Annotated in this window: 194 protein-coding genes, 3 tRNA genes, 1 rRNA gene, 1 pseudogene and 4 other annotated features (1 of these 203 only partly in view); of the genes and pseudogenes, 71 read left to right on the top strand and 128 right to left on the bottom strand. The window is 30.2% G+C overall.

Going from position 1 to position 180,934, the window contains the following annotated elements; genetic code table 11:
- The 9 genes from BN2409_RS01970 to BN2409_RS02010 form a co-directional block, all read right to left on the bottom strand.
- Positions 1-448: the 5' portion of a TraX family protein gene (locus BN2409_RS01970; RefSeq protein ID WP_053954989.1), read on the bottom strand. Its footprint begins 350 nt before the window's first position; the window shows 448 of its 798 coding nt (coding positions 1-448); it begins with the start codon at positions 446-448; its stop codon lies beyond the left edge, outside the window.
- 263 nt (positions 449-711) lie between these two features.
- On the bottom strand, positions 712-1,530 hold the full coding sequence (locus BN2409_RS01975; RefSeq protein WP_053954990.1) for a hypothetical protein: 819 nt from the start codon (positions 1,528-1,530) through the stop codon (positions 712-714).
- Entirely contained in the window at positions 1,499-2,071 is a 573-nt protein-coding gene (locus BN2409_RS01980) for an RNA polymerase sigma factor (RefSeq protein ID WP_053954991.1), read from the bottom strand. Before BN2409_RS01980 ends, BN2409_RS01975 begins: the two co-directional genes overlap by 32 nt.
- A gap of 13 nt (positions 2,072-2,084) precedes the next feature.
- Positions 2,085-2,357 carry a hypothetical protein gene (locus BN2409_RS01985; protein WP_053954992.1) on the bottom strand — a complete coding sequence of 91 codons (273 nt, stop codon included), beginning with the start codon at positions 2,355-2,357 and terminating at the stop codon, positions 2,085-2,087.
- 9 nt (positions 2,358-2,366) lie between these two features.
- On the bottom strand, positions 2,367-3,032 hold the full coding sequence (locus tag BN2409_RS01990; protein ID WP_053954993.1) for an ABC transporter permease: 666 nt from the start codon (positions 3,030-3,032) through the stop codon (positions 2,367-2,369).
- A gap of 1 nt (position 3,033) precedes the next feature.
- The gene (locus tag BN2409_RS01995; protein WP_053954994.1) at positions 3,034-3,894 is read right to left on the bottom strand and encodes an ABC transporter ATP-binding protein; all 861 of its coding nucleotides are present in this window, start codon (positions 3,892-3,894) and stop codon (positions 3,034-3,036) included.
- A 14-nt stretch (positions 3,895-3,908) separates the two neighbouring features.
- The gene (locus BN2409_RS02000) at positions 3,909-5,990 is read right to left on the bottom strand and encodes an FtsX-like permease family protein (RefSeq protein ID WP_053954995.1); all 2,082 of its coding nucleotides are present in this window, start codon (positions 5,988-5,990) and stop codon (positions 3,909-3,911) included.
- A complete protein-coding gene (locus tag BN2409_RS02005; RefSeq protein WP_053954996.1) occupies positions 5,974-6,726 on the bottom strand; it encodes an ABC transporter ATP-binding protein in 753 nt (250 codons plus the stop codon). Before BN2409_RS02005 ends, BN2409_RS02000 begins: the two co-directional genes overlap by 17 nt.
- Before the next feature lie 130 nt (positions 6,727-6,856).
- The gene (locus BN2409_RS02010) at positions 6,857-7,501 is read right to left on the bottom strand and encodes a LemA family protein (RefSeq protein WP_053954997.1); all 645 of its coding nucleotides are present in this window, start codon (positions 7,499-7,501) and stop codon (positions 6,857-6,859) included.
- 364 nt (positions 7,502-7,865) lie between these two features.
- On the opposite strand from BN2409_RS02010, the gene BN2409_RS02015 reads away from it, so the two are divergent.
- From BN2409_RS02015 to BN2409_RS02030, 4 genes are all read left to right on the top strand, one after another.
- Positions 7,866-8,342 (top strand): MarR family winged helix-turn-helix transcriptional regulator, encoded by a 477-nt coding sequence (locus BN2409_RS02015; RefSeq protein WP_053954998.1) that lies wholly within the window; start codon positions 7,866-7,868, stop codon positions 8,340-8,342.
- A gap of 129 nt (positions 8,343-8,471) precedes the next feature.
- The gene (locus BN2409_RS02020) at positions 8,472-9,848 is read left to right on the top strand and encodes an MATE family efflux transporter (protein ID WP_053954999.1); all 1,377 of its coding nucleotides are present in this window, start codon (positions 8,472-8,474) and stop codon (positions 9,846-9,848) included.
- The gene (locus BN2409_RS02025) at positions 9,835-10,419 is read left to right on the top strand and encodes a class I SAM-dependent methyltransferase (protein ID WP_053955000.1); all 585 of its coding nucleotides are present in this window, start codon (positions 9,835-9,837) and stop codon (positions 10,417-10,419) included. The genes BN2409_RS02020 and BN2409_RS02025 overlap by 14 nt, the downstream gene beginning before the upstream one ends.
- 769 nt (positions 10,420-11,188) lie before the next feature.
- Entirely contained in the window at positions 11,189-12,853 is a 1,665-nt protein-coding gene (locus tag BN2409_RS02030) for a methyl-accepting chemotaxis protein (RefSeq protein WP_053955001.1), read from the top strand.
- Between the two features lie 45 nt (positions 12,854-12,898).
- Here the strand turns inward: BN2409_RS02030 and BN2409_RS02035 are convergent, their stop codons facing one another.
- Together BN2409_RS02035 and BN2409_RS02040 are read right to left on the bottom strand one after the other, a co-directional pair.
- A complete protein-coding gene (locus tag BN2409_RS02035) occupies positions 12,899-14,236 on the bottom strand; it encodes a hypothetical protein (RefSeq protein WP_053955002.1) in 1,338 nt (445 codons plus the stop codon).
- Positions 14,214-14,774 (bottom strand): sigma-70 family RNA polymerase sigma factor, encoded by a 561-nt coding sequence (locus tag BN2409_RS02040; protein WP_053955003.1) that lies wholly within the window; start codon positions 14,772-14,774, stop codon positions 14,214-14,216. The genes BN2409_RS02035 and BN2409_RS02040 overlap by 23 nt, the downstream gene beginning before the upstream one ends.
- Positions 14,775-14,959: 185 nt before the next feature.
- On the opposite strand from BN2409_RS02040, the gene BN2409_RS02045 reads away from it, so the two are divergent.
- Complete coding sequence (locus BN2409_RS02045) at positions 14,960-15,514, top strand: sigma-70 family RNA polymerase sigma factor (protein ID WP_053955004.1); 555 nt, start codon at positions 14,960-14,962, stop codon at positions 15,512-15,514.
- 2 nt (positions 15,515-15,516) lie between these two features.
- Positions 15,517-16,548, top strand: coding sequence for a DUF4179 domain-containing protein (locus tag BN2409_RS02050; RefSeq protein WP_053955005.1), 1,032 nt, complete (start codon positions 15,517-15,519; stop codon positions 16,546-16,548).
- Positions 16,549-16,614: 66 nt separating this feature from the next.
- Here the strand turns inward: BN2409_RS02050 and BN2409_RS02055 are convergent, their stop codons facing one another.
- From BN2409_RS02055 to BN2409_RS02070, 4 genes are all read right to left on the bottom strand, one after another.
- Positions 16,615-17,742 carry a hypothetical protein gene (locus BN2409_RS02055; protein WP_053955006.1) on the bottom strand — a complete coding sequence of 376 codons (1,128 nt, stop codon included), beginning with the start codon at positions 17,740-17,742 and terminating at the stop codon, positions 16,615-16,617.
- A gap of 9 nt (positions 17,743-17,751) precedes the next feature.
- Positions 17,752-19,530, bottom strand: coding sequence for an HSP90 family protein (locus tag BN2409_RS02060; protein WP_053955007.1), 1,779 nt, complete (start codon positions 19,528-19,530; stop codon positions 17,752-17,754).
- Positions 19,531-19,794: 264 nt separating this feature from the next.
- The gene (locus BN2409_RS02065) at positions 19,795-21,243 is read right to left on the bottom strand and encodes a flotillin family protein (RefSeq protein WP_053955008.1); all 1,449 of its coding nucleotides are present in this window, start codon (positions 21,241-21,243) and stop codon (positions 19,795-19,797) included.
- Positions 21,222-21,842: a hypothetical protein gene (locus tag BN2409_RS02070; protein WP_053955009.1), complete on the bottom strand. Its 621-nt coding sequence runs from the start codon at positions 21,840-21,842 to the stop codon at positions 21,222-21,224. Before BN2409_RS02070 ends, BN2409_RS02065 begins: the two co-directional genes overlap by 22 nt.
- A 303-nt stretch (positions 21,843-22,145) precedes the next feature.
- Here BN2409_RS02070 and BN2409_RS02075 point away from each other — a divergent pair, with 303 nt between their 5' ends.
- Positions 22,146-22,940, top strand: coding sequence for a hypothetical protein (locus tag BN2409_RS02075; RefSeq protein ID WP_053955010.1), 795 nt, complete (start codon positions 22,146-22,148; stop codon positions 22,938-22,940).
- 157 nt (positions 22,941-23,097) lie between these two features.
- On the opposite strand, the gene brnQ is transcribed toward BN2409_RS02075, so the two are convergent.
- Positions 23,098-24,435: a branched-chain amino acid transport system II carrier protein gene (gene brnQ, locus BN2409_RS02080; RefSeq protein ID WP_053955011.1), complete on the bottom strand. Its 1,338-nt coding sequence runs from the start codon at positions 24,433-24,435 to the stop codon at positions 23,098-23,100.
- 118 nt (positions 24,436-24,553) lie between these two features.
- Positions 24,554-24,812, bottom strand: a binding site (T-box leader).
- Between the two features lie 173 nt (positions 24,813-24,985).
- On the opposite strand from brnQ, the gene BN2409_RS02085 reads away from it, so the two are divergent.
- Together BN2409_RS02085 and BN2409_RS02090 are read left to right on the top strand one after the other, a co-directional pair.
- A complete protein-coding gene (locus BN2409_RS02085; RefSeq protein WP_053955012.1) occupies positions 24,986-25,948 on the top strand; it encodes a LysO family transporter in 963 nt (320 codons plus the stop codon).
- A gap of 154 nt (positions 25,949-26,102) precedes the next feature.
- A complete protein-coding gene (locus BN2409_RS02090) occupies positions 26,103-27,203 on the top strand; it encodes a VanZ family protein (RefSeq protein ID WP_053955013.1) in 1,101 nt (366 codons plus the stop codon).
- 356 nt (positions 27,204-27,559) lie between these two features.
- Here the strand turns inward: BN2409_RS02090 and ltrA (BN2409_RS02095) are convergent, their stop codons facing one another.
- The 5 genes from ltrA (BN2409_RS02095) to BN2409_RS02115 form a co-directional block, all read right to left on the bottom strand.
- Positions 27,560-28,843 (bottom strand): group II intron reverse transcriptase/maturase, encoded by a 1,284-nt coding sequence (ltrA, locus tag BN2409_RS02095; protein WP_053955014.1) that lies wholly within the window; start codon positions 28,841-28,843, stop codon positions 27,560-27,562.
- 580 nt (positions 28,844-29,423) lie between these two features.
- The gene (locus BN2409_RS02100; RefSeq protein WP_053955015.1) at positions 29,424-31,013 is read right to left on the bottom strand and encodes a BCCT family transporter; all 1,590 of its coding nucleotides are present in this window, start codon (positions 31,011-31,013) and stop codon (positions 29,424-29,426) included.
- Positions 31,014-31,482: 469 nt separating this feature from the next.
- On the bottom strand, positions 31,483-32,139 hold the full coding sequence (locus tag BN2409_RS02105) for a pentapeptide repeat-containing protein (RefSeq protein WP_053955016.1): 657 nt from the start codon (positions 32,137-32,139) through the stop codon (positions 31,483-31,485).
- A gap of 14 nt (positions 32,140-32,153) precedes the next feature.
- Positions 32,154-32,486 carry a hypothetical protein gene (locus BN2409_RS02110; protein ID WP_053955017.1) on the bottom strand — a complete coding sequence of 111 codons (333 nt, stop codon included), beginning with the start codon at positions 32,484-32,486 and terminating at the stop codon, positions 32,154-32,156.
- A gap of 117 nt (positions 32,487-32,603) precedes the next feature.
- Complete coding sequence (locus BN2409_RS02115; protein WP_053955018.1) at positions 32,604-33,503, bottom strand: LysR family transcriptional regulator; 900 nt, start codon at positions 33,501-33,503, stop codon at positions 32,604-32,606.
- 127 nt (positions 33,504-33,630) lie between these two features.
- Here BN2409_RS02115 and BN2409_RS02120 point away from each other — a divergent pair, with 127 nt between their 5' ends.
- Positions 33,631-34,821 carry a coenzyme F420-0:L-glutamate ligase gene (locus BN2409_RS02120; protein WP_053955019.1) on the top strand — a complete coding sequence of 397 codons (1,191 nt, stop codon included), beginning with the start codon at positions 33,631-33,633 and terminating at the stop codon, positions 34,819-34,821.
- Between the two features lie 193 nt (positions 34,822-35,014).
- Here the strand turns inward: BN2409_RS02120 and BN2409_RS02125 are convergent, their stop codons facing one another.
- Both BN2409_RS02125 and BN2409_RS02130 read right to left on the bottom strand, forming a co-directional pair.
- Positions 35,015-35,368, bottom strand: coding sequence for a zinc-ribbon domain-containing protein (locus BN2409_RS02125; protein WP_053955020.1), 354 nt, complete (start codon positions 35,366-35,368; stop codon positions 35,015-35,017).
- Between the two features lie 146 nt (positions 35,369-35,514).
- Positions 35,515-36,273, bottom strand: coding sequence for an MBL fold metallo-hydrolase (locus tag BN2409_RS02130; protein ID WP_110942898.1), 759 nt, complete (start codon positions 36,271-36,273; stop codon positions 35,515-35,517).
- A gap of 333 nt (positions 36,274-36,606) precedes the next feature.
- Here BN2409_RS02130 and BN2409_RS02135 point away from each other — a divergent pair, with 333 nt between their 5' ends.
- The 3 genes from BN2409_RS02135 to BN2409_RS02145 all read left to right on the top strand — a co-directional run bounded on the left by BN2409_RS02135 (position 36,607) and on the right by BN2409_RS02145 (position 38,472).
- A complete protein-coding gene (locus BN2409_RS02135) occupies positions 36,607-37,218 on the top strand; it encodes an acetate uptake transporter (RefSeq protein ID WP_053955021.1) in 612 nt (203 codons plus the stop codon).
- A gap of 258 nt (positions 37,219-37,476) precedes the next feature.
- Positions 37,477-37,914 carry a LytTR family DNA-binding domain-containing protein gene (locus tag BN2409_RS02140; RefSeq protein ID WP_053955022.1) on the top strand — a complete coding sequence of 146 codons (438 nt, stop codon included), beginning with the start codon at positions 37,477-37,479 and terminating at the stop codon, positions 37,912-37,914.
- Positions 37,915-38,019: 105 nt separating this feature from the next.
- Positions 38,020-38,472 carry a hypothetical protein gene (locus tag BN2409_RS02145; RefSeq protein ID WP_053955023.1) on the top strand — a complete coding sequence of 151 codons (453 nt, stop codon included), beginning with the start codon at positions 38,020-38,022 and terminating at the stop codon, positions 38,470-38,472.
- A gap of 152 nt (positions 38,473-38,624) precedes the next feature.
- Here BN2409_RS02145 and BN2409_RS02150 read toward each other — a convergent pair whose 3' ends face one another.
- From BN2409_RS02150 to BN2409_RS02180, 7 genes are all read right to left on the bottom strand, one after another.
- On the bottom strand, positions 38,625-39,335 hold the full coding sequence (locus BN2409_RS02150) for an alpha/beta hydrolase (protein WP_053955024.1): 711 nt from the start codon (positions 39,333-39,335) through the stop codon (positions 38,625-38,627).
- Between the two features lie 66 nt (positions 39,336-39,401).
- On the bottom strand, positions 39,402-40,043 hold the full coding sequence (locus tag BN2409_RS02155) for a lactate utilization protein (protein ID WP_053955025.1): 642 nt from the start codon (positions 40,041-40,043) through the stop codon (positions 39,402-39,404).
- Positions 40,044-40,107: 64 nt separating this feature from the next.
- Positions 40,108-41,148, bottom strand: a complete 1,041-nt coding sequence (locus tag BN2409_RS02160) for an anti sigma factor C-terminal domain-containing protein (RefSeq protein ID WP_053955026.1) — start codon at positions 41,146-41,148, stop codon at positions 40,108-40,110.
- The gene (locus BN2409_RS02165) at positions 41,138-41,653 is read right to left on the bottom strand and encodes an RNA polymerase sigma factor (protein WP_053955027.1); all 516 of its coding nucleotides are present in this window, start codon (positions 41,651-41,653) and stop codon (positions 41,138-41,140) included. The genes BN2409_RS02160 and BN2409_RS02165 overlap by 11 nt, the downstream gene beginning before the upstream one ends.
- 396 nt (positions 41,654-42,049) lie before the next feature.
- Positions 42,050-43,324, bottom strand: coding sequence for a radical SAM/SPASM domain-containing protein (locus tag BN2409_RS02170; protein WP_053955028.1), 1,275 nt, complete (start codon positions 43,322-43,324; stop codon positions 42,050-42,052).
- Positions 43,325-43,330: 6 nt separating this feature from the next.
- Positions 43,331-44,194, bottom strand: a complete 864-nt coding sequence (locus BN2409_RS02175) for a class I SAM-dependent methyltransferase (protein ID WP_053955029.1) — start codon at positions 44,192-44,194, stop codon at positions 43,331-43,333.
- Positions 44,191-44,766, bottom strand: a complete 576-nt coding sequence (locus BN2409_RS02180) for a class I SAM-dependent methyltransferase (RefSeq protein WP_053955030.1) — start codon at positions 44,764-44,766, stop codon at positions 44,191-44,193. Before BN2409_RS02180 ends, BN2409_RS02175 begins: the two co-directional genes overlap by 4 nt.
- Positions 44,767-45,049: 283 nt before the next feature.
- On the opposite strand from BN2409_RS02180, the gene BN2409_RS02185 reads away from it, so the two are divergent.
- On the top strand, positions 45,050-45,391 hold the full coding sequence (locus BN2409_RS02185; protein ID WP_199872896.1) for a serine hydrolase domain-containing protein: 342 nt from the start codon (positions 45,050-45,052) through the stop codon (positions 45,389-45,391).
- Positions 45,392-45,515: 124 nt separating this feature from the next.
- Here BN2409_RS02185 and BN2409_RS02190 read toward each other — a convergent pair whose 3' ends face one another.
- The 11 genes from BN2409_RS02190 to BN2409_RS02240 all read right to left on the bottom strand — a co-directional run bounded on the left by BN2409_RS02190 (position 45,516) and on the right by BN2409_RS02240 (position 58,391).
- The gene (locus BN2409_RS02190) at positions 45,516-46,859 is read right to left on the bottom strand and encodes an MATE family efflux transporter (protein ID WP_053955032.1); all 1,344 of its coding nucleotides are present in this window, start codon (positions 46,857-46,859) and stop codon (positions 45,516-45,518) included.
- A 192-nt stretch (positions 46,860-47,051) separates the two neighbouring features.
- Positions 47,052-47,912, bottom strand: a complete 861-nt coding sequence (locus BN2409_RS02195; RefSeq protein ID WP_053955033.1) for an AraC family transcriptional regulator — start codon at positions 47,910-47,912, stop codon at positions 47,052-47,054.
- 142 nt (positions 47,913-48,054) lie between these two features.
- Positions 48,055-49,848: a DUF4153 domain-containing protein gene (locus tag BN2409_RS02200; RefSeq protein ID WP_053955034.1), complete on the bottom strand. Its 1,794-nt coding sequence runs from the start codon at positions 49,846-49,848 to the stop codon at positions 48,055-48,057.
- Positions 49,849-50,139: 291 nt separating this feature from the next.
- On the bottom strand, positions 50,140-51,693 hold the full coding sequence (locus tag BN2409_RS02205; RefSeq protein WP_053955035.1) for an ABC-F family ATP-binding cassette domain-containing protein: 1,554 nt from the start codon (positions 51,691-51,693) through the stop codon (positions 50,140-50,142).
- A 208-nt stretch (positions 51,694-51,901) separates the two neighbouring features.
- Positions 51,902-52,177 (bottom strand): CD3324 family protein, encoded by a 276-nt coding sequence (locus tag BN2409_RS02210; RefSeq protein WP_014519185.1) that lies wholly within the window; start codon positions 52,175-52,177, stop codon positions 51,902-51,904.
- Positions 52,178-52,499: 322 nt separating this feature from the next.
- A complete protein-coding gene (locus tag BN2409_RS02215) occupies positions 52,500-53,198 on the bottom strand; it encodes a DUF1129 domain-containing protein (RefSeq protein WP_053955036.1) in 699 nt (232 codons plus the stop codon).
- Complete coding sequence (locus BN2409_RS02220) at positions 53,191-53,532, bottom strand: PadR family transcriptional regulator (protein WP_053955037.1); 342 nt, start codon at positions 53,530-53,532, stop codon at positions 53,191-53,193. Before BN2409_RS02220 ends, BN2409_RS02215 begins: the two co-directional genes overlap by 8 nt.
- A gap of 286 nt (positions 53,533-53,818) precedes the next feature.
- Positions 53,819-54,856, bottom strand: coding sequence for a sensor histidine kinase (locus BN2409_RS02225; RefSeq protein WP_053955038.1), 1,038 nt, complete (start codon positions 54,854-54,856; stop codon positions 53,819-53,821).
- Positions 54,849-55,541 (bottom strand): response regulator transcription factor, encoded by a 693-nt coding sequence (locus tag BN2409_RS02230; RefSeq protein ID WP_330375363.1) that lies wholly within the window; start codon positions 55,539-55,541, stop codon positions 54,849-54,851. The genes BN2409_RS02225 and BN2409_RS02230 overlap by 8 nt, the downstream gene beginning before the upstream one ends.
- A 50-nt stretch (positions 55,542-55,591) precedes the next feature.
- Complete coding sequence (locus tag BN2409_RS02235) at positions 55,592-57,628, bottom strand: FtsX-like permease family protein (protein ID WP_053955040.1); 2,037 nt, start codon at positions 57,626-57,628, stop codon at positions 55,592-55,594.
- Positions 57,618-58,391, bottom strand: a complete 774-nt coding sequence (locus tag BN2409_RS02240) for an ABC transporter ATP-binding protein (protein ID WP_479691171.1) — start codon at positions 58,389-58,391, stop codon at positions 57,618-57,620. The genes BN2409_RS02235 and BN2409_RS02240 overlap by 11 nt, the downstream gene beginning before the upstream one ends.
- Positions 58,392-58,949: 558 nt before the next feature.
- On the opposite strand from BN2409_RS02240, the gene BN2409_RS02245 reads away from it, so the two are divergent.
- Positions 58,950-59,453, top strand: coding sequence for a hypothetical protein (locus BN2409_RS02245; protein ID WP_053955042.1), 504 nt, complete (start codon positions 58,950-58,952; stop codon positions 59,451-59,453).
- 22 nt (positions 59,454-59,475) lie between these two features.
- Here the strand turns inward: BN2409_RS02245 and BN2409_RS02250 are convergent, their stop codons facing one another.
- From BN2409_RS02250 to BN2409_RS02320, 17 genes and pseudogenes are all read right to left on the bottom strand, one after another.
- Positions 59,476-60,042 carry a zonular occludens toxin domain-containing protein gene (locus BN2409_RS02250; RefSeq protein ID WP_053955043.1) on the bottom strand — a complete coding sequence of 189 codons (567 nt, stop codon included), beginning with the start codon at positions 60,040-60,042 and terminating at the stop codon, positions 59,476-59,478.
- 99 nt (positions 60,043-60,141) lie between these two features.
- Positions 60,142-60,417: pseudogene (locus BN2409_RS02255) on the bottom strand (integrase core domain-containing protein); the annotation flags it as partial.
- A 94-nt stretch (positions 60,418-60,511) separates the two neighbouring features.
- The gene (gene ltrA / locus BN2409_RS02260; RefSeq protein ID WP_053955044.1) at positions 60,512-61,981 is read right to left on the bottom strand and encodes a group II intron reverse transcriptase/maturase; all 1,470 of its coding nucleotides are present in this window, start codon (positions 61,979-61,981) and stop codon (positions 60,512-60,514) included.
- Positions 61,982-62,506: 525 nt separating this feature from the next.
- A complete protein-coding gene (locus tag BN2409_RS02265) occupies positions 62,507-63,244 on the bottom strand; it encodes an IS3 family transposase (RefSeq protein WP_422723677.1) in 738 nt (245 codons plus the stop codon).
- Positions 63,127-63,402, bottom strand: coding sequence for a transposase (locus tag BN2409_RS17795; RefSeq protein ID WP_110942900.1), 276 nt, complete (start codon positions 63,400-63,402; stop codon positions 63,127-63,129). Before BN2409_RS17795 ends, BN2409_RS02265 begins: the two co-directional genes overlap by 118 nt.
- Positions 63,403-63,491: 89 nt before the next feature.
- Positions 63,492-63,935: a GNAT family N-acetyltransferase gene (locus tag BN2409_RS02270; protein ID WP_053955046.1), complete on the bottom strand. Its 444-nt coding sequence runs from the start codon at positions 63,933-63,935 to the stop codon at positions 63,492-63,494.
- Between the two features lie 413 nt (positions 63,936-64,348).
- Positions 64,349-64,828: a 23S rRNA (pseudouridine(1915)-N(3))-methyltransferase RlmH gene (gene rlmH / locus BN2409_RS02275; protein WP_053955047.1), complete on the bottom strand. Its 480-nt coding sequence runs from the start codon at positions 64,826-64,828 to the stop codon at positions 64,349-64,351.
- Positions 64,829-65,099: 271 nt separating this feature from the next.
- Positions 65,100-65,267, bottom strand: coding sequence for a CxxH/CxxC protein (locus tag BN2409_RS16695; protein ID WP_110942901.1), 168 nt, complete (start codon positions 65,265-65,267; stop codon positions 65,100-65,102).
- 21 nt (positions 65,268-65,288) lie between these two features.
- Positions 65,289-66,494: a serine protease HtrA gene (gene htrA, locus BN2409_RS02280; protein WP_110942902.1), complete on the bottom strand. Its 1,206-nt coding sequence runs from the start codon at positions 66,492-66,494 to the stop codon at positions 65,289-65,291.
- A gap of 20 nt (positions 66,495-66,514) precedes the next feature.
- On the bottom strand, positions 66,515-67,321 hold the full coding sequence (locus BN2409_RS02285) for an MBL fold metallo-hydrolase (RefSeq protein WP_053955048.1): 807 nt from the start codon (positions 67,319-67,321) through the stop codon (positions 66,515-66,517).
- Positions 67,322-67,403: 82 nt separating this feature from the next.
- Positions 67,404-68,660 carry a UDP-N-acetylglucosamine 1-carboxyvinyltransferase gene (locus BN2409_RS02290; protein ID WP_053955049.1) on the bottom strand — a complete coding sequence of 419 codons (1,257 nt, stop codon included), beginning with the start codon at positions 68,658-68,660 and terminating at the stop codon, positions 67,404-67,406.
- Between the two features lie 174 nt (positions 68,661-68,834).
- Positions 68,835-69,656 carry a two-component system regulatory protein YycI gene (gene yycI, locus BN2409_RS02295; protein WP_053955050.1) on the bottom strand — a complete coding sequence of 274 codons (822 nt, stop codon included), beginning with the start codon at positions 69,654-69,656 and terminating at the stop codon, positions 68,835-68,837.
- Positions 69,657-69,671: 15 nt separating this feature from the next.
- Positions 69,672-71,132 carry a hypothetical protein gene (locus BN2409_RS02300; protein ID WP_053955051.1) on the bottom strand — a complete coding sequence of 487 codons (1,461 nt, stop codon included), beginning with the start codon at positions 71,130-71,132 and terminating at the stop codon, positions 69,672-69,674.
- Between the two features lie 18 nt (positions 71,133-71,150).
- Complete coding sequence (locus BN2409_RS02305; RefSeq protein WP_053955052.1) at positions 71,151-71,642, bottom strand: hypothetical protein; 492 nt, start codon at positions 71,640-71,642, stop codon at positions 71,151-71,153.
- A gap of 94 nt (positions 71,643-71,736) precedes the next feature.
- The gene (locus BN2409_RS02310; RefSeq protein ID WP_053955053.1) at positions 71,737-73,533 is read right to left on the bottom strand and encodes an ATP-binding protein; all 1,797 of its coding nucleotides are present in this window, start codon (positions 73,531-73,533) and stop codon (positions 71,737-71,739) included.
- A gap of 1 nt (position 73,534) precedes the next feature.
- Entirely contained in the window at positions 73,535-74,224 is a 690-nt protein-coding gene (gene yycF, locus BN2409_RS02315) for a response regulator YycF (protein ID WP_053955054.1), read from the bottom strand.
- A 130-nt stretch (positions 74,225-74,354) separates the two neighbouring features.
- Complete coding sequence (locus BN2409_RS02320) at positions 74,355-75,134, bottom strand: gluzincin family metallopeptidase (RefSeq protein WP_053955055.1); 780 nt, start codon at positions 75,132-75,134, stop codon at positions 74,355-74,357.
- 162 nt (positions 75,135-75,296) lie between these two features.
- Between BN2409_RS02320 and BN2409_RS02325 the strand changes: the two genes are divergently transcribed.
- Positions 75,297-76,631 carry a S8 family peptidase gene (locus tag BN2409_RS02325; protein ID WP_199872897.1) on the top strand — a complete coding sequence of 445 codons (1,335 nt, stop codon included), beginning with the start codon at positions 75,297-75,299 and terminating at the stop codon, positions 76,629-76,631.
- A 55-nt stretch (positions 76,632-76,686) separates the two neighbouring features.
- Here BN2409_RS02325 and BN2409_RS02330 read toward each other — a convergent pair whose 3' ends face one another.
- Together BN2409_RS02330 and BN2409_RS02335 are read right to left on the bottom strand one after the other, a co-directional pair.
- On the bottom strand, positions 76,687-78,078 hold the full coding sequence (locus tag BN2409_RS02330; protein ID WP_053955056.1) for a peptidoglycan DD-metalloendopeptidase family protein: 1,392 nt from the start codon (positions 78,076-78,078) through the stop codon (positions 76,687-76,689).
- A gap of 154 nt (positions 78,079-78,232) precedes the next feature.
- A complete protein-coding gene (locus BN2409_RS02335) occupies positions 78,233-79,723 on the bottom strand; it encodes a M1 family metallopeptidase (protein ID WP_199872898.1) in 1,491 nt (496 codons plus the stop codon).
- Between the two features lie 184 nt (positions 79,724-79,907).
- On the opposite strand from BN2409_RS02335, the gene BN2409_RS02340 reads away from it, so the two are divergent.
- The 8 genes from BN2409_RS02340 (at position 79,908) to BN2409_RS02375 (ending at position 84,857) form a co-directional block, all read left to right on the top strand.
- Entirely contained in the window at positions 79,908-80,939 is a 1,032-nt protein-coding gene (locus tag BN2409_RS02340) for a DnaD domain-containing protein (RefSeq protein WP_053955058.1), read from the top strand.
- A gap of 5 nt (positions 80,940-80,944) precedes the next feature.
- Entirely contained in the window at positions 80,945-81,937 is a 993-nt protein-coding gene (locus BN2409_RS02345; protein WP_422723676.1) for an ATP-binding protein, read from the top strand.
- A gap of 84 nt (positions 81,938-82,021) precedes the next feature.
- Positions 82,022-82,097: transfer RNA gene (locus BN2409_RS02350), tRNA-Lys, on the top strand.
- A gap of 5 nt (positions 82,098-82,102) precedes the next feature.
- Positions 82,103-82,177, top strand: a tRNA-Thr gene (locus BN2409_RS02355).
- Positions 82,178-82,281: 104 nt separating this feature from the next.
- A tRNA-Thr gene (locus tag BN2409_RS02360) sits at positions 82,282-82,356 on the top strand.
- A 183-nt stretch (positions 82,357-82,539) separates the two neighbouring features.
- The gene (locus BN2409_RS02365) at positions 82,540-82,965 is read left to right on the top strand and encodes a hypothetical protein (protein ID WP_053955060.1); all 426 of its coding nucleotides are present in this window, start codon (positions 82,540-82,542) and stop codon (positions 82,963-82,965) included.
- A gap of 90 nt (positions 82,966-83,055) precedes the next feature.
- Positions 83,056-83,721, top strand: a complete 666-nt coding sequence (locus BN2409_RS02370; protein WP_053955061.1) for a response regulator transcription factor — start codon at positions 83,056-83,058, stop codon at positions 83,719-83,721.
- The gene (locus BN2409_RS02375; RefSeq protein ID WP_053955062.1) at positions 83,718-84,857 is read left to right on the top strand and encodes a sensor histidine kinase; all 1,140 of its coding nucleotides are present in this window, start codon (positions 83,718-83,720) and stop codon (positions 84,855-84,857) included. The genes BN2409_RS02370 and BN2409_RS02375 overlap by 4 nt, the downstream gene beginning before the upstream one ends.
- 136 nt (positions 84,858-84,993) lie before the next feature.
- On the opposite strand, the gene BN2409_RS02380 is transcribed toward BN2409_RS02375, so the two are convergent.
- From BN2409_RS02380 to BN2409_RS02500, 24 genes are all read right to left on the bottom strand, one after another.
- A protein-coding gene (locus BN2409_RS02380) for an IS3 family transposase (protein ID WP_242847898.1) occupies positions 84,994-86,138 on the bottom strand; the annotation gives its coding sequence in 2 pieces (ribosomal slippage) (positions 84,994-85,892 and positions 85,892-86,138; 1,146 coding nt in all).
- Between the two features lie 648 nt (positions 86,139-86,786).
- Positions 86,787-87,299 (bottom strand): hypothetical protein, encoded by a 513-nt coding sequence (locus BN2409_RS02390; RefSeq protein WP_053955065.1) that lies wholly within the window; start codon positions 87,297-87,299, stop codon positions 86,787-86,789.
- Between the two features lie 277 nt (positions 87,300-87,576).
- Positions 87,577-88,863 carry an adenylosuccinate synthase gene (locus BN2409_RS02395; RefSeq protein WP_053955066.1) on the bottom strand — a complete coding sequence of 429 codons (1,287 nt, stop codon included), beginning with the start codon at positions 88,861-88,863 and terminating at the stop codon, positions 87,577-87,579.
- Positions 88,864-89,082: 219 nt separating this feature from the next.
- Positions 89,083-89,292, bottom strand: a complete 210-nt coding sequence (locus tag BN2409_RS02400; RefSeq protein ID WP_053955067.1) for a DUF1858 domain-containing protein — start codon at positions 89,290-89,292, stop codon at positions 89,083-89,085.
- A 109-nt stretch (positions 89,293-89,401) separates the two neighbouring features.
- A complete protein-coding gene (locus BN2409_RS02405) occupies positions 89,402-90,031 on the bottom strand; it encodes a GNAT family N-acetyltransferase (protein ID WP_053955068.1) in 630 nt (209 codons plus the stop codon).
- 420 nt (positions 90,032-90,451) lie between these two features.
- Entirely contained in the window at positions 90,452-90,955 is a 504-nt protein-coding gene (locus BN2409_RS02410; RefSeq protein WP_053955069.1) for a ferritin family protein, read from the bottom strand.
- A gap of 29 nt (positions 90,956-90,984) precedes the next feature.
- Positions 90,985-92,316, bottom strand: coding sequence for a replicative DNA helicase (gene dnaB, locus BN2409_RS02415; RefSeq protein ID WP_053955070.1), 1,332 nt, complete (start codon positions 92,314-92,316; stop codon positions 90,985-90,987).
- Positions 92,317-92,361: 45 nt separating this feature from the next.
- Positions 92,362-92,808, bottom strand: coding sequence for a 50S ribosomal protein L9 (gene rplI, locus BN2409_RS02420; protein ID WP_053955071.1), 447 nt, complete (start codon positions 92,806-92,808; stop codon positions 92,362-92,364).
- Entirely contained in the window at positions 92,805-94,802 is a 1,998-nt protein-coding gene (locus BN2409_RS02425; protein WP_053955072.1) for a DHH family phosphoesterase, read from the bottom strand. The genes rplI and BN2409_RS02425 overlap by 4 nt, the downstream gene beginning before the upstream one ends.
- 19 nt (positions 94,803-94,821) lie before the next feature.
- Positions 94,822-95,769 carry a YybS family protein gene (locus BN2409_RS02430; RefSeq protein ID WP_199872899.1) on the bottom strand — a complete coding sequence of 316 codons (948 nt, stop codon included), beginning with the start codon at positions 95,767-95,769 and terminating at the stop codon, positions 94,822-94,824.
- 18 nt (positions 95,770-95,787) lie between these two features.
- Entirely contained in the window at positions 95,788-96,111 is a 324-nt protein-coding gene (locus BN2409_RS02435) for a MazG-like family protein (protein ID WP_053955074.1), read from the bottom strand.
- A 156-nt stretch (positions 96,112-96,267) separates the two neighbouring features.
- The gene (gene rpsR, locus BN2409_RS02440) at positions 96,268-96,498 is read right to left on the bottom strand and encodes a 30S ribosomal protein S18 (RefSeq protein ID WP_053955075.1); all 231 of its coding nucleotides are present in this window, start codon (positions 96,496-96,498) and stop codon (positions 96,268-96,270) included.
- A 17-nt stretch (positions 96,499-96,515) separates the two neighbouring features.
- Positions 96,516-96,911 (bottom strand): single-stranded DNA-binding protein, encoded by a 396-nt coding sequence (locus BN2409_RS02445; RefSeq protein WP_053955076.1) that lies wholly within the window; start codon positions 96,909-96,911, stop codon positions 96,516-96,518.
- Between the two features lie 19 nt (positions 96,912-96,930).
- Complete coding sequence (rpsF, locus tag BN2409_RS02450; protein WP_053955077.1) at positions 96,931-97,218, bottom strand: 30S ribosomal protein S6; 288 nt, start codon at positions 97,216-97,218, stop codon at positions 96,931-96,933.
- Positions 97,219-97,468: 250 nt separating this feature from the next.
- Positions 97,469-97,663, bottom strand: a complete 195-nt coding sequence (locus BN2409_RS02455; protein ID WP_053955078.1) for a DUF951 domain-containing protein — start codon at positions 97,661-97,663, stop codon at positions 97,469-97,471.
- Positions 97,664-97,679: 16 nt separating this feature from the next.
- Entirely contained in the window at positions 97,680-98,543 is an 864-nt protein-coding gene (locus BN2409_RS02460) for a mechanosensitive ion channel family protein (protein WP_242847899.1), read from the bottom strand.
- A 20-nt stretch (positions 98,544-98,563) separates the two neighbouring features.
- Entirely contained in the window at positions 98,564-98,821 is a 258-nt protein-coding gene (locus tag BN2409_RS02465; RefSeq protein WP_053955079.1) for a putative Se/S carrier protein, read from the bottom strand.
- Between the two features lie 9 nt (positions 98,822-98,830).
- Complete coding sequence (gene yedF / locus BN2409_RS02470) at positions 98,831-99,418, bottom strand: sulfurtransferase-like selenium metabolism protein YedF (RefSeq protein WP_053955080.1); 588 nt, start codon at positions 99,416-99,418, stop codon at positions 98,831-98,833.
- Positions 99,419-99,436: 18 nt separating this feature from the next.
- On the bottom strand, positions 99,437-100,096 hold the full coding sequence (locus BN2409_RS02475; RefSeq protein WP_053955081.1) for a CvpA family protein: 660 nt from the start codon (positions 100,094-100,096) through the stop codon (positions 99,437-99,439).
- A 10-nt stretch (positions 100,097-100,106) separates the two neighbouring features.
- Positions 100,107-101,246 (bottom strand): DUF5711 family protein, encoded by a 1,140-nt coding sequence (locus tag BN2409_RS02480; RefSeq protein ID WP_053955082.1) that lies wholly within the window; start codon positions 101,244-101,246, stop codon positions 100,107-100,109.
- Between the two features lie 66 nt (positions 101,247-101,312).
- Positions 101,313-102,347: a YkvI family membrane protein gene (locus BN2409_RS02485; protein WP_053955083.1), complete on the bottom strand. Its 1,035-nt coding sequence runs from the start codon at positions 102,345-102,347 to the stop codon at positions 101,313-101,315.
- 543 nt (positions 102,348-102,890) lie between these two features.
- Positions 102,891-103,136 carry a spore coat protein gene (locus BN2409_RS02490; RefSeq protein WP_053955084.1) on the bottom strand — a complete coding sequence of 82 codons (246 nt, stop codon included), beginning with the start codon at positions 103,134-103,136 and terminating at the stop codon, positions 102,891-102,893.
- A gap of 11 nt (positions 103,137-103,147) precedes the next feature.
- A complete protein-coding gene (locus tag BN2409_RS02495) occupies positions 103,148-103,333 on the bottom strand; it encodes a hypothetical protein (RefSeq protein WP_053955085.1) in 186 nt (61 codons plus the stop codon).
- Positions 103,334-103,420: 87 nt separating this feature from the next.
- A complete protein-coding gene (locus BN2409_RS02500) occupies positions 103,421-104,374 on the bottom strand; it encodes a calcium/sodium antiporter (RefSeq protein WP_053955086.1) in 954 nt (317 codons plus the stop codon).
- Between the two features lie 182 nt (positions 104,375-104,556).
- Here BN2409_RS02500 and BN2409_RS02505 point away from each other — a divergent pair, with 182 nt between their 5' ends.
- On the top strand, positions 104,557-105,270 hold the full coding sequence (locus BN2409_RS02505) for a lysophospholipid acyltransferase family protein (protein ID WP_053955087.1): 714 nt from the start codon (positions 104,557-104,559) through the stop codon (positions 105,268-105,270).
- Positions 105,271-105,341: 71 nt separating this feature from the next.
- On the opposite strand, the gene BN2409_RS02510 is transcribed toward BN2409_RS02505, so the two are convergent.
- The 23 genes from BN2409_RS02510 to BN2409_RS02610 form a co-directional block, all read right to left on the bottom strand.
- The gene (locus BN2409_RS02510) at positions 105,342-105,728 is read right to left on the bottom strand and encodes a YcbK family protein (RefSeq protein WP_053955088.1); all 387 of its coding nucleotides are present in this window, start codon (positions 105,726-105,728) and stop codon (positions 105,342-105,344) included.
- Between the two features lie 2 nt (positions 105,729-105,730).
- Complete coding sequence (locus BN2409_RS02515; RefSeq protein ID WP_053955089.1) at positions 105,731-106,141, bottom strand: phage holin family protein; 411 nt, start codon at positions 106,139-106,141, stop codon at positions 105,731-105,733.
- Between the two features lie 98 nt (positions 106,142-106,239).
- A complete protein-coding gene (locus BN2409_RS17090; protein WP_199872900.1) occupies positions 106,240-106,389 on the bottom strand; it encodes a hypothetical protein in 150 nt (49 codons plus the stop codon).
- Positions 106,389-106,649 carry a hypothetical protein gene (locus tag BN2409_RS02520; RefSeq protein ID WP_053955090.1) on the bottom strand — a complete coding sequence of 87 codons (261 nt, stop codon included), beginning with the start codon at positions 106,647-106,649 and terminating at the stop codon, positions 106,389-106,391. Before BN2409_RS02520 ends, BN2409_RS17090 begins: the two co-directional genes overlap by 1 nt.
- 19 nt (positions 106,650-106,668) lie before the next feature.
- Positions 106,669-107,961 (bottom strand): pyocin knob domain-containing protein, encoded by a 1,293-nt coding sequence (locus BN2409_RS02525; RefSeq protein ID WP_053955091.1) that lies wholly within the window; start codon positions 107,959-107,961, stop codon positions 106,669-106,671.
- A 12-nt stretch (positions 107,962-107,973) separates the two neighbouring features.
- Positions 107,974-108,507 carry a collagen-like domain-containing protein gene (locus BN2409_RS02530; protein ID WP_199872901.1) on the bottom strand — a complete coding sequence of 178 codons (534 nt, stop codon included), beginning with the start codon at positions 108,505-108,507 and terminating at the stop codon, positions 107,974-107,976.
- Between the two features lie 17 nt (positions 108,508-108,524).
- Complete coding sequence (locus BN2409_RS02535) at positions 108,525-108,803, bottom strand: hypothetical protein (protein ID WP_053955092.1); 279 nt, start codon at positions 108,801-108,803, stop codon at positions 108,525-108,527.
- Complete coding sequence (locus tag BN2409_RS02540) at positions 108,791-109,339, bottom strand: putative phage tail protein (protein ID WP_110942905.1); 549 nt, start codon at positions 109,337-109,339, stop codon at positions 108,791-108,793. Before BN2409_RS02540 ends, BN2409_RS02535 begins: the two co-directional genes overlap by 13 nt.
- Positions 109,332-110,402, bottom strand: coding sequence for a baseplate J/gp47 family protein (locus tag BN2409_RS02545; RefSeq protein ID WP_053955093.1), 1,071 nt, complete (start codon positions 110,400-110,402; stop codon positions 109,332-109,334). The genes BN2409_RS02540 and BN2409_RS02545 overlap by 8 nt, the downstream gene beginning before the upstream one ends.
- Entirely contained in the window at positions 110,389-110,844 is a 456-nt protein-coding gene (locus BN2409_RS02550) for a DUF2634 domain-containing protein (RefSeq protein ID WP_053955094.1), read from the bottom strand. Before BN2409_RS02550 ends, BN2409_RS02545 begins: the two co-directional genes overlap by 14 nt.
- Entirely contained in the window at positions 110,844-111,257 is a 414-nt protein-coding gene (locus BN2409_RS02555) for a DUF2577 domain-containing protein (protein WP_053955095.1), read from the bottom strand. The genes BN2409_RS02550 and BN2409_RS02555 overlap by 1 nt, the downstream gene beginning before the upstream one ends.
- Complete coding sequence (locus BN2409_RS02560) at positions 111,257-112,225, bottom strand: XkdQ/YqbQ family protein (RefSeq protein WP_053955096.1); 969 nt, start codon at positions 112,223-112,225, stop codon at positions 111,257-111,259. Before BN2409_RS02560 ends, BN2409_RS02555 begins: the two co-directional genes overlap by 1 nt.
- A 1-nt stretch (position 112,226) precedes the next feature.
- Positions 112,227-112,655 (bottom strand): hypothetical protein, encoded by a 429-nt coding sequence (locus BN2409_RS02565; RefSeq protein ID WP_053955097.1) that lies wholly within the window; start codon positions 112,653-112,655, stop codon positions 112,227-112,229.
- A gap of 13 nt (positions 112,656-112,668) precedes the next feature.
- Entirely contained in the window at positions 112,669-114,003 is a 1,335-nt protein-coding gene (locus BN2409_RS02570; RefSeq protein WP_053955098.1) for a hypothetical protein, read from the bottom strand.
- Positions 114,004-114,285: 282 nt separating this feature from the next.
- A complete protein-coding gene (locus BN2409_RS17095) occupies positions 114,286-114,432 on the bottom strand; it encodes a hypothetical protein (RefSeq protein ID WP_199872908.1) in 147 nt (48 codons plus the stop codon).
- A 23-nt stretch (positions 114,433-114,455) separates the two neighbouring features.
- Positions 114,456-114,851: a phage tail assembly chaperone gene (locus BN2409_RS02575; protein WP_053955099.1), complete on the bottom strand. Its 396-nt coding sequence runs from the start codon at positions 114,849-114,851 to the stop codon at positions 114,456-114,458.
- A gap of 11 nt (positions 114,852-114,862) precedes the next feature.
- On the bottom strand, positions 114,863-115,309 hold the full coding sequence (locus tag BN2409_RS02580; RefSeq protein ID WP_053955100.1) for a phage tail tube protein: 447 nt from the start codon (positions 115,307-115,309) through the stop codon (positions 114,863-114,865).
- 12 nt (positions 115,310-115,321) lie between these two features.
- Positions 115,322-116,377 carry a phage tail sheath C-terminal domain-containing protein gene (locus tag BN2409_RS02585; protein WP_053955101.1) on the bottom strand — a complete coding sequence of 352 codons (1,056 nt, stop codon included), beginning with the start codon at positions 116,375-116,377 and terminating at the stop codon, positions 115,322-115,324.
- Positions 116,377-116,817: a phage tail terminator family protein gene (locus BN2409_RS02590; RefSeq protein WP_053955102.1), complete on the bottom strand. Its 441-nt coding sequence runs from the start codon at positions 116,815-116,817 to the stop codon at positions 116,377-116,379. Before BN2409_RS02590 ends, BN2409_RS02585 begins: the two co-directional genes overlap by 1 nt.
- Positions 116,817-117,146, bottom strand: a complete 330-nt coding sequence (locus tag BN2409_RS02595; RefSeq protein WP_053955103.1) for a hypothetical protein — start codon at positions 117,144-117,146, stop codon at positions 116,817-116,819. The genes BN2409_RS02590 and BN2409_RS02595 overlap by 1 nt, the downstream gene beginning before the upstream one ends.
- Before the next feature lie 100 nt (positions 117,147-117,246).
- Complete coding sequence (locus BN2409_RS02600) at positions 117,247-117,780, bottom strand: hypothetical protein (protein ID WP_053955104.1); 534 nt, start codon at positions 117,778-117,780, stop codon at positions 117,247-117,249.
- A gap of 287 nt (positions 117,781-118,067) precedes the next feature.
- On the bottom strand, positions 118,068-118,661 hold the full coding sequence (locus BN2409_RS02605) for a hypothetical protein (RefSeq protein WP_053955105.1): 594 nt from the start codon (positions 118,659-118,661) through the stop codon (positions 118,068-118,070).
- A gap of 139 nt (positions 118,662-118,800) precedes the next feature.
- On the bottom strand, positions 118,801-119,295 hold the full coding sequence (locus tag BN2409_RS02610; protein ID WP_053955106.1) for a TspO/MBR family protein: 495 nt from the start codon (positions 119,293-119,295) through the stop codon (positions 118,801-118,803).
- 145 nt (positions 119,296-119,440) lie between these two features.
- Between BN2409_RS02610 and BN2409_RS02615 the strand changes: the two genes are divergently transcribed.
- From BN2409_RS02615 to yyaC, 4 genes are all read left to right on the top strand, one after another.
- Positions 119,441-119,980, top strand: a complete 540-nt coding sequence (locus tag BN2409_RS02615; RefSeq protein ID WP_053955107.1) for an RNA polymerase sigma factor — start codon at positions 119,441-119,443, stop codon at positions 119,978-119,980.
- The gene (locus BN2409_RS02620) at positions 119,977-120,282 is read left to right on the top strand and encodes a hypothetical protein (RefSeq protein WP_053955108.1); all 306 of its coding nucleotides are present in this window, start codon (positions 119,977-119,979) and stop codon (positions 120,280-120,282) included. Before BN2409_RS02615 ends, BN2409_RS02620 begins: the two co-directional genes overlap by 4 nt.
- Positions 120,283-120,285: 3 nt before the next feature.
- Entirely contained in the window at positions 120,286-122,040 is a 1,755-nt protein-coding gene (locus BN2409_RS02625; RefSeq protein ID WP_053955109.1) for a tetratricopeptide repeat protein, read from the top strand.
- A gap of 82 nt (positions 122,041-122,122) precedes the next feature.
- Entirely contained in the window at positions 122,123-122,728 is a 606-nt protein-coding gene (yyaC, locus tag BN2409_RS02630; protein ID WP_053955110.1) for a spore protease YyaC, read from the top strand.
- Between the two features lie 15 nt (positions 122,729-122,743).
- On the opposite strand, the gene BN2409_RS02635 is transcribed toward yyaC, so the two are convergent.
- The 8 genes from BN2409_RS02635 to BN2409_RS02670 form a co-directional block, all read right to left on the bottom strand.
- Positions 122,744-123,010, bottom strand: coding sequence for a YkuS family protein (locus tag BN2409_RS02635; protein ID WP_053955111.1), 267 nt, complete (start codon positions 123,008-123,010; stop codon positions 122,744-122,746).
- A gap of 63 nt (positions 123,011-123,073) precedes the next feature.
- Positions 123,074-123,601, bottom strand: a complete 528-nt coding sequence (locus BN2409_RS02640; protein WP_053955112.1) for a DUF4446 family protein — start codon at positions 123,599-123,601, stop codon at positions 123,074-123,076.
- Between the two features lie 115 nt (positions 123,602-123,716).
- Complete coding sequence (locus tag BN2409_RS02645) at positions 123,717-124,865, bottom strand: aminotransferase class V-fold PLP-dependent enzyme (RefSeq protein ID WP_053955113.1); 1,149 nt, start codon at positions 124,863-124,865, stop codon at positions 123,717-123,719.
- 58 nt (positions 124,866-124,923) lie between these two features.
- Positions 124,924-125,238 (bottom strand): hypothetical protein, encoded by a 315-nt coding sequence (locus BN2409_RS02650; RefSeq protein WP_053955114.1) that lies wholly within the window; start codon positions 125,236-125,238, stop codon positions 124,924-124,926.
- A gap of 65 nt (positions 125,239-125,303) precedes the next feature.
- Positions 125,304-126,677, bottom strand: a complete 1,374-nt coding sequence (locus BN2409_RS02655; protein ID WP_330375360.1) for an MATE family efflux transporter — start codon at positions 126,675-126,677, stop codon at positions 125,304-125,306.
- A 61-nt stretch (positions 126,678-126,738) separates the two neighbouring features.
- Positions 126,739-127,494, bottom strand: a complete 756-nt coding sequence (locus tag BN2409_RS02660) for a DUF4184 family protein (protein WP_053955115.1) — start codon at positions 127,492-127,494, stop codon at positions 126,739-126,741.
- A 326-nt stretch (positions 127,495-127,820) separates the two neighbouring features.
- Positions 127,821-128,693, bottom strand: a complete 873-nt coding sequence (locus BN2409_RS02665) for a ParB/RepB/Spo0J family partition protein (protein WP_053955116.1) — start codon at positions 128,691-128,693, stop codon at positions 127,821-127,823.
- Positions 128,694-129,479 (bottom strand): ParA family protein, encoded by a 786-nt coding sequence (locus BN2409_RS02670; RefSeq protein WP_053955117.1) that lies wholly within the window; start codon positions 129,477-129,479, stop codon positions 128,694-128,696.
- 148 nt (positions 129,480-129,627) lie between these two features.
- On the opposite strand from BN2409_RS02670, the gene BN2409_RS02675 reads away from it, so the two are divergent.
- Positions 129,628-129,897 (top strand): TMEM165/GDT1 family protein, encoded by a 270-nt coding sequence (locus tag BN2409_RS02675; RefSeq protein ID WP_053955118.1) that lies wholly within the window; start codon positions 129,628-129,630, stop codon positions 129,895-129,897.
- Between the two features lie 80 nt (positions 129,898-129,977).
- Here the strand turns inward: BN2409_RS02675 and noc are convergent, their stop codons facing one another.
- From noc to rpmH, 9 genes are all read right to left on the bottom strand, one after another.
- Positions 129,978-130,778 (bottom strand): nucleoid occlusion protein, encoded by an 801-nt coding sequence (gene noc, locus BN2409_RS02680; protein WP_053955119.1) that lies wholly within the window; start codon positions 130,776-130,778, stop codon positions 129,978-129,980.
- Between the two features lie 121 nt (positions 130,779-130,899).
- Positions 130,900-131,619: a 16S rRNA (guanine(527)-N(7))-methyltransferase RsmG gene (gene rsmG / locus BN2409_RS02685; protein ID WP_053955120.1), complete on the bottom strand. Its 720-nt coding sequence runs from the start codon at positions 131,617-131,619 to the stop codon at positions 130,900-130,902.
- Positions 131,612-133,504 (bottom strand): tRNA uridine-5-carboxymethylaminomethyl(34) synthesis enzyme MnmG, encoded by a 1,893-nt coding sequence (mnmG, locus tag BN2409_RS02690; RefSeq protein WP_053955121.1) that lies wholly within the window; start codon positions 133,502-133,504, stop codon positions 131,612-131,614. Before mnmG ends, rsmG begins: the two co-directional genes overlap by 8 nt.
- Positions 133,505-133,516: 12 nt before the next feature.
- Positions 133,517-134,896, bottom strand: a complete 1,380-nt coding sequence (mnmE, locus tag BN2409_RS02695) for a tRNA uridine-5-carboxymethylaminomethyl(34) synthesis GTPase MnmE (RefSeq protein ID WP_053955122.1) — start codon at positions 134,894-134,896, stop codon at positions 133,517-133,519.
- A 177-nt stretch (positions 134,897-135,073) separates the two neighbouring features.
- Entirely contained in the window at positions 135,074-135,691 is a 618-nt protein-coding gene (jag, locus tag BN2409_RS02700; RefSeq protein ID WP_053955123.1) for an RNA-binding cell elongation regulator Jag/EloR, read from the bottom strand.
- 1 nt (position 135,692) lies between these two features.
- A complete protein-coding gene (locus BN2409_RS02705) occupies positions 135,693-136,355 on the bottom strand; it encodes a YidC/Oxa1 family membrane protein insertase (protein WP_242847900.1) in 663 nt (220 codons plus the stop codon).
- 26 nt (positions 136,356-136,381) lie between these two features.
- Positions 136,382-136,591 carry a membrane protein insertion efficiency factor YidD gene (gene yidD / locus BN2409_RS02710; RefSeq protein WP_053955124.1) on the bottom strand — a complete coding sequence of 70 codons (210 nt, stop codon included), beginning with the start codon at positions 136,589-136,591 and terminating at the stop codon, positions 136,382-136,384.
- Positions 136,592-136,601: 10 nt separating this feature from the next.
- Positions 136,602-136,937 carry a ribonuclease P protein component gene (rnpA, locus tag BN2409_RS02715; RefSeq protein ID WP_110942907.1) on the bottom strand — a complete coding sequence of 112 codons (336 nt, stop codon included), beginning with the start codon at positions 136,935-136,937 and terminating at the stop codon, positions 136,602-136,604.
- Positions 136,938-137,074: 137 nt separating this feature from the next.
- The gene (gene rpmH, locus BN2409_RS02720; RefSeq protein WP_053955125.1) at positions 137,075-137,209 is read right to left on the bottom strand and encodes a 50S ribosomal protein L34; all 135 of its coding nucleotides are present in this window, start codon (positions 137,207-137,209) and stop codon (positions 137,075-137,077) included.
- 574 nt (positions 137,210-137,783) lie between these two features.
- On the opposite strand from rpmH, the gene dnaA reads away from it, so the two are divergent.
- From dnaA to BN2409_RS02895, 35 genes are all read left to right on the top strand, one after another.
- Positions 137,784-139,124: a chromosomal replication initiator protein DnaA gene (gene dnaA / locus BN2409_RS02725; RefSeq protein ID WP_053955126.1), complete on the top strand. Its 1,341-nt coding sequence runs from the start codon at positions 137,784-137,786 to the stop codon at positions 139,122-139,124.
- Positions 139,125-139,357: 233 nt separating this feature from the next.
- The gene (gene dnaN / locus BN2409_RS02730; RefSeq protein WP_053955127.1) at positions 139,358-140,461 is read left to right on the top strand and encodes a DNA polymerase III subunit beta; all 1,104 of its coding nucleotides are present in this window, start codon (positions 139,358-139,360) and stop codon (positions 140,459-140,461) included.
- A gap of 71 nt (positions 140,462-140,532) precedes the next feature.
- Positions 140,533-140,742 (top strand): RNA-binding S4 domain-containing protein, encoded by a 210-nt coding sequence (locus BN2409_RS02735; RefSeq protein WP_053955128.1) that lies wholly within the window; start codon positions 140,533-140,535, stop codon positions 140,740-140,742.
- A gap of 20 nt (positions 140,743-140,762) precedes the next feature.
- Positions 140,763-141,872 (top strand): DNA replication/repair protein RecF, encoded by a 1,110-nt coding sequence (gene recF, locus BN2409_RS02740; protein ID WP_053955129.1) that lies wholly within the window; start codon positions 140,763-140,765, stop codon positions 141,870-141,872.
- Positions 141,873-141,957: 85 nt separating this feature from the next.
- The gene (remB, locus tag BN2409_RS02745; protein ID WP_053955130.1) at positions 141,958-142,278 is read left to right on the top strand and encodes an extracellular matrix regulator RemB; all 321 of its coding nucleotides are present in this window, start codon (positions 141,958-141,960) and stop codon (positions 142,276-142,278) included.
- Positions 142,279-142,370: 92 nt separating this feature from the next.
- Positions 142,371-144,281, top strand: a complete 1,911-nt coding sequence (gene gyrB, locus BN2409_RS02750) for a DNA topoisomerase (ATP-hydrolyzing) subunit B (protein ID WP_110942908.1) — start codon at positions 142,371-142,373, stop codon at positions 144,279-144,281.
- A gap of 15 nt (positions 144,282-144,296) precedes the next feature.
- On the top strand, positions 144,297-146,732 hold the full coding sequence (gene gyrA / locus BN2409_RS02755; protein ID WP_053955131.1) for a DNA gyrase subunit A: 2,436 nt from the start codon (positions 144,297-144,299) through the stop codon (positions 146,730-146,732).
- Between the two features lie 105 nt (positions 146,733-146,837).
- Positions 146,838-147,158, top strand: coding sequence for an STAS domain-containing protein (locus BN2409_RS02760; protein ID WP_053955132.1), 321 nt, complete (start codon positions 146,838-146,840; stop codon positions 147,156-147,158).
- Between the two features lie 45 nt (positions 147,159-147,203).
- Positions 147,204-147,617, top strand: coding sequence for an ATP-binding protein (locus BN2409_RS02765; RefSeq protein WP_053955180.1), 414 nt, complete (start codon positions 147,204-147,206; stop codon positions 147,615-147,617).
- The gene (locus tag BN2409_RS02770; protein ID WP_053955133.1) at positions 147,617-148,411 is read left to right on the top strand and encodes a SigB/SigF/SigG family RNA polymerase sigma factor; all 795 of its coding nucleotides are present in this window, start codon (positions 147,617-147,619) and stop codon (positions 148,409-148,411) included. Before BN2409_RS02765 ends, BN2409_RS02770 begins: the two co-directional genes overlap by 1 nt.
- 20 nt (positions 148,412-148,431) lie before the next feature.
- Complete coding sequence (locus BN2409_RS02775) at positions 148,432-148,845, top strand: bacteriohemerythrin (RefSeq protein WP_053955134.1); 414 nt, start codon at positions 148,432-148,434, stop codon at positions 148,843-148,845.
- A gap of 526 nt (positions 148,846-149,371) precedes the next feature.
- On the top strand, positions 149,372-150,343 hold the full coding sequence (locus tag BN2409_RS02780) for a polyprenyl synthetase family protein (RefSeq protein WP_053955135.1): 972 nt from the start codon (positions 149,372-149,374) through the stop codon (positions 150,341-150,343).
- A 101-nt stretch (positions 150,344-150,444) separates the two neighbouring features.
- Positions 150,445-151,497 (top strand): polysaccharide deacetylase family protein, encoded by a 1,053-nt coding sequence (locus tag BN2409_RS02785; RefSeq protein WP_053955136.1) that lies wholly within the window; start codon positions 150,445-150,447, stop codon positions 151,495-151,497.
- Positions 151,498-151,886: 389 nt separating this feature from the next.
- Positions 151,887-152,237 (top strand): ethanolamine utilization microcompartment protein EutS, encoded by a 351-nt coding sequence (gene eutS / locus BN2409_RS02790; RefSeq protein ID WP_053955137.1) that lies wholly within the window; start codon positions 151,887-151,889, stop codon positions 152,235-152,237.
- 10 nt (positions 152,238-152,247) lie between these two features.
- Positions 152,248-152,676: a EutP/PduV family microcompartment system protein gene (locus tag BN2409_RS02795; protein ID WP_053955138.1), complete on the top strand. Its 429-nt coding sequence runs from the start codon at positions 152,248-152,250 to the stop codon at positions 152,674-152,676.
- Between the two features lie 19 nt (positions 152,677-152,695).
- Entirely contained in the window at positions 152,696-153,271 is a 576-nt protein-coding gene (locus BN2409_RS02800; protein ID WP_053955139.1) for an ANTAR domain-containing response regulator, read from the top strand.
- An 11-nt stretch (positions 153,272-153,282) separates the two neighbouring features.
- The gene (locus BN2409_RS02805; RefSeq protein WP_053955140.1) at positions 153,283-154,698 is read left to right on the top strand and encodes a sensor histidine kinase; all 1,416 of its coding nucleotides are present in this window, start codon (positions 153,283-153,285) and stop codon (positions 154,696-154,698) included.
- Positions 154,699-154,795: 97 nt separating this feature from the next.
- Positions 154,796-156,226 (top strand): ethanolamine ammonia-lyase reactivating factor EutA, encoded by a 1,431-nt coding sequence (gene eutA / locus BN2409_RS02810; protein ID WP_053955141.1) that lies wholly within the window; start codon positions 154,796-154,798, stop codon positions 156,224-156,226.
- A 19-nt stretch (positions 156,227-156,245) separates the two neighbouring features.
- A complete protein-coding gene (locus BN2409_RS02815) occupies positions 156,246-157,610 on the top strand; it encodes an ethanolamine ammonia-lyase subunit EutB (protein ID WP_053955142.1) in 1,365 nt (454 codons plus the stop codon).
- Positions 157,611-157,637: 27 nt separating this feature from the next.
- A complete protein-coding gene (gene eutC / locus BN2409_RS02820; RefSeq protein WP_053955143.1) occupies positions 157,638-158,510 on the top strand; it encodes an ethanolamine ammonia-lyase subunit EutC in 873 nt (290 codons plus the stop codon).
- A 13-nt stretch (positions 158,511-158,523) separates the two neighbouring features.
- Positions 158,524-159,177 (top strand): ethanolamine utilization microcompartment protein EutL, encoded by a 654-nt coding sequence (gene eutL / locus BN2409_RS02825; protein ID WP_053955144.1) that lies wholly within the window; start codon positions 158,524-158,526, stop codon positions 159,175-159,177.
- 11 nt (positions 159,178-159,188) lie between these two features.
- On the top strand, positions 159,189-159,764 hold the full coding sequence (locus BN2409_RS02830; RefSeq protein ID WP_053955145.1) for a BMC domain-containing protein: 576 nt from the start codon (positions 159,189-159,191) through the stop codon (positions 159,762-159,764).
- Entirely contained in the window at positions 159,765-161,216 is a 1,452-nt protein-coding gene (locus BN2409_RS02835) for an acetaldehyde dehydrogenase (acetylating) (RefSeq protein ID WP_053955146.1), read from the top strand. It abuts the gene before it with no gap.
- 33 nt (positions 161,217-161,249) lie between these two features.
- A complete protein-coding gene (eutM, locus tag BN2409_RS02840) occupies positions 161,250-161,534 on the top strand; it encodes an ethanolamine utilization microcompartment protein EutM (protein ID WP_053955147.1) in 285 nt (94 codons plus the stop codon).
- 54 nt (positions 161,535-161,588) lie between these two features.
- Positions 161,589-162,341 carry a cobalamin adenosyltransferase gene (locus tag BN2409_RS02845; protein ID WP_053955148.1) on the top strand — a complete coding sequence of 251 codons (753 nt, stop codon included), beginning with the start codon at positions 161,589-161,591 and terminating at the stop codon, positions 162,339-162,341.
- 13 nt (positions 162,342-162,354) lie between these two features.
- Positions 162,355-162,975 (top strand): phosphate propanoyltransferase, encoded by a 621-nt coding sequence (gene pduL / locus BN2409_RS02850; RefSeq protein WP_053955149.1) that lies wholly within the window; start codon positions 162,355-162,357, stop codon positions 162,973-162,975.
- An 18-nt stretch (positions 162,976-162,993) separates the two neighbouring features.
- Positions 162,994-163,815, top strand: coding sequence for an ethanolamine utilization protein EutJ (gene eutJ, locus BN2409_RS02855; RefSeq protein WP_053955150.1), 822 nt, complete (start codon positions 162,994-162,996; stop codon positions 163,813-163,815).
- Positions 163,816-163,827: 12 nt separating this feature from the next.
- Positions 163,828-164,496 carry a hypothetical protein gene (locus BN2409_RS02860; RefSeq protein ID WP_053955151.1) on the top strand — a complete coding sequence of 223 codons (669 nt, stop codon included), beginning with the start codon at positions 163,828-163,830 and terminating at the stop codon, positions 164,494-164,496.
- A 14-nt stretch (positions 164,497-164,510) separates the two neighbouring features.
- A complete protein-coding gene (locus BN2409_RS02865) occupies positions 164,511-164,783 on the top strand; it encodes a EutN/CcmL family microcompartment protein (RefSeq protein WP_053955152.1) in 273 nt (90 codons plus the stop codon).
- A gap of 25 nt (positions 164,784-164,808) precedes the next feature.
- On the top strand, positions 164,809-165,096 hold the full coding sequence (locus tag BN2409_RS02870; protein WP_053955153.1) for a hypothetical protein: 288 nt from the start codon (positions 164,809-164,811) through the stop codon (positions 165,094-165,096).
- Complete coding sequence (eutH, locus tag BN2409_RS02875; RefSeq protein ID WP_053955154.1) at positions 165,086-166,183, top strand: ethanolamine utilization protein EutH; 1,098 nt, start codon at positions 165,086-165,088, stop codon at positions 166,181-166,183. Before BN2409_RS02870 ends, eutH begins: the two co-directional genes overlap by 11 nt.
- 18 nt (positions 166,184-166,201) lie before the next feature.
- A complete protein-coding gene (locus BN2409_RS02880; protein WP_053955155.1) occupies positions 166,202-166,660 on the top strand; it encodes a cupin domain-containing protein in 459 nt (152 codons plus the stop codon).
- Between the two features lie 308 nt (positions 166,661-166,968).
- Complete coding sequence (locus BN2409_RS02885; RefSeq protein WP_053955156.1) at positions 166,969-168,123, top strand: 1-propanol dehydrogenase PduQ; 1,155 nt, start codon at positions 166,969-166,971, stop codon at positions 168,121-168,123.
- A 52-nt stretch (positions 168,124-168,175) separates the two neighbouring features.
- Positions 168,176-168,380, top strand: a binding site (T-box leader).
- A gap of 43 nt (positions 168,381-168,423) precedes the next feature.
- Entirely contained in the window at positions 168,424-169,419 is a 996-nt protein-coding gene (gene trpS / locus BN2409_RS02890) for a tryptophan--tRNA ligase (protein WP_053955157.1), read from the top strand.
- A 34-nt stretch (positions 169,420-169,453) separates the two neighbouring features.
- Entirely contained in the window at positions 169,454-170,023 is a 570-nt protein-coding gene (locus BN2409_RS02895; RefSeq protein WP_053955158.1) for a flavodoxin family protein, read from the top strand.
- Positions 170,024-170,045: 22 nt separating this feature from the next.
- Here the strand turns inward: BN2409_RS02895 and pdxT are convergent, their stop codons facing one another.
- On the bottom strand, positions 170,046-170,615 hold the full coding sequence (pdxT, locus tag BN2409_RS02900; RefSeq protein WP_053955159.1) for a pyridoxal 5'-phosphate synthase glutaminase subunit PdxT: 570 nt from the start codon (positions 170,613-170,615) through the stop codon (positions 170,046-170,048).
- A 1-nt stretch (position 170,616) separates the two neighbouring features.
- Positions 170,617-171,495 (bottom strand): pyridoxal 5'-phosphate synthase lyase subunit PdxS, encoded by an 879-nt coding sequence (gene pdxS / locus BN2409_RS02905; RefSeq protein ID WP_110942909.1) that lies wholly within the window; start codon positions 171,493-171,495, stop codon positions 170,617-170,619.
- A 315-nt stretch (positions 171,496-171,810) separates the two neighbouring features.
- On the opposite strand from pdxS, the gene BN2409_RS02910 reads away from it, so the two are divergent.
- On the top strand, positions 171,811-172,014 hold the full coding sequence (locus BN2409_RS02910; RefSeq protein WP_053955160.1) for a cold-shock protein: 204 nt from the start codon (positions 171,811-171,813) through the stop codon (positions 172,012-172,014).
- Between the two features lie 77 nt (positions 172,015-172,091).
- The gene (locus tag BN2409_RS02915) at positions 172,092-172,685 is read left to right on the top strand and encodes a YdcF family protein (RefSeq protein ID WP_053955161.1); all 594 of its coding nucleotides are present in this window, start codon (positions 172,092-172,094) and stop codon (positions 172,683-172,685) included.
- Positions 172,686-172,687: 2 nt separating this feature from the next.
- Here BN2409_RS02915 and BN2409_RS02920 read toward each other — a convergent pair whose 3' ends face one another.
- Positions 172,688-173,740: a tetraprenyl-beta-curcumene synthase family protein gene (locus BN2409_RS02920; RefSeq protein WP_053955162.1), complete on the bottom strand. Its 1,053-nt coding sequence runs from the start codon at positions 173,738-173,740 to the stop codon at positions 172,688-172,690.
- Between the two features lie 112 nt (positions 173,741-173,852).
- Between BN2409_RS02920 and BN2409_RS02925 the strand changes: the two genes are divergently transcribed.
- The 3 genes from BN2409_RS02925 to nifJ all read left to right on the top strand — a co-directional run bounded on the left by BN2409_RS02925 (position 173,853) and on the right by nifJ (position 178,761).
- Positions 173,853-174,428 carry a uracil-DNA glycosylase gene (locus tag BN2409_RS02925; RefSeq protein ID WP_053955163.1) on the top strand — a complete coding sequence of 192 codons (576 nt, stop codon included), beginning with the start codon at positions 173,853-173,855 and terminating at the stop codon, positions 174,426-174,428.
- The gene (locus BN2409_RS02930) at positions 174,415-174,981 is read left to right on the top strand and encodes a uracil-DNA glycosylase (RefSeq protein WP_110942911.1); all 567 of its coding nucleotides are present in this window, start codon (positions 174,415-174,417) and stop codon (positions 174,979-174,981) included. Before BN2409_RS02925 ends, BN2409_RS02930 begins: the two co-directional genes overlap by 14 nt.
- A 252-nt stretch (positions 174,982-175,233) precedes the next feature.
- Positions 175,234-178,761, top strand: a complete 3,528-nt coding sequence (nifJ, locus tag BN2409_RS02935; RefSeq protein ID WP_053955165.1) for a pyruvate:ferredoxin (flavodoxin) oxidoreductase — start codon at positions 175,234-175,236, stop codon at positions 178,759-178,761.
- Positions 178,762-178,783: 22 nt separating this feature from the next.
- On the opposite strand, the gene BN2409_RS16700 is transcribed toward nifJ, so the two are convergent.
- Complete coding sequence (locus BN2409_RS16700) at positions 178,784-178,951, bottom strand: CDIF630_02480 family spore surface protein (RefSeq protein WP_110942912.1); 168 nt, start codon at positions 178,949-178,951, stop codon at positions 178,784-178,786.
- Positions 178,952-179,727: 776 nt separating this feature from the next.
- Positions 179,728-180,934 (top strand) — a sequence feature (mutual gap in cmsearch alignment for this rRNA model is longer than 100).
- Positions 180,626-180,780 (top strand) — a sequence feature (23S ribosomal RNA rRNA prediction is too short). It overlaps the preceding feature by 155 nt.
- Between BN2409_RS16700 and rrf the strand changes: the two genes are divergently transcribed.
- Positions 180,835-180,934 (top strand): 5S ribosomal RNA (gene rrf, locus BN2409_RS02940); the annotation flags it as partial.

The raw sequence follows: 180,934 nt of genomic DNA on the forward strand, positions 1-180,934 counted from the left end.
TATTCATAAACATGATCATTCCTAAAGCTATAGGTAATATAAATAACCCTACCCCTTTGATTATATTTGCCATACTCTTTTCTTTTATAGCTTTTGTCAAGTACTCTACCATAGATAAATAAATAATAATCATCAATAGAGTTGAAAAAATATTATTCATTAAACCAAAAGAATCAGTTCTAGGAAAATATTTAGAAAAAAATAAGTTTCCAAAACTCATGACTAATGATCCTATATAAAGTCTTAACATATATTTTTTTCTATTCTTTGTGCGAACAAATCCTTCTACTGTCATAAATATAAAAATAGGTGCAACAATTCTTCCAACCCAATTAAATGCTACAGGTATATCCCCTCTAAAATTAAAAAATTCATGTATATGATCAAATATCATAAGAATGAGTCCTATCATCTTTAATTGAAATCCTGTAAATCCTTTATCCTTCATAATTTTCCTCCTCTTGATTGATATATTCTCATTATAAAGGACACATCTTAACTCATTATCATCTTAACCTTAAATAAACCTTAAACCTGAGGGACGGTTATCATCTTTTCACTGTCATTCTAAAAATACTTAAAATAAAAAAATAACTCCTTATTTATAAAAAATAGAAGTTATTCTTAACTTTAATCACATTCCTATGTTTTGAATTGTGTTTGTCACATCTGTTTTACTTCTCTGTTCAAAAATTATTTTCCTTTGACTTCCTATCTATAAATTCGTCTGATGTTGTTTAGTACCAATGTAAATATTATACATGAAATCATGATTAAAATTAGGTTTATATTTAACCATGATAGACCATTATATCCAGTAAAATGAAATCTATGATACATACCAATATATCCAATCCATGTGCTTATATTTGCTACTATGCTCATAATCATACCTTTTCTATAAAAAAAGTAAAGAGATACACAATATGTAACAATAAGAGGCGAAAGCCAATTTACAATTAAAATTGACCATAAATTTGTATCCTTTATCATAGAATTTGCCCATGCTAGTATACAAGCAAATAAAATATTGTATCCAATAATTATTATAGTTCTGGCTATTGTAATTTCATATATTGAATATCTACACACAGCTTCTATTTCATTTGTATTATAATAAATCCCTCTATAAAAATAGCAAATACTATATACTGTAACAATCGGTGCTAATAATAAAAGATAATTTGTTTGTTCCTTCACAATTAATAAAAATCCTAAAAGCATTATAAAAATAGAAACAAGCCAAAAATTTTTATCAAGAAGTGATATTTGATGCCTTATATGAAATAACAATTCAGTCATAGATTGAAATATATTTACTTTTTCATTATTATTTTCATTTGCTAGATCATTATCTTCTTCAAAGTCAATATTTTTCATTATGTTATCAAAAAGCTCTTCAGGAGGCTCTATGTTTTTTTGATTTTCAAACAATGCTTCAATTTTTTCAATATCCTCTAAACAAATTTCATTTTTTATGTCAAAGCATTCTATTTCATCAAAAATTTCTTTTGTTCTTTTTTGCCTCATCTACTTCACCTCCTGTTTCTAACTTATTCTTTATATGTTTAATCCCTTGATATAATCTACTTTTTACTGTATTGATATTACTTCCTGTAATTTGTGCAATATCTTCAATAGATAATTCATTACAAAATCGAAGTTTTATTACTTCCTTTTGTCCTTGGTTTAAACCTTCTATAAAATCATTGATATTATTATGAAAAAGAGCATGATCAATAGTATTTTTTTTCTCTTTTATTTTTGTATCTATAGGAACAACTTTCTGCTGCTTTTTATATTGACTTGACCTTGTATAATCAATGATACAATGATATGCAATTTTATAAAGCCATGGCTTAAAAGGATACTCAGAAGAATAAGTATCTCTTCTTTTATAAACCTTGCAGAAAACTTCTTGGCATAAATCTTGAGATGTATAATAATCATTTAACTTTATATATATGTATCTAAAAATATCTTTATAGTAACGCTTTACAATCAGTTCTACTGCTTCTTTTCTTCCATTTTGAACTTGTTTGAATAAATCTTCATCACTTACAACATCCATTCCCCCACCTCTTTTATTCCATTCTTTTATAAATATATAATCCTAAAAAATATATACATATAGTTTGAAAAATCATATTTAGTATTGTTATTTTTATATCATGGACAATTAAGCCGTATATATATTGCTGATAGGCATAATATGTCCCAATAATAATATGTTTTAAATATTCTCCTCCAAAATATAAGATATTGCTTTGAACAATCAATATAATACTCATCATATAAGAAGTAAGGCTATCTTTTGTAACCGTTGAAATAAAATGAAATACTACAATTGCAGACATACATATCAGTCATCCAAAAATAACTTTAAGGATTAAAAATTCCTTTATACTTCTTTCTATTGGAGCAAAACTATATCCCCTTAAAGATTGAATTTGCCCTGATAAATCTGAAAATCCCATTAAAAATCCACTTAATATATATGAAAATAATATATTTACAACAAAAATGATAGTAACTGCTAATGATAACCCCAAAAATTTAGAAAAATATAATTCTCCTCGACTTGCCTTAGATGAAAATTGAAAAGCTGTAATATTTTTTGATTTTTCATAACATACACTATTACAGCAAAATAAAAGAATTAAAAATAAGAATTCCTCATAATTAAAAATACTTTTACTCAACCCTTGAGAAAAATCTTTTTTAAGCGGGGATACTTTATGTGTTGTATAAAATTCTAAATAATGTTTTCTATTTTCAATCTCTCTTTTTAACTCTTTTATATGATCTTTTAAATAATGATGAGAAGTAGGATCTGTTAAAAATTCTTTACTTGCTTCAATTTCTTTTACATATTCCTTTTTATATCCCTCATAAAAGAACTCATATTGAGAAAAATAACTATATTCATAAACAATATGAAATAAAGAAAGAAATAATATTCCTAAAAATGCTATCTTAAAACCTAATGATTTGATAATTTTATAAAATTCAGCTTGAAATAAAATCAACATATTATACCCCTTGATAATAATAAACATAAGCATCTTCTAAGTTAGGCTTGACAGATATTGCATTTACCTCTGGTTTTTCTCCCACTATCCTAATTATCATTTTTTCTTTTTTATTTATGCTACCACTTACCAAATATTTTTCTTTTAATTTTTTTACTTCATTAAAATCCGTTAAAATTTCATATACCCTTCCATTTAATTCTTCTAATGCTTCCTGTGGTGTTATATATGTAATCAATTCTCCATTTTTCATAAACAATATATCTGAAGCAACTGCTTCTACATCAGAAATAATATGTGTAGATAAAATAATAATTTTTTCCTCACTTATTTCAATTAAAAAATCTCTAAATTTTATTCTTTCCTCTATATCTAATCCTACAGTAGGTTCATCTAATATAAGGATCTTAGGATCATTTAAAAAAGCTTGTGCAATCCCTAGTCTCTGTTTCATTCCACCTGAAAGATTTTTAAGTTTTTCTTTTTTCATATCCTCTAGTGAAACCATCTCTAATAATTCTTGTATTCTATCCTTTGATACATGTTCTTTTATTCCTTTTAAAGCTGCAAAATACTTTAAAAATTTTTCTACAGTAAGATGGGGGTATACCCCAAAATCTTGAGGTAAATACCCAATGATACTTCGATAATCCTTTCCCATTTTGAATATATCTTTTCCATTTAAATAAACATTTCCACTTGTTGGATTCATAACTGTAGCTATTATCTTTAAAAGAGTTGTTTTTCCTGCACCGTTTGGGGCTAAAACTGCTGTAATGCCTTCTCTTAATGAAATAGACAAATCATTTAATGCAGTTTTTTTATCATATATTTTTGTTAAATTTTTTATTTCTAATTCCAATCAATCACTTCCCCTTATACATTTTCAAAGTTTGTACATTCTTTAATTGCTGCTTTTCTGACAAAAAAGAATATAAACACTTGAATAGTCCACATAAACAATGTTATAAAACCTACTGCTTTTAATACTTCATTTGGAAAATAAACATCCATCACCTTTAACATTTCTCCTAATAAAAGAATTGTTAAAATACTTCCTAATAGAGTAGGAACAAAATATATAATAGCAGCTTGTTTTGTTACTACAAATCTGATATCCCTTAATTTATATCCTAAGAAAGTAAGATTCTTATATAGAATTTTATCCTGCCACATTGTATTTAAAATTTTAATTCCTACCACCATTACAGCTGAAGAAAATGCAACGATTGATATAAATACCATCAACAATAAATAAATTGCATAGTCTTGAATACTATTATAATAAGCATGATATCTAGTATATGGACTAAAGACCCACCTTTTATTTGCGTATAATTCACTTCCTTTATAATCCTTCATATCATAATGATCATATCCTCCATAACCATTTTCTAATACTCTATCAAATATAGGTGCATCCTTAAAATTACTACACCACTGATAACCACTTTTTTTAGCAACTAACTCATATAAATCTTTACTGAATTTTTCTGTTTTTGTCCAATCATCTGCATTGAACATATATGTTTTTACTACAAATTCATCCTTTTGATTTTCTCTTAAACGATTATAATCATTACTATCTAATACATTTACTTTTCCATTGTGGAATGAATCGTGATTTAATACTCCTCCTATATACACCTTTCCATTATCTACAATAGTCATTTCTTCTCTAGTTGTAGAGTCTAATAATATTCTTTCTATATTTTTCTTATTTTTTTTATCTTTTCTTATGTAAGAAGGATCTACTGAAATAAGTGTAACAAAAGTTCCTGGTTCTAAATCAAAATCTTTTTTTCCTGTAATTTTTCTAACAAACTCTTCTGAAATAAAAGGATTTGAATTCCACTCATTATATTCTGCTATATTATAGCCTAACATAATCTCATTCATTTCTACCAAATCTTTTACTTTTATATCATGTTCCTTTGCTAAGCTTAAAATATCCTCAATCTTTAAATCTCCTTGCTGAAATCCAATAATTACAGCTACGTCAAAAGGATCTATTTTTTCATATTTATTTAATCCATCAATCATACCTATGGCATTAAACCCTAATGCAAAAATAGATATACTCATCAAAATAGTACTTACAAATAATGCTAATGTATATTGCTTTCCCTTTTGCTTGATTAAATTAAAAAATACTATATTTTTATAATAATATTTCTTATTTATATTTTTGATAAAAGTTCCAATAGAAGTAATTTGAATAATAAATAGATATAATCCAATCAATGATAACCCTAAGAAAATAATATGTATTTTCCCTAAGAATCCCTCACTTATTGAAAAAACTCTAAATAAAAATAATCCTACAGGAATCAAAATAAAACCTATTACCCCTAATATATAATGATCTCCTTTTAAATCTTCCACTTCTTCTGTTGATTTTAGTATTTTTATAATATCTGCATTTTTTATATACCTTATTGTTTTAATATGAATAATCATCATTGCAACCATAGAAAATATAAAAGCTATGATTAGCCCTAAAAATCCAATGCTATAATTTGTTTCAGCTGTTGATAAAAACATTGTTATAAAAGACCAACAAAAAAAACTTATTGGAATAGAAAAAAGTAGTCCAGCAAAGGTAGCTAATGGAACAATAAATCTTAACTCCTTCATCACCATCTTTTGAACATTCTTTCTTCTAATTCCTAAAGACATAAATACTCCTATTTCCTTGGATTTATGCTTTAGAAATAGTCCATGGGCATATATGATAAAAATTAAACTTCCAATCATATTCAATCCATACGTTCCTAGTGAAATCATTTGGGTAGAACCGCCATCCATTAATATATCATCAACAGTAGGACTAAACTGAATAATCCCATAAGCAGCAATCATAGACACTGCAAATATAATAGACCCTATCAGTATCAAATACTGTTTTATATTGTTTTTTACAAGTTTTTTTGTAATTTGATTAAGCCTCATATCCATCACCATTAATCTCCTTCATAAAGGTCAATATTTCATTTAAAAATTCTCGTGGAGCCCCTTCTCTTACAAGCTCTTTTATGATTTGACCATCCTTTAGAGCTACTACTCTGTCTGAATAAGATGCAGAAAAAGCATCATGAGTAACCATAAAAACTGTGGCCTCTAAATTTTTTTTTGCATCCATAAAGGCTTCAATCACAGCCGTACTTGATTTAGAATCTAAATTTCCTGTTGGTTCATCTGCTAAAAGAATATATGGTTTATTAGATAAAGCTCTTGCTATGGCAACTCTTTGTTTTTGCCCTCCTGATATTTCACTTGGATACTTATCTTTTATTTCGTCTATTCCAAAAGAACTTAATAACTGTCTTGATTCTTGCTCCATTTTTCTCATATTCTTACCAGCAATAATTTGTGGTAAAAAAATATTTTCTAAGACTGTCAATCCATTCATTAACATAAAATCTTGAAATACAAATCCTAACTTACTTTGTCTTATATCAGAAAGTTTTCTTTCATTTATATTTAAAATATTTTCCCCATCTAATAAAATTTCTCCTGAATCTCCCTTTATAAATCCTGATATACAATTAAGAAGTGTAGTTTTGCCACTTCCTGATGGTCCCATTACAGAAACAAATTCTCCCTTATGGATTCTTAATGATATACCATTTAAAGCTACATATCTTCCATGTTTTGATGTGTATACTTTTGTTAGATTATTAATTTTTAACATAAAAAAATCCTCCTCCTATTTTCATCATCTACTATCTATTACGGAACAAGATAGCTGAAAAGTTTTAAAGGATAAGGAATTTTTTTGTAAACCTATAAACACTGGGTCATTATTTTTTATTTATATACTGTTACTCATTAAAATCTTCGTCTACATAAAACTGTAAAGGCTTAATCTTCCAAATTCCAGAAAACATGATAGCTGGAAAACTCACCATAGCCGTATTATAATAAGTTACATACTCATTATAAGAAAGCTTTGAATTTAAAATAGTATTTTGTGATTCTTCCAATTGAACTAATATATGAGAAATATGTTTATCTGATTTTAAATCTGGATATTTTTCTACCGTTACCTTCAAGTCTGTTAAAGCTCCTATCCCTTCTATATTTCCACTGGTCTTTCTATCTCCTTCTCTAGAAAATGCCACAGACTTTTGAATATCACTCTCATGAGATAAAAACTTTGATATAATTTCTTCTGCTTTAGCAATCAATTGACTTTCACGCTTTTTATATATACTAATATTACTGTATAAAGCAGTTGTTGTTAATTCTAATTTCTTTAAGTAATTAAACTCACTCCCAACTGTATAAATAATCATAGTAATCAATGAAAGTATCAGAGAAATCATCACATAAATATCTGGAATTTCGTCTCCTTCTGTAACCATGCCCAAAATAAAAAAGTAAAAAAACCACCCTAAAATAAGTCCTCCAATAAATGACCATAATTTCTTTGTATACGTTCTCTCTTTAATTTTCTTTGCACTCATGTATGTCTCCTCCTTTTGTCATGATAATGGTATCGGCATCCTCTTAGTATTTTTTTATCCATTGAATAAATATTTCTCCATTGTTTATAGTTCAGATTTATATTCGTTCCTACAACTAAAAAAAATCAAGCTAGGGCATTTATCTCCCTAAGGTTCTAGGTTCTAAACTTCCTAAACTTCTAGGGACGGTTATCATTTTTTCACTGTTATTCTAAAAATATTTAAAATAAACTTCTAGGGACGGTTATCATTTTTTCACTGTTATTCTAAAAATATTTAAAATAAAAAAATAACTCCTTATCGTACTAAAATTAGTATCGGAATACTCCTTGACAAAAGTGTATAGGATCTATATACTTATAGCATGATGATTAAGAATAGTAAAAATAAAACAAAACTTAGCTACACGCTTTTGCGCGTATTCTGGAAAATTTTTGAAATTGACAAAAAAACACGTTGCTATGGGACGGATGAACAGCTCTTTGAAGCAGAAATTCATATGATTAAATCTATCAAAGAAAATGAGGGAATTCATGTAACCGGGCTTGCCAAATTATTAGGGGTGACAAAAGGCGCGGTATCCCAAATTATTATGAAGCTTGAAAAGAAGGGTATGGTTGTCAAAGACACCGATCCCCTCAACCTGTCGAGATTAGTTTTAAAACTGACTCCAAAAGGAGCAATAGCATATATAAACCACGAAAAGATTCATCATCAATTTGATGACCTTGTTCATGAATCTTTGCAAGGTGCTTCTGCGGACAATATAGCTTTCCTTAAGGATTTTCTAAATTCACTTGAAAGGAGAATAGACAATTTTGAAAACAGTAATAAAGAGTAATGTTTTTTCTTACCCATAGTGTATAGTCTATATACACTTATCTATATTCTTTATATATAAATGCGTTTATTTTTTAGCAAAAGTGTATAGTAACTATACTGATTAAAACTATGAAAGGAATTGATTTCAATGAATATGAATGTTCAAAAACTTCAAATGATGCGGGATGAAAAAATCCCGAAGATACTTATTAAGCTAGGTATACCTACAATGATAGGCATGATAGTTTCTGCACTTTACATCGTAGTAGATGCATACTTTGTAGGTGGGCTTGGAACCAGCCAGATGGGTGCCGTGTCTATCGTATTCCCCATTGTTCAGGTTATCGTCGGGCTTGGAATGACCTTTGGAAGCGGGGCTGCATCCTATATTTCCCGTTTGCTCGGTGAAGGGAATGATGAGAAGGCAAACCGGACAGCATCAACAGCGCTATTTTCTAGCCTGTTCGTCGGAGTGGTGTCCATTATCATTTCACTATGCTTCCTTGATAAAATATTAATTACATTGGGCGCCACAGCCACAATCCTTCCCTATGCAAGAGAATACGCCCTTATTTATGTGTCAGGCTCCATTCTGAATATAATGAATGTAACCATGAACAATATGATCACGGCAGAAGGCCGTACACAGCTGACGATGATATCTATGCTAATCGGAGGCATCTTAAATGTGATATTAGACCCAATTTTCATATACCCTTTAGGCTTTGGTATTCGGGGAGCCGCTATTGCAACAGTCATTTCTCAAATGGCAACCACCTACCTTTACTTATGGTTTATTCTTGGCAAAAAAGGTTATCTCCGTTTTTCCATCCGGCTTTTTACTTTTGATGGGACAATTTTGGGTGAGATATTCAAGGTTGGAATACCTATCCTTGTGTTTCAGATTTTAGCCAGCGCGGCAATGGGTCTTTCCAATACGGCAGCTAGCGTGTACGGGGATTCAGCAGTCGCAGCTATTGGCGTAGTGACTAGAATTATGACGCTTGGAACCTATGTGGTTTTTGGTTATATGAAAGGGTTTCAGCCGATAGCCGGTTACAATTATGGAGCAAAAAGATATGACCGTCTGAGTGAAGCCACAAAAGTATCTCTAAAATGGTCTACGATATTCTGTACCATCGTAGCGCTTTTCATGGTTATATTTCCTACTTCCATCATATCGCTTTTTTCAGAGAATGACGTAGAATTGATTGATATTGGCACTAAGGCTCTGCGTGCAAACGGAATTATTTTCCCCTTCTATGGATTTCAAATGGTTTATATGGCACTATTTCTTGCTATGGGGAAAGGAAAGGAAGGCGGACTTCTCAGCATCGGTCGCCAGGGATTATTTTTCATTCCCGTCATTTTGATTTTCCCTCGGTTGTTCCACCTTGAAGGTGTCATCTGGACGCAGCCAGTAGCGGACTTGCTAACAGTTGTCTTGACTGCAGTTTTTGCACTTCAATTACACAAAAAATTAAAGCTGATAAAGCAAGGAGGACACACAAATGAAACTAACTGATATCTGGGGATTCATGCTTAATAAAAGAGCAAAATCAGGTTCTCAGCGAGTACTTGAAAGTCTACAAATCAAAGATGGTGACATGATAGCCGACATTGGATCGGGAGGCGGATATTTTACCTTTGAATTTGCAAAAATGGTGGGGAAAAATGGAAAAGTTTTCGCCGTTGACACAAACACTGCCTTATTGAGATATATTAACAATAAGCTCAAAATACAGAAAATCCAAAATGTCGTAACAATAATAGCAAAGGAGACAGGCTTTGTATTACCAGATGGAACTTGCAATCTCATATTCGTAAGAAATGTATTTCATCACATAAATAATGCCGAAGTTTATTTTAGGAACATTCAAAAGAATCTAAATCCAAATGGAAAAATAGCTATTATTGAATGGCTTCCAAATACAAAGAGGGGCTATCCCATACGCACTGATCACAGTACATCAGAAATTGAGATACGTAAAGTTATGAAGGTAGCAGGATTTCAGCAAATTAGATCATTCGATTTTTTAGACAATCAATCTTTCAATATATTTAAATTAAACTCAACATCGTCAAATAGTTTTTAATCTACCTTATGTATTATTACTACAAGGCTATATATTATTACAAGAAACCGTTATTAATTCTTTATTGTTTTCTTGTAATAAAAAATAACTTCTTATTAAAAATAGAAGTTATTTTTTATTTGAGCTTTTAATTATTTTTATTTGCTTTTTTCATTGTTTATATAGCTTTATAACTATTCCTAAATTTCAACATTAAAATCTTCGTCTACATAAAACTGTACAGGCTTTAACTTCCACATTCCAACAAACATAATCGCTGAAATCTAAGACTCCATTCCCCAAAGTTCACAGCCTTGCACGTTAAACGGGAATAACAAGTCCCAACCAGCCAAAACGTATATACTTTTGAAATGGAATAATAGTCTAAATACGGGTATAGAAAAATCTTCCCTGGTACAGTTACATTAATATCCTTCATAAAATATATACCCATTTCGACTATTGTTCGGACTTTCTAATTTGAAAAATGAATAATCCTTCTAACTCCATATTACAAAGGACGGTTATTGTTTTTTTACTATTGTTTTTGACCTACAAATGAATTAACCCCTAACCTGAATTCAGAAACAATTAAAATTGCTTAACCGTCCCTAATTTCCCTAATTTCCTAATTTCCAATAAAACATTAGATCGTAGTTTGTTCACATGTTATAATATAAATATTTTCTAAATCACTCTCTCATCCATACTCATCTACCGATTACTACATATATAGAAAAGATTTTAACAAAAATAAATAATATAATTATCATTTTAAGGAGGAAAAAATATGAAAAGCAAAGGAAGTATCAAGCGGTATTTATTAATGTTTTTAGTAGGTTTTTTGTTGTTATCCTCTGCAGTCAATACTATATGTACTGCCATTGTAATCAATACCAAAATAAAAAATGTATTAATTACAAAAGCTAAAGAACAAGTATACGAAATAGGAAAACAAGCAGAACAAATACTAGCAAATGAAGAAGATCCAATCCCTATCCTTCAAAAATTTGTGGAAGAAAAAGAAAAACAAGAAAATGTCACTTATGCTATCGTTATTAATACTAATGTAAAAGCCATTGCTCATAGCGATCCACAAAAAATAGGAAAAACTTATAAAGATACATATACCATAGAAGGAGCCACCGAGGGCAAGTCTCAATTTACAAGATGGTATGCAGAAGTACAAAAAATTTGGACATATGATATTATGCAACCTATCTATAAAGATGGGCAACTATATGGTGTAATGGATATAGGAGTCCCTGAAAGTGGAATAAAGGACATTGTAAAAAGTGTTATTATGTACCAAGTGTTCATTTCACTTATAAGTTTTGTAGTAATTGGAATTCTAATGTGGATGATCATTCGTAAAATAACAAATGCAATACAATCTCTTTCAAAGATCGTTTCAAAAACAGCAGATTTGGATTTTACTCATGAAGAAGGACGAAAATTGGATAAACGAAATGATGAAATAGGAAGCATGGCTTTAGCAATTATGGATATGAGAATAAAGTTAAAATCAGTGATTGAAGGAATTATAAACACAAGTCATTCTCTTTCAGATGCATCCACAACACTTTCTCAAATATCAGAAGATAGTGTTCGTTCTACAGATGAAATAACCACAGCTATTGAAGAAATGGCCAAAGCTACAGAAGAACAAGCTTTAGATACAGAAAAAGGCGCTGAGCAAATCAATCAATTGGCTAAAAATATGGATCAAGTCCTAGAAAGTACAAGACAAATTGTAGAGAAAACAAGTAGCATGGATACTTTAAGCTCTACAGGTGTACAAACTGTTCTAAGACTAGAAGAATGGTCTATAAAAAATAAAAAATCATCTGAAAATGTAAGTGTCATTGTCCAAGAAGTTGAAAAAACATCATCTGATATATCTAGTATTGTAAATACAATAACAGAAATTGCAAGTCAGACGAATCTTTTATCATTAAATGCTTCTATAGAATCGGCAAGAGCAGGAGAAGCAGGCAAGGGATTTGCCGTAGTTGCTGATGAAATTAGAAAACTTTCAGAACAAACCTCTAGAGCTACAGAAGATATAAAGGAAAAAATTCAAGGGATTCAAGAAATTTCACACAACGCAGTAACTGAAATTATGGATGGTTTAGAAATTGTAGTAAAAAATTCCGAGGTTACCCAAGAAACAAAAACTATATTTGAAAATATAAAATCAGAATTAGATCAAACCATATTAGTAGCAAAAGAAGTAACTCAACTATATGATCAAATGAATGAAAAAAAAGAAGAAATTGTTGGAGTAATAGAAAATATATCTGCGTCATCAGAAGAAACATCTGCAAGTACTGAGGAGATCTCTGCCTCTGCTCAAGAACAATTATTAGGTATAGAAACAGTAGCTCAAAATGCAATTGCATTGAAAGAAATATCAGAAGAATTAAGAAAAGAAATGGATAATTTTAAATTGTAAAATTAAAAATCAAGCTAGGGAATTCATCTCCCTAGCTTGATTTTTTTATTTCATATCAATTGTCCAATCTCCATTCATTACAAAATCAGGATAAGATATTTCAATATTTGTGTTCTCCATATCTTTATCAAATTCTAAATTTACAATTCCTTTGTTTCCATTTATTTCAGTAGATATTTTTTTAAAGTCTTTGCTATACAAGTCAAATGATCTTATTGTAATATTTTTATCTCTATGAGTATTTAATTCAAATTCTATTTGAGCAGATGTTGGTGATACTCTTTTAATACTTTTCATAATCGCCTTTTGAACTTTAAAATCAATTTCTTTGTTTACATTTGCTTCTCCACTTTCAGGAATATCCAATTTGAAAGAATCCATTGTTTTTTCATAACCTGCAATAATAGCAGGCACTTTTACAGTTAAATTTTCTCCCTTTGGTGCATTTGTTTCAAAGGTTGTTACTGGACGGCCTTTTGCATCCTTTGGAATTTCAAGCTTGTATTTATTATTCATTTTATCCCATACATAAAGATCCTCAGTTCTACTGCTTGTTCCAGATCCAAAAATACCATCTTTTTTATTTTCTGTTACTGATACAACTTTTTTATCTATTGGTGTTCCAAGAGAAGATAATTTTAAGTCTTTATCATTAAAGGATGCAATCAATTGGATATTTAATTTTTCATTGTTATCTATTAATTTAGCTCCCATATTGACACCCTCTATATTCTTTTGGGAATCATTTGTACATATTTTACTGTTTGCATCTAAGCTTTTCGCTTTTTCTAATGAAACATCATAAGACTTTCCTGCTATCATCAATGTAAACTCTTTAAAAGGTTTAATATTATAATTCTTTTCTTTTTCATTTGCAAAGCTAAAAGAATATTTATCTCCTTCTTTAGAATAACCTCCTACCTCATAAATAGTATTTAGATCATTTTTAGAGATAATACTAATATTTTCTAATTCTTCTTCACTCAAATCTGAAGAAAGCTCCACTTCTAGATTTCCCTCTGAAACCATTACACTTTCTAATTTAATATTCTTATCTAAAGATTTACTTCCTTTTAAGTAGTATGCCTCTCCATCTACTACAGTAGAATAAACCGGTGTTTTATTAAAAAATGATTGAATTGCCTGGGAAATGTCATCTGCATATACAGCAGTGATACTAAACAAACATACACAAGCAGCTGCCACATATGGTAATTTTTTTCTGCTTTTTACCTTTTTATTATTATTTCTTAATTTTTCATTAGCTTTTTTATGAATAGAATCCATATCTATTTCAACCCCTTCTAATAATTTATTTATTTCTTTTTCCACCAAATCATCATCTAGATTTTTTAATAAATCAATCAATTGATCTTCGTTCATCACAAAATGCCTCCTTTATAATCGTTCTCCCCCTCAAAAGCCTGTTGTCTATAGCAGATCTAGATAAATGAAAAACTTTTGCCAGATCATTTATTTTTTCTCCGAAGAAATATCTTCTGAAAAATATTTCTTTGTCTATTTTGTTAAAAGAATCAATAATTTTTATAACCTTTTCTTGATCTTGCCTTAAAAAAAATTGTTTCTCTAGGTTATAAGTATCTTTGACTTCAAATTCCTCAATGTCTATAACATTAGTTTGTACTTTCTTTCGTTTATATGTTAGTGCTTTATATTTTGTTAAAATTAAAAGCCATGTTCTAAAATTTCCTTTTTCCTTATCAAATTCATTAATTTTTATCCATGCATCTAGAAATACATCCGACACACATTCCTCAATATCTTCTTTATTAAGTGATGGAGATAAGATATTATAAGCTAGGCAATAAATTACTTTTGTATATTTGCTGATCATATGTTCATAAGCTAGTACGTCTTTTTCTTTAATTCCTTTCACAAGTGCACTTTGTGAGTATTCCACTATATTCAACTCCTTTCATATATTACTACGCATTGAATATGGTTTTTCTCTCAAAAGTTTCTATATTATTTTAAAAAATAAAATTTTATCCATATATGGATAGATTATATACAATTCCATACGAAGTATTAAGTGAAAACAAAAATTTAATGAAACAATAAGCTTATTGGAAGGACGTGCATTACATGAAGATTACAGAAGAAAATTTTATTCTTCAATTAAAAAATCAAAATGAGAAGGCTTTAGAATATGTAATAGATCATTATGGAGGATTGATTCAATCTATTGTAAAAAAACATCTATATAATTTACAAAGCTATCAAGAAGAATGTGTTAATGATATATTATTAGGAATTTGGAATAACATTTATAGCTTTAATGAAAGTAAGAGTACTTTTAAAAATTGGGTAGGAGCCATATCCAAATACAAAACCATTGATTTTCGAAGAAAATATTTAAAAGATTTAAAAAATCAAAACATAGATTATGTAGAAATATCTATAGAAGATTCTACCCTAAAAGCAATTACAAAAGAAGAACTAAACAAGGATTTAGAAGAATTATTAAACTGCTTGAAAGATGAAGATAAAAAATTATTTCTTAAATTGTATGTAAAAGAACAAGAAGTAAATGAAATCAGTAAAGAAACAGGACTAAAAAAGGATGTAATCTATAACAGAATCTCTAGAGGGAAAAAAAAATTAAAGAGAATGTTTCATATTATAGAAAGTAGGCGATAAAAATGGGAAAAAATATATATGATCTTTTCAATGATATAAATATTGATTTTAGTGAATATGATGAAGAAGCACTTACAGATATAGAAAGAAAACATTTGAAAAAAGCTTTTAAAAAATCTATCAAAAATAAAAATCATTCATATAAAAAATATATGGCTACTGCTTTAATCGGTTTACTCGCTATAGGTTTTTTAGGAAACAATATAGAAGGTACTGTATGGGCAAATATTCATGCCCTTGCCTATGATATAGCAGGTTTTTTGAGAATAGAAAAAAACTTAGATGAATATAAAACTGTTTTAAATCAATCTATCACAAAAAAAGGTGTAACCATAAAATTAAACGAGGTCATTTTAGATCATAACGAGCTAGTAGTTTCAAATACTATATCTACAGATGAACAATTAAAGGATAACTTTGCTCAAGCTGATGGTACTATTTATATAAATGGAAGAATGGCAAGTTACGGAGCAGGAGGAGCAGCCCAAAAAATAGACGATCATACCATCCAAGAAGTAATGGCTTATGAATTAACAGATGATGATATAAAGGGTGACTTAAATATAAAAATTGTATTTTCAAATGTAACTGTGAATGGAGATACAAAATCAGGAAATTGGGTTTTTGAATTTAAAACAAATGGAGATGAACTGGCATTGGATACTCAAGAAATTTTACTAAATCATACTTTTACTCTTCCAAATAAAGAAAAAGTTACTCTCGAAAAATATACTAGCAATCATTTAGGGCAAAAAATTTATTATCATAAAGATAAGAAAAATTCTAACAGTGCTGATTATGATATGATTCTAAAAGGACATGACGATTTAGGAAGTGAAATTAACTTTTATTTATCTAGTGAAAGTGATGGCCATGGAATATTTAAACTTACAAATATAGATAGAAATCTTAATGAAAATGCAAAAGTTTTAACTCTTGCCCTTTATGCAGTAAAGTTCCCTGAAAAAAGCGGTAAATTAAGTAATGATTTTAAAAAAGTAGGAGAAGAATTTACAATTCATTTATCCAAATAAAGATATAAAGAATCCTCTCAAACAGAGGATTCTTTATATCTTTGTATAAAGTATACTAAAGAAGTACTAATTCAACTTCTCTACATTACATATTTTTAAAATTTTATTGATATCCTTTGAAATAATCGTATTATTGTTTCTTTGGTCAAAAGCATCTTTGCTTTTGATGACACTTTCTTTGAAGTAGTTGATAAGATGATTTGTATCATATCCACCTCTTTTATAAACAGGAGAAGTCCTAGGGAGTCTCATTTTAAAGCTTTTAATTCCCTCTTGATCCATTTTACTAAATAATATATAAGCGGATAAATCAAAATACATTTTCTCAATAGTATTATTTTGATCTATATGATTTTTATAATTGTTTTCAAATATTTTGAGAGCTTTAGATGTATTTATATTTGATAAATATAGAATATGATGATAGACCATTTCATAATATATGCTTTTTCCATTGATTTTTCTAATGCTTTTTAAATGAAAGTTTTCGGCTAAATTATACTCTTTATTTTCATACAGATATAATAATATTTCAGATAAGGACCCATACAAACCAGATGGACACTTTGTTTTTTCATTTAAAATTTCTTGTATAGTTTTTTTGATAGATTCCAAGTCATTTGTATACAAATAATAACCAATCTTATGTCTTAAATTACATAATTTACAATCCGATGCTTTATCTGCTGGCGCGATCAAAAATTGTTTATACCATTCATCTATATATTCTTTAGGATAAGCTCCTGCAATAGCGGCATCTATTTTATTTATATAGTATGGTTTTAAACTCATACCATTCATTTCATAAAAAGATTTCATATTTTCAAATATATAATCTATTTTTTCTAAAGATACATTATGAAACCTATAAATATCCTCTGCAATAAATTTATAATTCCAACTTAAATTGTATACAATGTCTTCAGATAACTCTATTTTATTCATATGATTGATACACCATATAAATTCCATAAGCTTAATTTGAACTTTATTTGTAAATCCATATGCATAAATCATTTCTGTTTTAATAAAATATTCCTTTTGTAAATCATTGTTTTCTTTTGCAATATGACGAGCTTTTTTAAGAAGAACTAAAGCTTTCTCATATTTCAGAGGATCCTCAGAATTCATATCTCCATATAACAAATCACCTGAAGCATATATTAATTCATCTATTTTGTCTATATAATCCATTTTGCCCTCCTATAATACTAAATCCATAATTTTATTTATTCCATTTGAAAATAAATTATTTTCTTCTTTTGTTATTTTATGATGCCCTGCCATAAGAGCTTGAACATATAATATCTCTATGACAGACTTTTTTACTTCTTCATTTTCACAACCAATTAATTTCTTAATAAGAGGATGATCATAATTAAAACATAAATCAGATAATTCTTCTTCAAATAAATCTTCAAAGGAAGAAGCCAATTCAGCCAAAATAAAATGATCTTCAGAAATAGAATCTTCTTTTGTTTCTTTTATATCCTTTAACATCTTCGTCCCATTGCTCAAATGATACACCACAGGAATATCTACTGGACTGAATTTTTTGATAGATGCTTTACAACTATGTTTTTTTAATACTTGATCTGCAAAATATAAAAAATCATCACTTTCTTTCATTTCTTTAAAATTTAATTCATCAAACCACTCGGATATATCTTTTGGAGTAATCATCTCTGTAACGTATTGATCTACTATAAAATTAAACTTTTCTATTAAATCTACATCGTTGATATACCCACCATTGACAACACATATGTTTTGAGCCTTTGCAGTTTTTTCAATTTGCTTATAATCATCTACTGTGAGCGTATATTTTATACTTTTGTATTCATTGAAAATTTCAAATAAAGTCATCTTTCCCATAGTAGTTTCAAACTTAAAATAATGAATCATAATTTTGTAAAGCTCATCTTCCTCTGCAGACATGATCTTTAAAGACTGATAATGAATATTGATTATTTTTTCTAATTTTTGGGGATCATTTTTATACAAATTGTAAAAGTATTGTTTCATACTTTGCTCAATTTCATTTCTTATTTTTTCTAATTGAAAATCTTCATAAAAATCTTCTCTAGATGCTGTAAGTCTAATATTTTGAATGTTTAGCAAAGGTTTCGTAAAAAAAGCCCAGGAAGGTATTAGTTTTTCACATTGGTCTGATACAAACATTCCTTTTACATAAATTTTTCCTTTGATTTTAGATGCCATACTTGCATTTCTAGGGAGAATATAAGCTACTCCATTGATATTTGCAGTATGAGAATAGATCGGAATACAATCTATAAATTTTTCTTTAAATATTTCCTTGCCTAAAATCATCCACTGATAGGTACTCTCTTGATCATCTACCAAAGAATAGATGTCCTTATTTATTTTGACTGCTTCATTTTCGTAATTTAAGAATATGGAATAAGGTAAAAATCCTCCATAGTGATTAAGCATTCTATAAACATATGAATACGAAAAAAATTCATCATATCCTTCTTTTGCCTTTAAATATACTTTGGTTCCATACTCAATATTCATGTCTAATTTCTTTATATGATAAGTTCCATCATTCTTTCCAACCCATTTGTATACTTCATCACTATGAAGTTTTCTTGTAATTACTGTAATTTCATCACAAACGATAAAACAAGAAAGAAGTCCGATTCCAAATCTTCCTATAAAATCATTATTCAAAAGATCATTTTGATTTCTTTTAGAGGACTGTCCAATTACAGATAAAAAACTTTCTATATCTTCTTTTGAAAGTCCGATCCCATTATCTTCAATGAGTAAAGTATCTTGATATAAATCAAAAGTAATCACTTCACGGATTGTATCATCTATTTTTTTTCTAGCTGTGATTGCATCTACTGCATTTTGAAGGACTTCTCTTAAAAATACACTTTGATTGCTATATAAATTTTCTGAAAGTAAAGCTATGATTCCTTCTAAATTCACTTGAAAATTTTTGTGATCCTGCATCTTATTTCCCCTTCCTGTTTTGGTAGAAACTACTATATTTTTCGGCATATTTTTCTATTTTTTTATCATATACTATCATATGGTAAAAATCTTCAATAAATTTAAAATTACCGATTCTTTTATTTAATAATTTTTTATATAGAATAAAAAAATTCGCATATTCCTATGGTCATTGTTCATTTATATAGTTTCCTAATGAATAAAGAAACAGCAATCATAAAATTTATATTCTTCTAATTTTATGACTGCTGTTTTCCATTTTATCTATTTGACTTCATTAGACTGCTCTTGCTTTTCATCAATTTCCACATTTTCTTCTTTACTTACTTCATTTGTACTCATAGGTATTTCTTTCTTTTTTAAAAGATAATTAGGTAAATCTAATCCCGCACTATTAAATACATCCTGTAGAGGTGGTAGAGATTGTAACATTCCTGATAAGAAATTCGCCGTAGCAGGTTTACCGCCGTTTTTGTCTCCACCCATATTATCCCATACAGTTACTTTATCAATTTGGATTCCTTTGATTGCTTCTACTTGTATTTTCACGATTTCTGGAAGTCTATCTGCAATCATCATCATCACAGCTTTTTCTGGAATTCCACCTGCAGCTTCCACAAGTTTTTTAAAACCTTCTGCTTGTTTTTCAAGCATTTCTTTTGTACCTCTAGCTTGTGCATCCATTTTAGCAAATATGGCATCTGCTTCTCCTCTAGCGATTCTTCTAAATTCCTCTGCTTGTGCTTCTGCTTCTATTTCTATTTTTTGTTTTTCCACTTCTGCATGAACAAGTACGTCTGCTTCTTTTGTAGCTTTTTCTCTTCTAGCCCTAGATTTTTCTGCTTCCTCTTCAGCTAAATAAGCTTCCTCTAATGCCTTTGCTGATTGAACCTTTTCAGCTGCGCTTGCTCTTCTTTCTGCCTCAGCCGTTTTTTCTCTTTTTTCAGCTTCAGAATTGGCTATAATAATTTTAGATCTATTTTCACCCTCTACAGCTATAGCATCTGCTTCAGCTACTTTCACCCTTTGATCTCTTCTAGCTTGTGCCTGCCCAATAGAACCATCTCTATCTTTTTCAGCAACACTCTTTTTCGCATCATTTACAGCTTTTGCTGCTGCTTCTTTTCCTAATGCCTCTATATATCCTGACTCATCGTTTATATCTGTAACATTCACATTGATTAATCTCAAGCCTATCTTTTTAAGCTCTGTTTCTACATTACTAGAAACAGCTTCCAAAAATTTATCTCTATCCGTATTGATCTCTTCTATCTTCATAGTTGCAATCACTAATCTTAATTGCCCAAAGATAATGTCTTTTGCTAGCTCCTGTATTTCAGGAAGTTCCAATCCCAATAATCTTTCAGCTGCATTTTGCATAATCCCAGGCTCAGTAGAAATTCCCACTGTAAATCTAGAAGGAACATCTACTCTAATATTTTGTTTACTCAAAGCATTTTGAAGATTAACTTCTATTGATAAAGGAGTAAGATCTAAAAATTGATAACTCTGTATGACTGGCCATATAAAAGCAGCTCCCCCATGAATACATTTAGAGGATCTATTTTCATCTCCAACTTTTCCTACTTTACCATAAATAACTAGAATCTTGTCTGATGGACACTTTTTATATCTTGTAAAAAGTGTTGAAATTGTTCCGAATATAATCACTACAATCACTGTTATTAAAATTAATCCATATGCTGAGCCCATTGCACATCCCCCTTATTAACTTTTTCAACTAATAAAATACTATTACCGATGATGTCTTTTACCACAATCATCGTTCCTGTTGGCACTACATCTTCTTCATCTGTCATAGCATCAAGTTCTCTAAAAGCTCCCTCAAAGGTAACATTTACTTTTCCTACTCCATTTCTTTTGGGTGGAATAGGAATATACACTTCTCCAGTCACCCCTTTCGCTCGTTGCATATTCATAGTTCCATTATCCGTTAATTTCGTTGTAAAATAAAAAAGTGATGATACAATGAATAATATGAAAATCCCTAGTATAGTAGATAGAACTATCGTCGTAAATTGCCCTAGACCTGCATGGGAGAATGTTAGTCCTGCCCATCCAAATACTGAAAAAAAAGTAATAAAATTTTTTATAGTAAATACTTGAAAACCAGATTCACAATCACCATCTTCTCCTATATCTAATCCATCTTCTCCACTATCAAAATCATCTTCGCTCCCAATTCCTGCAAAAGTTCCTATAAGCTGTATGACTAATAATACTGTAAAAGGTATGGCTAAATACCAATAAATTTTGTCAAATACCAACATTTGTGTAAGCTGATCTATCAAACCATCCCCTCCTTTTTACTATGATTTAAAATCAAGTACATATTATCAATTCTTACATTAAATTATTTTATGATTATATTTTACTGTATTTATATATTCTAACATTTATACAATAAATTTCCTATGTATTTTGAAAAAACAGTATACAAATAAAACATATCTGTTTTCTTTTCATCATAGAATATAAGGATATTATATCTTTTTTGTAACTCATTTCCATATTATGCATGATACATTTAAAATAGTATGATTACTTAAAATGTACACTTATTCTTTTTACAATTTATAAGGGGAGAAGTATTTATGAAAAAAGTTTTACTTATTTTCATTTTATTAGGAATATGTATGTTAGGTTTGTATAAGATGAATAGCCATATAAAATATTTTTATAATGATACAAATATTTCAAAATCAAAAGAAAATGATAAAAAAATAGAATTCGAAAAAGCCTATTATGACTATGAAGGCACTTTAGGAAAAGATCTTAAAATACAAATAAGTCTTTATCCTTTAGAAAATAAAATTGTAGGGACTTATGTGGATGAGAAATCTCATGAAACAATACACTTAAACGGAAAAATAAAAGGTACATATATCACCTTAGATAAGCTTAATAAAAATGAGAAAAATATAGGAGTATTCAAGGGTAATATGAAAACTATTGATGGTATTGAAGGAACTTATATAGATAATAAAAGTAAAAAATCTATGCCTTTTAAAGTATCTCTATTCAATATAATTTATGCCAAATATAATCATCGCTATGAAATAATAGGTGTTTCATCTGATCAAGAGGTAGAGGACTTTGCAAAAACCCTTCAAAATTATATCATCCGTAATGAAAAAGAAAAGATCGCTTCACTGATTTCTTATCCCATATCTGTTACCCTTCATCAGAAAAAGATTGAAATAAAAAATAAAGAAGATTTTATTAAAAATTATGATCAAATCTTTAATCCAACCTTTAAAGATGTAATAAAAAATTCTTTTACTACAAATATGTTTGTAAATGCACAAGGAGTTCTGTTTGGGGAAGGAAATATGAATATTTGGTTTAATTATAATAAGAATTTTTATATTATAGCAATCAATAATTAATGTATCTCATAATAATGGAGGTAACAAATATGTAAAACACAAAAAGGCGATTGCTAAAATCGCCTTCTAAAATTATAATTTCAATATTAGAACATTTTTTATTATAAATTTAAAAATATTAAAGCAACCATATAATTCATAAACTTTATGATTACCCTTAAGCTTTTTCAAAAGCTTTATTATATGATAAATTTCCATTTACAATTTCAATTACTGCTCCTAAAAACATTCCAACTAATGCTGGAAGTACCCATCCTAACCCTTCTGCATAAAGAGGTAATTGACTACATAAATTTGTAAAAAATCCTAATTTTATTCCCACTTGACTCAATGCTTCAACTACACTTACAATTCCAGTAAATAGTATTGTTGATCTATAAACACCAAATCTTTCTTTAAATATGCAATCTAACATAGAAAGTACGATAAGCATTATTGATATTGGATAGATTGCAATTAACACTGGCACTGATACAGCAAGGATTTTTGTAAGTCCCATATTAGCAAGAAGCATACTAGATAAAGATAATATTCTAACCCAATTTTTATAAGATATTTGATTCGTTAATGTTTCAAAATATTGACTACATGAAGTAATAAGTCCAACGCTAGTTGTTAGGCAAGCTAAAGTAAATACAACTGCTAAAAGTACTGCTCCTGGTTTTCCAAATATATAAGTTGTAATATTTGTTAAAGTATGTGCTCCATTTTCAGCAGCCCCAAATCTTCCTCCACTAGCTGCTCCTAAATGTGCAAGCAATGAATAAATAATTATTAATAAAGTTCCTGCTATTAATCCAGCTTTTATTGATGTTGAAACTACTACTTTTTCATCTTTAACTCCTTTAGATTTGATTGCTAAAGCAATAACAATTCCAAAATTTAAAGCCGCTATTGTATCCATTGTCAAATATCCATCTAAAAATCCTTTTACTAATGGAGAAGTTACATATTCTCCTGTTGCTACACCATAACTACCTAATGGTTTAAATAAAGATCCTACAAATATAACTAAAATTAAAGCTAACAATGTAGGTGTTAATACCTTGCCCATCCGATCTACTAGTTTAGCTGGTGATAAAGAAAGCCAATAAGCTACTCCAAAGAATACAGATGTAAATAACAATAATGCTAAAGTATTGGATACACTCTCTGGTAAATATGGTGCTACTACCATTTCAAAAGGTAAACTACCTGCTCTTGGAATTCCTAAACAAGGTCCTATGGATAAATAGATTAATACTGTAAAAATACTTGCAAACACAGGATTCACTCTTTTTGCCAAATTAGTTAATCCATTAGACTTTGCAACTGCAACTACTCCTAAAACAGGAAATCCAACTGCTGTTATAAAAAACGTAGCCATTGCTACCCAAGTTTTTGAACCTGCTGATTGACCTAAAAATGGTGGAAATATTAAATTACCAGCTCCAAAGAATAATGAAAAAAGCATAAGTCCTATAAGTAATAAATCTTTTTTTGATAATTTTTTCATTGTAAACATCCTCCCTATTGATTTAAATAGCTACGTTTTTTTATAGTGAATAATACCATCCTCGCTATCCATAACATCGCCACCTTTCAACAAAATAAAAAAACCCGTCCCTTGAAAAACAAGGGACGGGATTAACCGCGTTACCACCCTAATTCTATAAATAATCCTATAAAAATAAGACATTTATAGCTCTTAGTTACGTATCCAACAATACGCTTATCCTTTAACGGAGAAAGACTCCGGCGCTGCTTACTTAAATATTTCAGCATTGCTTCTCAGAGATGATTTTGGGTCATATCTTGAACATTGGCTTTCAGCAAAATGCCAACTCTCTGCAGAACAAAATATTACTTACTTTTTCTCTTCATAGAATTTATGTTTAAGATTGTTATTGATTGCTTATATGATATACTCATCTTTCTTTTATGTCAATACCTAATATTATAAAACATTTATTTGTTTTTTCACATTTCTGTATTTTTTTACAAAGAGAAGAAGGAAATAATCTTTTAGTATCGAAATAGGTAATCCATAATGAGGAGGGATTTATATGACATGGCTTCCATTTATTTGTCTTGGTATTGGCTCTTTAATTGGTTTTAGCAAATGGGTAGACAAAATTATCAAATTAGTAGATCCAATCATTAATGTAGGTTTAGTTGTCTTAATGCTCACTTTAGGTGCTAAAATTGGAAGTAACGATTCTTTGATTCATAGCTTGGGTTTGTTGGGTTTTAGATGTTTATTTACTGCAGCCACAGCCATAGCATTTAGTGTTTTATTTACTGTATTATTAGAAAAAACCGTTCTCTCTTTAGGATCTGTTCAAAGTCAACTTGCTTGTGAAAATATTGCTGTTACCCAAGAAGTAAATATTGAAGAAGAAGAAAAAAAACCTACTTCACCCCTTGTATGGATTATTCCTGTTTGCATCATTTTAGGAATTGTTATTGGTTATTTAGTACCTCTTTTTAAAAAATCTTTTATGTTAGATCATACACTTACCATCTCTTTAGTCATCTTATACATAGGAGTAGGAATTAGTTTTGGAATGCACAAAAATATATTACAATATGTTCGTATTTTAGGGTTTAAGATTATTTTAATTCCTACAACTATTATCATAGGAAGCTTGGTAGGTGGATTTGTCTCTGGAATCCTATTAGGTATGCCTACTTACATCACAGTTTCAGCAGCAGGTGGTATGAGCTATTATAGTATTACAGGTGCTTATTTAACTCAAAAATTTGGTATTGAAGTAGGAGCCTATGGATTTCTTGTAAATGTTTCTAGAGAATTTCTTACAGTTTTGTTTCTTCCCCTTTTGATAAAAGTTAGTAAAGGTAGTCCTATAGCCAGTGGGGCAGCAGGAAATATGGACACCATGCTTGTTCCAGTCACTAAATTTGTTGGTGTAGAACTAGGGCTTGTGGCGCTGATTACAGGCACCATATTAACATTTTTAGTTCCTTTCATGCTTCCTCTTCTTGTAAATCTAGGAAACCTTATGTAAATGTTTATTTTGATAGCTCAATAAAATAATTTTGATATTTATAGGGTATATACCCTATTTTTTATTTATATTCAATATGGATGGTTGAAACACCCTTCAAAAGTGTATAATAAAAATATTCAATACTTTGATACAATGATTGGAGGTTTAATTCATGCAAACATATCTGTTCCCTATTAAAGTAGCATTTATAACATTTCCTCTTTTAGCTTTTTTCTTTACATTTCCATTTATCATCTACCAGTATAGAAAATACGGATATATCAACAAACTTAGAGTGTTTGTTTTATATTCTTTTTTGCTCTATTTAATGGTGGCTTATTATCTTGTTATATTACCTCTTCCTAAAACTTTTGATGTTCGTAGTTTACAAAGAGAAGGAACACAGTATTACCAATTGATTCCTTTTAACTTCATTTTTGACTTTCTAAAAGAAACAACAGTAGTATTTACAAATCCTTCAACATTTATAAACATACTCAAAGAAAGAGCTTTTTTACAGGCTGCATTTAATGGAATCTTACTTACTCCTCTTGGAATTTATTTAAGATATTACTTTAGAAAAGATTTGAAAAAAACTATATTCATAACTTTTTTAGTTTCATTATTTTTTGAAATCACTCAACTCACAGGTTTATATGGTATATACAATGCTCCTTATCGAATTTTTGACGTGGATGACTTACTTCTAAACACTCTTGGAGGATGTATTGGCTATTTTATAGCACCAGTATTTACATTCTTTCTCCCACAATCTAATGAATTAGATCAAAATATGAATTTACAAGAAATGCGTGTAAGTTATGTTAGAAGATTTTTAGCCTTTTTTATAGATTGGTCTATCTTAGGATTTATTCCTCATATAGAAGATAACATATTGATGGAAGGTATAGTCATATTCATATATTTTATTTTAATCGTCTACTTTACGAACGGAAAAACAATTGGTAAATCCTTATTAAAAATAAAAATCAAAGGACAAGAAGAAAAACTATCTTTTAAAGAAGTATTCACTCGTTATGGGATTTTGTATTATGGTGTATTTGGTGTAAATAAACTTCTTTTCAAAACAATTGACATTAATAAAAGTGAATTTGTGCATTATATTCTTATTGTCATGTTGATCGTTGTTGTAATCAATACAATACTATTTTTACACCTTTTGCTTTGTATCATCAAAAAAGATAGAATGTTATTTTATGAAAAAATAAGCAAAACAAAAAATATTATTCATGCCAAGATTCCCATAAAATAATTTAACTCATCTTTTTAGTTAAAAACCTACTCTTTTTTTAAAGAATACAGTCTGCTGACAAACTATATTTTAGCAAAGTCATAAAAATAAGGAACAATTATTGAGAATTTGTGAAAATATAGAATAAGTGAGAAAATCATTAGCATTACACTGTTTGAGCATAGCGAGTTTGTAAGACTATTTTCGATCGTTTCTTCATATTTTCCAAATTTGAAAATCAGTGACGTTTTTTATGACTTGTAGAGTAAAATGGTGGATTTGATTTAATCTCTTCCACCATCTCCTCATCAAACCGTACGTGAGGTTTTCCCTCATACGGCTTTCCGATGTTCTTCTTCCATCTGCATTACGAGTTTTTAAGCAACATATTTTAGGCCCATATCATTAAATCGACTTACTATTTCATAAAATTCTTTTCTCTTTCGTGCCTGTCTTTTGTTGTTAAACCAAATGACTAGCCGCTTTCTTATATATTTATCAATCTTCACCAGTTTATTGAATGGTGACAATCCATAATAGTTTCGCCATCCTATAATCTTTCGATTTAATGTCTTAACCATTTCTTTACTAGAGACATATAGGGTTTTCCTATCTAGAGTCTTCTTAACTTTGTCATATATTTTCTTTATTGATTGATTACTAATCCACTGGATAAGTGTATAGTAGATTCTACCATCTATAGTCTTTGTCTTAACCTTACGATTATGAAACCCTAGAAAATCAAAACCTTCTTTTCCTTCCCATAAAGATATAATTTTCGTCTTGCTTTTATTTAGATTCAATTCTAATCTTTGCATTATAAGGCTTATAGCTTTATGTGTATGTTTTACATCTTTATAGTTCTTGCAAACAACTACAAAGTCATCACAAAATCTAATTAGTTTACCTAAATGCTTGTAATGTTTCTCCCATACCGTATCTAGGTAATCTAAGTAAATATTTGCTAGTAATGGAGATATCACACCTCCTTGAGGACTTCCCAGTTCACTTTGAACAACTATCCCATCCTTCATTACTCCTGCTTCTAGCCATTTTCGTATAAGCTTAATTACTCTCCTATCACTTATTCGTCTTTCAACTAGCAGTAATAATTTCATATGATTTATATTATCAAAGTATCCTGATATATCTGCATCTAACACCCACATTCCTTTGTTATTACAAGCTCGCCTTATTTTATCAAGTGCTTGATGCTGATTTTTCTTAGGTCTAAATCCATAAGAACATTCCTTGAAATTAGCTTCAAAAACAGGTTCTATCACTATCTTTGTTGCTGTTTGTATTATTCTATCTTTTACTGTGGGAATTCCTAGAGGTCTTACCTTTCCATTATCCTTCGGAATTTCTTTTCTTAATACTGGTGGTGGATTATATGTTCCTTTTGATATTTGAATTTGTATTTCCTCTAATATCTTTTCTACCCCAATATCTTCAATGTCTGCTATAGTTTGTTCATCTACTCCTGCACTTCCTTTATTAGTTTTGACTTGTTTCCATGCCTTCTCAAGTACATCTTTTCTATATATCTTATCGTATAAAGCATGAAACCTTCTGCTTTTATTACTCTTGGCTGATTGGTATAGTTTCCTTTGAAGTTGTCGAACTTTATCTATGGTGTCGTTAGTCTTTTGGACATTCACTCACTCTTACCTCCTCAGAAAACGTGAACAAAGTAGGGAACCTTTCCTAAGAATGGTTTTGTTGTCCATTCCATATTTGGTACTATGTTCCCCTCCGACTCCCTCCCTACTAGAATGTAATTTCACCTATCGGCTTATATGCATCTGCTTTACAGCTATCGCTGTGTAAAGTAGGGTCTCCCCAGTTCCATAATTTACTTTCGATACATACCGCTCCCCATACACCAGAGGATTCTTCTGTGCTGTAATCCAAGTTCTTCACACATTCCATGGACTTCATCTTAAGACAAGAGACTCGTCTTCCTCTTTTCTCCCTAACGGGTTGAGATAACAGTGCTGCAGGATTCACTTTATGTTACGGTCTGCATCTTTGCTAGCACTACTAGAGCACATTTTCAAGACGCTTCAGTATTACCATCTCTGATAGCACTGGTCTTATAGCTACTAGGCTTCTTGGCAATTACCTAGACTGAACTTTCATCAGCAAGTAAATTACAGCTTCGCTGGGCACGCTGTCTACAAACTCTACTCTTTTTTTAAAGAGTAGTTTTTTGATTTGGTCATTTATTATTTTAAATATTTACTTACTATACTCAATAACCTCTTTCTTATCTTTTTTACCAATCATAAACTCTTGGATCAATACTATCGTAACAATACTAATGATCACAGCAAATGGTAATCCTGTGGTGATAACTGCTGCTTGTAATACAGATAATGCTTTATGACCACCAACAATCAATAATACTGCAGCAATAACGCCTTCCATAAGTGCCCAAAATATCCTTTGAGGCACTGGAGAATTAATTTTCCCACCACTCGCAAGACTATCTACAACTAGGGACCCTGAATCACTAGATGTAACAAAGAATGTTATAATTAAAAATACACCAATACCATTTACTAAAACTTTTACAAAGTCTATTAAGATTGGAGATTTCATAAAATCTATCATTTCAAATAATGCAATAGACAGATTCTCAGATACAACTTGACTCAAAGCTCCACATACTCCTGCATCTGTATACAATGCGGTAGAACCAAAAATACTTAACCATATAATAGATAAAACTGTAGGTATCAATAATACAGCTACAATAAATTCTCTAATTGTCCTGCCCTTAGATACTTTTGCAATAAACATCCCTACAAATGGACTCCAAGAAATCCACCAAGCCCAGTAAAATACAGTCCAATTATGAGACCAATCCGTGTTCATCTTATTGACAAACAAGGATACTTGAATTAAATCCTTTACATATAGTCCAGATGAAAACACCATACTCTTTAAAATAAATGCTGTAGGACCTATTACTAATATAAGGAGCATCATCATAAATGCTACCTTCATATTCATTTCACTTAAAAACTTAACTCCTTTATCTATACCTGATACTACTGATGCAGTTGCAACTAAAGTAATAGACGAAATAAGAATTACTTGTACAGTTACAGAATACTCTATTTTAAATAAATGAGTTAGACCACTATTGATTTGCTGAACACCTAATCCAAGGGATGTAGCCAACCCTGCCAGTGCTGCTAATACTGCTAATGAATCAATAACGTCTCCAAAAAATCCAAAAATTCTTTCTCCAATAATAGGATAGAAAAAAGATCGTGGTGATAAGGGTAGTTTTTTGTTAAAGGTAAAATATGCTAACGCCAAAGATATGATCCCGTAGATAGCCCATGGATGTAGGCCCCAATGAAAGAAAGTTGTTGCCAATGCAGAGTAATTCCGATTTGAACTCTCAAAAACAGGAGAAGCTATATGATGATATATTGGTTCTCCTACAGACCAAAACATTAAGCCAATACCCATTCCTGCAGACATAAGCATGGAATACCATCCAAAATTCGTAAACTCTGGTTTTGCATCAGACCCGCCTAATCTGATCTTTCCTGCTTTTGAGAATGCAATACTCACTAATGCTATAACAAAAAAGTTGGCCGCTATAATAAATACATTATCAAAATTACTTATAATAAACCCTTTAAACTGTTCTAAATTCTTTGAAGCCTCTTTTATATTGAATAGTGAATAAATAATAAATGAAATTAATACTAATGCTGACATAATCGTTACATTTAAATTTAAATCCAATCCAAACCGAGTAAAATTTCGCTCGTGAAGTTCTTTCTTTAATTTTATAACTTTTTTATTCATATTCGCCTCCTTATCCTATCATTATACAAACCAAACTACATCTTTCCACAAAATAATAAAACACTCTAACTCTATTTAATATTTAAATAGAGTTAGAGTGTTTAAGCTTCGCTAATCAATCATTAACTCACTTCATACCACCAGTTTTGATAGTATGGCAAGACCCTTTAGAGCCTACGCAAACCCCAGTTCTACAATCTGCTTTTCATATAATTGTCTCTCTTTTTATGATATCTTTACAAACATCTACTGTAAAAAGCATATATCAGCTCAGATATCAGATACTGCAATTATTTACTTCGCATGATATAAAATTTTGTTATTATATTAACATTTAATTCAGTAAATGTCAAGTTCCTTCTACCTTTGGGCTTTGAGATGGGTAATGATTTTTATTCATATTGCAATGAAAAAGATCCTTTATCATTAGATATTAGATGAAAAATCACTTAATATGTTAACTTCTAATTTATGACTTTATTACAAGTCCTAACAATTTTGAAAAATTTACAGCTTGCAAGGGAGAAACTATTGCTCCCCTAATATCTTCCTGCCGTACTCCTAATCCGTCTACAATGGAAGTACTCAAATCTATCCCTGATAGGCTAGTTCCAGACATCTGACTTAACTGTAAATTGCAGTTATCAAATTGTATTTTAGATAATTTACTATTTTGAAAATCACTATTTTCCAACAGACTATCTTGAAATAAAACTTTTTTCATTTGAATAAATCTCATAAATGAAAACTTTCCATTACATTCTTTTACATAAACATTCTGGAGTGTAGCATTGCTTAGATCTATACCTATAAGCTTGCAATTCACAAACTCCGTTCGATGAATAATTGCTCCCTTAAAATCTACATTTGATAGATCGCAATTTTCAAATCTTACGTTTGTCAGCTCTAATGATTCCAATGCTATATCCTGAAAACTTACATTTTTAAAAATCACACCTTCAAAACTTACTTGATAAGCCATTTGATTATCTATGCTGCAATCCGATATATAAACATGTTCAAATTTATCTTCATCTTTTATATCATTCATTTGGGTATACATATTTTCAATCCCATTTATAAATTTGGGTCTTATTAATTTAAACTCATCTTGATTCGTACTCACCCTACCCCTCTTCTCTAAATACTTATTTTATATTTTTTCTCTATATTCATGTAGCGTTTTATTAAAATCCCTAGTCCCAAACTCCCTCCAATTCCCACTAACCATCCAGCTATATTAGATTTACCATAAATGCTCAACAAAGCTCCTAAAAAATAAATAAGAGAATAGTATATCCACATATTGGCACATTCTTTATTATAGGCTTTAATATCTATTATATCTTCACTTTTTACTACCGTCCCAGACCAAAAACTAACAGGTTTATTTGATTTTTTTGCATATAACCCTATTCCAAGGAAAGTACATCCACATATTAAACTCACTAAAATTATTATAATATTTTCCATTAAATCCTCCCACCATTCTATAAAAAATCATCATAAATTGGTTAACAAATTCTGAGCAAATTCTTTTGCTTTCAATATGATTATACCCTTCATCATTTAACACTCCTTTCGATTTTATCAACAGCACGTTAGACCATCTACGTCCAATATCTCTAAAAACTTTTTTGAAGCTTGGGAAAGAGATACACTTTTTAAAAAACAAATTCCTATACTTCTTTTAGGAATTTCTTCCATTGTTTTGACTTCATATAAAATTCCATTCTTTAAATATGCCTGTGAAAACTCTTTAATTACACAAGCTATACCTAAATTGATTCTTGCAAATTCTAATAATAGGTCATGAGATCCCAGCTCAATTTCTGAATTAATTTTAATGCCTTTTGATAAAATATAATTTTCCACATATTTTCTTGAATTAGACTTAGTATCAAGTAATATCAGTGGTAATTGTGATAATTCTTCAAAACTTAAAGGCATAGAAAGAGTCTTTTTATACTTTTCTCCACATACAAAAATATCTTGCACATCCATACATTTTTTGATTTCTAAAGAAGCATCTTCAATAGGAAAATTACAAATTGCAATATCAATTGTGCCTGACTTTAACATAGCGCAAAGTTCTAATGTAGTTCTATTTACAATTTTTAGCTTAATATTAGGGTATTCATTATGAAATTTATCTAAATATGGCAGTAAAAAATATCTTGAAATAGCATCTCCTACTCCTATTTTTAAATCTCCTAACATGATATTTTTAAATTCTAACAGTTTTTCTTCCCCTGCATGAATTAGATTGATAGCAGAATTTACATACTCAAATAAGAGTCTCCCTTCGTCTGTAAGAATGACTCCCCTAGATGTTCTTGTAAAGAGACGTATCTCAAGTTCTCCTTCTAATTGCATAATGGCTTGACTTACGGCTGGTTGTGTCATATACAGTGCTTTCGCTCCCTTAGAAAAGCTTTCGCATTTTGCTACTTGACAAAAAATTTTATATAAATCTAATTTACTTATCATATAAGTTCTCCTTATACCTTCTATTATGTATATTTATTTTACTTATACCATAAATATATTATATAGTACAAGTATAAGAGGTAAATATATACTCATCTAAATTGAAAAAATTAAGGAGATACATAAAATGGAAAGAGTTGTTGGAACTGTAGTGAGAGGTTTACGTGCCCCAATTATCAATAAGGGAGACAATATTACACAAATCGTTGTAGACACTGTATTAAAAGCTTCAGAAATAGGAGGATATTCTATTCATGATAAGGATATTGTTACTGTAACAGAATCAGTAGTCGCTCGTTCTCAAGGAAATTATGCAACCATTGATCACATTGCAAAAGATGTAAGTTCTAAGTTTGGAAATGATACCATAGGAGTAATATTCCCTATTTTGAGCCGTAACCGTTTTGCTATTTGCCTTCGTGGTATTGCAAAAGGAGCTAAAAAAATTGTTTTAATGCTTAGCTATCCTTCTGATGAGGTAGGTAATCATTTAGTAACTATGGATATGATTGATGAAAAAGGAATCAATCCTTGGACAGATGTTTTAACAGAAGAGGAATTCCGTAACCATTTCGGATATAAAAAACATGTTTTTACTGGTGTAGATTATATTGATTATTATAAGTCTTTAATTGAAGAATTTGGAACTGAATGTGAAGTAATCTTTTCAAATAATCCAAAAACGATTTTAAATTATACAAAAAATGTTCTTACTTGTGATATTCATACTAGATTTAGAACAAAAAAAATATTAAAAGCAAATGGTGGAAATAAAATTTATAGCCTTGATAATATTTTATCCACATCTGTTGATGGAAGTGGTTATAATGAAGCTTATGGTCTTTTAGGTTCAAATAAAGCAACAGAAGAAAGCATTAAGCTTTTCCCTCGTAATTGTCAACCTGTAGTAGATGGTATACAAGCTATAATTAAAGAAAAGACAGGTAAAACTGTAGAAGTTATGATTTATGGCGATGGAGCTTTTAAAGATCCAGTAGGTAAGATTTGGGAACTTGCTGACCCTGTTGTATCACCAGCTTATACATCAGGACTAGAGGGTACCCCTAACGAAGTTAAATTAAAGTATCTTGCTGATAATAATTTTTCTCATTTAAAAGGAGAAGAACTTAAAAAGGCTATTTCAGAATACATTATCAATAAAGAATCAGATCTTGTAGGTGCTATGGAATCACAAGGTACTACTCCAAGACAACTTACGGATCTTATAGGATCACTATCTGACTTAACTTCAGGTAGCGGAGATAAAGGTACTCCTATTATATACATCCAAGGTTATTTTGATAATTATACAAAATAATAATAATCTTCTGAGTCATTCATCCTCACTTTATTTCAAGTGAGGATTTTTTAATGAACATATACCTGTTTTACAAAAAATAAAAATTACTATCATAAATCATTCATTATCTATGATAGTAATTTTTAGGAAAGATACGCTTCACAAATCTATGTAAGTTCTCCAATATAAAAATTTATGATAAGTGAATCCTTTACTTATTTTTATATTCTTCCATCTGCTTTAAATAATTGATTTGAGTTTCTGTTTTTTCACCATATTTTATATTATCGCTTACCGGATTTTGATTCATATGATCAGAACTAGAACTTATATCCATTTTCATTTGTTCAAATTCATCCTTTGTAAGCTCTATATAACTCCCACATCTCGGACAAGCAATACAGTATTGTTTTCTATAGGGTATGATTGGAATAAAGAATAATGTAAACCATGTTCTTACAATACACAAATTCCAAATTTCAGCACTATTACAATAGCTGCATGAACGCTGAAAAACTGCTCCAATAATTTTTCTAGTTACTTTTCCCCATCCCCAGATTATCATTTCATCACCTCATATGAATATTTTTCATAATTATACCACTGAATTGTGATTATTACAATATATGACATAAATCTACATAATTTTCTAAATATAATTCATTTCGTATGATTACAAAACAGTTCATCTAATAACTATTATTCATATATTCATTCTTCATTTACAGATCTTAAATATTCCATATTGATTAGATGCTTTTTTAACATCTCTTTGTTTCCTAAATCTATTTTTTCTTTTCTGATTAACTTATTTATGTAACTTATATTATCTTTTATTAAATCCTTATTTGTAATATGGCCATGGCTTTGTATAACAATATCTGCATTGATTTGTAAATACCTTTCTAAAGTCTCTTTATATTTATCTAATTCACTCCAACACATGAAGGATGGTATAGGATCATCAATATTATCTCCTACAAATAATATTTTATCTTTATAATCATAACAAGATGATGAATCATCTGAATGTCCTGGCGTATAAAAAAACTTTACACCTTCTTCTTTAAATTCTATTTCTTCTTTAAAAATAGTATTAGGTAAAACAATTTCTATCTTATCTTTTGCAAATTGTTTTTCATGTTTGATTAAATCTTCTTGTCCATATTTTAATATATATTTTTCACATAATTCATGAGAGATTATTTGAAAATCTTTAAACTCACTATTTCCCCATATGTGGTCCCAATGACTATGAGAATTAAATACTATATACTGTTTTTTTCCAAAATTATCTTCAAGATATTTTTTAATTTCTTTTATATAAGATGGTCCTAAATAAGTATCACATATGAAAAAATATCTGTTTCCATTAATAACATATATATTGGTTACACAATCATAATCTAGATTTTTAAGCTCAAAAAAAGTAAACAAAATTCCTCTTTGACCTACTCTTTTAATATTCATACTATGTATTCTCCTTGTCCGCATAGGTTTATTGTCACTTTACTTGTATAGAAATATTAGATCCTCATTCCAATCTCAAAGTTTCTATTCACACTACCAAACTACTACCATTTTAGCATAAAATGGTAAATATAATTATATCATTTTCGCTTATTTTATTGTTTATATTTTCCATTTTCCTATTTTGCTCTCAATTTCTTGATTTTTCTTGTACTTCCTTTCATTTTCTTTTATATTTATAAATTTTTTTATATACTTATAAAAAGATTCATGCTATTATAAACAGGTATCTCACTTGTTTGTATAGTATTTAGACTTATAGGAGGATGAAGAATGACCAATGAAACAAAAGTTAAAGTCGTAACAGCTGATCCTTCAGCATTAGGACTTTTTGGACTGGCAATCATTACATTAGTTGCATCATCTCAAAAACTCGGAATGACTTCAGGAGTATCATTTGTTTTACCATGGGCAATATTTTTAGGAGCTACTGCTCAATTATTTGCATGCATCAATGACTTTAAACACAACAATACATTTGGTGCTACTGCTTTTGGTGCTTATGCATTTTTCTGGTATGCAGTTGGATTTACATGGTTCATACAAAATGGTGTATTTGGTCCTAAATTATCAGCTGCTGCTGATCCTAAGCAATTAGGATTTGCTTTCTTAGGATACTTAATATTTTCATTATTTATGACTATAGGTTCCATGGAAACTCACAAGGTATTATTTATAATTTTCGTCCTTATAGACTTTTTATTTATAGGTTTAACATTGACTTCATTTGGTATAATGGAGCATACTACTCATCAACTTGCAGCATATTCTGAATTATCAATAGCAATCATGTCATTTTATGGCTCAGCTGCTGCTGTATTAAATACTCATTTTGGAAGAGCATTTTTACCAGTTGGAAATCCTTTTGGTATATTCAAAAAATAATTATTATACTCTTTCAAAATATTTTAAAGTATATTTATAACCAGTCGTTCATGTGAATATATAAAAAAATAAAAGACTTCTAAGGAGTCTTTTATTTTTTTCATTCATCCAATCACTTTTCACTATAAATCCTTTTTGCATTTTAACCTGACAAAAATACATCTTACAGGTATGAATATTGCTCATCGATATATTCAATACTATACTTATATTAAAGATACGGGTCCTTATTTTTAAATCCATCATAGGAGAATATTTATGAAAATAACCGTTGAGCATATGGACATTGACGAAAATGAAATCATACTTCGTTGCAAAAGTATAGATGATGAAATGCTTCATATCTTATCATTTTTAAAATCTAGATCACAAAAGCTCTGTGCATTTAAAGATAGAAATGAATTAATTTTGTTGTCTCCAGACAATGTTTATTACTGTGAATCTGTTGATGAAAAAGTTTTTTTATACTGTAAAAATGATGTTTATCAAACAGCTCTGAACTTATCAGAACTAGAAAATAATTATTCATCTGTTGGATTTTTAAGAATCAGCAAGTCCATGATCGTAAATCTTTATAAGATTAAAAAATTAAGAAGTTATACTTCAGGAAGAATAGAAGTGGTTATGAAAAATGATGAAAAAATTATTGTATCTAGACATTATGCTCCAATATTAAGACAAAAGCTTGAAATATAAAAAAACTTTTTTGAAATGCCTGACGGAAATTATATATTTATTCACAATTTTATCAAGTATATAATTTCCTATGTATTATAAAATAATGAAATGGGGGATTTAGATATGAATATGTTTAATAGATTTTATAGATTTGGATCTGTAGTAAAACCAAAGGCTTCATTATATTGTTTAGGAATCGTATTCTTTATTAGCATAACGAACTTATGCTTTGATATAACTACAATCCATATATTAACGCTTTTGCAGACATTCGTTGTTTCTATGGTAATCGCTTTAATAGAATATTTTTCTTTCAATAATTATGATGAACTATCCAAAGAAAAGAAAAAAACAAATACTATTATCTGGGCTATACTCACAAATATAATTATTGTTTCATCATCCATTATATTTAAATGGTTTCCAACATTGCCTTTATGGACTATTATTGTTCTTTTCATTATCCTTGAAATCTCAATCATTTCTATGCGCTATAGTATCTATATAATTAATTTAGCTGATACAAAAGATTTAAATAGTAAACTTCAAAAATATCAACAAGATACTTTGAAATAATAAATTATTCCATATAAAAAGACACCTAATCCTAAAAGGACAAGAGATTCTATTATTCTCTTGTCCTTTTATTTTTATACAATAATAGTAATCCAATCATTCCTATTGATACGCTACCTTTTTAGCTCATTTATTCTATAACTTATGTTATATTATTTAACACATATATGCTTTTGCAGCCATTTTCTAAAAAATTGTAGCTGTTCTTTTGTATGGAAATAATGTTCTCCGCCCTCCATTACTTCCAAATCACAATTGAAGAATTTTACAAATGCAGATACTACATCTAACTCACATAAATTATCTTCTGAACCATAAAGAATTGAAGTTGGATGATTCCAAACAACAATAGGATGCTTTTTCACATAACAGTAATAATCCCAATAAAGTGTTTGCCCGATAGGGGTTGGGATTTCTTTTTCTACTTTTAATCTGCTCTCACTTACGTTAAACCATATCATCATATTAGTTATAATACGTTCCATATTTACCACTGGTGAGAGAAACAAACACTGTTTCAAATGCATATTTTTATATGCTAATAAACTAAAATATGCTCCCATACTACAAGCAAATATACTTATATTATTTGATAATGATTGTGCATAACACATAATTTTATCAAGGTCTTGAACACAATTTTGCACTTTACAAGCATAGTTTTCATCTTTTCGTTCCCCATGTTCAGGCAAATCGAAACTAAGTACTTGATACCCTCTTTTTATTGCCTCTTGTGCGAATACAATAACCATGTCATCTTCCTTGTTGGACATATTACCATGTACCACTACAAATAGCTTGTCTGATTGATTGCCCCATAAAATGGCAGGGATATTTTCTATTTTAAAATTTTGTTTTATCATTACAACTGATCCTCCATAAAATATAAACAACTTATAGTTTATATTGATTACCTTTTGATTATTAGTCTAATATCCTAACTGTTCTCCAACAATAATTACCTTTATTCTTCCTTTAATAAATTGTCCTCTAATGATCACAAAATCATTGCAAATTCTATTTGTGCTTTTACAATCCACACAGTACCCTAGCTGAGTACATGGAGTTTCTTTATTTAACCTTTTAGCATCTATAGGTGCTGCATACCTGCGTACCCTTCTTTCAGCTTCTTCTATATCTCTAACGATTTTATTGATTCCAGTTACTAAAATAACTTGTTTCGGTCCATATATCATCGGAGCCACTCTGCTTCCATTTCCATCAATATTATATAACTCCCCATCTTCTGTTAATGCATTTGTACTACAAATAAATGTGTCAGCAGAAAAATTTTTAATATAGAGTTCTCTTTTTTCTTCACTTGTTAATCCATTTTTATATTTATCTAAAAAATTAACTTTTCCACTTCTTAAAAAGTCTATTACTCCTGTTTCAAAAAGAGTCATAGAATCTCCTACCCCAACAGTAGAACCTTCATCTATAAGCTCTTTTAACTTTTTTAATAACTGCTGCCTGTTATGAATATAATATCCTTCCATGTTACGGCCATTTAGATTTTTTATAGTTTTCTCAACCTGTTTGTCAATATACCATGTAATATTTTTGTCCATATCCATCTTCCTCCTAGATAAAGTGCAAATGAATAACCTAAACTTTAGCACGAAACTTTTTAAATTAGTATTTATCTGTAATCACTCCAATGGATGATGCTTTTATGAATGTAAAATTTCTTAGTGACTTAAGACTTTCTGCATCCCCTGTAACTACAACTCCTTGAATTTTAATATCCTCTTTAGTTAATTTTCCATCTGCTCCTGCTATAATATCATAAATATGTGTTATTTCTCCTTCTTTTAGTCCTTGAATAAAGTTTTCTTCTGGACTTTCTATCTTTTCTCCATATTCATTTATAGTCTTTATTCCATAAGCATCATTTTCATAACATAAATCCGGATACTGTTCTACTGGTACTATTTTTCCTCCCACATTCTGTTTATCAGTATATTGTTTTTTTGTTTTTTTGTCATTATCTTTTACTGTATCCACCCAATACCATGTTAGATTTAAATTCTTCGGTATCATATTATAAACTTCATCTATACTATATTCTTTGTCAAAAGACAAAGCAATCTCCATATATTTTTTATCTCCTATATCCTCTAATAAACTTAAATCGTTTTTATATCTATTGCCATAGTCCACATAAGGATAATAAAATACCATTAGTTCCTGGCCTATATCATTATATCGGGGTAAATAATTTTGCTCTTCCCAATTCATATTTGTATTGCTTATAAAAGATCCGTTTCCTTGAGGGAAGTTTTCTCCAAGCAAGTTATATTGAATACCATAAGTTCCAGTATATACTCTTTTCCCATTGATATATTTAAAAGTTTTATGTTCGATTTCTCCACCAAAATATCCTTTGTAACTATAGAACATACCAGGAAATTTATTAGGAGCTTGGACTACATATCGATACTTTATTTTTTGTATATATTCATCCCACCTCTGATCACTTATCTCATTACTTATTGAAATAGTAGCAATGGATACAATAATAACTGTAATAAAACTAATCATTATAATTTTTATAGTAGAAAATCTTTTTGCTTTTTTTACTGCTTTACTTATTTTATTACTTTTCGCTTCTTCAAATATTTTATCTAATTCCTCTTCACTATGTAGATACTCTCGATTATTTTTATCTCCCATAATTTAATTCCTCCCAAGCTTCTTTAAATTTGTTTCTTGCTCTATAGAGATAGGTTTTTACTTTATCTTCATCAAAGTCTAAAAGCTTTGATATCTCTTTATAGGATAAATCCATAAAGTATTTCATGATCAACAAGTTTCTATATGTTGGTTTTAATGCATATAAAGTTTTATTCACATATTCTTTGTATTCATCATTTAAAATGTACTCTTCAGTTAAAGTATCCGTAGACATTTTTCTTAACACATTATCATCTAAATCCCCTACATATTTGTTTAACTTCTTATTTTCCTTGTATATGTTATAATATTTATTTATAGATACCTTAAACATCCAAGAAACTATTTTTCTTTCATCTAAAGAGTCAATGTTTATGATCGTCTTGCATAATGTATCTTGTACTATATCCTCTGCATCTTCTTTTGTAGCACCTATCTTTATTAGATATTTAAAAATAATCTTTATTTCATTTGTTAATAAACTTTCTAGAGTTTCATCTTTCATAACTCGCCACCTGCTTTTTTATCTTCTCAATATATATTCTATTGAATTTCGTGATTCTAATATGAAAGCTTTCATCTATATAACAATTCTATAAGTGAAATGTATACATTTTATTTTTTTTATATATACAGTTAAGAATCTCTATTTATATTACAATAAAAAAGTCTTTCATCATAAGATAAAAGACTTTTATGCTTGTCTAATTTATATAAAAAAATTCTCATATTCCTATCGGAACTGCTCATGGCGCCAACGAAATTCTTTCATTTCATTCAGAATTTCCGTTGCTTAAAATTTGATGAAAATTTAACTTTCTAAAATTATCCACAATCTATTCATTTATATAATTACCTAAAGAGTAAAAAATAGTACATACCTACTATGCAAAATACAAACTTACTGCAAATCCCTATAGTATTTTGGATATTTGTTACTTTTATTTTGACTACAAATACAAATTGCCTTTTCTTTATTAAGGGGAAGCCTACCTTCTGATTTCTTAAATACTTCTTTATTCACTTTCTGAGCAAAGCATCCTATTTTGGGCTTACCGATAGAGTTGTGCATTTCAACCCAAAGTTTTTTGATAGATTCTTTTTTTACATTACCAAAACTCATAGGTACAAAATCACAAGGATACAATTCTCCTGTGGCACTTATATAAGAATGTTGATTCCCTGCACCACAACCAAATTTAGCTTCACTTTCTGTATAAGCAAAAGTGCTTATCTTGGGTAAACTACTTATTTTATTTGCTCTATGCTGTATCTCTATAAGTTTTTGTCTATCCCTCTCACTATAAAATACATTATCTAATTGTTTTTCAGTTAAAAGACTGCCACTGAGTATAGGTTCTAAGATCTTTACTTCATGTGCCCCATTATCTTTAGCCAATTTGAACAACTTAAATAGTTTTTTCTCTTCTAGATTTTCCTTTAATATAACCGTTTGAGCCATAGTATATAGTCCTGCCTTATTTGCATTTCTAAGGGCATCAAGTGCATAATCAAAAGCCTTTTCACTATTTCTATTTTTATTATGTGTATCTTTATCATAAGAATCTAAGCTTATTCCTATACCAAATAAACCGCTATCTTTTAACTTTTTTGCTTTCTCATAGCTCAAATTAAAGCCACTCGTAAATAGAATGATTGTACTTCTACTATCTATAGCTTCTATCATATCAAATATATCTTCATGTACTAATGGCTCTCCCCCTGTTATTCCAATAATAGGAGTTTTCATATCTTGAATCTCCTCTATAACCTTCATCCATTCTTCTTTTGATAATTCTTTTTCTTCTTTCCTATTTTTTGCACTACAATAAATACAATTATTAGGACATTTATTTGTTATACACAAATACATAGAGATAGGTGCTGTCCTTTGAGCATATATTTGCTTTGTAAATATATTGATCGGCTCATCTACTGCTAGGATATTTTGTATAAATGATTGAGATGGGAAAGGTGGCAAGAAGGTACTCAATATATACTGATCTTGATGCTTTACTATCTTTTCTCCCTTTAACATACTCCTCATCATTTTTATATATTTTAATAGATTAAACTGCTTGTCTTCCTTTAAAATATTGTAAATCTCTATCAAACTTTTTAAAACATTTTTATCAAAAGCCATTTTTGTAATGATTTTCAAATTATGAATACTCATTCCATCCTATTCCTTTCTAAAAATACCGTATGCAAATTTATGATTTATTTCATAAACTCCATTTTTATATTTTTCTTTTTTAATTTTTTCAATTATGAAAGGTTTCATTTCATCATAATTTCTAAATATTTTCCGAGTTCCCGCTGCTGCCCCAGTTATATTTAGCCACTGTAGAAGTTCTTCAGGCTCTTTAAAATTAAAAAAGACCTCCTCTTCCTCTACTTCTAAAACTTTAAATCCATATAAATTGCACCATTTGGCTAAACCTTTCTTTCCTTGAGGTAAATTTAATTTTATATCCATAGGTTTTACAACTTCCTTTTGATTCTCATTCATAACATTTAAAAATATTTTTTCTATTTTATCCAAAGTTCCATCCACATTTGTAATGATAGCGAATATACCTTCTGGTTTTAAAACCCTATTAAAAAGCTTGAATAGCTCATGATGATCAAAATAAGAAAGAGCCCAGCCAAAAAATATAACATCGAATTTTTCATTAGAAGTTTTTAAAAATTCAATACCATCACTTTGAACAACTACTACTCTATCATCACTGATATCCAAAAGCTTCTCAAGCATTTTACTGGACTGATCTACAGAAGTAATTTTACATTTTGTAGATTTAGTTAATAAATTTTTTGTTATATAGCCTGTTCCACAAGCAAAATCTAATATTTTTAACTCTTTATCTGTCTCTATGTACTTTGAATGAATAATATGATCCGTATATCTCCCCATCTCTTTGAGCCAATAATGATAGGTATCTGACACTTTATCATACTCTCCTCTATAATCTTCTCTATTTACAACGTCTTTTTTTATAAGCTTATATCCAAGCCTTAAGTAAAACAATATTTTATTGATCATCTTTTCTCTCCTACAAATATAAAATAATACCCCTTATCATAAACCTTTTTTATATCAAAATATTCCTCTAATAGACTTCTGACTTCCTCTTTGGTTTTAAAAAATAATCGTCCAAATAGAATAAATTCAAACACTCTCAGTAATCTAGTTTTTATATGTTTTCTATCAAAATCTAACATCACTACCTTTCCACGATCCTTTAATATCCTATCTATTTCAATAACAAGCTCTTTTTGTTCCTTGATATGATGAAAAACGTCACTCAATATGACTGTATCAATGGAATTGTTTTTAAAGGGAGCTTTCAAAGCATTTCCCTTTATACTGATCAGATTTTTTCCCTGATTTACCTTTGAAAGCATCTTCTCACTCTCATCAAGTACATAAACTGTCTTACAGCTTTCACAAATATACTGAGCCAATCTTCCAGTTCCTCCTCCTATATCTACAACCACTTCATGTCCATCTATATTGGCAGCAGCTTTTATTTCTTCGAGCTTATATAATTTAAACATATCCATAAATTTATCATAATGCCTATAAACCTTATCAAAATCATTTATTTTTTTCATAAACAGCCTCTCCCTAGTAATTATTTTTGTACACCTATAACTTTATATGGGCTATTTACTAACATTTCCTTCCAAACCTCTTTTAACACATTATACCATAGGGACAGTTAATGATTTTTATTTATATTTGAATACGAATAGCAATTTTTATTCATTTTAAATGCCTAAATATCTAATGAATCAAAAATATAAATAATAAAAATATTCAGAATAGATGTTGTATGTTGTGATGGAGAGTATGCTATCCTTGCAATGGTAGTTCAGAAAATTTCTAACATGAAGTTTGCAAAAATTTTTGGAGGAAAATATTTTCAAACCATTAGGAATGGACAATACCGTAGCTTATGAAAAGGGTATCTCTACTATAAAAAATAGAGCTTATGGTGTAGCAAAGAAACATGGAAAGTATGTTGAATGTGATCAAAGTATTACAAGTGCTATTCTTGGAGATGGAGGCATCTATACATCCTTGATGGATTATTATAAATGGGATCAAGCATTATATACAGATAAATTAGTAAGCTATGATACACTCAATGAAATTCTTAACGGAGGTTCAGAAGTTGATAGGAGGGAGGGTATGGGATATGGTTGGTTTCATTATTATAATAAGAGAAAATGGTAATGGGTTACTTTCATAGATATGTATTCAAAATATATGAAACGTATTGCGCATATATATATATTAAATAAAAAAATTATCATTGAAAATTACAATGGGGACAATAGGAACATGCCCCCTAACCTAATTATTTTAGCACCTGCCCTAGTTTATTTTCTACCTTTCTAGATTTTTTTATACAACTATACGAAACCACAAAGGTTATAGCCTCTGCTAAGGGAGTTGTGAGCCATATACCTGAATCACCCAAAATGTATGGCAGTGTAAAAATAAATACACTTATCAAAATGAGACTTCTAAGCATGGATATGATTCCAGATGTTTTGGCATCTCCAATAGAAGTAAAGTAAGTAGACGTGACAACATTGAATCCATTGAATATAAATGTTATTGAATAGATTCTCAGCCCAGAATTTGCTATACTCATAAGTTCACTATTGTCACGAGAAAATATTTTTATAATACCCTCTGTTGCTACAAAGGTCATAATAAATGCAATACTCCCTACTAAAAATACTGCCTTGATACCCATCCCTAGTACTTTAAATATTGTTTCTCTATCTTTGGCTCCAAAGCTATAGCTTATCAGGGGATGTATACCTTGTGCTATCCCTGTTAAAATCATATACTGGATCAATGATATATATCCAACAATTGTAAAAGCAGCCACGCCATTAATCCCAATTCTCTTGATAATGATAAAGTTAAAAAGATACATTGTAACTGATATTGCAATCTGTCCTATGAACTCTGATGAACCATTAAAAATTATACTTTTGATTTCTTTTAAATCAATTTTGATTTTACTAAACTTAAAAACTGATTTTCCTTTCAAAAAATATGCACTACTTAGTATAAAAGCGAGAATCATCGAAAATCCTGATGCTGATGCTGCTCCCTTCATACCGTAATCCAACTTTACAATAAACAAGTAATCTAATATGATGTTAACTGTATTAGCTATCAGGATAAATAATAAAGATAATTGTGGCTTTCCTTCGCCTCTTATAAACATAGCCGCAGTTATATTCATCATCATGAATATATAAAAGAAAATCATGATCCCAAAATAATTCTTAACATAAAAATAGAGCTCCCCTTTTGCATTTAAAAAATATAGGATTTGATTCATAAATACTACTATAAAAACTATGATCATCACATTCACTACTACATTTAACACTAGTGTAAGTGTAAATTGCTGATTTGCTTTTAATTGATTTTTTTCACCTAAACTTTGCATAGCAAGAGTCGAACCGCCTACTCCAATCATGATAGTTATACCAAGTAGTATATATAATACTGGCAAGGTAAGATTGATCGCTGCAAGACCTTTCTCTCCTATCTTCCACCCAATAAACATTCCATCCACTAATGTTATAAAAGAAGTAAGAAACATACCCATGATGCATGGAATGGAATACTGTAGAAAAGTTCTCATCACACTATTATTTTTTGTATTTTCTTTCATATTAAATTCTCCTCTCTTCTATAATCCATCCCAATTCTATATCAATTTATTTTATAAAACTTCTGAATTCGTGCTATAAAAATATATGATTTTTTATTCCTTCTATAAAAAAATTCTCAATTTATTCATTTATATAGTTTCCTAATGAATAAAAAAACACTGGAATATACTTCCCAGTGCTAAATTCATATTTCACTTTATGGCTATACATATATCTACTTCCATTCTCCTTTCTTCATCTAGTGGAGATTGATATATTTCAAGGGGCGCCCTGTCGCCAATCGTATATTTAGTAAAAGGCATCCATAAAGCAAAAACCTCATTATATGCTCTTGCTAAGTTTTCTATTTTATCATAAAATTTATAACAGGCATACAGTCCTTCTTCGATTCGAAGAACATTCATCCCCATGATTTTGTCAACTTTTACACACATATCATATATGCATCTATCTTCATCAACGATTAGAGGATCATCATAGGATATTCCAATAAATATACTATTGTGATCTATCATTTGTCTTTTCTCAAGTTTCTTACAAAATTTTTCCCAGGCAGCTTCTAAATCGCAATAGTTTCCAATAAATCGTTCATACTCTACATTCATTTTAGGTAGTTTTTTTATTGTAATCTTTGAATTAACCTGTTGAAAAAAATCTTCCTGCATCTTCATGGTAGAAATATATTCCACAATAGGTCTATAGGAATTTTTAAAAGGTCTTAGACTATCCTTTCGATAATCTGATGCACTTATTCCAAAGTAATCTTTAAAAGCAGTGGCAAAATTGGATGGGCTATATCCGACTTCAAGTGCTATTTCTGTTATTGACCTATCTTTGGTTGTCCTTAGTCTGAATGCAGCATGCTCCATCTTTAGTCTTCTTGTAAAAGAATAAATACTCTCATTTACAATAGATTTAAATATTCTATTAAAATAAAATTTAGAAAAACAGCAGTGATTTGCTATATCTTCTACAGTAAAATTCTTACCAATGTTATTATGTATATAATTAATGGCTTGATTGATTGCCAGTATGTATTCTTTTTGGTTCATTCTCATACTCCCTTTGAAAAAACAGTTTTACTGAAAAGGATAAACGTACATCATCCTTTTTAAGATTATTTTGCCATGGTTTAAAACACAAAATATCCTTAATACAAAGGTAAATTTTTAATACAGTGTAATATAAGTTTTTTCACTTAGACGTTGCAAACAAAACATAAATGGCATAATCAGTACCTGAATCAGAATCCCTTCCATATGTATAACTTATATTTTGAAAAATAATTTTTAACTTATACTCATTTTTTATGACATCAAAACTCATCTCTTTTGGCGGTAACACTTCCTTCATTACATTGGTTTTTCCAATGATTCCTTTAGCAAATTCATTCAGACCTGTTCCAACAAGTTCAGTACCCAATGAATCCAAAATAGAAACACGCACTTCATCATTTGAAATCCTATTCACTTTCAATCGATAATTTTTACCATTTAGTTCAAAGTTAAGGTCTTTTATTTCTTTTTCATCCATATATCTGCCTACAAAGGTATTGAGTAGAACATCATATCCTGAAACTGGTAAAGGTTGCTGTGTATCTAGTAAAACATTAATATATCTTTGATCTCCATTCTTATAGATAGAATACGTCGGTTCAAATCCAAAAGTTGCTGTAAAATCATTATAGATTGTAAAATTCTTTGGTAGCCAGTCTATATACTCCAACGAGCTACTTCTTTCGAGATAATCCAAAATATTAGTGGTCTCAAGTTTGGTATATTCAGATGCATCCTCTTTCTTGATAATTTTGCCATCTATAAGCATCCCTTCATTTTCAAGGATGGATTGAATTCTATTAATTTGACTCCTTCGAGAGACAGTAAAAGCATCCACTGGAGGAATAATTGAAATGATCGCAAATATAGCAGCAAGTAAAGCAATTCGTCCATTTTTTGAAACCGTGCTAAAACTTAAAAGCACCCCCACTATGATGGAGAATACTCCAAAGATGGCAATATAGTATCTCGACTCCGTTACACCATATGTATTCAAACGAATGCCAACAGATATTAACTGCATAATAACAATAGGAATAAGGATTTTCGGGAATATCTTACGATAGAATAAAACAAATCGATTTTCGAGTAAACTTGATAGTACAAAAATTAAAAGACCAGCTATAGAGTAAATCAATACCATTGGCCCAACCTGCCCAGACGGCCACGTAAGCGTGGAAAGTATCTTTATAAAATAAGCAATTAATACCAACGTATATACACTAATCAAAGGAATTACAATATTTGATACCAGAATATCCAAGAATTTTGGATAACTACTGGCGTGTTTGATCATTCTTTGATCTGCTTCAGATTCTGAATTGAATCTCGGCAGAAGCGATAAATAGTAGACGGGCGCAAATACCACCCATATGACTGTCATAGTATACGCATAAGTATCATTATTAACTGTAAAGAGCAAAATGTCAATGGTTCCAACAATAGCTGCAATTCCTGCCGAAAGAACTGCTGAATAGAGTACAGCAGTAAAAATAGATTTAAAGTGAATCAAAGCAACTAAGTTGAAGTTCACTTCAGACTTATAGGGCGGAATCCATAGTAGCATACAAACTAGGGCGAAAACGGCCACTAAACTTCTTATTGTGATCTCAGCACTCATTTCAGGTGCAGGCAACAAAATCAGAAAATAACCTACAAGAAGTAGCAATGCTACTACATATACTAAAACCCTCTTTCCAGAAAGTTTGTGAAATCTTTCAACTGCAAATTGTGCAACCATGCCAAAAACCGCACCTACTACGAATGTAAAAATCAACTTTTGAAGCATCACAGATGGTACCTCATCCATAGCAATCAATCTAAAAATGATAGAAGCCGCTGCCAATAAGTTAACTACCGTCATTGGAAAACGAGATCCTGCTAAGGAAATCCCTTTGATACTGTTGATCAAAATTTCTTTTAAACGTTTCATAACACTTCACCTCACTTGTATAATCGGAAAACACGCTACCAAAATTTTTACAACCATTAGTTCTTATATATTCATTTTTTCAAATAAACCTCCTCTTTAAAACTGTGCTCTTATATAGAAGATTCCTAATTTGAAAAAATTCTAAGTACATATTCAATATTTTTTTGCTACTGCCATACTCAATATTATATATCAAATTCAAGTATTTATATTTTAATATTATGAAACTATAAAGATTAAAAAATGCGTCCATGCGGACGCATTTTTTATAAGAATTATTACATCCTTATATTACACACTACACCATCTCCAATCTTTACAATTCCATATATCCGTTGCAATATCTTTATAAAACTTTCGCTCATGGCATACTAAAATTATGCTACCATCATACTCTTTTAAAGCACGCTTAAGCTCATTTTTTGCATAAATATCTAAGTGGTTTGTAGGTTCATCTAAAACTAATACATTGCTAGGTTTATTGATTAACTTACACAGTCTAACCTTAGCCTGCTCTCCTCCGCTTAATATATTAATAGGACTGTCTATATGCTGCCTTGTTAACCCACATTTAGCAAGACTACTCCTTACTTCTGTTTGAGTTAAATCAGGGAACTCATTCCAAACATCATATAAAACTGAACTGGCATTATCTTCTATAATTTCCTGTTCAAAATATCCTATCTTTTTATAATCGCTTAAAATCACCTCACCATTTATAGGTTTTAAAAGTCCAAGTAAAGTTTTGATTAAAGTAGTTTTACCTACCCCATTAGCACCTGTTATTGCAATTTTTTGTCCTCTTTTCATTTTTAAATTTAGAGGTTTGCTTAATGGTGTGTTATACCCAATAATTAAATTGCTGGCATTGAAAATTATATTTTCTGGCATTCTCACACTTTTAAAATTAAAATATGGTTTTATAATTTCTTTTTTGATTTCTATTTTTTCAATTTTATCAAGCTTTTTTTCTCTTGATTTAGCTTGTTTTGCAGTCGAAGCTCTTGCCTTATTTTTTCTTATATACTCTTCAAGCTTTGCAATCTCGTTTTGCTGCTCTTTATATTCAATGAACCTTTGCTCTTTTCGTACTTCATAAAGTTTAACAAAATAATCATAGTTTCCCGCATATCTTGTTAAAGTTTTGTGCTCTAGATGATACACCACATTCACTACACTATTTAAAAAACTATTATCATGTGATATTAATATAAATGCACCTTCATAATTTATTAAATAACTTTTAAGCCATTCTATGTGTTCTTCATCTAAATAGTTAGTTGGCTCATCTAGTAGTAAAATATCTGGTTTCTCTAAAAGTAGTTTTGCAAGTAAAATTTTAGTTCTTTGTCCTCCACTTAAAGCTGAAACATCCCTATCTAAAAGTTCTTTAATCCCAAGTCCAACTACAGTTGCTTGTATTTTAGAGTTAATACTGTAAAAATCATTCTTATCCAAAATCTCCTGCATAGTTGCAATTTGGTTTAACGTTTTATCCATTCTCGCTTCATCCATATTGCCAAGGTGATTATATAAATCATTAATTTTATGCTCTATATCAAATAACTTTATAAATGCCTTTTTTAAAAAATTGAATACAGTAATTCCTTCTTTTAATTCAACCAATTGATCCATATATCCAATGCTGAATTTACTATTCCAATCAATAGTTCCTTTATCAGCTAAAATTTCATTTATAATAATTTTCATAAAGGTCGACTTACCTTCACCATTAGCTCCAACAAGACCAATATGCTCTCCTTTTAATAGTCTAAAGGATACATTTTTAAATAATATTCTATCTCCAAATGAATGACTCATGTTTTCAACTGTTAAAATGCTCAAACTTTACACCTCCTTGTATCCTCTAATTGAATGATACCACCACAAAGGCTCAAGTCCAAGTTCATAGATAAATCTGTACTGTTTGTGATCACAGGAGATGTTGTTAAAATAAATAATATCTACAAAATATTAAAATGATCATAAACTTAGGCTAAAAAATTAAGGCATGTTTTTCATCGTAATAAATGTGAAAAACATGCCTTTTATATTAACCATAACTTTTCTGATTTCTTATTATTCGTCTAATACTACCTTCCGTTAGAAAATACTCTTCAGCTAATATTTTAACAGAAGCTCCTGAAGAATATTTATTAAATATCTCTTTATCCCTTACTTTAAGATATCTTTTAGTTTCAGTATTTTCTCCCCAAGACTTTTTATTTTCATTTTTTTTAGGTATATAAATATATCCACCATCAATATAATTTTGAATCATCTCAATTATACCATCTGGCAATATATTTTGTGCTTTTTCATATTTCATAATTCTTCGCTCCAATCTACATTTATCAATTATATAAATGAAGATGCAAAGATTGACTAAAATATGAAAAACTCAATATTCATATATTGGCTCCAAGCAAAAGTTTTTCATATACTACAATCTTTGCATGGAGCTAACTACTATAGATAATAACATTGCAATCCACCTTCCTTTTTATTCTAAATTATATCACTTTAGTTACTTGTGTCAATTTACCCCACTACCCCCATTAATTTTTTACTAATTAATACCATTTATCTTCTAACCATGTATCATATAAATTTAGTGAAAACCACATCCACTTATGGTACGTTTCTCCGTATCACTTGCAAGTGCTTCTTTCTACTTTTTGACCACCAAATTTACGTATACCTTTATAAATCCAATATACTCCTATTATTACAACTACATAAATTACATTTAACGAAACTATCACTATACCACTTAATACTTTTGACATTAGTATCGTAAATATTATTAGTCCAGCTATGCCTGCACCAAAAATAAAATTAGTCAACTTTGAGTATTTTCCTTTTCTACTAAGTTCAAAGCTATTTTTACCAATATAGTTTATGAAACAATATGCTAATCCTGCAAATATTACTCCTCTAAAAAACATTGATAAATCATAATCATAACTTATACTTATATTGCCTTTTACCACCTTGTGCAAGTATAGGAAAACAAAGTCTATTGTAAGCATAATACAGAAACATTCTATTATAATTGCTAAGTTTTCTTTAATTTTTTCAACCATAGTTTTATGTGGATTTACTGCAGCTATAGTATCATCCGCAAACTTTTTCAAATTTCCACCAACCATATTTTCTATTGACTTTCCTTCTTGTTGCCACTCTAAGAACATTAGTAATACATCACTTATAATCTCTTCCTGTTCTTCTTCTCTTAAGTCACTCACTCGTAAATAGCAAACAAAATCTGTATAAATTTTAAGGTTTTCTTCAGTTAAATTTTCACTTATCTTATTATTATCTTTTCTTCTTTGAGTAATGCTACTCATAAATATCTCCTCCATAATTCTCAAATATTCTATCCACACTATTTTTAAGTTCTTGCCAAATTTTAAAAAACTCTGTTAATTCTTTTTTTCCTAAAATGGTCAATTTGTAATATTTCCTTTTAGGTCCAAATGCTGATTCTTTCTTTTCTGAATTAACTAATCCATTTTTTTCAAGACGTAGCAACAATGGATAAATAGTACCTTCACTAACTTCATCTAATCCAAACCCTTTCAGCTTTTCAGCAATTTCATATCCATAAACCTCATCGTCCTTAATAATCTTAAGAATGCAGCCTTCCAATGTTCCCCTGAAAAATTGAGATTTATCCCCCAAAATATGCGCCTCCTAACTATCTTGTTGTGCAAGTTACCTTTACTATATTGTACTACAAGATAGTGTTGAAGTACAGATTTACTTTTATACTATGCAATCATATTTATATTGCAATATTTAAGCTTAATGTATTACTTCCAGAATTACCTCTTGATTACAACATATTCTATAAATAAAACTTCGCTTATGATACAGTTTTTTCACGAATAAAAATAACCTTAGACAAGTTATATCAATGCCTAAGGTTATAAACCACATCTACTTATGATACAGTTCTTCGTAACAGTTACAAATCAGGTTTTATTATAGGAAATAATAAAGATATTTTAAAACCATCTTTATATTCTTCTGAAACTTCTATCTTAATCTTTAAGCTATCAGACACCTGCTTTGCTAAATAGAGTCCCATTCCAGTAGATTGTTTTCTATGCATACCAGTATCCCCTGTAAATCCCTTATCAAATAAAAATGGTAAATCATAAGGTTTAACTCCTATGCCATTATCTCTAATTATAAGTATTATATTTCTACTTTTCTTATCAATGTTAGTAGATAACGTTATAAATGAACTTACTTCTTCTCTAGCTCTATATTTTATACAATTACTCAAAACTTGTCTTAACACAAAAGATAATCCTTTTTTATCTGAAAATACCTTAATATTTTCTACAACATTTTTAATAGTAATTTTTTGTTCTTCTATTAAGCTTTTATATTCATCAATAACATCTTTACAAATTTCATCAAGTGATATTTCAGTAAAAATATAATCTAAATGTTCTGATTTTACTCTTGCATAATATAGAACTCTTTCAATATCTTCTTGCATTTTAGTTCTCGCATATTCTAACCTCTGATAGATTTGAAGTGAAATCTCTTCCTTTCTATTATCAAGAACAAAGGTCATTAATGCTAATGGTGTTTTTATCTCATGTGCCCATATTTCTATGTATTCTTCATACTCTTTTAGGTTTAACTCTTGCTTTTTAATTAGTTCCTCCTTTTCACGAAGCTTTGCTCCAATTAAATGGATCATCTCTTTTTCCTCATCATCAATAATACTAAGGCATACTTCTTCTTTATTTAAGTCTGGATTTTGTATAAAATCTATAATTGCTTCTTTTTTTCTTTGATCTATACCATAAACTACAAAACCAAATAAACAATATAATAGAATGGATCCAATCATAAGAGTTGGAAAGATATAAGTGAAACTATTAGAATCCATGAGCCAAAGAAAAACACCAAACATAACATTAAAAAGCATAATTATAATAATCCATATTTTATATTTTAAAAAGACACTAACTAACTTTCTAATCATTTTCTTTTGCCTCAATTGCTATAAGCTTGTACCCTTTGCCTCTAACTGTTACAATTTCATACTTCATATTTAAACTTTTAATTGTTTTTTTTAATCTTGTCATATTAACCTGCAATGCATTTTCATCAATGTATTCTTTAGTACCCCATATTTTCTCAAATAGCATATCTTTTTCAACAATATTGCCTGCATTTAATAAAAGAAGTTCCATTATTTTTCCTTGATTTTCAGTGAGTACAATTGATTTCTCATTGGCATACATTGTATAAGTTTGTAAGTCAAGTTTTACTCCTTTTATTTCAACAAAATGATTTCTGTCTTCATATCTACGAAGCAAATTAGAAATTCTAGCTATTAATCTATCTTTATTGCATGGCTTTGTAAGGTATTCATCTGCTCCTAAGCCTAAAGCATGTAACTCATCTTTTAACTGATCACGACTCGTCAATACCAGTATAGGAGCAGTACTTTTCATCCTAATGGCTTTGCATATTTCAAACCCAGTTATGCCTGGCAAATTTAAATCTAACAACACAAGATCAGAGGATTGCTTTAAAATTTCTTTAGCTACATTATTAAAGTTGGTAATACAATAAGTATCATATCCACATTTCTCCAATATACATACTAGCTCTTCCCTCATAAATAATTCATCCTCAACTATGACAATCTTTTTTATTGGAATCCCCCTCCTTTTATTTTAATTATTGATGCTATTTGGGCACCATGTTGATTTTAGCTATCTTCTCTTTTCACATCCATTAATCCATGTATTTGTTTGTCACTCATCCTCATTACGGCACTTATATAACAAAATTCTATCACACAAAATATTAAAATTACAATTATTGAAAATATCATTAATGTATCAATGTTTGATTGCATATCTGTACTTGCAACTCCTGTAAATAATGCTCTAATCCCAAATATACTTCCAATTGCTGCAATTACCATCGGTAATAAAAAATACCATCTTATTTGTTTTCTAGCTGACTTACATAAATCTTCATAATCACAACCAAGACGAATTATAGTCTTATAATATCTTCGTGTCTTTTGTTGTTGCATTAAGAATTGAACTCCTATAACCGTATTAGAAATAATTAAGAAAATAATTGCAAGATAAATTGTTGTATAACTACCTGCCACTGTATAAAATAATTGTCTTCCTATATTTTGTAGATAACTTTCATAACTTAGATCTGTCTTAGTAAGCAATTTGTTTACATGCATAATTGCTTGAATTAATCCATTCTTTTTCACAAAATCATCTTTTAGCGTTGCATTCCAATAATAATTATCTGATTCTACCTTTGCAATATGTTGAAACACATCATCTGAAACGATTAATGCATACATAATATTTATTGAACGGTCAGTAACTATGTTATCTTGGCAAAGTTGCTCTACAAGCTCATATTCCTCATTATCAATTTCTATCTTTACCTTTTCATTAAGTGCACTTCTCAATATCTCCGCTGTATTTCTATATGAAAACTCTAGGCCATTATATAAAGCTACTTGATCATGATCAAGATGTAGTGTATCCTTACCTTCCAATCTCAGAATATGATTATACCCTGATAAAGAAATTAACATTGGATAATCAAAATACTGTAAATTATTTAATAGAATCTCCTTATCATTAGAAGCTTTTTGCTTCTTTACAGCTTCAATTAAATTTTTAGCAGAAAAATTACTTTTTAATCTACCTACCCTAACATCAAATATTTCATTCATATAATCTTTCATTTGTATTTTACTCAGTTCTGATTTGATATGTTGTTCTTCACCTTCAAATGTATAATGCAACACATTCTGACTTTTGGAATGAGAATTAAAACTTACTGAAACACCATACCCAAAACAACACAGTGCTATCAAAACTAATAGTGATGAAACTGCAAGAGAATTTGATTTTAAAAATACATTCTCCTGTAATTGTCTAAATGTAAATACTTCTAAACCATTTTTATTCTTCATATTTTTAAGAATAGTTTCAAATAATATTGCAATACTGTTAAATAAAAGAAATGTACCACAAAGACCTATAACAACTGTAATACTCATAACCTCAATAGAGGTCCATGCCTCTCCCTTAATAGCCAATCCATAAGCAATAGCCAATAAAATAATACCTAATACTAACTTTATTATTGTAAAAACTCTATTGTGACCCTTATGTTTCTTATCTTGGGATTCTGATAGTAGTGTCATTATCTCTTTTTTTGAAATATTTACACTTAATATTAATAATGATACTAATCTAATAAGAAAATAGCCAACTATAGTCCATAATACTGCCCAAATAGAAAATGAAGAATTATGTCCTATAATACCAAGTCCAACAACTTTGGCTGTAATCATGCTAATCATCTCTGATATAAAAATAGCTATAGGAATTCCAATGATAAGAGATATGATAATATTCCATATCTCTTCTACCAAAAGCATAAGAAATAACCTTCTACGACGCATACCAAGCATCAAATACATTCCAAGTTCATGACTTCTTCTCTCAAGTTGATACTTTCCTGCAAAGTACACCAAAAAGAATAAAATAAACAATGAAACTAAGTATAGTACAGGAGTTAGCAATAACAGACGATTAACTGCATCACTTTCCATTGTTTTTAAAAATATTATTACATCTTGATTTTCTAATGATAAAATAATATAAAATGCTATTATAGACACAATCAATGATACAAAAAACAGCCCATTTTGTTTCCTATTTCTTTTACTGTTTTTCCTAACTAAATTAAAGAACATTGGCACTGCCTCCTCCCAATTGCGCCATTATTGAAATTATCCTTTCATAAAAGGCTTGTTGAGATTCCTCTGGAGCTCTTCTTCTAAGTTCATGGAAAACTACTCCATCTTGAATAAATAAAATTCTTGAACAGTAACTTGCTGCATTTGGATCATGAGTAACCATTAAAATAGTTGCCTTTTTCTCTTCATTTAATCCTGATAGTTTTTTCATTAATAACTTTGCATTCTTAGAATCTAAAGCCCCAGTTGGTTCATCTGCAAGAACTATTTCTGGATTTAGAATTAATGCTCTAGCAGCTGCCACACGCTGTTTTTGTCCACCAGACATTTCAGATGGAAACTTTTTCATTACCCCTTCAATCTCTAGATATTTTACAAGTTCATCAATTCTTTTTTCATCATCTTTTCCCATCATATTATGAATTGCAATAGGTAACATAATGTTTTCTCTCGCAGTTAGATTGTCAATAAGCTCAAAATTTTGAAATAAATATCCTATGCGATTTCCTCTATACTCAGCTAGTTTCTTTCCTTTAAACCGCTCTATATCTTCACCCTTTAAAAGAATTTTCCCTTCTGTTGGACTAGTTGTTGTTGCAATACAATTTAATAACGTTGTTTTTCCAGAACCACTACTTCCCATGATACCAACAAACTCTCCAGCTACAATTTTAAAACTAATACCATCTATGGCCTTCGTAATATTATCCTTTTTTCCATAATATTTACGTAAAGATTCTACCTCTAATATCTTATCCACCATTCTTTATTTCCACCCTTTCATAATCACTAACGAAAAAATTTATTAATTATTTCTTTGAGTTTATTATATAAAATAATAATCACACATAAAACTTACAGTTAATGAAAGGTTTGTAAATAAAAAATAACCTTAGACAAATTATATCAATGCCTAAGGTTATAAACCTCACTTACTTATGGTACGGTTCAGCATTTCACAGTTTATTACAAAATAATAGTTGCTTTAAAAGCTTAAATCAACTTAATAAAATTTTTAAAAAAAATTTTTTCTTTAGTATCTTTTAATGACAAGATACATATACTATTATTAGATAAATAGGTATTTATCTTATCTGAAATCAATTTGACAAAACTTAATAATATGCTATAATGGAAGTAACAAAAACGCTTCACAATGTGCGACAAAGAAACATTGTTGATACAAATGCGCTTCACGATGTGCGACAAAGAAACATTGTTGATACAAATACGCTTAACAATGTGCGACAAAGAAACATTGTAAGAAAGTCCCAATGATTATCATTAGGACTTTCTTTTTTTCAGATAAGGTGATGCTATGAAAGAAAATGCTATGTATTTTGGGAAAAATGATATTTACCAGAAAATTAGAGATGCAGGTGGGAAATGGAATGATTCAAAAGAAAGACCTATTGTTTGTTTAATAGAGTCAACTGAAAAAGCTGGTCTTTATTGGGCAATTCCAGTGGGTAATTGGAAACATAGAAATCCACGAGGCCAACAAAGAATTAATAAATATATGTCTTATCCCGATGATGATTTAAGATCATGTTTTTATCACGTTGGTAAAACTACTATCAAATCAATTTTTTTTATTAGTGATGTTATACCTATAACTGATAGATATATCGAACGGGAATATCAGGGCTTTGATAATAAACTTTATGTAATTAAAAATAAAAATCTTCTACAAGCTCTTGAAAAAAAATTAAAAAAAATTTTAGCTTTTGAAGCTTCTCAAAACAATTATTTTCGCCAACATATAACTGATGTTAAAAAACTATTGATTGAAGAATTAGAACAAGAAAATGATACTAAATAACTTACATAAAAAAGACTACTTTCTAGTAGCCTTTTTTCATTTTATCAAGCAATACATTCCTACTTTTAACTTTTTTCTGAATAGCATTATACTTTTCTTTAATAAATAAGCTAAACAATAACAATCTATCCTTAATAGTTTTAGGTTTTAAAACTTCTAATTCCTCAAAATCTTCCACATCTTTAATAGGTATATCTTCGGGTATCCAAAAACTATCAAACATATTATAATACAAAGGACGATAAAAAAATTTAGGTAATCCATAGAATTTATACTTTTCTATAATGTCGCCCTTTTCGTCATCACACGAAATCTTTTTTACAATCTCCCTTATCATTGTAAAACCAAATGGAAGTTTATTTAATAAATACATTTTCGAATATAATCTTCTTAATGTAATGTCAATATCTTCCCAACTTTGAGAAATTACAATTATATCATTAGAATATTTTTTATCTGACACATAATGACGATGAAGCTTAAAATATTGTATTTCATTATGATGCATCTTCATCATTCGATTATTATACTCTATTGAGGCTTCATCTATTATAATTAAACTATCTTTGATGGCTTCTTTTTTTAGCATATGTATATCAGGAATATAACGAACTCCCTTTATTAAAGCATTAGAACAAACATATTTATTGGATCTATGTCAATATTTTGGACAACAAAAAGTTAGTTTTTAACATGCAATTTTAGCCTCATCTTCTACTTGTTGAGGGGTTTTATATTTTAATGATCCATGAATACGCTTTCTATTGTACCAACCTTCAATGTATTCAAATATGGCTAATTTAGCGGTATGAAAATCTATATATTTCACATGATGAATTTCTTCTTTTTTTAATACGGAGTGGAATGATTCAATAGGAGCATTGTCATAAGGGCATCCTTTACGACTAAAGGAATGCTGTATCCCCTTAGATTTCAGGTAACTCCCAAATTCCATGCTTGTGTAATCGACTAAAGAAAAGGGATTGCTCCCTTTCCCTCGTCTAAGAACCGTACGTGAGAGTTTCCAACTCATACGGCTCAAGCATTTCTTCACCTTTTCAGGCAGCAACAGTCATGTGAAGTTTTATCTTTCTTTGATAAAAGTACTTTTTATTTAAGAAAGGATTTTTTGAGATTTGTAACTTTGGGTGTCTGACAATGTTTATTCTCCTAAGGTTTATGAGAGTATAGTCATTTGTTGTGAATACCCATGGTTTGCTATCCTTTTCATGCCAGTATTTGTTCAATCTCCACCATTTGTTCTTGTTTGGGTGGCGATGCTTAGCCCACTGATGTAGTAAGTGATAGAGTGTGTTGTTGATGTATGAAAATACTTGACTTGCTACAACGTGTTTGTGGTAGTTAGTCCAACCCCTAATCACTTGATTTAACCTTCGTATCAAATCTGATTGCGTACTTGCTTTTCCTTCTTTGAGTATGATATTAATCAAGCTTTTGATGGAACTTTTAGAAGGTTTGACAATCAGCTTTCCTTTGAATTTGCGGAATGTCCACCCAAGAAAGTCGAATCCTTCATCAATATGCGTGATTAAAGTCTTTTCTTCAGATAACATTAATCCACGAGATTTTAGAAAACTGCTGACAATATCTTTGAGTTCTTCTGCTATTTCTTTTGAATTGGCTGTGATAATAAAGTCATCAGCATATCGGACTAAATTTACTTTTGTCTTAGCACGATAATGATTTTCTATGTTACCTTTAGAATTTCGATGGTATTTATCTTGAATTACTTTTTCAAGTCCATCTAATGTCATGTTTGCATAAAGACTAGAGATGGCTCCGCCTTGTGGTGAACCTGTTTCTGTTGAGAATAGCTTACCTTCATATTTGAAACCTGATTTTAGGAATTGTTTCATGATTCTTTTGTCCATTGGTATGTTAGTTTGTAGCCATTCGTGATTGATGTTATCAAAGCAACCTTTAATATCTCCCTCAAGTATCCATGTTGGTGAACACTTTCTGGCAAGTACAGAAAATATTTGTTCACACGCATCTTTTGCGCTTCTTCCTCGTCGGAAACCAAAAGAAATGGTATCTGCTTTAGTTTCAGCAATGGGTTCAAGTGCCAAAGCATATAGTGTCTGCATGGCTCTGTCATACATGGTTGGGATTCCTAATGGACGTTTCTTGTTTTTGCCTTTCTTTGCTATATATACACGCTTAAGTGGCTTTGCTCTATAGTGTTTATCAGTAAGTGAAAGTACAGCTTTCATTTTTGATGCAGATGTTGACCATAGTTTTTTGTCTACACCTGATGTATTTTTTCCTTTATTTGTGGTCACTTTTCTTACAGCATAGGCTTTAGCAGAAAAAGAGTGAGTTAATAAATATTGTATCCTTTTGGCTTTGTTAACATCACCGTTTGACGTTGCCTTAGCAATTCGGGTTTGTAACCTATTAACACCTTTTTCAATTGTAACCCAATCAATAGATTCCCACTGATTGGCAAGTGATTTTGTGTCTTTTAGACTCTCGGTTTTATCCGTCGTTGAGTTACTAGAATTCATAGGTTTACAATCCTTTCCTGCCAAGAAATACCGTTGGATAAGTCTGCACCCTTTCAGGTTAGGCCAAATTTTGAACCCCTATCCGACTATATTACATGATCGGCGTTCGCTTTTTATCCTTTTCTTCTGCCCTCTATATCTTTTCGTCCCCTTGCGGATAAATACCTCTTTTATGAGGAACATATAGGGTTTACCAAGTTCCACGTAATACATAATTATGAATGCCTTAGGAGTCACCTTTAAACCGGGAGTTCTTTATCCATTCGCATTGGTTTGACAGATCGCCTTTGCTCGACTCCTTACCTTTTGGTCAAAGCGTTTCAGCCTATTTCGCTTCTTCCTCGTAACGATTCCTACAGTGATTCACTTTATGTTCCCCATAGCATTCTTACTCTAGCAGTTGTCCCAGTTTTAGGCTACTAGAACTTCCACATTGTCTCGTGAGCTTTCTAACCTAAATATTACTATCCACGCTAGTCACGATAGAGTTACCCCGAATGGATAGGGTAGTCTTTCGACAATATATTACGCGACTTCTTGTCGCACTTGCGAGCCTAAATCGGAATGTAATACAAGTGTATCCGTAGGATGCTGAGAAGCATAAGCATTCTTTACAGCCTGTAAGGCTATATCTACAGTCATAGAAGTATCAAAAGAATACCCTATTATTTTACGAGAATGAAGGTCCATAACAGATGCAAGGTAGCACCATCCGTCTTTTATCGTATGTATATAGGTAATATCCGTTACCCATTTTTGATTGAGTGCAGTGGTTTTAAAATCACGATTAAGTAGATTAGGATATTCTATGACTTTCTGTTTGGTTGAATAAGGTCTATACTTTTTGACTGTAATAGCGTGAATACCAAGCTTTTGCATCATTCTCTGTACTCTTTTTACGCTAGCTGTGTATCCTTTTTCTAAAAGCATATGATGTATTTTAGGCGCACCATATCTTCTTTTAGATTGAGTATAGATGTTATAAATTTCTTTTTTTAGTTCTCTATTTTCAATTTCTCGATTAGAAGGAGTATGACAAAGTGCATGATAATAAGAGCTACGAGAAACTTCTAGTATTTTACACATAGCCTGTATAGAATGTTCATCTGACTGGTCTGTAATAACTTTAAATAATTGATCGTCATTTATGGTTTGGCGAATATGGTGATAGCCTTTTTTAAGATGGTATTCTCCTCTTGAAGGCGTGCTATTTGTTTTTTCAATTCTTCCATATCGTCTAATGTGGTAGTTTTTCCATCGGATATTAATATAGGGGAAAATCTTTTGATCCATTTATATATAGTGACATCTGAAACACCATATTCGCTGCTTAATTCTTTTACAGAACGACCAGAATGATAAAGATCTACAATTGTTTTTTTAAAATCTTGATTGAATTTTTTATTGCTTATTATGGACACATCCTCTCAGTTATTATTTTATAGATTTAATCAATTTGTGTCCATAAAACTATACTAACACCAAACCAACTATAACAAATTTTTTATATTTATTTTTTATATAACATATCTATATGTGGAATATTATCCTCTAGATATTCTTCCGAAACTGCTTTAAAGCCAAGACTACTATAAAAATTAAGTAAATATGCTTGTGCTTGAATTTTAATAGTATCTTCATTTAAATTATTTTCTACAAACTCAATGGCTTTTAACATCATTCCTCTTGAAATTCCTTTACCACGATAATTTTTCTTAGCGGCTACTCTTCCTATTGATATTTCATCGTAAGAAACCCCCTTTTCCAAAATTCTTAAGTATGCAACTACTTCTCCATTTTCTTCAGAAAATAAATGATACGAATTTAAATCTTTATTATCACAGTCAAGATATGCACACTCCTGCTCCACAATAAATACTTCATTTCTTAATGCTAAAATTTTGTATATTTCTTCGACATTAAGTTCCTTAAATTTTTTAATCTTCCAATTCATTAAATTACCTCCATCTACATTAAATATTATGTCTTAATATAATACTTAAACTCCTCTAATAAACATAAAAGCACTGAATCTAATTCCTCCTTAAAAAGGCCCTAATGGAATGAGACTCAGTGCTTTGTAATATTCTTACCCGGGGATAAGAATAAGCATCGTATTATTTAATTATTAAATATGATAGCATGTATCTAACTTTTACACAATAGTAAATTCAAACCAGTCGGCAAATTACTATTTACCTTATACTTAAAAGTTTGATTAACATTTATTTAAGCTCCTTCAATTATAACATATTTTGTAAATATTTACTGCTAAACTTATTATATTTTATTACTTGTGATACGGTATTTTCACCAGCAAAATAACCCTAACCAAGTAATTTCAATGCTTAAGGCTAAAAATCTCACTTATTTATGGTACGGTTCGCCCTTTATAATCCTAAATCCTCTATATACTTGTTCAAGTAAAATGACTCTCATTAATTGATGAGGAAAAGTCATAGGTGAAAAAGAAAGTCTATAATCTGATCTTTTTAAAACTTCTTTGGATAAGCCTAATGATCCTCCTATGATAAATGTAATATGACTATTTCCAGATACCCCTAACCCATTTATTTTTTCTGCCAATTCTTCTGATGATAGCATCTTGCCCTTTATATCTAAAGAAATTACATACATACCATCTTTTATATTTTTTAATATCTTCTCTCCCTCTATATCCTTTATATTCTCCATTTCCTTATCGCTTAAATTCTCTGGAGCCTTTTCATCAGATACTTCTATAATATTTATTTTACAATATCTACTCAGTCTTTTTTTATATTCATCAATAGCTCCTGTAAAATACTTCTCTTTAACCTTTCCTACTCCAATAATAGTTATATTCATATATCTACTCCTTTTCATTAAAATAGACGAGGATTACCTCGTCTCAGACTACAAACAAATTGCATTTTTACAAAGTCATAAAAATAAGGAACAATTATTGAGAATTTGTGAAAATATAGAATAAGTGAGAAAATCATTAGCATTACACTGTTTGAGCATAGCGAGTTTGTAATGCTATTTTCGAGTGTTTCTATATATTTTCCAAATTTGAAAATTTAGTGACGTTTTTTATGCCTTTGTTTACAAGAATAGACGAGGGTTTCCTCGTCTATTATACTACTAAATATTTAGGTACTTCATTACAATAATCACAATTATGTGGACTTGACCAATCTGTAAAAGATATTTTGTCTAATTCATATATATCTGGGGATTGTTCATAAACTTCCAAAAAATCATCAATTGCTTCTGATAAATGCTCTGGGCATACAACATACATTTTATCCACTCCCAGCTTTCTTTAGTAAGTTTTTGGTGTTGCTTTAAAAGTCACTTGAAATTCTAAATTCCTTTGATTTCTTAAAACTTCTATTTTCACTGTATCATTTGGTCTATATTGATAAAGTGATCTCATAAGTTGAGTCATCCCTTCTATCTTTTGACCATTCATAGAAAGAATAATATCTCCTTTTTTGATTCCTGCTACCTCTACAGGCGAATTAGGAGATACTTCCATCACGATCACACCTTGATTGACTCCTAAATCATTTTGATAATTTCTAATATAATATCCTACATCAATTCCTTTTATGCCAAGATATACTTTGGTGAATTCTCCTCTTTTGATAAATTCATCTACAATAGGCTTTGCAATATTAATAGGGATAGCAAATCCAAGTCCTTCTCCTGTTTGAATTTTTACTGTATTGATCCCTACTACTCTTCCTTTTTCATCTAAAAGAGGTCCTCCACTATTTCCTGGATTGATAGAAGCATCCGTTTGAATCAATCCCTCTATACTCTGAAACTCATTAATTTCAATTCTTCTTTCCAATCCACTAATAATCCCTGATGTAACCGTTCTTTCAAAAGCCAGCCCTAATGGATTTCCAATGGCAATGGCTAATTGCCCTACTTGAATTTCATCAGAGTTTCCTAGCTCTGCAACTGGAAGATTCTTCTCAGATATTTTTACAATAGCTAAGTCCAGAAGGGGATCATTCCATAAAACCTTGGCCTTTAGATCTTTTCCATTATCTAATAATACCTTTACTTCCTCTGTTTCTCCATCATTGACTACATGAGAATTTGTCAAGATATATCCTCTAGGATCTACAATAACTCCTGTTCCAACTCCTTGACCTTTTCTTACTCCAAATAAAAAATCTCTTTGTAAGGTTACTGTAGTAATTCCTACGACAGAAGGCATAGCTTTTTTAACTACTGTTGGAATCACACTCAATTTTTCATCCTTTGTAACAATTTCTATATTTTGTGGAGTAGTTTTGTTTTCTGTATTGGGATAGGGTATATATTTACCATATAGATACATAGGTGCCAAATAAGCAGTTAAAATTCCCCCAATGAGTGCAGATACCAAACTTACTAAAATGATTTTAAATAATGAAATATTATTCTTTTTTTTATAAGTAGGTTTTGGAGGATCTATATAGTATTTTGAAGAATCATTCTCCTCCTTATGAAAATCATGTTCATCAAAACTCATTTTATCCCTCCCTCAAAGGATTATTTACATAAAGAATAAACTTGACTCACTCGATCTCTATAAGTTAAATCCACAGAAACATCTAAGCCCATTTTAATTTTTTTACTAGTTAATATATTTTTTACTGTTTCAAAAGCCAATTCTGGAAAATTATTTTCTTGGCTTAAATGTCCTAACAATACTTTTGTAACAGGAATTTTTTGATTGACCATTTCTGCAATAATTTCTCCTGCTGTTTCATTAGAAAGATGTCCATACTCTCCCATAACCCTTTTTTTTAGATACCAAGGATACCTTCCCATTTTAAGCATTTCTACATCATGGTTAGATTCTAAAAGTAGAAGATCTGATCCTTTTATTTCTTCTTTTACCCTATCATCTACTACTCCTAAATCTGTAGCAATACTAACCTTTACAGCATCATGATAAAAAGAAAATCCAACAGGCTCTTTTGCATCATGAGAAATAGGATATGGCTTTATTTTGATATCTTCTATATGAAATGTTTCTCCTGTCTGAAAAAATCTTATATTGTCTTCGCCTACTTTTCCTATTTTATCTTTCATTTCTTTCCAAGTATTATTATTTGCATATATTGGAATATTAAACCTTCTAGATAAAATTCCTATTCCTTTTATATGATCATTATGCTCATGAGTTACTAAAATCCCACATACTCTTTTCATATCTTTTCCAATACTCTCTATTGCTTGGGTAACTTTTTTTCCTGATAACCCTGCATCTACTAGTAAACTTGCTTTTTCACTAGCTATATATTGACAATTTCCACTACTTCCACTAGCTAGTGAACAAAAAGTAAAAGCCATAATCTTCCTCCTATTTGAGCAACATTTTATTTCATTATATCTTATTTATAGAAAAACGAAAAGACAGGATTGTCTCCTGCCTTTACTCTACTCTTTTGATTTTTGCTCCTAAATAAGATAATTTATTTTCAATCCATTCATATCCTCTATCAATATAATGGACACAATCTACTTCCGTAGTACCTTCTGCCATAAGTCCTGCTACAACTAAAGCAGCTCCTGCTCTGAGATCTGTAGCTGCAACCTTCGCTCCAGATAATTGTTTAATTCCTTGAATCACAGCTACATTTCCCTCTACTTTAATATCTGCTCCCATTCTTTTTAATTCATCTACATGTTTGAATCTTCCTTCATAAATAGTTTCTGTCACAATACTTGTCCCTTGTGCTTGTGTTAAAAGGGCTGACATAGGCTGTTGAAGATCTGTTGGAAATCCTGGGTATACTAATGTTTTAATATTGACACTCTTCGTTTTATCTTTTCCTATTACCCTGATAGACTCTCCATATTCTTCTATTTTTACTCCCATTTCTCTTAACTTAGCAGTTATAGGATCTAAGTGTTTTGGAATAACATTATCAACAATTACATCTCCACCTGTAGCTGCAGCCATAATCATAAAAGTCCCTGCTTCTATTTGATCTGGAATCACACTATATGTGCATCCTTTTAGCTTTTTCACTCCATGTATTTTTATTACATCTGTTCCTGCACCTCGTATATCTGCACCCATAGCATTTAAAAAATTTGCTACATCTACAATATGAGGTTCTTTGGCTGCATTTTCAATGATGGTTTTGCCCTTTGCCATACAAGCTGCCATCATAATGTTAATGGTAGCCCCTACACTTACCACATCTAAATAAATTTCTGTACCCTTTAACTCTTCTGCTTCTACATGAATCATACCATGCTCAATAGTAACTTTAGCCCCTAATGCCTCAAATCCTTTTATATGTTGATCAATCGGTCTTGATCCAATATTGCATCCTCCTGGAAAAGATACCTTCGCTTTTTTAAATCTTCCCAAAGATGCTCCTAAAAGATAATAAGACGCCCTTAACTCCTTGGCCATTTCATAAGAAGCAACACATTCTTTGATACTACTAGAATTTACTGTCATTACTTTTTTTTCTTCGTCAAAGGATACTTGTGCACCCAATTGTATAAGAATCTTCTCTAGGACATGCACATCCTCTATATTAGGTAAATTCTCTATATTACAAATATCTCCTGCTAAGATAGCAGCAGGAATAATCGCTACTGCTGCATTTTTAAATCCACTAATATTTACTTTTCCTTTTAATGGATATCCGCCTTGGATCAAAAGTTTACTCATAAGGTATTTCCAGCCTTTCAGCATTTTATTCTATCCATCCGTTTTTATACAAAACGTATATTGGTTATTTTTACATTAAAACCTCATTACATTATATCACTAATCATATCATTTGATAAGTATATGACGAAAGGAAAATAATACAAAAAGTAGAAGTCTATTTTGACTTCTACTTTAATAATTTTCATAGGCTGGAATAAAAACAATATTTCCATCTTTTAACGTAAGTCTCCAAGCTGGAATAGCTGTTCCTGATTTTATATTTCCAGAATTTGTAAGGCTAATATGAGATGGATCAAACCAATATCCTAGATCTATTTTTTTAATTCGTACTTGTTCATCGTTATTTTGGATTTCTTCCATAGACTTTAGCAGAGCTTTTGTAGCTGGAATAATTTCTTTTTTATTTTCATCAAATTTTAAAGGCTTAAGCCACAATCTTTCGAATCTTTTTACTCCTGATTCGTTTACAATTATATGCATATAGCTAATTTCTAAAAACTGACCTTTATATTTTTGCTTAAAACACACATGATATCCCTCAGGTGTTTTTATTGTTTTGTCATAAACTACATCCCCATTCATAAAATCATATTTTTGAATAAATATCTTGGCTTCATGAATGGCTTTTTCTTCATCAATATTTTTTATATGAATTTGATCATCTTTATCTTCATAGACAATCGTTTTGTGATTCACTACATTTATAGATCTTGTATCTTCATTTTTAATATGAAATTTTTCTTTCACTTCTTTTTCATTATAAGTTTTATATTCTACATTTAACACTGGAAGTTCTAGTACTGTCTTTGGTACTTCTGTTTCTATTTTTATATTTTTTTCTTTTAATATTTCTATTACATCTGTTATATTTCTATCATATACCATAGATGAAGCACTTTCTTTAAAAATATCTTTTTCTATATTATAAATAAGAAAAAGATTGGTAACTACTAGTGCAATAATTAATATATTTTTTGCTTTTGACCAATCCATTTTTTCCACCACCTATTACAGGGATGAATGCCACAACAATTTTCCTGTAGCTGCATCAAAATAATAAACGATTTTGTCTATTTTTATAATCCATATCAAACTTAATTCATTAGGCTGTTTATTTGAATCATCATAATATCCTATTTCAATACTTTTTACTTTTTCTAACACTTGATCTGTAATATTTTTTTGACTTACTTCTTGATTTATTTTTGCATAATCTTTTTGGATCATTGGAAAATTCATATCTATAATTTGAGGAGAGGATAAAATATGGTTTTGTTCTTTGTCTCCTAAAAACTTCATGGCTACTTTCTCTCTTTTTATAAATCTTTTGTAAGAAATAACTTGTTCTCCTAATACTTTTACTTCAATAGGTGCATCTATTATTTTTCCCTCATCATGATAATAAACAGGGAGATTATTGAGTCCATATCCAAATAAAAAGACATAGCCCTTTTGATTTTTTTCCTCAAATGTCTTTATTTCTTTTAAATATCCATTGATTCCTTCCATATCGCCATGTTCTCGAACAAATGAAATAGCAATTTGTGTTGCTTCATCAAGTTTCATACTTTTAGAAGCCTTTCCTTCATCTATTTTTTCTACATATTGAAGTCTTCCCATATGATCGATCTTTAAAGCCTTTTGTCCATATCCGTACATATAGATTACAGATCCATTTGTTTCTCTAATTTTTCTTACAAAATCAAGGTTTTCTCCAAAAAAAGTTCCAGCGAATGCTTCTACCTGTTCTTCGCTAAGGGAATCAATTTCTTTCACTACTTCTATATTATGTAGATCCTCGCCACCTTCAATAGGCATCAAAGTATTATTGTTTATCCCATAAATATCTGTTAGAGCATAATAGGCTTCATAATTTCCCTGCTCTATGTTTTTAATAACTTTTGAAAAATTTTCCACTTTAGGAGTTCCACGAACTACGTAATAAGCATTTCTTTTTTCATCTGCCAAATAAATACAAGATTCATCCATTAATGATATTAAAATCTTATCAAACCCTTCAATTTTTTCATAAATGCCTAGCTTTTTTTGCTGGGTTATATTACTTAAAAGTTGTGGAGACATGCTATACCCAAACTGCATTTCTATAGAACGAAATTTTTGAAGCTCTATCCATTTTTCTTTGTTAATCTTTTCAATAGAACTACTTTCTAAAAAATAGGATTTCTTAAAAATTTTAACAACTTCATTCCACATGTTATAAGAATCTGAATGGAGAACTGTATGAAGACCACCCCCAAAGTTGATTGTAAAACTTTGGGGGCTTAAAATGTCAGAAATGTTGTCTGAATGATTTATATTGTTCATGTTTACCACCTCTGTATCCTTTACAGAGGGTGTAATTTTATCTAATGAAATTTTTTCCCATAATTGTTGATTTAAAGCAATACTTAATGTAAAAAGTATAGCTAAAAGAAGAGTTTTAAATTTTTCTATATTAAAGTTTTTCATGAGCACACACCCTAATCATTACTTTTTGTCTAGGATGTCATCTAATATGTTTGTAACATTTGTTTTAGGTATACGTTCGAGTGTCTCATTCATTTCTTCTTCTTTATCTTTGACAGTAAAGTATTTTGTAATAGGATCCTTAGATTTTCCATCTTTATCCTTTATGTCAAAAACCATCTTATATTCTCCTGCAGATAAGTCTTTTAATTGTTTATTATAAAATTTAAGACTTTCTCCTTGATCTACTTTCTCAGGACCAAAAATGAGTGTATCTTCTTTTTCTTCTTTGTATACACTTAAAGAAACAGATACATTTTGTATAACCTGCACAGAAATAAGGACACTTTTTTGAACAATAATATCTCCCTTAGGGCTAATGATTTCTATAGGTTCTTTATTTACATTGACATTTACTTTGCTTTGAACCGTCTTGTAAGCAGCATGCCCAGTAACACTCGATGCTCCTAATATGACTATAATCAAAGCACTCGTAATGATTTTTCTGTTCATTGTGATTCCTCCCAGTTTACATACGAATCCCTTGTAATAACCACATTATAACCTATTATTATTACAAACATATTACACCCGTTTTAAAATACAATTACACCCCTTCATATAGGGGAATAAAAATAGTTACTTCAGTTCCTTTTCCCTCTTCACTTTTTATCTTTATATCTCCATCATGAGCTCTTATAATTTGTTGAGCAATAGAAAGACCTAGTCCTGTTCCCCCTAATTCTCTAGATCTTGCTTTATCTACTCGATAAAATCTTTCAAAGAGTCTTGGAAGATCTTCTGAAGGGATTCCTATTCCATTATCAGAAATTTTTAATATTCCTTGATTATTTTCTTGGTCTAAAGAAATGTTTATTTCTCCTTTTTCTGGTGTATATTTAATAGAATTACTTAATATATTTAAAATCACCTGCTCTATTTTGTCTGAATCTACAAAAGCTTTCATTTCCTCATTTTGTGGAAAAAAACTTATATTTTGTTTTTTATTTTTTGCATTAATGCTTATTTTTAAAATAGAATTTTCAATAATTTTAACCAAGTTGTTTTCCTTTTTATTCCAACTTACTCTTTGATAGTCTAATCTTGAAAGTTGAAGCAAATCTTTCACCAAACGATCCATTCGATCGGCTTCACTTATGACTACATTTAAAAAATATTCTGCTACATTTTTTTGATCTAATGCTCCATCTAATAAAGTTTCTGTATAGCTTTTAATACTCGTAAGTGGCGTCTTTAATTCATGAGATACATTGGCAACAAATTCTTTTCTCATATTATCTAGCTTTTGTCTTTCTGTAATATCTTGTATCACCATAACAATGCCTGTATTTTCTCCCTTTTCATCTTTAAAGGGAGCATAATTTGCATGAAAAATAGACTCTTTAAAAATGATATTCCTGCTTCCTGTCCAGTCTTTTGAATTTTCTTTAATAAAAGGGAGTGTTAACTCTTTATTAAATTTTCCTATAATTTCATCATAACTTGTGTTTTGTATATTTTCATCTGATAACTCTAGCATCTTCATAGCAGTAGGATTTGCATGCATAATTTTTCCTTCTTGGTTGGTAGCAATAAGTCCATCTGCCATATAACTTAAAATAGTCTCTAATTTACTTTTTTCACTTGAAATTTCGGAAAGAGTAGCATTTAATTTTTCTCTTGCATAATTAAACATTTCTGCCAATTGACCAATTTCATCGTCTGATTTTACTTCTACGACTTGATTAAAATCTCCCTTAGCCATTCTTGCTGCTTTAATAGTTACATCATTAATAGGCTCTGTAATACTTCTAGCAATCCAAAATCCTAATACAACCGTTATAATGAGCGCTAAGAGAGTAGCTTTTGTTAAAATCATTTTTGATTTATCTAATGTGTTATAAATATCAGAAAGATCTGCCCGAATATATAAAATACCTTTAATTTCATGATTCTCATTTTGTATAGGAAACGCCATATTCTTGGTAATAATTTCTTTAGCATGATTATTAATCGTAATATCTTTCTCTCCTACTTTTCCATTCCTAGAATCTGTTAAAAGAGTGTAATCTAATACCTCTAAAGCATTATTATTGGTTCCACTATTTTTGCTTCTTGCTACAATTTTAAACTCTCTATCTACAATAAATATCTCTTCCTTTAATCCTGTGGGCCACTGATCAATATTTTTTTGAATTTCTTCTTTATTCTCATCTAAATCTTCAAATTTTCCTATACTTTGAATCAAAACTTCTCTTCTTCCTAAATTTGTAAGATTTTCACTTACCATTCCTAAATGGTATTCTTGGAACTCTTTGATAATAAATACACCTACAATCAGCATAGCAATATAAACAGGTAGAAAGTATATGGCAATGAACTTCCACCTTATACTTTTAAACATACTATGCCCTCCTGAAGTAGTAACCTACTCCTCTTTTAGTCAATATATATTTGGGATTACTTGAATGATCCTCTACCTTTTCTCTTAATCTTCTTATGGTAACATCCACTGTTCGAATATCTCCATAATATTCATAACCCCATACTTCTTCTAAAAGCTGTTCTCTTGTAAATACCTGATTTTCTTGTGTGGCAAGATATTTCAAAAGTTCAAATTCTCTTAAAGTAAGCTCTATCACTTCTTCTCTTTTTTTCACTTCATATTTATTTAAATCTATATTTAAATCTCCTGAAATAATATTATGCATTTTATCATTTGACCCATTATTTTCAATTCGTCTAATATTGGCTTTGACTCTTGCTAAAAGTTCCCTCATACTAAACGGCTTTGTAATATAATCATCTGCTCCTAGTTCAAGACCTAATACTTTATCTACTTCTTCTTCTTTTGCTGTAAGCATCAAAATAGGCATATTAAAATTTTCTCTTATCTTCTTACATACTTGAAAACCATCCATTTCAGGAATCATCACATCTAATAAAATTAAATCCGGTTCTACTTCATAAGTTGTTTTTACTGCATCTTGACCATCAAAGGATACACTTACATCATATCCTTCTTTCTCTAAATTAAATTTTAGTATATCTGAAATAGATTTTTCATCATCTACAACTAATACTTTCTTACCCATCCACTCATCACCTCGACGAAATCTCTTCATTTTTTATTACTATATTATATCATATCTATTTAAAAATAACTTTCGTTTCATATATACTACATTTATATTTGACTTAAAAAAATATATAAAAGTTCCATTTTTATTCAAAATATTTTTCGATTTTTTCTCCTTTTCCTAATGCATATAAAATATCATGTAGTCTTTCAAATCCATCTTTTTGAGCCATTGATTTTACGATTTCAAAGGACTCTTTGTATGCCAACGTTTGATCTAACTCCCCAAAATCATTCGTAAGCTGTTCCATGGTATATTCTTTTCCATCAAAAGATATTCCTTCCCCCCAGCTATATCCTGTTTGAACATATTCTTGATAAAGAGCCATTCCTTCTGTAAACCATAAAGGATAATTTCCCTTTGCAATATCATCTACAATCAAATGGGTAAACTCATGGACCATAGGCCCTTGATTCAGAAAAGTATCTTCTATATCTTGATCTTTAGGCACCCATACCTTTGGAGATAAAATCTGAATGGTCGAAGCTAGATATACTCCCATAGGTGGTTCTCCCTTTTTTAAAAAAGAATTTTTCATGAGCTTTTCTGGATCCTCGTAAACAATCACTACAGTTTTTTCTTTTGGATAATAAGAAAATGCATTACATACTTGATTGTAATGCTCTTCAGAAGCTTTTGCAACTAGGTCAATCACACTTTCATCTTCCAAATCATACCTTATTATAAAATGACTAGTTTCCCTCACTTTATAATCTTTTGTTTTAAATAAAATCAATTCCTGTTGTACTTTTTTTAAAGCAGGATAAGCATAAACTTTTAATACATTTCTATATACAATCCCACTACTTAATAAAAAAATAATACCTATCAAAATAATAATTTTAACATTCCATCTTGTTTTCATTTGTATCCCCCTTTCAAAATGGTATGTAAATGGGGCATACAAGTTTATTATATCACATGATTATGTAAACTTCATTGGAAATTCTAGTCACTTATTGTATGAACATTTCATGAATTTTTAGCATACATTAATATTGAAAATAGATAATTTGGAGTGAGCATGATGAAAATGAATGTAAACAAAATAAGATCCCAATTTGTTCATCCCGTCATCGTAGCGAGAATGTCTGCTGGAACAAAAGAATATATTCCCGTTATTGTATATAGTAACGGAACTTGTGATCACATAAGAGATTGTATTATTGAAGCAGGTGGAAAAATAAAATACCATATCCCTCTTATTAATGCCATTGCAGCAGAAATTCCGGCAAAATCTATTGATCATGTAGCTGCTCACCATATGATTCAGTTTATCAATCAAGATGCAAAAGTTTTTAAGTGTATGGATAACGCATCTTTAGCTGCTGCAGGACATAGAGTTCATGATTTAGGATATACCGGAAAAGGAGTAGGTATTGCAATACTCGATACAGGGGTATACCCTCATGATGATCTCGTAAAACCAACAAATCGTATTATAGGTTTTAAGGATTTTGTAAACAATAGAAATTATCCTTATGATGACGATGGCCATGGAACACATGTAGCAGGAATTGCTGCTGGAAGTGGATATGCAAATGAAAAATATACAGGAATAGCTCCTGAGGCAAATATCATAGGAATAAAGGTATTAGATGAAACAGGAAGTGGATCTACGTCAGATATCTTAGCAGGTGTTCAATGGACTATTGACAACAAAGACAAATACAATATAAAAGTTTTGAATATGTCCTTAGGATCTCCTGCTGATAAATCATATCAACAAGATCCTCTAGCAAAAGCGGCTGCTGCTGCTGTGAATAGTGGTTTAACAGTCATTACAGCTGCAGGAAATAGTGGTCCTAATCCTAGCTCTATTACAAGTCCTGGAAATAGTCCTTCTGTCATAACCGTTGGTGCTGCAGATGATAACAAAACTACTTCTTATGAAGATGATTTTGTTGCTGACTTCTCAAGTAGAGGGCCTGCTATTGGTGGTGTTTCAAAACCAGATCTAGTAGCTCCTGGAGTAGATATTATGTCTTTATCTAACAAAGGACACAGTTCCTATGTGACCCATTCAGGAACTTCTATGGCCTCTCCAATGGTAGCAGGAACTGCTGCTTTAATGTATGAAAAAGATCCAAATTTATCACCTTCACAAGTGAAACAAAAATTATTAGGAACTGCTGTAAACATTGGAGATACTAGATATGCAGAGGGAGCAGGAATCTTAAATATAAGAGCAGCACTGGATATTCATTCTGATGAAGCTGTAAACCCAAACTATGAACAGCCTCAATATAATGAAAAACCACAACCCCGAAGACGTCCTACGAGAAAGTCTAGAAGAAATTTATCTTTTTTAGAAAATCTACTAGATCCTAGCCTACTTCCTCTATTGCTTCTTTTTTTATAAAATCTATCTACTAAAAAATTCGCATATTCCTACAGGAACATGCGAATTTTTAAATTTATTTATTTAAATATTTTAATGGATTTACAGGCACACCATTTTTTCTTACTTCAAAATGCAGATGTGGTCCTGTACTTCTTCCAGTATTTCCGACTTCAGCGATTTTTTGTCCTTTATATACTTTTTGTCCTACTGAAACTAATAATTTACTATTATGTGCATAATAAGTTTGTGTACCACTACCATGCTCTAAGATAATACATTTTCCATATCCACTTTTCGTTCCTGCAAATACTACTTTTCCTCCATCTGCCGCGGATACAGGAGTTCCTATAGGTGCAGCTAAATCAATTCCTGTATGCTTTCTTCCCCATCTATACCCAAAAGGAGATGTTAACCTTCCACGGGTAGGAGTTCCTAATTTTCCAGTAGGTGCAGTAAGTGGGCGTTTTTTCGTTCCTTTTAATACAATTTGCTTTACAGGTTCTTTTGTAATCTTCTCTTCTAAAATTTTTTTAGATTCTTCCACGCCATTATGACTTATAATTTGAGCTACTATTTCTTTAATTCCATCTTGTCCCTCTATTTTAATTTTATTTTCTTTTTCATAAAGAGCATTTGTTTCTTCAAATTCAACTTCATAAGGAATTTTTTCTTGATAGTTTACTTTTTCAATAGTCTTTACAGTTAAAAGAGATTTGGGCACAAGAAGACTTACTTCTTGATCGATTTGTATTTTGTCTGGATTAATATCCGGATTGGCATGAGTCAATTCATCTAAACTTAAGTTATATTTTTTAGCAATAGTCCAAAATGTCTCTCCTTGTTGAACTTTGTGAATCTTCTCTTCCTCTGTGCCTTGTAATACAAATTTTACTGCATCTTTTTCATCCTTTAATTTTTTTATCTCTATTTTCACTGGTTCTATAGATACTTTTTCTACAAAAGAGATCTTTTCAAATTTCTTTTGAGGATCTGCATACATATCTTTGATATCCTCTAATACCTTCTGAGCATTTTGTTTTGAAGATAAAGCAGTAATCACTTTTCCATCTGCTTTGATTCCATAAGCATTTACTTTAAAATTAAGAGTTTTTAAAATTTCTTTTTTTATTTTTTCTGGACTTGTAATCTCTTCATCTTTTGCTCTCATTTTGTCATAAATAATATCTTCATCAAAGGTAATCTTTGTATGATATTCTTTGTGTAATTTAGATTGTATTTCATCTACTATGTGGGTAAAATCATCTTTATCTCTTACAATTCCTATTTCATTTCCACCCACTTTTACCATATATGCTTTATTGTAATTATAGGCAAATAAAGAAATTGCTAAAATCACTACGACTAAAATACCCGTATAAATTTTTCTATTCCCTTGCATATTGAATTTGTTATAATAATCTAATATAATTTTTTTCAATGTCTGGGAGCTCGAATCCGCTTTCATACCTTGCTCTCCCTTCCTTATCCACAGTAATTTATTCAAATTTTATTGAGATTTTTTTAACTGTCATTATCAGCTTTTCTATTATATCATACTTTCAAAATGTATCAACCTTAATATGGATTCTTTTTGAATAGTTTATGTATAATAATGGATTTTATTCCTTTTCATACCTAAGCCATTTTTTAAATTCCTCCCTTAAGCTTTGATTAGAAACCTTTTCACATACCCCAATAAAATCTTCTGTATTTGCATTTTTGTACTTATATTTATCAAAATATACTTTCATAGCTTGAAAAAATATTTCATCCCCCAATTTTTTTCTTAGTTCCTTTATAAATATAGCTCCTTTATAATAAACTAAAGCTTGATATTCATGAGCATTTTCAAACTTATGAATGCTTCTACATACTCCATTTTTATGACTAGGATTTCTGCTTTCATAAGCTTGATAGGGTCTAGCAATCAAATCTTTATAAACCTCATTCATTTTTTCTTTTCCATATTTTTTTTCATAATACAAAAGGGTAGAATACTCGGTAAGGGCTTCATCTAGCCAAGGCTCATTCACTTCATCATTTCCTACAATCCCATACCACCATTGATGAGCTGCTTCATGAACTACGATATATTCTAATATTTCTTTATACTCTTTTTTATAAATAGATTGATCAATAAAAACTAAGTTAGGATATTCCATTCCTCCAATAAAAAAGTCAGAAGCCGCCACAGAAAATTGTTTATATGGATATTTTCCATAACATTCACTAAAAATTTTTATAGAATCTTTTGCACAAGATAAAGCTAAATCTCCAAAAGGATCCTCAAAATAATAAGAAAATACTTTTACCCCATCTATTTCGTCTTCCATAGATTTATAATTTTCACTACCAATCATAGCAAAATCTCGTACATTTTTTGCCTCTAACGTCCATCTTGTTTTTCCATCTACTTTCTCTCTTTTTATACACTCTCCTGTATGAGCAAATATATACTCATTAGAAGTTGAAACTTCTACTCTATAATTAGCTATATCACTATAGAAAGGATCTCCAATAGAATAATAGGGTTCTAAATTCCATCCTTTTTTATCAAATACTGCTACAATAGGGTACCAATTTGCAATATTAACTGTATGCTCTCCATATCCAAATCTTCCGTAAGAAGGTGGGATTTTTACAGAGAATTTTATATCAAGCTCTATCTTTTCACCGGGTTCTAAGGAATTTTTTAAATTTACTTTTAAAACTGTATCTCCTAACCCCATCACCCCATGATTTAAGGGCTCACTATTTTGTTGGACGTCTTCAATTTGTATATAACCCTGTTCAAAACCATTAGGATACGCTCGATCCATTTCATTTTTTTCAAAAGGTACTGTATCTTCTTTTTTAAATGTATTAGGATATAGATGAAAATATAGAGCTTGAAAAGCTGTATTGCTTTGATTGGTATATTTTACTTTCTCATTTCCTGTGATGATTCTTTCGACAGGATCAAAATCTATCTCCATTTTGTACATTGTTATATTTTTATCATAAGGTATTTTTTTCCCTTGAAAGGTTTCTATGATTTGAAGTTTTGCTCCTATGGCTGCTACTGCCAAAATACATATAATTACAGTCCATAGAACTATCTTTCTCTTCATGAAAAATCGAATCACCTTATACCCCTCCATTCTATTAGTCTATATATATCTATATGTATAGTCTTTTACAATATGTAATTTATTTTTATATCCTAAATTGAATTTAACTCTAGGATAAAATATCCCTTAAAAATAAGTTATGATATAATGTAAATTAGAGTAATTCAAATGGGAGGGAATACTATTGCTTTTTATACAACAAACAACAGAAATGGATCTGGGAGATACGCCTATTGAAAATATATTTATCAATGATTTTATGCCCATGGCAAATGGAACTTATGTAAAAGTATATCTTCTTGGATACAAATATGCTCATGATAAAGATCTATCCCTTTCTATTAATCATCAAACCATCGCAAGACACCTAAGTATTCCTTTATCTGATGTTTTAGACGCATGGGATTTTTGGGAACAAAAAGGAATTATAAAAAAGCATTCTTCTGATGATTCTTCTGAATACAGCATAGAATTTTTAAATTTGAAACAGCTTTATATTGATAACAATTTTAAAGCCATCAATATCTCCACAGAAGATGAAAAACCTAGTATATACAGCTGTTCCGCTTCTGATTTAATAGAAGCCAATAAGGTTCCTGAAATTAAGGATATGTTTTATCATATTAATCAAACTATAAGAAGAAGTCTTGTTCCTAAAGAAATGATGGAAATACTTGAATGGATTTATAATTATAATATGGATCCTGATTTAATTGTAAGAGCTTTTATGTATAGTGTAGAACATAAAAAAATCAAAAATATAAAATATATTGGTGCCATTATAAGAAACTGGTACGACCAAGGAATTACCAATATGGATAAATTAGATGACTATTTAGAAAAAACAGATCTTCGGTATACTCAATATAGAAAAATATTTAAAGCATTAGGTTTTCATTTTAGAGAACCTTCAGAAGCTGAAAAAAATACAATCAATCAATGGATTGATGAATGGAAATTTAATATAGATATTATTTTAAAAGCTTGTGAAAACTCTAAAAAAACTTCTAATCCTAATATCAATTATATACACAGTATTCTTCATGCTTGGAAAAATGATAGCGTAAAAAGCATAGAAGATATCAAAAATAAAGAAACAAAAACGCCTATTCCAAAGAAAACAATAAAACCTTCTTCCAATAGATTTCACAATTTTGAACAAAGAACTTCCAAATACACGAAAGATGAACTTGAAAATCTTTTAAGAAAAAAATAAGGTAGGTGTCTATCTTGCATGATAAATTTACAAGAGAAATCCTTAGAGAATATGAAAAAATTAGAGATGAAGAACATAAAAAATTAGAGCAAAGAAAAAAAGAAGTTTATACAAAAATTCCAAAAATAAAAGAAATAGATGATGAAATTTCCAAAACAGGCATACTCGTTGCAAGAGCTATTTTAGAAAATCCCACAAATTATCATCAAGCTGTAGAAAAAATTCATGAAAAAATGGAATTTTTGAAACAAGAAAAAGCAATTCTTCTTACAGAGAATAATATTCCAATCCAATATTTTGATATGAATTATACATGTACTCATTGTAAAGATACTGGATTTGGAGATAACGGTAAAAAGTGTAGTTGTTTTAAACAAAAGTTAATCAACCAAGCTTATCAAATGTCTAACTTAAAAAATATATTAGAAAAAGAAAATTTTCAATCCTTTGATATTGATCTGTTTTCTAATGAACCTTTTGAAAATCATGAACTCACCCCTAAACAGAATATGCTCCAACTTTTAAATATCTGTGAAGGATTTGTCATCAACTTTGATATGGCTTCTCATGAAAATCTTCTTTTTTATGGAACAACAGGACTTGGAAAAACATTTTTGTGTAATTGTATCGCAAAAGCACTACTAGATAAAGGAAAAATAGTAGTTTATCAAACCGCTTTTAAAATACTAGAAATATTGGAAAATTATAAATTTAACAAAGACAAATCAGCAAATATAAAAGAAAGCTATGATCTTTTATTTGACTGTGATTTATTAATTATTGATGATTTAGGAACAGAGCTTACAAATACTTTTACGAATACTGAATTTTTTAATATTATCAATAGTAGACTCATTCAAGATAAAAAAATAATTATTTCTACCAATCTATCTCCTATGGAGATTGCCAATACTTATAGCGATCGGGTTTTTTCTAGGATTTTCGGTAAATTTACCATCCTTCATTTTTATGGAAGAGACTTAAGATGGGAGAAATAATCTTTCATCTTAAGTTTTTTAAAAATTTTTATTGACATTTTTTTTAGAATGCTGTATTATATATAATTGTGAATGACAAGAAATGATCCATTAGCTCAGTAGGTAGAGCACTTGACTTTTAATCAAGGTGTCCCGCGTTCGAGCCGCGGATGGGTCACCATATTCGCTGGTGTGGCTCAACGGTAGAGCAGCTGACTTGTAATCAGCAGGTTGGGGGTTCGATTCCCTTCGCCAGCTCCATAAAAAGAAGGAGTGTAAGATAGGAGTTCTTATGCTTCTTTTTGTTTTAATTGACAAATATTACATATTATTGTATTCTATTTTTAGGAAAATATGTAAATTTTGCTAGTGTGGCTCAATGGTAGAGCAGCTGAATCGTAATCAGCCGGTTGGGGGTTCGATTCCCTTCACTAGCTCCAAAAGAAAATATTATATTTGTATAACAAAAGCCCTTACTATCATTTAAGGGCTTTAAAGTTTTATAATAAATTCACTCATATCTTTATTCTCTTTTTTGAAAACCTAACCTTGACCTAACCATTGTTCCTGTATACTTTAGTCAAGGTAAAAACACCAAATAAAATTTATAGGAGGTTTTCATAGTGAAAATGAAAAAAATAGGAGTAGGAATTTTATCAGTATGTATGTTGGCAGGAGCAGCTACACCCGCTTTTGCAGCAAATGAAGGAATCAAAAATTTGCCTAATCAATTATTTGCAAATATTCAAACATATGCAGATGGTCAAATGCCTAAAAAACCAGATCATGCAATTGATTTAAATAAGAAATTTTTAGAAATTACTAAGGTTCCTGGAGGTATTGAAATACATGTAGATGAAGAACTATCTGAACAAGCAGACTCAAGCAAAAAAGCTATAAAAATTTCTAAGGTTCCTGGGGGTATTCAAATACATGCTGATAAAAAAATATCTCAACAACCAAACTCAAACAAAAAAACTGTAAAAATTACTAAAGCTCCTGGAGGTATTCAGATACATGCTGATGATACACAAATGCTAAATAAATAAGAATTTAGAAGAAAATAGCCGATAATAATGATCAATACATAAGCCACATTTAATTTAAGTGTGGCTTATATATTTTGCGAGGTGAATCATTTGAAAATTCTATTAGTAGAGGACGAAGTAAAACTTTCGTCAATTTTGCACAAAGGATTAAAAAAACAAGGATTTGTAGTTGATACAGCCTTTGATGGGGAAGAAGCTCTATGCCATTTAGAGATCAATTGCTACGACCTTATCATACTTGATCTGAATCTTCCTAAAGTCAGTGGATTTAAAGTACTGAAAACGATAAGGGAAAGTGACAATTTAATAAAAGTTCTTATATTATCCGCTAAAAACAATATTGAAGATAAGGTTTTGGGACTTGATTTGGGTGCAAATGATTATTTAGAAAAACCCTTTGACTTTCTAGAGCTCTCTGCAAGAATAAGGAATCTTCTAAGATGGGATTTTACCACATCCGACGAAGTGATCACTTATAAGGATTTAACCATAGATCTAGGAACAAAAACAGTTCAACAAGATGGTACTTACATTTCTTTAACAAATAAAGAGTTTGGAATACTTGAATATCTAGCTAGAAATAAAGACAGGTATATCTTACCTGAAGAAATCATAGAACATGTTTGGGATAGTGACGCTGATTTATTTTCAAACTCATATAAATATCATATTTCTATCCTTAAAAAAAAGCTTAAAACAAAAGATGTAATCGTAAATATTAGAGGAAAGGGATATAAATTTGGTGGTAGACTATGAAATCTTTGAAAATAAAAATAACTCTTTTAATTTCTTCTATACTCATAATCACTATGGGCTTATTGACAGGATATAGTATTTTAAATAGTAACAAGGAGTTTGTTGATCCTTTCATTGAACTTAAAATTCCTAATACGCCTTTAAATCAAGAATTTCTCAGCAAGGATCATATAAACAATGCCCCTAAAATCCATAATCTTGAAATATCCTATCATATTAGAGACGCTCAGAAGGCCTTTGGTTATAAGCAAATTTTTGTAATGCTGTTAATAGTTATAGGAGGAATTGTATTAACCTACATGGCTATCTTAAAAACTTTGAAACCTTTGACTTTACTTGATAAAACTGCCTTAAAAATAGATGCAAATAATCTTGAAACACAAATTGAACTGCCAAAATCCAAAGATGAAGTTTATTCTCTAACAAATTCATTTAATACGATGCTTGCTAGGCTTAAATCTGCCTTTGAAATACAAAAAAATTTTGCACAAAATGCAGCACATGAACTTAAAACTCCTCTTGCTGTTATGAAATCTTCTATACAAGTTTTAGAATTAGATGATCATCCAACAATAGAAGATTATAAGGAAAATCTTTCGATTATGAAACAAAGTACAGATGATCTTATTAAAATAGTAAGACAACTTTTGGAGCTTACCAATGATGTTGATCTACAAAAACAGGAAATAGATTTAGATAAAATTATTTTTCAATGTCTAAATAGTTATGAACTAAAAATCAAACAAAAATCAATTTCCATACATACAGATACTAAAAATATAAGAATATATTCTAATTCTTCTCTACTGAAAATTATTATTTCAAATATACTCTCAAATGCAATAAAATATAATAAAATCAAGGGTTCTATAAGCATTGCTACTTATACGAGACATAAAAATGTAATCATTGTTGTTACAGATACAGGAATAGGAATTCCATCCAATAGTCTATCCCATATCTTTGAAACCTTCTACAGAGCAGACCCTTCCCGCTCTAAAAATATAGATGGAAATGGCTTAGGATTGTCAATTGTAAAAACTGCATGTGAAAAACTGGGGGGAGATATCCATATAAATAGTGAGGTAAATCAAGGAACGATGGTAATCATAAAATTTCCAATGAATCACAATTAAACTCAAATGACTAGATATGCTTTAATCGTCCTTATTTTTTGCCTTTTTATTTTTCATCATTAAAATCCATTGAATCATAAATAAAACAAAAGTAATGGACTTATGTCAATATAGTAGACACAAAAAGTTTAACTATTTATGCTATTCCCAAAGCAGCTTCATATACTGCTTGAGGAGTCATATAACCAATTGAACTATGAATCCTTTTTCTATTGTACCAAGATTCAATATATTCAAAGACTGCTCTGCTAGCCATTTTGAAATCATAATATTTATGATGATGTATTTCTTCTTTCTTTAAAACAGAATGAAAAGATTCAATACATGCATTATCATAAGGATTACCCTTACGGCTAAAGGAGTGAATAATACCTTTTTCAGATAAATAATCTTTAAATAGTTGGCTGGTATATTGTGTCCCTAAATCACTATGAAGAAGAATGCCTTCTGTGTTTTTTACATTTAAACAAGCATTTTTAACTGCTTTTACAGCTAATTCTGCTGTCATGGATTTATCATAAGCATATCCTATAATCTTTTTGCTATAAATATCCATTACAGAAGCAAGATAAGTCCATCCATCTTTTATTGTATGTATATACGTTATATCTGTACACCATTTCTGATTGATTGTAGAGCTTTTAAAATCTTGATTCAATATGTTTTCTCGTTCTAAAATATCTACTTTTGAAGAATGATGACGATATTTTTTTACAACAATAGAATATAGGTTCATAGAAGCCATAAAACGTTGTACTCTCTTAAGACTTGCATAGTGACCTTTGACTTCTAGAATCTTTTGGATCTTAGGGGCTCCATAACGTTTTTTGCTTTCTAAGTAAATTGCCTTGATCTTTGTTTTTAAATTTTGAGATTCTAATTGTCTATTTGAAGGTACTCTAAATAGAGCCTTATAGTAGGTACTTCTAGAAAACTTTAAGACTTTGCATATAAGTTTTACGGTATATTTTTGTTGATTTGTATTGATAAATTTTATAATTTCATCTACTGTTTTCTTGCGAATATGGCGGTAGCTTTTTTTAAGATTTCATTCTCCATTTCAAGCTGGGCAATACGCTTTTTCATTGTTTTATATTCTTTCATAGTCATTGTTTCTTCTTCTGAAACATTAATAGGAGAAAGAGCTTTAATCCATTTATATATAGTTACAGTTGATACGCCATATTCACGACTTAATTCTATTACCGATGTTCCAGCATTATAGAGATCTAAGATTTGTTGCTTAAATTCATCAGAGTATCGAATACCATTTTGGGACATTTGTCTAACACGCACCTTTCATATTTAAAAATATTTTATCGTGTTAAACTTTTCGTGTCCACACTTATATACTAACACCAGTAATTATACATAAAATAAACATTTTGTTTCCCCAAGTTTTTGAGTATTTAGATGAAATATCAGATAGTACTCCGTGAAATATCATTCCATATATTAGTCCCACACCAGCTAATATGCTTATAAGTAAATCCATATAACTTAAGATAATATTCGATGCTTTGTCTTTTTTAGGAAACTAAAATTTAGCATCTCCTTAATACAGTTTACAAGTACTATCAAAACTAAAAAATAATATGCATGAAAATTTCAATGATAATAATGCATCAGTTCTTCAAATGCACTATATTGTCTATTTAGATAGAAATTCATGATCTTTCCTCTTTTCACAAAATATTTGACAAGCTATATTAAATAAGCACAACAGATACTACTATTGGCTTTCTTCTCTTTCAACATTATTTGTAAAATCCTCATATGGTTATATCTCGAGATTTAAAGTTTAACTATTCTCAAAATATAAAATAAAGCCCCTATTTAGGAGCTTTACTTTGATTTTAGTATCAAACAACTAGATATTTAGATGTCATGCTAATTACTAAGATGATATCATCGTTTTAGTTAGGCCAACTATTTAATGACAGCAAATGTATATAATCCATCTGTTACCATAGCATCTCGACTCTCAATCTCGATTGTCACTGGATTTTGATGGCCTTCACCTACTTGTACTAACATAGGAATTTCATAGGATAATTCTGAAGTACGATCTGGATTTGCATTGCATATAGTTACTTCAATGATTCTATCTGTAAGTCTTCTAATTTTTAAATCATCGCAAGATCCTTCCATTTGTTCTTGGAAAGTACTATTTTCAAAATAGTAATCTGAAAGCCATTCTGCATTATGTAGTTTCAATCTAAATATTTGTCTTGTAGTGCCAAATTCAAGAGGATCCTGTTCTTCAATACGCAATTTAGGTGCTGTAACAGTACTAATAAATTCATAACCCTCTGGAACGAGTAATACCTTACTAACTGTATTATCAGTTGCCGCATACCCATTCATAGGTAGAACTAAGATCCCTAATGCAAAAACTAATACCGTTAATAATGATAATGTTTTTTTTACACTTCTATTCATTTTAACTCCCCCTTAAATCTAATAATTTTTAAAAATCTACTGCACAAAACTTTGTAATTATTACACGTATTAATCATTACATGAACATTGTTATATCTAGTTGAATGTATGGAATCTATATGTAGTATACTATATGTATATTGAAAAAAATGTATAATATTGTATTATATGTATTTTTTATTTAGAGTATTTATATGTATAAGGATAAAAACCGTTACATATAGCATTGATTTTCATTTAAATAAAAAAACAGTGGCTTTTCGCCACTGTCCATTTTTTATTTAAATATTTTTTCTCTTACAATCGTTTGACTTCTTTTTGGGCCTACAGAGACCATCTTAATTGGAGCTCCTATCAATTCCTCGATTTTTTGAAGATAGTTTTTCGCATTTTGTGGTAACTCCTCATAAGTTGTACACCCTGTAATATCTTCTGTCCATCCTTCTAACTCTTCGTATACAGGCTCACATTTTCCTAAATCTTTAAGACTTGCCGGGAAATGTTCAATAATTTTATCTCCTAATTTATAACCTGTACAAATATAAAGCTTATCTAGTCCAGTCAAAACATCTAAAAGCATAATGGATAAAGATGTTACTCCATTGATTCTAGAAGCGTATTTTACCATAACTCCATCAAACCATCCACATCTTCTTGGTCGTCCTGTTACAGTTCCAAATTCATTTCCTGCAACTCTTATTTTATCTCCAATTTCATTGTCTTGTTCTGTAACAAAAGGTCCTTTTCCAACTCTTGTTGTATAAGCTTTTACAACTCCTACAACCTCTTCAATCATATTAGGTCCTACTCCTGCGCCTACAGTAAATCCTCCAGAAATAGGATGAGAACTTGTTACATAAGGATATGTTCCTAGATCAATATCTAGAAGCGCCCCTTGAGCTCCTTCAAATAATACTCTTTTTCCTTCTTTGATAGAATCATATAGTACAACTGTAGTATCATCTACATATTTTCTAATTTTTTGAGCATATTCTAAATAAGTATCAATTATTTCTTGTTTATTTAACTTTTCTTCGCCATAAATTTTTTCAATGATTTCATTTTTTCTATCAATTTGTTTAGATACCTTTTCAATAAATATCTCTTGATCCATCAAATCACAGATTCTAATTCCTGATCTTTCTACTTTGTCCATATAACAAGGACCAATACCATTTTTAGTAGTTCCAATCATTTCTCCCCCACGAGCATTTTCTGCTAATACATCCATATATTTATGATATGGAAAAATCACATGGGCTCTATCACTAATTTTAATATTATCTGTAGAAACTCCTTGTTTTTGTAATGTTGCTATTTCCTTTAAAAAACCTTCTGGATCAAATACAACGCCATTTCCAATAATATTAGTTGTATCTTTATATAAAATTCCTGACGGGATTAAGCGAAGTGCATACTTTTTATCTCCTACAACCACTGTATGTCCTGCATTATTTCCACCTTGGCCTCTTACTACTACATCAGATTCTGCTGCCAGATAATCTATTACCTTTCCTTTTCCCTCGTCTCCCCATTGAGCACCAACTACTACTACTGTTGACATAAAAGACACCTGCCTTTTTATATATTTGAATGATCCATTTCTTTTCCCGAACATCCACATGTTATAGTATCAAAATAACGTTATCAAGTCAACAAAATACGAATATTGTTATTTATTTATCCGTTTTCATTCGAGTTAAATATATACTAATCATCTATATTATGGCAATATTTATAATATAAAATACAAAAGTGCCTAATCCTTTAGGCACCTATACATTTATTTTTCGCTTTTTTCAAAATGATCATTTAAATCTTTCATTAAATCATCTAATTTTAATCCATGTACTGCTGCTGCTTCTTCAATGCTTTCCATAGAAGACGCAGGACATCCTAAGCAATGAAGTCCATGTCTCATAAAAATTGGTGCTGTTTCTCTATCCATTTGTAATACTTGCATAATAATCATATCTTTTGTTATTTTTGCCATCGTTCATCCTCCTTCTTATATTGTATATCAATTCACTACTCATTATACCATGTTTTCTCAGAAAACAAACATCCTTTGTCCATAGAATTTTATCCACATATCCACAGAATTATTCCACAGACACCATAGTTTTTGTGAAGAATCCTTTAAATTTTTGATAAAATGTCTCTTTTGTATTCTCCATATACACATAAGTAATCATTTTCTTCCCATTTCTATCTGTGAATAACTTTTGAAACTGTGTATAAAGTGGATTATAAAATATTTCTGAATATTGATCTTCAAATTCATCTAAATCTTCTTTTATTTTTTTAAATCCACAATGTAAATAACAATGGATCGCTCTTTCATTAAACTTAGCCGTTCTTAATACAATACTTTTCATATTTAATACCTTAAAATAGTAATCTAAAAACAAAAGAAGAGTTTCTGTTCCATATCCACAATTTATACAATCCGGGTCTAGAACAATTCCTAATTCACTTTTTTTTCGAATCCATTTTATATCTCTGATAGAAAAATACCCTACTACTCTTCCTTCTTTGTTTTCTATTGTAAAACTTCTTTTTGTGAATTTCTGAGTCTTTTGCTTATACCACTCATCTCTTTGTCTTTTACTTAACTTGGGAAAATTATAATGAAAAAACAATGGATCTTCATGTTTCCCCCAACACTGCATTTTATCCACATCTTCCCTGTCCAAATCTCTGATACATACTTTCTCTCCCCTAAGTCTCATCTTCCTCACCCCAAAAACTATATATTGTCATAATTATATTTGATGATATAATCATTTCAAACTGAATACAAATTACATTTTAGTAAAGTCATAAAAATAAGGAACCATTATTGAGAATTTATGAAAATATAGAAAAAGTGAGAAAATATTTAGCATTACACTGTTTGAGCATAGCGAGTTTGTAATGCTATTTTCGATTTTTTCTTCATATTTTCCGAATTTGAAAATTGGTAACATTTTTTATAACTTTATCTATAATCTATCTTGATCATATTTAATGATATAATCATTTTTATGCTTTATAAAAAAAATTTATACTTTCATAAACAACAAAAGGCACTTAACTTGTGCCTCCTGCTGTTAACAAACTATTCTTTTAATAAATTCATAAAATCTCGAACACTTATTGAGCATTTGTTTTTATTCATCCATTTCATCCATCAAAGTTTTAAATTTATATAAATGCTTTACCTCTTCTTTAATAAGTCTTTCTAATACTTTACGAGTCAAATCTACTTTTGTATTTTTAAGAACTGCTTCATAAAATAAAATAGAATCCTTTTCAGCTTGAAGCCCAATATATAATGCTTCTTTTACAGTATATATATTTTCAATTTTATTTAATGTAATACCATTTACATTAAATATAGCCGTTTCACTAATGGCTCTGAGAAAAGCTGTAGTAGCTTCATTATATGCACATTCTTTAATCTCATTATTTTCTAATTTTTCAGCTACTCTATTATGAATATTTTCAAAAGTTTTCATATGCTCCAATTCTTCTAATGCTAAATATTTAAACATATTTTTTATTTCTTCATCTTCAAATTTTTCTTGTGCACTTTTATAAAAATCATATCCTGCTTCTTCAATACCCTTTGCAATCTTTAGTATTTCTAATTCATTTAAATTCCCAATTGCCATTCTAGCTTCCTCCTCTATTTACTAATATTTTATTCTCTAAATTTATCAAGATTCGCAAATTTAGTAAATTGTCCAAGCCAAGCCAACTCTACAGTTCCAGTTGAACCATTACGTTGCTTTGCAATAATCACTTCTCCTATATTTTTTTTGTCACTATCTGGATGATAATATTCATCCCTATATAAAAACATAACAATATCTGCATCTTGCTCAATAGCTCCTGATTCTCTTAAATCAGAAAGAATAGGTCTATGATCTGCTCTCATCTCTGGAGCCCTTGAAAGCTGAGATAAAGCTACTACAGGACAGTCCATTTCTCGAGCTAACCCCTTTAACGATCTTGAAATAGTAGAAATCTCTTGTTGTCTACTTTCGTTTTTTCCATCTCCAGACATAAGTTGTAGATAATCTATAAGCACCATATCTAATCCTTGTTCTATCTTTAACCTTCTACATTTGGCTTTCATTTCCATGACCGTAATTCCTGGCGTATCATCAATAAAAATCTTAGCCTGTGCCAATGGTCCCATAGCTTTTGCAAGCCTTGGCCATTCATCTTCATTCAAAGTACCTGTCCGAATCTTTTGAATTTCTATATGAGATTCTGCACTAAGCATACGTTGTACAAGCTGTTCCTTTGACATCTCAAGACTAAATACAGCAACAGATGCTTCCCCTTTTATAGCTGCATTTTGTGCAACATTTAACGAAAAAGCTGTCTTTCCCATACTTGGTCTTGCTGCTACCAAAATAAGATCTGATCTTTGAAGTCCACTTGTTTTTCTATCTATATCTGTAAATCCAGTTGTAAGCCCTGTGATTCCTCCTTTGTTTTGATAAAGCTGCTCAATTTTATCAAAACTTTCTAAAAGTACTTCTTTAATAGGAGCAAATCCTTCTCTAGATTTATTTTGAGAAATATCGAATATACTTTTTTCTGCCAGATCCAAAATAGAATTAACTTCTTCTTCGCCTTGATATCCTTTTTCAATAATTTCAGAAGAAGCCTTTATAAGTTTCCTAAGAATGGACTTTTCCTCTACAATTTTAGCATAGTATTTTACATTGGTAGTCGTAGGAACAGCTGAGGATAAACTTGTTAAATAAGTAATGCCTCCAATATTCTCTAGAGTTTGTCTTTGTGTTAATTCTTCTGATAATGTAACTAAATCTACAGGCTCATCTCTATTGTATAAAGATAAAATGGCATCAAAAATTTCTTTATGGGCTTGTTTATAAAAATCTTCTTCTTTAATAATTTCCGATGTCTCTATAATTGCATCCCGATCTAGGATCATAGATCCTAATACGGATTGTTCTGCATCTATATTATGAGGTGGAATTTTACCCAAATATTCCATATTACTCCTCCTACTCAAAAAAGCCAGCTCCTGCTGGCCTCTTATTTATGCTTCTTTTACTTCTACACGCATTTTCCCCGTTACTTCAGGATATACCTTTACTTCTACAAATATTGCTCCTAATGATTTAAGTGGTTGATCTAATTGGATTTTTCTTTTATCTATTTTAATCTTATGTTGTTTTTGTAATCCATCAGCAATATCCTTTGAAGTAATAGATCCAAATAACTTTCCACCATCACCAGCTTTGCCTGTTAAAGTCACTGTTAATTTTGAAATTTTTTCTGCTAGTGCTTTTGCTTCATCTAGTTCTTCTTGCTTTTTCTTTTCCTCATGAGCCTTTTGCATATTTAAAACCTTTACATTTCCTTGTGTAGCTTCTTTTGCAAGTCCTCTTGGAACAAGATAGTTTCTTGCATGCCCATCACTAGCATTCACTACATCACCTTTTTTTCCTAATCCTTTTACATCTTTTAATAAAATTACTTTCATGATTCCTCACCTTCCTCCAAATATTCTTCAATGGCTTTTTCTAACATAGCTGTAGCTTCTTCTACAGTAATTCCCATAAGTTGAGTTCCTGCCACTGTTAAGTGGCCTCCTCCTCCAAGTTTTTCAAGTATTAATTGAACACTAATATCTCCAAGGGATCTTCCACTAATAATGATTTCGTCATTTTCACGAACACCCAATACAAAAGATGCTGTAATCCCTCTTATATTCAATAACTCATCAGCAGCTTGAGCAACTACTAAAGAGGTGTTTTCTATTTCTTTGGAACAAATAGACAATGCAATATTTTTTCTTATAGCTTTTGCATTTTTTACTACATCGGCAATAGCCACAAAAGTCTTTAAATCATCTTGAAATAACTGCCTGACATTTGTTGTATCTGCTCCTACTCTTCTAAGCCAAGAAGCCGCTTCAAATGTTCTTACTCCTGTCTTAAAAGAGAAATTTTTTGTATCTACACTAATTCCAGCTAATAAAGCTTCCGCTTCTATTTTTTCAATATTTATTTTTTCATCCATATATTGTAATATTTCAGAAACCAACTCACAAGTAGATGAAGCATAGGGTTCTAGATAAGTAAGTACTGCTTGATCTATAAACTCTGACCCTCGTCTATGATGATCAATTAAAACAATTCTTTGCCCTTTATTTAAAATCTCTGGACATTGAGTAAAGCTTGGTTTATGGGTATCTACTACAACCAAAAGCGCTTCTTCACTCATTTTACTCATTGCCTCTTCACTTGTAATAAAATGATAATTTCCTTGTTCTTTGATATGATCCCATAGATTTTTAACTGCTTCGTTCACTCCATCTAAAATAATGTATGCTTCTTTTTCTCTATTTGTGGCTGCCCTATATACACCTAATGCGGCACCTAGACTATCCATATCTGGAAATTTGTGACCCATAATCACCACAAACTTAGATTGATCTATAAGTTGTCTTAAAGCATGGGCAATGACCCTTGCTTTTACTTTATTTCTTTTTTCAACAGCCTTTGTTTTTCCTCCATAAAAGTTGAGAGTACTTATCTTTTTTACAACAGCTTGATCTCCACCTCTACCTAATGCTAAATCCATGGCAGCTTTTGCATATTCATAAAGCTGGCTTAGTGTCTTGCCATTTACTCCTACTCCAATACTTAAAGTAATGGGAATTTTGTTTCCCATTTGAATTTCTCTCACTTCATCTAAAATAGTAAATTTTTTAGTTTCTAAAATATCTAAGTATTGGTTCTCTACAATCATCACATATTGATCCTTTTGATATTGCTTAACAATAGCATTCATCCTAGATCCCCAAATGCTAATTTTTTTGTTAATCTCTGCAACCACTAAAGGTCTATCTTCTTCTTCTGTATCTTTTAAGACATCATCATAATTATCTACCTGTACAAGCATAACTACAGGTTTTTCTTCATTATATTTTACTTTTAAGTTTTCAAAATTGGTATGATCTATAAAGTAGAGCATGATCATATATCTTCCATCATATACTTTAGAGGTTTTTACAATATTATACAATACTTTATAATGTTTTTCTTGTATATCTACTTCAATAATATGATCCTCTTTTTGTTCAAAAATTTCATTCATATGAAGAGAACCAATTAAATCCTCTATACTTTTTTCTAATATATCTTTAGTATGAATCATTTCTGAAAATTTGGCATTATACCAGCTAACAGTTCCATCAAATTCAATGACTACTAATGGAATAGGCATATTAAGTACTGCATGCTTTGTAACAGAATCCATATTATAAGATAAATCCTCAATATATTTGGTCCATATCTCTTTTCTATTATATTGAATCTTTAAATTATAATAAACAAAATAAATCAGTAACAAAACACCTATACTTCCTATGACTAAATTGTAATAAGCAATAATCATAACTAACAAAGTCATAATCCAAAGATGAATTTTTGTATCTGGTATAAATACCTTGCTAAACCTTTTATTCCCCATATAAGGCACTCCTAAAATTTTAGTTGCGTGTTTTTAGCTTTCTCAAATCCATAAAGCAATCTATAAAGCCTACGGTTGCTAATAAAAATATCCCTTTTCCACTAAACAAAATAAGAATATATAACAATATTTTAACAGGTTTGCTCATCTTTAAAGCATGAAAAAAATAACTCATAACAGCTATTCCTTGTATAAAGTACACAAGTTGTAAAATCAAGAATACATTTACTACAAGACTTTGATAATTCACAAAGTTAAAATATCTTGTAAGCATAGTCAGTCCTATAATTAAAAAAGTACCCATTAAAAAGCTCTTTGGAAGTCGCACATATTTTAAAGGAGGCAAAGCTTTTGTCTCATATCCAAGCTTTTTTAAAATCTTACAAGTAAGAGTATAGTTTGCAAAAGGAAGTATTGTAGAAGAAATAATAATTGCTCCTGGAATAGTTAACACAAGCATTTGCATACCCATTTCTAATGTTTTCTTTAATTGCTCAAGTTGTATCTTTTCCATTCCAACCGTCTCATACATACTCATTTGCATATTCATAGATTGCTCAAAAGCCTCTTTCATCTGGCTAATCAAATCAATTCCCATAACTTTAGCAGATAATTGAATAGACAAAACCATTCCTATTAAACAAACAAATGTCCCGCCTGCTAAAATTTTTCCTACAGATGCATCTTTTTTCATAAGATAAGCCATAATGGCAGCAGTTCCTCCCATAAGAATGCTTAAAAATATGGATTCAATGGGTCCTATGAAGCTTCCTGTAATCATTGTCCAAATTAAAATGGCTAACCCTATGTAATACATCCCATGTCTTTTTCCTAATATAATAAAAGGAGTAGGAAGAAAAAATATAATAAAAGTCAACACAGGGATATAAGTTCCTATAATAGTAAATACACTGATTAATGCGATCAACAAGGATACCTCTACCATAGCCCGTGTCTTATGCTGCATACTCAAATAATATCACTCCTAGCTTCTATTTCTATCTAAATATTGTTTTAAACTAGATAAATCTCCATGCCAGTCTTCTATCTTATGCTTCTCTAATATCCCTAATTTTATTTTATCTTCTATACGCATATCTATCCTTGAATAAGAAACGCCTAATCTTCTACCCAAAATATAAGTCACAAAAATAATATTTGCTAGTACATCTACTAAAGCATCTTGTGATCCCTTTATGCCCCTTACCAATATCTCATAAAGTGATGCAATAGTCATTAACAGCTCACTTTTTAGCCATTCAATGGTTTTTATATTTCTTGTAATATCTATATTTTCTGGTGGCATCATAAATTTTTCATCCCCCTTTATATATATATTATATCAGATTAAACCTCATTGTATAGATATGGCTCTTTATCTTTTATACTCTATTATAATCGTATTTATACAAAAAATTCAAACCTTAAATGCAAAAAGAGAAGTGATTCCTCACTTCTCTTTTGATTATTCTGCTGTATATGGAAGTAATGCAACTGTTCTTGCTCTTTTGATTGCTACAGTAAGGGCTCTTTGATGTGTTGCACATGTTCCACTGATTCTTCTTGGAAGTATTTTTCCTCTTTCTGTAACATACTTACCAAGTTTTCTTATATCTTTATAATCAATATGATTTGCTTTGTCTGCACAGAAGCTACATACTCTTTTTTTACGACCTCTTCTTTTTGGTCTTGCCATTTCATTTCCCTCCTTTTCTAGAATGGGATATCATCATCATCTATCTCTTGAAATCCGTCTGGGTCTACTTGTGGAGCATTTGATCCACCTTGATCGTTTTTATTGCCCCACTCAAGAAATTCTACTCTATCGGCTACAACCTCTGTAGAATATCTTTTTTCGCCAGTTTGTGTTTCATAATTATTATTTTGAAGTCTTCCTTGTACGGCTACAAGTCTACCCTTTGCAAGATAATTTGCACAATTTTCACCTGTTTTTCCCCATACAACGATCCTAAAAAAATCAGCCATTTTTTCTTGACTAAATGGTCTATCTACTGCTATCGTAAAGGTGGCAATTGCTTTTCCGCTGCCTGCTGTAAATCGAAGCTCCGGATCTTTTGTAAGTCTTCCAATAAGGATTACTTGATTCATGAAAACACCACCTTAAAATTTACTTTTCTTCAAGATTTACGATTAAATGTCTAAGAACAACATCAGAAATTCTGAAGTTTCTATCTAACTCTTTAGGTACATCTTTGTCTGCCTTGAAGTTAATGATTATATAGTAGCCTTCGTTTAATTTTTCGATTGGGTAAGCTAACTTTCTGTTGCCCCACTCATCTACTTTTTCAATTTCACCATTTTCTTCAATGATGCCTTTGAATTTTTCTACTACTTGATTTCTTTGTTCTTCTTCAAGACTTGATTTTAAGATGAACATTACTTCATATTTTCTCATTATTTTCCACCTCCCTATGGACTGATTCGGTCCTGTCTACAGGACAGAGAGTATCATTTCAGATTACAATCTCACATCATGGTATTATATCAGTTTATATCATAAATTGCAAGGACAAATAAATATATTATTTATTCTTCAGACTGTTGATAAAGTATATTATAGCAAAGTCATAAAAATTAGGAACAATTATTGAAAATTTAGTGACGTTTTTTATGACTTTGTCTACAAGCTAAAGTAAATATATTATTTATTCTTCTTTTCTATTTATAATTTTTCTTACTCTTTTTTCAAACTTCACTCTAGGAATCCATACTTGCTTGTCACATCCTACACACCTAATCCTAAAATCCATGCCCGCTCTCATAATTTCAAACTCATTGCTTCCACAGGGATGATTTTTTTTGACCTGTACCACATCCCCTACTCTTAAATCCATTGGCATACAAACACCCCTTGCTTTAACTTTTTTGATCAGAAATAACAACTCTCCTTGGATAAGGAATTTCAATTCCTTTTTCATCAAATTTTTCTTTAATTCTTTTTCTTAATTCCCTTTCTACAGCCCATTGCTCCATAGGAATAGTTTTTGCAACAATAGAAAGGACTACATCTGACTCACCCAATCTACTTACACCTAATACGTTCGGGCCTTCTACTATTTTTTCATTTTCTTTTTTTATCTCTTCACATAAATCCTTTAATACACTTATCGCATGATCAATATTCTGTTCATAAGAAATTCCTACTTCTACTAAGGCCCTCATATCTCCTCTACATTTATTCGTAACCTTATCAATTGTTCCATTAGGAATAATATGAAGATCTCCATTAAAATCTCTTACTGTAGTTACTCTAAGAGTCATATCTTCTACAATTCCTGAAAAATTTCCAATTTGTACATAATCCCCAACATGAAATTGATTTTCTAAAAGAATAAAAAATCCTGTAATAATATCTTTGACCAAGCTTTGAGCTCCAAAGCCTATAGCTAGTCCTCCTATTCCTGCTGCTGCAAGCAATGATGAAATTTTAATTCCTATCATTTCAAGAATAGATGCAAAGCTAACGAAATAAATAGTATATCGTACAATACTATTTACAATACCTTTTATTGTATTGATCCTTTTTTCTTCTCCCATAATTTTAAATTTGGATCGATTATCAAAAAACTTGTCCACAAGCTTTATACAAAATTTTATAGAAATTTCCATAACAATTAAAATTAAAATGATCTTTATAATATTTTCTGTATACTCTCCTATTTTTTGAGGGTGAGTATATTGATTAAAAATCTTTACGACATGTTCATATATTTTACTCAAGCTTTAGCCTGCTCCTCTCCTTACAATTTAGTTATGATTTTGTTTTTGCCTCTTTTTTTTATTTTAAATACCTCTACATTCTTTGTGTCTTTTCCTAATTCATTTAATATATCTATTAAATCTTCCTTTGAAAATTTAATAGATAGGCCACAGCTTGCACTAATCTCTCTTGGTGTTGGAATCGTCTCTACTGAAAAATTTTTCTTTAATTTTATTTCTGTTTGTATAGCATGATGGGTTGATTCAAAAGAAATCACATAAAATTCTTGACTAAACATTCTATTATCCTACAAAGTAATTCTATTTTTAGCACTGTGTAGTGTATCCAAAATCGTATACATATTGGTTACACTTCCAACTTTTAACTTATCCTTTAAATGAAAATAATCAAGGCAAGTTCCACAAGATAAAATTTCTACACCTTCCTTTTCAAGAAGGCTTAAATACTCTAATACTTCTGATCCTTCTGTAGTTAATTTTACCCCACCATTTAAAAATAATAAAGTCTTAGGATAGGAGGAGTATTCTGTTAAAGTATAGATATATCCCTTCATCAATATCTTTCCCAATTCTTCAGAACCACTTCCTAAAGTATCTTTTTCAAATAATATGACTAGATCTCTCTCTTCTTCTATTTTACACTCTATATCTTCTATTTTTTCTCCTTTTGTGATATAAATATAAAAATCTTCTTTTTCTTTTTTTACATCTACTTGACAGCTTAAGCTTTCTGCTAACTTAGATACATTCTTCATAGCCACTTCATTATCAACTATGGTAACCATGCTTCCTTCCTTCAAGCTATCTAATACCTTTTTTGTTTCAATCACTGGTTTTGGACAACTCAAACCTCTCGCATCCACTTTATGATTCATACATATCCCTCCATATTTTTAATCCTTTAATAATCCAACAATTGGATTATGGTTGTACAAAAATTTAACCACCGTAGACTTTTCAAGTCCCTCTTCTAATACGCTTGAGTCTTTCATTGTTGCAAAAGGGGTAAGAATTGTGATGATGATCAATACAATTAAAAATCCTTTACCTGCCCCTAATAAAGCCCCTAAAGAACGATTGACTTCATTTAAAATGGGAAAAGAAACAACCGTATCTATACAATATCCTATTAAAAACCAAAGTAGTTTTACTCCTATAAAAATAATAAAAACACTTAAAAAATTGATAAACATCTTAGCCAGTATATTTGAAGCATTATGATAAGCTAATTCTTGAGTAGATTCACAAAACTCTTGTAATACTTGTGGAAAATCTAAAATTTGAAATACACTTCTTTGTGCAATAATTCCTCCAGATGAAGCTTGATAAGCATTGGCACTTTCAAACCTATTATAAACCAAATTTTCCACTTTTGAAAATATAGCTCCATTCTCTATCATGTATTTTGAAACAAAAGGATAATATATCTTTGCTACGATTCCGGCTACAATGTAACTAAATGTATGGAAAAATGAAAGCACAAGCCCTCTTCTCCATCCCTTCATTCCTCCAATAAAAAGAATCACTAAAACTGAAACATCCATCCAATTCATAAAAATTCTCCTACTTTTCTTTTTCTTTATACTTCACCTTTAAAATCTGTACTTTATTTTGAAGAACCAAAATCAATTCATCTTCTTTAATCATATGTATATCTTGTATATCATTATTGATCTTTTTTTCTATTAATTCTTTTCCTTTTTTAGAAAAATATAAAGTTCGTTCTGTAAACGCAATAAAAGAGTTGTTGTAATTATCTATTCCCAATACTTCCCCTTTAATGGGGATATTAGAAAGTTCTTTTCCTTTTATATCTATAACTTCTAAATAATTTGTACTTTTCGTATCTATAATAGATTTTTTATGATTGATTAAATAAAAAATACCATATCCTTTTTCATTCCAACTAACTTTTCCAATAGAACTAGGAAGGTCCTTACTCCAAAGAGGACCATTTGTTTTAGAAAAAGCCATTACTTTTTTTATCCCTACATTAAGTAGATCTCCTGTTTCACTAAAAAATATATTTGTAATCACTTGATCTTTATACTTATTTCCACCTAAAAGCTTTCCTTCCTTTGAATAAAGAACTACTTTTGTCTCTAAAGTATTATCTTCTATCCCCATTACAGATATACCAATCCATCCCTCGTTAGATATCGCCATATCTAGTATATTTCCTTGATCGATGATAATTTGACCTTGCTTTTTTCCTTCTGCATCAAATGTATAAATTTCTGTGTTTTTTTCGTTTTGAGAGTATAAAGCTAAAACTCCATCTTTATTAGATACCATATTTTGAATAGGTTTTTCTAAACTTATACTAAAAACTTTATTGCCTTTATCATCAAAAGCTATAATTTCACCTGTTGTTTTATCTGCTAAAAATACATTTTTTTCACTTGTTGTAATAATAGGATTTTTGATAGGCTTATTGACACTCCATTCTTCTATTCCTTTTAAATTATATTTTTTTAAAACTTTTTGATCATAGATGACCATTCCCTGTACAAATGGATAGATCTTTCTATTTTGATCTTCTTTATATTCAATAGTGACAACTTTTTCAAAATCTATTTCTCCATATCCCAAAAGATTTTTTGCTATATGTAACAATTGTGCTCCACCAAATATGAGAATAGATATAAAAATAATCATAAAAATCCTATAACGAATGGGTCTACGTCTTTTTTTCTTTTGCATTCCTACTCCTCCTGGTGTTTTATACTCAATCTTAATTTTATATTCTCTTAAGTTTTCATAAATCCTCTATATCTTATGCCCTATTTTCTTAGACAACGCAATAAATAAAATGAAAAATCCCATATATCCAAAGAAAGGATATAAAGTATGTACTAACCTTTTGAATCCAAACTGAGATAAGGGAATAGTAATGATACAAAATAAAATACATACAAAAATATGCTTAATCCTTATTTTCTGCTCAAGGGTCTGAATCAAAACAAACCCATTGGCAATAGCTGTAGTAAGCATGGCTCCCCAAAGCAAAATCCCATACATAGACTTAGCTTTTGTACTCACTAAAGATGCAATAGCCATCATAGGAATTTGTGCATCTTTAATTTGTGTATAACATAAATAAGTCGGTAAAAATAAAAATAAAAGCATACATCCTAATAATGCTCCTCCTAAAATCCCTCCTCCTAAAGCCACCTTTTTATGACTAAGTAAAGGATACATAGCACTCAATACGACTGCTGCTGATATCATATTATAACTTACATATAAAAGAGAAGACGTAATCCAATTTCCGCCTCCCTCATAACCTTCATAAAAAATATTGATAAATCCATTACTCTCTTTAGCTGTAAAAATTCCTATACATATAATTCCTATCATCATCAATGGTACAATGACACTATTGACCAATGCAAGACCATTCATACTGAAAATAAAAGTAAAAAAACAAATCATACTCATAAATAAGATACCTATTTCTTTTGAATATCCAAAGTATTCTTCAAATAAAGCTCCACTTCCTGCTAACATGACACAATAAAAAGATAAAAGCAGTAAAGATAAAAACCATTCTATCCCTTTTCCTACAAACTTTCCAAAAAAAGAAATGACAAAATCATGATAAGATGTAATTTTGTATTTATGTACCTGAAGCAAAACAAAACTTCCAAACAAACTAAATAAAATAGATGTTAGAATCACTCCATACAATCCATTCATTCCATTTCTCGTAAAAAAGTAAACAACTTCCTGCCCTGATGCAAAACCTGCTCCTATTAAAGTCCCTATATAAATACTTGCAACTTTCAAAACATTTTTTCTCAATCTTAGTCCCCCTTTATATAGTAGCATTTCTATTCATATTCTAATGATTTGTATTTTATATACATAAAAGCTTACTCTATTGTATGTGCTTTGGAAGTTGTCTCATGATTTTAAAAATTTTCCATTGTTTTTAACTTTGAAAATTCTATTATTTTCTAATCTAGTAAAAATAAGTGTTAATTATTTAACTTGTTATTTTTCTAATAATTACCAATTATTTAACATTATGTAAATTGTTAATATAGGTTTTCTATTGTTTTTTCAAAGTTGGTTTCGTTTTCCTATTTTTCTATTTTTTCTATTTTCCCTCTTTATTTGTATGGCAAAATATGTTATACTCAAAGTACAAAGTTAATTTTTTAACAAATTTATGTAGAAAGAAGATGATCAGCATGTTATTTCGTTTAATCACAATGTGCTTTGTGATCTTATTTATAAGATATGTAGCTGCTGTTAATCGAAAGGAAAGAGAAAAGGAAATCAAAAGAAAATATGAAGTGTACTAAAGATCAAGGCTTCTGGTAAACAGAAGCCTTTTTTTGACTATGCATTAAATTGAGATTTGATTTGTTGAATATCATTTTGATTTGCTGGTGCAGCAGGTTGATAATAACCCTTTTGCTCAGCAGTCTTATAAAGGTTGTATTGGAATGTTTCGCAGTTATTTCTCATTTGTTGAACAGCTTGACGAAACTGAGGATTGGATGCTTGTGTAATTACATTGGCATAACCTGTAATACTGCTATTGATCATAGACAATACGTCATTTACCATATCTTTTTCTTGCATTGATTTCCCTCCTATTGTAAAAATGATAGTAATTGTTGTTTTGTGTTTTGTGCATCTTGAGCAGACTTTTGAAACATTTGTTTAATTTGTGGGTCTGTTGCTTGTTGACCATAAGATTGAAGTTTTTGATATGCCGTCTCATGAGAACCAATAAGGTGTCTAATATTTTGAAGTTCTAATTGATTAAGTTGTGTCACTCATAACACTCCCTTCTTTTATTTTCAAATATAGTATCTTAAATTAAGGGGGCAATTATTCACAAAATACTTTTTTAAAATTTGGATTTAATTTCTTATAATAATATACACCACATATGCTATATAAGATGCAAATAAAACAAACCCTTCTTTTCTAGATAATTCATATTGGGTCTTAGAAAAAATAAAAAGTAATATCGTACCTACAATCATCAAGATAACATCTGTAAATATTGTCGAGTCAATAGCCATAGTAGAAACAGTAGAAGATGCTCCTAGTATAAATACAATATTAAAAATATTACTTCCTATAATATTTCCAACTGCAATATCACTTTGTTTTTTAATGGCTGCTGTAATGGATGTAATCATTTCTGGAAGAGAAGTTCCTATAGCTGCAATGGTAAGTCCTACTAATGTCTCACTAAGACCTAGATCTATAGCAATTTTTGTACTACTTCTCACTACAAATTCTCCTCCTAAAATAATAGCTCCCAAACCACCTAGACCAATAAATATATTTTTTTTCATACTTCCTATTTGAATGTCTTCCTCTGCCTCATTTTTTTCTAAACTATTTGCAGCTACTTCTAGTATGTAATATAAAAATATAATAAAAAAAGATAGTAAAACCAATCCATCTCCTCTTGTAAGTTGGTTTTTTATATTCATTTGAAACCTTTGATCCATCATCAGTACTAAAAGAAGAATACTAGATAATAAAGTAAAGGGTATTTCTTTTCGGATTGTCTCTTTTGCAACAGTGAGGGGACGAATCATGGCTGTAATTCCTAAAATAAAAGTCATATTGATCATATTACTTCCAACTACATTTCCTAGGGAAATCCCACTGTTTTGATTTAAAGCTGCTTTAATGCTTACTGCAGCTTCCGGTGAACTAGTTCCAAAAGCGACAATAGTAAGTCCAATAACAATAGGAGAAATTCTAAGGATTTTTGCCACATTAGAAGCTGCATCTACAAAATAATCTGCTCCTTTAATCAAAAACACAAAACCTAATAACAATAAAATATAAGTCATCATTCTACCCCCATTATCTTAAAAAATTCATATTATTAGTTTTACCCTTCCTATGAATATTTATCGAAAAAATATTTTTCAATGCATATCAATTGTATATTATAAAAAAATTAAATGATCTTTAGTATAGAAAAAATAAAATTTTATGATATTATATAAAGAGCGAAAGGAAGGAGAATCATATGTTTAAAACTATATATGTAGGAATTTATATTGTATTATATATGCTTGTTTTATTTCCTAAACTTTGGAAAATTAACAATCTAGAAAAAGAAGGAAAAATAGAAGAAATGAATCATCTTCTTCACAAAATAGCCTCTAAGTGGGGAAAAGCTACGGTAAATATTACAGGTTCGGAGATTTTAGTATCAGGTCTTGAAAATATTCCAGAAGGTCCTGTATTGTTTGTTGGAAATCATCAAGGATATTTTGATATTCCTATATTATATTCATCTATTCCAAAGCCTATATCCTTTGTTGCAAAAATAGAGCTTGGAAATATCCCTGTCTTTGGAGCATGGATGAGAAAACAAAGATGTATCTTTATTGATCGAGAAAACCCAAGACAATCTCTAAAAGCCATTCAAGAAGGAATCAAATCATTAAAAGGCGGTCATTCTATGGTTATTTTCCCAGAAGGAACAAGAAGTAAAAGTTCTCAAATGAATGAATTTAAAAAGGGAAGTTTAAAAATGGCTACCAAAGCAAAGGTTCCTATTGTTCCTATCACTATCGATGGTTCTTATAAGATATTAGAAGAAAACAAAAATAGAATCAAAGCATCTCAAGTAAAATTAACAATTTCAAAACCTATCTATACAGAAAATCTTTCTAAAGAAGAAGAAAATGAATTAAGTGAAAAAATATATAAAATTATTCAAAGTAATTTGAATTAAAAAAAGCTAGGACTATCCTAGCTTTTTTACAATGTAAAATTTTCTAAAATAAAATAATGAATATCCTTAGCCTATCTCATATCCCAATAAGAATATCCTCTACTGTGTGGATGATCTCGTACATCTAAGTGAGTAAATTTCTTATACACTCCTATTCCTGTAAAACCCATCTTGGTTGCAATCTTTGCAATCTCTTCTGGAGAAAATCCGTTTACTCTAATATCTACAGCTTTTCCCAATACATGCTGACTTCTTGGAGAACCTCCTACTTTTTTATTATAAGAAGGGGAACGATACCCAGAATTGATGATCATAGGTCTTCCTATTTTGTCTCTCATTTCTTGAAGGAGTCTTATAAGTCTGTAATCATATATAACTTCATTTTTTCCTTCTTTACATACAAACTCAGAGAGTTTGAAATTTTTAGATACATTCATATTTGATACAACATTAAACATTTTTAGTCCTCCATTTCATTATTTTTTTCTTTCATTTTTTTGAGTACCTTTACAATAAAAGCAGGCAAAGGAACTCCTAAGCCTGCAATATTTTCTGTAATGGATATACCTTCATTTGCTATATAAAAATAAATGGTCATGGTTCTAAAGACAGGATTTTGTGATGCGACTGCCAAATCTAGCTGATGAGCAAGAATAATGACAATAAAAATAGCCGCCTTTTTAAGCAGCCCCTTGTGTCCCATCTCACTGGATATTTCTTTGTTTTTATATCCTTTCATTAAACCTGTTATATAATCCATTATAATCAATATTACTAAAATATGAATAATTCTATTCCACTCTCCTATCAATATGCTCATACCAGTCCCTAAACCTACTATGATCATATTTATACTATTTTTTATATCCATTTGCATCGTCCTTTATTAAATTTTTGATGATTCATCTGGTTGTTAAAAACATTATATTGTTTCTATTTTCTATATGAGGATTACTTCACATAATTTCCCTATATCGACTTACTTGTATTAAGAATCTCTTGTTTTTCTGCTTCTGTAAGTGCTGAATACTCTGAAATAATTTCTTCTGCTGTTCGATTTTCTTCTTTCATTCTTCTAGATATTACTCTAATAAAAATATTTTTTTTCCAAGTAGACATTACATAGCACCCCCTATAAGACTCGCAATAGCATTTTCAACCTCTATAAGACTCTGTTTTGTTTTTTCAAATTCTGTTAATGGTGATGTTGATTGTAGTTCAAACTTTTCTTTCGACCACTCTCCATGTTCATATTTTCTCCATAAAAAATCTTCTGACATACTTTCTATCTGTATCATCCTTTTATTTCTAATTTCTCCACTTAAACATGAGATTCCAATGCAAACACAATTTTCATTTAATTGCGCGTAATAAAACATAATTTATCCTCCTTCATTTTTAGATTAAACTAACTACTTGCCAATCAAAATCATTTCCATCAGGGTACCTGTCTGTACTTTTAATCATTTCTATTTGAGTATTGCTATTAAATTTATATGCCATATCAAATTGTATTGGTGGGATAAAACTTCTCTCTATATTTATAGGAGATATGTTTACCTTTCCATGAGAAGAACGACCATGTTGAACACTTATACCTCTTTTAAATTCTAACACACTCCATCCTACAAGTGCATTTCCTGCTTGTGTTCCTTCCAATTCTAATTTATTGTGATAAAGTTTAACATTAATTCCTATTCCTAAATATGGACTCTTGTCTCTTTTACCACTAATTATTATGAATGATTTTGATAAATCTACTGAAGATATTGGAACAGTTACTCTACTTCTATAAACATAAGTAGAACCACTTTGTATATTTTTTAATTCTACACCTCCAATAAAGTTTCCATTAATACCAAAAATATTTACTCCCTGTTTTATATTTTCAGGTCTTAAATTGGATTCTCCTTTTACTATACCAGAACCATTATGATACCCTTTTGGTATTATTTGATTAAAAGTTGTAGGGTTAATAGTAAATGCATTGTGATTAGGCATAACACCTGTTTGCTTTTTCCCACCTTGATAAAAAGTTTTTCCATTTAAAACATCATTTGCCCTTGCTGTCGCATCTTTAGAAATGTCTTTTATTTTATTTGCTAATACACTAAATACCTCGCTTCCACTTGCATTTTGTCCCATGCCAGTAATAGCGGTAGCGATTTCTGTTTTTCCATTACTGGCAGATTGAAAAAGTTGATCGTAATCATCTTGTGTTAGTATTCTTTTCCACGAACTCCATGAATAATTTCCCCCCCATTGAGGATTTGTTCTTCCATACCGTATAAAAATATCAGAAGTACCATAAACAAAAGCTGTTTGTTTTTTTGTTCCAAATTTGTTCCCCTTATCCCTAGTCAGTGTAACAATATAACAAAAACTATTTGGAACTGGAGAGTTTGCATGCTTTGTTACTATAAAGCTCCTTGTGGTATTATTAGGATCATCATAATCATTACTAAATCTATAGATTGGATTTATGGTATCTGTTTCAAAATAAGTAGCTATACCATTTAACTGTTTATCTACACCATTTAATTTTTCTTTTAATTGTTTATTTTCACCTTGGTGCATAATAATTGCATCTTCTACAGTTCTTCCATTTTTCATAAAAACTACATCAGATTTAGTTTGAGGATAATATACATTTCCATTGTGATCCTCTATTCTTATCTTATTTTCAGCCATTTTTCATCCTCCTTACATCTTTTTAAAAAACAATTTTACTTCTTTTGCATTTGATACAGCTGTGCCAAATTTAACATGATCGCCAGGATTTCCTTTGTCTCCTTTAGGTCCTTGTGGTCCTCTCTCCCCTGTGGCTCCTTTTGCTCCAGTATCCCCCTTAGGTCCTTGAATGCCTTGATCTCCCTTATCTCCTTTGGGACCTTGTGGTCCTCTCTCCCCTGTAGCTCCTTTTGCTCCAGTATCCCCCTTCGGTCCTTGAATTCCTTGATCTCCCTTATCTCCTTTGGGGCCTTGTGGTCCTCTCTCTCCTGTGGCTCCTTTTGCTCCAGTATCCCCCTTAGGTCCTTGATCTCCTTTATCTCCTTTCGGACCTTGTGATCCAGTTGCTCCTTTGGGACCAGTTAACTTGCCAGCATTTAATTTCTGTTGAAATGTTTCACCATCGTCAAAAGTTACACAATCTGCACCAGTCAAAACATCTACTTCCTCCAAAATCGCCCCTGTCTTTTCATCTAACAATTGTACTCTTACTTTACTTTTAGCCATTTATATCTCCTCCTATTTTATATTTTTTTAATCCCCATGGTGGGACTAACCTTTATATTTTCTACTACTTGTGTAGGTACTTGATCAGTGATAAAAAAATAAAATGTTCCTTTTTTTCTTTCTCCTACAGGCACATTTTTTTCAGCCACTATTATTTCTGTTTTATCTTCTATTTTATTTTGTAGCTCTGTAATTTCATTATCTATTTTATCCATGTTCTCATTGATCACTTTAATATCTGCTGTTTCATGATCTAAAGGTTTTTTTAACTTTATGTTTCTAGTTAGCTCTGGCATCCTATCACCTTCCTTGTTCTCACTTCTTTCCAATTCATCTTCTTTACCTTTCCCCAAGTTGTCTGTCTCATTTGTAACCATGTAATATAAAGAAATTCATATAATATTTCTAGATGTGCAGGTTTAATTTCTTCAATAGCATTTTTTAAATCCTCTATATTCGGAGGCACTCCATAAACACTAGTAAATATAATATTGATCCTGCCATCAAAAGTAACCTCCACATCTCCATTTGTATAAGCATCTGCTACTAATTTGATAAGATTTCTATCTACTTTGCCTGTTCCTCTCCATTTGGACTTTATAGTGCTCCTTCTATCTTCATAGGTTTTATCTCTATCTGTTTGAATTCCAAGCTCTTTTTCATATATATCTAGTGTCCAAGTAGCTGTCTCTATAAATAATTGTCTTTCTAAATCCTTTAAATCTAATGTGATTTGATCTAATTCTTTTCCTTGTACTTTCATGAGTTCATGAAATATCTCTGATTTTTGCTCATAAAAGGGTAAATATTTTAACATTCTATTTTTAAGCAATGATAACCCCTCCTAGCACTGGAACTGCCTCTTCATGAATCATGATATTTTTCTTTTCATTATTGATAGTCAAATCAGAAAAATCCAGTATCCCTTTTGAATCTAATACAATACTTGCAATCTTATTGTAACTAACCTTGTTTTCTCTAAAGGCAATTTCTTTTAAATATAATTTTATATTTTCCTCTACATCTTTTTGAATCACTTCTTGTAAAATAGCAGTATCTTTCTCTGTAAGATGAAAGGATATATTTAAAAGTACAGGCTCTGCACTTACTACTTTACAAAAGGCTCCAATAGGAGCTTTGCCTTCCCCTAATCCTTTGGATCCAGGATCAATATATTCTTGTACTTCTTTAGCAAGCTCTATATTTGGTTTTTTCTCTTTATCAATAACTACTACCTTTACCGTATTCGGCTGATTATTAGGTAGAGGTATAACCCTTGCATCTCCTACTCCTGTTACTTCCTTTGCCCAATTGAGATAATGGTATTTATTTCCTGATGTGGCAGGAGTTCGAATACGCTCATAGTATCTTTGTAAAAGCTCTTCATCACTTTCTGCATCATAACCATTTGTAAACTCTTTTGGATTTATTACCTTTTTAATACCATTAAGAGTCACAGGAAAATATCTAATGGCTTCTGCTGGAACGTTCCCTATGATTCCATATACTTCACACTTTACCCATACCTCTACTTGTCCTTTATCATCTATAGTTTTATCTTCTTGTACGATAAAATCTACTGTATCACTAGAGACTTTATCATTTATACAAATCTTCGCTCCTTTTTTTCCTATAATTGTTACATAGCCTGTAGCTTGAGTGGCTAGTTTCCTTTTGATTCCTGTTTTCTCATATACCCTTTGCTCTAATTCTGTTTCTTTTAAGTTTTTGATTTCTAATTTATCTTCTAAATTTTTCATATCCTTTTTCATATACTCTAGCTCAATGGCAACAGGCTTTAGGGCATCATAAAAAAAAGACCCTTCTGATCGATCATAAATATTAGATACATTTTTAATCATTCTATCTTGTATCACTTCTTTATCCTCTAGCATAAGATTTCACCTCCTTATTAAAAGTTTCTTCATTTATTAAATTCACCTTAAAAGATAAATTTATATAAGATGCAACCTTCTTGATTTCAAAATGATAAACAGAAGCAATCATAGGATGTTTCATAAGAGATTGACTGATTTCTCTTTTTAATTCTGCTTCTATAAAATCCTTTGGAAGATTTTTTCCTATAATAAGATCTTCTACAATCACGCCATATTCATTTTTATCTTTTCTTTGATAGATTTTATATTTATATTTTTCTGTTCTTAATACTTTATCAATCCATCCCTTAATTGCGTCTACACCTAATACCTCTACTAATCTCCCATCCTTTATGACAAACTCCCCTTTATCAAAGTCAAATAAAAAAGACTTACCCATCCTTGGCAAATCCTTTGGCTTCTCTTCTTTCATTTTTAAATTTGCTACTTGTGGAAACATTACAAACTCACCCCCTTGTCTAGTAGAAAGTAGGTTTGTTCGTCTGTAGTAGGAATCAATATTACTTGATCTCCTTTTTTCAAGGTATCTGTATATTTGAATGTTCCTTTCATACTGACATTTCCTTCTACATTTCCATTTACTACTTCATAGGTAGTAGGAACGTTAGATTTTAATGTAATTGATCCACTTTCTCCACTAGTGCTTTCGTCTCCTTTAATCTCAAATTGTCTTTCATAATCCTCTAAAACATGAGCTCCTATAATCAAATGCTCTTTCGTCAATATAATCTTATCCCCTAAATATACTTGAATATTAGGAGGGGGACTAATGATCGTTCCTACTTGTGGCCCCAAGTAAGGTCTATTGTCCCTTTCTTTAAATAAACTTGCCAATTCACTAATTCCATCCATTACATCACCCCCAATCCTAATTGCATTTTGTGGATTCCATTTTGAACAGTATGGGTTACATCCTTGATTAAATATTTCCCACAAATGCCTGTGACTGGTTCTTGGATTGTAATGGTTCTTCCTGCCCTTACTTTATCATCACCTAACATTTCTACACTATTTTCTTCAAATATTTTTCCTAATTCCTTTAACATATTGTTTGCAATATTTTTTGCCTGAATCTTATCCTTTTTTTCTATACTGACTACATCTTGAAGGAGTCCATATTCTCGAATCAACTTTTTATCTCCTTCTGTGATGATCAAATGATCATCTGATATAACTTGGATACTATTTTTCATCTCTTCTATAGATCTTTTGCGACTGGGATTAGAAATAGCACTACTTACATCATAAGGCTGTATATTTTGTGCCAATTGAAAGGTTCCTTGTACCTCTAGCTCTTGTTGTTTTTCTATATACAATTTTCCTGCTCTCATTTCCATCCTATACTTGGTTTGTGTACTTTTATGGGCAATATCTAAAATATCTTCAATAATTTCACTTACAGCTTTATCATTATATATTTTATGGATAATCGTAGGAATAGGAGCTATAGATCCAATAGAAATGGAGAAATCATTTAAAATCGTTTCTATAGCTTTCTTTCCTGTGGTTTTATTAAACTGATAAACGGCTTTACTTTTATTCAAATAAAAAGCACAATCAAAGCAGCTATAATTGATCTTGCCTCTTCCATTTTTTTCTTCAGATACTACAATTCCTCTACATATTTCATCTTTGTTTTTTAATATTATCAAACTTCCTAGCTGTACTGGATTGATTGGAAAATATCGATCATCATTAAAAGCAATATCAAAGTCAAGCTGTTGTCCTAGCTCACTGATATTGCTTCTCCACTGAATATTTCCAACCAAAGGGGTAATATCTGTCTGTATATTATTTTTTATACTCAATAGCTGATACATACTACACCACCTTTTGTTCTAGTTTGATAAATTTAAACTCATTTAGAGTAAGAGTATAGTAAATATCTCCTGTTCCATCTTGTTGTCCATATTCAAAACTTTCTATTGTACAAGGCATATTCACTAATTCATTAGAAGCATCTGTAATAACCAATCGGATAGGTACTCTTCTGCTCTTCCATTCCTCTAGAATTTTTATATATTCCCACCCTTTATATTGTCTATCTCTTAAAAAAGGATAGTCTTTGTTTGGAAAAAATGACTGGATAGATATACTCTTTAAAGAATCCATACCAATAAGTTTGATTTCTCCTTGATTGATAGTATCAAAAGTTTCATTCTTCATTCCTGACTGTATCTTAAATTCTTTAGGCAATACAGGAAGTCTAATGACTTGCTCTCGATTATTAATAGAAAGAAATATATCCATATACCCACCTCCCTTATGCATATCTATAGTTATTTGCCATTGATTGTTTTAATCTTGGAACCAACTCATTTAAAATCTCTGTAGTTGACTTGTTTGTACCGCTAATATTAATAGTGTATTTGTTTTGGTTTTTAATAGAATGATCTACTCGAGTACCCATGATCTTTGTTCCTCCGTTGGCTACTTTATTAGCTTTTGGAGTAATTTTATTATTCTTATAAAGCTTATAAACATTGTTTCCAGATACCTTTGTTGATGATTTGATGTGGTTTTTTTGTTGAATTCTACTTTTACTACGTCCTTTATTGGGTAACCTTCTCATCTTCCCACCATTTTTTCCTGATTTTTTAATGGTAGATAAGGATCTTTTAGGTGCAAAGATATTTTTTACTGTATCTATCATCTTTCCTGTACCCTTATCTAATTTTTTTTGTATATGTTTTGGAGCAGCTTCATAAAAAATGCTCCCTGCAAAGTTTACAGCAGAACCTACCGTAGATAATACCGTTCCTACTCCTGGTAAGACTTGCGTTGCATCTAAAGCCATATCTGTTGCTGCAAGAGCTGATAAAAATTTACTATCTCCTTTTGCAATAGTCTTAATATTTTCTGCGTATCCTAAAACAGGGAAAAATGATTTTTTAAATGTTTTTCCTATACTTAGTAGTTTTGGAAACTTTGTAGATGTTTTGGATAAAATAGTTGTATATTTCCCATGAATCATCTCTTTTGTAATCTTACCTAAAGTCTTTGCTTGAGATGTATAATTTTTATTTCTCAATCTCCCAATCATATTTACTGATTTTTCAACTAATATTTTACTTGTTTTTCCTATCTCATTTTTTAACTTAGTATATCTTCCTGATGCCATCTGTTTTGTAATCTTTGCTATGGTCTTCGCTTGTTTATTCAAATCTTTCCCACTAAATTCTCCTATTTTTTTCATTACTTTATAAGACATATCCCCTAATTGATTTTTATATCTACTAGTTACTTTAAAAATTGCCTTTTTACCTACTTCACCTATTTTGTCCTTTGTATCATCATGAGTTGCTATATTTTTCATATGCTCAGTAAAATCCTGATTTGTGTCATAAAAATTGACTCTCTCTTTTATTTTCTGCCCTATGTGATCTAAAGAAGGGTCAATATATTTTTTCGCAAGCTGTGATTTCATTTCATTTAGCTTTTTAATAGGCCCTAGATTAGATATTAATTTATCAATAGGCTCACTGATAAAATCTGTGATTTCATCTTTTATAAAAGACTTAAATTTTTCTGCTTGTTTTTTGGCAAATTCACCATGATAATTATCGTCAACTCTCTCAGTTAAGCTTCCATCGCTCATTCATTCACCACCTTTTTTTTACAAATAAAAAAGATCCCTCTATATGATACCTTTCAAATTGTAGTTAAAATGTTTAATGACAAAGTCATAAAAATAAGGAACATTTATTGAAAATTTGTGAAAATATAGAATAAGGGAGAAAATTGATAGCATTACACTGTTTGAGCGTAGCGAGTTTGTAATGCTATTTTCGACCGTTTCTATATATTTTCCAAATTCGAAAATTAGTGACGTTTTTTATGACTTTGCCATAAAATCAAAAGGCACCTATTCAAGGTACCTTTATTCTTCTATTTCTCTATTCATCATCTCTTCAATTTCTTCCATTTCCTTTTCATAAAATGCCATCAAAAGAATCAATTCCCCTCTTGGCATATTGTAGATCACAGACGGTCTAATTCCTTTGGTTTTCCAAAAATAATAAATCATTTGAGTCAAACCATCTGTGTCAATTAGTTTTTTACTTCTTCTACAGCTCCACCATCAAACCCGCTTAATTCTCCAATCATATTGTATAAAGTCAGAAGCTCTCCAGGAAGAAGAAGCTTTCTTACTAAATCCTTTGGTGTATATACATGAAATTTATCCATTAATTCCTTTGTTTTAAACCTTGGGTTTTTCACTCCTTCTATAACAGTCATAAGCTGTAATTCCCCAATGTTTATATTTTCTTGATTTTCATCCATTGCCATTTCTTGAATTTCCTCCATTTTATCAGGAGTTAATGCTTCCACTTGAAAAATTACTTTTTCTCCTGTCATAGAAGATAACCTTTTTATTTCTACTTCTTTACTAGGCTTTTTTAATTTCTTTTCATCTAATTGAAGCAACAAATCTAATGTATTCATATTCATCCTCCTTATTCTGGCTGAATCATATCAGCAAAATCATAGTCTGTAAATGTAAATGGACATTCTACTTTTCCTAATGCTTTTGTCTCAAAATTCATAAGAGTTAAATCATCAAAGCTTACTTCTTTGAGTACAACTCTTTCTGATTGACCATTTACTGTATCTGGATCAGCTAATTTTGAAACAATAGTAAACCTTACATCTTTTCCTTTTTTAATCATATCTCCTAGCTTGATTGCCATCCTAGAGTTTACTTTGTGCATCTTTAGTGTTCCTTTTCCTTCCCATCCTGTAATCTTTGTATCCTTTGCCAAAACGCCACACATATTTACATCTTCTTTTTTCAATGTAATCTTTGCCTCAAGTCCTGTTAACTCACTGACCTTATCTCCATCTAACCAAATTTCTCCCCATGTACCATTAATCACTCTATTTCCAGCTATTTTATTTGCCATATTGATTCCCCCTTACATAAATATTTCCATTGTTAAGTCTTCCATTGCATCTAAAAACTTTACTTTTGCCTTAATAAATACTTCACTTCCAGTATTGTACTCTTTGATTTCTTGTTCCTTTAATGCTTCTACCTCTACACCTTTTTTCATGAGATATAATCTTTGCCCAAGCATATCAATCTCGGCCTTGCTATCATAATCTGGGTCTAATACATCTATTCTTTCTAATTCCTCAAAATAAGCATTCAGTGCAGCTAAAAACAATACTTTATTATCATAGGAATTTACAACTTTTCCTACATAAGATCCATCAAAAGTATCATGAATATCATCTCTCATCAGATCTACTGCATCTACAATCTTAATTTTCTTAAATTCTTCACCCTTTGTAGCTGTAGTAGTAGTCAAAGAATTGACTCCCCTGCCTATTTTGATTTTTTCTCCATCATGGATAAGAATTAATTTTCCAGCATCAATATCTTTATCTGGATTTTCTGATTCTGTAATGCTTTCTAGTTCATTAAGTGCATAATAAGTAGAGCTTCTTGTAAATGGAAGTCCTGCAAGCACTCCAGCAATCCTACAAGTATATTGACTTGCGCTATAAGTCATATCTCCTACCTTTATACCTTCTGTTGCAAAATTGATAATTCCTTCATGATCTGCCTCTACATTGGGAAGTACTGCTTTAAATGTCTTTTTATTGTTTTGTCTTTGTTCTTTAATCCATGAAACAATATTTTGAACTGCTTCTTGTGAAATATCTGGAATAGAAAGATAATTCCACTTTTTATTTTTCAATCTTTTTAAAGCTACTGCATAATCTTCTTCCTTTCCAATTCTTTCAATAATAATTTTGCTAGGTATTCCCATGAGCGTTTTTTCAATGTAGTCTCTGTTCTCTTTTGTCCAGTTGTCTTTTGCTACTTCATCGATAGATCTATATTCTACTGATTCTAAATCCACTTTATCCTCTTTTAAAATAAGTGCTACAATTCCTCTAGCACTTCTTTGAATTGCAGTTGTTCCTTGTGTTTTAAAGTTTATTAATATTTGTGGTAAACCCATTAAATCTCCTCCTTTATTCTTAAATCCTTCATCATTTCATAATTTTTATAACCATAGACCTTCATCTGATCTATTGTATCTATAAAAGCTATTTCAAAAGAAAACACCAATACTTTATCTACCATTTTTACTGTAGTTTCTTGAATAGTAAATTTCCTATCCTCTACTTCTAAAACACAAGAAAAAATATCCTGAAGTTTTTCTAATATCTCAATATTTTCTTTGATGGTTTGGCTTTTTGAAAAGTACTCAATCTTTATTTTGATTTTTTTATTTTGATGATATCTGCTTTCTAACGTAGTAGATACAGGTAAAACTTCAATAAAAAATGCAGGTCTATCCAATGATTCTCCCTGCATGGTTTCATAGAAATAACTCGTATCAAAATGACTCTTTAATATTTTTAATACAGTCTCTTGAATTTTTAATAATGTAATCATCATCTCTCCTTCCACAAGCTCCTTCGTTCCATAAGTTTTTCCTCTATTAAATGATTTAATAAATGGCTTATCTCCATGAAATCCATTAATGTTTTTTCATTAGAGTCTATAGACTGATTGGTTTCTTTGTGTAGTTCTTTCTCCATTGCTTCTAATTTTTTCTTAAGTTTTAATACATTTTCTTTATAAGCATCCCTTTGTTGGATCACTTGATTGAGTCTAGTTCTTGGAACAAATTGATTATTATTTAAGAGTATTTTTTGATTTTTTGTTTTTTCCTTTACTTCTTTGTATAAACTTTCTCCTAGGATTTCCTTTAACTCTTTCATTAAAATCATCTCCTTTTATTCCTTTACGTGTTTTACGTGTAACGCCACGATTCATTCTTCTCATTTTAAATTATAATAGATTCATTTTTATTATATCGGCCTAATTTCGGCACTTTTTCGGTATATCCAATGCAGATATCTCTAATAAAATACTGTTTTTGAGTATTTTATAGATTTTAGTTAAAGCCTCATTTCTTATTTCTCTACATTGTCTTTCTTCTATATTTACTTCAAAAGTAATATACCTCCAAATTTTCTTATCTACATACTTCATCTTGATAATTTTTTTCTCTAAATCTGTAAGGCTTTCTACTGCATTGTGAATTCTTCTTAAAAATCTTTCCATATGCCTTTTTTCAAATTCAAGTAAATCAATCATTTCTTCTATTTCTAAATCCTTCAATACCTGTGTCTCTGTTTTAGAAAAAATTTGATTGCTCCTTATAAATTCTTCATAATTGATACCCTTTAAACTTAAATATTGCATATCTTTTAAATCTCCGATCTGAAGTTCTATTTCTTTTATTTTTGCTTCATATTGTTTTAAGTTTTTAAGAGTATTTTCCACTCCCTTCATACTTATTTTTTTGTTACGCTTTTGTATTTTTTCTTTTTCTAAACTTTGTGTATACATAAACCTTCACCACCATAAATAGTTTATTTTTTGATATCTGTAATAAAAATACATTTATTGATTTTTATTTAATTTATTGATTTTTTTGTATATCTCTTATTTTAAAGTATAATATATATTTTTTACCAATTTAGGCATACTTGTGGCACTTTATCGGAACTTTTCCTCCAAATATTTTAGATATATAGAAAATTATACCACATTTTTTCGAACATGTGTTCGTTTATTCTAAAAAAATAAAACTTAGCTCAAATCAAATGAACTAAGTTTTTTTCTTATTTTATTTACTACTTCTTAAATTTAAATGTATCTGCCATATACATAACGGCTTCTAATTGTTGATCAAAATCCTTTGAAACATTAATATAATACATCATAGCATATTTGTCTTTTTTATCATGATCAAATATATGTAGTTGCATATGTTTTACTTCTACCCCTTGTACAGTAGACGTAACAGTTGTTTTTACTGCTTCTCCATTAGATAAAGTGATTTTTTCCATTTTTAAATTTTTAAGCATATCTGTATCGTCAGCAGCATCTACTTCTTCTTGTAATTGCTTCATATATTCATCTATATCGGGAAATTTTTCATTAAAAGTTTGAACACTTACATTAGGTTTGAAATTAGTTTCTGGATCCTGTGTTCCACACATAAATACAGTTATATCATCCATATCTTTATATTTTTCACTTGTCCATGTAGTTGGATACTTTGTTTCAAAAAATTCATTTGAAAAATCTTGAGTTTCAAATTCTACTTTCATAGGCTCTACTTTTACTTCATTAGATGAAGCTACATCCTTTTGTCCACATCCTACTAATAAAAGTATACTACATAAAAAAATACCTATTCCTTTTAAAACTTTACTTTTTTTCATTAAATAACCTCCATATCTTTTTATCTATCATGTCATGTACTTTTCATAAATTTTGCACACATTATTCAATTTAACATTTATGTAAAATAATAACCATAGTACTTTTTTACTATTCATTCTAAGATATGGAAAAATTATTTTATTGATTTAATTTCCAAACAAAAAAATTTAAAATCCCTGCAAAAGCCACCCATATGATATATGGAATCAACAAATATCCTGCCCATGCATCTAATTTGTAAAATTTTTTAAAAGTAATGAGAATAAGAACCCACAAAACAATCAATTCTACAAACGCAAATCCCCTTAACCCAAGTCCAAAGAAAAGTATTGGCCAAAAAAAATTAAAAAAGAGTTGTAATCCATAAAAAAACAATGCCTTTTTTACTTTAGGATTTTGAGTCCCTAACATAAAAATTCTATAACTTGCTATACCCATTAAAAAATAAAGAATCGTCCATACAATAGGAAAAACCCATCCTGGTGGAGAAAAATCTGGTTTAATCAAGTTTGCATACTCCCTATATGTATCTTTTGTCAAAAAAGCACTTAATACCCCTACTAACTCAGGAATCAATATACATACAATCAATGCAAAAATATTTTTTCTTCCTTTTACTTTGATCACCTTCATCACAATCCTTTCTTTTTAAATTTCCAGGGAAATGAACATTTATATATATATTATTAAAATTTTCATTTTTATATACTTTTTTGCAACCTTTTTCTTTTTAATATACTCTATATAAATAGAACAAAGAAAGGAAACCTTCTATATTATGAAAATAGATGAAAATATATATGTTTCACGACTCAAAAATGGTGATCCAACAGCTTTAGAAAAATTTATGGATCTTTATGGTACTAAACTTTTTAGAACCATTTATCTTATGGTAAAAGATGAAAAATTAGCAGAAGATATTCTTCAAGAAGTTTTTATTACTCTGTTTTATAAAATTCATCAATTTAGAAAAGAATCTTCTCTTTATACTTGGATCTATAAAATCACCATTCATAAATGTAATAAATATATGAAAACCTCTTGGTTTCAAAGAGTTTTCCCTACAGATATCATATGGGATCATTTTAAAAACTCACAAGATTTTCAAGACGAATATGTAGACAAAGAACATATTCAAAACCTTATTTTTTCTCTTCCTGATCATTATCGTTGTATACTCATTCTTTTTTATTATGAAGATTTTACAATGGAAGAAATTCATCAAATTACAGGTGAAAATATAAACACTATAAAAAGCAAACTTCATAGAGGAAGAAAACTGCTTAAAGATTTACTAGAAAAGGAGATGAATTTATGAAAATCCATGAAGATGTTGTAAAAAAACTATTTAAAGAAAAATTAGATTCTTCTTTATTTCATATACAAATGAATCCTCATATGAAACAAAATATTTTAAACTCTTTACATCCTATAAAAAAACAAAATATATTGCAAAGAATTTTAAATTACGAGATTCGTATTCATCTATCCCCTGCTATTGGATGTATATTGATTTTTATGATTTTAATAGGCTCTTTTACAGCCCATCAAATCAAGCTGACTCATAAAGAAATTGTTCATGCTCAAATATACCCTGTACTACTTCAAAATAGGAGGTAAATCATGAAATATATTACAATCAAAATAAAGCACATATTATGCTTTATAGTCATTTTATTCATAGGTTTTTTAAGCTTTCAAATCTTTTATCCAGATATACTTTATGGAATTGGAAAATTATACGATATGAATGAAAACCATGACATAGCCAACGGCTATTATGAAAAAATATTAGAAACAGATCCTTCTAGCCCTTTAGCTGCTTTTACTACCCATAGAAAATTTTTAAATATATTATCTTCTAAAAATCTTTCTCTTATGACAGATATAGTATACATCGATCATGATTCATCTTGTAAAAGTGGTTTTAATATTTCAAAAGAAGATTTAAAAAAGATTAATGAACAATATGAAAAAGTTATTCAAAACTGCATCAATCCCAATTTAAAATTAAAACTACAATTAGATACAGCTCTTTTAAATTGGTTTGGAGGAGATTATCATAGATCTATAGAAATTCTTAATGCAAAAGATCAAGCAGGTGACCCTGCCCTTTTAAATTTTCATAAGTTATTTCTATCTTCTATTCATCTTTTGACAGGAGATATTGAAAAAATTCCAACCATAATAGATAAAAATAATTTAGATTCTTATGCTCCTTTAAAAGATAAAGCATCTTTTATTCTTTCTTATTATCATTTATTAAGGGGAGAAGACTATTCTGTACCTTCCTATGAAATGACTCAATATCTTTCTTTATCTAATGAATATGAAATTTATGCTAGACTTCTCAATATAGAAGATGCACTACAAAATATTTCATACCAACTCAAAAGAAACTCTACATCTGGAGATGGACAAATTTATGGAACATTAACACTAGAAAAACAACCTCTTCCTTATAAAATTTTGCTACTTAAAAGAGAAGATGACACCTCATTTTCTGCATCTTTTGTAGGTGAAGACTCTATTTCCATGTCCATCACAGACCAAAACGGTAATTTTTCTTTTATAAATATTCCTAAAGGAAAATATAAAATTGCAGCTTATGTTCCTTGGCCCTTAATTAAAGGGAAAAATTTTTTTACTCCACAGGGAGGCTCTATTCAACTTGAACAAAGTACAAAATATGAGACACATATATCTTTTACTCCAAAATTAAATATTAAAAATGTAAAAGTATCTTCCGATCATACAAAGCTTGATTTTGATTTTGATCCTATAGAAAATGCATCTTATTATGTTTTAACAATGGGAGAAGTGGTTAAGGAAAACAACCAAGAAAATGCCGAATATACTTTTTATTCTGATCCTTTTACACAAAATCACATCTCCATAAATGTAAATGACCATAGAGAAAGTAGAAGTGGTGGCATGGTTTGGGATGATCAAGGAATTGTTCCTTCTTATGTATGGGGTCCCTTTTATACTGAAGGAAAATACACCTATAAAATTACTGCCTATGATCAATATGGAATCATTGGGGATAGCTTTGGTGTATGGTCTAATGAAACATATCCTACCATATGGATTCCTGGATCTCCATTTACAAAAGAAGACCATTTATTATTCAATCGATCTTATGAAAAAGCCATAAAAGGATACAAAAAGATTTTAGAAACAAATCCGAATGATATTCATGCTCTCAGAGTATTATCCGTACTGTATTCCTTTGGTTACAAAGCAGAACCTGAAAATAAAGATATTAAAAATGCTATTATCTATACAGAAAAGTTACACAATCTTCTTCCTCATGATAAACGTATCAAAGAAGATCTTCAAGATCTAAGAAATGAATTTAAAAATAATTTAAAATAAGTTTTTATAAAAATTATGAATTTTCCACTCACCTTTAGGACAAACTTTGATTATATTACAATAGAGGAGAGTGGAATTTTTTATGGATGCTACAGTCTCTTTACCTCCTAAGTCTATTCATGTAGATACCCCTATGGCATCTCATCATTTGCAAAAAGTGCTTACTAAGTATCTAGATGAATATTATACAAATGAATATGGTGATTTGATCATTCTCTGCATAGGAACGGATCGATCTACTGGAGATTCATTAGGCCCTTTAATTGGATATAAACTTGAAAAACATTTTAAAAATAAAGAAGGTATTTTTGTTCATGGTACATTAAATGATCCTGTACATGCAAAAAATTTAGATACTTCTATAGAGTTTATATATAAGACCTATGATACTCCTTTTATTATAGCTATAGACGCTTCTTTGGGGAGACATGAAAGTATTGGCCAAGTGACTATAGGATATGGTCCTATCAAGCCAGGAGCAGGGGTAAATAAGGATTTAACTTATATTGGGAATATACACATTACAGGAGTAGTCAATCTAGGAGGATTTATGGAATATATGGTCCTTCAAAATACAAGGCTGAGTATTGTAATGAATATGGCTGATATGATTTCAGACGGGATTTTGTATAGTATTTGGCGTCAATTAAGAAAAGTGAAAAAGGAGCAATCTTTTGTTCCCAATTGATTTGCTCCTTCTTTTTTAAAACAATGATTCATAAGCTCTTTTCTCAATAGCATAAATGATCTGTTGTATATTTTTATTGGCTACATTAATAATCAGAGCTCCTCGGTCCATATCTATAACATTGTCAAAGTTTTCAAGGTAACTCAAGCTACTGTGATTGCTATCATACAAAATAGCATCTACTGCTTTATCATAATTTTCATGTACTACTTCATAACCCCTTGCTTCTAATTCTTTTCCAAGAGGTTTTAAATTATCTTGTATAGCAATAATCTTTGGCATAAAAACACCTCCTAGCTGTATTATGACTAGAAGGTTTTTTATTTATACTTTATTTTTCAATTTTTATAAAGCTTTCTTCACATATTCATTTAAAGATTGTCTCTTTGCTCGATCGAGTGCTTGAAGTTCTTCCACAGAAAGAGTATGTGATGACTTTCCTTTTTTAATAGGCTTTCCATAAACTACATTATTATTTCTACTATAAATACTTGTAATTAATATTCCATTGTCTTGTTCATCTAGTAATGCCATAGAAAAACTCAAGCTTCCGCCTATATCATCAAATGCATTATATTGAATAATTCCAACCTTTTGAATAGCATAAAGAAGTTTTTGTTGTATTTGTTCTATAGAAAGATCTGTATTGTTCATACGAATATCTAACTGATCAATTTTAGAATAATATTGATGAATAATTTCTTCTATATTTTTCCCTTCTATATTATTTGATAATTTTTCATATTTTTTCTTGAGTCTAGAGAACTTTCTTCCTTGTATACATACAAGAATTAATAATAATATACTCGTCAGAGCACTATAAAAAACAATGATTTCCATATTTTTGCTTATAAACTGAAACATCTGCGCCATTTCTTCCACTCCTTTTAAAGTTTCCTGTAAAATATATTATCTCATGGAAATCCAAAAAAATAAATAGTATGTCTAATTTTAACACATACTATTTTTAATCCCATATAGAAAATTACTACTTCTCCATTTCTTCACAAATTCTTTCAATTGCCTTAATGGCCTTTTTTATATCTTCTATTGTGTTAAAATATCCCATACTAAATCGAACTGTTCCCTGCTCAAAAGTTCCTATTGTTCTATGGGCAACTGGCGCACAATGAAGGCCAGATCGTACTCCTATAGAAAAAACTTTATCTAATAAATAACTCACTTCTGAAGAATCTTCTTCTCCTATATTCATAGAAACCACAGCTGCTTGTTTTTTTTCATCCTTTGGCCCATATATTTTTACTTTCTCTATTTGTTTCAATCCTTCTAACATGCACTTGGTCAAAGATTCTTCATGCTCTCTAATTTTTTCTATTCCTTCTTTTAATATAAACTCAACTCCTGCTCCTAATCCAGCAATACCACTTGTATTTGGAGTTCCACTTTCATATCGATCTGGAAGTATATCTGGTTGTGTTAATAGTTCAGACTTACTCCCTGTTCCTCCTTCTTTCATTTGTATCAATTCTAGACCTTCTTTGATATACAAAATACCAGTTCCTTGTGGTCCTAATAATCCTTTATGTCCTGGAGCTGCCAAAAGATCTATATTCATTTTTTGTACATCTATAGGATAGACCCCTGCTGTTTGAGCTGCATCTACTAAAAACAAAATATTAGCTTCTTTTGCAATTTTACCTACCTCATCAATTGGCATAATGGTTCCGGTTACATTCGATCCATGTGTCATAGCTATAAGCTTTGTATTTTTTTGAATAGCTTTTTTTATATCTTTTGGATTGATTTCTCCATTTTGGTTGCATTGCACAATCGTATGTTCTACTCCTATATCTTTAAGGGTCATAATTGGACGAATCATAGAATTATGCTCCATACTAGTTGTAATCACATGATCTCCTCTTTTTAATATCCCTTTTAAAGCTAGATTTAAAGAATCTGTAGCATTGCATGTGAAAATAATTTGCATAGGATTCTCAATATGAAACAATTTGCATAAAAGTTCTCTTGTTCGATAGATGATCCTTCCAGCCTCTAGAGCTAATGCATGGCCAGATCTCCCTGGATTTGCTCCATATTTTCTCATACATACATCCATAGCTACATATACATCTTCTGGCTTAGGATAAGTTGTTGCTGCATTATCTAAATAAATCACCCTCTACACCCCACTTTATCAAATCAACCTATAGTACATATATTATGCATACCTTCTTTTATATGTGTTGAATGAGTATCCTTACATGATCTACATGAAATATTTTTTTTATAGTATTTAAATATTCTCTTAAGATAATGGCTCTATAATTTTCACTATGAGTAATCAAAAGCATGTCCTTTTCATGTTTTTTTATTTGAATCAAAGTATTAAAATATTTTTCAAAATCCTTTGGATTGATTTCTCTTTTTAATATTTGAAATTCTTCTTCTATAGAAGTATTTTTTAAACGATCCTCCATAGGAGTAAAATCCTCCATATAAATTTCTTTTGGAATATCTAACATAGATTTCATATAAATCTCTTCATTCATCATCCTATCTCCCTATCTCTTTTACTCATATTATATCAAAGATATAAAAATTTCATTCTTATTTTTTATTGATCCGTTCTATGTCTCATTCGCATTTGAGGACTTTTATAAAGAAGCATCATAAACCATGTAGTTAAAATAATTCCTTTAATAACACTACTCATACTAATACTCCACCATACTCCATTTAATCCTAATAATTTTTCAGAAGAAATAATCTTTGCTACTGGAACTCTAAGACCAGTAAAAACAATTCCTATAACAGATGGAGGAATTGTACGTCCAATTCCATTGAAAGCTCCAGTTGTAGTAATTTCTATACAAATAAACAATTGAGACAAACCTAAAATTCTTAAATATTCAACTCCATAATCAATCGCCTCTTTTTCTGGTATAAATACTGAAAATATGGGCTTTGCTCCTAATATTAATAACAACGTTGCAAAAACTCCTATACATCCTACTATTCCTAGAGCAATAAAATATCCTTTATAAATTCTTTCTCCTTTTCTTGCTCCATAATTTTGGCCTACAAAAGTTCCAAGAGCTGTTGAGAATCCTCCTGCTGTCATCCAAGAAATAGCTTCAATCTGAGCACCTACCTTTTGAACTGCAATGGGTACAGGCCCCCAATGAGCAACAATTCTTGCAATAAACATAGAAAATATAGTAAACAAACCATTTTGAAACCCTACAGGAGATCCTATTTTTATTATTTTTTTCATATAATCCATTTCTGGTTTCTTAAATAAAGAAAAGTTATTAAATAGTATAAATTTTCCTCTAATATTTAAAATAAAGCTTATAGTTACAATCAATTGAGCACTAATAGTTGCAATAGCGGCACCCTTTACTCCTAAAGCAGGAATAGGACCTAATCCAAATATTAATAAAGGATCTAATAACATATTTGCAACTAGTCCAATACAATTCATAATAAAAGGAGTTTTACTATTTCCATAACCATTTAAAATTCCTGTTAATACAGGATTTAAAAAATAAAAAACAAAGCCTAAGGTTACAATCACCAAATAATCAATAGCTTTTTCAATAACCTCTTGATCTCCTATATTAAAAAAGTCAATAAGTTCGTTTCGAAACAATAAAATAACCGCTCCATATAATATGGCTAACAAAATAATCAATTGAATTGTATTTTGAACATATCCTTTTGCACTCTTTATATCCTCTTTTCCTATAGATTGAGCCACTCCTATTTCAGCAGCAGTCTTTGGTATTAATATAAATGCCATAGCAAGCCAAGTAAAAAATCCTGCTGTTCCTACAGCTGCTACAGATTTGCTTCCTACCCTTCCAATCCAGATCATATCTGTCATATTGTAAGCCATTTGAACAAAAGCAGTACCTGTAATGGGGATAGCTAGTTTGATTAAAGCTTTTGAAATACTTCCCTCTGTTAACTTCGTATTTTTCATCATAATATTTTCTCCTTCTATAACTATAAATCTTCATATATATAAAATATGATTGATTGCATCATTATATCATATACCTATTTGTTCTATTTAAAATAGAAAATACCATCATTCCTATTATGATTCCATCAATAAATGTAACTATATAAGTCCCTATATAAAAAATATGTATCTGATCCATTAAAGAGATTCTTCCTAATAAAAAAAGTACAGCTATCATGAAAATAAAACTATAATAAAAAAGTTTTCTCTTTGTACTCCAATAGAAAAGAGAATAATTTTTAAACCTTCTCTTTTGATAGATATAAAAAAGAATAATGAAAAATCCTAAAAAAGTACTTCCATGCTGCAGCAATTTATAAACTGGGATAAAATGATTCATTATTACAATATTTTTTGTTAAAAGCGAAATTTTTTGTACAAAAAATCCTCTGCCATGAGTAAATCCATCCCACAAGACATGAGAAATCATTCCTAATAAAGATGAATATACAAAAATAATATATTCATTTATAGAACTTAATCTCCATTTTTCATAAGCAATATAACTATACCAACGATCTAATGGAGTAGGTAAGCTCATGATAAAAGATTTTTTTATCAACATATGAAATAAATAAGCAAAAATAAAGCATAGTGGTAAATTTAAAACAAAAAATCCTAATAAAGAATGACCAATTGTTCTTATTGGTCTAAATTTTAAAAAATATTCAAAATCTGGAGCCATACTTCCTAAAATCAAAGCTGTTAAATTAAAATACTTTGTATACTTGTCTTTGATAGGTAAAACAATAGCTGGATGTGAAAAAGTAAATGGCATATATTACCCCTTTTCTTTTATACTCTGTCAAAAAACAAACCGCTCTATAGCGGTTCCAGACTGTTGACAAACTATATTTTAGCAAAGTCATAAAAATGAGGAATAATTATTGAGAATTTGTGAAAATATAGAATAAGTGAGAAAATGATTAGCATCACACTGTTTGAGCATAGCGAGTTTGTAATGCTATTTTCGATCGTTTCTTTATATTTTCCAAATTTGAAATTACAAGCTAAAACCACTTTATAACAGTTCTTATTTTATATCAATTTTAACATAATTTTCTACTTTTATGACCTCTTTTTATGAAAGTTTCACATGAAACATCAGCTTACACTTCCCCTTAATACCTCTATTAATCTTTCTAATTCATCCTCGCTATAATATTCAATTTCTATTTTTCCTTTTTTCTTACCCTTTATGATATTTACTTTTGTTCCTAGCCTTTCTTTTAACACATCCTCTATATAAGAAATATGATTATCTTTTTTTATTTTGGGTTTAGGTTGTTCTTTTTTATTTTCGAGCATCTTTGTAATAATATTTTCTGTTTCTCTTACAGATAAACCATTTTGAATGATTCCTTCAGCCAATTGCTTTTGTAAATTATGATCTCCTATACGCAGTAAAGCTCTTGCATGTCCACTAGAAATCAATTGATCAATCAACATATTTTGCACTTCTTCTGTCAGATTTAAAAGTCTTACGGTATTGGCAATATAAGGTCTACTTTTTCCAATGCTACATGATATTTCTTCTTGGGTAACTTTATATTTCTCCATCAAATTCTTATATGCAAAAGCTTCTTCTATAGGATTTAAATCCTCCCTTTGAATATTTTCTATTAAAGCAATCTCCATACGTCCCTGTTCATCTATCTCTTTTATGATACATGGAATTTCATCTAATTCTGCTTGTTTACAAGCCTTCCATCTTCTTTCTCCTGCTATGATTTCATATCCTTGTCCAATAGGTCTAATAACAATAGGTTGAATGACTCCATGATTTTTAATAGATTCTGATAAAGTTTCTAATTTTTCTTTATTAAAATGTTTACGAGGTTGATTTTTATTAGGTCTAATTTTATGAATAGAAATCATTTCTATATTTCCTTTATTCTCATTTTGAATATCATCATCTTTTTTGTCTGGAATCAAAGCACTAAGCCCTTTTCCTAAAACATTTCTTCTTTTAGCCATCTAGATCACATCCCCTTCTATATCTTCTTCTAAATATAAAAATTCTTCCGCAAACTCTGAATAGGCTTGTGCTCCTTTAGATTTTGGATCATATTCGATAATAGATAAACCATAGCTTGGAGCTTCTGCAAGTCTTACATTTCTAGGTATCAACGTAGTATATACTTTTCCTTTAAAATATTTTTTTACTTCATCTACTACTTGTATAGATAGGTTGGTTCTCCCATCAAACATACTTAAAACAACCCCTTGAATTTGAAGATTTGGGTTTAAATTATTCCGTACTAATTCAATGGTATTCATAAGTTGACTAACTCCTTCTAGGGCATAATATTCACATTGAATGGGAATCATCACGCTATCTACTGCCGTTAATGAGTTAATTGTTAGAAGCCCCAATGAAGGTGGACAATCTATAAAAATATAATCATATTCATCCTTTACCTTGTTTATGGCATTTTTTAATTTGTTTTCCCTATCTTCCAGATAAGTCATTTCAATTTCGGCTCCTGCTAATTGAACACTGGAAGGAATAATGGATAGATTTTCTTTTATATCTTTTATAATACAATCTGTAATATCTATATCATGAATTAATAGATCATACATAGTTACATCTACATGATCTTTATCTATTCCTAAACCACTTGTTGTATTTCCTTGAGGATCTATATCTACAACAAGTATTTTTTTTCCTTTACTAGCCAAACATGCACTTAAATTTACATTTGTTGTGGTTTTGCCTACACCACCTTTTTGATTAAAAACTGCAATCACTTTTCCCACCCTAATCACCTCATCTATTTTTATATTAATATAGACTTCGTTATGGCTTTTATTATTCCTCTATAAAGACTCAGAAAATTCGTTCTAAATCAAAATTTTTTTCATATAATATATCATGTTTCATTCCTATCTTTAGGAGGGCTTTTATATGCTTCGGGTTATTATGACTTCTTTTTGGATTGTATTTATTGCAGAATTAGGAGATAAGACACAACTTCAAACTATGCTTTTAGCTACTCAATCAAAATCTATATTAGGTGTATTCATTGGGGCTTCTTGTGCATTAGTACTAAGTGCTTTTTTAGGAGTACTGGCAGGATCTTATATTACAAAATTCATTCCTCCACATTATCTTCAATTTGCTGCTGGAATTGCCTTCATCATTATTGGAGTACTCACATTATTAGGAAAAGTATAATGTGCAAATCTCTCCAACAAATACATAGCTATATTTTCCTATTTAGACAAAAAGCCGCAGGATAAATGCCTGCAGCTTTTCTACTGTTTTTTAGGAATTCTTACAACTACTTCTACATATTCGCCTTTGTCTAATTGTTTATATTCGGCATTTAACCCCGTTTCTTTAATAGCATTATATGCATTTTTTAAAGTATTTAAATAAATTCTAAAATTAAAAGCACTTTTCATTCTTTGCTTTGAATTTTCTTCTTTCGGTCTAGTCATTTCTTCTAATATTTCTGTAATTCTCTTTTCTGTCTTTTTTACATTTAAATCTTTTTCTAGAATTTCTTTCATGACCATAAGCTGAAGCTTTTCATCATGAAGCTTAAGTAATGCTCTTCCATGTCTTTCTGTTAATCCATTTTCAATAAGCAATTCTTGTATTCTATCTGGAAGTTTCAATATTCTTAATTTATTGGCAATAGTAGATTGATTTTTTCCCACATTTTTTGCAATTTCTTGTTGAGTCAAATCATGATCTTCCATTAAATGAAGATATCCTTGTGCCTCCTCTATAAAATTTAAATCTTCTCTTTGTAAATTCTCAATTAACGCCAAAACAGCAGAATCTTCATCGCTCATTTCTGATACAATAGCTGGAATAGTAATTAAATTAGCAAGTTTTGCAGCTCTTAATCTTCTTTCTCCTGCTACAAGCTCATAACTATCCTCACCTATTTTTCGAACACTGATAGGCTGTAATACTCCATATATTTTTATAGATTCACTCAATTCTTCGAGATTGCTTTTTTTAAATACTCTTCTAGGTTGATAAGGATTTGGTAATATGGAATCGACCGGAATTTGCAGAACTGCTATGTTTTGATCTTTTATCATCACTGATCTTCCCCTTATACAGAACTATTCTAAATTATATTTATTCGTCAAAAATATGATACTTCCTTCCATTTTTTTAAATCTTTTCATAATTTTATTCAACAAAATACTTGACAACTCATTATATAAGTGGTTTTTTCGTTGGAGTTCCTGCTTTTCTTGGGTATTTTGTCGAAGTTTCTTTGATCTTTTGTATCACAACAACATTATGATGAAGATCAGAGAAAGGAAGAGCTATATCTCTTTTTTCTATAAACTTTCCTCCCAATATTTGAATGGATCTTTGTGCATTTTCCATCTCCTCTTCAATATTAGGTCCTTTTTGACAAATAAAATATCCTCCAACCCTTACAAATGGTAAACAATATTCGCATAAAATATTTAGTTGGGCTACAGCTCTCGCTACAGCTACATCATATTTTTCTCTAAAATCTTTATTTTGTCCATAATCCTCTGCTCTTCCATGTTCAAAAGATACATTTTTTAAACCTATGTCATTACATACTGTTTCTAAAAACTTAATTCTTTTATTTAAAGAATCTAATAAAGTTAATTGAACATCCTTATCATAAATATGAATAGGGATACCAGGAAATCCAGCTCCTGTTCCTACATCTATTATTTTATCACCTTTTTTAATATAAGGAATACTCATACAAGATAAAGAGTCTAAAAAGTGTTTGATCATTACTTCTTGATCTTCTGTAATAGCCGTTAAATTCACATTTTTATTCCATTCCACTAATAAATCTTTATAAGTTAAAAATTGATTGATTTGCTCTTCATCTAAAGAAAGTCCTAATCTCTTAGCTCCTTCTCTTAAAATCTCTTCATTATTCATTTTTTTCACCTCTTCTTCTTTGCTGTTCTAAATAAATTAAAAGAACAGAAATATCAGCAGGAGATACTCCAGATATACGAGATGCTTGTCCTACTGAAAGAGGTTTGATGGAATCTAGCTTTTGTCTTGCCTCTATTCTTAATCCATCTATTTTACTATAATCTATATGGGCACTTAATTTTTTCATTTCAAGCTTTTTAAATTGTTCTATTTGTTTTAATTGTTTTTCAATATATCCTTCATACTTAATTTGTATTTCACATTGCTCTATTACTTCAATAGGAAGATCCTTTCGATTTTGATCTACTTCTTCTAAAATATTATAAGTAATCTGAGGTCTTTTTAATAAATCATATAAAGAAATACCATTTTTTAGAGGTGCCTCATTTATATTTTCAAGTAAATCATTAATTTGAGAAGGTTTTATATTTGTTTCTTTTAATCTTTTCATTTCTTGTTCTATTTTTTCTTTTTTATTTAAAAATTTATTCCATCTCTCTTCTGTCACAAGTCCTATCTCATAACCTTTTTGTGTAAGTCTTAAATCTGCATTATCTTGTCTAAGTACAAGTCTATACTCTGAACGAGAAGTCATCATTCTATAAGGTTCATTGGTTCCTTTTGTTACTAAATCATCAATTAAAACGCCTATATAAGCCTCCGAACGATCCAATATAAAAGGGTCCTTGCCCTCCATTTTAAGGGCTGCATTCATTCCTGCCATAAGTCCTTGTGCAGCTGCTTCTTCATATCCTGAACTTCCATTAAATTGTCCTGCTGAAAACAATCCTTCAATATCTTTGCATTCTAGTGTTAAATTTAATTGCAAAGGATCTATACAATCATATTCAATAGCATAAGCAGGTCTCATAATTTTTACATTTTCAAGTCCTAAAATACTTCTATAAAACTTTAATTGTACATCTTCTGGAAGACTTGTAGACATTCCTTGTACATACATCTCATTTGTATACAAACCTTCTGGTTCAATAAAAAGCTGATGCCTTTTTTTATCTGCAAATCTAACGACTTTATCTTCTATAGAAGGACAATATCTAGGTCCTGTTCCTTCAATATCTCCTCCATACATGGCCGATCTATGAATATTTTCTTTAATAATTTCGTGAGTATTTTCATTTGTATATGTAAGCCAACAAGGAACTTGTTCTTTTTCTAAAGAATCATTCATAAAAGAAAATGGAACAATTCTTTCATCTCCAGGCTGCTTCTCCATTTTAGAAAAATCTAACGTTTTTTGATCTACTCTTGCAGGTGTTCCTGTTTTAAATCTTCTCATATGAAGTCCAATATTTTTTAAGCTTTGAGTAAGCTTTTTAGAAGGAGCCAATCCATTAGGTCCACTTTCATAATTTACCCCTCCTATAAATATTTTGCCTCCTAAATAAGTACCTGTAGCTAAAATAACAGTTTTTGCATAATATACAGATCCAGTACTCGTGACTACACCTTTTACCTTTTGATCCTCTACAAGAATTTCAATAACTTCACCTTGTTTTAAATCTAAATTAGGTTCATTTTCTAATACTTTTTTCATTTCCATATGATAAAGCTGTTTGTCTGCTTGAGCTCTTAGGGAATGAACAGCAGGTCCTTTTGCAGTATTAAGCATTCTACTTTGTATAAATGCTTTATCAATAATAATACCCATCTCTCCTCCTAATGCATCAATTTCTCTTACTAGATGTCCTTTTCCTGTACCTCCTATAGAAGGGTTACATGGAAGCATAGCTATAGAATCTAAATTGATTGACAATAATAAAGTACTATATCCCATTCTAGCTGTAGCTAAAGCAGCTTCACAACCTGCATGTCCAGCTCCAATAACGATTGTATCAAAATTTCCTGCATCAAATTTTTCAAACATATATTTTTCCTCCTACTTTCCTAAACAAAAATTAGAAAATATTGTATCGAGTACATCTTCTCCTACTGTATCCCCTGTAATCTCTCCTAAATATTCCCACGTATTTTTGATATCTACCTCTATAAAATCTAATGCAAGTCCATGATCAATAGCTTTAATCCCTTCTTTGATGCTTTCTTTGGCTCTCTCTAAAGCATTTTGATGTCTTACATTTGTAACAAAAGAAGCTTCTCCTTGTTTGACTTCTCCCCCATAAACCATATCTACAATCGTATCTTCTAATTCCTCCATACCTTCTCCTGATAAAACGGACAATTTAATTATTTTTTTATTTGGAAGTATTTTTTGTATTTCATCTTTCGTAAAAATCTCAGGAAGATCTATTTTATTGAGTATTACGATAGCTTGTCTATTAGAAAGATATTTCATAATTTCTTGATCTTCATCTGTTAAAGGCTCTGAAGCATTTAAAACAAATATAATTAAATCTGCTTTATTAAAAAATTCTTTACTTCTTTCTACTCCTATTTTTTCTACTACATCTTCTGTCTCACGAATTCCAGCTGTATCTATAATTTTGAGAGGAATTCCTTTGATACTGATATATTCTTCAATCACATCTCTTGTAGTTCCTGGTACATCTGTTACGATTGCCCTTGATTCTTTTAAAAGAGCATTCATAAGGGATGATTTGCCTACATTGGGCTTTCCTATAATAACAGTACTTAATCCGTCTTTTAGTATTCTTCCTGTGTGAGCACTTTCTAAAAGTTTATGAATATCCTTATAAATATGCTCAGCTTTTTCTTTTAATTCATGATAAGTAATTTCTTCAATATCTTCATCTGGGAAATCAATATTTACCGTAATATGAGCCATCATCTCTAATATATCATTACGAATTTTTTTGACTTCTTTTGATAAAGATCCTTCTAATTGGTCTAAGGCTACATCAAAGCTCTTATCTGTTTTTGCGCTAATTAAATCCATTACTGCCTCTGCTTGTGATAAGTCAATTCTTCCATTTAGAAAAGCCCTCTTTGTAAATTCACCAGGCTCTGCCATCCTTGCTCCATTTCTTAATACCATTTCTAATATTTTTTTGACAGGAACAATTCCTCCATGACAATCTATTTCTGCTATATCTTCAGCCGTATAAGTAAAAGGGGCCTTCATATAGGTAACCAAAACTTCATCAATCACATGTTTTGTACTAGGATCTATTATTTTTCCATGAGTTAATCTTCTGGATGAATACTCTTTTATAGATTTTCCTTTTGTAGGAATAAATATTTGATCTAATATTTTTATAGAATCTGGTCCACTTAATCTTACAATCCCAATACCAGCTTCTCCTGGTGCAGTAGCAATAGCTGCGATTGTATCACTCATCTTCTCACCTCTTTATCAAAATCAATATCTATTTTATATCAAAAATTCTCATCTTGCTACGATAACTATTCCATTATATGAAAAAATTTTTTTTACTTCTATAATAGTATGCCTCATAAATTCAATGAAATTACAAAACAACAATAAAACCCAGTAATACCTACTGGGTTTTTACACTTATTTTGCTGCAATAACAACCTTCCTAAAAGGTTCTTCTCCTTCGCTTTTTGTATATACATAAGGATGATTTTGAAGGGTAGAATGAATAATTCTTCTTTCATATGGGTTCATAGGTTCAAGTCTAATGTCTTTTCTTTTAATCTTTACTTGATTAGCAAGCTTATTGGCAAGTCTGATTAATGTTTGCTCCCTTTTTTTCCTATATCCTTCTGTATCTACCACTACTCTTATGTAGTCATCTCGATCTTTATTGACTACTAAACTGACTAAATATTGAAGGGAATCTAGAGTTTGTCCTCTTCGTCCAATTAAGATTCCCATATCATTTCCTATAATCTCTACTTCTAATTGATCCCCATTTTGTTTTGTGTTACATTTTGCTTCTATATTCATATCTTTAAATATACTTTTTAAAAATTCTATTGCTTTATCTCCTGGAGAATCTATAATCATTACTTTTACTTTTGCTGGTTTTGTTCCAAAAAAACCTAAAATGCCTCTGCTTGGTTCTTCTAGTACTTGAATTTCTACTTGATCACGTGCAACTTTTAATTCGTCGAGGGCATTTTTCACAGCTTCTTCTACAGTTTTTCCTGCCTTCTCTGTGAATTTCATGTTATTTTAATTCCTCCTTAGTTTTTGCAGCTTTTGGCATTAAAACTTGCTGAACTATTTGGAATACATTACTTACTACCCAATATAAACTAAGTCCTGCTGGAAAACCTCTTCCCATCCATAAAATCATAATTGGAAATACCATGTTCATAGTTTTCATCGTTTGATTTTGAGCTGCATTTCCTGTACTTGCAGTATTCATAGAAAAATAAGTAGTAACAGCTGCAAGTACTGGTAATATAATCTTATCTGGTTGACTCAAATCTGATATCCACAAAAAAGCCTCATGTGTAGCATGAACAAAGCTAGGATCTGTAATATATTTTGTAGGATCTCTAAGCACTGAAAAAAGTCCAAATATAATAGGCATTTGAATTAATAACGGTAAACACCCTCCAAAAGGATTAATTTTATATTCCTTATAGAGTTCCATAGTTTTAATGTTCATTTTTTCTTTATCATTTTTATATTTTTCTTGTATTTCTTTTAATTTCGGCTGAATTTCAGTCATTTGCCTTGTACTTTTTAGCTGTTTTATAGTAAGTGGTACTAAAATTAATTTGATAATCACCGTAAATAATATAATAGATATACCATAATTTCCAATTAACTGATAAAACCAGTTTAAAAGAAGACTCATTGGTTTAGCTATAATAGCTATCAAATTTTTTACCCCCTGTCATTTCTATTCTATTTTAAAGGGTCATATCCTCCTGGATGAAAGGGATGACATTTTAATATTCTCTTTATACTTAATAAAATTCCTTTCATTGCACCATATTTTGTAATAGCCTCTATTGCATATTGAGAACAGGTCGGATAAAATCTACAAGTTTTAGGCATAAGAGATGAAATATATTTCTGATAAAGCTTCACCATTCCTATCAATATTTCCTTCAAATGATTTCACCTATTTCAATATCTTAGATTTTTTTAAAATATGAGCCACTGCTTTTTCTACTTCTTGATAAGTTGCATCATTTATATTGACTCTTGCAATAAAAATCAAATCATATCCTTTTTCTATTTGCTGATTATATATACGAAAGGCTTCCTTTATTAGCCTTCGAGCTCTATTTCGATCTACACTTTTTCCAACTTTTTTACTTGCAATAAAACCTATTCGATTATATACCTGATTATTTTTCATATAAAACAATACCAATTGTCTATTAGCCATTGAATTACCTTTTGCGTATATTTTCTTAAAATCAGCATTTTTTCTTAATTTTAATATATCTTTCATTCATTTTCCTTCCTTTTTCCTACAAAGTATCCCTTATCATAAAATCTTTTTTAAAAAGACTTTATTTATAAGTAGACTTTGTTACAATACATAATAAAAATCATGTATTATAGAAAAAGGCCACTTTATGCGGCCTCTTATGCAGTCAATTTCTTTCTGCCTCTTAATCTACGTCTTTTTAATACATTTCTTCCAGCTTTAGTACTCATTCTTTTTCTAAATCCATGTTCTTTTTTTCTTTGTCTTTTTTTAGGCTGATACGTCATTTTCATATACAAACACCTCCTTCAAAACTTGCATATATATTTCAATGAATATAATGTACTCTAAAATTGAGCATTTACTAAATTATTATAACTGCCCATTAAAAATATGTCAAGGAGGTTATCTTTCTCATTTTTTTGTGGATAATTTAAACACATAATATTTTTGTTGTGGATAATTTTTGTCATATGATTGAAATCAGTTTTTTATTTTGATATGATTAAGAAAGATTGTTTATATGTGAAGAAATTATTAACTTTATTCACTTTTATACACAACCTGTGGATAAAAGTGTGCATAACTTTTATTATTTCTATAGATTTTCTCTTTTTCTCCATATTTTTTGTGTGCATATTTTTTTTTCATTTCTTTTATTTTTGTGTATAACTTTATAAACTTTTATACTTCAAAACATTTATCCACATACTTATTCATTTCCTAGTTTATAAATTTTATACGATTCTTTTTTTATTTTTTTATGACTCATCCACATTTTCTGTGGATATTTTGTGGATATTTGTCTTTTTTATATTAAAAAATATTTTTTGATTTGTCAAAGCTCTCATGAAGGAGGTTATTTTTATGAACAATTACCTATCAGAAATATGGGAAGAAGCCTTACACCTCATAAAAACAGAATTAACAGAAGTAAGTTTTAATACATGGCTAAAACCCATAGAACCTTTAAATATAAATGGAAAAACAATTGTACTAGCTGTCGCAAATGATTTTTCAAAAGGGATTTTAGAAGCTAGGTATGCCACTTTAATTATCAATGCAATCAAACAAATCACAAACGAAGAATATTCTCTTGTATTTACAGTACCAGGAACTGAAGTATATCTAAAAGCTTCTCAATCTCAACCTACAAAACAAATCAATAAAGATAGCTTTGACACTTTAAATCTCAATCCAAAATATGTTTTTGATACTTTCGTAATAGGAAACAGCAACCGTTTTGCTCATGCAGCTTCTTTGGCAGTTGCCGAATCCCCTGCCAAAGCCTATAATCCATTGTTTATATATGGAGGAGTAGGTCTTGGAAAAACCCATTTAATGCATGCCATCGGTCATTTTATATTAGGCCAAAACCCTAATGCAAAGGTAGTATATGTATCTTCTGAAAAATTTACAAATGAACTTATTAATTCTATTAGAGATGATAAAAACGTAGAATTTAGAAATAAATATCGTAATGTAGATGTCCTCCTTGTAGATGATATTCAATTTATTGCTGGAAAAGAACGGACTCAAGAAGAATTTTTCCATACCTTTAATGCTTTACATGAAGCAAATAAACAAATTATTATTTCTAGTGATCGGCCACCAAAAGAAATCCCTACATTAGAAGACAGATTAAGATCTAGATTTGAATGGGGACTTATTACAGATATTCAACCTCCTGATTTAGAAACTAGAATTGCCATTTTAAGAAAAAAAGCAGAAATTGAAAATATAGACGTTCCAAATGAAGTCATGCATCATATTGCAAAAAAAATTCAATCCAATATTAGAGAATTAGAAGGCGCTTTAATTAGAATTGTAGCTTATTCTTCCCTTACCAATAAAGAAGTAACCATTGAGCTTGCTAGCGAAGCATTAAAAGATATTATTGCATCTAGCCAGCCTAAACAAATTACAGTGAATTTAATCAAAGAAACAGTATCTGAACATTTTGGAGTAAAATTAGAAGATTTTAACTCTAAAAGAAGAACAAGATCTATTTCATATCCAAGACAAATTGCTATGTATTTATGTAGGGAGCTTACAGATTTATCTTTACCTAAAATAGGGGATGAATTTGGAGGACGGGATCATACTACCGTAATTCATGCTCATGAAAAGATTTCAAATGACATTGAATCTAAACCTGAATTTAAAACAAAAATAGATACAATTATAAAAGACATAAAAGGAAAATAATACACAAGGATCTGTGTTTATTTTCTTGATAATGTGTTTATAACTTATGCTCTTATAAATTTGCTATGTATATGTGGATAACTAGGCCCCATCTATTCACATTTTATTATTGTCCACAAATAAGTACTGGACTTAGTTAAAAGACTTATCCACAAATTCACAGGCCCTACTACTATTACTACTAAAAATTTATATTTATTTATTATATATATTCAAAAGGAGGTTATCCACAGATGAAAATAATCTGCAATCAAAAAATATTATCTTCAAGTATAAATATTGTTCAAAAAGCTGTTTCATCAAAAACAACAATGCCTATATTAAAAGGAATTTTAATAGAAACATATAAAGATGGTTTAAAATTAGTAGGTACAGATTTAGAAATTGGGATTGAAAAATATATGCCAGCAGAAATTTTAGATCAAGGATCAATTGTATTGTCTGCAAGATTATTAGGAGATATTATTAGAAAGCTTCCTGATGAGGATGTTGAAATAGAAGTAGATCAAAATAATCATGTGATTATAAGATGTGCAAACTCCGAATTTACTTTATTAGCACAACCATCCTTAGAATTTCCAGATCTTCCTCAAGTGGAAGAAGATAAAGTTTACAAACTTCCTCAAGACCTTTTAAAAAATATGATTAAACAAACTGTATTTGCTACAGCCATAGATGAGACAAGACCTATTCTTACAGGAGTATTGATGGAAATTTACGATGAAAGAATCAATATGGTTGCTTTAGATGGATATAGACTTGCTTTAAGACAAGGAAATATAAAAAACATAGACAATAATAAAGCTGTTATTCCTGCAAAGACGTTAAATGAAATCAATAGAATTTTGATGGAAGAGGAAAGTACAGATATAGATATTTTCTTTACAGAAAATCATGTACTTTTTCATATGAATGAAATTAGAGTGACTTCAAGATTGTTAGATGGAGAATTTATAAACTATAAACAAATCATTCCAAATGAATACAAATCTAGAGCAAAAGTAAATACAAAGAGTTTGCTAGATAGTATAGAAAGAGCATCACTTCTTGCAAAAGAAGGGAAAAATAATTTAGTAAAATTGTCTGTAAAAGATGAATGTATGACTATTACTTCTAATGCAGAAATTGGAACAGTTTATGAATCTGTATCTATTCAGCTTGAAGGAGAAGATATAGATATTGGATTTAATTCAAAATATTTTTTAGATGCTTTGAAGATAATAGATAGTGAGGAAATTTATTTAGAGTTTACAACAAGTGTAAGTCCATGTATAGTAAAGCCAGCGGATCATGAAAACTATACATATTTAATTCTACCAGTAAGATTAGTAGGATAGATGTAAGGAGTTCTCTAAAAAATTAAGAGAACTCCTTACTTTCCTGCACGATATTAAAAGGAGTGATTTTTATGCAAGAGTTAAAAATTGACGGAGAATATATTCAGTTAGATAAAGCTTTAAAACTTGCAGATACAGTACAAACAGGAGGACATGCCAAATTTTTGATTCAAGAAGGTCTTGTAAAAGTCAATGGAGAAGTAGAATATAGAAGAGGAAAAAAATTAAGAAATGGAGATATAATATCTTTAGAAAATATAAAAATCCTTATTAGAAGTTAAAGAATCAAGGGGTGCATGTGGTGTATTTGAACAATTTAAAAATCATTCATTTTAGGAATTATCATCAACTTGAGATTGATTTTCATCCTAAAATAAATGTATTTGTAGGAGATAATGCGCAAGGAAAAACAAATATATTAGAAGCTATTTATGTAAGCAGTACGGGAAAATCTTTTAGAACCAATAAAGACAGAGAATTAATAAAATTTGATAAAGAAAAATCTTACATAAAAGTAGAAGGAAAGAAAAAATATACAGATATTACTGTGGAAGTAAAATTAGAAACAACTAAGAAAAAGCAAATGAAAGTAAATGGTATGATACTTAGTAGAAATACAGATATTTTAGATAATATTTATGCAGTTATTTTTTCTCCAGAAGATTTAAAATTAGTAAAAGAAGGTCCTTCTGAAAGAAGAAGATTTTTGGATATGGAAATTTCTCAAATAAAGCCTAGGTATTTTCATAATTTAAATCAATATAACAAAGTATTGATGCAAAGAAATAATCTTTTAAAAAAAATACATAACAGAAAATATATGGATATGCTTGAGATATGGAATGATCAGCTTGCAGAATTAGGAAGTTATTTAATACATGAAAGATCTAAGTTTATTCAAAGGATGATGCCTCTTAGTCGTTTGATTCATAGAAAAATTACTGAAAATAAAGAAAATCTTGAAATTAAATACATAGAAAGTATTCCTATGAAAAATACATTCAAAGAAACTATAGAAGATTTTAAAGAAAAATTAAAAAAATCATTAGAAGAAGATATACAAAAAGGAACCACTACTATGGGTCCCCATAGAGATGATCTAGGAGTTTTTATCAATGGAATGGATATCAGAAATTTTGGATCACAAGGACAGCAACGAACTTCAGCTTTATCTTTAAAACTTGCAGAAATTGAACTCATTAAGGGAGAAACTTCTGAATATCCTATTTTACTTTTAGATGATGTTATGTCAGAATTAGATATTAATCGACAAAAATTTTTAATACAAACTTTAAAAGATGTTCAAATATTTATTACTACAACAGAAATTAGTTATTTGAATGAATTAGATCAAAATAAAGGAATTATATTCTCTGTAAAAAATGCAAAAGTTCAACAGGAAAGAATATAAATTTTCTTGTATGATAAAATTTGCTTTTATATGTTCAGATAAAAGGTTATAATATAGTTTGGAGTAATTTTAAGGAGGCGTTCTCATGTTTCTTCATTTAGGGAAGGATATAGTAATCCCTATTCAAAATATCATATCCATTATTGATGCAGATTCCATTCAAAAGTCAAAATATAGTAAAGAATTTTTTAAAACTGCTGAAGAAGAAGGTTTTGTTATAAAAATATCTGATGAAAAAATAAAATCATATGTGATTACGGAAGAAGTACAAATAAAAAGAAAAGGAATGGAAAAAATAGTAAAAACGATTATATACTATTCACCTATCTCATCCATCACCCTTCAAAAAAGATCTAATTTTATAGATGAAATTCATAATTCAAAGGATAGCTGTGTAAATAGGTAAAAATCAAATTTTTAAAAGATGACGGAAAATAAGGGATAAAAAGTCCCTAGCTTTTTTGTGTGATATGAATTCACAAAGTAGGGGGTAGACAAATGACAGAACAAATCAAACAAGAATATGGTGCGGAGCAGATCCAAGTACTCGAAGGATTAGAACCTGTTCGAAAAAGACCAGGTATGTACATAGGGACTACAGGACCTAAAGGACTTCATCACCTTGTTTATGAAATTGTAGACAATAGTATAGATGAGGCTTTAGCTGGATATTGTAGTGTGATAGAAGTAGTGATAGGAAGAGAAAACTCTATAAGAGTCAAAGATAATGGAAGAGGAATGCCAGTAGATCTTCACCCTAAAATGGGAAAACCTGCTGTAGAAGTTATTCATACAGTACTTCATGCAGGAGGAAAATTTGGAGGTGGAGGATACAAAGTATCTGGTGGACTTCATGGTGTAGGAGCATCTGTTGTAAACGCCTTATCGGAATGGATGGAAGTAGAAGTAAGAAGAGATGGAAAAGTTTATTATCAGAGGTATGAAAGAGGAAAAACTGTTACAGAACTAAAAGTAATAGGTGAGTCTGACTATACAGGTTCTAAAACTAGATTTTTACCAGACAAGGAAATATTTGAGGATACAAATTTTAAATTTGAAACATTAGAGCATAGATTAAGAGAGATGGCTTTTTTAAATAAAGGAATTAAAATTAAATTAATTGATGAAAGAGAAGAAAGTGAAAAAGAATTAGTATTTCATTATGAAGGTGGAATCAAGGAATTTGTAAAGCATTTAAATAAAAACAAAGATGTTATTCATCAAAGTGTTATTTATTTTGATGGAAAAAAAGAAAATTCAGAAGTAGAAGTAGCTATGCAATATACAGATAAATATGTAGAAAATATTTATGCTTTTGCAAACAATATTAATACTCATGAGGGAGGAACACATCTTATTGGATTTAAATCAGCTCTCACTCGTGTAGTAAATGATTATGCAAGAAAAAATAATATATTAAAAGAAAAAGAAGAAAACTTAATGGGAGAAGACATTAGAGAAGGACTTACTTGTGTCATTTCTGTAAAATTAACAGAACCTCAATTTGAAGGACAAACAAAGACAAAGCTTGGGAATAGTGAAATGAGAGGAATTGTAGAAGCTGTAACTACTGAAGCTTTGCAGGGATTTTTCGAAGAAAATCCACAAGAAACAAAAGTGATTATAGAAAAATCTATAAAAGCTGCTCGTGCTAGAGAAGCTGCAAGAAAAGCTAGAGAGCTTACAAGAAGAAAAGGCGCATTAGATGGACTATCTCTTCCTGGTAAGCTTGCAGACTGTTCAGAAAAAGATCCAGCCCTTAGTGAAGTTTTTTTAGTTGAGGGAGATTCAGCTGGAGGATCTGCAAAGCAAGGTCGTGATCGAAATACCCAAGCTATTCTTCCACTAAGAGGAAAAATATTGAATGTAGAAAAAGCAAGATTAGATAAAATATTAAACTCTAATGAGATCAGAGCTATGATTACAGCTTTTGGGTGTGGAATAGGAGAAGAATTTGATATTTTAAAATTAAGATATCATAAAATAGTAATTATGACAGATGCGGATGTAGATGGTGCTCATATTCGAACATTGCTACTTACATTCTTTTATAGATATATGAAACCTTTGATTGAAAACGGATATGTATATATTGCTCAGCCTCCTCTTTATAAAGTGAAAAAAGGAAAAAAAGAATATTATCTTTATTCAGATCGAGAACTTGAAAAGTTATTACTAGAAATAGGAAGAAATGTAGATATCCAAAGATACAAAGGGTTAGGAGAAATGAATCCAGAACAGCTATGGGATACTACTATGGATGCAGAAAGAAGGACATTAGTTCAAGTCACTGTAGATGATGCAGTAGCTGCGGATGATGTTTTTACAACCCTTATGGGAGATAAAGTAAAGCCCCGAAGAGACTTTATTGAAGAAAATGCAAAACATGTAAGCAACTTAGATGTGTAGTGAGGGGGAAATGTAATGACCGAGGAAAAAAGTAAAATTATTCAGATTGACATAGAAGAAGAAATGAAAAAATCCTATATTGACTATGCTATGAGTGTAATTGTAGGACGAGCTCTTCCTGATGTTAGAGATGGTCTAAAACCTGTACATAGAAGGATTTTATATGCTATGAATGAACTAGGCATGACTCCTGAAAAACCTCATAGAAAATCTGCTCGTGTGGTAGGGGACGTTTTGGCCAAGTATCATCCACATGGAGATAGTGCCGTTTATGATGCAATGGTAAGAATGGCTCAAGATTTTTCTATAAGGTATTTATTGGTAAATGGACAAGGAAACTTTGGCTCTATTGATGGAGATGGAGCTGCTGCTATGCGTTATACAGAAGCCAAAATGACAAAAATAGCATTAGAAATGCTTAAAGATATTGGAAAAGAAACGGTAGATTTTACACCAAACTTTGATGGAGAGTTAAAAGAGCCATCTGTACTACCAAGTAGATTTCCAAACCTTTTAGTAAATGGTTCTAATGGAATTGCTGTAGGTATGGCAACATCTATTCCTCCTCATAATTTAGGAGAAGTAATTGATGCAACTATTAAACTTATAGATGATGAAGAGGCTAATGTAGAAGATTTAATACAAATTGTGAAAGGTCCTGATTTTCCTACAGGTGGAATTATTATGGGAAAAGAATCTATCAAAGAAGCTTATAGAACAGGACAAGGAAAAGTAATTGTAAGAGGTAAAGCTGAAATTGAGCAAACCAATAAAGGTAAAAATCAAATTATTGTAACAGAAATTCCATATCAAGTAAATAAAGCAAGACTCATTGAAAAGATAGCAGAGCTTGTTCGTGATAAAAAAATTGAAGGAATATCTGATTTAAGAGATGAAAGTGATAGAAAAGGTATGCGTATTGTCATTGAACTCAAAAGAGATGCCAATGCCAATGTTGTATTAAATAAATTATATAAGCATACACAACTTCAAGATACTTTTAGTATTATTATGATTGCTTTAGTAGATAATGAACCTAAAATTTTAAATCTATATAATATGATTTATTATTATTTAGAGCATCAAAAGGATGTTGTCACAAGAAGAACACAATATGATTTAAACAAAGCTGAAGATCGAGCACATATATTAGAAGGGCTTAAGGTGGCTCTAGATCATATTGATGAAGTGATTAAGCTGATTAGAGGATCTAAAAATGTAGCTGAAGCGAAAGAAGGGTTAATTACAAAATTTGGTTTATCTGAAAGGCAAGCACAAGCTATATTAGATATGCGCCTTCAAAAGCTTACAGGACTTGAAAGAGAAAAAATAGAAGCAGAATATGAGGAATTAATTCAACTTATTAATTATTACAAAGAGATTCTTGCCAATGAAAAACTTCTTTTGAATATTATTAAAGAAGAATTACTAGAAATTAAAGAATCTTATAATGATAAGAGAAGAACAGCTATTACAGCTGCCTTAGATGAAATAGATATGGAAGATTTAATTGACGAAGAAGAGGTAGCGATTACTCTTACTCATCTTGGTTATGTAAAGAGACTTCCAGCAGATACTTACAAAAGTCAAAGAAGAGGTGGAAAAGGTATTACAGGTCTTACTACACGAGAAGAAGACTTTGTAGAAACATTATTTATTACTTCCACTCATAATTATCTTCTTTTCTTTACAAACAGAGGAAGAGTATATAGATTAAAGGCTTATGAAATTCCAGAAGCAAAAAGACAAGCAAAAGGAACTGCAATTGTGAACTTGCTTCAACTTCTTCCAAATGAAAAAGTAACAGCTGTGATTCCAGTTAAGACATTTGAAGAAAATCAATTTTTATTAGCAGCTACTCAAAGAGGAATCATCAAAAAAACTGATCTTTCTCAATTTGATACATCTAGAAAAGCAGGCTTAATTGCTATTAATTTAAGAGAAGATGATGAATTAATCAGTGTGAAATTAACAGATGGCAATAAAGAGATCATGATGATTACTAGAGATGGAAAAGCTATACGCTTTCAAGAAAAAGATGTAAGAGATATGGGAAGAGCTGCTATGGGCGTAAAAGGTATGAGTCTTGATGAAGATGATATAGTAGTGGCTATGGAGTTAGTAGAAGAGGGTAGTGATTTATTAGTAGTCAGTGAGTTTGGCTTTGGAAAGAGAAGCTCCCTTGAAAATTATCATAGTCAAGCTAGAGGTGGAAAAGGGCTTATTACTTATAATAAAAAAGAAAAAACAGGTAAATTAGTAGGAGCAAAAGTAGTAACAGACGACGATGAGATTATGATCATTAATAAAAGCGGAGTGATCATACGCCTTCAAGTAAATGAAATTCCAACTATGGGAAGAATTACTCAAGGTGTAACTCTTATGAGAGTAGATGAAGATGATTATATTGTTTCTATTGCAAAAGTCATTCCAGAAGCAGAAGAAGAGTAAACACGCAAAAGTATATGACTTTTGCGTGTTTTTTTTGTTTTGTATAAAAAATAGTGGGTAAAAATATACTAAAAATATGTGTACGAATGAAAGCGGGGTTTTGTTATGTCTATTCATATTCAAACAAACTATCAAAAAGAGGAAAATGTTTGGCTTGTAAATCTTCAGGGAGAGATAGATATTTATACGGCAAATCAAGTAAAAGAAAGCTTAAATAAAATATTAGATGAACAAATGACGGATTTAAAAATAGATTGCTTTGAACTTACTTATATAGATAGTACAGGGTTAGGGGTATTGATAGGAATTTTAAAAAGATTAAAAATAGAAGAAAAGAATATAAAAATTATAAATCCAAGACCTAATATTTCAAAGCTTTTTCATATTACTGGATTAGATAAAATTTTTTTAATAGAAGGGGAATAAAAATTTATGGAGAATATAAAAAGTACAGAAAAGGTGGAGAAAAAAATGGGAGATCATTTCTCAATGTCAGTTCCGAGTAAACCAGAATATGTAAATGTCATTCGTTTAACAGCATCTGCAATTGCTTGTCGAATGGGATTTAATATAGAACAAATTGAAGATATAAAAGTGGCTATTGCAGAAGCTTGTACAAATGCTATTAAACATGGGATAAATAACGGAGAGCAAAATTTTAAAATTGAGTTTTTAGTAGATGAAGAAAAAATAGAAATTCATGTAGAGGATGAAGGTTATGGATTTTTATGTAGTGAAATTGAAGAACCTGATTTATCAAATCCAAAAGAAGGAGGGCTAGGTATATTTATCATTAAATCTTTAATGGATGATGTGCAAATAATGTCTAGCGTTGGAAAAGGAACTAAAATTACAATGATCAAATATCTAGGGGATGATCTTTAATGAAAAATATTTCTCGTGCTGTTCTAAATATAGAGACCAATTCCCTAAAAGATTTAAATGAAAAAGAACTTTTTCAATTATATCGGGATCAGAGGGATAAAAGTATAAGAAATGAGTTGGTCCATAGGTATTTATATATAGCTGAAATTTTATCAAAAAAGTATATCAATAAAGGAATTGAATATGAAGATATTTATCAAATTGCATCTTTAGGCCTCATCTTTGCTATTGAAAGATTTGATATTACAAAAGGATTTGAATTTTCAAGTTTTGCAACACCAACTATTATAGGAGAAATAAAAAAATATTTTAGAGATAAGGGATGGACCATAAGAGTTCCTAGAAGAATACAAGAGCTTTCTAAAAAAATAAATCTAGCTAAAAATATGCTTAGCCAGACCCTTCAAAGAACTCCTAAAGTGATAGATATTGCACAGTACTTAGGATGTACAGAGGATCAAGTATTAGAAGCTATGGAAGCAAGTCAGGTTTATACACCTCAATCTTTAGATGTAAGCTATGATACAGGTGGAGATGATAAAGATGTACAGCTTAAGGATTTAATAGGATCAGATGATAAAGATTTTGATATGATGGAAAATAAGGATTTTATCAAAAAAAGTATGAATAATATGAATGAAGCGGAAATAAAAATCATAAAATATAGATTTTTTGACAACCGAACACAAACAGAAACAGCAAAATTATTAAATGTATCTCAAATGACAGTATCTAGAATGGAAAAGAAAATTATCGAAAAATTTAGAAAAGAATTAAATAAAACAGAATTATAAGAATTAAAGGAGAGAAAAAAATGTTTGAATGGAGAGATGAATATAGTTGTGAAGTAGGTGAAATTGATAAGCAACATAGACAGCTTTTACAAATTGGATCAAAATTGTATGGAATATTGACATTAAAAGATAGTGAAGATCGATATGATGAGATTATGGAAGTTTTACATGAATTAAGTGATTATACTGTATATCATTTTGATTATGAAGAAAAATTAATGGAACAACATGGTTACGAGAATATAAAAAGTCACAAAAGACAACATAAATCTTTTGTAAATAAGGTTATTCAGTTGCAAAATCAAGATATTGAGGAAAAACAAAAAAGAATTACTTTAGAAATGATTAAATTTATAGCAGATTGGATTGAAAATCATATTTTAGTTACAGATCACAAATATAAAGAGTTTTTTCATGAAAAAGGAGTTTATTAATTCCAGATATTTTAGTTTTTTTGTATAAATATGTTTTACGTGAAACAATTTTAAAAGAGCAACTATTTCTATTGTTGCGAGCTTGTAGACAAAGTCATAAAAAACGTCACTCATTTTCAAATTTGGAAAATATAAAGAAACGCTCGAAAATAGCATTACAAACTCGCTATGCTCAAACAGTGTAATGCTAATCATTTTCTTACGTATTCTATATTTTCACAAATTCTCAATAAATGTTCCTTGTTTTTATGACTTTGCTAAACAATACTTTGTCAACAGTCTGGCAACTATTACTATAGTTGCTTTTTTATATTGTTTAGCAAATTATATAACTGAATAAATCATGACAACTTTAGAAAGTTATATTTTCATCAAATTTTAAGCAACGGAAATCATGAATGAAATGAAAAGATTTCGTTGGCGCCATGAGCAGTTCCGATAGGAACATGCGAATTTTTTATGTTTATAAAAGTCAATATTAGTAAATACTCTATAAATAATCATTTATAGAAAGTAGGTTTAAAATTTGTTAAAAACGATAAATAAAATAAATATTAAAGAAATAGAAGGTATGAAATGGTTTGAAGAAGAGCTTGATCAATTTATAAGAAATAGTAGTCAAAATATATATGATATTTGTAAAAACAATGTATTATCAGGAGGAAAAAGAATTCGTCCAGCTCTTTTATTATCTTCTTCACTATGTTTTGGTCCATTAGTAAAGGAAGCTGTGATGGCATCTGTAGCATGTGAATGTATTCATATGGCATCATTAGTACATGATGATATTATTGACCTGTCCCATACAAGAAGAAATAAGCCTACGATTCATATAGAACATGGAAATCATGTAGGTGTTTTAGTAGGAGATTTTTTATTTGCAAAAGCCTTTGAAGTTTTGAGTCAATATGGACTTTTTCAAAGTTTGGAGATTTTAGTAGATGCAATTAGTAAAATGTGTGATGGAGAAATTGTACAAGCAAAAAATAAGTTTAATATTCATCAAACCAAAAAAGATTATTATGAAAGAATTTATAAAAAAACAGGAGTTTTGTTAGCTGCTTGTACTCAAATTGGAGGAATCATAGGAGGAGCTTCTATTACTGAAGTGAAGGCATTAAAATTATATGGTGAAAACGTCGGATATGCGTATCAAATTATAGATGATATTCTAGATTTTACAGGGAATGAAAAGGTATTAGGAAAACCAATAGGAGCGGATTTAAAAGAAGGAAATATAACGCTTCCTATTATCAAGTTGATGGAAAATGAAGGATATAAAGAATGGATAGAAGAAATGATAAAAAAAGATGAAATAGAAAATAGGTATACAGAAATTGTACAACTTTTGAAAGAGCATTATATTTTACAGAAAACATATGATGAAGCTATATACTTTATAGATCAAGCCAGAAAAAATTTAGAATCTATAAAAGATTCGAGCTATAAATATTTTTTAATGGAAATAACGGAACAAATGATCAAAAGGAAAAAATAATAGATGAAAATCATCTGTTATTTTTTCCTTTTTTGTATTATTATAGTATAGTGTGAATCAAACATATTTATGAATACAGAGATAGATGAAAGGGGAAAATTATGAAAAAATATATATCAAGTATGATGATTGTATTTATTTTAATGATGTGTATACCATATGAAGCAAAAGGACAAACCATTATTCATACGGTACAAATTAAAGAATCTGATTATGACAAAGAAGATCTAGATGTACCTTTATGGGTATTTGAAAAGGAAGGGTTTGTAGTTGAAGTAAGAGAAAAAGATATAATGCTTACGAATCTTTCATATACAGGGAATTTTCATATAGGAAGAAATAATATAGAATCAGAAAATCAAAAGTTAATACTTTATATACCGATTAACAAAATAAATGACAGATTATATGTAAAAAAATCTATAGCGGATTCTATATTAGGAGAAAATCTATATGCTGAGGAAGTGCCTGTACTTTTGTATCATCATTTATTAAAGGAATATAACAATAAAGATAAAGAAAATGTATGTGTGTTATCTATAGATGAATTTCATAGGCAAATGAAATTATTACATGATAAAAAATATTATACGGTTACATTAAAAGAATTAAAGCGTTTTATTAAAGGAGAAATTCTTCTTCCTAAAAACAGTATAATGATTACTTTTGATGATGGATATAAAAGCAATACAGAATATGGTTATCCTATTTTAAAAAAATATAATTTTAAAGGAGTTATTTTTGCAATTACAGGTTTAATAGAAGATAAAGATCTTCCTTTTTCTCCTTATAAAATGCAACATATAGATTTTAAAAGTATGGATAGTTATAAAGATGTTTTTGAATTTGCCAGCCATACACACAAGATGCATGCAGTAGATGAATATGATCAAAGCTATTTAGTATCTAAGCCTAAAGAAGAAGCTGTGAAAGATCTTAAAAAAAGTATGGAGCTTTTAGATACAAAAGCAATTGCTTATCCATATGGTCAATATAGTGTAGAAACTTTCAGAATGCTAAAAGAACTTGAATTTGAACTTGGCTTTACTATTTGGGATGGAAAAGTCAAAAAAGGAGATCATCCTTTTATTTTAAACAGAATTAGTATTTATTCATATACTACATTAAAAGAATTTGAAAAGATGATTCAATAATTTATAATAGGTTGTTGAATAACTAAAATTACTAATAAAAAAAGTCGCCCATTTTCTAGTATTATATTAAGAGCTAACAAAACAATCTTTAGAAAGGGCGACTATAATGATAATAGAAATGAATAAGACTCAAGGGTTTACTTGTAATAAATAGGAAATTCACACAAAAAGCATATACCTAAAAAATTTAATTATTCACTAAACTATATAAAGTAAAAATATTTGTAAAAAAATGTTGTATCTGAAATATAAAAATGTTATAATAATTATATTAAAATATGTATTGCACAATGGGGTGCATAAAAATGAGCAATGGAGCTTGCAAGGAAAACGATGTCTTTCTTTGTCAAGCTCTTTTTTTATAAATGAACTCTTAGAAGGGTGATAAAATGAAAAATAATGAAAAACAAAGAGTAATACAAGAATATGTTCCAGGAAAACAGGTTACCCTGGCACATTTAATAGCGAACCCTCAAGAAAATATATACAAAAAAATTGGTCTTTGTGGAGAATATCATGATGCGATAGGGATTCTTACAATTACTCCTAGCGAAGCAGCTATTATTGCAGCTGATGTAGCGACCAAGTCTGCTGGAGTAGAAATAGGTTTCGTAGATCGTTTTAGTGGATCTTTAGTAATTGTTGGAGATGTATCTAGTGTAGAAGCTGCCTTAAAAGAAGTATTAAATTTATTAGAAAATACATTATCTTTTACCCCTACACAAATTACTAAATCTTAGGAGTGTCAAAATGAAAAAAATTATGCTGGTAGGAAAAAGTGGCAGTGGAAAAACTACACTTATGCAAGTTTTGAATCATTATGATATTGAGTATCAAAAAACTCAGACAATAGAATATGAAAAGAATATTTTAGATACTCCAGGTGAATATATAGAAAATGTAAGATTTTACAATGCTTTGATCACATCATCTTATGATTGTGATATAATTGGCTTCATAAATGATTGTACAGATGTGGAATGTATTTTCCCTCCTAAATTTGCTTGTATTTTTACAAAACCTGTTATAGGTATTATTACAAAAATAGATGAAAACCATAAAAATGTTATTAGAGCGGAAGAATGTCTTGTTCAAGCAGGGGTAAAAGAAATTTTTCCAGTAAGTGCTCTTCATAATAAAGGGATAGAAGCATTAAAAAAAATTTTAGGATGCATATAGACCTAAAGGGGGAGAAATAATGAAAAAAAGGATAGTAATAGCCGATGATGAACCTATTACTAGAATGGATATTAGAGAAATATTAGAAGAGGCTGGATACGATGTAGTAGGCCAAGCTTCTGATGGGTTTGATGCGATTGAATTATGTAAGAAATTTAAACCTAATTTGGTTTTAATGGATGTAAAAATGCCGCTCTTAAATGGAATGAAAGCAGCAAAGGTTATCAAGGAAAAAGACCTTGCAGATTGTATAGCATTATTGACAGCATACAGTAGTAAAGAATTTGTAGAAGAAGCAAAAGAAATAGGAATAATGGCATATATCGTTAAGCCTATAGATGAAAGAAATTTACTTCCAGCTATAGAGGTAGCTTTGGCTCAAAGTGAAGAGATTCAAAAAATTAAAGGGGATATAGAAAAAACAAAAGAAAAATTAGAAGCAAGAAAGTTAATTGAAAAAGCAAAAGGAATACTAGTTAAAAACCATAGAATATCTGAAGATGAAGCTTATAATAAAATTAGGAAATTAAGTATGGATAAAAGGCATCCAATGCAGATGATTGCTCATGCAATTATTATGAATAATGGACTTTAAGAGGAAAACATATGTTAAGACATTTATGTAAACTTTATACAGAGCTTCAAGATGAAGATATTCAAAGGTTGAAGGATATAGAAAAAAAGATTTTGTTTATTGCAGATTTATTAAGAGCAGATGTATTTATAGATTGTTTAACAAAAGATCCTGATAAAGCTGTAGTAGTAGCAGAGGCTAAGCCTACCAATAGTGCGTCTATGTATGATAGATGGGTAGTTGGAGAGTTTGCTTGTAGAAAAGATGAACCAGCAGCTTTAAGAACTTTAAATATAGGAATTCCAACAAGAAATTTAAAAGCCGTTACACAAGAAAATAAAACAGTGATTCAAAATACAGTTCCTATTAAAAATGATGATGGAAAGATTATTGGAGTGATTATTACAGAGCAAGATGCAAGTAAAATGATTAAAACGCATAAACAAATGGATATTTTATCAGAAACTACAGAACAATTAACGGAAACTTTGGTTGCTTTTCAATATTATAATGAACATAATATTACGCAACATATTCACGAAGGAATTGTAACTTTTAATAAAAAAGGAATTGCCACATATGTAAATCCAGGAGCAATAGAAATATATAAAAAAATAGGTTATCAAGATGATATTATAGGAATGAATTTTAATAATTTAGTTTTAGATAAGACTTCTTTTCAAAAGATTATACAAGAGAAATTTTGTGAAACATCTGAAGTAAATTTTGGGAATTTCTCTTTTCAAATTAGATATGCGGTCACAACACAAAAGAATATGGTAGATGGTGTAAATATGTTGATAAAAGATATAACGGAGGAAAAGAAAAAAGAAAAAGAATTAATTTTAAAATCTGTGGCCATAAAAGAAATACATCATAGAGTCAAAAATAATCTTCAAACTATAGCAAGTTTGTTGAGACTTCAATGTAGAAGGATTGACAATGATTTAGTTAAAAAAGCTTTTCATGAAAGTATTAATAGAATTTTAAGTATTGCACTTACTCATGAATTGTTGGCTCAAAATGGTGTAGATCATGTAGATATTAAGACGATTATATGTAAGTTAAAAGATACTACTATTAATTATGGGATGGATCCAGAAAAAGATATTGCAATAGAGGTAGAGGGAGATCCTTTTCTCGTGAATTCAGATCAAGCTACATCTATTGCATTAGTAGTCAATGAATTATTGCAAAACTCAGTAGAACATGCTTTTAAGAATCGAAAAATAGGTACTATACAAATTAAAATTAAAAGAGGGACTATTTCTTCAACTATATCTGTCATAGATAATGGAGTGGGGTATCATGTAGATGATATTCGAGAAAATAGTTTGGGACAAAATATTGTCAAACAAATTGTAAAAGACAAGTTAGAAGGAAATATTACTATAAAGTCTGATAAAAATGGAACTAAAGTGGTATTTGATTTTAAAAATGAATCATAAACACAATGAAGTGTTTAAAAAGGCAAAGGAGCCAAAGAGATATTTAACATAAATATCTTTTTGGCTCCTTTGTTTTTGAAAGAGAGGAGGATGTTTCATGAAAGAACATATACTCAGTGTGGGGATTGATATAGGTACATCTACAACACAATTAGTTTTTAGTAGGATTACAATTGAAAATATGGCGTCTGCAGCTTCTGTACCTAGAATCAAGATTGTAGATAAGGAAGTTGTTTATAGGAGCGATATTTACTTTACTCCATTATTATCAGAAAAAGAAATAGATGGATTAGGCGTTAGAAAAATTATAGAAAAAGAGTATGAAAGGGCAAATATAAAACCTACAAAGGTAGATACAGGAGCAGTTATTATTACAGGAGAAACAGCAAGAAAAGAAAATGCAAAGGAAGTATTAAAAACACTAAGTGGTTTAGCAGGAGATTTTGTAGTAGCAACAGCAGGTCCAGATTTGGAAGGAATTATTGCAGGTAAAGGTTCTAATGCTGCAAAATTTTCAAAAGAAAAAGGTTCAACAGTTATTAACTTAGATATAGGAGGAGGAACTACTAATATAGCTGTTTTTAAAAATGGTGAAGCTATTGATACAGCTTGTTTAGATATTGGAGGAAGACTGATTAAATTAGATCCAACTACCTTAGAGGTAAAATATGCTTCAGAAAAAATCAAGAAATTAAGTCAAACATTAGGAATCCATATCGTAAAAGGAGAAAAAATCAAAAAAGATGATCTAAAAAAAATTACAGATAAAATGGCACAAGTATTAGAAGAAGTGATAGGTGTGAAGGAAAAATCTTCAGCATTAGATCTTATGCTTACAGATCATGATTTAAGAAGAGATTATGTTATTGACTATGTTTCCTTTTCTGGAGGAGTAGCAGATTGTATTAAAAAAGATTACAAAGAGCTATTTTCCTATGGAGATATAGGGATATTACTAGGCAAATCTATACTAGAATCTGAAATTATTGATAAAAAAAATATATATGAATCTATAGAAACTATAAGAGCAACTGTAGTAGGAGCAGGTACTCATACTACAGATATTAGTGGAAGTACTATAACTTTTACAGAAAAGGTCTTACCTCTTAAAAATATACCTATTTTAAAGCTTACTAAAGAAGAGGAAAGAATGCCTGTTGAAAAATTAAGTGAAATTATTGCTCATAAGTTAAAGTGGTTTCATTTAGAAGATGAAAAACAGCAAGTGGCATTATCCTTTAAAGGCATGAAAAATAGTAGCTTTGAAGATATACAAAATATATCTAAAGGGATTATAAAAGGAATGGATACCATTATAAAAATGGATGGCCCTTTGATTGTAATTGTTGAAAATGATATGGCAAAGGTACTAGGACAAACATTAAAAAACCAACTACATTTTAAAAAAGATGTAGTTTGTATAGATTCAATAAAGGTTGAAAATGGAGATTACATTGACATTGGCAATTCATTAGCTAATGGAAAAGTAGTTCCTGTAATTGTTAAAACTTTACTATTTAGTTATTAAAGTTGAGAGGAGAGAAAATATGAGACTAAAGACCAAACTTTTTGGAACTGTATATCAGTTTCAAGATATCAAGGAAGTACTAGCAAAAGCCAATGAAGAAAAATCAGGAGATAAGCTTGCTGGTATTGCTGCAGAGTCAGTAACAGAAATGATTGCAGCCAAAGAAGTACTTAGTAATTTAACACTTAAAGACTTGAGGAATCATCCAGTAATTCCTTATGAAGAAGATGAGGTAACAAGAATTATTCAAGATGGAGTAAATGAAAAAATCTATTCAGAAATTAAAAATTGGACAGTTTCAGAATTAAGGGAATGGATTTTAGATCATAAAACAACAGGAGCAGATATAAGAAGAATTAGTAGAGGTCTTACAAGTGAAATGGTTGCAGCAGTTGTAAAAATTATGTCTAATTTAGATCTTGTATATGGAGCTAGTAAAATACGAGTAACTGCTCATTGTAATACAACAATAGGACTTCCAGGAACATTATCCTTTAGACTTCAACCCAATCATACTACAGACAATTTAGATGGGATTATGATTTCTTTATATGAAGGATTAAGCTATGGAGCTGGAGATGCAGTAATTGGCTTAAATCCTGTAAATGATACAGCAGATAGTGTATATAACGTATTAAAGATGTTTGAGGAGATCAAACAAAAGTGGAGTATTCCAACACAAAATTGTGTACTTGCTCATGTAACTACTCAAATGGAGGCAATCAAAAAAGGAGCTCCTTCTGATATGATTTTCCAAAGTATAGCTGGAACACAAAAAGGAAATGAAGCCTTTGGTTTATCAGCAAAATTATTAGAAGAAGCACAAGAACTTGTATTGAAAGAAGGAACATCTACAGGACCTAATGTCATGTATTTTGAAACAGGACAAGGATCAGAGCTTTCTTCAGATGCTCATTATGGAGTAGACCAAGTAACCTTAGAAGCAAGATGTTATGGATTTGCAAAAAAATTCAGTCCGTTTTTAGTAAATACAGTAGTTGGTTTTATCGGACCAGAATATTTGTATGACAATAAACAAGTTACTAGAGCAGGACTAGAGGACCATTTTATGGGTAAATTAACAGGTATTCCAATGGGTGTAGATGCTTGTTATACAAATCATATGAAAGCTGATCAAAATGATATAGAAAATCTATCAGTGCTTCTTGCAGCTGCTGGATGCAATTACTTTATGGGAATTCCCCATGGAGATGATATTATGCTTAATTATCAATGTACAGGATATCATGAAGCGCCTACATTAAGAGAAATATTAAATTTAAGACCTATTAAAGAATTTGAACAATGGCTTGAAAAAATGGGCATTTATGAAAATGGAAGATTAAGCAAAAAAGCAGGAGATGCATCTATATTTTTAAAATAAATGGTGAAAAAGTAAGGAGGGAAGAATATGATTTCACAAAAAGATATTAAAAGTATTATTGAACAAGTACTGAGTGAAATGAATGAAAAGAATGAAACAATACAAGAACCATGTAGTGTAGAACAACCTTGTATAGATGAAAATATCAAAGATATTACAGAAATAGATTTAAGAAAAGAATTATTAGTTCCTAATCCAGAAAATAAAGAAGTATATTTACATCTAAAAGAAACTACTCCTGCTAGAGTAGGAATATTTAGGGCTGGGCCAAGATATAAAACACAAACATTACTAAGATTTAGAGCTGATCATGCGGTAGCACAAGATGCTGTTTTTACAGATGTTTCAGAAGAGTTGATTGAAGATATGAAACTTTTTAGCATAAGTACAATGTGTCATGATAAAGATGAGTATTTGACAAGACCAGATTTAGGAAGAAAATTTGATGAGGACAATAAAAAAATAATTCAAGAAAAATGCGTAAAAAACCCACAAGTACAAATATATATTTCGGATGGGTTAAGTTCAACAGCCATAGAAGCCAATGCAAAAGATGCCTTAGCTTCTATTATGCAAGGATTAAAAGAATACAATTTTAAAATAGGAACACCATTTTTTGTGAAATATGGTAGAGTACCTGCCATGGATTCTATATCTGAAATATTAGATGCAGAAGCTACTGTTGTATTAATAGGAGAAAGACCAGGACTTGCAACAGGGGAAAGTATGAGTTGTTACATGGCTTATAACGCAAAGGTAGGTATGCCTGAATCTAATAGAACAGTCATTTCTAATATTCATCAAGGGGGAACACCAGCTGTTGAGGCAGGAGCTCATATTGCAGAAATTATTAAAAAAATGATTGATCAAAAAGCAAGTGGATTAAATTTAAAATTGTAAAGGAGGTAAAATTATGCGTAATGATCCAATACGTCCTAATGTATTGAGTGTCAAATTAATACCAAATGTAGACATGGCTATGGCAAAAAAATTAAATTTAGAATCAGGACATAGAAGTATAGGAATTATTACTACAGATTGTGATGATGTAGGGTATACGGCTTTAGATGATGCTACGAAAAAATCAGATGTAAAAGTAGCTTATGCAAAATCTTTTTATGGTGGAGCTGCCAATGCAAATACAAAATTAGCAGGAGAATTTATAGGAATATTAGCAGGACCAAATCCTGCAGAAGTAAGAAGTGGATTAAATGCTGCAATAGATTTTATAGAAAATGAAGCTTGCTTTTATAGTGCAAATGAAGATGATTCTATTGCATATTATGCTCAATGTATATCTAGAACAGGATCTTATTTATCCGAAGTGGCAGGTGTCCAAGAAGGAGAAGCATTAGCATATTTGATTGCTCCTCCAATAGAGGCAATGTATGCTTTAGATGCTGCATTAAAAGCTGCAGATGTGAAATTGGCTGAATTTTATGGCCCCCCTTCAGAGACAAATTTTGGTGGAGGCTTATTAACAGGAAGTCAGTCAGCTTGTAAAGCCGCTTGTGATGCATTTGCAGACGCGGTGAAATTTGTTGCAGACAATCCAACTAAATATTAGAGGATATAAATATGGGACAAGCATTAGGTTTTATAGAAACCTACGGATATATTGGAGCTATTGAGGCATTAGATACATGTTTAAAGTCTGCAGAGGTAGAGGTTGTTGATTGCCAGTTAGTTACAGGGGGTTTAGTCACCATTATTATTAAAGGAAATATAAGCGCAGTAAAAGCAGCTATTGATGCAGGGGCAGTTGCAGCAGATAGAGTAGGAGATGTTGTAGGAATAAATGTTATTGCAAGAGCAGGAGATGGTCTTGAAAAAATTATTTATTCTCCTCAAAATGTAGAAAAAGTAAAGGATACAAAAGAAGAAGAAAATAAAATTAATTTAAAAAAAGAGAATGATATCAAAAAAGTTCATGAAGAAGCTATGGATATAAAAGCTAAAGAAAAATCAATTGTTTATAAAGGTAAAAAAATAGAAAAAAGTAATTTCCAAATATTACAGGAAATGAAAGTAGTAGAGTTAAGGAGATTAGCAAGACAAATAGAAGGACTCAATATAGATAAAAAGCAAATAAAATTTGCAAAGAAAGATGAACTCATAGAAGTTATAACTAAATATTTTGAGGAGGTGGAATAGATGGTGATTGAAGATAAAGACCTACAATCTATTCAAGAAGTAAGAAATTTAATAAAAAAAGCCAAAGAAGCACAACGGGAATTTGAAAAATTCAGCCCTCAAAGAATTGATGAAATTATAAAAGAAATGGCAAAAGTTGTTTCAAGAGAGTCAGAAACTTTAGCAAAGATGGCTGTAGAAGAAACAGGCTTTGGAAAATGGCAAGATAAAGTAATGAAAAACAAGTTGGCTAGTGAAAAGTTATATGAATATATAAAAGATATGAAAACTTTAGGTATTATTCATGAGGATCATGAAAAGAAAATAGTAGAGATTGGTACTCCAGTAGGTATTATTGCGGGGCTCATTCCATCTACCAATCCAACTTCAACTACAATTTATAAAGCAATTATTGCACTAAAGGCAGGAAATGCAATTATATTTAGTCCTCACCCAAGTGCATTAAAATGTATAAAAAAGACAGTTGAAATACTTCAAAAAACAGCAGTAGAAATGGGTGCTCCACAAGGTTTAATAGGATGTATTAGTATTCCTACTATAGAGGGAACGAATGAGTTGATGAAGCATAAAGATGTTGCTTTAATTTTAGCAACAGGTGGATCTGCAATGGTAAAAGCAGCATATAGCTCAGGAACACCTGCATTAGGAGTTGGACCTGGAAATACACCAACTTATATAGAAAAAAGTGCAGATATAGAACTTGCCATTAAGAGAATCATTGCAAGTAAAACTTTTGATAATGGAACAATATGTGCATCAGAGCAATCCATTATTACAGATGAGTGCATTAAAGACAAAGTGAAAGAAGAGTTAATCAAAAGAGGTGGATATTTCCTTACAGGAGAAAAACTTAAAAAAGTTGTAACTATTATGGAAAGACCAACTGGAGGAATGAATCCTAAGATTGTGGGTAAATCACCACAAGATATTGCCAAAATAGCAGGTATTGAAATTCCTCTTGGCACAAAATTACTACTGTGTGAAGAAAAAGGAATAGGAAAAAATTATCCTTTTTCTAAGGAAAAGCTAACAACTCTTCTTGGATTTTATACAGTAAAGGATTGGAAAGAAGCTTGTGAAATTTCTTATCAACTATTAGAAAATGAAGGAATTGGACATACATTAGCTATTCATTCTAGTAATGAAGAAATTATCAGAGAGTTTGCTTTAAGAAAACCTGTATCAAGATTTTTAGTAAATACTCCAGCTTCTCAAGGCGGAACAGGACTAAGTACAAATCTAGCACCAGCACTTACTTTAGGTTGTGGGGCAGTAGGAGGAAGTGCTACATCAGATAATGTAACTCCTATGAACTTGATTAATATAAGAAGAATGGCTTATGGAGTAGATGACTTAGGTATACAAAATGAAGTACAAGATGAAATGAAAGGTGTAGATATAGAGTATATTAAAAAATTGGTATTAGAACAATTAAAAGATATTGTAAAATAATAAAAATATAAAAATAAAAGGGAGGAATTATAAATGGCAAGTATGAATGCATTAGGAATGATTGAAACAAAAGGATTAGTAGGAGCAGTAGAAGCAGCAGATGCAATGGTAAAAGCAGCAAATGTTACTTTGATAGGAAAAGTACAAGTTGGTGGAGGATTAGTAACTGTTATGGTAAGAGGAGATGTAGGAGCAGTAAAAGCAGCAACAGATGCAGGTGCAGCAGCGGCAGAAAGAGTTGGAGACTTAATTTCTGTTCACGTAATTCCAAGACCACATGGAGAGGTAGAAACAATCCTTCCTAAAATACAAGAATAATTAAAAACCCGGACTTATTAAGTCCGGGTAAACTTAACAAAAGGAAGTGAGCAAATGAAGGTATTAACAGAGGCTACTCTTCGTGCAACATTTAAAAATAAATTTCCTTCACAGTATTATATAGATCAAGATATAATTATTACCCCTTCTGCAAAACAATATCTCAAAGAAAAAAAAGTTGAATTGATTATAGGTAAAAAAGAAGAAGAAATCAAAAAAAATGTATATGAACCTCTTAAAATACCAGATGAAAGAATTATACCGAAATATAAATCTTTTGTAGGTGGAGCATTTGAAAAAAAACCTGAACATATGACACAGCTTTATAAAAATATATTAGTAGCTAAAGATCATCCAAGAATTATTTTAAGAGGAAAATTAGATAGTTTTCAATCCCAAATTCTTGAACTTCAAGTTTTTGCTCATCAAAAAAAGATGGATCAACTTCTTAATGAATTAAATGAAATTTTAAATTTTGCAAGAGAGATTTTAAAAGCAGAAGTTTTAGAAGAAACTTTAAAAGAATTCAATCTTTTAGGACTAAGTCCAGAAGAATTAAGAGATCAGTCTCATCAACCCAAAAAATATTTTGGGATAGATCATATTTTTCCAAGTTATGAGATGGGAGAGATGTTGATAAAATTGAATACTTTAAGAAGTAGTTCAAGAGAAGTGGAAATTGCAGCTATCAAAGCTTTTAAAAGAGAATATGAAGTAGATAGATTAGATATTATAAAAGCTTTAAATCGTCTAAGTAGTGTTATTTATATTATGATGTGTAAATTTAAGGCTGGATTATATCAGTAAAAGAGGTGTAAAAATGCAAGATCAATTGGTACAAAAAATTGTAAAACAGGTGATAGAGAAATTACAACAAAAAAAGGATATTCCAGTTGAAGTATCTGCAAGACATGTCCATTTGAGTCAAGAGCATATGAAAATATTATTTAAAGATGAATTAAAAAAGAAAAAAGATTTATCTCAACCAGGTCAATTTCAGTATGAAGAAAGAGTCACATTAATAGGACCTAAAGGTGTAATGAAAGGAGTTTCTATATTAGGACCTGCAAGAGATAAAACTCAAGTAGAAATATCAAAAGCAGATGCAAGAACATTAGGAGTCAATCCTCCTGTAAGAGAATCAGGCAAACTAGACTCTAGTGATTCTATTTATATAGCAACAGATCAAGCAGTAATGAAAGCAGAAGAATCTGTAATTGTAGCACAAAGACATATTCATATGAATAAAGAAGATGCGAAAAACTTTGGTGTAGAAGATAGACAGCTTGTAAGTGTGAGAGTAAAAGGTGAAAGACCTATTATTTTTGAAGATGTATTAATCAGAGTGAGTGAAAAGTATCATCTAAGTATGCATATTGATGTAGATGAAGCAAATGCATTAGGATATAAAAATGGAATCAATGGAGAAATAATGAGATAAGAAGGGAGAAAATTTTATATGCATTTTCAAAATGCAGATCTTTTGATTAAGCAAGTTGAAGAAAGTATTCATAAAACAAAACCCTTTCAAAATAAAGATCAATTACTTGTAGGAGTAGACTTAGGTACAGCATATATTGTTTTAGTTGTATTAGATAAACAAAAAAATCCTATTGCTTGTGAGATGGAATTTGCTCAAGTATTAAAAGATGGATTAGTTGTAGATTATATGGGAGCATGTCAAATTGTAAAAAAACTTAAGGAACGATTAGAAGAAAGAATAGGAGTAGAACTAACTAAGGCAGCTATTGCAGTTCCACCAGGAACTACTGAAAATGACTGTAAAACTCATAAATATGTAGTAGAAGGTTCAGGAATGGAAGTAACAGCAGTTTTAGATGAACCTACTGCTGCAAATGCTGTCTTAGAAATAGAAAATGGGGTCATTGTAGATATTGGAGGAGGAACAACAGGTCTTTCTATATTAAAAGATAAAGAAGTTATTTATACAGCAGATGAAGCTACAGGGGGGACCCATTTATCTTTAGTCATATCAGGAAATTATAAAATACCTTTTGAGGAAGCAGAAGAACTCAAAAAAGACATAACGAAGCAAAAAGAAATTTTTACAATTGTTCGTCCCGTCATTCAGAAAATGGCAACCATCGTAAAAAAACATATTCAGTCATTTGAAGTAGATAATATTTATCTAGTAGGGGGGACTTGTTGTTTAGAAGGGATTGAGGAGGTATTTGAAAAGGAGATAGGAATCTCTACTCACAAACCATATAATCCTTTCTTGGTGACACCTTTAGGAATTGCTATGAATTGTACAAGCTAAGGGGGTGAACCTATGGATACACAAGATTTGATTCAATTAATAGCACAAGAAGTAATAAAGAAATTAGGAGAATTAGATATAGAAAAAAATAGACCAGAAAAAATTCTCATTGCAGATAATAGATCTATTGAAAATGAAAAATTATATGAAAAGCTGGTTCCTATATGGAAAAATACAAAATTTATAGATCATTTTTCATATGAAGGCTGTAAGAATTTAGATTATATTATTATTCCAAATCTTTATAATAAAGATCTGGCAAGAATTGCACTAGGTATAGACGAAGGAGAAGTCGCTAGTGTAGTAATAGAAGGTATTTTACATGGGAAAAAAATTATTGTTTTAGAAGACGGTATTTATTATAGAAAATTTGAAGATTCTTTTAATCCTCATTTCTATAATTTATTGAGAAGCTATGAAAAAAGCCTCATAGATTTTGATATAGAAATTATAAAAGAGGAAAACCTTTTTCATTTTCTAAAAAATCAAGAAAAAAGTAAAAAAGAGAATATAAGGATAAAGAATAAAATCAATAAAAAAGTAGTTACTCAAGTAGATATTGAAAAATTATATAATAAAGGATTTCAAACCATATATATAAATGAAAAATCTATTCTATCACCCCTTGCACAAGATTATATTCGTATGGAAAAAATAGATATCCTTAGAGAACAAGGGTAGGAAGGAAGAAATATATGATTATAGGAAAAGTAGTAGGAAATGTATGGGCTACAAAAAAAGAAGAAGGTCTTGAAGGACTCAAACTTCTTGTGATTCAACCTATAGATTATTGCACAAAACAAACTATGCCTACCTTTGTAGCAGTAGATAGTGTAGGTGCTGGAATTAGTGATATTGTTTTAGTAGTAAGGGGAAGCTCTGCAAGATATGCAGCCAATAGATCTGATGCACCGATTGATTCTACAGTGGTAGGTATTGTAGATGAAGTGGAAGTAGACAAAAATTGATAAAGGGTTTGAAGGATGTGAAAATATGGCTAAAAAATTAATTACCAAAAACAATGTAAATCAATATGTATGTGAAAATAAGATTTATTTAGATAAAGATATGCTTTTATCACCTGGAGTAAAAGATATTTTAAGAGATAAAAATATTATGATTATATATGAACAAAAAAAAGAGAGAATAGATATGAAAAATTCTATAAGTCATATCCTTTTAGAGGATTATCATGTAAAAGATGATAAAACGAGAGATGCCATTCTTCAAAAAGTACTGGATAAAATAAATAATGAAAAGGGGGAACAAAATGAATATTAATGAAGTTATTGTATATATCATGGTGATTTTTATGGTATTAGGAGCCATTGATAAAATTTTAGAAAATAGATTTGGTTTAGGAGAAAAATTTGAAGAAGGTATTATGGCAATGGGATCTTTAGCTGTAGCCATGGTAGGAGTTGTTTCTTTAGCTCCTGTTCTTGCAAAGGTTTTAAAACCTATTGTTATTCCAGTATATTCAAAATTAGGAGCAGATCCGGCTATGTTTGCAACCACTTTATTAGCCAATGATATGGGAGGATACCCCCTAGCGATAGAGCTTGCACAGAGTCCAGATGCAGGTCTTTTTGCAGGATTGATTCTAGGTTCTATGATGGGTCCTACAATTGTATTTACTATTCCAGTAGCTTTAGGAATTATTAAAAAAGAGGATCACAAATTTTTAGCAACAGGCATATTAGCTGGAATGATAACTATTCCCATTGGATGCTTAGTAGGAGGATTAGTGGCAGGATTTGAAATTTCAATGATTGTTAGTAATCTTGTCCCTATTATAATTGTAGCTTGTATTTTAGCATTAGGTCTTTGGATCATACCACAAATAATGATCAAAGCATTTACTATTTTTGGGAAATTGGTAGTAGCAGTGATTACGATTGGACTTGCAGCTATTACAATTGAAACATTAACAGGAATTGTAGTCATTCCTGGAATGGCACCTGTAACAGAAGGAATTCAAATTGTAGGGTCTATTGCATTGATGCTTGCAGGGGCATTTCCTATGGTGTATGTTATTACAAAAGTATTTAACAAACCATTGATAGGGCTTGGAAAAGTTTTGGGAATGGGAGAAGTTGCAGCAGCAGGAATGGTTGCTACTCTGGCTAATAATATTCCTATGTTTGGGCTTATGAAAGATATGGATGATAGAGGAAAAATTATAAATATTGCTTTTGCAGTCAGTGCTTCCTTTGTATTTGGAGATCACCTTGGGTTTACTGCAGGAGTTAACCAAGATATGATTTTTCCAATGGTTGTAGGAAAGCTTGTTGGAGGAATTACAGCAGTTATGTTAGCTATGGTGATTTCAAATAAAACTATGACTAAAAAAGAATCAGTAGAATAGAAGAAAGTAGGTGTTTTGATGAATATAAATGAAAAAATATTAGAGGAAATTATTAAAAAAGTGATTCAAGAACAAATGAAAAACAATGAAGAAACATTTCAAAAATATGTAGATGATAGTGGTGTTATATCTATAAAAGCAGATACGGTTGAGTGTAAAAGATTTGATACTGGAAAAGAAGAAGATCAAGTATATCTTACAGATGTATTGAGTCTACAAGAAAGTCCTAGATTAGGATGCGGGATGATGGAAATGAAAGAAACTACTTTTGATTGGACTCTTCAATATGACGAAGTAGATTATATTATTGAAGGAAGTTTAGAAATTATCATAGATGGAAGAAAAGTGGTAGGAAATAAAGGAGATATTTTATTTATACCTAAGGGATCTAGTATTCAATTTAGTGCTCCCAATCACGCAAGATTTATGTATGTAACTTATCCTGCAAATTGGGAAGAGATAGCAAAATCAAAATAAAATCAAAAGAAAACTGTATGTATGATACAGTTTTCTGATTCTAAACTTGTAGACAAAGTCATAAAAAATGTCACTAAATTTTCAAATTTGGAAAATATATAAAAACGATTGAAAATAGCATTACAAACTCGCTATGCTCAAACAGTGTAATGCTAAGCATTTTCTCACTTATTCTATATTTTCACAAATTCTCAATAACTGTTCCTAATTTTTATGACTTTGCTAAAATATAGTTTGTCAATAGTCTGAGAAAACTGTATGTACGATACAGTTTTCTTTTATAGCTTATAAAATAGGAGGAAAACATCATGGGAATATTTCAAACAAAGACTAAAATTTATTATGGAAATGATCCTTTAAGATACTTTGATGAAATGCAACAAAAAAAAGTGTTAATTGTTACAGATCCATTTATGATAAAATTTAAGTTGGTTCAAAAAGTAACGGATATATTAGAAGAAAGAAATATAGATTATACAATTTTTAATGAAGTAGAACCAAATCCATCTGTAGAAACTGTAACAAAGGGTCTTTATAAAATGATTGAGGCAAGACCTGAAGCTATTATCTCTATAGGAGGAGGATCAGCTATAGATGTAGCAAAAGCTATGATTTATTTTCATTTAAAGGTACAAGAAAATTTAGTGGATGATAAAAATATGCAAAAGCCACTATTTATAGCTATTCCTACTACCAGTGGAACAGGTTCTGAGGTAACAGCTTTTTCTGTAGTGACAGATACAAAAGAGCATACGAAAATAGCTCTTGTAGATGATATGATGATTCCAGATATAGCCATATTAGATTCTCAGTTTACAAAAAGTGTTCCTCCTTCTGTTACAGCAGATACAGGAATGGATGTACTGACTCATGCCTTAGAAGCATATGTAGCAAAAAATGCTTCAGACTTTACACAAATATATGCAATAAAAGCTATACAAACTGTATTTAAATATCTTTTGAGGGCTTATTCAAATGGAGAAAATTTAAAAGCAAGAGAGAAAATGCATTTTGCTTCTTGTATGGCAGGGATTGCATTTACCAATGCTGGATTAGGAATCAATCATAGTCTTGCTCATGCTTTTGGAGGAGCTTTTTCATTATCTCATGGAAAAGCAAATGCTATTTTATTACCTTATGTGATTGCTTATCATGCAGCTTGTGATGAGGAGTGTGCACAAAAGTATACAGAAATATCAAGAGCTTTAGATTTACCTTCTGAAAATACAAAAGAAGGAGTAATAAGTTTAATTGAAATGATTAAAATATTTAATGAAAGAATGATGATTCCTATAAAAATTAATGAATTGGGAATAAAATATGAAGTATTCAAGGAAAAACAAATGCAAATAATAGAATATGCTATGGAAGATATATGTACTACTACAAATCCTAAAATACCTACGAAAGAAGATTTGATAAATATTTTAGAGAGAGCGTATAAAGGAGATATTATTCTATAAAAAAATTGAATAAAATTTTAAAAAAGGATATAATAACGTATATATAAATATACAAAAAGCATTGAAAAAGAGTAGTAAGTATAAAAACGGTTATAGCGATTTGGGGATGGTGAGAGCCCAAAACTATTTTTTATACTGAATGGACTTTTGAGTGTAAATCTGAAATGAGTAGGATTTAACGGATGCTTCCACGTTAAGGAAGAAAGAGGACACGAGTCAATTAGAGTGGTACCGCGGGATAAAATCTCGTCTCTATTTTAGAGACGGGATTTTTTGTATATTGAAAGAGGAGGAAATCATATGGATAAAAAAGTTATATTTAGTGGGGCACAACCTTCAGGAAAATTAACTCTTGGAAATTATTTAGGAGCTTTAAAAAATTGGGAAGGACTTCAAGACGATTATGATTGTTATTATTGTATTGTAGATTTACATGCTATTACAGTTCCTCAAGAGCCTAAGGAGTTAAGAAAAAATTCACTAGAGGCATTGGCACAATATTTAGCATGTGGACTAGATCCACAAAAGAGTACTATATTTATTCAATCCCATGTAAGTGCTCATATAGAGCTGGCGTGGGTACTTAATTCTATTTCTTATATGGGTGAGTTAGGAAGAATGACTCAATTTAAAGAAAAATCTCAAAAAAGTGAAGCCAATTTAAATGCAGCTTTATTTACTTATCCAGTGTTGATGGCTTCAGATATTTTACTTTATCAAACAGATTTAGTTCCAGTAGGAGAAGATCAAAAACAACATTTAGAATTGGCTCGAAATTTAGCCCAAAGATTTAATAATAAATATAGTGATACATTTAAAGTTCCAGAACCTTATATCCCTAAAGTTGGAGCAAGAATTATGAGCCTTCAAGAACCTGATAAGAAAATGTCTAAATCTGATAAAAATGAAAATGGCTATATTTTATTAATAGATGAATCTGATGCGATTTTAAGAAAAGTAAAAAGATCAGTAACAGATTCATTAGGAATTGTAAAGTATTCAGATGAACAACTAGGAATAAAAAACCTTTTAAATATATATGCTAAAATGTCAGGAAAAACAATAGAAGAAATAGAAAAGATGTATGAAGGAAAAGGATATGGTGACTTTAAAAATGATACAGCAGAAGTAATCATAGAGGGACTTAGACCAATCCGAGAAAAATACCAAGATCTTTTAAAAAATAAAGATTATCTTGAAGAAATATATGTACAAGGTGCACAAAAAGCACAAAAAGCTTCACTAAAAACATTAAGAAAAGTTTATAAAAAAGTAGGATTTATTCCCGGGAAATAATTATAAAGATATAATAAGGTAAAGGAGGATAATTATGAAAATTTCTATTATCTTTCATAGTGTGTGTGGGAATACTTATTTAATGGCAAAAGCTTTTTATAATAGCTTAAAACAAATAGGAAAAGATGTATATCTGTATAGAGTATATGATGAAGATTTAGAAAAGCTATCTCATCAATTTCCAGTAGCTTCTGAATACTATAAAGAAATTGTAAATACTCCTATTGCTACACCAGAAACTTTATTAGAAAGTGATCATGTAATTTTAGGAAGTCCTACCTATTTTGGAAATGTATCAGCAGAAATGAAAGCTTATATGGATAGTATGTCTATTTATTGGGTAGAAGCAAAGCTTTCAGGAAAAAGATTAACAGCATTTGCATCAGCAAGTACTCCTTTTGGAGGAGGAGAAGCTTGTCTACAGGCGATCAATACCTTTGGACAACATATGGGTATGATTTCTATTTCTGTACCTTCTAATTTAATACCTACAATTAGTATGTCTGCTTATGGAATCATACACTATTCAGGACCTATGGGAGATCAAAGGCCAAATAAAGATACATTAAAAGTAATAGATGAATATGTGAAAAAGTTTTTTTAAAAAGATAAGCTCCAAAAGGAGCCTATCTTTTTTTTATCATATTTAAAAAGTATTGATGCATTCTAAAGTCATCTGTAAGCTCTGGATGAAATGAAGTGACCAAAATATTATTTTGTTTGGCTGCTACAATTTTTTCATCTACTTTTCCTAATATTTCTACGTCTCTTCCTACTTCATCAATATAAGGAGCTCTTATAAAAACCATAGGGAAAGGTTTTTCGATTCCTTTTATTTTTTCATGGATACAAAAGCTCCCGAGTTGTCTTCCATATCCATTTCTAATTACAGTAATATCTATAAGAGGCATGTGGATTCTATCATCATTTAAAATTTTTTTTGCTAGAAGAATCATTCCTGCACAAGTTCCCCATACAGGAAGACCTTCTTTAATTTTTTCTTCTAAAGATGATTTTATATGAAATGCATCTAAAAGTTTACCAATCGAAGTGCTTTCTCCGCCAGGAATAATTAAAGCATTAATCTTTTCTAAATCTTCTTTATTTTTTACTAAAATAGAGTTTACATTTAATTTTTTGAATATGTTTGCATGTTCAATAAATGCCCCTTGTAGGGCTAATATCCCTACAATCATGTTACCAACCTCTTTTAGATAACTTCATATCCTCAGATAAGCTTTGTACAGATATACCACTCATTGCTTCTCCTAAGTCTTCAGATAATTGTGCAAGGATTATAGGGTCATTATAGTGTGTTACGGCTTTTACAATAGCTTCTGCTCTTTTTTTAGGGTTTCCTGATTTAAATATTCCTGAACCAACAAATACACCATCACAGCCTAATTGCATCATTAAAGCTGCATCAGCAGGAGTTGCAATTCCACCAGCAGCAAAGTTTACTACAGGTAGTTTTCCATTTTTATGAACATATTGAATCAAATCATATGGAGCTCCTAACTCTTTTGATATATTCATTAATTCTTCTTCTCCCATGCCAACTATTTTTCTAATTTGAGAGGTCATTGTTCTCATGTGCTTTACAGCTTCTACCACATCTCCTGTTCCTGCTTCTCCTTTTGTACGAATCATAGAAGCTCCTTCTCCTATTCTTCGTAGAGCTTCACCAATATTTCTTGCTCCACAAACAAAAGGTGCTTTAAATTTTGTTTTATCAATATGATAGATATCATCTGCTGGAGTAAGTACTTCGCTTTCATCAATAAAATCTATTTCTATAGCTTCAAGAATTTGTGCTTCTACAAAATGACCGATTCTAACCTTTGCCATCACAGGAATAGAAACAGCCTTTTGAATTTTTTTAATCATTTGAGGATCTGACATTCTAGCAATTCCGCCATCACGTCTAATATCTGCTGGCACTCTTTCAAGTGCCATTACTGCACAAGCTCCTGCTTGTTCTGCAATTTTAGCTTGCTCTTCGTTGGTAACATCCATGATAACGCCACCTTTAAGCATTTGAGCTAAATTTTTATTCAAATTATATCTGTTTTCCACCACAATCCCTCCTAAAAGTTTAATTGTATTGATTATGTTTCATATTATTTCATAAAACGAAACAAAAATCAATACTTTTACAGTACAATATTTTAATATAACACAACAATATAGGTACAATTAATATTTTTATTCATTAAAATCTTTTTAAAATAGTATATTGTAGTATGATCGATACTCTCATAAAATACATAATATTCCATTTAAAGTTATAAAAAATGAAGAATATTATAAATTTTAAATTGACATAATAAGAGATAGATGGTATTCTAAAGAAGTAAAAATAAAAATTTAAATGTTTTGGAGGATTTTTTAATGAAAACAGGCGTAGTTAAATGGTTTAACAGTGAAAAAGGGTTTGGATTTATTTCTGTAGAGGGAGAAGATGATGTATTCGTACATTTCTCAGCAATCCAAGGAGACGGATTCAAAACTTTAGAAGAAGGACAAAAAGTTGAATTTGAAGTAGTTGACGGTGACAGAGGACCTCAAGCTGCTAATGTAGTTAAAGTATTCTAATATGTAAACTACAATCAAAACCTTGGATGAAGTTCCAAGGTTTTTTTAATATTAAATATTTTTAAAGGATGAAATTTATGAAAAAGACAATAGGAAAATGGAGAAAAGAAATGAAAGTTATTTTTGTGATTTGGCTCATTTCTTTTTTTATTGTGCAAGGATTTATTCTAAGTGATGCCAAATTAGATCCAATGGATCAAATTAATTATATTGTTGTGTTAGGAGCAGGATTAAAGGGAGAAACTTTATCTCAGACATTATTTTATAGAATGAGTAAAGCCTTGGAGTATCTACACAAATATCCAAATGCAAAGATTGTAGTGAGTGGAGGACAAGGTAAAGGAGAAGATATTAGTGAAGCAGAAGGTATGAAAAGATTTTTAATAGATAAAGGAATTGATGAAAATAGAATTATAAAAGAAGATCAATCTACCAATACATTAGAAAATATAAAGTTTTCAAAAAATATTCTACATAAAATAGAAAAAAAGGAAATTAATGAATTTGTTATTATTACCAATGGATTTCATTTATACAGAGCAAAATTATTAGCAAGAAGAAATGGAATTATTCCTCATGGAATACCTTGTAAAACTGAAATTTATCAATTACCCAAATATTATTTAAGAGAGTATTTTGCAGTTATAAAATCATGGATTTTTGATAAGTAAACCTATATAATTTTTTGTTTTCTTAAAAGTTTACAAGATTGATAAAGAATTTTTGTATGCAAGGAACTACTTTTTATAATATTTTTTGTGATCTCTTTTTCTTGTTTTGTTTTAGGATCAGAAAGATACATAGCAATGAGCCCTTCTATAATGGATATATGAAAGAGTGGATTTTTAAGATATTGTGCTTTTTTATATGAATTTTTCAAAAAGTATATTATTCTATCTCTTTTCTCATCTTCATTTTCATAAAAAGATACAAAGTTTAGATCTCCTGAGATGTTGTCTTCGTTTTGGTCAATAAAATAATCAAGTAAAATATGAAAACCACAAATCCAAGGGAAATATGCATCTATTGTAGCATCAATTGTACTTATATCAAGATTTTTATCTTTTGCTAAGGTACAAAGCAGGAATATACATAAAGTAGATCCTGATGCTGCTGAAAATTCCCAAGTAGATAAATCTTGATATTTACATAAATAAGGTTGCGACCAATCTTTCATTTTTTCTTCTCGTTTTGATAAAGAGATATGTTTATAGCTTTGCATTTGACTATATAGTGTTCCAAGATATAAAACTCTTTCTTCAATTAAAGAATAGGAAGGAAGAGTTTTTATATAGGATTTACAGATGTGTACTAAAGAAAATAAATATCCTCCATCATTTTTATATGGATATTCCTTATAATAATCATAAAAATATTCATCAGGTCTTAATGCATCTAAAATAGCTTGATGAAGAGTGTAGAAGGCTTTTTTATCTTCTATACCTGCTCTATCACAAAGATTGTCTAAATAGTCACTAATAGTTTGTAGGGCTACGATAAATTTGATAAGATCTTTGTCGATTTTATTTTTATATAAGCTGTAAATACAACCTCCTTGAGCATGAAAGGATTTTTTTTGTATACTGTCTACAGCTTGTCTGCAAAGTATAGGATCAGGTATTTTTTGTGCGTAATCTTTCCAATAGAAAAGTTCATTTTTTACTTGAGGAAATACCTCTTTTACAAATTTATAAATTAATTTTGATTGATAGATTGATTTTTTCATAGGATCACTCTCCGTAGGTTGTTATCCTATTTTAGACAAAGAAGCAGGAATTTATGCTATTGTGTATAATTATATGAAAAGAAGAATCATATTATAATCAGGAGAGATTTCCATGTATACATTAGAAGAAGTAAAAGCATTTACTTATGGATGTAGAAAATGTAAATTATATAAAACAAGAACGAAAGTAGTATTTGGTCAAGGGAGCCCGTATGCGGATATTTTATTTATAGGAGAAGGGCCAGGATATCATGAAGATCAGCAGGGGAAGGCTTTTATAGGTCCAGCAGGAGAATTGCTTACAAAGGCTATAGAAGGTATTGGAATGAAAAGAGACGAGGTTTATATTGCAAATATTGTAAAATGCAGGCCTCCAAATAATAGAAATCCTCAAGATGATGAAATGAAAAGGTGTATACCTTATTTAAGATGGCAGGTAAAAATCATAAATCCAAAAATAATTGTGTGTCTTGGCTCTATTTCTGCAAAAAATATTATAGATCCAGATTTAAGAATTACAAAAGAAAGAGGAAAATGGTACTTCAAAAAAGGTATATGGATTATGCCTACCTTTCATCCTTCTGCTGTCCTTCGTGATGAGCTTAAAAAAAGACCATTTTGGGAAGACTTTAAGGAAATTCATAAAAAATGGGAAGAATTAAAAGGAGATCATGATGAAAAAAGATAAACTAAATTTATTAGAGGAAGAATGTATAAAGATAAGTACAGATCCTATTGTATTTGGAGAAGGAAATGTAGATGCTAAAATTATTCTTGTAGGAGAAGCTCCTGGAGCAAAAGAGGTGGAGATTGGAAGACCCTTTGTAGGGGCCGCTGGTAAAAATTTAGACCAGTTTTTAGAAATATTAAAATTAAATAGAGATGATTTATATATTACAAATGTAGTAAAAATAAGACCTTATAAAGTCAATGAAAAAACAGGGAGAAAATCAAATAGACCACCTAGTAAAGAAGAAATAGAAAAATATGAAGAATATCTTTTTGATGAAATTAAAATCATTCAACCTAAAATTATTGTAACATTAGGAAATGTCCCTTTAAAAACTTTATTAAAAGATAAAAAGGCAACTATTGGACAAAAGCATGGGAATCCCATAGATCAAGGAGAATATTTTATCTTTCCACTTTATCATCCTGCATCTATTATATATAGAAGAGAATTAAAAGAGGTATATGTAGAAGATTTATACAAACTTAAAGATTTTAAGCTGAGTCTGTAGACAAAGTCATAAAATTCGTAAATCCATAGTGCCAACGAAATTTTTTCATTTCATTTAAGATTTTCGTTGCTTAAACAACGTCACCAATTGTTCTTTATTTTTATGACCGTGCTAAAATATAGTTTGTATTTAGTTCGAGCCTAGGCATTTTGCCTAGGCTTTTTCTGTGAAAATAAATAAATGATGTATGAGAATGAGTAAAAATCAAAATAATAAAGAAGAGAAAATATAAAAACCAAAGGAGGGTATAAAATGGCAAAGAAAATGAAAACAATGGATGGAAATGAAGCTGCAGCTTATATATCTTATGCTTTTACAGAAGTAGCAACCATCTATCCTATTACTCCTTCTTCTCCTATGGCAGAAAAAGTAGATGAATGGGCTGCTCATGGAAGAAAAAATTTGTTTGGACAAACAGTAAGAGTATCTGAACTTCAATCAGAAGCAGGAGCAGCAGGGGCTATGCATGGTTCCTTACAAGGAGGAGCTTTAACTACTACTTATACAGCATCTCAAGGACTTTTGCTTATGATTCCCAATATGTATAAAATGGCAGGAGAGTTGCTTCCAGGAGTATTTCATGTAAGTGCAAGAGCATTAGCCTCCCATGCTTTATCTATATTTGGGGATCATCAAGATGTGATGGCCACTAGACAAACAGGTTTTGCTCTTTTATCTTCAAATAGTGTACAAGAAGCAATGGATTTAGGTGGAATTGCCCATCTTGCCGCTATAAAATCTAAGGTACCTTTTTTGCATTTTTTTGATGGATTTAGAACTTCTCATGAGATTCAAAAGATTGAGATGATTGATTATGAAGATTTTAGAAGATTATTAGATATGGGTGCAGTAAAAGAATTTAGAGATCGTTCATTAAATCCTGAAAGGCCTGTTCTTAGAGGAACTGCTCAAAATCCAGATATTTATTTTCAAGAAAGAGAAGCATCAAATGTATTTTATGAAAAGGTACCGGATATTGTAGCAGATTATATGAAGCAAATTAGTGATATTACAGGAAGAAAATACAAACCATTTGACTATTATGGACATAAAGATGCGGAGTATGTAGTTGTAGCTATGGGATCTGTTTGTGAGACTATAGAAGAAACAGTAGATTATTTGATTCAAAGAGGAGAAAAAGTAGGACTGATTAAAGTAAGACTATATAGACCTTTTTCAGAAAAATATTTCTTTGAAGCGATGCCAGAAAGTGTAAAGCGTATTGCTGTATTAGATCGCACAAAAGAACCGGGAGCAGTAGGAGAACCACTATATGAAGATGTAAGAAGTCTTTTTTATGATAAAGAGAATGCTCCTTTGATTATAGGAGGAAGATATGGACTAGGACAAAAAGATACTAGACCTTCCCAAATTATAGCTGTTTTTAACAACTTAAAAAAATATATACCTAAAAATCAATTCACTATTGGTATTATAGATGATGTAACTTATACGTCTCTTCCAGAAGAAGATATTGTAGAGACTACGCCTGAGGGAACCATTCAATGTAAATTTTGGGGTCTTGGATCAGATGGAACTGTAGGAGCCAATAAAATGGCTATTAAAATAATAGGAGATCGTACAGATCTTTATGCACAAGGATATTTTTCATATGATAGTAAAAAGTCTGGAGGAACTACTATTTCCCATTTAAGATTTGGAAAAAATCCAATAAAATCTACTTATCTTGTATATGAAGCAGACTTTATAGCTTGTCATAATAGATCCTATTTGTATCATTATGATTTGTTAAAAGGAATAAAAAATGGTGGAACATTTGTTTTAAATTGTCCTTGGAATCAAGATGAATTAGAAGATAAAATTCCAGGATCTATAAAAAGAGAGATTGCAAATAAAAATATTAAATTTTATGTAATTGATGCTGTAAAAGTAGCTAGAGATATAGGACTTGGTGGAAGAATCAATATGATTATGCAGTCTGCGTTTTTTAAACTTGCCAATGTAATTCCTATTGAAGATGCAGTAAAATATTTAAAAGAATCTGTAGTAAGTATGTATGGTAAAAAAGGTGAAAGAATAGTTAAAATGAATCACGATGCTATTGATTTAGGAATCCAAAATTTAATTGAAATACATGTACCAGAAAGTTGGAAAAATGCACAAGATGAAGATATGATTATAAAAGATGAACCTAGGTTTGTAAAATGTATTCAAAGACCTATTGCAAGACATGAAGGAGATGAACTTCCTGTCAGTGCATTTAAGGATATGGAAGATGGAACTTTCCCACTTGGAACCACATCATATGAAAAAAGAGGAATTGCAGTAATGGTTCCACAGTGGCAAACAGATAATTGTATTCAATGTAATCAATGTGCTTATGTTTGTCCTCACGCTGTTATTAGACCGTTTCTTTTAAATGAAGAAGAAATGAAAAATAAACCTGAAACATTTGAAACAAAAAAAGCTGTAGGAAAAGGATTAGAAAACCTCCAATATCGTATTCAAATTACACCATTAGATTGTACAGGATGTGCAAATTGTGCAGATATATGTCCAGCTCCTCAAAAAGCATTAGTCATGGTAGATGCAGAAAAAGAAACCATAAGACAGGAAGAAAATTGGGAATATGCAATCAATAATATTTCTACAAAAGATTACTTAATGGATAAATACATGGTGAAAGGAAGTCAATTTGCAAAACCTTTACTAGAGTTTTCAGGAGCTTGTGCAGGATGTGGAGAGACTCCTTATTTAAAATTAGTAACCCAACTTTATGGAGACAGGATGGTAATCTCTAATGCAACAGGATGTTCTTCCATATGGGGAGGAAGTGCACCTTCTATTCCTTTTACAACGAACGATGAAGGAAAAGGGCCAGCATGGGGAAATTCATTATTTGAAGATAATGCAGAATATGGATATGGAATGTATTTAGGAATGAAACAAGTAAGAGAAAGATTAAAAGATTTGATTACGGAAGGTGTTCATTCTAATTTAGATGAAGAGTGCAAAGCTTGTATGAATGAGTATTTACAAAGTATAGATCATGTAGAAGAAAATAAAAAAGCTGCAAAGAAATTAATAGACACTCTAAAAAAACATGGACATGAAAATAAAATTGCAAGAGAAATATTAGAAAAGAAAGATTTCTTAATTAAAAAATCTGTATGGATTGTTGGTGGAGATGGATGGGCATATGATATTGGATATGGAGGATTAGATCATGTATTAGCATCAGGAGAAGATATCAATGTATTAGTATTTGATACAGAAGTTTATTCAAATACAGGTGGACAATCTTCAAAATCAACTCCTACAGCAGCTGTTGCTAAATTTGCAGCATCAGGTAAGAGGGTTAGAAAAAAAGACTTAGGTCTTATGGCAATGAGTTATGGATACGTATATGTAGCAAAAATCTCTATGGGTGCAAATATGAATCATACAATTAAAGCTATTCAAGAAGCAGAAAGCTATAAAGGACCTTCGTTGATTATTTGTTATGCTCCTTGTGTAAATCATGGTATCAAAACAGGAATGGGAACATCTATTGCCCAAGAAAAAAGAGCAGTAGATTCAGGGTATTGGCAACTTTATAGATTTGATCCTCGTATAAAAGAACAAGGAAAAAATCCATTTGTATTAGACTCTAAGGAACCTACAATACCTTTTAGAGAATTTATTGACAGTGAAATTCGTTATAGTCAACTCAAAAACATATTCCCAGAAGAAGCTGAAGAATTATTTGAAACAGCAGAAAAGCATTCAAAAGATACTTATGAAACTTATAAGCGTTTAGCTCAAATGAAATATGAATAAATCCTAGGGAGTTCCCTAGGATTTATTTCTCATTTATTTCTACCCATTCTTTTGCATTTTCTACTTCTATCTTGTTAGGAATGGGGACTAAAGATTCAGGTTTTAAATCTTCTATATTTGCCCAAGCAGCTGTTTTATGACTTTCAATAGGTCTAGCCATATTTTTTTCTTTGTATCTATTTTTTGCCATATGATCCCTCCTTATCTTTATTATTTTCTATAGTAAAGAAATCTATTACAAACAATATTGGAATGCATTCTAACAATTTCCTCGTTTAAATAAAAATATTATATTTAATGAATCATTTTGAATTTGTAAACAAAATCATTAAAAACGTTACTAAATTTTCAAATTTGGAAAATATATAGAAACGATCAAAAATAGCATTACAAACTCGCTATGCTCAAACAGTGTAATGCTAATGATTTTTTCACTTATTCTATATTTTCACAAATTCTCAATAATTGTTCCTTATTTTTAAGCAACGGAAATCTTGAATGAAATGAAAAGATTTCGTTGGCGCCATGAGCTTGTGAATTTTATGATTTTGTTCAAATATAATTTAGTAACATTCTAAAAAATATTATATTTAATGAATAATTTTTTATAAAATGAAACATTATATTACAAGGGGTGTAGCAATATAATAAAAAATATTTATTGAAAAAGGTTGACAGATAGAAAAGAAAATGATATAGTTGTACCTACACTTCGGAAATGGAGGTTTAAGTGAAAAGCTTGACAGTATTTCGAAGCTGTGCTAAGATAATAAATGTCGCTGAGAGAAAATGAAAAAAGTTCTTGACAGCGAACAAGAAAAATGATAAGATGGTTAAGCTGTCAAAACGACGGCTACTTAAAAAAGAGATTGACCTTTGAAAACTAAACAGCACAAGAAATGACAAGCAAAAACATGCAAAATGCCAAAATGATATTTTGAGCAAGAAGCACAAACCTCGAAGATTTTAATTGAGAGTTTGATCCTGGCTCAGGATGAACGCTGGCGGCGTGCCTAACACATGCAAGTCGAGCGAACAAATTTTTAGGAAGCCTTCGGGTGGAATAAAAAGGAGTTAGCGGCGGACGGGTGAGTAACGCGTGGGCAACCTGCCCTATACAGAGGGATAGCCTCGGGAAACCGGGATTAATACCTCATAAAACTCTAGTATGGCATCATATAGGAGTCAAAGATTTATCGGTATAGGATGGGCCCGCGTCTGATTAGCTAGTTGGTAAGGTAACGGCTTACCAAGGCAACGATCAGTAGCCGACCTGAGAGGGTGATCGGCCACATTGGAACTGAGACACGGTCCAAACTCCTACGGGAGGCAGCAGTGGGGAATATTGCACAATGGGCGCAAGCCTGATGCAGCAACGCCGCGTGAGTGATGAAGGCCTTCGGGTCGTAAAACTCTGTCCTAAGGGAAGAATAATGACGGTACCTTAGGAGGAAGCCCCGGCTAACTACGTGCCAGCAGCCGCGGTAATACGTAGGGGGCGAGCGTTATCCGGAATCACTGGGCGTAAAGGGTGCGTAGGCGGTCAGTAAAGTCTGGGGTGAAAGGCTACGGCTTAACCGTAGTAAGCCTTGGAAACTTACTGACTTGAGTGCAGGAGAGGAGAGCGGAATTCCTAGTGTAGCGGTGAAATGCGTAGATATTAGGAGGAACACCAGTGGCGAAGGCGGCTCTCTGGACTGTAACTGACGCTGAGGCACGAAAGCGTGGGTAGCGAACAGGATTAGATACCCTGGTAGTCCACGCCGTAAACGATGAGTGCTAGGTGTCGGGGGTTACCCCCCTCGGTGCCGCAGTTAACGCAATAAGCACTCCGCCTGGGGAGTACGGTCGCAAGACTGAAACTCAAAGGAATTGACGGGGACCCGCACAAGCAGCGGAGNCCTCCCTCAAGATGAGATTTCCCACTTTTTAAGGTAAGACCCCAGATAGACCATCTGGTTGATAGGCCTAGGGTGTAAGAGCAGCAATGTCTTTAGCTGATAGGTACTAATCGGTCGAGGACTTGACCAGATTTTGCATTGTTTAATTTTGAAGGTACATTTATGTATCACATCTAGTGACAATAGCGAGGAGGCTACACCTGTTCCCATATCGAACACAGAAGTTAAGCTCCTCAGCGCTGATGGTACTTGGGCGGTAGCGCCCTGGGAGA

Origin of the sequence: Inediibacterium massiliense (genome assembly GCF_001282725.1) — a bacterium.
Taxonomy (GTDB): Bacteria; Bacillota; Clostridia; order Peptostreptococcales; family Thermotaleaceae; genus Anaerophilus; species Anaerophilus massiliensis.

What these genes read in the sequence shown, in the direction of transcription:
- BN2409_RS01975 (WP_053954990.1), bottom strand. Translation starts at nt 1,530, where the DNA reads ATGAGGCAAAAAAGAACAAAAGAAATTTTTGATGAAATAGAATGCTTT.
- BN2409_RS01980 (WP_053954991.1), bottom strand. Translation starts at nt 2,071, where the DNA reads ATGGATGTTGTAAGTGATGAAGATTTATTCAAACAAGTTCAAAATGGA.
- BN2409_RS01985 (WP_053954992.1), bottom strand. Translation starts at nt 2,357, where the DNA reads ATGTCTGCAATTGTAGTATTTCATTTTATTTCAACGGTTACAAAAGAT.
- BN2409_RS01990 (WP_053954993.1), bottom strand. Translation starts at nt 3,032, where the DNA reads ATGTTGATTTTATTTCAAGCTGAATTTTATAAAATTATCAAATCATTA.
- BN2409_RS02000 (WP_053954995.1), bottom strand. Translation starts at nt 5,990, where the DNA reads ATGGATATGAGGCTTAATCAAATTACAAAAAAACTTGTAAAAAACAAT.
- BN2409_RS02005 (WP_053954996.1), bottom strand. Translation starts at nt 6,726, where the DNA reads ATGTTAAAAATTAATAATCTAACAAAAGTATACACATCAAAACATGGA.
- BN2409_RS02010 (WP_053954997.1), bottom strand. Translation starts at nt 7,501, where the DNA reads ATGAGTGCAAAGAAAATTAAAGAGAGAACGTATACAAAGAAATTATGG.
- BN2409_RS02015 (WP_053954998.1), top strand. Translation starts at nt 7,866, where the DNA reads ATGATGATTAAGAATAGTAAAAATAAAACAAAACTTAGCTACACGCTT.
- BN2409_RS02020 (WP_053954999.1), top strand. Translation starts at nt 8,472, where the DNA reads ATGAATATGAATGTTCAAAAACTTCAAATGATGCGGGATGAAAAAATC.
- BN2409_RS02025 (WP_053955000.1), top strand. Translation starts at nt 9,835, where the DNA reads ATGAAACTAACTGATATCTGGGGATTCATGCTTAATAAAAGAGCAAAA.
- BN2409_RS02030 (WP_053955001.1), top strand. Translation starts at nt 11,189, where the DNA reads ATGAAAAGCAAAGGAAGTATCAAGCGGTATTTATTAATGTTTTTAGTA.
- BN2409_RS02035 (WP_053955002.1), bottom strand. Translation starts at nt 14,236, where the DNA reads ATGAACGAAGATCAATTGATTGATTTATTAAAAAATCTAGATGATGAT.
- BN2409_RS02045 (WP_053955004.1), top strand. Translation starts at nt 14,960, where the DNA reads ATGAAGATTACAGAAGAAAATTTTATTCTTCAATTAAAAAATCAAAAT.
- BN2409_RS02050 (WP_053955005.1), top strand. Translation starts at nt 15,517, where the DNA reads ATGGGAAAAAATATATATGATCTTTTCAATGATATAAATATTGATTTT.
- BN2409_RS02055 (WP_053955006.1), bottom strand. Translation starts at nt 17,742, where the DNA reads ATGGATTATATAGACAAAATAGATGAATTAATATATGCTTCAGGTGAT.
- BN2409_RS02060 (WP_053955007.1), bottom strand. Translation starts at nt 19,530, where the DNA reads ATGCAGGATCACAAAAATTTTCAAGTGAATTTAGAAGGAATCATAGCT.
- BN2409_RS02065 (WP_053955008.1), bottom strand. Translation starts at nt 21,243, where the DNA reads ATGGGCTCAGCATATGGATTAATTTTAATAACAGTGATTGTAGTGATT.
- BN2409_RS02075 (WP_053955010.1), top strand. Translation starts at nt 22,146, where the DNA reads ATGAAAAAAGTTTTACTTATTTTCATTTTATTAGGAATATGTATGTTA.
- brnQ (WP_053955011.1), bottom strand. Translation starts at nt 24,435, where the DNA reads ATGAAAAAATTATCAAAAAAAGATTTATTACTTATAGGACTTATGCTT.
- BN2409_RS02085 (WP_053955012.1), top strand. Translation starts at nt 24,986, where the DNA reads ATGACATGGCTTCCATTTATTTGTCTTGGTATTGGCTCTTTAATTGGT.
- BN2409_RS02090 (WP_053955013.1), top strand. Translation starts at nt 26,103, where the DNA reads ATGCAAACATATCTGTTCCCTATTAAAGTAGCATTTATAACATTTCCT.
- BN2409_RS02100 (WP_053955015.1), bottom strand. Translation starts at nt 31,013, where the DNA reads ATGAATAAAAAAGTTATAAAATTAAAGAAAGAACTTCACGAGCGAAAT.
- BN2409_RS02110 (WP_053955017.1), bottom strand. Translation starts at nt 32,486, where the DNA reads ATGGAAAATATTATAATAATTTTAGTGAGTTTAATATGTGGATGTACT.
- BN2409_RS02115 (WP_053955018.1), bottom strand. Translation starts at nt 33,503, where the DNA reads ATGATAAGTAAATTAGATTTATATAAAATTTTTTGTCAAGTAGCAAAA.
- BN2409_RS02120 (WP_053955019.1), top strand. Translation starts at nt 33,631, where the DNA reads ATGGAAAGAGTTGTTGGAACTGTAGTGAGAGGTTTACGTGCCCCAATT.
- BN2409_RS02125 (WP_053955020.1), bottom strand. Translation starts at nt 35,368, where the DNA reads ATGATAATCTGGGGATGGGGAAAAGTAACTAGAAAAATTATTGGAGCA.
- BN2409_RS02130 (WP_110942898.1), bottom strand. Translation starts at nt 36,273, where the DNA reads ATGAATATTAAAAGAGTAGGTCAAAGAGGAATTTTGTTTACTTTTTTT.
- BN2409_RS02135 (WP_053955021.1), top strand. Translation starts at nt 36,607, where the DNA reads ATGACCAATGAAACAAAAGTTAAAGTCGTAACAGCTGATCCTTCAGCA.
- BN2409_RS02140 (WP_053955022.1), top strand. Translation starts at nt 37,477, where the DNA reads ATGAAAATAACCGTTGAGCATATGGACATTGACGAAAATGAAATCATA.
- BN2409_RS02145 (WP_053955023.1), top strand. Translation starts at nt 38,020, where the DNA reads ATGAATATGTTTAATAGATTTTATAGATTTGGATCTGTAGTAAAACCA.
- BN2409_RS02150 (WP_053955024.1), bottom strand. Translation starts at nt 39,335, where the DNA reads ATGATAAAACAAAATTTTAAAATAGAAAATATCCCTGCCATTTTATGG.
- BN2409_RS02155 (WP_053955025.1), bottom strand. Translation starts at nt 40,043, where the DNA reads ATGGACAAAAATATTACATGGTATATTGACAAACAGGTTGAGAAAACT.
- BN2409_RS02160 (WP_053955026.1), bottom strand. Translation starts at nt 41,148, where the DNA reads ATGGGAGATAAAAATAATCGAGAGTATCTACATAGTGAAGAGGAATTA.
- BN2409_RS02165 (WP_053955027.1), bottom strand. Translation starts at nt 41,653, where the DNA reads ATGAAAGATGAAACTCTAGAAAGTTTATTAACAAATGAAATAAAGATT.
- BN2409_RS02170 (WP_053955028.1), bottom strand. Translation starts at nt 43,324, where the DNA reads ATGAGTATTCATAATTTGAAAATCATTACAAAAATGGCTTTTGATAAA.
- BN2409_RS02175 (WP_053955029.1), bottom strand. Translation starts at nt 44,194, where the DNA reads ATGATCAATAAAATATTGTTTTACTTAAGGCTTGGATATAAGCTTATA.
- BN2409_RS02180 (WP_053955030.1), bottom strand. Translation starts at nt 44,766, where the DNA reads ATGAAAAAAATAAATGATTTTGATAAGGTTTATAGGCATTATGATAAA.
- BN2409_RS02190 (WP_053955032.1), bottom strand. Translation starts at nt 46,859, where the DNA reads ATGAAAGAAAATACAAAAAATAATAGTGTGATGAGAACTTTTCTACAG.
- BN2409_RS02195 (WP_053955033.1), bottom strand. Translation starts at nt 47,912, where the DNA reads ATGAACCAAAAAGAATACATACTGGCAATCAATCAAGCCATTAATTAT.
- BN2409_RS02200 (WP_053955034.1), bottom strand. Translation starts at nt 49,848, where the DNA reads ATGAAACGTTTAAAAGAAATTTTGATCAACAGTATCAAAGGGATTTCC.
- BN2409_RS02210 (WP_014519185.1), bottom strand. Translation starts at nt 52,177, where the DNA reads ATGAAATATGAAAAAGCACAAAATATATTGCCAGATGGTATAATTGAG.
- BN2409_RS02215 (WP_053955036.1), bottom strand. Translation starts at nt 53,198, where the DNA reads ATGAGTAGCATTACTCAAAGAAGAAAAGATAATAATAAGATAAGTGAA.
- BN2409_RS02225 (WP_053955038.1), bottom strand. Translation starts at nt 54,856, where the DNA reads ATGATTAGAAAGTTAGTTAGTGTCTTTTTAAAATATAAAATATGGATT.
- BN2409_RS02235 (WP_053955040.1), bottom strand. Translation starts at nt 57,628, where the DNA reads ATGTTCTTTAATTTAGTTAGGAAAAACAGTAAAAGAAATAGGAAACAA.
- BN2409_RS02245 (WP_053955042.1), top strand. Translation starts at nt 58,950, where the DNA reads ATGAAAGAAAATGCTATGTATTTTGGGAAAAATGATATTTACCAGAAA.
- BN2409_RS02250 (WP_053955043.1), bottom strand. Translation starts at nt 60,042, where the DNA reads ATGCTAAAAAAAGAAGCCATCAAAGATAGTTTAATTATAATAGATGAA.
- ltrA (WP_053955044.1), bottom strand. Translation starts at nt 61,981, where the DNA reads ATGAATTCTAGTAACTCAACGACGGATAAAACCGAGAGTCTAAAAGAC.
- BN2409_RS02270 (WP_053955046.1), bottom strand. Translation starts at nt 63,935, where the DNA reads ATGAATTGGAAGATTAAAAAATTTAAGGAACTTAATGTCGAAGAAATA.
- rlmH (WP_053955047.1), bottom strand. Translation starts at nt 64,828, where the DNA reads ATGAATATAACTATTATTGGAGTAGGAAAGGTTAAAGAGAAGTATTTT.
- BN2409_RS16695 (WP_110942901.1), bottom strand. Translation starts at nt 65,267, where the DNA reads ATGTATGTTGTATGCCCAGAGCATTTATCAGAAGCAATTGATGATTTT.
- htrA (WP_110942902.1), bottom strand. Translation starts at nt 66,494, where the DNA reads ATGAGTTTTGATGAACATGATTTTCATAAGGAGGAGAATGATTCTTCA.
- BN2409_RS02285 (WP_053955048.1), bottom strand. Translation starts at nt 67,321, where the DNA reads ATGGCTTTTACTTTTTGTTCACTAGCTAGTGGAAGTAGTGGAAATTGT.
- BN2409_RS02290 (WP_053955049.1), bottom strand. Translation starts at nt 68,660, where the DNA reads ATGAGTAAACTTTTGATCCAAGGCGGATATCCATTAAAAGGAAAAGTA.
- yycI (WP_053955050.1), bottom strand. Translation starts at nt 69,656, where the DNA reads ATGGATTGGTCAAAAGCAAAAAATATATTAATTATTGCACTAGTAGTT.
- BN2409_RS02300 (WP_053955051.1), bottom strand. Translation starts at nt 71,132, where the DNA reads ATGAAAAACTTTAATATAGAAAAATTTAAAACTCTTCTTTTAGCTATA.
- BN2409_RS02305 (WP_053955052.1), bottom strand. Translation starts at nt 71,642, where the DNA reads ATGAACAGAAAAATCATTACGAGTGCTTTGATTATAGTCATATTAGGA.
- BN2409_RS02310 (WP_053955053.1), bottom strand. Translation starts at nt 73,533, where the DNA reads ATGTTTAAAAGTATAAGGTGGAAGTTCATTGCCATATACTTTCTACCT.
- yycF (WP_053955054.1), bottom strand. Translation starts at nt 74,224, where the DNA reads ATGGGTAAGAAAGTATTAGTTGTAGATGATGAAAAATCTATTTCAGAT.
- BN2409_RS02320 (WP_053955055.1), bottom strand. Translation starts at nt 75,134, where the DNA reads ATGAAAACAAGATGGAATGTTAAAATTATTATTTTGATAGGTATTATT.
- BN2409_RS02325 (WP_199872897.1), top strand. Translation starts at nt 75,297, where the DNA reads ATGAAAATGAATGTAAACAAAATAAGATCCCAATTTGTTCATCCCGTC.
- BN2409_RS02330 (WP_053955056.1), bottom strand. Translation starts at nt 78,078, where the DNA reads ATGAAAGCGGATTCGAGCTCCCAGACATTGAAAAAAATTATATTAGAT.
- BN2409_RS02335 (WP_199872898.1), bottom strand. Translation starts at nt 79,723, where the DNA reads ATGAAGAGAAAGATAGTTCTATGGACTGTAATTATATGTATTTTGGCA.
- BN2409_RS02375 (WP_053955062.1), top strand. Translation starts at nt 83,718, where the DNA reads ATGAAATCTTTGAAAATAAAAATAACTCTTTTAATTTCTTCTATACTC.
- BN2409_RS02390 (WP_053955065.1), bottom strand. Translation starts at nt 87,299, where the DNA reads ATGAATAGAAGTGTAAAAAAAACATTATCATTATTAACGGTATTAGTT.
- BN2409_RS02395 (WP_053955066.1), bottom strand. Translation starts at nt 88,863, where the DNA reads ATGTCAACAGTAGTAGTAGTTGGTGCTCAATGGGGAGACGAGGGAAAA.
- BN2409_RS02400 (WP_053955067.1), bottom strand. Translation starts at nt 89,292, where the DNA reads ATGGCAAAAATAACAAAAGATATGATTATTATGCAAGTATTACAAATG.
- BN2409_RS02405 (WP_053955068.1), bottom strand. Translation starts at nt 90,031, where the DNA reads ATGAGACTTAGGGGAGAGAAAGTATGTATCAGAGATTTGGACAGGGAA.
- BN2409_RS02410 (WP_053955069.1), bottom strand. Translation starts at nt 90,955, where the DNA reads ATGGCAATTGGGAATTTAAATGAATTAGAAATACTAAAGATTGCAAAG.
- dnaB (WP_053955070.1), bottom strand. Translation starts at nt 92,316, where the DNA reads ATGGAATATTTGGGTAAAATTCCACCTCATAATATAGATGCAGAACAA.
- rplI (WP_053955071.1), bottom strand. Translation starts at nt 92,808, where the DNA reads ATGAAAGTAATTTTATTAAAAGATGTAAAAGGATTAGGAAAAAAAGGT.
- BN2409_RS02425 (WP_053955072.1), bottom strand. Translation starts at nt 94,802, where the DNA reads ATGGGGAATAAAAGGTTTAGCAAGGTATTTATACCAGATACAAAAATT.
- BN2409_RS02430 (WP_199872899.1), bottom strand. Translation starts at nt 95,769, where the DNA reads ATGCAGCATAAGACACGGGCTATGGTAGAGGTATCCTTGTTGATCGCA.
- BN2409_RS02435 (WP_053955074.1), bottom strand. Translation starts at nt 96,111, where the DNA reads ATGATGCCACCAGAAAATATAGATATTACAAGAAATATAAAAACCATT.
- rpsR (WP_053955075.1), bottom strand. Translation starts at nt 96,498, where the DNA reads ATGGCAAGACCAAAAAGAAGAGGTCGTAAAAAAAGAGTATGTAGCTTC.
- BN2409_RS02445 (WP_053955076.1), bottom strand. Translation starts at nt 96,911, where the DNA reads ATGAATCAAGTAATCCTTATTGGAAGACTTACAAAAGATCCGGAGCTT.
- rpsF (WP_053955077.1), bottom strand. Translation starts at nt 97,218, where the DNA reads ATGAGAAAATATGAAGTAATGTTCATCTTAAAATCAAGTCTTGAAGAA.
- BN2409_RS02455 (WP_053955078.1), bottom strand. Translation starts at nt 97,663, where the DNA reads ATGCCAATGGATTTAAGAGTAGGGGATGTGGTACAGGTCAAAAAAAAT.
- BN2409_RS02465 (WP_053955079.1), bottom strand. Translation starts at nt 98,821, where the DNA reads ATGTTTAGTCAAGAATTTTATGTGATTTCTTTTGAATCAACCCATCAT.
- yedF (WP_053955080.1), bottom strand. Translation starts at nt 99,418, where the DNA reads ATGAATCATAAAGTGGATGCGAGAGGTTTGAGTTGTCCAAAACCAGTG.
- BN2409_RS02475 (WP_053955081.1), bottom strand. Translation starts at nt 100,096, where the DNA reads ATGAATTGGATGGATGTTTCAGTTTTAGTGATTCTTTTTATTGGAGGA.
- BN2409_RS02480 (WP_053955082.1), bottom strand. Translation starts at nt 101,246, where the DNA reads ATGCAAAAGAAAAAAAGACGTAGACCCATTCGTTATAGGATTTTTATG.
- BN2409_RS02490 (WP_053955084.1), bottom strand. Translation starts at nt 103,136, where the DNA reads ATGCAAGAAAAAGATATGGTAAATGACGTATTGTCTATGATCAATAGC.
- BN2409_RS02500 (WP_053955086.1), bottom strand. Translation starts at nt 104,374, where the DNA reads ATGACTTATATTTTATTGTTATTAGGTTTTGTGTTTTTGATTAAAGGA.
- BN2409_RS02505 (WP_053955087.1), top strand. Translation starts at nt 104,557, where the DNA reads ATGTTTAAAACTATATATGTAGGAATTTATATTGTATTATATATGCTT.
- BN2409_RS02510 (WP_053955088.1), bottom strand. Translation starts at nt 105,728, where the DNA reads ATGTTTAATGTTGTATCAAATATGAATGTATCTAAAAATTTCAAACTC.
- BN2409_RS02515 (WP_053955089.1), bottom strand. Translation starts at nt 106,141, where the DNA reads ATGGATATAAAAAATAGTATAAATATGATCATAGTAGGTTTAGGGACT.
- BN2409_RS17090 (WP_199872900.1), bottom strand. Translation starts at nt 106,389, where the DNA reads ATGTCTACTTGGAAAAAAAATATTTTTATTAGAGTAATATCTAGAAGA.
- BN2409_RS02520 (WP_053955090.1), bottom strand. Translation starts at nt 106,649, where the DNA reads ATGTTTTATTACGCGCAATTAAATGAAAATTGTGTTTGCATTGGAATC.
- BN2409_RS02525 (WP_053955091.1), bottom strand. Translation starts at nt 107,961, where the DNA reads ATGGCTGAAAATAAGATAAGAATAGAGGATCACAATGGAAATGTATAT.
- BN2409_RS02530 (WP_199872901.1), bottom strand. Translation starts at nt 108,507, where the DNA reads ATGGCTAAAAGTAAAGTAAGAGTACAATTGTTAGATGAAAAGACAGGG.
- BN2409_RS02535 (WP_053955092.1), bottom strand. Translation starts at nt 108,803, where the DNA reads ATGCCAGAGCTAACTAGAAACATAAAGTTAAAAAAACCTTTAGATCAT.
- BN2409_RS02545 (WP_053955093.1), bottom strand. Translation starts at nt 110,402, where the DNA reads ATGCTAGAGGATAAAGAAGTGATACAAGATAGAATGATTAAAAATGTA.
- BN2409_RS02550 (WP_053955094.1), bottom strand. Translation starts at nt 110,844, where the DNA reads ATGTTTCCACAAGTAGCAAATTTAAAAATGAAAGAAGAGAAGCCAAAG.
- BN2409_RS02555 (WP_053955095.1), bottom strand. Translation starts at nt 111,257, where the DNA reads ATGGATGGAATTAGTGAATTGGCAAGTTTATTTAAAGAAAGGGACAAT.
- BN2409_RS02560 (WP_053955096.1), bottom strand. Translation starts at nt 112,225, where the DNA reads ATGTATCAGCTATTGAGTATAAAAAATAATATACAGACAGATATTACC.
- BN2409_RS02565 (WP_053955097.1), bottom strand. Translation starts at nt 112,655, where the DNA reads ATGGATATATTTCTTTCTATTAATAATCGAGAGCAAGTCATTAGACTT.
- BN2409_RS02570 (WP_053955098.1), bottom strand. Translation starts at nt 114,003, where the DNA reads ATGAGCGATGGAAGCTTAACTGAGAGAGTTGACGATAATTATCATGGT.
- BN2409_RS17095 (WP_199872908.1), bottom strand. Translation starts at nt 114,432, where the DNA reads ATGATTTATTATTTTTGGAAAACCAAAGGAATTAGACCGTCTGTGATC.
- BN2409_RS02575 (WP_053955099.1), bottom strand. Translation starts at nt 114,851, where the DNA reads ATGAATACATTAGATTTGTTGCTTCAATTAGATGAAAAGAAATTAAAA.
- BN2409_RS02580 (WP_053955100.1), bottom strand. Translation starts at nt 115,309, where the DNA reads ATGGCAAATAAAATAGCTGGAAATAGAGTGATTAATGGTACATGGGGA.
- BN2409_RS02585 (WP_053955101.1), bottom strand. Translation starts at nt 116,377, where the DNA reads ATGGGTTTACCACAAATATTAATAAACTTTAAAACACAAGGAACAACT.
- BN2409_RS02590 (WP_053955102.1), bottom strand. Translation starts at nt 116,817, where the DNA reads ATGATTACATTATTAAAAATTCAAGAGACTGTATTAAAAATATTAAAG.
- BN2409_RS02595 (WP_053955103.1), bottom strand. Translation starts at nt 117,146, where the DNA reads ATGAAAGAGTTAAAGGAAATCCTAGGAGAAAGTTTATACAAAGAAGTA.
- BN2409_RS02600 (WP_053955104.1), bottom strand. Translation starts at nt 117,780, where the DNA reads ATGTATACACAAAGTTTAGAAAAAGAAAAAATACAAAAGCGTAACAAA.
- BN2409_RS02605 (WP_053955105.1), bottom strand. Translation starts at nt 118,661, where the DNA reads ATGAAAAAAAGTAAAGTTTTAAAAGGAATAGGTATTTTTTTATGTAGT.
- BN2409_RS02610 (WP_053955106.1), bottom strand. Translation starts at nt 119,295, where the DNA reads ATGAAGGTGATCAAAGTAAAAGGAAGAAAAAATATTTTTGCATTGATT.
- BN2409_RS02615 (WP_053955107.1), top strand. Translation starts at nt 119,441, where the DNA reads ATGAAAATAGATGAAAATATATATGTTTCACGACTCAAAAATGGTGAT.
- BN2409_RS02620 (WP_053955108.1), top strand. Translation starts at nt 119,977, where the DNA reads ATGAAAATCCATGAAGATGTTGTAAAAAAACTATTTAAAGAAAAATTA.
- BN2409_RS02625 (WP_053955109.1), top strand. Translation starts at nt 120,286, where the DNA reads ATGAAATATATTACAATCAAAATAAAGCACATATTATGCTTTATAGTC.
- yyaC (WP_053955110.1), top strand. Translation starts at nt 122,123, where the DNA reads ATGGATGCTACAGTCTCTTTACCTCCTAAGTCTATTCATGTAGATACC.
- BN2409_RS02635 (WP_053955111.1), bottom strand. Translation starts at nt 123,010, where the DNA reads ATGCCAAAGATTATTGCTATACAAGATAATTTAAAACCTCTTGGAAAA.
- BN2409_RS02640 (WP_053955112.1), bottom strand. Translation starts at nt 123,601, where the DNA reads ATGGCGCAGATGTTTCAGTTTATAAGCAAAAATATGGAAATCATTGTT.
- BN2409_RS02650 (WP_053955114.1), bottom strand. Translation starts at nt 125,238, where the DNA reads ATGAATGAAGAGATTTATATGAAATCTATGTTAGATATTCCAAAAGAA.
- BN2409_RS02655 (WP_330375360.1), bottom strand. Translation starts at nt 126,677, where the DNA reads ATGATGAAAAATACGAAGTTAACAGAGGGAAGTATTTCAAAAGCTTTA.
- BN2409_RS02660 (WP_053955115.1), bottom strand. Translation starts at nt 127,494, where the DNA reads ATGCCATTTACTTTTTCACATCCAGCTATTGTTTTACCTATCAAAGAC.
- BN2409_RS02665 (WP_053955116.1), bottom strand. Translation starts at nt 128,693, where the DNA reads ATGGCTAAAAGAAGAAATGTTTTAGGAAAAGGGCTTAGTGCTTTGATT.
- BN2409_RS02675 (WP_053955118.1), top strand. Translation starts at nt 129,628, where the DNA reads ATGCTTCGGGTTATTATGACTTCTTTTTGGATTGTATTTATTGCAGAA.
- noc (WP_053955119.1), bottom strand. Translation starts at nt 130,778, where the DNA reads ATGATAAAAGATCAAAACATAGCAGTTCTGCAAATTCCGGTCGATTCC.
- rsmG (WP_053955120.1), bottom strand. Translation starts at nt 131,619, where the DNA reads ATGAATAATGAAGAGATTTTAAGAGAAGGAGCTAAGAGATTAGGACTT.
- mnmG (WP_053955121.1), bottom strand. Translation starts at nt 133,504, where the DNA reads ATGTTTGAAAAATTTGATGCAGGAAATTTTGATACAATCGTTATTGGA.
- mnmE (WP_053955122.1), bottom strand. Translation starts at nt 134,896, where the DNA reads ATGAGTGATACAATCGCAGCTATTGCTACTGCACCAGGAGAAGCTGGT.
- jag (WP_053955123.1), bottom strand. Translation starts at nt 135,691, where the DNA reads ATGAAATTCACAGAGAAGGCAGGAAAAACTGTAGAAGAAGCTGTGAAA.
- rnpA (WP_110942907.1), bottom strand. Translation starts at nt 136,937, where the DNA reads ATGAAAGATATATTAAAATTAAGAAAAAATGCTGATTTTAAGAAAATA.
- rpmH (WP_053955125.1), bottom strand. Translation starts at nt 137,209, where the DNA reads ATGAAAATGACGTATCAGCCTAAAAAAAGACAAAGAAAAAAAGAACAT.
- dnaA (WP_053955126.1), top strand. Translation starts at nt 137,784, where the DNA reads ATGAACAATTACCTATCAGAAATATGGGAAGAAGCCTTACACCTCATA.
- dnaN (WP_053955127.1), top strand. Translation starts at nt 139,358, where the DNA reads ATGAAAATAATCTGCAATCAAAAAATATTATCTTCAAGTATAAATATT.
- BN2409_RS02735 (WP_053955128.1), top strand. Translation starts at nt 140,533, where the DNA reads ATGCAAGAGTTAAAAATTGACGGAGAATATATTCAGTTAGATAAAGCT.
- remB (WP_053955130.1), top strand. Translation starts at nt 141,958, where the DNA reads ATGTTTCTTCATTTAGGGAAGGATATAGTAATCCCTATTCAAAATATC.
- gyrB (WP_110942908.1), top strand. Translation starts at nt 142,371, where the DNA reads ATGACAGAACAAATCAAACAAGAATATGGTGCGGAGCAGATCCAAGTA.
- gyrA (WP_053955131.1), top strand. Translation starts at nt 144,297, where the DNA reads ATGACCGAGGAAAAAAGTAAAATTATTCAGATTGACATAGAAGAAGAA.
- BN2409_RS02760 (WP_053955132.1), top strand. Translation starts at nt 146,838, where the DNA reads ATGTCTATTCATATTCAAACAAACTATCAAAAAGAGGAAAATGTTTGG.
- BN2409_RS02765 (WP_053955180.1), top strand. Translation starts at nt 147,204, where the DNA reads ATGGGAGATCATTTCTCAATGTCAGTTCCGAGTAAACCAGAATATGTA.
- BN2409_RS02770 (WP_053955133.1), top strand. Translation starts at nt 147,617, where the DNA reads ATGAAAAATATTTCTCGTGCTGTTCTAAATATAGAGACCAATTCCCTA.
- BN2409_RS02775 (WP_053955134.1), top strand. Translation starts at nt 148,432, where the DNA reads ATGTTTGAATGGAGAGATGAATATAGTTGTGAAGTAGGTGAAATTGAT.
- BN2409_RS02785 (WP_053955136.1), top strand. Translation starts at nt 150,445, where the DNA reads ATGAAAAAATATATATCAAGTATGATGATTGTATTTATTTTAATGATG.
- eutS (WP_053955137.1), top strand. Translation starts at nt 151,887, where the DNA reads ATGAAAAATAATGAAAAACAAAGAGTAATACAAGAATATGTTCCAGGA.
- BN2409_RS02795 (WP_053955138.1), top strand. Translation starts at nt 152,248, where the DNA reads ATGAAAAAAATTATGCTGGTAGGAAAAAGTGGCAGTGGAAAAACTACA.
- BN2409_RS02800 (WP_053955139.1), top strand. Translation starts at nt 152,696, where the DNA reads ATGAAAAAAAGGATAGTAATAGCCGATGATGAACCTATTACTAGAATG.
- BN2409_RS02805 (WP_053955140.1), top strand. Translation starts at nt 153,283, where the DNA reads ATGTTAAGACATTTATGTAAACTTTATACAGAGCTTCAAGATGAAGAT.
- eutA (WP_053955141.1), top strand. Translation starts at nt 154,796, where the DNA reads ATGAAAGAACATATACTCAGTGTGGGGATTGATATAGGTACATCTACA.
- BN2409_RS02815 (WP_053955142.1), top strand. Translation starts at nt 156,246, where the DNA reads ATGAGACTAAAGACCAAACTTTTTGGAACTGTATATCAGTTTCAAGAT.
- eutC (WP_053955143.1), top strand. Translation starts at nt 157,638, where the DNA reads ATGATTTCACAAAAAGATATTAAAAGTATTATTGAACAAGTACTGAGT.
- eutL (WP_053955144.1), top strand. Translation starts at nt 158,524, where the DNA reads ATGCGTAATGATCCAATACGTCCTAATGTATTGAGTGTCAAATTAATA.
- BN2409_RS02830 (WP_053955145.1), top strand. Translation starts at nt 159,189, where the DNA reads ATGGGACAAGCATTAGGTTTTATAGAAACCTACGGATATATTGGAGCT.
- BN2409_RS02835 (WP_053955146.1), top strand. Translation starts at nt 159,765, where the DNA reads ATGGTGATTGAAGATAAAGACCTACAATCTATTCAAGAAGTAAGAAAT.
- eutM (WP_053955147.1), top strand. Translation starts at nt 161,250, where the DNA reads ATGGCAAGTATGAATGCATTAGGAATGATTGAAACAAAAGGATTAGTA.
- BN2409_RS02845 (WP_053955148.1), top strand. Translation starts at nt 161,589, where the DNA reads ATGAAGGTATTAACAGAGGCTACTCTTCGTGCAACATTTAAAAATAAA.
- pduL (WP_053955149.1), top strand. Translation starts at nt 162,355, where the DNA reads ATGCAAGATCAATTGGTACAAAAAATTGTAAAACAGGTGATAGAGAAA.
- eutJ (WP_053955150.1), top strand. Translation starts at nt 162,994, where the DNA reads ATGCATTTTCAAAATGCAGATCTTTTGATTAAGCAAGTTGAAGAAAGT.
- BN2409_RS02860 (WP_053955151.1), top strand. Translation starts at nt 163,828, where the DNA reads ATGGATACACAAGATTTGATTCAATTAATAGCACAAGAAGTAATAAAG.
- BN2409_RS02865 (WP_053955152.1), top strand. Translation starts at nt 164,511, where the DNA reads ATGATTATAGGAAAAGTAGTAGGAAATGTATGGGCTACAAAAAAAGAA.
- BN2409_RS02870 (WP_053955153.1), top strand. Translation starts at nt 164,809, where the DNA reads ATGGCTAAAAAATTAATTACCAAAAACAATGTAAATCAATATGTATGT.
- eutH (WP_053955154.1), top strand. Translation starts at nt 165,086, where the DNA reads ATGAATATTAATGAAGTTATTGTATATATCATGGTGATTTTTATGGTA.
- BN2409_RS02880 (WP_053955155.1), top strand. Translation starts at nt 166,202, where the DNA reads ATGAATATAAATGAAAAAATATTAGAGGAAATTATTAAAAAAGTGATT.
- BN2409_RS02885 (WP_053955156.1), top strand. Translation starts at nt 166,969, where the DNA reads ATGGGAATATTTCAAACAAAGACTAAAATTTATTATGGAAATGATCCT.
- trpS (WP_053955157.1), top strand. Translation starts at nt 168,424, where the DNA reads ATGGATAAAAAAGTTATATTTAGTGGGGCACAACCTTCAGGAAAATTA.
- BN2409_RS02895 (WP_053955158.1), top strand. Translation starts at nt 169,454, where the DNA reads ATGAAAATTTCTATTATCTTTCATAGTGTGTGTGGGAATACTTATTTA.
- pdxT (WP_053955159.1), bottom strand. Translation starts at nt 170,615, where the DNA reads ATGATTGTAGGGATATTAGCCCTACAAGGGGCATTTATTGAACATGCA.
- BN2409_RS02910 (WP_053955160.1), top strand. Translation starts at nt 171,811, where the DNA reads ATGAAAACAGGCGTAGTTAAATGGTTTAACAGTGAAAAAGGGTTTGGA.
- BN2409_RS02915 (WP_053955161.1), top strand. Translation starts at nt 172,092, where the DNA reads ATGAAAAAGACAATAGGAAAATGGAGAAAAGAAATGAAAGTTATTTTT.
- BN2409_RS02920 (WP_053955162.1), bottom strand. Translation starts at nt 173,740, where the DNA reads ATGAAAAAATCAATCTATCAATCAAAATTAATTTATAAATTTGTAAAA.
- BN2409_RS02925 (WP_053955163.1), top strand. Translation starts at nt 173,853, where the DNA reads ATGTATACATTAGAAGAAGTAAAAGCATTTACTTATGGATGTAGAAAA.
- BN2409_RS02930 (WP_110942911.1), top strand. Translation starts at nt 174,415, where the DNA reads ATGAAAAAAGATAAACTAAATTTATTAGAGGAAGAATGTATAAAGATA.
- nifJ (WP_053955165.1), top strand. Translation starts at nt 175,234, where the DNA reads ATGGCAAAGAAAATGAAAACAATGGATGGAAATGAAGCTGCAGCTTAT.
- BN2409_RS16700 (WP_110942912.1), bottom strand. Translation starts at nt 178,951, where the DNA reads ATGGCAAAAAATAGATACAAAGAAAAAAATATGGCTAGACCTATTGAA.